208 protein-coding genes, 4 tRNA genes and 1 pseudogene (2 of these 213 cut by a window edge) are annotated in these 228691 nt (G+C 65.0%); 81 read left to right on the top strand and 132 right to left on the bottom strand.

The features are described from left to right. The 12 genes from L2D01_05780 to L2D01_05725 all read right to left on the bottom strand — a co-directional run. Positions 1–1527 carry the 5' portion of a DNA polymerase Y family protein gene (locus L2D01_05780; protein WBQ11293.1) on the bottom strand. 3 nt of this gene lie to the left of the window's left edge, so only the first 1527 of its 1530 coding nucleotides appear in the window; its start codon is at positions 1525–1527; its stop codon lies off the left edge, out of view. After that, positions 1457–2290 (bottom strand): hypothetical protein, encoded by an 834-nt coding sequence (locus tag L2D01_05775; protein WBQ11292.1) that lies wholly within the window; start codon positions 2288–2290, stop codon positions 1457–1459. The genes L2D01_05780 and L2D01_05775 overlap by 71 nt, the downstream gene beginning before the upstream one ends. Positions 2291–2512: 222 nt before the next feature. Continuing rightward, complete coding sequence (locus L2D01_05770; GenBank protein ID WBQ11291.1) at positions 2513–2887, bottom strand: hypothetical protein; 375 nt, start codon at positions 2885–2887, stop codon at positions 2513–2515. A 25-nt stretch (positions 2888–2912) separates the two neighbouring features. Continuing rightward, entirely contained in the window at positions 2913–3194 is a 282-nt protein-coding gene (locus tag L2D01_05765; GenBank protein WBQ11290.1) for a YD repeat-containing protein, read from the bottom strand. 64 nt (positions 3195–3258) lie between these two features. Next, positions 3259–4436, bottom strand: a protein-coding gene (locus L2D01_05760) for an IS3 family transposase (protein ID WBQ11289.1) whose coding sequence is annotated in 2 segments (ribosomal slippage) — positions 3259–4187 and positions 4187–4436 — 1179 coding nt in all. Because the reading frame shifts where the segments join, the coding sequence is not laid out codon by codon here. A gap of 45 nt (positions 4437–4481) precedes the next feature. Continuing rightward, positions 4482–5765: a hypothetical protein gene (locus L2D01_05755; GenBank protein ID WBQ11288.1), complete on the bottom strand. Its 1284-nt coding sequence runs from the start codon at positions 5763–5765 to the stop codon at positions 4482–4484. A gap of 396 nt (positions 5766–6161) precedes the next feature. After that, positions 6162–6542, bottom strand: a complete 381-nt coding sequence (locus L2D01_05750) for a hypothetical protein (GenBank protein ID WBQ11287.1) — start codon at positions 6540–6542, stop codon at positions 6162–6164. Positions 6543–7324: 782 nt separating this feature from the next. Next, positions 7325–8677: an RHS repeat-associated core domain-containing protein gene (locus L2D01_05745; GenBank protein WBQ11286.1), complete on the bottom strand. Its 1353-nt coding sequence runs from the start codon at positions 8675–8677 to the stop codon at positions 7325–7327. A gap of 48 nt (positions 8678–8725) precedes the next feature. Then, positions 8726–8992, bottom strand: coding sequence for a hypothetical protein (locus tag L2D01_05740; GenBank protein ID WBQ11285.1), 267 nt, complete (start codon positions 8990–8992; stop codon positions 8726–8728). 1 nt (position 8993) lies between these two features. Continuing rightward, complete coding sequence (locus L2D01_05735; protein WBQ11284.1) at positions 8994–13595, bottom strand: hypothetical protein; 4602 nt, start codon at positions 13593–13595, stop codon at positions 8994–8996. Positions 13596–13872: 277 nt separating this feature from the next. Further along, positions 13873–14619 (bottom strand): GntR family transcriptional regulator, encoded by a 747-nt coding sequence (locus tag L2D01_05730; protein ID WBQ11283.1) that lies wholly within the window; start codon positions 14617–14619, stop codon positions 13873–13875. Further along, complete coding sequence (locus tag L2D01_05725; GenBank protein ID WBQ11282.1) at positions 14616–15878, bottom strand: hypothetical protein; 1263 nt, start codon at positions 15876–15878, stop codon at positions 14616–14618. Before L2D01_05725 ends, L2D01_05730 begins: the two co-directional genes overlap by 4 nt. 64 nt (positions 15879–15942) lie before the next feature. Between L2D01_05725 and L2D01_05720 the strand changes: the two genes are divergently transcribed. From L2D01_05720 to L2D01_05705, 4 genes are read left to right on the top strand one after another with little or no spacing between them, the layout of a single operon-like run. Next, positions 15943–17328, top strand: coding sequence for an MmgE/PrpD family protein (locus L2D01_05720; protein ID WBQ11281.1), 1386 nt, complete (start codon positions 15943–15945; stop codon positions 17326–17328). Then, a complete protein-coding gene (locus L2D01_05715) occupies positions 17325–18698 on the top strand; it encodes an MmgE/PrpD family protein (GenBank protein WBQ11280.1) in 1374 nt (457 codons plus the stop codon). The genes L2D01_05720 and L2D01_05715 overlap by 4 nt, the downstream gene beginning before the upstream one ends. Positions 18699–18728: 30 nt before the next feature. Then, on the top strand, positions 18729–20132 hold the full coding sequence (locus L2D01_05710) for a phenylacetate--CoA ligase family protein (GenBank protein ID WBQ11279.1): 1404 nt from the start codon (positions 18729–18731) through the stop codon (positions 20130–20132). Then, positions 20132–21502, top strand: coding sequence for an amidase (locus L2D01_05705; protein WBQ11278.1), 1371 nt, complete (start codon positions 20132–20134; stop codon positions 21500–21502). The genes L2D01_05710 and L2D01_05705 overlap by 1 nt, the downstream gene beginning before the upstream one ends. A gap of 12 nt (positions 21503–21514) precedes the next feature. On the opposite strand, the gene L2D01_05700 is transcribed toward L2D01_05705, so the two are convergent. The 3 genes from L2D01_05700 to L2D01_05690 form a co-directional block, all read right to left on the bottom strand. Then, on the bottom strand, positions 21515–21982 hold the full coding sequence (locus L2D01_05700) for a hypothetical protein (protein ID WBQ11277.1): 468 nt from the start codon (positions 21980–21982) through the stop codon (positions 21515–21517). 3 nt (positions 21983–21985) lie between these two features. Then, a complete protein-coding gene (locus L2D01_05695) occupies positions 21986–23119 on the bottom strand; it encodes a hypothetical protein (GenBank protein ID WBQ11276.1) in 1134 nt (377 codons plus the stop codon). A 67-nt stretch (positions 23120–23186) separates the two neighbouring features. Next, on the bottom strand, positions 23187–24587 hold the full coding sequence (locus L2D01_05690; protein WBQ11275.1) for a short-chain fatty acyl-CoA regulator family protein: 1401 nt from the start codon (positions 24585–24587) through the stop codon (positions 23187–23189). Between the two features lie 137 nt (positions 24588–24724). Between L2D01_05690 and aceA the strand changes: the two genes are divergently transcribed. Together aceA and aceB are read left to right on the top strand one after the other, a co-directional pair. Beyond that, positions 24725–26020 carry an isocitrate lyase gene (gene aceA, locus L2D01_05685; protein ID WBQ11274.1) on the top strand — a complete coding sequence of 432 codons (1296 nt, stop codon included), beginning with the start codon at positions 24725–24727 and terminating at the stop codon, positions 26018–26020. Positions 26021–26110: 90 nt separating this feature from the next. Beyond that, positions 26111–27709, top strand: coding sequence for a malate synthase A (gene aceB / locus L2D01_05680; protein WBQ11273.1), 1599 nt, complete (start codon positions 26111–26113; stop codon positions 27707–27709). A 126-nt stretch (positions 27710–27835) separates the two neighbouring features. Here aceB and L2D01_05675 read toward each other — a convergent pair whose 3' ends face one another. Beyond that, positions 27836–30289, bottom strand: coding sequence for a TonB-dependent receptor (locus tag L2D01_05675; GenBank protein ID WBQ11272.1), 2454 nt, complete (start codon positions 30287–30289; stop codon positions 27836–27838). A 437-nt stretch (positions 30290–30726) separates the two neighbouring features. On the opposite strand from L2D01_05675, the gene L2D01_05670 reads away from it, so the two are divergent. Both L2D01_05670 and L2D01_05665 read left to right on the top strand, forming a co-directional pair. Next, on the top strand, positions 30727–31914 hold the full coding sequence (locus tag L2D01_05670; GenBank protein ID WBQ11271.1) for a hypothetical protein: 1188 nt from the start codon (positions 30727–30729) through the stop codon (positions 31912–31914). Between the two features lie 80 nt (positions 31915–31994). Beyond that, the gene (locus tag L2D01_05665; GenBank protein WBQ11270.1) at positions 31995–34046 is read left to right on the top strand and encodes a S9 family peptidase; all 2052 of its coding nucleotides are present in this window, start codon (positions 31995–31997) and stop codon (positions 34044–34046) included. Here the strand turns inward: L2D01_05665 and L2D01_05660 are convergent. Then, positions 34043–34714, bottom strand: a complete 672-nt coding sequence (locus tag L2D01_05660; protein WBQ11269.1) for a nitroreductase — start codon at positions 34712–34714, stop codon at positions 34043–34045. The two genes, L2D01_05665 and L2D01_05660, sit on opposite strands and share 4 nt — an antisense overlap. Positions 34715–34732: 18 nt before the next feature. Beyond that, positions 34733–35062 carry an iron-sulfur cluster insertion protein ErpA gene (gene erpA, locus L2D01_05655; GenBank protein WBQ11268.1) on the bottom strand — a complete coding sequence of 110 codons (330 nt, stop codon included), beginning with the start codon at positions 35060–35062 and terminating at the stop codon, positions 34733–34735. A gap of 98 nt (positions 35063–35160) precedes the next feature. On the opposite strand from erpA, the gene L2D01_05650 reads away from it, so the two are divergent. The 5 genes from L2D01_05650 (at position 35161) to L2D01_05630 (ending at position 41349) form a co-directional block, all read left to right on the top strand. Further along, positions 35161–36336: a deoxyguanosinetriphosphate triphosphohydrolase gene (locus tag L2D01_05650; protein ID WBQ11267.1), complete on the top strand. Its 1176-nt coding sequence runs from the start codon at positions 35161–35163 to the stop codon at positions 36334–36336. 123 nt (positions 36337–36459) lie between these two features. Then, positions 36460–37020, top strand: a complete 561-nt coding sequence (locus L2D01_05645) for a YceI family protein (protein WBQ11266.1) — start codon at positions 36460–36462, stop codon at positions 37018–37020. Between the two features lie 144 nt (positions 37021–37164). Next, the gene (gltX, locus tag L2D01_05640; GenBank protein ID WBQ11265.1) at positions 37165–38562 is read left to right on the top strand and encodes a glutamate--tRNA ligase; all 1398 of its coding nucleotides are present in this window, start codon (positions 37165–37167) and stop codon (positions 38560–38562) included. A 63-nt stretch (positions 38563–38625) separates the two neighbouring features. Further along, positions 38626–39930 carry a citrate synthase gene (gltA, locus tag L2D01_05635; protein ID WBQ11264.1) on the top strand — a complete coding sequence of 435 codons (1305 nt, stop codon included), beginning with the start codon at positions 38626–38628 and terminating at the stop codon, positions 39928–39930. 486 nt (positions 39931–40416) lie between these two features. After that, entirely contained in the window at positions 40417–41349 is a 933-nt protein-coding gene (locus L2D01_05630) for a hypothetical protein (protein WBQ11263.1), read from the top strand. Positions 41350–41445: 96 nt separating this feature from the next. Here the strand turns inward: L2D01_05630 and lpxB are convergent, their stop codons facing one another. The 16 genes from lpxB to L2D01_05550 all read right to left on the bottom strand — a co-directional run bounded on the left by lpxB (position 41446) and on the right by L2D01_05550 (position 57132). Further along, positions 41446–42627 (bottom strand): lipid-A-disaccharide synthase, encoded by a 1182-nt coding sequence (gene lpxB, locus L2D01_05625; GenBank protein WBQ11262.1) that lies wholly within the window; start codon positions 42625–42627, stop codon positions 41446–41448. Continuing rightward, complete coding sequence (gene lpxI / locus L2D01_05620; GenBank protein ID WBQ11261.1) at positions 42620–43492, bottom strand: UDP-2,3-diacylglucosamine diphosphatase LpxI; 873 nt, start codon at positions 43490–43492, stop codon at positions 42620–42622. Before lpxI ends, lpxB begins: the two co-directional genes overlap by 8 nt. Before the next feature lies 1 nt (position 43493). Next, on the bottom strand, positions 43494–44282 hold the full coding sequence (gene lpxA, locus L2D01_05615; protein ID WBQ11260.1) for an acyl-ACP--UDP-N-acetylglucosamine O-acyltransferase: 789 nt from the start codon (positions 44280–44282) through the stop codon (positions 43494–43496). Continuing rightward, on the bottom strand, positions 44279–44743 hold the full coding sequence (fabZ, locus tag L2D01_05610; protein ID WBQ11259.1) for a 3-hydroxyacyl-ACP dehydratase FabZ: 465 nt from the start codon (positions 44741–44743) through the stop codon (positions 44279–44281). The genes lpxA and fabZ overlap by 4 nt, the downstream gene beginning before the upstream one ends. Next, positions 44740–45765: a UDP-3-O-(3-hydroxymyristoyl)glucosamine N-acyltransferase gene (gene lpxD, locus L2D01_05605; protein WBQ11258.1), complete on the bottom strand. Its 1026-nt coding sequence runs from the start codon at positions 45763–45765 to the stop codon at positions 44740–44742. Before lpxD ends, fabZ begins: the two co-directional genes overlap by 4 nt. Before the next feature lie 7 nt (positions 45766–45772). Beyond that, on the bottom strand, positions 45773–46369 hold the full coding sequence (locus L2D01_05600; protein WBQ11257.1) for an OmpH family outer membrane protein: 597 nt from the start codon (positions 46367–46369) through the stop codon (positions 45773–45775). Positions 46370–46373: 4 nt separating this feature from the next. Beyond that, positions 46374–48776, bottom strand: coding sequence for an outer membrane protein assembly factor BamA (bamA, locus tag L2D01_05595; GenBank protein WBQ11256.1), 2403 nt, complete (start codon positions 48774–48776; stop codon positions 46374–46376). A gap of 39 nt (positions 48777–48815) precedes the next feature. Then, positions 48816–50003: a M50 family metallopeptidase gene (locus tag L2D01_05590; protein ID WBQ11255.1), complete on the bottom strand. Its 1188-nt coding sequence runs from the start codon at positions 50001–50003 to the stop codon at positions 48816–48818. 44 nt (positions 50004–50047) lie between these two features. Next, positions 50048–51229, bottom strand: a complete 1182-nt coding sequence (dxr, locus tag L2D01_05585; GenBank protein WBQ11254.1) for a 1-deoxy-D-xylulose-5-phosphate reductoisomerase — start codon at positions 51227–51229, stop codon at positions 50048–50050. Beyond that, complete coding sequence (locus L2D01_05580) at positions 51226–52065, bottom strand: phosphatidate cytidylyltransferase (protein ID WBQ11253.1); 840 nt, start codon at positions 52063–52065, stop codon at positions 51226–51228. Before L2D01_05580 ends, dxr begins: the two co-directional genes overlap by 4 nt. Next, a complete protein-coding gene (uppS, locus tag L2D01_05575; GenBank protein WBQ11252.1) occupies positions 52062–52778 on the bottom strand; it encodes a polyprenyl diphosphate synthase in 717 nt (238 codons plus the stop codon). Before uppS ends, L2D01_05580 begins: the two co-directional genes overlap by 4 nt. A 32-nt stretch (positions 52779–52810) precedes the next feature. Continuing rightward, positions 52811–53368, bottom strand: a complete 558-nt coding sequence (frr, locus tag L2D01_05570; GenBank protein WBQ11251.1) for a ribosome recycling factor — start codon at positions 53366–53368, stop codon at positions 52811–52813. A 21-nt stretch (positions 53369–53389) separates the two neighbouring features. Further along, on the bottom strand, positions 53390–54079 hold the full coding sequence (gene pyrH / locus L2D01_05565) for a UMP kinase (protein WBQ11620.1): 690 nt from the start codon (positions 54077–54079) through the stop codon (positions 53390–53392). Positions 54080–54247: 168 nt separating this feature from the next. Continuing rightward, positions 54248–55180 carry a translation elongation factor Ts gene (gene tsf / locus L2D01_05560; GenBank protein ID WBQ11250.1) on the bottom strand — a complete coding sequence of 311 codons (933 nt, stop codon included), beginning with the start codon at positions 55178–55180 and terminating at the stop codon, positions 54248–54250. 111 nt (positions 55181–55291) lie between these two features. Then, positions 55292–56149 carry a 30S ribosomal protein S2 gene (gene rpsB / locus L2D01_05555; GenBank protein ID WBQ11249.1) on the bottom strand — a complete coding sequence of 286 codons (858 nt, stop codon included), beginning with the start codon at positions 56147–56149 and terminating at the stop codon, positions 55292–55294. A gap of 197 nt (positions 56150–56346) precedes the next feature. Next, complete coding sequence (locus L2D01_05550) at positions 56347–57132, bottom strand: RNA methyltransferase (protein WBQ11248.1); 786 nt, start codon at positions 57130–57132, stop codon at positions 56347–56349. A 123-nt stretch (positions 57133–57255) separates the two neighbouring features. Between L2D01_05550 and L2D01_05545 the strand changes: the two genes are divergently transcribed. Then, positions 57256–58473, top strand: coding sequence for an NADP-dependent isocitrate dehydrogenase (locus tag L2D01_05545; GenBank protein ID WBQ11247.1), 1218 nt, complete (start codon positions 57256–57258; stop codon positions 58471–58473). 89 nt (positions 58474–58562) lie between these two features. On the opposite strand, the gene L2D01_05540 is transcribed toward L2D01_05545, so the two are convergent. After that, positions 58563–58877 (bottom strand): hypothetical protein, encoded by a 315-nt coding sequence (locus L2D01_05540; GenBank protein ID WBQ11246.1) that lies wholly within the window; start codon positions 58875–58877, stop codon positions 58563–58565. A 215-nt stretch (positions 58878–59092) separates the two neighbouring features. On the opposite strand from L2D01_05540, the gene L2D01_05535 reads away from it, so the two are divergent. Beyond that, positions 59093–59503, top strand: a complete 411-nt coding sequence (locus tag L2D01_05535) for a SufE family protein (protein WBQ11245.1) — start codon at positions 59093–59095, stop codon at positions 59501–59503. On the opposite strand, the gene L2D01_05530 is transcribed toward L2D01_05535, so the two are convergent. Continuing rightward, positions 59494–59871 (bottom strand): hypothetical protein, encoded by a 378-nt coding sequence (locus tag L2D01_05530; protein WBQ11244.1) that lies wholly within the window; start codon positions 59869–59871, stop codon positions 59494–59496. The two genes, L2D01_05535 and L2D01_05530, sit on opposite strands and share 10 nt — an antisense overlap. Then, a complete protein-coding gene (locus L2D01_05525) occupies positions 59864–60421 on the bottom strand; it encodes a sigma-70 family RNA polymerase sigma factor (GenBank protein ID WBQ11243.1) in 558 nt (185 codons plus the stop codon). The genes L2D01_05530 and L2D01_05525 overlap by 8 nt, the downstream gene beginning before the upstream one ends. A gap of 159 nt (positions 60422–60580) precedes the next feature. Between L2D01_05525 and L2D01_05520 the strand changes: the two genes are divergently transcribed. Next, positions 60581–62077 carry a replicative DNA helicase gene (locus L2D01_05520; GenBank protein ID WBQ11242.1) on the top strand — a complete coding sequence of 499 codons (1497 nt, stop codon included), beginning with the start codon at positions 60581–60583 and terminating at the stop codon, positions 62075–62077. Between the two features lie 7 nt (positions 62078–62084). Then, entirely contained in the window at positions 62085–63191 is a 1107-nt protein-coding gene (gene alr, locus L2D01_05515) for an alanine racemase (protein WBQ11241.1), read from the top strand. Between the two features lie 6 nt (positions 63192–63197). On the opposite strand, the gene ychF is transcribed toward alr, so the two are convergent. Continuing rightward, positions 63198–64295, bottom strand: a complete 1098-nt coding sequence (ychF, locus tag L2D01_05510; GenBank protein WBQ11240.1) for a redox-regulated ATPase YchF — start codon at positions 64293–64295, stop codon at positions 63198–63200. Positions 64296–64432: 137 nt separating this feature from the next. Here ychF and L2D01_05505 point away from each other — a divergent pair, with 137 nt between their 5' ends. Next, positions 64433–65275, top strand: coding sequence for a ferritin-like domain-containing protein (locus L2D01_05505; protein WBQ11239.1), 843 nt, complete (start codon positions 64433–64435; stop codon positions 65273–65275). A 93-nt stretch (positions 65276–65368) separates the two neighbouring features. Beyond that, complete coding sequence (locus L2D01_05500) at positions 65369–65539, top strand: hypothetical protein (protein ID WBQ11238.1); 171 nt, start codon at positions 65369–65371, stop codon at positions 65537–65539. Between the two features lie 103 nt (positions 65540–65642). On the opposite strand, the gene L2D01_05495 is transcribed toward L2D01_05500, so the two are convergent. Beyond that, positions 65643–66863: a hypothetical protein gene (locus L2D01_05495; protein WBQ11237.1), complete on the bottom strand. Its 1221-nt coding sequence runs from the start codon at positions 66861–66863 to the stop codon at positions 65643–65645. 179 nt (positions 66864–67042) lie between these two features. Continuing rightward, entirely contained in the window at positions 67043–68245 is a 1203-nt protein-coding gene (locus L2D01_05490) for an acetyl-CoA C-acyltransferase (protein WBQ11236.1), read from the bottom strand. Positions 68246–68452: 207 nt separating this feature from the next. On the opposite strand from L2D01_05490, the gene L2D01_05485 reads away from it, so the two are divergent. Together L2D01_05485 and L2D01_05480 are read left to right on the top strand one after the other, a co-directional pair. Next, the gene (locus L2D01_05485; protein ID WBQ11235.1) at positions 68453–69292 is read left to right on the top strand and encodes a class I SAM-dependent methyltransferase; all 840 of its coding nucleotides are present in this window, start codon (positions 68453–68455) and stop codon (positions 69290–69292) included. Beyond that, entirely contained in the window at positions 69282–70136 is an 855-nt protein-coding gene (locus L2D01_05480) for a methyltransferase domain-containing protein (protein WBQ11234.1), read from the top strand. The genes L2D01_05485 and L2D01_05480 overlap by 11 nt, the downstream gene beginning before the upstream one ends. Here the strand turns inward: L2D01_05480 and L2D01_05475 are convergent. Together L2D01_05475 and L2D01_05470 are read right to left on the bottom strand one after the other, a co-directional pair. After that, positions 70133–71056, bottom strand: coding sequence for an SDR family NAD(P)-dependent oxidoreductase (locus L2D01_05475; protein ID WBQ11233.1), 924 nt, complete (start codon positions 71054–71056; stop codon positions 70133–70135). The genes L2D01_05480 and L2D01_05475 overlap by 4 nt on opposite strands. A 119-nt stretch (positions 71057–71175) precedes the next feature. Next, entirely contained in the window at positions 71176–71703 is a 528-nt protein-coding gene (locus tag L2D01_05470) for a hypothetical protein (protein ID WBQ11232.1), read from the bottom strand. 324 nt (positions 71704–72027) lie between these two features. Here L2D01_05470 and L2D01_05465 point away from each other — a divergent pair, with 324 nt between their 5' ends. From L2D01_05465 to L2D01_05450, 4 genes are all read left to right on the top strand, one after another. After that, complete coding sequence (locus L2D01_05465) at positions 72028–73779, top strand: CHAT domain-containing protein (protein ID WBQ11231.1); 1752 nt, start codon at positions 72028–72030, stop codon at positions 73777–73779. An 11-nt stretch (positions 73780–73790) separates the two neighbouring features. Continuing rightward, positions 73791–75296, top strand: coding sequence for a tetratricopeptide repeat protein (locus L2D01_05460; GenBank protein ID WBQ11230.1), 1506 nt, complete (start codon positions 73791–73793; stop codon positions 75294–75296). 415 nt (positions 75297–75711) lie between these two features. Then, positions 75712–76821, top strand: coding sequence for a site-specific integrase (locus L2D01_05455; GenBank protein WBQ11229.1), 1110 nt, complete (start codon positions 75712–75714; stop codon positions 76819–76821). A 45-nt stretch (positions 76822–76866) separates the two neighbouring features. Beyond that, a protein-coding gene (locus L2D01_05450) for an IS3 family transposase (GenBank protein WBQ11228.1) occupies positions 76867–78044 on the top strand; the annotation gives its coding sequence in 2 pieces (ribosomal slippage) (positions 76867–77116 and positions 77116–78044; 1179 coding nt in all). 13 nt (positions 78045–78057) lie between these two features. Here L2D01_05450 and L2D01_05445 read toward each other — a convergent pair. The 3 genes from L2D01_05445 to L2D01_05435 form a co-directional block, all read right to left on the bottom strand. Continuing rightward, positions 78058–78324: a hypothetical protein gene (locus L2D01_05445; GenBank protein ID WBQ11227.1), complete on the bottom strand. Its 267-nt coding sequence runs from the start codon at positions 78322–78324 to the stop codon at positions 78058–78060. Continuing rightward, the gene (locus L2D01_05440; protein WBQ11226.1) at positions 78321–78524 is read right to left on the bottom strand and encodes a helix-turn-helix domain-containing protein; all 204 of its coding nucleotides are present in this window, start codon (positions 78522–78524) and stop codon (positions 78321–78323) included. Before L2D01_05440 ends, L2D01_05445 begins: the two co-directional genes overlap by 4 nt. Positions 78525–78605: 81 nt before the next feature. Beyond that, positions 78606–79736: a hypothetical protein gene (locus tag L2D01_05435; protein WBQ11225.1), complete on the bottom strand. Its 1131-nt coding sequence runs from the start codon at positions 79734–79736 to the stop codon at positions 78606–78608. A gap of 684 nt (positions 79737–80420) precedes the next feature. Here L2D01_05435 and L2D01_05430 point away from each other — a divergent pair. The 4 genes from L2D01_05430 to L2D01_05415 all read left to right on the top strand — a co-directional run bounded on the left by L2D01_05430 (position 80421) and on the right by L2D01_05415 (position 83972). Beyond that, positions 80421–80804, top strand: coding sequence for a MobC family plasmid mobilization relaxosome protein (locus L2D01_05430; GenBank protein ID WBQ11224.1), 384 nt, complete (start codon positions 80421–80423; stop codon positions 80802–80804). Continuing rightward, positions 80801–82297, top strand: coding sequence for a relaxase/mobilization nuclease domain-containing protein (locus L2D01_05425; protein ID WBQ11223.1), 1497 nt, complete (start codon positions 80801–80803; stop codon positions 82295–82297). Before L2D01_05430 ends, L2D01_05425 begins: the two co-directional genes overlap by 4 nt. 137 nt (positions 82298–82434) lie before the next feature. After that, the gene (locus tag L2D01_05420) at positions 82435–82626 is read left to right on the top strand and encodes a hypothetical protein (protein WBQ11222.1); all 192 of its coding nucleotides are present in this window, start codon (positions 82435–82437) and stop codon (positions 82624–82626) included. 119 nt (positions 82627–82745) lie between these two features. Then, positions 82746–83972, top strand: a complete 1227-nt coding sequence (locus L2D01_05415; GenBank protein ID WBQ11221.1) for a Fic family protein — start codon at positions 82746–82748, stop codon at positions 83970–83972. Between the two features lie 67 nt (positions 83973–84039). Here the strand turns inward: L2D01_05415 and L2D01_05410 are convergent, their stop codons facing one another. From L2D01_05410 to L2D01_05355, 12 genes are all read right to left on the bottom strand, one after another. Continuing rightward, positions 84040–84543: an antirestriction protein ArdA gene (locus L2D01_05410; protein WBQ11220.1), complete on the bottom strand. Its 504-nt coding sequence runs from the start codon at positions 84541–84543 to the stop codon at positions 84040–84042. Between the two features lie 205 nt (positions 84544–84748). After that, positions 84749–85285, bottom strand: a complete 537-nt coding sequence (locus L2D01_05405) for a hypothetical protein (protein ID WBQ11219.1) — start codon at positions 85283–85285, stop codon at positions 84749–84751. A 2-nt stretch (positions 85286–85287) separates the two neighbouring features. After that, positions 85288–86124, bottom strand: a complete 837-nt coding sequence (locus tag L2D01_05400) for a hypothetical protein (GenBank protein WBQ11218.1) — start codon at positions 86122–86124, stop codon at positions 85288–85290. After that, positions 86121–89249 (bottom strand): DEAD/DEAH box helicase family protein, encoded by a 3129-nt coding sequence (locus L2D01_05395; GenBank protein WBQ11217.1) that lies wholly within the window; start codon positions 89247–89249, stop codon positions 86121–86123. The genes L2D01_05400 and L2D01_05395 overlap by 4 nt, the downstream gene beginning before the upstream one ends. A gap of 13 nt (positions 89250–89262) precedes the next feature. Further along, positions 89263–91230 carry a site-specific DNA-methyltransferase gene (locus L2D01_05390; protein WBQ11216.1) on the bottom strand — a complete coding sequence of 656 codons (1968 nt, stop codon included), beginning with the start codon at positions 91228–91230 and terminating at the stop codon, positions 89263–89265. 17 nt (positions 91231–91247) lie between these two features. Beyond that, on the bottom strand, positions 91248–91940 hold the full coding sequence (locus tag L2D01_05385) for a DUF4391 domain-containing protein (protein WBQ11215.1): 693 nt from the start codon (positions 91938–91940) through the stop codon (positions 91248–91250). After that, positions 91937–95209, bottom strand: coding sequence for an SNF2-related protein (locus L2D01_05380; GenBank protein WBQ11214.1), 3273 nt, complete (start codon positions 95207–95209; stop codon positions 91937–91939). Before L2D01_05380 ends, L2D01_05385 begins: the two co-directional genes overlap by 4 nt. A gap of 307 nt (positions 95210–95516) precedes the next feature. Next, on the bottom strand, positions 95517–96107 hold the full coding sequence (locus L2D01_05375) for a mobile mystery protein B (GenBank protein ID WBQ11213.1): 591 nt from the start codon (positions 96105–96107) through the stop codon (positions 95517–95519). Next, complete coding sequence (locus L2D01_05370) at positions 96104–96577, bottom strand: mobile mystery protein A (protein ID WBQ11212.1); 474 nt, start codon at positions 96575–96577, stop codon at positions 96104–96106. Before L2D01_05370 ends, L2D01_05375 begins: the two co-directional genes overlap by 4 nt. Before the next feature lie 671 nt (positions 96578–97248). Next, positions 97249–98517, bottom strand: coding sequence for a hypothetical protein (locus L2D01_05365; GenBank protein WBQ11211.1), 1269 nt, complete (start codon positions 98515–98517; stop codon positions 97249–97251). Positions 98518–98536: 19 nt separating this feature from the next. Further along, positions 98537–98941, bottom strand: coding sequence for an ankyrin repeat domain-containing protein (locus L2D01_05360; GenBank protein ID WBQ11210.1), 405 nt, complete (start codon positions 98939–98941; stop codon positions 98537–98539). 253 nt (positions 98942–99194) lie between these two features. After that, the gene (locus L2D01_05355; GenBank protein ID WBQ11209.1) at positions 99195–99953 is read right to left on the bottom strand and encodes a hypothetical protein; all 759 of its coding nucleotides are present in this window, start codon (positions 99951–99953) and stop codon (positions 99195–99197) included. A 189-nt stretch (positions 99954–100142) separates the two neighbouring features. On the opposite strand from L2D01_05355, the gene L2D01_05350 reads away from it, so the two are divergent. The 5 genes from L2D01_05350 to L2D01_05330 all read left to right on the top strand — a co-directional run bounded on the left by L2D01_05350 (position 100143) and on the right by L2D01_05330 (position 103248). Then, complete coding sequence (locus L2D01_05350) at positions 100143–100508, top strand: hypothetical protein (protein WBQ11208.1); 366 nt, start codon at positions 100143–100145, stop codon at positions 100506–100508. Positions 100509–100591: 83 nt separating this feature from the next. Further along, positions 100592–100888: a hypothetical protein gene (locus tag L2D01_05345; GenBank protein ID WBQ11207.1), complete on the top strand. Its 297-nt coding sequence runs from the start codon at positions 100592–100594 to the stop codon at positions 100886–100888. A 224-nt stretch (positions 100889–101112) separates the two neighbouring features. Then, entirely contained in the window at positions 101113–102717 is a 1605-nt protein-coding gene (locus tag L2D01_05340) for a type IV secretory system conjugative DNA transfer family protein (protein ID WBQ11206.1), read from the top strand. 16 nt (positions 102718–102733) lie between these two features. After that, positions 102734–102979, top strand: coding sequence for a hypothetical protein (locus tag L2D01_05335; protein ID WBQ11205.1), 246 nt, complete (start codon positions 102734–102736; stop codon positions 102977–102979). Then, complete coding sequence (locus tag L2D01_05330; GenBank protein ID WBQ11204.1) at positions 102979–103248, top strand: hypothetical protein; 270 nt, start codon at positions 102979–102981, stop codon at positions 103246–103248. Before L2D01_05335 ends, L2D01_05330 begins: the two co-directional genes overlap by 1 nt. A 459-nt stretch (positions 103249–103707) precedes the next feature. On the opposite strand, the gene L2D01_05325 is transcribed toward L2D01_05330, so the two are convergent. From L2D01_05325 to L2D01_05265, 13 genes are all read right to left on the bottom strand, one after another. Further along, positions 103708–103986, bottom strand: a complete 279-nt coding sequence (locus L2D01_05325) for a hypothetical protein (protein ID WBQ11203.1) — start codon at positions 103984–103986, stop codon at positions 103708–103710. A 99-nt stretch (positions 103987–104085) separates the two neighbouring features. After that, positions 104086–104505 (bottom strand): hypothetical protein, encoded by a 420-nt coding sequence (locus tag L2D01_05320; GenBank protein WBQ11202.1) that lies wholly within the window; start codon positions 104503–104505, stop codon positions 104086–104088. Positions 104506–104790: 285 nt separating this feature from the next. Beyond that, positions 104791–105030: a hypothetical protein gene (locus tag L2D01_05315; protein WBQ11201.1), complete on the bottom strand. Its 240-nt coding sequence runs from the start codon at positions 105028–105030 to the stop codon at positions 104791–104793. Positions 105031–105214: 184 nt separating this feature from the next. Then, a tRNA-Arg gene (locus tag L2D01_05310) sits at positions 105215–105291 on the bottom strand. 121 nt (positions 105292–105412) lie between these two features. Then, a complete protein-coding gene (locus L2D01_05305; GenBank protein WBQ11200.1) occupies positions 105413–106423 on the bottom strand; it encodes a P1 family peptidase in 1011 nt (336 codons plus the stop codon). Then, positions 106424–108001 (bottom strand): AbgT family transporter, encoded by a 1578-nt coding sequence (locus tag L2D01_05300; protein ID WBQ11199.1) that lies wholly within the window; start codon positions 107999–108001, stop codon positions 106424–106426. It abuts the gene before it with no gap. A gap of 12 nt (positions 108002–108013) precedes the next feature. After that, positions 108014–109660 carry an AbgT family transporter gene (locus L2D01_05295; protein ID WBQ11198.1) on the bottom strand — a complete coding sequence of 549 codons (1647 nt, stop codon included), beginning with the start codon at positions 109658–109660 and terminating at the stop codon, positions 108014–108016. Between the two features lie 105 nt (positions 109661–109765). Next, positions 109766–111856, bottom strand: a complete 2091-nt coding sequence (locus L2D01_05290; GenBank protein WBQ11197.1) for an amidohydrolase family protein — start codon at positions 111854–111856, stop codon at positions 109766–109768. A 269-nt stretch (positions 111857–112125) separates the two neighbouring features. Beyond that, entirely contained in the window at positions 112126–112572 is a 447-nt protein-coding gene (locus L2D01_05285; protein WBQ11196.1) for a hypothetical protein, read from the bottom strand. Between the two features lie 1354 nt (positions 112573–113926). Beyond that, positions 113927–114694, bottom strand: coding sequence for a DUF3800 domain-containing protein (locus tag L2D01_05280; protein WBQ11195.1), 768 nt, complete (start codon positions 114692–114694; stop codon positions 113927–113929). Positions 114695–115243: 549 nt separating this feature from the next. Continuing rightward, on the bottom strand, positions 115244–116128 hold the full coding sequence (locus L2D01_05275) for an oxaloacetate decarboxylase (GenBank protein WBQ11194.1): 885 nt from the start codon (positions 116126–116128) through the stop codon (positions 115244–115246). Continuing rightward, positions 116125–116664 (bottom strand): 3-isopropylmalate dehydratase small subunit, encoded by a 540-nt coding sequence (gene leuD, locus L2D01_05270; GenBank protein ID WBQ11193.1) that lies wholly within the window; start codon positions 116662–116664, stop codon positions 116125–116127. Before leuD ends, L2D01_05275 begins: the two co-directional genes overlap by 4 nt. Next, the gene (locus L2D01_05265; protein ID WBQ11192.1) at positions 116661–117947 is read right to left on the bottom strand and encodes a 3-isopropylmalate dehydratase large subunit; all 1287 of its coding nucleotides are present in this window, start codon (positions 117945–117947) and stop codon (positions 116661–116663) included. The genes leuD and L2D01_05265 overlap by 4 nt, the downstream gene beginning before the upstream one ends. A 139-nt stretch (positions 117948–118086) precedes the next feature. On the opposite strand from L2D01_05265, the gene L2D01_05260 reads away from it, so the two are divergent. Both L2D01_05260 and L2D01_05255 read left to right on the top strand, forming a co-directional pair. After that, positions 118087–119286 carry an acyl-CoA dehydrogenase gene (locus tag L2D01_05260; protein WBQ11191.1) on the top strand — a complete coding sequence of 400 codons (1200 nt, stop codon included), beginning with the start codon at positions 118087–118089 and terminating at the stop codon, positions 119284–119286. 113 nt (positions 119287–119399) lie between these two features. After that, on the top strand, positions 119400–121976 hold the full coding sequence (locus L2D01_05255; GenBank protein ID WBQ11190.1) for a bifunctional aspartate kinase/diaminopimelate decarboxylase: 2577 nt from the start codon (positions 119400–119402) through the stop codon (positions 121974–121976). 4 nt (positions 121977–121980) lie between these two features. Here the strand turns inward: L2D01_05255 and solA are convergent, their stop codons facing one another. Genes solA through L2D01_05240 form a run of 3 tightly spaced genes read right to left on the bottom strand, consistent with a single transcriptional unit; the run spans position 121981 to position 124318 of the window. After that, on the bottom strand, positions 121981–123096 hold the full coding sequence (gene solA, locus L2D01_05250) for an N-methyl-L-tryptophan oxidase (GenBank protein WBQ11189.1): 1116 nt from the start codon (positions 123094–123096) through the stop codon (positions 121981–121983). Continuing rightward, a complete protein-coding gene (locus tag L2D01_05245) occupies positions 123093–123536 on the bottom strand; it encodes a hypothetical protein (GenBank protein WBQ11188.1) in 444 nt (147 codons plus the stop codon). Before L2D01_05245 ends, solA begins: the two co-directional genes overlap by 4 nt. After that, positions 123533–124318 carry a hypothetical protein gene (locus L2D01_05240; protein WBQ11187.1) on the bottom strand — a complete coding sequence of 262 codons (786 nt, stop codon included), beginning with the start codon at positions 124316–124318 and terminating at the stop codon, positions 123533–123535. The genes L2D01_05245 and L2D01_05240 overlap by 4 nt, the downstream gene beginning before the upstream one ends. Positions 124319–124520: 202 nt before the next feature. Between L2D01_05240 and L2D01_05235 the strand changes: the two genes are divergently transcribed. Then, complete coding sequence (locus L2D01_05235; GenBank protein ID WBQ11186.1) at positions 124521–125738, top strand: hypothetical protein; 1218 nt, start codon at positions 124521–124523, stop codon at positions 125736–125738. A gap of 39 nt (positions 125739–125777) precedes the next feature. Here L2D01_05235 and L2D01_05230 read toward each other — a convergent pair whose 3' ends face one another. Together L2D01_05230 and L2D01_05225 are read right to left on the bottom strand one after the other, a co-directional pair. After that, positions 125778–126050 (bottom strand): hypothetical protein, encoded by a 273-nt coding sequence (locus tag L2D01_05230; GenBank protein WBQ11185.1) that lies wholly within the window; start codon positions 126048–126050, stop codon positions 125778–125780. 75 nt (positions 126051–126125) lie between these two features. Continuing rightward, positions 126126–127721 carry a phosphoenolpyruvate carboxykinase gene (locus L2D01_05225; GenBank protein WBQ11184.1) on the bottom strand — a complete coding sequence of 532 codons (1596 nt, stop codon included), beginning with the start codon at positions 127719–127721 and terminating at the stop codon, positions 126126–126128. 183 nt (positions 127722–127904) lie between these two features. On the opposite strand from L2D01_05225, the gene L2D01_05220 reads away from it, so the two are divergent. Continuing rightward, the gene (locus L2D01_05220) at positions 127905–129005 is read left to right on the top strand and encodes a DUF2891 domain-containing protein (GenBank protein ID WBQ11183.1); all 1101 of its coding nucleotides are present in this window, start codon (positions 127905–127907) and stop codon (positions 129003–129005) included. Positions 129006–129009: 4 nt separating this feature from the next. Here the strand turns inward: L2D01_05220 and L2D01_05215 are convergent, their stop codons facing one another. The 3 genes from L2D01_05215 to L2D01_05205 all read right to left on the bottom strand — a co-directional run bounded on the left by L2D01_05215 (position 129010) and on the right by L2D01_05205 (position 132996). After that, a complete protein-coding gene (locus tag L2D01_05215; protein WBQ11182.1) occupies positions 129010–130089 on the bottom strand; it encodes an alpha/beta hydrolase in 1080 nt (359 codons plus the stop codon). Beyond that, the gene (locus L2D01_05210; protein ID WBQ11181.1) at positions 130086–131090 is read right to left on the bottom strand and encodes an NADP-dependent oxidoreductase; all 1005 of its coding nucleotides are present in this window, start codon (positions 131088–131090) and stop codon (positions 130086–130088) included. The genes L2D01_05215 and L2D01_05210 overlap by 4 nt, the downstream gene beginning before the upstream one ends. A gap of 157 nt (positions 131091–131247) precedes the next feature. Then, complete coding sequence (locus tag L2D01_05205; GenBank protein ID WBQ11180.1) at positions 131248–132996, bottom strand: HAMP domain-containing histidine kinase; 1749 nt, start codon at positions 132994–132996, stop codon at positions 131248–131250. Between the two features lie 171 nt (positions 132997–133167). Between L2D01_05205 and L2D01_05200 the strand changes: the two genes are divergently transcribed. Further along, positions 133168–134238: a hypothetical protein gene (locus L2D01_05200; protein ID WBQ11179.1), complete on the top strand. Its 1071-nt coding sequence runs from the start codon at positions 133168–133170 to the stop codon at positions 134236–134238. 152 nt (positions 134239–134390) lie between these two features. Continuing rightward, positions 134391–134750: a hypothetical protein gene (locus L2D01_05195; GenBank protein WBQ11178.1), complete on the top strand. Its 360-nt coding sequence runs from the start codon at positions 134391–134393 to the stop codon at positions 134748–134750. A 33-nt stretch (positions 134751–134783) separates the two neighbouring features. Here the strand turns inward: L2D01_05195 and L2D01_05190 are convergent, their stop codons facing one another. The 3 genes from L2D01_05190 to hppD all read right to left on the bottom strand — a co-directional run bounded on the left by L2D01_05190 (position 134784) and on the right by hppD (position 137205). Then, positions 134784–135449 carry an alternative oxidase gene (locus tag L2D01_05190; GenBank protein WBQ11177.1) on the bottom strand — a complete coding sequence of 222 codons (666 nt, stop codon included), beginning with the start codon at positions 135447–135449 and terminating at the stop codon, positions 134784–134786. A gap of 186 nt (positions 135450–135635) precedes the next feature. After that, positions 135636–136088 carry a MarR family winged helix-turn-helix transcriptional regulator gene (locus tag L2D01_05185; protein WBQ11176.1) on the bottom strand — a complete coding sequence of 151 codons (453 nt, stop codon included), beginning with the start codon at positions 136086–136088 and terminating at the stop codon, positions 135636–135638. Between the two features lie 46 nt (positions 136089–136134). Beyond that, a complete protein-coding gene (gene hppD / locus L2D01_05180; protein WBQ11175.1) occupies positions 136135–137205 on the bottom strand; it encodes a 4-hydroxyphenylpyruvate dioxygenase in 1071 nt (356 codons plus the stop codon). Between the two features lie 136 nt (positions 137206–137341). On the opposite strand from hppD, the gene maiA reads away from it, so the two are divergent. Then, positions 137342–137986 (top strand): maleylacetoacetate isomerase, encoded by a 645-nt coding sequence (gene maiA, locus L2D01_05175; protein ID WBQ11174.1) that lies wholly within the window; start codon positions 137342–137344, stop codon positions 137984–137986. Positions 137987–137995: 9 nt separating this feature from the next. On the opposite strand, the gene L2D01_05170 is transcribed toward maiA, so the two are convergent. Together L2D01_05170 and L2D01_05165 are read right to left on the bottom strand one after the other, a co-directional pair. After that, positions 137996–138391 (bottom strand): gamma-glutamylcyclotransferase, encoded by a 396-nt coding sequence (locus L2D01_05170; GenBank protein WBQ11173.1) that lies wholly within the window; start codon positions 138389–138391, stop codon positions 137996–137998. Further along, positions 138388–139608 carry a DUF418 domain-containing protein gene (locus L2D01_05165; GenBank protein WBQ11172.1) on the bottom strand — a complete coding sequence of 407 codons (1221 nt, stop codon included), beginning with the start codon at positions 139606–139608 and terminating at the stop codon, positions 138388–138390. The genes L2D01_05170 and L2D01_05165 overlap by 4 nt, the downstream gene beginning before the upstream one ends. A 218-nt stretch (positions 139609–139826) precedes the next feature. On the opposite strand from L2D01_05165, the gene L2D01_05160 reads away from it, so the two are divergent. From L2D01_05160 to msrB, 3 genes are all read left to right on the top strand, one after another. Next, positions 139827–140081, top strand: coding sequence for a hypothetical protein (locus tag L2D01_05160; protein ID WBQ11171.1), 255 nt, complete (start codon positions 139827–139829; stop codon positions 140079–140081). Positions 140082–140190: 109 nt separating this feature from the next. After that, complete coding sequence (locus L2D01_05155) at positions 140191–142212, top strand: hypothetical protein (GenBank protein ID WBQ11170.1); 2022 nt, start codon at positions 140191–140193, stop codon at positions 142210–142212. Between the two features lie 83 nt (positions 142213–142295). Beyond that, positions 142296–142835 (top strand): peptide-methionine (R)-S-oxide reductase MsrB, encoded by a 540-nt coding sequence (gene msrB, locus L2D01_05150; protein WBQ11169.1) that lies wholly within the window; start codon positions 142296–142298, stop codon positions 142833–142835. Here the strand turns inward: msrB and L2D01_05145 are convergent. Next, entirely contained in the window at positions 142832–143713 is an 882-nt protein-coding gene (locus tag L2D01_05145) for a hypothetical protein (protein WBQ11168.1), read from the bottom strand. The two genes, msrB and L2D01_05145, sit on opposite strands and share 4 nt — an antisense overlap. A 168-nt stretch (positions 143714–143881) precedes the next feature. Here L2D01_05145 and L2D01_05140 point away from each other — a divergent pair, with 168 nt between their 5' ends. From L2D01_05140 to L2D01_05130, 3 genes are all read left to right on the top strand, one after another. Further along, positions 143882–144625 carry a hypothetical protein gene (locus L2D01_05140; protein WBQ11167.1) on the top strand — a complete coding sequence of 248 codons (744 nt, stop codon included), beginning with the start codon at positions 143882–143884 and terminating at the stop codon, positions 144623–144625. A gap of 81 nt (positions 144626–144706) precedes the next feature. Continuing rightward, positions 144707–145144, top strand: a complete 438-nt coding sequence (locus L2D01_05135; GenBank protein WBQ11166.1) for a hypothetical protein — start codon at positions 144707–144709, stop codon at positions 145142–145144. Positions 145145–145148: 4 nt separating this feature from the next. Further along, positions 145149–145367, top strand: coding sequence for a helix-turn-helix transcriptional regulator (locus L2D01_05130; GenBank protein ID WBQ11165.1), 219 nt, complete (start codon positions 145149–145151; stop codon positions 145365–145367). 3 nt (positions 145368–145370) lie between these two features. Here L2D01_05130 and L2D01_05125 read toward each other — a convergent pair whose 3' ends face one another. Next, entirely contained in the window at positions 145371–145997 is a 627-nt protein-coding gene (locus tag L2D01_05125; protein WBQ11164.1) for a helix-turn-helix transcriptional regulator, read from the bottom strand. A gap of 163 nt (positions 145998–146160) precedes the next feature. On the opposite strand from L2D01_05125, the gene L2D01_05120 reads away from it, so the two are divergent. The 8 genes from L2D01_05120 (at position 146161) to L2D01_05085 (ending at position 155381) form a co-directional block, all read left to right on the top strand. After that, a complete protein-coding gene (locus tag L2D01_05120) occupies positions 146161–146511 on the top strand; it encodes a DUF952 domain-containing protein (protein ID WBQ11163.1) in 351 nt (116 codons plus the stop codon). Beyond that, positions 146508–147542 carry a quinone-dependent dihydroorotate dehydrogenase gene (locus L2D01_05115; GenBank protein WBQ11162.1) on the top strand — a complete coding sequence of 345 codons (1035 nt, stop codon included), beginning with the start codon at positions 146508–146510 and terminating at the stop codon, positions 147540–147542. The genes L2D01_05120 and L2D01_05115 overlap by 4 nt, the downstream gene beginning before the upstream one ends. A 4-nt stretch (positions 147543–147546) precedes the next feature. Next, on the top strand, positions 147547–147744 hold the full coding sequence (locus L2D01_05110) for a hypothetical protein (GenBank protein WBQ11161.1): 198 nt from the start codon (positions 147547–147549) through the stop codon (positions 147742–147744). Positions 147745–147814: 70 nt separating this feature from the next. Then, positions 147815–148696: a glycine--tRNA ligase subunit alpha gene (locus L2D01_05105; protein ID WBQ11160.1), complete on the top strand. Its 882-nt coding sequence runs from the start codon at positions 147815–147817 to the stop codon at positions 148694–148696. Next, positions 148696–149292 (top strand): glutathione S-transferase family protein, encoded by a 597-nt coding sequence (locus L2D01_05100; protein ID WBQ11159.1) that lies wholly within the window; start codon positions 148696–148698, stop codon positions 149290–149292. The genes L2D01_05105 and L2D01_05100 overlap by 1 nt, the downstream gene beginning before the upstream one ends. A gap of 13 nt (positions 149293–149305) precedes the next feature. Further along, positions 149306–151693, top strand: coding sequence for a glycine--tRNA ligase subunit beta (gene glyS, locus L2D01_05095; protein WBQ11158.1), 2388 nt, complete (start codon positions 149306–149308; stop codon positions 151691–151693). A 40-nt stretch (positions 151694–151733) separates the two neighbouring features. Next, entirely contained in the window at positions 151734–154400 is a 2667-nt protein-coding gene (gene ppdK / locus L2D01_05090; GenBank protein ID WBQ11157.1) for a pyruvate, phosphate dikinase, read from the top strand. Between the two features lie 228 nt (positions 154401–154628). Further along, complete coding sequence (locus tag L2D01_05085) at positions 154629–155381, top strand: cell wall hydrolase (GenBank protein ID WBQ11156.1); 753 nt, start codon at positions 154629–154631, stop codon at positions 155379–155381. 93 nt (positions 155382–155474) lie between these two features. On the opposite strand, the gene L2D01_05080 is transcribed toward L2D01_05085, so the two are convergent. From L2D01_05080 to L2D01_05005, 16 genes are all read right to left on the bottom strand, one after another. Further along, on the bottom strand, positions 155475–156842 hold the full coding sequence (locus tag L2D01_05080) for a sodium-dependent transporter (GenBank protein ID WBQ11155.1): 1368 nt from the start codon (positions 156840–156842) through the stop codon (positions 155475–155477). A 144-nt stretch (positions 156843–156986) separates the two neighbouring features. Next, positions 156987–158132 carry a rod shape-determining protein RodA gene (gene rodA, locus L2D01_05075; protein ID WBQ11154.1) on the bottom strand — a complete coding sequence of 382 codons (1146 nt, stop codon included), beginning with the start codon at positions 158130–158132 and terminating at the stop codon, positions 156987–156989. A gap of 3 nt (positions 158133–158135) precedes the next feature. Continuing rightward, positions 158136–160013, bottom strand: a complete 1878-nt coding sequence (mrdA, locus tag L2D01_05070) for a penicillin-binding protein 2 (protein WBQ11153.1) — start codon at positions 160011–160013, stop codon at positions 158136–158138. 43 nt (positions 160014–160056) lie between these two features. Then, positions 160057–160581, bottom strand: coding sequence for a rod shape-determining protein MreD (locus L2D01_05065; GenBank protein ID WBQ11152.1), 525 nt, complete (start codon positions 160579–160581; stop codon positions 160057–160059). After that, positions 160581–161513: a rod shape-determining protein MreC gene (locus L2D01_05060; GenBank protein WBQ11151.1), complete on the bottom strand. Its 933-nt coding sequence runs from the start codon at positions 161511–161513 to the stop codon at positions 160581–160583. Before L2D01_05060 ends, L2D01_05065 begins: the two co-directional genes overlap by 1 nt. Positions 161514–161542: 29 nt before the next feature. Next, complete coding sequence (locus L2D01_05055; protein WBQ11150.1) at positions 161543–162583, bottom strand: rod shape-determining protein; 1041 nt, start codon at positions 162581–162583, stop codon at positions 161543–161545. A gap of 63 nt (positions 162584–162646) precedes the next feature. Continuing rightward, positions 162647–163417: a VTT domain-containing protein gene (locus L2D01_05050; GenBank protein ID WBQ11149.1), complete on the bottom strand. Its 771-nt coding sequence runs from the start codon at positions 163415–163417 to the stop codon at positions 162647–162649. 49 nt (positions 163418–163466) lie between these two features. Beyond that, complete coding sequence (gene ilvC, locus L2D01_05045) at positions 163467–164456, bottom strand: ketol-acid reductoisomerase (GenBank protein WBQ11148.1); 990 nt, start codon at positions 164454–164456, stop codon at positions 163467–163469. After that, positions 164453–165400: a tRNA (adenosine(37)-N6)-dimethylallyltransferase MiaA gene (gene miaA, locus L2D01_05040; protein ID WBQ11147.1), complete on the bottom strand. Its 948-nt coding sequence runs from the start codon at positions 165398–165400 to the stop codon at positions 164453–164455. The genes ilvC and miaA overlap by 4 nt, the downstream gene beginning before the upstream one ends. Beyond that, complete coding sequence (locus tag L2D01_05035) at positions 165397–166794, bottom strand: Do family serine endopeptidase (GenBank protein WBQ11146.1); 1398 nt, start codon at positions 166792–166794, stop codon at positions 165397–165399. The genes miaA and L2D01_05035 overlap by 4 nt, the downstream gene beginning before the upstream one ends. A 78-nt stretch (positions 166795–166872) precedes the next feature. Next, positions 166873–167067 carry a DUF2065 domain-containing protein gene (locus L2D01_05030; GenBank protein WBQ11145.1) on the bottom strand — a complete coding sequence of 65 codons (195 nt, stop codon included), beginning with the start codon at positions 167065–167067 and terminating at the stop codon, positions 166873–166875. Continuing rightward, positions 167067–167984, bottom strand: a complete 918-nt coding sequence (locus tag L2D01_05025) for a protease modulator HflC (GenBank protein ID WBQ11144.1) — start codon at positions 167982–167984, stop codon at positions 167067–167069. Before L2D01_05025 ends, L2D01_05030 begins: the two co-directional genes overlap by 1 nt. A gap of 3 nt (positions 167985–167987) precedes the next feature. Next, a complete protein-coding gene (gene hflK, locus L2D01_05020; GenBank protein ID WBQ11143.1) occupies positions 167988–169148 on the bottom strand; it encodes an FtsH protease activity modulator HflK in 1161 nt (386 codons plus the stop codon). A gap of 138 nt (positions 169149–169286) precedes the next feature. After that, complete coding sequence (locus tag L2D01_05015; GenBank protein WBQ11142.1) at positions 169287–169799, bottom strand: dihydrofolate reductase; 513 nt, start codon at positions 169797–169799, stop codon at positions 169287–169289. Next, on the bottom strand, positions 169796–169987 hold the full coding sequence (locus tag L2D01_05010) for a hypothetical protein (GenBank protein ID WBQ11141.1): 192 nt from the start codon (positions 169985–169987) through the stop codon (positions 169796–169798). Before L2D01_05010 ends, L2D01_05015 begins: the two co-directional genes overlap by 4 nt. An 11-nt stretch (positions 169988–169998) precedes the next feature. Then, positions 169999–170850 (bottom strand): thymidylate synthase, encoded by an 852-nt coding sequence (locus L2D01_05005; GenBank protein WBQ11140.1) that lies wholly within the window; start codon positions 170848–170850, stop codon positions 169999–170001. Positions 170851–171037: 187 nt separating this feature from the next. Here L2D01_05005 and L2D01_05000 point away from each other — a divergent pair, with 187 nt between their 5' ends. The 4 genes from L2D01_05000 to L2D01_04985 all read left to right on the top strand — a co-directional run bounded on the left by L2D01_05000 (position 171038) and on the right by L2D01_04985 (position 174133). Next, on the top strand, positions 171038–171406 hold the full coding sequence (locus tag L2D01_05000; GenBank protein ID WBQ11139.1) for a VOC family protein: 369 nt from the start codon (positions 171038–171040) through the stop codon (positions 171404–171406). Between the two features lie 270 nt (positions 171407–171676). Then, a complete protein-coding gene (locus tag L2D01_04995) occupies positions 171677–172522 on the top strand; it encodes a MoxR family ATPase (protein ID WBQ11138.1) in 846 nt (281 codons plus the stop codon). A gap of 15 nt (positions 172523–172537) precedes the next feature. After that, entirely contained in the window at positions 172538–173713 is a 1176-nt protein-coding gene (locus L2D01_04990) for a VWA domain-containing protein (protein ID WBQ11137.1), read from the top strand. Between the two features lie 66 nt (positions 173714–173779). Beyond that, positions 173780–174133: a chorismate mutase gene (locus tag L2D01_04985; protein WBQ11136.1), complete on the top strand. Its 354-nt coding sequence runs from the start codon at positions 173780–173782 to the stop codon at positions 174131–174133. A 29-nt stretch (positions 174134–174162) separates the two neighbouring features. On the opposite strand, the gene L2D01_04980 is transcribed toward L2D01_04985, so the two are convergent. After that, entirely contained in the window at positions 174163–174504 is a 342-nt protein-coding gene (locus tag L2D01_04980; protein ID WBQ11135.1) for an Hpt domain-containing protein, read from the bottom strand. Then, positions 174501–177749, bottom strand: coding sequence for a S41 family peptidase (locus tag L2D01_04975; GenBank protein WBQ11134.1), 3249 nt, complete (start codon positions 177747–177749; stop codon positions 174501–174503). Before L2D01_04975 ends, L2D01_04980 begins: the two co-directional genes overlap by 4 nt. A 62-nt stretch (positions 177750–177811) precedes the next feature. On the opposite strand from L2D01_04975, the gene L2D01_04970 reads away from it, so the two are divergent. Next, a complete protein-coding gene (locus tag L2D01_04970) occupies positions 177812–178303 on the top strand; it encodes a MaoC family dehydratase (protein WBQ11133.1) in 492 nt (163 codons plus the stop codon). Between the two features lie 85 nt (positions 178304–178388). On the opposite strand, the gene L2D01_04965 is transcribed toward L2D01_04970, so the two are convergent. From L2D01_04965 to L2D01_04950, 4 genes and pseudogenes are all read right to left on the bottom strand, one after another. Then, positions 178389–178568, bottom strand: coding sequence for a DUF2497 domain-containing protein (locus tag L2D01_04965; GenBank protein ID WBQ11619.1), 180 nt, complete (start codon positions 178566–178568; stop codon positions 178389–178391). A gap of 327 nt (positions 178569–178895) precedes the next feature. Continuing rightward, a pseudogene (locus L2D01_04960) lies at positions 178896–178991 on the bottom strand (DUF2497 domain-containing protein). A gap of 94 nt (positions 178992–179085) precedes the next feature. Beyond that, on the bottom strand, positions 179086–180447 hold the full coding sequence (locus tag L2D01_04955) for a TolC family outer membrane protein (GenBank protein ID WBQ11132.1): 1362 nt from the start codon (positions 180445–180447) through the stop codon (positions 179086–179088). Positions 180448–180570: 123 nt separating this feature from the next. Next, positions 180571–181224: a protein-L-isoaspartate O-methyltransferase gene (locus L2D01_04950; protein ID WBQ11131.1), complete on the bottom strand. Its 654-nt coding sequence runs from the start codon at positions 181222–181224 to the stop codon at positions 180571–180573. A gap of 174 nt (positions 181225–181398) precedes the next feature. Here L2D01_04950 and L2D01_04945 point away from each other — a divergent pair. Further along, positions 181399–181472, top strand: a tRNA-Cys gene (locus L2D01_04945). A gap of 26 nt (positions 181473–181498) precedes the next feature. On the opposite strand, the gene L2D01_04940 is transcribed toward L2D01_04945, so the two are convergent. Then, the gene (locus L2D01_04940) at positions 181499–181855 is read right to left on the bottom strand and encodes a DUF962 domain-containing protein (protein ID WBQ11130.1); all 357 of its coding nucleotides are present in this window, start codon (positions 181853–181855) and stop codon (positions 181499–181501) included. A 352-nt stretch (positions 181856–182207) separates the two neighbouring features. Here L2D01_04940 and L2D01_04935 point away from each other — a divergent pair. Beyond that, positions 182208–182282 (top strand) — tRNA-Asn (locus L2D01_04935). Between the two features lie 76 nt (positions 182283–182358). On the opposite strand, the gene L2D01_04930 is transcribed toward L2D01_04935, so the two are convergent. Both L2D01_04930 and L2D01_04925 read right to left on the bottom strand, forming a co-directional pair. Next, positions 182359–184221: an ABC transporter ATP-binding protein/permease gene (locus L2D01_04930; protein WBQ11129.1), complete on the bottom strand. Its 1863-nt coding sequence runs from the start codon at positions 184219–184221 to the stop codon at positions 182359–182361. 50 nt (positions 184222–184271) lie between these two features. Beyond that, on the bottom strand, positions 184272–185249 hold the full coding sequence (locus L2D01_04925; protein WBQ11128.1) for an Ig-like domain-containing protein: 978 nt from the start codon (positions 185247–185249) through the stop codon (positions 184272–184274). Between the two features lie 148 nt (positions 185250–185397). Here L2D01_04925 and L2D01_04920 point away from each other — a divergent pair, with 148 nt between their 5' ends. After that, positions 185398–185931, top strand: a complete 534-nt coding sequence (locus L2D01_04920) for a TIGR00730 family Rossman fold protein (GenBank protein WBQ11127.1) — start codon at positions 185398–185400, stop codon at positions 185929–185931. A gap of 99 nt (positions 185932–186030) precedes the next feature. On the opposite strand, the gene L2D01_04915 is transcribed toward L2D01_04920, so the two are convergent. The 6 genes from L2D01_04915 to queF all read right to left on the bottom strand — a co-directional run bounded on the left by L2D01_04915 (position 186031) and on the right by queF (position 188588). After that, complete coding sequence (locus tag L2D01_04915) at positions 186031–186522, bottom strand: hypothetical protein (protein ID WBQ11126.1); 492 nt, start codon at positions 186520–186522, stop codon at positions 186031–186033. Positions 186523–186634: 112 nt separating this feature from the next. Next, positions 186635–187147, bottom strand: a complete 513-nt coding sequence (locus L2D01_04910; GenBank protein WBQ11125.1) for a curlin-associated protein — start codon at positions 187145–187147, stop codon at positions 186635–186637. A gap of 144 nt (positions 187148–187291) precedes the next feature. Beyond that, positions 187292–187486, bottom strand: coding sequence for a helix-turn-helix transcriptional regulator (locus L2D01_04905; GenBank protein ID WBQ11124.1), 195 nt, complete (start codon positions 187484–187486; stop codon positions 187292–187294). Continuing rightward, complete coding sequence (locus tag L2D01_04900; protein ID WBQ11123.1) at positions 187483–187869, bottom strand: hypothetical protein; 387 nt, start codon at positions 187867–187869, stop codon at positions 187483–187485. Before L2D01_04900 ends, L2D01_04905 begins: the two co-directional genes overlap by 4 nt. Further along, entirely contained in the window at positions 187866–188009 is a 144-nt protein-coding gene (locus L2D01_04895; GenBank protein ID WBQ11122.1) for a hypothetical protein, read from the bottom strand. The genes L2D01_04900 and L2D01_04895 overlap by 4 nt, the downstream gene beginning before the upstream one ends. A gap of 114 nt (positions 188010–188123) precedes the next feature. Beyond that, a complete protein-coding gene (queF, locus tag L2D01_04890) occupies positions 188124–188588 on the bottom strand; it encodes a preQ(1) synthase (GenBank protein ID WBQ11121.1) in 465 nt (154 codons plus the stop codon). Between the two features lie 109 nt (positions 188589–188697). Between queF and L2D01_04885 the strand changes: the two genes are divergently transcribed. Then, a complete protein-coding gene (locus tag L2D01_04885; GenBank protein WBQ11120.1) occupies positions 188698–190407 on the top strand; it encodes a cation:proton antiporter in 1710 nt (569 codons plus the stop codon). Here L2D01_04885 and radC read toward each other — a convergent pair. Next, on the bottom strand, positions 190385–191080 hold the full coding sequence (radC, locus tag L2D01_04880; protein WBQ11119.1) for a DNA repair protein RadC: 696 nt from the start codon (positions 191078–191080) through the stop codon (positions 190385–190387). The two genes, L2D01_04885 and radC, sit on opposite strands and share 23 nt — an antisense overlap. A 194-nt stretch (positions 191081–191274) precedes the next feature. On the opposite strand from radC, the gene L2D01_04875 reads away from it, so the two are divergent. The 6 genes from L2D01_04875 (at position 191275) to purB (ending at position 196588) form a co-directional block, all read left to right on the top strand. Continuing rightward, a tRNA-Leu gene (locus tag L2D01_04875) sits at positions 191275–191363 on the top strand. Positions 191364–191727: 364 nt separating this feature from the next. Next, on the top strand, positions 191728–192087 hold the full coding sequence (locus L2D01_04870; GenBank protein WBQ11118.1) for a type II toxin-antitoxin system RelE/ParE family toxin: 360 nt from the start codon (positions 191728–191730) through the stop codon (positions 192085–192087). Further along, positions 192080–192367: a helix-turn-helix domain-containing protein gene (locus L2D01_04865; GenBank protein WBQ11117.1), complete on the top strand. Its 288-nt coding sequence runs from the start codon at positions 192080–192082 to the stop codon at positions 192365–192367. The genes L2D01_04870 and L2D01_04865 overlap by 8 nt, the downstream gene beginning before the upstream one ends. A gap of 74 nt (positions 192368–192441) precedes the next feature. Next, a complete protein-coding gene (locus L2D01_04860) occupies positions 192442–193782 on the top strand; it encodes a hypothetical protein (protein WBQ11116.1) in 1341 nt (446 codons plus the stop codon). Between the two features lie 113 nt (positions 193783–193895). Then, a complete protein-coding gene (locus tag L2D01_04855) occupies positions 193896–195188 on the top strand; it encodes an MFS transporter (GenBank protein ID WBQ11115.1) in 1293 nt (430 codons plus the stop codon). A gap of 95 nt (positions 195189–195283) precedes the next feature. Then, complete coding sequence (gene purB, locus L2D01_04850; GenBank protein ID WBQ11114.1) at positions 195284–196588, top strand: adenylosuccinate lyase; 1305 nt, start codon at positions 195284–195286, stop codon at positions 196586–196588. Here the strand turns inward: purB and L2D01_04845 are convergent. Genes L2D01_04845 through serS form a run of 3 tightly spaced genes read right to left on the bottom strand, consistent with a single transcriptional unit; the run spans position 196585 to position 199282 of the window. Next, positions 196585–197232 carry a protein-L-isoaspartate(D-aspartate) O-methyltransferase gene (locus tag L2D01_04845; protein WBQ11113.1) on the bottom strand — a complete coding sequence of 216 codons (648 nt, stop codon included), beginning with the start codon at positions 197230–197232 and terminating at the stop codon, positions 196585–196587. The genes purB and L2D01_04845 overlap by 4 nt on opposite strands. Then, positions 197229–198005, bottom strand: coding sequence for a 5'/3'-nucleotidase SurE (gene surE / locus L2D01_04840; GenBank protein ID WBQ11618.1), 777 nt, complete (start codon positions 198003–198005; stop codon positions 197229–197231). Before surE ends, L2D01_04845 begins: the two co-directional genes overlap by 4 nt. A 2-nt stretch (positions 198006–198007) precedes the next feature. Further along, positions 198008–199282, bottom strand: a complete 1275-nt coding sequence (serS, locus tag L2D01_04835; protein WBQ11112.1) for a serine--tRNA ligase — start codon at positions 199280–199282, stop codon at positions 198008–198010. 141 nt (positions 199283–199423) lie between these two features. On the opposite strand from serS, the gene L2D01_04830 reads away from it, so the two are divergent. Continuing rightward, positions 199424–200746: an MFS transporter gene (locus L2D01_04830; protein ID WBQ11111.1), complete on the top strand. Its 1323-nt coding sequence runs from the start codon at positions 199424–199426 to the stop codon at positions 200744–200746. A 5-nt stretch (positions 200747–200751) separates the two neighbouring features. Next, positions 200752–201165 (top strand): aminoacyl-tRNA hydrolase, encoded by a 414-nt coding sequence (gene arfB / locus L2D01_04825; protein WBQ11110.1) that lies wholly within the window; start codon positions 200752–200754, stop codon positions 201163–201165. A gap of 6 nt (positions 201166–201171) precedes the next feature. Here arfB and L2D01_04820 read toward each other — a convergent pair whose 3' ends face one another. Beyond that, a complete protein-coding gene (locus L2D01_04820; protein WBQ11109.1) occupies positions 201172–202191 on the bottom strand; it encodes a 2'-deoxycytidine 5'-triphosphate deaminase in 1020 nt (339 codons plus the stop codon). Between the two features lie 154 nt (positions 202192–202345). Between L2D01_04820 and apaG the strand changes: the two genes are divergently transcribed. From apaG to L2D01_04805, 3 genes are read left to right on the top strand one after another with little or no spacing between them, the layout of a single operon-like run. Continuing rightward, positions 202346–202738 carry a Co2+/Mg2+ efflux protein ApaG gene (apaG, locus tag L2D01_04815; protein ID WBQ11108.1) on the top strand — a complete coding sequence of 131 codons (393 nt, stop codon included), beginning with the start codon at positions 202346–202348 and terminating at the stop codon, positions 202736–202738. A gap of 34 nt (positions 202739–202772) precedes the next feature. Then, the gene (locus L2D01_04810) at positions 202773–204230 is read left to right on the top strand and encodes a TrkH family potassium uptake protein (GenBank protein ID WBQ11107.1); all 1458 of its coding nucleotides are present in this window, start codon (positions 202773–202775) and stop codon (positions 204228–204230) included. Positions 204231–204284: 54 nt separating this feature from the next. After that, complete coding sequence (locus L2D01_04805) at positions 204285–204683, top strand: TIGR02301 family protein (protein ID WBQ11106.1); 399 nt, start codon at positions 204285–204287, stop codon at positions 204681–204683. On the opposite strand, the gene L2D01_04800 is transcribed toward L2D01_04805, so the two are convergent. Further along, positions 204680–205648, bottom strand: coding sequence for a glycosyltransferase family 9 protein (locus tag L2D01_04800; protein ID WBQ11105.1), 969 nt, complete (start codon positions 205646–205648; stop codon positions 204680–204682). The genes L2D01_04805 and L2D01_04800 overlap by 4 nt on opposite strands. Here L2D01_04800 and L2D01_04795 point away from each other — a divergent pair. Continuing rightward, positions 205647–206561 (top strand): hypothetical protein, encoded by a 915-nt coding sequence (locus L2D01_04795; protein WBQ11104.1) that lies wholly within the window; start codon positions 205647–205649, stop codon positions 206559–206561. The genes L2D01_04800 and L2D01_04795 overlap by 2 nt on opposite strands. A 13-nt stretch (positions 206562–206574) precedes the next feature. On the opposite strand, the gene L2D01_04790 is transcribed toward L2D01_04795, so the two are convergent. Further along, the gene (locus tag L2D01_04790) at positions 206575–208572 is read right to left on the bottom strand and encodes a PhoX family phosphatase (protein ID WBQ11103.1); all 1998 of its coding nucleotides are present in this window, start codon (positions 208570–208572) and stop codon (positions 206575–206577) included. A 158-nt stretch (positions 208573–208730) separates the two neighbouring features. On the opposite strand from L2D01_04790, the gene L2D01_04785 reads away from it, so the two are divergent. Together L2D01_04785 and L2D01_04780 are read left to right on the top strand one after the other, a co-directional pair. Then, positions 208731–209699 carry a threonylcarbamoyl-AMP synthase gene (locus tag L2D01_04785; GenBank protein ID WBQ11102.1) on the top strand — a complete coding sequence of 323 codons (969 nt, stop codon included), beginning with the start codon at positions 208731–208733 and terminating at the stop codon, positions 209697–209699. Between the two features lie 43 nt (positions 209700–209742). After that, positions 209743–210066 (top strand): hypothetical protein, encoded by a 324-nt coding sequence (locus L2D01_04780; protein ID WBQ11101.1) that lies wholly within the window; start codon positions 209743–209745, stop codon positions 210064–210066. 6 nt (positions 210067–210072) lie between these two features. Here L2D01_04780 and L2D01_04775 read toward each other — a convergent pair whose 3' ends face one another. Genes L2D01_04775 through L2D01_04760 form a run of 4 tightly spaced genes read right to left on the bottom strand, consistent with a single transcriptional unit; the run spans position 210073 to position 215600 of the window. Then, entirely contained in the window at positions 210073–211581 is a 1509-nt protein-coding gene (locus L2D01_04775; protein WBQ11100.1) for a Ppx/GppA family phosphatase, read from the bottom strand. 11 nt (positions 211582–211592) lie between these two features. Then, complete coding sequence (locus tag L2D01_04770; protein WBQ11099.1) at positions 211593–213803, bottom strand: RNA degradosome polyphosphate kinase; 2211 nt, start codon at positions 213801–213803, stop codon at positions 211593–211595. A 43-nt stretch (positions 213804–213846) separates the two neighbouring features. Beyond that, positions 213847–214518 carry a chromosomal replication initiator DnaA gene (locus L2D01_04765; protein ID WBQ11098.1) on the bottom strand — a complete coding sequence of 224 codons (672 nt, stop codon included), beginning with the start codon at positions 214516–214518 and terminating at the stop codon, positions 213847–213849. Then, positions 214515–215600: a DUF2066 domain-containing protein gene (locus L2D01_04760; GenBank protein ID WBQ11097.1), complete on the bottom strand. Its 1086-nt coding sequence runs from the start codon at positions 215598–215600 to the stop codon at positions 214515–214517. The genes L2D01_04765 and L2D01_04760 overlap by 4 nt, the downstream gene beginning before the upstream one ends. Positions 215601–215750: 150 nt before the next feature. On the opposite strand from L2D01_04760, the gene purM reads away from it, so the two are divergent. Together purM and purN are read left to right on the top strand one after the other, a co-directional pair. Further along, complete coding sequence (gene purM / locus L2D01_04755; GenBank protein ID WBQ11096.1) at positions 215751–216785, top strand: phosphoribosylformylglycinamidine cyclo-ligase; 1035 nt, start codon at positions 215751–215753, stop codon at positions 216783–216785. A gap of 4 nt (positions 216786–216789) precedes the next feature. After that, positions 216790–217446, top strand: a complete 657-nt coding sequence (purN, locus tag L2D01_04750) for a phosphoribosylglycinamide formyltransferase (GenBank protein ID WBQ11095.1) — start codon at positions 216790–216792, stop codon at positions 217444–217446. A 19-nt stretch (positions 217447–217465) separates the two neighbouring features. Here the strand turns inward: purN and L2D01_04745 are convergent, their stop codons facing one another. From L2D01_04745 to L2D01_04735, 3 genes are all read right to left on the bottom strand, one after another. Continuing rightward, positions 217466–219385 carry a BCCT family transporter gene (locus tag L2D01_04745; protein ID WBQ11094.1) on the bottom strand — a complete coding sequence of 640 codons (1920 nt, stop codon included), beginning with the start codon at positions 219383–219385 and terminating at the stop codon, positions 217466–217468. Beyond that, positions 219382–221415, bottom strand: coding sequence for a sulfotransferase (locus L2D01_04740; GenBank protein WBQ11093.1), 2034 nt, complete (start codon positions 221413–221415; stop codon positions 219382–219384). Before L2D01_04740 ends, L2D01_04745 begins: the two co-directional genes overlap by 4 nt. 100 nt (positions 221416–221515) lie before the next feature. Further along, positions 221516–224131, bottom strand: a complete 2616-nt coding sequence (locus L2D01_04735; GenBank protein ID WBQ11092.1) for a TonB-dependent receptor — start codon at positions 224129–224131, stop codon at positions 221516–221518. 306 nt (positions 224132–224437) lie between these two features. On the opposite strand from L2D01_04735, the gene L2D01_04730 reads away from it, so the two are divergent. Further along, a complete protein-coding gene (locus L2D01_04730) occupies positions 224438–224929 on the top strand; it encodes a MarR family transcriptional regulator (GenBank protein ID WBQ11091.1) in 492 nt (163 codons plus the stop codon). Between the two features lie 47 nt (positions 224930–224976). Here the strand turns inward: L2D01_04730 and L2D01_04725 are convergent, their stop codons facing one another. Both L2D01_04725 and L2D01_04720 read right to left on the bottom strand, forming a co-directional pair. Continuing rightward, entirely contained in the window at positions 224977–225375 is a 399-nt protein-coding gene (locus L2D01_04725; GenBank protein WBQ11090.1) for a hypothetical protein, read from the bottom strand. Between the two features lie 158 nt (positions 225376–225533). Next, a protein-coding gene (locus tag L2D01_04720) for an Ig-like domain-containing protein (protein WBQ11617.1) crosses the window boundary here: on the bottom strand, positions 225534–228691 show its 3' portion. 811 nt of this gene lie beyond the right edge of the window; only the last 3158 of its 3969 coding nucleotides appear in the window; its start codon lies off the right edge, out of view — the gene reads right to left on this strand; it ends in the stop codon at positions 225534–225536.

The following is a 228691-nucleotide window of genomic DNA, read 5'->3' as shown; positions in this document are numbered from 1 at the left end:
CCCCGCCCCATGGACGAACCAGCCCGGCTGGCGCGTCTCGCGGCCATACAGGCCCTCGCGGTACAGCCAGAACCGGCGCCCCTCCCCGGTCTCGACGCGGAAATAATCGCGCGTGCGCGCCGCCACGCCGGGGGTGAGCCGCCACCATTCGGGCGCAATGCGCTCGGGCCCTTCAGCGCGCGCCACCGTATGGGCGACCCGGCGCCAGGTGAAGCGGCGCGGCGGCCCGTCGGGGATTTCCGCCACCGCCTCGGCGCGCTCGGGCGGATCCAGGATCAGCAGCGGGCGGCGCTCGGGGCGGCGCGGCCAGCTCGCGGGCGCCGCCGCGCCGGACCGCCATTGACCGGCGCGCTCGGGCGCATGGCTGTCGACGACTTGCGCACACGCCGCCGCCCCGGCGCCCAGCCGGGCGTCCAGCCGGTCCACCAGCCGCGCCGCCGCCACACGCTCCGCGCCCGCATCGGGATCGAAGCTGGTCTGGCCGGCGTCCAGCGGACGGGTCAGCAGGGCGGCGGCCTCCACCAGATCCACGCCGAACCCGGCGTCGAGGCCGGCGCGCTCCAGCCGGTGACGCATCAGGCGGATCAGATGGGCGCTGTCGCGCACCGGCGCGGCGGCGGCCAGCATCATCTCCCCCACCCCGCCATCGGCCCGGTACAGGGTCAGGCGCACGCGCCGGGCGCCCAGACCCTCGCGCTCCAGCAGGACGCACAGGCGCGTCAGGGCATGGGCGAACGCCTCGCCCACGCTGTCGAGCGTGATCAGCGGCTCGGTAAAGCGCACCCGCGCGCGCAGGGACGGCGCGGGGCGCAGCGGCGAGAGCGTCTCGCGCACCCCGCCCAGCGCCTGATCGAGCCGCCGCGCCAGATCCGGTCCGAAGCGCCGCACCAGCGCCCGGCGCGGCAGACCCATCAGGGCGCCCGCCGTGCTCAGCCCGAACCGGCGCAGCGCCGCGCATGTCTCCGGCGTCAGGCGCAGCGCCTCCACCGGCAGGGGCGCCAGGGCGGTATGGGCGTCGTCGGCCGCACACCAGCCGCGCCGCCCCGTCTCGCCATGGCGCGCCAAAGCCCAGGCCAGGCCCAGCGTCGGCGCGGCGGCGGCGCGGGCGGTGAAGCCCAGCGCGCGCACATCGCGAATAAGCCCGTCCAGCAGCCGGTCCTCCCCGCCGAACACGCGCGCGCAGCCGGTAACGTCCATCAGCACGCCCGACAGAGGCGCCGCCGCGCCCGGATCGGGCGCCGTCCAGGGCGAGACCCGCCCGCACCAGCGCGCCAGGTCACTCAGCGCCGCCCGGTCGCCGTCAGGATCGGCGGCGCTGACGCGCAGCTCAGGCGCCAGCGCGCGCGCATCCGCCACGCGCATGGACATCGCCAGCCCGGCGCGCGCCGCCGCCGGACACACGGCATAGAGACGCTCGCCGCCCGCGCCCGGCGCGATGAGGGCGAAGGGCCGGTTATTATCCGGCGGCCCGGCGCGGCGGGCGCGCTCCACCGGCCAGTCCGGCAGGCTCAGGGCTGCATAGCGCATGATCGCTCCATTCCAGATCAAACCGGCCCGGCGGGCCGCCGCGCTGACGTTCCAGCACCGCGCGCACGCGCAGGGCGCCGAGCCCCGCCAGCCCCCCTGCACCGCGCCACGGCGCAGCCGGGCCCGGCGCAGCCGCGATGCGCCAGCGCGTCAGCCCCGCGCTCGTCCCCGATGCATCGTGAGAGGCCAGCGCCAGCACGCAGCTGCCCGCCGCCGCCGCGCGCGCCTGCAACCGGCGCGAGGCGGTAAGGTCATAGGCGCGCTGGGCGCCCGCCTCGCCGAAGACCAGCGCGCCGGCATTGAGCGCCTCCTCCATCGCCCACAGCGCGTCCGCCCCGGCGCGTGCGCGCACCAGCAAAAGCCGCGCAGGGTCCAGCCCGCACGCCGCCAGCCCGTCCGGGCACGGCGCCCCGAAATCAAGGCGCGGATCGCCCGCCCCGCGCACCCAGACCACCAGCCGGTCATCGGGCAGGCCGGCCAGCCAGCGCACGGCGAAGGCATAGGCCGCCGGCGCGTCGAAATAGCTGTCAGGGCGGATGTCATGCAGGCCTGCACGCGCCCGGAACGCCGCCAGAGCATCATCCTCGCCGGAAGGCACAGCCGCGCGCGGCGACAGGCGCGCCCGCGCCGCCACGCTGCGCCCGCCCGCCGTCTCCAGCGCCGCGATGCGCGCGCGCAGCGCCGTCAGACGCTCGGGCCGCGCGACGCAATCCATCTGTGCGGCGCCCGCCTGCGGCGCGCCGTCGTGACAATCCCTGCTCATGTCCTGCACTCTGCCGCCAGGCCCGGCCAGCCGCCGGGCGTCTGTCATGTTCTATTTTTGTTCTTCAGCGGGACGGAGTCAAGAACGCCCCCTCAGCGGCGGGGGGGCGGCGCCAGATCGGTGATCGAAATGATGCGCCCGCGCGCGTCGTGGTTATAGGCGAAGCTGACCGCAATCACCCCGCCGCCCGACACCTGCATGGCGCTCATCAGCTGGCGGAAGCTAAATCTGAACCACGAAAATAATATGATCTGGATCCATAAGCCGATTTATCCAAACCTGAACCAGGCAGGAGTTAGACAAAACATCCATACCTATGATATCAAGGGAATGACTGGTGCTAACAGATACTTTTCCAGTTGGCGTTTCCATTGGCCCCTCATAAGACAGCACCATATTTCGATTATTGATTGGCTTATTTGCATTCAATATTTCTATTGTTGTCTCGCCGTCAATATCAGGTAAAGTGGCCACAGATATGCAGCTGTCATTTGCCTCATAAGATTTGGTCGAACTCCATTCGGCAAGCATGAAATTTTCATTACCTGGATCATAAAATAGAATGATCGCATTTGGTATAGGCACTCTGACTTTCACATTGACCTCATCGCTCTGGATATTGTTAAGGTTCTTGATTTTCGCGCCGCCTTATTTCTGCGCTTGCTCGCCCACCTTGTTGCCGACTACATCCGACGCATTGCAGATCGATGCGCCACGCATCCGACGCCCGCGTCGCCCGGCCCAGCCCGTCGGGCTGATAGCTCACCGTGCGCCCGCCCGGCGTGGTCTGGGAGATCATCGCCCCGTTGGGGTTGAAGGCGTAATCGGTCTGATAGCTGCGCCCGTCTATGGCCAGGGTCTCGCGCGTCAGACGGTCGGCATTGTCGTAGAGATAGGTCCACACCGTCCCGCCGCGCGAGGCCTGGGTGAGGTTGGCGTTGACCCAGCCCCCTGATCCGGGCCGTGAGTTAGTAGAGTCTGTTCGCCTTTCTTTCTGGGTTGATGTGGTTGGTCAAGGCCCGGTGAGCGGAGCTTGCGCGTAGCTCAAGCGAGCCGGGCCGGGGGTGACGGGTTCGCTCGGCGTAGACACAGGGCGCAAGCCCACCAAGCGCGGTGTGCGGACGCTGGGTGTTGTAGTCGATCCTCCACGCCTCGATCAGGCCGCGTGCTTCGTGTAGCGACGAGAACAGGTGCTCGTTCAGGCACTCATCGCGGAACCGACCGTTGAAGCTCTCCACGAAGGCATTCTGGGTAGGCTTTCCAGGTGCGATATAGTGCCATTCCACGCCGCTCTCTTTCTGCCAGCGCAGAAGCGCGTGACTGGTCAGTTCGGTGCCGTTGTCGCTAACGATCATGCGCGGCTTTCCTCGTTTCTCGATCAGACGATCAAGCTCACGGGCCACGCGCATCCCAGACAGCGAGGTATCGACCACGACGGCCAAGGCCTCCCGCGTAAAGTCGTCGACCACGCATAGCGTCCGGAAGCGCCGCCCGTCTGACAGCGCGTCAGAGACGAAGTCCAGGCTCCAGCGATGGTTCGCCGCCACGGGCAACAGGATCGGGCGCCGGGTTCCCACGGCCCGCTTGCGGCCACGCCGCCGCCGGACCGCCAGCCCTTCCTCTCGGTAGAGCCGGTAGATCTTCTTGTGGTTCGCATAAAGGCCCTCGCGCTCGAGCAGTATGCCCAGCCGGCGATAGCCGAACCGGCGACGCTCGCCGGCGATATCTCGCAGGCGCGTGCGCAAGACGTCATCGTCGCTTGAGCGCTTCTGATACTGGAAGGTCGATCGGTCCAGCTCTGCAAGGGCGCAGGCCCGACGTTCGCTCAGACCGTGCCGGGTCACCATGTGGTGCACGGCCTGGCGCTTAACGTCGGGCGTCAGAAGTTTTTTGCTGCGATGTCCTTCAGTGCTGCATTGTCCAGCATGGCATCGGCCAGAAGCCGCTTCAGCCGGCTGTTCTCCAGCTCCAGCACCTTCAGACGCTGGGCATCGGACACCGACATCCCGCCGAACTTGGCCTTGTATTTGTAAAAGGTTGCGTCGGAGATGCCGTACTTGCGGCAGACCTCCTTCGTGCTCACACCGGCGTCGTGCTCGCGCAGCATGCCGATAATCTGCTCTTCCGAATAACGGCTCTTTCGCATGGTCCATCCTCTCCTCGATGGACTCTACCATTCAATGGCCGGAATTCACGGGGCTGGGTCAAAATGCACCGCTAAATGAAATCTATCTGCCGAAACTCGTTGTACAGAGAGTGAAACCTTTCTGCCATCAGGATCCCAGTAATTCACCGGATCATTCGCCGTATACGCGTACCTGTTAAAATACGCCGGTCCGCCCGTTGCGAACCCCACCGGATCATTCGACAAGAATCTCCCCACCACCGGGTCGTAGTATCGCGCCTGCATGTAGACGAGGCCTGTGGCGGCGTCGGCGATGTGGCCGGTAAACCCTTCATTGTCGACGTTCTGGGTTGGGCCCTGGCGGGCCTCGCCGAACGGGGTGTGGTCTTCACGCCAGAGCACGGCGCCGGCGGCGCTGGTGGCCGCCGCCGGGCTGCCCAGATGATCGGCGTGGGTCCATTCCACGTTGCTGCCGCGCACCCGCGCGATGGCGCGCCCGCCCATCCGGATATAATCCGTGGCCGTGCTGGTGGCAGCGTTGTCGCGGTAGAGGAGCGTGCCGCCCGCCGAGTAGACCGAGTAGATGGTCTGCCCGCCCGTCACCTGCCTCACCCGTCGCCCGTGGGCGTCATAGACGAAGCTGCCCGACGCCGCGCCGGAGATGGACACCGGCCGCTCGGCGCGGTCATAGGTGAAGCTGATGGATCCGTTATTCGTCACATTGCCGCGGCTGTCATAGGCGTAGTTGCGCCAGACATTGCCGTCGCTCGTGTCGCGGTGACGGTGCAGGCGGTTGGCGGCGTTGTACTCCATCTCCACCACGCGGCTGCCCAGCGTGCGGGTGGTGAGGTTATTGAGCGCGTCATAGGTGTAGGACCCCGAGCCCCAGGGGCCGGTGGCGGTGACGAGCCGTCCGAGCCCGTCATAGCCGAACGTGCGGTACTGGCCAGACACGGCCAGGTCCGAGATCGATGTGATGCGTCCATTGGGGTCGCGGCCATAGACAAAGCTGATCGCCGTCGTGCCGCCGCCCGAGACCTGCATGGCGGTCATCAGCTGGCGCGCGTTGTAGGTGGCCGTAAAGGCGTGGCCATTGCCGAAGCTCAGCGCCGTCAGCCCGCCCGAGGGGTGATACGCCGCGTTCGAGGCATAGATGCGCTGGGCGTCCGACGCCCGCGTGGCCCGGCCGAGGCCGTCAGGCTGATAGCTCACCGTGCGCCCGCCCGGCGTGGTCTGGAAAACCAGCGCGCCATTGGGGTTGAAGGCGTAATCGGTCTGGCAGCTGCGCCCGTCTATGGCCAGGGTCTCGCGCGTCAGACGGTCGGCATTGTCATACAGATAGGTCCACACCGCCCCGCCGCGAGTCAGAATATTATGTTATCTTTTGTAAAGTCTGAACAACATAATCGCGGCTGCATAACACCACCCAATGAAGAGCGCTATTGCAATGGCAAATTTAATGTCACTTGGTAAAAAAATAAGCTCCAACGCGACCAGTATTTCGACAATTCCCATCATCAATATAGTCAGAAATAACGGAGATATGATCCAGTAAATAGTAAGCGCCATACGCATCAGTTTCTTCTCTCCCGCTCCTCAATTACTGGGCTTAGGTTGCTAGCGGTATTCGAAACAGCATTCCCCAAAGTGGCTCCACCGGTTGAAACGGGATGAGGGTTCGGACCGTTTGGTAGCTGTGGAGGCGTGGCACCACACATCGTGAAATCATTTGGAGGCTTCGTCAGTTTAAGTGCAGGCAACCAATCGCTTCCATAGTTTGTCGCAGCACTCAGAAACATCAATATCTTGAGATGCCTCAAGAACTAATTTTCCAATTGACTTTTTGTCCGCCCCATCAAAATAATAAAGCAGTCGAGATCCTATTGTTTTAGCCAATATTTCGGATTCATTATCGATACCCAAGTATATCTTCGCTGAATCCCATTGAGCTCCTTGCATGCCTAGCTCAATATCTACAAACAAATAATCATAAATTGTTATTCGCATTTTGCTTGGATCAAACGACCTGTTTTTGAAGTGCACCTCCGACACCTCTCGCAGGGAGAGAATCAACTCTAGCTTGGCATAGGGGTTAACCCTCTGGTCTATCCCATTCATCCCACTCAACCCATTCATCCTCTGGAATATGCGCCTCTGGATCGTGACTTGGCCTGTCTGCTCCTGATGGTGTGCCGTCACCTGTCAAACGACGTCCGCCACTCGTCACTTTTACATTTGGACCGCGAGAGTTCGGGTGAGGCGAATCAGGGTTCCCAGGTGACCAGCGAATTCCATCGCCATTGCCCCCCGGTCTTGCCCAGCGCCAACCTCCATCTTCAGTGGGCTCACCCCCGCCCCAGTCCCCCGGAATTTGCTCTCCTACCTCAGTGGATATGGCGCATTATCCGTACCCTCATCGTTCAGTATCCCTTGTATGTCTTGTATTGTCACGGGGGACACGAGGTTGAAGGCTGCTGCCACGGTGAGGCGGCCAGATTGAACCAAATTATTATTTTGACTTGTGACGCACAGAAATCGCCAAAGCGAGAAAACCTCCAAAGCTGAAGAGCAAAAGTGTAATCGTAAACATCCAAGTTTCAACGAAGCAGTTGGAATACAGGTCAATACTACATCGGATCGGCGATGCATGAGTCAGCATCGGCGCAGTAAAAATTGGAGAACTGACCGTTGGAACAATCAGAAATCTAGCCAGGGAGCGGACGCTAAGGTATCTTTTCAAAAGCATCGCGGCAGAAATTAGGCTCCCCACTACAGCCGATATAAAACCTGTCCACAATGCACCAAAACGTAAAATCCCGAATGTCTCTCCACCAAACTCTAAGTAAGTTGCTGATCCAATGTAAAAAACTGATAAAACAGCGGAAATGACCCAAATTCGGTTGCGCGAATTACTGACGTTCATCTTGAATCACACGGTCTGAAGAATGGTGGGCAGCACCTTCAAATAAACGCACGTTTGATTGACCCGTTAGATCCACCATACCATTTCCTATTGCTCGGGCAGTTGAGCCAGCTGAGCCTGCCAATGTTTCTGCATGCGGCGCAACCATTCTGGCAATGCCGATATCTCCCACAGCACCCATTGGTGCCGTAACTGCCGCTGCCGCCATTGCGCTTGGAACGCCAGAAGCCAATTCCACTGGTTGCTGACCAGCCTCGGAGTCGAGGGCAAGATTGTGCTCGACGTTCATTGCGACCTGTGTTGCTCCAGCAATTACTGGTTGAGAAATGACATTTGCAGCGACAGCTAAGCCAACACCTGTCGCGCCACCGATCGCGACAGCGCCAGCAGCAATGTAAGCACCGGTCGCTCCTGCGACTGCACCCCCTACAGCCGCGATCCCCGCGCGACCAAGATTGAGGGACTCTCCTGCTGCGCGTTGACGAATGAGCTCAGCCCCTCCCCCGATAATCGCACCGATGGCAGCGCCCGGTACGCCAAATTCTCCGGTCGGATCAACCATATTCACCGGATCATTCGCCGTATACGCATACCGATTAAAATACGCTGGCCCGCCCGCGGCGAATCCGACCGGATCACTGCTAAGGAACCGCCCGATCACCGGGTCGTAGTATCGTGCCTGCATGTAGACGAGGCCCGTGGCGGCGTCGGCGATGTGGCCTGTGAACCCTTCATTGTCCACGTTCTGGGTGGGGCCCTGGCGGGCCTCGCCGAACGGGGTGTGGTCTTCACGCCAGAGCACGGCGCCGGCGGCGCTGGTGGCAGCAGCCGGGCTGCCGAGATGATCGGCGTGGGTCCATTCCACGTGGCTGCCGCGCACCCGGGCGATCGCCCGCCCGCCCATACGGATATAGTCGGTCGCGGTGCTGGTGGTGGCGTTGTCGCGGTAGAGGAGCGTGCCGCCCGCCGAGTAGACCGAGTAGATGGTCTGCCCGCCGGTCACCTGTTTGACCCTTCGTCCGTGGGCGTCATAGACGAAGCTGCCTGACGCCCCGCCGGAGATCGAGACCGGGCGCTCGGCGCGGTCGTAGGTGAAGCTGATGGCGCCGTTATTCGTGACATTGCCGCGGCTGTCATAGGCGTAATTGCGCCAGACATGGCCATCCGCCGTGTCGCGGTGACGGTGGAGGCGGTTGGACGCATCGTACTGCATCTCCACCACGCGGCTGCCCAGCGTGCGGGTGGTGAGGTTGTTGAGGGCGTCATAGGTGTAGGCGCCAGACCCCCACGGGCCGGTGGCGGTGGTGAGGCGGCCAAGCTGGTCACCATGGTTTCCCATTGGGCGGGGTCGAAGACTGAGGCCAATAAAGCCGCCCTGCGCCGAATTTTATGAAGGATCTTCGACGTCTGGATAGAAGAGCGTTTTTGCAGCTTCCTTGCCAATGTCTGCGGCCGCCAACTCATAAATAAAGTTGTAGTTGTCATACGAATTTGACACAAATTTTCTAAATATAAGACGCCAAACATCTTTTGGCAATTTATCTTGATACTTTGTTAAAAGGTCATTATTTGATTTCTCAATTGCATTTAAGTCAATTTTAAGTTCCTCAAGCAATTCAATTTCAAATACTGATTCGTTTTCGGTATTGGTCATTTCATTCGTCCCGTGGCCAGTAGGCGTCGTCGTCAATATTGTCATACACGTCATCTATGCATTTATGAGTGCAACGCCCTATAAGGCTGTCCAAACTTCCCGCAGGGATTTCACCCCTGTTATATGCATCCACAATCAAATCTGTGCACAGATCCGTACAAATTCGAGTGACCCGAAGGCTGAAATCCCGAGGCGTTTCCCCTAAAATTGGCTCAACCGTCGGCGGTGGTACGGTAAGAGCACCTTCATTGAATACAGCATCTCGATCCCATATGCCACGGGCGCCTTCGACGACTGCCTGAACGGCACCTGCGACCGCTTCTCGGCACCCCTCGTTGACAGCGCAGAGCGTGGCTCCAGTTGCGATAGTGAAGCCCACAGCTGCGCCGACTGGGCAGGCCGGACCTGTCATGGCGCAACCCGCTGCAGCAGCCGGCGCTTGGGCTTGCTCCCCATCCGGATCCCAGTAGTTCACCGGATCATTCGCCGTATACGCATACCGGTTAAAATACGCCGGCCCGCCCGCGGCGAATCCGACCGGATCACTGCTAAGGAACCGCCCGATCACCGGGTCGTAGTATCGTGCCTGCATGTAGACGAGGCCCGTGGCGGCGTCGGCGATGTGGCCTGTGAACCCTTCATTGTCCACGTTCTGGGTGGGGCCCTGGCGGGCCTCGCCGAACGGGGTGTGGTCTTCACGCCAGAGCACGGCGCCGGTGAGACTGGTGGCTGCAGCCGGGCTGCCGAGATGGTCGGCGTGGGTCCATTCCACGTCGGACCCGCGCACCCGCGCGATGGCGCGAGTCCCTAAGCGGATATAGTCCGTCGCGGTGCTGGTGGTGGCGTTGTCGCGGTAGAGGAGAGAGCCTGAGGCCGAGTAGACAGAGTAAATCGTCTGCCCGCCTGTCACCTGCTTCACCCGGCGTCCGTGGGCGTCATAGGTGAAGCTGCCAGACGCCCCGCCCGAGATCGAGACCGGGCGCTCGGCGCGGTCGTATGTAAAGCTGATGGATCCGTTATTCGTCACATTGCCGCGGCTGTCATAGGCATAATTGCGCCAGACATTGCCGTCCGCCGTGTCGCGGTGCCGGTGGAGGCGGTTGGACGCATCGTACTGCATCTCCACCACGCGGCTGCCCAGCGTGCGGGAGGTGATGTTATTGAGCGCGTCATAGGTGTAGGCGCCAGACCCCCACGGGCCGGAGGCGGTGGTGAGGCGGCCGAGCTGGTCATAGGTGAAGGCCCGGTTCTGGCCCGTCACCGCCAGATCCGTGATCGACGTGATGCGCCCGCGCGCGTCGTGATTATAGGCGAAGCTGATCGCCGTCACCCCGCCGCCCGACACCTGCATGGCGCTCATCAGCTGGCGGAAATTATAACTGGCGCTGAAGGCGAGCCCGTTGCCATAGCTCAGCGCGCTCAGCCCGCCCGAGGGGTGATACGCCGCGTTCGACGCGTAGATGCGCTGGGCGTCCGACGCCCGCGTGGCCCGGCCCAAACCATCAGGCGCATAGCTCACCGTGCGCCCGCCCGGCGTGGTCTGGGAGACCAGCGCGCCATTGGGGTTGAAGGCGTAATCGGTCTGGTAGCTGCGCCCGTCAATGGCCAGGGTCTCGCGCGTCAGACGGTCGGCATTGTCATAGACATAGCTCCACACCGTCCCGCCGCGCGAGGCCTGGGTGAGGTTGGAGTTGGCGTCATAGGAGAGCGTGGCGTTGGCCGTGCCCGAGGGGTAGTTGATCGCGCTGACCCGGCCGAGCGTGTCATAGACATAATTGATGCGCGCCGCCGTGCTCAGCGACCCGCAGGCCGTGAACTGCGGCTCGCCGCGCGCGATGGCCGTGACCTGATTGGCGGCGTTGTAGAGATAGAGCGTGGCGCCGGTCTCCGGCGTGCGGTGCCGGCACACGCGCTCGCGCGTGTCATAGACCCAGCTCTGGGTGAAAGACAGCCCGCCGCCCGACTGGGTTGCGCTGATCAGGCTGCCCAGCGTGTTGTAGGCCATCTCAGTGACCACGCCCTGGGGCTGGTCGATGCGCAGCGTCTCGCCATCATCCGGGCTGGCGTAGCCCGACCGGGTCGTGGTGGTGACCGCGCCTGACGGATCGGTGACCTGCACCCGGTTGTTGGACAGGTAGGCGGTGGCCGTCTGGGCGAAGGGCGCCACGGATTCACGCACCAGCGTGACGCGGCCCAGCGCGTCATGGGTCGTCTCCACCCCGTCGGGCGTGCTGGCGGTAGTGGCCGGGAAGGAGGTGAAGACCACCCTGCCCTCCGCGTCATAGACCGTGCGGTTGAAAATACTCCCCCCGCCGCCCGACAGCGCCTCACGGCGCACCAGGATCGGGCGGTAAAACGCGTCATGGGTGACGGTCTCGCGCACCGTGCCGGTGTTGATGGTCTGAACGAGGCCGTTATAGGTGATCGAGGTCGCCGCCTGGGGCAGCGGCCGGTTGATCGCCGTCAGCCAGCCGCTCTGATTATAGCCGTAGGTGGTGGTGAAGCCGCGCGCATTCGTGACGCCGGTGATCCAGCCATTATTGTCCACCGTGACCAGAATCTGGACAGAGTCCGGCCGGGTGATCGTGCGCGCCTGACCACGGTGATAATTGCCAAAACTGGTCTGGCGGTTCAGCCCGTCGCGCACCCAGGCCAGCGTGCCGTTGGCGTTATAGCTGCGGGTTTCGACCCGGGCGCCGAAACGGTCGATCGTGGTGGGCTGACCCTTGGCGTTATAGCCGATCAGATAGACTTCCCGCCCGTTGCGCACCACTTGCCCCGGCAGGCCCAGCACCCAGGGATTGGTCAGGTGCTGGTATGTGGTCTGGGTGATGCGCTCTGTGGCGCCGGGCAGGTTGGAAAAAATGCGCGTCTGGACCGGATCGCCAAAGCTGTAATTCCACGCCAGCGGATCGGTCACATAGGTGTGTTCTGTCGTGTAAATATCCCCGCCACGATTGTGCACCACCTGTGCAGGCTGCCGGCGCATGGAGTTGAGCGTGATGCCGCCCCCGCCGCTGGGCCCGGCGGTCCCCAGGTGAGGCTCGATGAGATAGCTGGTGTCGATGCGCTCCAGCACCGGCCCGGCAGCGGTGGCGCGGACCTCGCGCCAGATCTCCGCGCCGCCTTCAGGCTCGTTGCGCCAGCGGTGATAGAAGGTGACCACCGAGTGAGGCCCCGTCACCCGCGTCCAGTTGGTGCGGTTATCGCTCTCGGTGGCGACGGTCATGTCCTGCTCATACGCATAGGTCCAGGTCGCCGTGGGCAGGTCCGCGCCCGAAATGGTCTTCTGGACCAGGCTGTGCACGGGCGTGACGGCGGTATTGACCACCGGCCAGCTGCCCTGCGTCGGCGGGAACTCAAGGTCCATCTCCGGACAATAGGGCAGCACCGACGCCATCTCGTGGAAAGCGATGCGGTGATTGAGCATTTCGAGGTTGAAGACCCCTTCCGCGCCGGACGGGTGCGTGAGTGTGAGTTCCGGCCACCCGCTCAGGCAGAATTGATTGGGCGGGGTGGACATCTGCAACTCGGCCATCTCGAACGCCCAGTGGCGCCCGTCGGGCAGGTCCACGCGCGTGAGCACCGGATTGCCGCCGCGATACACGTCCGGTTGCCAGGCGCCATCCACAAACCCGAGGCCGCCCACGCCATAGGAATAGGTCCAGGTGCGCCCGTTCGCGGTGGCGGAGGCCACGCGCAAGGAACTGCCCGAATAGGCCAGATCGATGGAGCGGCCGTCATTGGCGTAGATGCGCGTCAGCCGGCCCTGGCTGTCATAATCATAGCGCACCCAGTTGCCGTGGGCGTCGGTGACTTCCGTCGCGGCCAGGATGTGGGTGTCGCGGTGCACATAGGCGGGCGAGCCGTGCATGGCGATGGGCATGGCGTCGCGTACAATATGGCGGTCAAACCGGTAGGTCGTGCCGTCGGGTGCGCGCCCGAGGAAATTGTTATTGCCGAGGCAGGTGAAATACCAGTTGGAATGGGTGACATGGGAGGCGCCAGCCGGCCAGGGCGCGTTGCTGGGGTTCTGCAAAAGCGGCTCGGAACGTCCGCCCACTTCCAGCTGGACGCCGTTGGAGTATTCATGGCCCTGAAGGAACCTGCCCGGCTGGTTCTCCCAGAAATTGGCCGCCGAGACCCAGAGCGCGGTGAACTGCTCATTGAACGGCTGTGTACAGCGGTTTCCAGTCCAAGGGCGCGCGTCCGCAGTAACCACCAGAATGCGCGGGACGACGTATTCCCAATCGCCGAATTCGGCGTCGGACAGGCCGAATTGCCGGCCCGGCCTGTTGCGGCGGTGCAGCGCAACCTCGAGCGCCGAGTTGCCGGGTAGTGCGATATCGGTCTGGAGAAAGTCGATGCTGCCGGTATGGGGATCGATCCTGTCGCCGAACAGATCATTGCCCAGCGGCTGCAGTCGCTCGCTGATCTGCAGCCGGGTCTCCCAATCCACGCCGGGGACCACCTCGCCGCCATACCCGCCGCCCGGCCCGCCCCCGCCCGGCTCGCCCACCTGGGCGTGGGCGAACGGCGGCGCGAGCCAAACCAGGGCTGCGATGGCGACCAGTGAACGCTTCAGGAAACCTGACAACACCATACTGGCTGCCCTCGCTTGCCTAAATTTCAGATGTATTGTCGCTTGCGAACTCTCCTATGAGGCGCATGATTGCGGCATGGACGCAACCTCAAAAATCCTCTGCCAGGAGAAAATCCAGGCCCTCACCGCCGGAAGGTGTGTCAGCTGGGCCGCATACTCACGCGAGCACGCGCAGCAATTCGTCCGTCCGGAAGATCACATGAAGGCGGGCAGAGCCCCGGCAGGCGCCACGGGGCCGGGGCGCTGGCTGCCTCCGACCCGCACAGGCGTGGCGCCGCTAATCCGCCTCGCGCAGCAGCACCATGTCATAGGTGAAGCGTTCGCCCGGATGGACGCTGTCGGACAGGGCGATGATGCGTCCGCCCTTGTCGTAATAGCGCCGGCGGGTGCGCAGGGCGGCCTCGCCGGCTTCGGCGTTGAGCGGTTCGGCTTCGCGCTCGGTCAGGGCGCCGGCGCTGATGGATTGCTCGATGCGGGCGGTGGGCACGCCGCGCTCGCGCGCGATCCAGTCAGTGACCGAGCCGCCCATCTCCACGATGGTCTCCACCGGCGGGGCGATGTCGGCGCGGATATAGACATCGGTGAGCGCGATCGGGGTCTCGCCGGGGCGCCCGCGCACGCCGAACACATGGAAATACTCGCCCCCCGCCGCCACGCCGAAGGCGCGCGCCACCGCCCCGTCCAAGGGACCGCTGCGCGTGGCCCGGGGCTGCAGCTTCGCGTCACGCGCGTATTGCATCAGATCATCCACCCCGCCCAGGCGCTGGGTGAAGTGATCATGGGTCTGATTGGCCACCACCACGGTGCCCGCCCCGCGCCGGCGCGCGATCAGCCCGGATTCGGCCAGCAGGCGCAGCGCCTCGCGCACGGTATGGCGCGACACGCCATAGGTCTCGCACAAGGCGTGCTCGGTGGGCAGAAGCTCCCCGATGGCCGGGTCGCCGCCCGCGATTCGCGCCCTCAGCGCTTCGGCCAGCGCCATGTAGCGCGGCGCGCCTGAAGCATTTTCCAGCATAACGGTCATAGCGACCTCCGAATGTCTTGCCATGCGCTGTCTAGCATAGCGCGGTGATCAGGGTGAGCGATCTGTATCAGGGCGCCCGCGCGCGCATCCAGGCCGAGCCCGCGCAGATCGGCCGCGCCATGCTCTGTGACCACGATGTCGATATCGGCCCGGCTCAAGCTCACCGCCGGCGCGGTCAGGCGCGGAACGATGCGCGACAGCGTCCCGCCTTTGGCCGTGGAGGCCAGCGCCACAATCGCCTTGCCGCCGGGACTGGCCTGGGCGCCGCGCAGGAAATCGCTCAATCCGCCGCCGCCGGACACCTGGCGCCCGCCGACGAACTCGGCATTGGCCTGACCGAACAAATCCACCTCGATCACCGAGTTGATGGCGGTGAAGCGCGCCAGACCCGCCAGCACCCCGCCGCTATGGGTGGCGCTCACGGGGCACATGGTCAGGCGCCGCTCATCCTTCAACCGTTCCGCCAGCGCGCGCGAGCCCAGCACCGCGCCGGTGCGGATGGCCGCCACCGCATCACCATCGAGCAGCTCGAGCAGCGGGTCCGACACCATGCCCGAATGGATCGTCAGCGCTTTATGGTCTTTCAGCGCCGGCAGCACCGCCAGCTGCACCTTGCCCAGGCCGAACTGAACAGCCGCGCGGTCCTCCACCAGCGCCGCGACATGGCGCGCAATGTGTGAGAACGCCTCCGGCAGATCGCCCGCCTCATACCCGCGCGGTTCGCTTTCCACCTCGCACACGGCGTCAAAGGCGCTCAAGGGAATGGACGGCGCGCCGGGCATCGAGGGCAAAGCCGGGTTGATCTGGGCCACGCGCACAGGCGCGCGCGCCCAGATGGCCGGCGTGAAATCACAGCTCAGCGAAAGCGAGCACTCGCCAATCGAATCGGGCGGCGAGACCTGCAGGATCGCCGCATCCACATCGCAGGTCTCCAGCCAGCGCCAGGCCTTGGTGTAGGTCAGCGGCAGGAAGGCGATGCGTCCTGCTTCGAACCCTTCGCGAAGCTGCGGCGCCAGAAAGATTGTCTCGAACCGGGCGGTTTCGTGCAGCGCGCTCCAGTCGGTGCGGTTCACGCCGGGGATCCACACGCCGAAGAAGGTCAGCCCGCGCGCCGTCTCGGGATCGCGCGCGAACGCTTCGGCCAGCACGTAAGGCTCCGCCGCCACGCCGGGCACATAGACCCGCGCCGCGCCCGGCAGGCGGGCGCGCAGGCGCGTCACAAGCGCGTCGGGCGAGAGCACGGGCGGGCGCGCTGTCATGGGTATCCCCCCAGCTTGACGCACGGGCTTCACGCCGCGCGCTGGCCCATGCTACTAGCAGATTATGTCCGGACAAAGCGACACACTCACCCTGACCCGGCGCCTGGCCGCGCGCCTCGCCCGCCCTGTGGATGCGAGGGTTCGGGCGCGTGCGGCGCTGCATGTGCTGGACTGGGCGGGCTGCGCGGTGGCTGGCGCGCCGAGCCCGGCGGGACAGGCCATGGCGGCGGCGCTGGCGGGCGAAGGCGGCGGGCAATGCACGCTGGTCGGCGCCGGGCGCGGGGCGTCGCCACTCACCGCCGCCATGCTCAACGGCGCGCTGGGCAATGTGCTGGAGATGGATGATGTGGACAAGCGCGCCATCCTGCATCCGGGGCCAAGCGTCATGCCCGCCGCCCTGGCCGCCTGCGAGGCGTCGGGCGCGGACGCGGCAGCCTTTCTCGACGCCGTGGTGCGCGGCTATGAGGCCGTCATCGCGCTGGGCCGGGCCGTGGGGCCCGGCCATTATGCTTTCTGGCACAATACCGGTACGTGCGGACCCTTCGGCGCCGCCGCCGCAGCGGCCAGCGTGCTGGGCCTGGATGAATGGCGCACCGCCCACGCGCTGGGCCTCGCCGCCACACAGGCCTCCGGCTTCTGGCAGACGCGCCATGAGCCCGCCTCCATGGCCAAGCAGCTGCACACCGCCCGCGCCGCCCATGCGGGGCTGTCCGCCGCGCAATTGTCGGCGCAGGGCTTTGACGGGCCGCTGGCGATCCTGGAAGGCCCGCAGGGCTTCTTCGCCGCCACCTGCCCCGGCGCCGACCCTGAAGATGTCATGGCCGATCACGGCGCGCCCTGGCTGATCGAACAGGTCAGCTTCAAGCCCTGGCCCGCCTGCCGCCACGCCCACGCCGCGATTGATGCCGCGCTGGCCGCCCGCGCCGCCGGGATCAAGGCGGATGAGATCAGGGCGGCGGAGATCGTCACGTATAGCGACGCGATCAAGTTCTGCGACCGGCCAGAACCCGCCAGCGTCATCCAGGCGAAATTCTCCCTCCAGCATGCGCTTGCCGTGACGCTTCTGCGGGGAGAGCCGCAACTGGCTGATTTCGACCCCGACGCCTTCAAGGACGCGCCCGTCCGCGCACTCGCCAGCCGCGTGAGCGTGCGCGAGGGCGCGCCCTATGCGAGCGCCTATCCGGCCCGTTATGGCGCCGGGCTCAGCCTGACGCTCACTGGCGGCACGGTGCGCATGTTTGATCAGCCCGACGCGCTGGGCGATCCGGAAAACCCGCTCTCTCTCGACCAACTGGCCGCCAAGGCGCGCCGCCTCGCCTTGCATGGCGGTCTGGACGCCTCCGGCGCCGATGATCTCGTCAAGGCCGCGCTCGCCCTCTCTGACGGCGGATCGCTGGCGGCGTTCAGCGCGGCGCTGGCGCGTCCGGTCTGTGAAGTAACCCGTTCATGAGCGCCCCCGAAGCCTTCGCCCGCCATGTGCTGGGGCTGGACTGGAACGCCGTTCCGGCGCCGGCGCAGGCTGCGGCGCAGGCCTTCCTGCTGGACACGCTGGCGGTGGGAATCGCCGGCCGCCGAGCCTGGCTCGCCGATGAGGTGTTGGGCGTCGCGCGCAGCTGGGGCGCGGCGGATGCCGATACGCCGTCGGCCCATGTAATGGGCGGTGGACCGCGCCTGCCCGCGCCGTCAGCGGCTTTCGTCAACGGCTTCCAGATCCATTGCCAGGAATATGACTGCGTGCATGAACCCGCCGTGGTTCATCCCATGGCGGTGATCGGCGCGGCCCTGATGGCTGAGGCCGAGGCGCGCCCGGTTTCGGGCGCGGATTTTCTGGCCGCGCTGACCGGCGCGGTGGATGTGGCTGCGGGACTGGGCGTCGCAGCCTTGAGCCCGATCCGGTTCTTCCGGCCCGCCACAGCCGGGCTGTTCGGCGCCACGCTGGGCATTGCGCGCTTGCGCGGGGCGAGCCTCGATCAGGCGCTCGATGCGCTGGGCTATGCGCTGGCCCAGGCCGCCGGGACCATGCAGGCCCATGTGGAGGGAAAGCCCGCTTTGCCCCTGCAGATCGCCGGCGCCGCACGCGCCGCTCTGGTGGCGAATGATCTGGCAGGCGCCGGGATACCCGGCCCCCATGACGTGTTCGAGGGGCCGTTCGGCTATCTGTCGCTGTTTGAAGAGCGCAGCGATCTGGCGCCGGTCATCGCCTTGCTGGGCCAGACCTTCCGCATCGCAGAGGTCTCCTACAAACCCTTCCCCACCGGCCGCGCGGCCCAGGGCGGCATTGTCCTCATGCAGCGCCTTCGCGAGAGCGGCGTTGCGGCGCGCGACATCCGCTCCATCCGCCTCATTGCCCCGCCCCTGATCGAGCGCCTCGTCGGCCGCCCGGCTCATGGGGACATGCAGGTCAATTACGCCCGGCTTTGCTTTGGCTATTGCGGCGCGCTGGCGCTGCGCACCGGTCAGGTCAGGCTCGACGGCTTTACGCCTGAGGCCTTGCGCGATTCGGAAACGCTGGCCCTCGCCGCGCGCATCGAGGTGGTCAGCGACGGGTCTGTCAATCCTGCCGCCTTCACGCCCCAGACGCTGGCAGTGCGCCCGACAAGCGGCGAGGCGCACACGCTCACCCTCGACGCGCTCTACGGGTCGCCCGCCGATCCGATGCGCGGTGACGACATCGCCGCCAAACGTGCCGAATGCCTCGCTTTTGGACTCATCGGACCGCAACCATGTCTCGACGCGTCCCTGCAAGAAGCCGTCGCCGCCCTGCCACGCGCGGCCTCAACCGATACGCTGACCGCCCTGATCTCAGGGCGAACCGCATAACCGCCGACTGATACAAAAGGGGAGCGCACCATGAGCGCAGCCAATGCCGACGGACACAGCAGCTATTTCGACGCCGCCGACTGGGGCGCGGTCCAGCGCCAGCACCCCATCGGCGCCGACTTCGTCCACTTCGCCAAGACGATCAGCCGCGATGAGCTGTTCGCGCGCCAGAACGCGCTGTTCCTGAAGTCAGTGGCGCGCGCCTGGCAGACGCCGTTTTACCAAAAGCTCTGGGCCGATGCGGGCGTGGCCCCTGGCGATATCACCGGCCTCGAGATGATCGCCAGCCTGCCCAGCTTCGACAAGTCCGATATCATGGAGTCGATCGCCCGCAAGCCGCCCTTCGGCGATTTCGACGCACGCGACAGCCATGCGGGCGGCCCGCCCAATGTGGTCATGCACACCACCTCGGGCACCACCGGCATACCGCAGGTGCTGCTGTTCGGCGCCAAATCGCGCGAGGTTCAGAACCTTCTGCTGGCGCGCATGTACCGGTTTCAGGGGCTGAAAGCCGACGACGTGGTCCACTCTGTCTATGGCCACGGCATGATCAATGGCGGCCATTATGTACGCGAGGCCGTGATCCACTGGACCAGCGCCATCTTCATGTCGGCGGGCACAGGGGTAGAGACCCGCTCGGCGCGCCAGGTGGAGCTGATGCGCGATTTTGGCGCCACGGTGATTGTGGGCTTCGCCGACTACATCAAGAAGCTCGCCCGCGTCGCAGACGAGATGGGCATCGACCCGGTGCGCGATCTCAATATCCGCATGATTTCCGGTCATCTGGGACGCGAGGACCGCGACTCCCTGTCCAAGGCCTGGGGCGGGGCCGAATGCTTTGACTGGTATGGCGTGGGCGATACCGGCATCATCGCGGGCGAAGGCCCCGACCGGGCCGGCCTGTATGTGATGGAAGACGCCCAGTATCTCGAGGTCGCCGATATCGAGACCGGCAAGCCCGTCGCCGACGGGCAGCAGGGCGATATGATCTGCACCTGCCTTTACAAGGATGATGTCTATCCGATCATCCGCTTCAACACCCATGACGTGACGCGTTTCCACACTGACAAGAGCCCGCTGGGCCTGGCCTTCCGGCGCATCGAAGGGTTCCTCGGCCGGTCCGACAACATGGTGAAAATCCGCGGCATCAACATCTTCCCGCAAGCCGTGGGGCCGCTGCTGGAAGAGCATGCCGCCTTCGCCGGCGACTTCATCTGCAAGGCGGTGCGCGACGCATCCGGGCGCGACGAGTTCATCGTCATGGCCGAGGCGCGCGACCCCAGCCCGGCGCTGCGCGCCGAGTTCGCCGACCTCCTCAAGCGCAAGCTGGGCATCGAGGTTGGCGTGGAGCTTGCCAAACCGGGCGAATTGGCGAACCTCACCCAGACTGAAGTGCGCCAGAAACCCATCCGCCTCATAGACGAACGGTTTTGATGAAATCGACCAGCGCCGACCTGCCGCTCAAAGCCTCTCAACGCACCTGGGCGGCCCAGGCGGCGGCGTTTGCGCTGGGCCGCTGGAGCCCGCTGGAAGTGTTCGACGCCTATGCGCGGCGCATCGCCAGCCTGAACCCGGTGCTGAACGCCGTGCTCGACACCCGTTTCACAGCGGCGCGCGAAGAGGCCGCGTCCAGCGCTGACCGCTGGGCGCGCGGGGCGCCGCTGTCGGAGATCGACGGCGCGGTCGTGCTGGTCAAAGCCAATATCGCCGTCGAGGGCCTGCCCTGGCATGCCGGGATCAAAGCCTATGAGCGGCGCATTGCGCGCGAGGACGCGGTGTGCGTGGCGCGCCTGAAAGCCGCGGGCGCGGTCATCGCCGGGACGGTGAATATGGAGGAGGCGGCGCTGGGCGCCGTCACCGACAATCCGTGGTTCGGGCGCACGCTGAACCCTTGGGGCGGCGAGGGCCAGGCCATCACGCCAGGCGGATCGTCGGGCGGATCGGGCTCGGCTGTCGCCGCCGGGCTCTGCATCATGGCGCTGGGCACCGACACCATGGGATCGGTGCGCATTCCGGCGGCCTATTGCGGCGTGGCCGGCCACAAGCCGAGCCGCGGAATGATAGACACCGGCGGTGTGGTCGCCCTGTCCTCGACGCTCGACCATGTCGGGCCGCTGGCGCGCTCGGCGCGCGATCTGTCAGCCTTCACCGCCGCCCTGTCCGGCCAGCCCCAGCGCCCGCAGAAGGGCCTGACGGGCCTGACCATCGGACGCTGGCGTTTTGAAGATGCGCTCAGATGCGACCTGGATGTTATGGCCGCCTTTGAGACCGCGCTGGCGCGCCTGGATGCAGCCGGCGCGCGCATTGTCGATGTCAGGCCGGAACACTACGCCTACGGCCAGTCGCGCCGCGCGGGCCTTTTGGTGAGCGAGATCGAGGCGCTGCACATTCACGGTCCCCAGCTTCAAAAGACGCCCGAAGGGTTCTCTGAAGGCTTGCGCAATCTGCTGGGCTGGGGCGCGCGGCAAAGCGCCGAGAAAATCGACGCGGCCTACGCCCTGGTGCGCGCAGCCGAAATCGACGCCCAGGCCTGGTTTGGCGCCTGTGATCTGGTGGCGGCGCCCACCGCGCTGGAGCCGGCCTTCCCATTCGGCGAGCCGGCGCCCGCCGGACAGGCCGACCTCACAGCCTTCGCCGACATGGCGGGCGTCCCGGCCACGGCGGTTCCCATGGGGCTGACGAAGGCGGGCCTGCCGGTTTCGATCCAGTTCCTGGCGCCGCACGGACGTGACGGATTGTCTTTGCGCGCCGCCACCCAGTTCGAGATGATGGCGGGCGGGCCGCTGATCCCGCCGGGCTATTGAGCGCGACGCGACTTACCCCGCGAGCGCGCGGGCCTGACCGACCCAGTCATCGCGCACCACGCGTCCGCGCGCGTTGAGCTCGCGGTCAAAACGGGCCACGTCGGCTTCTTCCCAGGCAGCGATCTGCTCATAGCGCGTCACGCCCATCTCCTGCAGCCTCTCGGCGGCCTTGGGACCGAGGCCCTTGATGGCGGTCAGGTCATCGCCGGATCCGGCGGGCACTGTGGCCGCCTCGCGGCCGGGATCGGGCTGGGCGCCCATGCCGCCCTGCGCCGGTTCCGGCGACGGCATGGGTTCGGGGGCCGGCTCGGGCTTGGGCTCGGGCTGGCTCGGGGCGTCCATGCGCGTGGCGAAGCCAAGCTGCTTGGCAGCGGGCGCGTCAGAGACATCGGACCGGCCGCGCACCACCCAGCCGGCGATCACGCCGCCGGCAAAGAACAGCGCCAGGACGATCCACATTTCCCAGATCAACCAGAGCATGGCTCAAATTCCTTGTGTCTGCGCGGCGTCATCGCCGTCGGTCTCGTCGTCAGCGTCATCTGCGTCGCCTTCATCGGCCAGTGGTTGCCCGCCCGCGCCCAATGTTGTCGCCAGAAAACGCAGTTGTTCCGGCGCCTCGGACGGCAGGGCGAGCGCGCTCAGCCGCGCGGCGTCCGCGCCGCCCGCCACCATGGCGGCGATCACGGTTTCAGCCTGAGACAGGGCGAGGCCTTCAGCCGCGTCCGCATCCGCCTCGGCGCGCACGGCCACCGACATCGCCACGTCTTCACAGGCGGCGAAGGCGGCGCCCGCCCGGCTGGCGGCGGCTTCGCTGCGGCTGCCGGAGGTGAAGCGCGACGTGCCCGGCGCAAAGGACAGCGCATCGGCGCCCAGCGCGCTGGCGGCCAGCATCTCGCACAGGCGCGCATCGCGCACGGCGACGTCAAACCCGCCGCCATCGGTGCGCACCAGCGCGGCGGTGCGGAAATCGCCCGGCGGCACGCTGAACGCGGCGCGGATGGCGTTGACCGTCGGGGCGTTGGGCGCAAGGCCCGTGATCGCCAGCCGGTCGTTGCGGATCATCCCGGCGCCATTATCCATGCGCGCCAGCTCCTGCAAAAGCAGGCGCGCCGCGCGCTCCCAGCCCTCCGGCGCCGAGCCGGGCGCCAGGGTCAGCTCCACAACCGCACCGCCGGGCGACAGTTCCGCCACCAGATCGCGCAGGCGCGCCTCGGCGTCGGCGTCCGGCGCCTGGCCGCGCACGATCAGGCGTCCGCGCACCTTGTCGGCGCGCAGGCCATACTCGTCGCCATTGCTGGCCAGATGGGTCTCGTCGATCACCCGCGTCACGCCGCCCGCCACGACGCCGCCGGCCCAGGCCGCGCGTGACACCGACGCCAGAACGCGGTCGCGCGCTTCGCGGCTGGGCGCCCGGCCGGTCACCGTAGCCACCTGCCCGTTCATCCTGACATCGGCCCAGTCATCGGCGCGCACGCGCACGAGCGCCGCCTGCGCCTCGCTCTGGAGACGCGCCTCCAGATTGTTGGCGGACATGGGGCTGGCGTGAATCGCCAGGGCGCCCAGCGCGACAAACCCGGCGAGTGCGATCAGGGCGGCCTTGCGGCGGGGTGACAGCATGGGGGCTTTATCCAGATTCGAACTCAAGGATGACAGACCATACACGCCTGCGGCTCATGGGCGAAGGCTAGTCGTGTGCAAATGCGAAGGGCGCGGCCCCATGGAAGTGCGGATCGACCCGTAAAGGCCGCTGCAGCGGCGGGAAAGCGCGCTCGGCGCAATCGGCGCGCTCGCACAGGCGGCAGGACAGGCCCACCGGCGTGAAATCAACCGGCGCATACGCGATGCGCCCCGCCTCCTTGGCCTCACAGCCCAGCGCAATGGCCGCCAGCGCCGCCCCGCCCGACGGCAGGGCGCGCGTCACGGCCCGCGCGATGGAGATGAAACGGGATCCGTCCGGCAGCTCCAGTCCCTGCACATGAATGCGCTCGGGCGCGCGGAACGCGTCATACGCCCGCCAGCGGGCGCACCCCCCGCCGGACCGGGCGAAGGCCAGCACCCCGCCGCCAAAGCGTTTTGACACATTGCCGGCCGGATCCACGCGAATCATGAAGAAGGCGATGCCGCGCGCGCCGGGCCGGTTCAGCGTGGTGAGCCGGTGGCAGACCTGCTCGAAGCTCACGGAAAAGCGCCGGCGCAGCACGTCGATGTCATAGCGCGCGGTCTCGGCGGCCCGGTAGAAGGCGTCATAGGGCATCAACATGGCGGCGGCGGCGTAATTGGCCAGGCTCGCCCGGTAGAGCGCACGCGCATCGCCGCCCAGCGCCGCGGGGCGGTCCGCTTCGGCGTCCAGCACCTCTCCCAGCTCCAGCTGGGCCAGCGTCACGGCGATATGGAAGGCGCGCGCCGACGGGGTCAGCAGATCGCTGAGCAGCAGCTTGCGGGCGTGAAAGTCGAACCGGCGCAGCGCGCCAGCCATAACGCTGTCATCATAGACCCGCACCGCCGCGCCATGGGCGGCCATCAGCCGGGCCGCCAGCGCTGCCTCCAGCGACACAGCCTCCGGCAGCGCCGCCCGCAGCGCATCGGCGGCGATCTCCAGCGCCGGGAAATGGTTCTGCGCACCGTCCAGCGCGTCGCGCACTTCTTCCAGCGCCGACCGCCCGGACCCGGCGCCGCCTTCCTCTGCGCGCAGCGCCAGGTCTGCCGCAGCCGCGCTGGTGTCGCGATAGGCCTGGTACAGCCGCGCCATCGCCTCGGCGGCCCGCGGATGGGCGTCCGCCAGATCGCTCAAATCACGCTGATCAAGATCGGCGCCCTTCAGGACCGGGTCGGCCGCGGCTTCTTTCAGGTCGGCGAGCAATTGCCGGTCGCTATCGGCGGCAAATGCGCGCACATCGATGTCGTACACTTCGGCCAGCGCCAGCAGGACACGCGCCGTCACCGGGCGCTGATTGCGTTCGAGCAGATTGAGATAGCTGGCCGACACCGACAGGCTGTCAGCAAACTGCGCCTGGCTCTGGCCCAGATCCCGGCGCATCCGGCGCAGGCGCGCGCCCGCAAACAGCTTTTCCTGCGCTTCCGCCATTTGTCACGACCTTTACAACACGACACGCTGACAAGTGTCATCGGTATACGTTGTTTCCCCTTTCTCTGCAAAGGCCTGTCGACCCGGCGGGCACAGTCTGTCTTTATCCGCACAAATTCGACTGGAGAGACAAAACCATGACCACCTTCTACGATCTCGTACCCGCCGCCGCGCCCGGGCGCTTTCACGGCATCACCCGCAACTACTCCCCCGAGGATGTGCTGCGCCTGCGCGGCTCGGTCCTGATCGCCAACACGCTCGCCGAGCGCGGCGCGGCCAAATTGTGGGAGCTCCTGAAGACCGAGCCCTACATCAATGCGCTGGGCGCCCTGTCGGGCAATCAGGCCATGCAGATGGTGCGCGCAGGACTGAAGGCGATTTACTTGTCCGGCTGGCAGGTCGCCGCCGACGCCAACACCGCCGGGGCCATGTATCCTGACCAGTCGCTCTACCCGGCCAACTCCGCGCCGGAACTGGCGCGCAAGATCAACCGCACGCTCCAGCGCGCCGACCAGATCGAAGTGGCTGAAAACGGCAAGGCCACGCGCGACTGGTTTGCCCCCATCGTCGCTGACGCCGAGGCCGGGTTTGGCGGCACGCTAAACTGCTACGAAATCATGCGCGCCTTCATCGAGGCCGGCGCATCGGGCGTCCACTTTGAGGACCAGGTGGCGGCGGAAAAGAAGTGCGGGCATCTGGGCGGCAAGGTGCTGATCCCCACCAGCCAGCACGAGCGCAATCTCAACGCCGCGCGCCTGGCCGCCGACGTCATGGGCGTGCCCACCCTGACTGTGGCGCGCACCGACGCCGAATCGGCCACGCTGATCAATTCCGACATTGACGAGCGCGACCACGAATTCATTGACTATGACGCCAGGCGCACGCCGGAAGGCTTCTACCGCCTCAAGCAGGGCGTGGGCGTCGAGCATTGCATCAAGCGGGGCCTGGCCTACGCCAACGTCGCCGATTTGCTGTGGTGGGAGACCTCCAAGCCGAATCTGGACGAGGCGCGCCGCTTCGCCGAGGCGATCCAGAAAGCCCATCCGGGCAAGATGATGGCGTATAACTGCTCGCCCTCCTTCAATTGGGAGAAGAACCTCGACAAGGCCACCATCGAAACCTACCAGCGCGAGCTTGGGGCCATGGGCTACAAGTTCCAGTTCGTCACCCTGGCCGGCTTCCACCAGCTCAATTTCGGCATGTTCGAGCTGGCGCGCGGCTACAAGGATCGCGGCATGGGCGCGTATTCGGAGCTGCAGCAGGCCGAGTTCGCGGCGGAGAAGGACGGCTACACCGCCACCCGCCACCAGCGCGAAGTGGGCACCGGCTATTTCGACCTGGTCAACATGACCCTGTCCGGCGGCGTCGCCTCCACCACCGCCATGGGCGAGAGCACCGAAACGGCTCAGTTCAAGCACGACGCAGCGGAATAGGCGTCCGGGGGGACGCCTAAGCGCCCGGATCCGGCTTGTCGCCGGATCCGGGCGCTGCTCTGATAGCCTGCCGCAAGAACGGATGAATTGATGAACACTCTGCCCGACGGCGTCGCCATTCATGGGACGATGCACCCCGGATTCGACACGATCCTCACCCCTGACGCCCTGGCCCTGCTGGCCGACGTACATCGGCGCTTTGACGCCGAGCGCCTTCGCCTGCTGGCCGAGCGCCACGCGCGCCAGGCGCGTCTGGATTCCGGCGAGGAGCAGCTGGACTTCCCCGCCGAGACCGCCGCGATCCGCGCCGGCGACTGGACGGTCCCGCCCGCCCCGGCCGATCTGCAGGACCGGCGCGTCGAGATTACCGGGCCTGTGGACCGCAAGATGGTGATCAACGCCCTCAATGCGGACGTGAAATGCTTCATGGCCGATTTCGAGGACGCCTCCACGCCCAGCTGGACCAATATGATGGAGGGCCAGATCAATCTGCGCGATGCGGTCCATCGCACCATCGCCTTCACCGATGGGGCCAGCGGCAAATCCTACAAGCTGAAAGATGACCCGGCCGTGCTGATCGTGCGCGCGCGCGGCCTGCATCTCGATGAAGCCCATGTGAGCGTCGACGGCGCGCCGGTGGCGGGGGCCTTCTTCGATTTCGTTCTGTACCTCACCCATAACCACGCCGAACTCGCCCGGCGCGGCACGGGTCCGTATTTCTATCTGCCCAAGCTGGAGACGCGGTTCGAGGCGCGCCTGTGGGCGCTGGTCATCCGTCATTGCGAAACGGCGCTGCGCCTCACACCCGGCACGGTGCGGGTCACGGTGCTGATCGAGACCATCACGGCGGTGTTCGAGATGGACGAGATTTTGTGGGAGCTGCGCCAGTCCATCACCGGCCTCAATGCCGGGCGCTGGGACTATATCTTCAGCTATATCAAGCGTCAGAAGTCCGATCCCGGCCGTATCCTGCCCGACCGGGGTCAGGTGACCATGGCCGCGCCCTTCATGGCGTCCTACGCCAGGCGCCTGATCGCTGTCTGTCACCGGCGCGGCGCCCATGCCATGGGCGGGATGAGCGCTTTCATCCCGGTCAAGGGCGATGACGCCGCCAACACCGCCGCCATGGAGCGGGTGAAGGCCGACAAGACCCGCGAAGCGGGCCTCGGCCATGACGGCGCCTGGGTGGCGCATCCGGCGCTGGCGCCGGTGGCGAAGGCCGCGTTCGACGCGGTCATGCCCGGCCCCAATCAGCTCGCCAAGCAGGGCGAGCTCATTGAAGACCGCGAAGCGCTGCTGACCCCTGTGGAGGGGACGATCACCGAGGCGGGCCTTGCGGGCAATGCCGATGTGGCGATCCGCTATATCGCCTCCTGGCTGCAGGGCCGCGGCGCGGCGCCGATCCATAATCTGATGGAGGATGCCGCCACCGCCGAAATCAGCCGCGCCCAGCTGTGGCAGTGGCGCGTCCACGGCGCAAAGACCGATGATGGCCGGGTGATCGACGCAGCGCGCGTCAGCGCCGCCATCACCGGCGCCGGCGGCGCCATCCGCGCCGAGCTGGGCGAGAATGCCTGGACGGCCGGACGCTTCGCCGAAGCCCAGGCGATCCTGCAGGATCTGGCGCTGGCTGACAGTTTCGAGGAATTCCTCACCCTGCCCGCCTATGAGAAGGTCAAAGAGGCCTGAGCGCCTCGCGCGGGCTCTCGAAGAGGATCTCACATCGACACATGAAAAAGGCCGGGCCCGTTGCGGGACCCGGCCTTTCTCTTGACGTCCGGCCCGGGCCTTGCGGCCCGGGTCAGATACCTTTGCCTACCACTCGGTGCGCAGGGAGACGCCCCAGGTGCGCGGCGCACCCAGGAAGCCGCCGAACGTGCCGGTCTGGGCGAACTGGTCGAACGCGACCTGGACATAGGTCTCGTCGGTCAGGTTGCGGCCCCAGAGTTCCACATTCCAGCGTCCGTCCATCGAGCCAAGGCCGAGACGGCCATTGAGCGTCGTGAAGGCGTCCTGCTCCTTGCCCGGAGCGAGGTCGGAGCCGGTGTTGTATTCCGACACCCAACGCGCATCGAGCGCGGCCAGGAAGAGCAGCGTGTCTGAAATCGGCTGCTGGTAGATCGCCTGACCGGTGACGAAGTGCTCCGGCGAGAGCGAGATCTGCTGGCCCGGCAGGCGGGTGAGCGCCGTCGGCAGCGGGCCCAGATTGTCGCCATAGGTCGCGTTCACATAGGCGTAGCCGCCGGTGATATCGAGACCGTCGATCGGGGTCGCCCAGTTGAAGTCGAACTCGGCGCCGTAGGTCTCCACATCCGGGATGTTCTGAACCACAAAGGCCAGACCGGTGAAGGTGTTGAGCTGGAAGTCGGTGACCTCCTGATAGAAGAAGTTGCCGTTCAGCTGCAGCACGTTGTCAAGCAGCTGCGACTTGAAGCCGACCTCATAGGCGTCGATCACTTCAGCCCGGAACGAGCTGTCGGAATCAACGAAGGAACCGCCCACGACCGGACCGTTGAACTCGCGGTCCAGATTGTAGCCGCCCGCCTTGAAGCCGCGCGAGAAGCCGGCATACAGCATCACGTCGTCATTGATGTCGTAGGTGGCCCGCAGGGTGCCTGACAGCTCCTCGTCGGTGCGCTGGCGGTCATAGCCGGTCGCGTCCAGTCCGGTGCGCGCATACGGCAGACAGATCAGCGGCACCAGGCCCGCAAGCGGCGTGCCCGCCGCGCCGGCGATCGGATCGGGTCCGAACACCGTCTCGAGGAAGGCGCAGCCCGGCGTCGGGCTGGTGGAGAACGTCGCGAACACGTCCTTGGTTTCACTGGTGTAGCGAAGACCGCCGGTGATCGCGAGCTGGTCGGTGAGCTGGTAGGTGTTGTGCGTGAACAGCGCCCAGCTACGGCCCGTCTGATTGTAGACGTCCTGGTTGACGCCCGATCCGTTTGGCAAGGCCTGGCCCGGTGCGAAAATCGGCGCCCCGGCGACGGCGTTCAGCGTGTTGGAGATGAAGAAGGGATCAGCCCCGCCCGACGCGGCGAGACCCAGGTAGATTTCCCAGTCCGCACCGAAACGGATGGCGTCGTTCAGCTCCAGATCCTCGTGGGAGATGATGCCGCCGACCAGCCAGTCGAGATTCCCGGCGACGCCGGTCAGACGCACTTCCTGGTCGAAGCGGGTCAGATCGGTCGAGTTGCCGTCGCCGCGATAGGCGATGTCAGCCGAGGTGTAGTCGATGTCCTGGGTGCGCTGGTTGGTCCAGTTTCGCCAGGAGGTGATGGTGGTCAGCGTGCCGATCGGCAGCTCGAAGTCGAACTCGGCCGAGAAGCCGTAATCGGTGACCTGCTGCTGGTACTCGCGGTTGGCGAAGGCGCGGCGCTCCGACGGATCGGCCGGATTGAGCACCTGGCCGCCGACCGCGCCGATCAGCGCCGCCGGTCCGGGGGCCGTCTGCCACTGCACGGCGGAGCAGCAGAACTCGTTGCGCCGGGTGTAGTCGGCGATGAAGCGTCCTTCCACCACATCGCTGGGGACCCACAAGGCCTGACCGCGGAAGGTGTAATAGTCATTGGTTTCGGAATCGACCTCGCGCGTCCCGCCCGGCTGGCGCAGGGTCATGTCGGTGAAGCCGTCACGCTCGCCGACCGCGGCGAACAGGCGCATGGCCAGCGTGTCCCCGCCGATCGGGCCGGTGAAATGGCCCGAATAGCGCCGGTGATTGAAATTCCCGATGTCAGCCTGCAGCGCGCCGCCATACTCGAATTCCGGCGAGGCCGTGACGATATTCAGCACGCCAGCCGAGGTGTTCTTGCCGAACAGCGTTCCTTGCGGCCCGCGCAGCACTTCAATGCGCTCGATCTCGCCCAGGTCGGAGAAGCCGACCCCGTTGCGCGCCCGGAACACGCCGTCGATGTACACGCCGACCGAGCTTTCAAGACCGTAATTGTCGCCCACCGTGCCGATGCCGCGGATACGCGCGGTCGTGATGGTTTCCGCCTGGGTCGACGTGACCATCAGGCCCGGCGCGATGGAAATCAGGTCCTTGATATCCTGAACGCCAGCGGCGCGCAGTTCCGCAGCCCCGTAGGCGCCGAGCGAGATCGGCACGTCCTGGGCCGACTGTTCGCGCTGCTGAGCCGTCACTGTGACGACGTCGATGGTCCGGCGCTCGCTGGCGACAGGCTCGTCAGAGCTCTGGCCGAACGCGGCGCCGCTCAGGGCAAGCGACGAGACCGCTGCGTAGAGCGCGGTACGGGTGAAACGGGTGGTCATGGTGGTGTGTCCTCCTCGGGCGAATGTTTAGGCGTCGCCATAATTATGCTGCAGCGCAACATCTTTGTTCTTTCGTCAGGTTGGCCGATTTGCCGGGTAATTTGAACCTGTCTTCACAGCACTTGGGCGCGCATCGTGATGCGGAGAGCCCGCTTTCACGGCAGTTTTCACGGAACTGTTGCAAAGAGGTCACGTTAATGGCCGCCTCGGCGGCGGCTCTGGGTGGAATAGCAAACGCCCGGCGTCTTGCGACACCGGGCGTTGCGTCCTCCCTGACCGGTCCTTGTTGCAGCGCAACAGCACCGTTATGGCGTATAACTAGCCCGGAGGACGGCGGCGCGTCGAGCAGATTCATCTTCGGCGCATCAGTCTGCGCCGCTTACCAAGTCACAACCTATCGGCGCCACACTGTCCCGGCTGGGAGATGGGAGCCGGATATGCAGGACGCCGTCATGCGGCTGCTCAAAAAGCACCTGGCCAGCGTCGACCATGTCGATCTGGGCCGCTACCAGTTCGTCAATCTCGATCCGGTCCGCGAGGCGGCCGGCGCGCTGTGGCCTCAGCTGCGCGAGCGCGCCTTTCTGGCCTCTCGCTCCATGATCGAGCGGCGCATCGCCGAGGATGATCTGATCATCCCCTGCGCCACAGGCTTTCTGGTGATCTTCAAGGCGCTGACCGGCGAACCGGCCGTGCGCCTGACCGAGGCGATCCGCAAGGAGCTGGAAACCTTCTTCATGGGCGACGAGGAGCTGGGCGGCCTGAAAGTCGATGGCCACAGCGAACGCCTGAGCCTGTCGGAATTTGAAGCCGCCCTCGCGCGCTCGCGTCCCGAGGCCGAGCCCCGCACCGCCGGCCCGAAGCCCGCCGCGCCGGAACCGGACGCGCTGGACACGCTGCGCATTGACGCGTTGGATTATCTGCCCGCCTGGGATGCGCGCAATGAAGCGGTGGGCGGGTTCTTCCTGCGCGCGCGGCGCCTGGCCAGGGACGGGCGCGGCTGGCTGGTCAATGGCGCCATCGTCCGCGGCGCGCGCCGCGCCGAGGCGCGTCTGGCGCTGGACCTTCTGGTGCTGGATCGCGCCGCCGCCGCCCTGGAGACGCTCATCAAGGCCGGCACGCGCTGCGCCCTCATCGTGCCGGCGGGCTATGACAGCTTGTCCCAGGCGCGTTGCCGCGCCGCCTATATCACCCGCCTGTCAGCCCTGGGCCCGGCGATCAAGCCGATGATCTGGGTGCGGCTGGAGGACACGCCGCTGGACGCGCCCCGCGCCGCGCTGGCCGAGACCGGACGGATGATGTCCCAGCACGCCGGGCAGCTTTTCGTCCATGCGCCCGCCGACGCCATGACCCTTGACCCCTTCACAGAAATTCGCCCGGCCCTGATCGGCGCGGATTTCCCCACCGGATCGGACGCCGCCATCCGTACCGATCTGGACCGCTTCATGGCGCTGGTGCGCCGCACCGGAGCGGGCGCCTATCTGGACAATCTGGAAAGCTGGGAGGCGGTGCGTCTGGGCGTGCGCTCGCCCGCCCGCCTTCTGGCTGGCCCCTCCATAGGCGTACTGACCGCCCCGAAAGCGCCTTACCGCCTGACCCGCTCCGGCCTGCTGGCGCGCGCCGCCTGATCGGCTGAGGCCATCGCGCCTTGCCATCGCCGCGCACGCCGCCCTACCCTGCGGTTCAATGCCGAGGGAGGGTTACGCCCATGAAAATGCTTGCGTTCACCGCCGGGGCCGTGCTGGCCGTCTCGTCCGCCGCGTCTGCGCACGCGGAAGCCGGCCCGCTCCAGTTCGCCGACGTGTTCTCGCTTGAGATGGCCGCCGACGTGCAAATCAGCCCGGACGGGCGCACCATCGCCTATCAGCGCCGCTCGGCCGACATCATGAGCGACCGCATGCGCGGCTCGATCTGGCTGGTGAATTTTGACGGGAGCGGCCACCGCCCGCTGATCACCGGCGCCGGCGACTACGCCAGCCCGGTCTGGACGCCGGATTCCGGCCGCCTCGTGTATCTCTCCAGCGAGGACGGGCAGACCGAGCTGCGCATGGCCTGGACCGAAGATGCGCGCAGCGCCCGCCTGGCGCGCCTGCCACGCGGGGCCTCCCAGATCAGCATCTCGCCCGACGGCGCGCAGATCGCCTTCACCATGTTCGTGCCGGGGCAAGGCGTCCAGGTGGATATCGGCCTGCCCGAGCGGCCCCAGGGCGCCGAATGGGCGGCGGCGCCGCGTGTGGATGAGACCATCGGCTATCAGGCTGACGGGATCGGCGATCTGCCGCCGGGCGCGGCGCAGATTCATGTCATGGCGTCCGATGGCGGCGCGCCGCGTCAGGTCACGCGCATCGAGAACGGGTCGATCAGCGGGCTCACCTGGACCGCCGACAGCGCCGAGATTTTGTTCAGCCATGGCGGGCGGGCGCAGGACGGATTTGATTTTCGCGAATCCGATATCTGGGCGGTGCGCGCCGCTGACGGCGAGACGCGCCAGATCACCGACCTGCCCGGCGCCGAGCGCAGCCCCCGCCTGAGCCCGGACGGGCGCAGGCTGGCCTTCCTGCGCACGGATCGCGAAACCTACTCCCACCAGGACAACCGGCTTTACACAATGCCCCTGTCAGGCGGGGAACCCAGCCGCCTTCTGTCCGATCTCGACCGGGGCATCGCGCAGGCTGAGTGGGACGGGAACGGGCGCGGGCTGTGGGTGCGCTTTGATGATCGCGGCCACACGGTGCTGGGCTATGCCGGGCTCAATGGCGGGCTGGACCGGGTTACCGACCGTATTGGCGGGCTGACCATCGGACGGCCCTACACGTCGGGCATGTTTTCAGTGTCCACCAATGGCCGCTGGGCCGCGCCGGTGGCGAGTGCGCAGGATCTCGCCAATGTGGGCGCCGGCGCACGCCGCGGCGAGGCGCGCACCCTCACCGATCTCAATGCCGGGGTTCTGGGCGCGCGCGATCTGGCGCGGGTGGAGCGCTTCACCTGGGAAAGCTCAGCCGACGGGCGCGAGATCGAGGGCTGGATCGCCTATCCGCCGGGCTTCGATCCGGAGCGCCAGTGGCCGATGATCCTGGAGATTCATGGCGGCCCGCACACGGCTTACGGCCCGCAATTCTCCGGTCAGGTCCAGCTCATGGCGGCTGCAGGCTATGTGGTGTTCTACACCAATCCGCGCGGCTCCACCTCCTACGGCCAGGACTTCGCCAACCTGATCGACAAGGACTATCCCGGCAGCGATGTGGATGATCTCAATTCCGGCGTCGACGCCCTTCTGGCGCGCGGCTTCATTGACGAGGACCGGCTCTATGTCACGGGCGGATCAGGCGGCGGGGTGCTGACCGCCTGGCTGATCGGGACCGATGAGCGCTGGCGCGCGGCAGCGGTCGGCAAGCCGGTGATCAACTGGACCAGCTTCGCGCTGGCCTCCGATATCGGGCCGGTGATCCACCGCTACTGGTTCGGCGTGACGCCCTGGGACGAGCCGGAGGAATACTGGCGCCGCTCGCCCCTCTCGCTGGTCGGCAATGTGAGCGCGCCCACCATGGTGTTTGTCGGCGCCGAGGACCGGCGCACGCCCGTGGCCGAGGCCGAGCAGTATTACAATGCCCTGCAGATCCGCGGGATTGAGAGCCGGCTGGTGCGCATACCCGACACCTTCCACGGCATCGCCGATTCCCGCCCCTCGCGTCTTCTCTACAAGACCGGGCATATCATCGCCTGGTTCAACCAGCATGGCGGGCAGGGTGATGAGGATTAAAACCCCTCAAACCGCGTGAACTCGTCCACCCCGGCGCGGCGTGAGCGCAGCTGGTTGACCACTGCGTCCGGGTCGGCGTGACCGATGGCGAGGCCGCAATAGATCTGCAGCGGCGCTTCCACGCCAAGCGCCTTCCCCACCGTGCGGCAATGGGGCGTCCAGGCTTCCTGCATGCAGGTGGCGAGGCCACGCGCCTGCGCCGTCAGGCACACGCACATCATGAACATGCCCAGATGCGCCCACTGGTTCGGGTTCATGCGCGCGTCGATGGCGAAGAACAGCGCCTGGGGCGCGCCGAAGAAGCGGTAATTCTCCATCAGATGGGCAAAGCGCGCGCCCTTGTCCTCGCGCGGCACGCCCAGCAGCGCATACATGTCCTCACCCACCTGGAAGCGGCGCGAGCGATAGGGCTCCCACAGGCTTTCCGGATAGACTGGAAAGTCGGCTTCATTGGCGAAGGGATCGGTTTGGAGCTTCTCCTGCACCGCATCCATGACGCGCTGGCGCGCCTCGCCGGACACCGCGATCACATGCCAGGGCTGAAGATTGCCGCCCGACGCCGCCCAGCGCGCCTCCTCCAGAATCGCCTCGATCTCGTCTCTGGAAACCGGCGTGTCGAGAAACGCGCGCGTGGAAATGCGCGCCTTGAGCGCCTCGGATACAGTCATGGGAAGCCCCCCTGGGGATCAGACCGCGAAGCTGACGCCGCAGCCGCAGGCGGCTGTCGCGTTGGGATTGCGGATCTGGAAGCTGGCGCCGATCAGCTCGTCGACATAGTCAATCTCTGACTTGTCCAAGAACTCCACGCTCATCGGATCGACCAGCACAGTGGCGCCGTCGCGCTCGATGCGCAGATCATCCTCAGCGGCTTCGGCCTCCAGATCGTATTTGTAGGAAAAGCCCGAACAGCCCCCGCCCACCACAGACACGCGCAGGAACGCCTTGTTCTGGCTGGCCAGCACGGCCTTGATCTGGCGGGCCGCCGTCTCTGACAGGGTGATCTGGGGATTGCTCATCTTCGCCTCAATTGCGTCTCGCGCCGCCGCCGGTTTCGTTTACCGGCGCACCACAGTATATGGACCGCCATAGCCCGCCATGGAAGACCCTGCTCCCGATGACACACGCCCGCGCGCCGTATGCCTGTGATCCTGCCCACAGCCGGGGGCGGGCGTTTGCGCAGCCTGAAAGCGCCATGCGCACCGCCTTCCAGCGCGACCGCGACCGGATCATCCATTCCAGCGCTTTCCGCCGCCTGAAAGAGAAGACGCAGGTCTTCGTGGCCCATGAGGGGGACGCCTACCGCACCCGCCTCACCCATTCGCTGGAGGTCGCCCAGATCGCCCGCACCCTGGCGCGCGCGCTCCATGCAGACGAGGACCTGGCTGAAGCCGCCGCGCTGGCCCATGATCTGGGTCATCCCCCCTTTGGCCATTCGGGCGAGGATGCGCTCCAGGACGCCATGGCGGACTTTGGCGGGTTTGATCACAACGCCCAGACCCTTCGCGTGATCACCAAGCTGGAGCACCGCTATCCGCAGTTTGAGGGCCTCAACCTGTCGTGGGAGACGCTGGAGGGCGTGGTCAAGCATAACGGCCCGCTGCTGGCGCCGGGCGCTGGGCCGGAGGCGCTGGCCTGGGGGTTCACCGCCTATGAGGGCTGGCGCGCGCTGGAGCTGCACACCCATGCCGGCGTGGAAGCTCAGATCGCCGCCCTGTCCGACGACATCGCCTACAATAATCACGACATCGATGACGGGCTGCGCTCGGGCATCCTCACCCTCGATCAGCTGATGGAATTGCCGCTGGCCGGGCCGGTCTTCCAGGGCGTGCGCGCCCGCTATCCAGGCATCAATCAGGACATCCTCATTCACGAAGCCGTGCGTGAGCTCATCGGGCTGATGGTCTCCGACGTCCTGACCGAAACCCGCCACCGCCTCAGCCAGTGCGGCGCGGACAGCCCGGACGCGGTGCGCGCGCTCGACCAGCCGGTGGTGGCGTTCTCTGAAGCCATGACCCAGAAACTCGCCGCCGTGCGCCGCTTCCTCTATGCGAACCTGTATCTGCACTACAAGGTCAAGCGCATGAAGGAAAAGGGCAAACGGGTCGTACGCGACCTGTTCGCGGCGTTCCTGTCAGACCCGCAGCTCCTGCCCACCACCTGGCAAAGAACCTGCGACGGCGCGGGCGGCGAAGCCACGGCGCGCACGGTCTGCGACTATATCGCTGGCATGACCGACCGCTACGCGGTGGACGAGCATCGCAAGCTGTTCAGCCTCGACGGCTGGCGCTGAGCGTTTCCTGCGCGGAAGCACGGCTTTTCGCACCGGGCGCGTTGTTGCAGCGCGGTGAAACCTTATCTCATTGAACACAGACGGACGACGCGTCCGCCGCACCCAATTCAATGAGGTATCCTCATGCGCCAGTTCACCGCCCGCCTCGCCAAGGCCCTGACCGCTTCGCTCGCCATCGCCAGCTCCGCCTCCGCCCAGGACTGGGCGCTGGACCGCGAGGCAAGCTCGGTGCGCGCTGCGATCGCCGTGTTCAACACGCCCGCTGAAGCCCGCTTTACCGATTTTGACGCCCAGATCACGCTCGACCCGGACAATCTCGCCGACGCGCGCATCGACGCGGTGGTAAGCACCGCCAGCGGGACCATGACGACGCGCGACTATCAGCAGGCCATGCTGTCCAGCGAAGGCCTCGCCGCCAGCGCCCACCCGGAGGCGCGCTTCGTCTCTGACGATGTGCGCGCCGTGGAGGGCGGCTATGAAGCTCATGGCGTCCTGACCATCCGCGATGTGGAGGAGCCGGTGGTGCTCGCCTTCACGCTGGAGATTGATGGCGGCCGCGCCGTGGCGGCGGGTGAGTTCGAAGTGTCGCGTTCGGCCTTCGGGATCACCGGGTCCAGCTGGGGCGCCGGCAATGTGGGCGAGACCGTCACCGTGGCCCTGCATATCGAGGCTGACGCGCGCTAGTCGCGATCCGCGCACGCCGCCCCCGCCCCTGATGACCTGACAGGTCCGCCTCCCCCTGCCTGACGCAAACGGCAGGGGGAGGCTATCACTGCGCGTGGGCCCCGTGCTAAGTCTGCGCTCCCGCAGTGCAACACCCGTTCGCAAGTGCAAAATAAACGAACGATCATCACGCGCTTTGCGCCCTCGCCCACGGGCTATCTGCATATCGGCGGAGCCCGTACAGCGCTGTTCAGCGCCCTGTTTGCGCGCCGCCATGGCGGCCAGTTCAAGCTGCGCATCGAGGACACCGACCGGGCCCGTTCGACAGACGACGCCGTCACCGCGATTCTCGACGGCCTGCGCTGGCTGGGCCTCGACTGGGATGGCGAGGCCGTGTCCCAGTTCGCGCGCGCTGAGCGCCACCGCGAGGTGGTGGACGCCCTGATCGCGCGCGGCGCGGCGTTCCGCTGCTGGTGCACCCCTGAAGAGGTGGAGGTCCTGCGCCAGACCGCCTTCGACGAGGGCCGCGCCCTGCGCTCGCCCTGGCGCGACCGTGATCCGTCCGAAGGGCCGGATGCGCCCTATGTGGTGCGCTTCAAGGCGCCCGAGCGCGATGTGGCCATTATGGACGGCGTCCAGGGCGAAGTGCGCTGGGCGGCCAAGGAATTTGATGATCTGGTGCTGCTGCGCTCCGATGGCGCGCCGACCTATAATCTCGCCGTCGTGGTCGATGATCACGATATGGGCGTGACCCATGTGATCCGCGGCGACGATCACCTCGTGAATGGCGGGCGCCAGACCCAGATCTATGACGCGCTGGGCTGGAATATCCCCCATTTCGCCCACATCCCGCTGATCCACGGACCGGACGGCAAAAAGCTGTCCAAGCGCCACGGCGCGCTGGGCGTAGAGGCCTATCGGGATATGGGCTATCTGCCTGAAGGCCTGCGCAATTACCTCTTGCGCCTGGGCTGGTCCCATGGCGACAAGGAGCTGTTCACCGACGCCGAGATGGTCGCCGCCTTTGATCTGGCGGGCCTGAACAAATCGCCGGCCCGGCTCGATTTCGACAAGATGGCCAGCGTCAACGCCTTCCACATGAAGCGCGCCGATTCAGCGCGCCTCACCGATCTTCTGTGGGCACGGCTGGAGACCAAACCCGGCCTGCGCCTCGACGATACGGGCCGCGCCTGGGTACGCGCCAGCATGGACGCGCTGAAAGAGCGCGCCGCCACCCTCGCCGAACTGGAAGATCAGGTTTATTTTATGCTGCAATTGCGTCCTGTGGCGCTGGCGGGCAAAACCGCCAAGGCGCTGGACGAGGACGCGCTGGCGCGTCTGGGTCGTCTGCGCCAGACGCTCGCCGGCCATGATGACTGGAGCGAGGCGGCGCTGGGCGGCGTCTTGAAAGCATTCGCCGAAGCCGAAGGGGTCGGTTTCGGCAAGATCGGGCAGCCGCTGCGCGCGGCGATGACGGGGGGCGCGCCCGCGCCCGATATGAGTTTCGTGCTGGCCATCCTTGGACGCGACGAAGTCCTGGCCCGGCTCGATGATGTGATTTGACCGGCGCGCCGGCCACGGGCGCCCCGCAGCGCCCGGCCAGCCGCCAGAAGCGAGGGTGACGAGATGAAAAACAAGGTTCAGAACAAGGGCGCAGCCCAGCTGACGATCAACGGCAAGACCTATGACCTGCCGGTCCTGGCCGGCTCGGTGGGCCCGGACGTGATCGACATCCGCACCCTCTACCGCGATGCGGGCGTGTTCACCTATGATCCCGGCTTCACCTCCACCGCCAGCTGTGAAAGCCAGATCACCTATATCGACGGCGATGAGGGCGTGCTGCTCTATCGCGGCTATCCCATCGACCAGCTGGCCGACAACGCCAGCTTCATCGAAACCGCCTATCTCCTGCTGCATGGCGATCTGCCCACCAAGGACGAGCTGCACAGCTTTGACTGGACGATCCGCCGGCACACCATGCTGCACGACCAGTTCGACCAGTTCTTCCGCGGTTTCCGCCGCGACGCCCACCCGATGGCGATCATGGTCGGCACGGTCGGCGCGCTCAGCGCCTTCTATCACGACTCCACCGACATCAATGACCTGCAGGCGCGCACCATCTCGGCCCACCGCATGATCGCAAAAATGCCGACCATCGCCGCGCGCGCCTATAAATACTCCATCGGCCAGCCCTTCATCACGCCGCGCAACGAGCTCGATTACGCGGCCAACTTCCTGCGCATGTGCTTCGCCGTCCCGGCCGAGGATTACGTCGTGTCCCCGACGCTGGCGCGCGCCATGGACAAGATTTTCATCCTGCACGCCGATCACGAGCAGAACGCGTCGACCTCCACGGTGCGTCTGGCCGGCTCCTCGGGCGCCAACCCGTTCGCCTGCATCGCGTCGGGCATCGCCTCGCTCTGGGGTCCGGCCCATGGCGGCGCCAATGAAGCCGCGCTGACTATGCTGGAGGAAATCGGCTCGGTGGACCGCATTCCTGAGTATGTGCGCCGCGCCAAGGACAAGAATGATCCGTTCCGCCTGATGGGCTTCGGTCACCGCGTCTACAAGAATTACGACCCGCGCGCCAAGGTGATGCGCGACACCTGCCACGCCGTGCTGGACGAGCTGGGCGTGCGCGACGAGCCGCTGCTGGCCGTGGCCATGGAGCTGGAGCGCATCGCACTGGAGGACGAGTATTTCGTCGAGAAGAAGCTCTATCCCAATATCGACTTCTATTCGGGTATCACCCTGCGGGCGATGGGCTTCCCCACCGACATGTTCACCGTGCTGTTCGCCGTGGCGCGCACCGTCGGCTGGATCGCCCAGTGGAGCGAGATGATCGAAGACCCCAGCCAGAAAATCGGCCGTCCGCGCCAGGTCTTCACCGGCGCGCCCGAGCGCGGCTATGTGAAGCTGGACAAGCGGTAGGCACTGTATACGGCGCCCTGACGGTTCGCGCTTGGCGGACCGTCAGGCGCGCGCTGGCCAGGTCATCCTTCCCTGTTGTCCCGGAACCTCTCCCTGTTGTCCGGGAACCTCTCCCTGCTGTCTCGGAAACCCCTCCTTGTTTTCCCGGAAACCCTCGTTGTTTTCCCGGAAACCGCGAAGCGGTTTTCCGGGATCCATCCCGACAGGATTGAACCGCCTCGGCGGTGGAGATGATCGGTGGATGGATCCCGGACCGGCTGCGCCGCCCGGGCAGACAAGGGGGGTGGTTTGGCGCCGCTTCTCTCCCGCCATCATGCCGGGAAGCCGCCCATGCTGAGCGGCTGCGATTTCCTGCCGGTTGGCGATGCGGCCGTTCTTGCCGGGTGTGCCCGAGCCGGTGATGTGAGGGAGATAGGCACGGAAAAAGATGTATGCCCCCTTTTCCCAAAGCGCACAGCGTTATAAGGAGGCCAAATGAGTTCGGGAATGCCTGATGGCAAAAAGATCCGCATCCGATCGTTCTACGGCTTCAGCCCGGAGGACGACGGGTACGTCGGCTGGACGCGGGAAAGTTCCCGCGACGCCTATCTTCGCAAGCTAAATCACGGCGACCTTATAATGATCTATGGCGCCAGCAGCGCAGAGACTGCGAAGCCACTACGATCATATGTGCTCGGCTTTCTGGAGGTCGAGGCAACGCCGATCCGTGATTACGAAAAAGCTTCTAAGGTTGGCTTAGATCGAAAACGGGATGCAGGCTGGGCCGAAAAGTGGACCTATGCAATTCCGGTCCGCCGCGCTTGGCGGGCCGAAGAGAAAATGATGATCTCAAGGATCGCATTCCATTCCTATCGGGCTGAAGCAGGTCAGGCTCTTGCGGTGCATGGCGCAGATTTGGATCCGGATGAAGTTGCTCAAGCACTGAAAATCAAGGTCCGTGAGGTCAACGTCTACGGCGAGCCGCCCATCACTGCTTGCGAGGCGCAAGTGATGGCGTTCGGGCAAACCTTCCAGCCTTCCCGTGCGTTTCCCGGAAGTTTCGGCGAAAGGACTTCGATTTACGAAGATGGGGAGACGTTCCTATACCTTGCAGCTTACGAGGGTGACGGCCATGCGCTCCTTGGCAGGCAGAAATCCTTCGGCGACAAATCGGTTGCCCTGAAGATCGGAGTAACTAACGCACTGAAGCGCCGTTGCGCTGAATTGAACGCGGGTATCCCACCGAAGGCAAGCGGCCGATGGGTGCTACGCGTGAATTCGCAGCCATTCCCGGACAAGAAGTCGGCGGAGGATGTAGAAGCTCAATTCAAGCAAATTGCTGCAGATCGATTTGAGAGTTTGGGCGGCGAATTCTTTTGGGGAAAACTCCAGGATGCGGAGTCCCTATGCTGGTCTTTGCCCGGCATGTCTCGATTTTAAATAATGAATGTCCATCTAAATTTTTAATTCACTGTGGCGCGCAAGGCGAACCGGTCAAGCCGCTGCTCGCTACGGCGTCTCCCCCTCGCCACACCCTCAAACCCGCACGCCGCCCGCCTTCGCCCGCACCAGCTCCAGCACCGCCCGCGCCGCCACCGTCGCCGGATCGCCGCCCTCACCGGCCATGACCGCCGTCACCTCGCGCAGGCGTTCTGACAGGGCGTCGCGGCCGCGGGCGTCCTCCAGCAGGGCGTAGGCGGCTTCCGCCAGCCGGTCGCCGGTGCAGTCCATCTGGACATATTCGGGGATCAGCATCTCGTCGGCGGCGATGTTCACCAGCGAAATATATTTGGCCTTCATCAGGACATAGCGGGCGAGCGCCCAGTTCATCCAGCCCAGGCGATAGGCGGCGATGGTCGGCACGCCCAGGCGCGCCAGCTCCAGCGTCACCGTGCCTGAACACGCCAGCGCCGCGTCGGCGGCGTGAAACGCGTCGAGGCGCTCGGGCGCATCCACGACCACCAGATTGGAGAAAGCCGGCTCGGCCGCAATCATCTCGCGCGCCTGCACCGCGATGGAGGGCGCCAGCGCGGTGACCAGACGGGTCTGGGGCCTGGCTTCGCGCAGGCGGCCCGCCGCAGCGGCGAAGGGCGCGAACAGACGCTCCAGCTCGCCCCGGCGGCTGCCCAGAAGCATCAGGAGCAATTCGTCTTCCGCCCCGATCCCGTGGCGCTGGCGGAACGCCGGCCCGTCGCCGGACAGATCGCGCGCCAGCGCCGGATTGCCCACGAAGGTCGTCTTCAGCCCGTGGGGCTCGAAATACTCAGCGTCGAACGGGTGGATCGCCAGCAGGTGATCCACATGGCGCGCCAGGACTTTCGCCCGGCCGCGGCGCGCGGCGAAGACCTGCGGGCCGACATATTTGATGCGCTTTATGTCCGGCGCGCGCGCCTCCAGCTTCCAGGCCAGGCGCAGCATGAAGCCCCAGGAATCGATCAGCACCGCCGCGTCGGCGCCGAACGCGGCCGCGGCCTCCGCCGCCTGCTCGGCCCGCTCATGGACCAGCTTGACGATGCGCACCCCGTCCAGCAGGCCGAACACCGATAATTCCGAAATATCAAACGTTGACACGACGCCCCGGCGCGCCATCTCCGCTCCGCCCATGCCGGCGATCTGGACGTTGGGGTCGGCCCGGCGCAGCGCATCAATCAGCTCGGCGCCCAGCATATCGCCCGAGGCTTCGGCGGCGGCGATATAGATGCGCGCCGGGCTAGCCATCGCCCACCGCCCCGTCGCCGCTCGCCGCATCATTGACGATCCAGACAAACAGGCCTGCGTCTTCAGCCGCGCGCGCCACCGCCTCGGCGCCCAGGATCAGCGCGCCGCCCGCCGGCGCGGCGATGCCCGCCAGCCCGGCGCAGGCGGCGCCCTCCACCGTCGACACGCCGATCACGGGCAGATCGATGCGCCGCTCCTGCCCCGGCTTGGGCCGCTTGGCGAGCACGCCGCGCCGCTGCTGCGGCGTGCCGCGAAGGGTTGCGGGCAGATCCGCGACGCGTCGCAGCATCGCATCGGTGCCCTCCTGCGCCTCTACGGCGAGCACCAGCCCGTCACAGACCACGGCGCCTTGCCCCACATCCTCCGCGCCGATCACGCCCGCGATATGGAGCGCGCGCAGCGCATCGCGGCGCTGGGCCTCGTCAGGCCGCTGCGCACCCAGATAGCCTTCGCGCGCCGTCAGCTCGCGGGCGATTTCGTCGGCGCCCACCACGGCCAGGCCTTCGGCTTCAAACACGCCGATCACCGTGCGCAGCAAGGCGTCATCGCCGCGCGCCGCCGCCGCAATCATTTTGGGAAGCACGGAGATGCCTTTGAAGTCAGGCTTGATCTGGGAAAAGTCCGGGCGGCTGACAATGCCGGCGAAGCACACCGCGTCGCACCTGGCCTGCGCCAGGTCCTTCATCACCCCGCCCAGCTCGCCCAACCCGCGTGTCTTCGCGCCCTCAAACCGGGCCGGGTCAGCGAAGCCTTTCAGCGCCACAACAGTCGCCAGCCGGCCATCGGCCCGGGCGGCCTCGGCGACATGGACGGGCAGCTCGCCCCCGCCTGCGATCAGGCCCAGACGCGTCCAGGCGCCCGCCATGTCAGCGCGGTTCCGGGAAGCAAAGCGGCCGGGCGGCGGGCGCCCTGATGAACTCGATGATTTCCATCACTTCGCGCGCATTGGCGAACAGGCGCGCCGCGTCCTCGATGCGCTCGTTGAACGCGCCCTCTTCGGCATAGAGCAGGCGGTAGGCCGCCCGCAGATTATGGATGGTCTCGCGCGAGAAGCCCCGGCGTTTCAGGCCCACCAGATTAAGCCCGGCGAGCCAGCCGTGATTGTCCGCCATGCCATAGGGGATGAGATCGCCGGTCACCGCCGCACCGCCGCCGACGAAGGCGTATTTGCCGATCCGGCATTTCTGGTGCAGCGCCGACAGCCCGCCCATGATCACGAAATCGCCCAGCGTGGATTCGCCGCCCAGCGTGGCGTTGTTGGCGAACACCACGTTGTCGCCGACGATGCAGTCATGGGCGATATGGGCGCCCACCATGAAATAGCCGCCCGACCCCACACGCGTCATGCCGCGCGCCGTGGGCGTGCCCAGATGCATGGTGACCTGTTCGCGCAGCACATTGCGGTCGCCGATCTCGAGCCGGACCTCGCCGCCCTTGTATTTGAAATCCTGGGGCGGTTCGCCCAGCGCCACGAACGGGTGCAGGATGCAATCCTCCCCGATCTTCGTCCAGCCCTGCACCGAGACGTGGGAGTGCAGCCGCGTGCGCGCGCCGATCTCCACATTGGGACCGATGATGCAATAGGGGCCGATCTCGGCATCCGTCCCGATTTTCGCGGACGCATCGATGATGGCGGTGGGGTGAATCTGCGTCATGGGTTGCCCGCCTCCCGCGGGGCGGAGGTCGCCGCGAACTCCGCTTCGGCGCATTTCACGCCATTGACGCGCGCCTCGCCCTTGAACTTGAACACGCCGCGCCGGCTGGCGGTGACTTCCACCGGCATTTCCAGAAGGTCACCCGGCCGCACCGGTTTGCGAAAGCGGGCATGGTCCACGCCCATGAAATAGATCACGGTATTGGCAATGTCGGCATCCAGCGTTTTGGACATCAGGATGGCCCCGGTCTGGGCCATCGCCTCGATGATCAGCACGCCCGGCATGACGGGGTTGCCCGGGAAGTGCCCGGGGAAATAGGGATCCGCCGCCGACACGCACTTGATGCCCAGGATTGACTGACCCGGCACATAGCGCTCAGCCCGGTCCACCAGCAGGAAGGGGTGGCGGTGCGGCAAGCGGCGCAGAATCTCGTCCGGCGTGATGATGTCCTGCGCGCTCATGCTGCGCCCTCCCCCGGCTCGGCTTTCCTGGGCTTTCGTCCGCTCTGGCGGCGCAGCCACGCGGTTTCCCGCATGAAGCTTTTCAGCGGCTGGGCCGGCGATCCGGCCCAGGTCTCGCCTGCGGGCACATCACGCATCACGGCTGCATCCGCCGCCAGGCGCGCGCCTGCGCCGATTTTGAGATGGTCGGCGATCCCCACCCGGCCGCCAAACTGCGCGCCCGGCCCGATATCCACACTGCCCGACACGCCCGCAAACGCGGCCATCACCGCATGGTGGCCGACGGTGACGTTGTGGCCGATATGGCAAAGATTATCGATCCGGCAGCCGCGGCCCAGGACCGTATCGCGCAGCATGCCCCGGTCGATGGTGGAATTGGCGCCGATGGTCACTTCATCCTCGATGAGGACGCGGCCCAGATGCGGCAGCGTCACGATCGCACCGGCTTCATAGGCCAGCCCGAAACCTGCCTCGCCGACCACCGCGCCCGCGGAGATATCGCAGTGCTGGCCGACAATCGCGCATTGCAAGGCGGCGCGCGCGCCGATGCGCGTATGGGCGCCGATCACCACGCCCGGCCCGATCACCACGCCCGGATCGATCTCCGCATGAGCGCCGATCTGCGCGTCAGGGCCGATGATGACGCCTGGCGCAATGCGCGCCGAGGCATCGATCCGCGCCGACGGCGCGATCAGGTCAGGACCGTCATGAAAACGCTGGGTCAGAAAGAGCGCCGCCGCCCGGGCGAACGCCGCGCGCGGGGCCTCATGAACCAATACGGCGGCGGCCTGAATCAGGCCAGTCGCCGCGTCTGGCGCGATCACGACCACGCCCGGCGCCGAGAAGAGCTCGGCGGGGGCGCGGGTGAGAAACACCAGCGCGCCCTGAGGGGCGGTGGCGGGCTCGGCCACGTCGTTGACCGGCGCGGCCGGGTCGCCTTCGCAGCGCGCACCGGTGCGCGCCGCCAGATCACCCGCGGTCAGCGGGCCGAGCCGCTCAAAGAAGCGCGGATCGGCCCCCACGACCGGCTTACTGCTCGGGCGTGCGCTGCGGCGCGCGGACCCGGTTGACCGGGGTGGTCGTGATGCGCGCGTTCAGGCGCTCCAGAACCACATCCGTGACGTCGACGCTGTTGGCCGTCATGATGGTGACCGACTGGTCCAGCATGATCACGCCGTTACGCTCGGTCATCACCGCCTGCATGATTTCCTGCAGGATCGGGATCACCGGCTGCAGCGCGGCCTGCTCGGTGGCGGCCAGCTCCTGCTGACGGACACGGCGCTCGAGCTCCAGGTTGCGCATGTCTTCCTGGAATTGCTGAACGCGCTGGATCAGGTCCGGACGCTGGCGGATCGCTTCCTCGGTCATGGCCGAGGTTTCGGTGTTGAGCGCTTCGCTCTCGGCGCGCACGGCGTCCTGCTGGGTCTGGATTTCGGCCTGCATTTCCGTGCCGATTCGTTCCAGCTGAGCGGCGATATGCTGGCCGACAGCGCTTTCATTGAGCGCGCGTTCCTGGTCAACGACCAGGATTTGCGCCGAGGCCGCGGTGGAGGCGGCGGCGGCGAGCACGAGCGCCGCAATCATGCGAAGCGGCGTGCCGGTAAGGCGGAAATTGAAGTTTTTCATAGGTTTAGAACCCTGTCATTGTGCTGAAGCGGAAGAAGCGCCCGCGATCATAGTCTTCCTTGACGAACGCGTGGGCGAAGTCGAAGCGCACCGGTCCAAACGGCGAGTCCCAGAAGATGGACAGGCCGGCGGACGCGCGCGGCGCCAGTTGGTCAACCGTGAAGATGGCCCCTGCGGTGCCATCGTCGGCGATCTGGTCGTCATCAGGCAGAAGGCCCATCGTGCCGAACTCGGTGAACAGGCTGGAGCGCACGCCGTACTGCTCGGGCAGACCCAGCGGGAAGGCCAGCTCGATGGCGCCGATGGCGTAGAGATTGCCGCCGAGCGCATCGCCGGCGAACACACGCTCATTGCCGTCATCATCCAGCCCGCGCCGGACGACCCGCGGGCCGATGCCTGCCGTTTCAAAGCCGCGGAACGAGTTGCCGCCCTTGAAGAAGCGGTCATTGATCCGGGCCACGTCGCCGCCCCATGAGAAGAGGTAGCCAGCGGTGCCGGTGAAGCTGAGCACCACATCGTCACGGAAGACGCTCCTGTAGACGCCGCCCTGGAACTCGGAGCGGACATAGCGAACATCGCCCCCGATTCCGGCGAAATCTTGATTGAAAGAGAGCTGGAATCCGTCCGACGGGTTGTTGAAATCATCCACGCGGTTCCAGTTGAGCGAATAGCCCAACAGCGAGGTCGACCGCGCCCCGGAGGCGCGCCGGATGGAGTCCGTGACCCCGGCGAAAGTGGTCACCTCGTCAACGCGCACTGTGTAGTTCAGGCCCGCCTGCACCGAGCGCGTCAGCGGGAATCCGGCGCGCAGGCTCAAGCCGGTGGACTGGGTCTCGAACGAAGCTTCGCGCGAGAAGTCGGAGCGCACGGTGAAGAGGTCGAAGCCCGCAGCCAGATTTCTGTCGAGGAAGCGCGGCTCGGTGAAGCGGATATCAATCTGTTCGCGGCGCGAGCTGGCCGACACCCGCAGGCGCAGGAACTGGCCGCGTCCGCGCAGATTGCGCTCCGAGATCGAGAAGTCGATCAGGAAGGCGTCGGTGGACGAGAAGCCCGCGCCGAACGCCAGTTCCCCGGTGGGCTGCTCGGTGACCGACACCTGCACACGTGCACGGTCCTCCTGGCTGCCCTGGAAGGGCTCGATCTCGACGTCCTCAAAGAAACCCAGACGGCCGACACGCGCGCGCGACACGTTCAGGAGCGCCTGATTGAAGGCGTCGCCTTCCACAATGTCCATCTCGCGCCGGATCACACGGTCCAGGGTGCGCGTGTTGCCGACAATGTCGATGCGCTCGATGTAAACGCGCGGGCTTTCGCTGATGGCATAGGTGATGTCGACCGTTTGGCTGTCGCGGTTCACATTGACGCGCGGCGTGATGGTCACGAAGGCGTACCCGGACGCGCCGGCCGCAAAGGTCAGCGTCTCGATGGAGTCCTCGATCAGGCTGCCCACATAAAGATCGCCCTGCTGGGTCGGCACGGCGCCGGCCAGGAAGTCGGTGTCGAGATCCTCGATGGCGGTCTCCACCTCGATCTCGCCGAACCGGTATCGTTGACCCTCATCCATGGTGAAGGTCACGAAGAAGTCGCGCTGGTCAGGGGTGAGTTCAGCAACCACCGAGGTCACGCGGAAGTCGGCATAGCCGCGGTCGTTATAAAACTCGCGCAGCTGTTCGCGGTCGAACTCGATCCGGTCGGGGTCGTAATTGTCATTGGAGGAGAAGAACCGCCACCAGCGCGCTTCCGAGGTGATGATTTCACCGCGCAGGCGCCGCTCGGAGAAGCGCTCATTACCCACGAATGCGATTCGGCGCACGCCGGTGACCGGGCCTTCGGAAATTTCGAACACGAGATCGACCCGGTTCTGGGACAGCTCGACAATCTGGGGCGTCACGCTGGCGGCGAAACGCCCGGCGCGGCGGTAGACCTCGAGAATGCGCTGCACGTCCGCCTGGACGCGCGCGCGGGTGAAGATGGCGCGCGGCTGCAGCTCGATCTCGTCGGTGATGCGGTCATCGCGGATGGCGCGATTCCCTTCCAGCACCACACGGTTGATGATCGCGTTCTCTTCGACCTGGACCACCATGGTCGACCCGTCGACCGCGATGTCCACGTCAGAGAAGAGGTTGGTCGCAAACAGCGTCTGGATCGACAGATTGATCAGGCGCGGATTGGGCACTTCGCCCGGCTGCACAAGCACATAGGACAGGATCGTGGCGGCTTCGACGCGCTGATTGCCGCGCACCAGAATCTGCAGCACGGGCCGCTGGGCCTGCGCCTGAGGCGCTGTGATGGTTTCGACGGCTTCAGGATCCGCCGGTGCGGGTTGCGCGGGCGATTGCGCCGCTGCGCCGCCCGCCAACGCCAGACCGGCCCACAATGCTGCAACAGCCAAAAGAATTCGATTCATGAAACGCCTCGTCCCCTCGGCTGCCACCTGCTTCCCGGATCAGAAAAACAGACCGCGCAAATAGCTCAAATCATTCCACGTGGCCACGACCAGCAAGGTCAGTACGAGGCCGACTCCGATCCTGAACCCGATCTCCTGCACCGCCAGGCTCGGCGCGCGCTGGGTCACGGCTTCGTAGGCGTAATACACGAGGTGGCCGCCGTCGAGAACCGGAATGGGCAGGAGATTCATTAAACCCAGCGCAACAGAGATGACGGCGGAGAGCGCGGCGAGCGACAAAAGCATCGCCCAGATGCGCTGGTTCAACGCCACTTCGGCCCCTTGAGGCGCCGCAACGGAGACGTTGGCGACCTGCCCTGCGGTGGTGGCGATGCCGATTGGCCCGTTAATCATTTCCAGCGAGGCGCGTCCCGTGACCAGCCTCACCATGTACTCGCCGATCATGGAGGCGGTGTCCCAGGTGCGCGTCACGCCATACACAGGGGCCTCGAGCAGAGAATAGCGCACCTGTTCACGCTGCCCGGGGGCGGAGCTGACGCCCAGAAAGCCCATGGCCCGCTCGCCGCCCAGCCCGTCTGCGCGCACTTCCCGGCGGGGCGTCGCGTTGAGGATCACCTGCTCGCCATCACGCTCGACCACAAAACGGATCGGCTGGCCGGGGCGCGTCATCACCGCCTGGCTGATCTGGGTGAAGCTGCGCACGGCGCTGCCATTGACCGATACAACCTCATCACCGACCTCGAATCCGGCCACTTCCGCAGGGGAGCCGGCCTGCACGCCGCCCACCAAGGGCGCCGAGATCACCTCTCCTCGCGCCATCCCCAACGCTGCAAAAACAACAATCGCCAACACAAAATTCGCCAGCGGGCCGGCGGCCACGATGATGGCGCGCTGCCAGACCGGTTTGAAATGGAACACTGTGTGCGCATCGGTGCGGCTGGCGCGCAGCGCTTCGAGCTCTTTGTGATTGGGCGCGCTGGCGGCGTTCTCGTCGCCGCGAAAGCGTACATAACCGCCCAGCGGCAGCGCCGCGAGGCGCCAGACCGTGCCGGTCTTGTCGCTCCATGTCGCCAGCGTGGGCCCGAAGCCGATGGAAAACACTTCGGCGTGCACGCCGAACAGCCGCCCGGCATACAAATGACCCATCTCGTGGATCACCACCACGAACGAGATCACCGCGACAAACGCCGCGATGGACAGAAGCCCTGCGCCAAACATCTCTGTCATAGACTGTGTTCCTTTGATCCGGCGTTTGCCGGTGTCTCGTGCAGCTATCGCGCCAGCCGGCTCACCGCCGCGTGCGCCAGGCGCCGTCCATGCGCGTCCGCGTCGATCACCGCATCAATGGACGCCGGCGCTGCGCTCGCGCCGGCGTCGCGCGCCCCCTCGCCCAGAGCCTCCGAGACGGCAGACGCGATGTCAAGAAAGCCGATCCGTCCACCCAGGAACGCCGCGACCGCCACTTCGTTCGCCGCATTCAACACGGCGGGCGCCGTCCCGCCAGAAATGAACGCATTGCGCGCCAGCCCCAGCGCCGGAAAGCGCTCCGGATCGGGGGCGAAAAAGCTCAGCGTTCCCAGCCGCGCCAGATCCAGCCGGTCCACCGGAGTCTCCATGCGCGCGGGCCAGGCCAGGGCATGGGCAATAGGGGTACGCATGTCCGGGCAACCCAGCTGGGCCAGCAGCCCGCCATCCGCGTACTCGACCAGGCCATGCACGATGGATTCAGGATGAACCAGCACATCCACCTGCTCCTGCGGAAGGGCGAAGAGATGGCAGGCCTCGATGATCTCCAGCCCCTTGTTCATCATGGTGGCGCTGTCGACCGAGATTTTCGCGCCCATGGTCCAGGTGGGATGGGCCACCGCCTCGGCGGGGCCTGCTGCGCGCATGGTCTCAAGGCTGGCGCTATGGAACGGCCCGCCCGAGGCCGTCAGGATGATGCGCCGGATATGGCTGCGCTGGTCCGGATCGAAGGCCTGGAAGATCGCATTGTGTTCAGAATCCACCGGCAGCAGGGTCGCGCCGCTGCGCGCCGCCTCGTCCAGCATCAGCACGCCCGCGCACACCAGCGCTTCTTTGTTGGCGAACGCCACGCAGGCGCCCCGGCGCACGGCGGCCAGCGTGGGCTGCAGCCCGGCTGCGCCCACAATCGCCGCCATCACCCAGTCGGCGTCCATGGCGGCGGCGTCCTCCACCGCTTGCGGCCCGGCGCCCCATTTTATGCCGCTGCCCGCCAGCGCCTCGCCCAGCGCAGGCCCGGCGCTTTCATCCGCCACGGCGCAGAACTTTGCGCCGAACTGGCGCGCCAGCTTCGCCAGCTCCGCCGCATTGCCATTGGCGGTCAGCGCCACGACGTCATAGGCGCCGTCTTCGGCGCGCGCGATCAGGTCCAGCGTGGCGCGCCCCACTGAGCCTGTGGCGCCCAGAAGCGTGATGGTGCGTGCGCTCATAATCCTGCCCCCGGCCAGCCATTGGGACCTGCCGCGCGCCAGGCGCCGGCGAACAGGACCGCCATCATCAATGCATCCACCCGGTCCAGCACGCCGCCATGACCGGGGATCAGCGTACCGGCATCTTTCACACCGAAGCGGCGCTTGGCCAGCGACATGACAAGATCGCCCAGCACCGCGGCCAGGGCGGTCGGCGCGGCGATCAGCGCGGCATAAACCGGATCAAAGCCCAGCAGCTGCGCCACGCCCGCTCCCGCCGCGATGCCGAAGGCGAGCCCGGCGGCAAGGCCGGCCCAGGTCTTGTTGGGGCTGGCGGCAGGCAGAAGCTTCGGCCCCCCGATCCAGCTGCCCGCCAGATAGGCAAACGTGTCCGCCGCCCAGACCACCGCCAGCAGGAACAGCACCGCAGCCAGCCCGCCCTGCTCGCCTTCGCGCAGCGACACCAGAACCGCGGCCGCCAGGGCGATGTAAGCCACACCCGCCACCGCTTCATACGCGCGCCCGCGCCGGCGCCGGTCGAGGCCGGCGAACACCGCCCCGCCCGCGATCCACGCCGCTGTCCAGCCGGGATGCGCCTGTCCGGCGAGCAGGGCCGCGCCCACCGCTGTGCCGGTGGCGATGGCGAAGGCGCGCGGCGGCGCGGTCTTGTCCGACATGCGCACCCATTCCCACGCCATGGCGGCGGCGAAGGCGGCGATGAAGATTGAGAAGGGCGTGCCGCCCGCCCAGACCAGCAGCAGCGCGGCGGGCGCCAGCACCAGCGCAGACAGCACCCGCCTCAGGAAAACCGGATCGCCCGGCGCCCCGTTCCTGCGAGGGACAGGCGGAGAGGTCATGCCCGCACGGCGCCGAATCGGCGCTCCCGGCGCGCGAATTCATCCAGCGCCGCGCGCAGATGCTCTTCGCCGAAATCGGGCCAGAGCACATCCATGAAAATCAGCTCGGCATAGGCGGTCTGCCACAGCAGGAAGTTGGACAGGCGCCGCTCGCCGCTGGTGCGGATCACCAGGTCGGGATCGGGCAGGTCAGCGGTGTCGAGATATTGTTCAAAGTCCGCTTCGGTCAGCGCCGACACATCCCCGCCCCGGTCCGCCGCCGCCCGCGCCGCGGCGCGCACCAGCTCGTCGCGCCCGCCATAATTGAAAGCGATGGTCAGGTGAAAGCGCGTGTTGCCACGCGTGCGCGCTTCAACACGGTCGATGGTCTTGATCAGGTCCGGCGTCAGGCCCTGGCGCCGGCCGATGACGCGGATGCGCACACCCTCGCCATGCAGGCGTTCGAGATCGGCCGTGACGAAGCGGCGCAAAAGATCGAACAGCGTGTCGATCTCGGCGCGCGGACGGCGCCAGTTTTCAGTGGAAAAACTGAACAGGGTAAGATGGGTCAGGCCCAGATCGCCCGCCGCCCTCACGGTTTCGCGCACCGCCTCCACGCCCGCCTGATGGCCGAAAGCGCGCGGCTTGCCGCGCGCCGCAGCCCAGCGCCCGTTGCCGTCCATAATAATGGTCACATGGCGCGGCGACCGGTCGGCGGCGTCGGGCTGCGCCATGTCGGCGGCCTCCTTGAGTCTGGCCCCATGGCTCAGACCTGCGTGATTTCTTCCTGCTTGGTCGACAACAGCGAGTCGATCTCGCCGATGCGGTTATCGGTGGCTTTCTGAACCAGGTCGGCGAATTTCTTCTGCTCGTCCTCGCTCATATCGCCGTCTTTCTCCGCTTTTTTAATCGCGTCCATACCGTCCCGGCGCACATTGCGCACCGCGATGCGCGCCTGCTCGGCGTACGCGCCCGCCGTCTTGGCCAGTTCGGCCCGGCGCTCTTCGTTCAGCGGCGGGATCGGAATGCGGATCATCGCGCCTTCCATGACCGGATTGAGGCCAAGTCCGGCATTTCTGATGGCTTTGTCCACCGCGCCGGCCAGATTGCGGTCCCACACCTGAATCGACAGCATGCGCGCCTCGGGCGTGCCGATCGTGCCGACCTGGTTGATCGGCGTCAGCGTGCCATAGGCGTCGACTTTCACCGGATCGAGCAGTCCGGCGCTGGCGCGCCCGGCGCGCAGGCCGGCGAACTCTTTCTTGAGCGCCTCGACCGCGCCATCCATGCGCTTTTCGATATCTTTCAGGCTGAAGGCGGACATGCTCGTCTCCTCAATGCGTTTCTAGCGGCCTTTGCGGGCCGCACCGTCCAGCGGGCCCACGACCGTACAGGTGCCCTTGCCGGCCAGCACGCGGGCCAGACCGCCCTGCTCGCGGATATTGAACACCACGATGGGGATCTGGTTGTCGCGCATAAGCGTTACGGCCGACGCGTCCATCACTTTGAGGTCGCGGGCCAGAACGTCAATATAATCCAGCCGCTCGAACCGCTTGGCTTCGGGATGGCCGCGCGGGTCCATGTCATAGACCCCGTCCACGCCCGTGCCCTTGAACAAGGCGTCGCAGCCCATTTCAGCCGCGCGCAGGGCTGCGGCTGTGTCGGTGGTGAAGAAGGGATTGCCGGTGCCCGCGGCGAAAATCACCACCCGGCCCTTTTCCATATGGCGCACGGCGCGCCGGCGGATATAGGGCTCGCACACGGTGGTCATGGGGATGGCCGACTGGACGCGCGTCGGCACGCCCACCCGCTCCAGCGCCGTCTGCATGGCCAGCGCGTTCATGACGGTGGCCAGCATGCCCATATAATCGGCGGCGGCGCGCTCCATGCCCTTGGCGGCGGCCTGCAGCCCGCGGAAGATATTGCCCCCGCCAATGACCAGGCACAGCTCATAACCGGCCTCCACCGCCTCGCCGATCTCGCGCGCGATTCGGTCGGCGGTGTTCATGTCGATGCCATAAGGTTCGGCGCCCATCAGGGCTTCGCCCGAGACTTTCAGCAGCACGCGCCGGTAGGGCCCTTGGGGGACCGGACGGGACCGTTCGTCACACGTCTCGCTCACGTATCGCCCTCCCTGGTGCGCCGGCGCTTCGCCTGGACGCGACAGGGCCCGGCGGAGCGATCCGCCGGGCCCTGAAGCTGTCTAGCTTTTGGTCATCGCTGCGACTTCCGCCGCAAAGTCTTCCTGCTTCTTCTCGACGCCTTCGCCCAGCACCATGCGCACGAAGCCCGTGAGCTCGATGGGCGCGCCGGCGGGGCCTTCAGCGGCTTTCACCGCTTCGGCGACGGTCTTGTCAGGATCGAGCACGAAGGACTGCTTGAGCAGCACCACTTCCTCGAAGAACTTGCGGATGCGGCCTTCGACCATCTTTTCGATGATGTTGTCCGGCTTGCCCGATTCGCGCGCCGAGGCCGCGAACACTTCGCGCTCGCGCGCCACCAGCTCGGCGTCGACTTCCGCTTCGGTGGTCGCCGCCGGAGCGGTCGCCGCCACGTGCATGGCGATCTTGCGGCCCAGCTCGTTCAGCACGCCCTGGTCGCCGGTGGATTTGAGCGCCACCAGAACCCCGATCTTGCCCATGTTTTCAGCCGCGGCGTTGTGCACGTAGTGCGCCACCACGCCCGCATCCACCGACAGGGTCGCCATGCGGCGCACCGACATGTGCTCGCCGATGGTTGCGATCAGATTGGTCAGCATGTCCGACACGCTGGCGCCCGACTTGGTCGTAGCGGCCTGCAGAGCCGCCAGGTCGGCGGCGTCCACCGCCAGGCCGGCGATCTCGGCCACGGCGGCCTGGAACTGGGCGTTGCGCGCCACGAAGTCGGTTTCGGAATTCACTTCCACCGCAGCAGCCGCCATGCCGGCGCCGCGCGCGTGGGCAGCCACGGCCACCAGGCCTTCAGCGGCCACGCGGTCAGCTTTCTTGGCGGCCTTGGACAGGCCTTTGGTGCGCAGCCAGTCGATGGCGGCTTCCAGATCGCCATTGGTTTCCGACAGGGCTTTTTTGCAGTCCATCATGCCTGCGCCGGTCTTCTCACGAAGCTCCTTGACGAGGGCGGCGGTGATCTCGGCCATGGGGAGGTCTCCTTACGTCGCGTTGCGCGCGCCTTGGGGGCGGACGTCTGTTATGTGGCGCCGGCCGGAGCGAGCGCCCCGGCCGGCTGTGTCATGGGTCTGACGCCAGGCCTATTCGGCTTTGGCGCCGGCTTCTGCCTCTTCCGCCGCGGGGGCCGCAGCAGGTTCAGCGGCCTTGGCCGGTTCCGCGGGCGCCTCGGTCTTCATCTCGTCCAGGCCCAGCGCGTTGGCGCTCGGCGCCTCGCTGGCGCCCAGGTCCATGCCGAACGAGGCCTGGCTGTCGGTGATGCCGTCCAGCACCGCGTCGGCGATCAGATCGCAATACAGCGCGATGGCGCGGGCGGCGTCATCATTGCCCGGGATCGGGAAGTCGATGGCGTCGGGATCGGAGTTGGTGTCCACGATGGCCACCACCGGGATGCCCAGGCGTTTGGCTTCCTGGATCGCGATCGCCTCTTTATTAGTGTCGATCACGAACATCAGGCTCGGCGTGCCGCCCATCTGCTTGATGCCGCCCAGCGAACGCTCGAGCTTTTCGCGCTCGCGCGTCAGCATCAGCGTTTCTTTCTTGGTCAGGCCCTGGGGTCCGCCTTCGGCGTCCAGCAAGCCTTCCAGCTCGCGCAGACGCGCGATGGAGCGCGAGATCGTCGCCCAGTTGGTCAGCGTGCCGCCCAGCCAGCGGTGATTCATATAGTATTGCGCGCAGCGCTGAGCGGCCAGAGCGACCGGCTCGGAGGCCTGGCGCTTGGTGCCGACGAACAGCACGCGTCCGCCGCCGGCGGCGACTTCGCGCACCTTCACCAGAGCCTGGTGCAGCAGCGGCACGGTCTGGGACAGGTCGATGATGTGGATGCCCGAGCGTTCGCCGAAGATGAACGATTGCATCTTCGGGTTCCAGCGGTGGGTCTGGTGTCCAAAGTGTGCGCCGGCTTCAAGCAGCTGACGCATGGAGAATTCAGGAAGAGCCATTTTGATCGGTCCTTTTCCGGTTGGCCTCCGTGGGGCGGAGCCGAACCGGCCTGTCTGCCCGCTTGAATGGACAGACAAGAAAACCGGACACGGCACCGGAGCGACGCACCCCATGGCGCGCCGAGCCCCACGTGCGGGATCGCGCGCGCTTATACGGGTCTCAGCGCAGCGCTGCAAGCGCGGTGAGCCGCCGCCCGCTAGTCCTTTCGGACCACCCGCGCCTTGCCCCGCCCGATGGTGAGCGCCTTGATGACGCCCCTCAGCGTGCGCACTTCCTGTTCGGTGAGGCCGCCGCGCGCGAAGATATTGATCAGGTTCTGCATCATCAGCGGCGTCTTTTCCGGCGGATAGAAGAAACCCGCCCGGTCGAGCTCATCCTGCAGATGGCCGTAAAGACCTTCCATCTCCGCCGCCGAAGCCCGATCCGGCAGCGTCTCGAACGGCGCCGGGACCGGATCGCCTGCGCGCCATTCATGGGCGATCACGCCGCACGCCATGGCCAGGTTCAGCGAAGCGAAGCCCGGGTCCACCGGCAGGGTCAGAATGGCGGTCGCGCGCGTCACCGCCTCATTGGGCAGACCCGACTTCTCCGCCCCGAACAACACGCCGACGCGCTCGCCTGAGTCTATATGAGTGCGCGCCCGCGCCATCGCCTCGCGCCCGGTCAGCACCGGCTTGACCATGCCGCGCGGGCGCGCCGTGGTGGCGTAGAGCACCTGGCAATCGGCCACGGCCTCATCGAGCGTGTCAAACACCGCCGCGCGCTCCAGCACCGGCGAGCCCGCCGCCATGGTCTGGGCCGCCGGGTTCGGCCAGCCATCGCGCGGCGCCACCAGGCGCAGGTCGGGAATCGCGAAATTGCCCATCACCCGCGCGCATGCGCCGATATTCTCGCCCAGCTGCGGGGCGACCAGAATGAAAACAGGCGCGGGGGCGCCCGTCTCGGCGCTGACCGTCTCAATCTCAGGCCCGGCGGGGTTCATGGGCGCCCTTTCTATGGCTGCGCCGGGGTGCTAGACACCGCCGCAACATTCGTCCACCCCCCATTGCGCGCGCCGCCGCCCGTGCGGACGCAGCGCGCCTCACGCCAAACAGAAGAGATCCCCATGGCCAAGATCAAAGTCGACACCCCGGTCGTTGAACTCGACGGCGACGAGATGACCCGCATCATCTGGGCGCTGATCAAGGACAAGCTGATCCTGCCCTATCTCGATATCGACCTGAAATACTACGACCTGTCGATTGAAAAGCGCGACGAGACCGACGACCAGATCACCGTGGAATCGGCTGAGGCGATCAAGCATTACGGCGTGGGCGTGAAATGCGCCACCATCACCCCGGACGAGCAGCGGGTGGAGGAGTTCGGCCTCAAGAAAATGTGGCGCTCGCCCAACGGCACCATCCGCAACATTCTGGGCGGGGTGGTGTTCCGCGAACCCATCGTGATCAAGAGCGTCCCGCGCCTGGTGCCCGGCTGGACCCGCCCCATCGTGATCGGCCGTCACGCCTTTGGCGACCAGTACCGCGCCACCGACATGCTGGTGCCCGGCCCTGGCACGCTCACCCTGACCTTCACGCCCGAAGACGGCTCCGAGCCGGTGACCCACGAAATCTACAAATTCCCGTCCTCGGGCGTGGCCATGGGTATGTATAATGTCGACGAGTCCATCCGCGATTTTGCCCGCGCCTCGCTGCGCTATGGGCTGGAGCGCGGCTGGCCGGTCTATCTCTCCACCAAGAACACGATCCTGAAAGCCTATGACGGCCGCTTCAAGGATCTGTTCGAGGAGATCTATCAGGCCGAGTTCAAGGACGCGTTCGAAGCCAAGAAGATCACCTATGAGCACCGGCTGATCGACGACATGGTCGCCTCGGCGCTCAAATGGTCCGGCGGCTTTGTCTGGGCGTGCAAAAACTACGATGGCGACGTGCAGTCCGACACGGTGGCGCAAGGCTTCGGCTCGCTGGGCCTGATGACATCGGTGCTGATGACGCCGGACGGCAAGACCGTCGAAGCCGAGGCCGCCCACGGCACGGTGACGCGTCACTACCGCCAGCACCAGCGCGGCGAGAAGACCTCCACCAACTCCATCGCCTCTATCTTCGCCTGGACGCGCGGCCTGCACTTCCGTGGCAAGATGGACGGCAATCAGGCGGTCATGGATTTCGCCGACAAGCTGGAGCAGACCGTTATCAAGACCGTTGAGTCCGGCTACATGACCAAGGACCTCGCTCTCCTGGTCGGCGACCAGCAGGGCTGGCTGTCCACCGAAGGCTTCCTGGACACGGTCGGCGAACGCTTCGCCAAGGCCATGAACGGCTAGACTTTATCACCTGACGTCTTCTGAAAAGCCCCGCCGGACACGGCGGGGCTTTTTTGTTTTCCGCACTGGCATCCCGGTGTTCACACCCCCTACCCCCCGAAGGCGTCCTCACACGGCTCAAAGCGCTTTTCGAGCGCAGCCACATCGTCGGCGAGGATGAGTTCCTGATTGATCGGGAAGAGCGCGGCCTGCATCCCGGAAATATGGTCCTGCGTGGTGCGGCCATCGGCGACCGCGCGGTCCAGCCATTGAGCCGTCTCTATCATCAGGTTTTCAGCAAATTGCGTATCGGCGAGATACTGCGTCATGATGCCGGCCTGCGCGTGACAATAGATGTGCAGATCCACCTCGTTCATATCCGGCGCGGGGGTCAGGGCGAGGCTGGCGGCAAGAAGGGTGATCATGGCGTGTCTCCGTTACATGGCGCAGTTCAGCGTGCGCCCTCCGTCTCCCGCTGCCAACTGACAATGGATGACAGGCTGGCATCGGCCTCTGGACCAATCGGATCGAGATCATAAATCCGGAAAGCTTTGACAATATCGATCGATAAATTCCCTCCCGTCACCGCCTGCGACGGGCGCTATCGCCGCGCAGGCGGGACGGTCTAGGTTTGTCCGCCATGAGCGTGAATGACGACATCGAAGCCCTGGTCGAGGAATTCGACTTCCTGGACGATTGGGAAGAGCGATACCGCTATCTGATCGAGCTGGGCCATGCCCTGCCTCCGCTGGCGCCGGACGAGCGCAACGAGGCCACCAAGGTCAAGGGCTGCGTCAGCCAGGTCTGGCTGGTGCTGGACCATGACGCTCAAAACCGCCTGCGCCTGCGCGGCGAGTCTGACGCTCATATCGTCAAGGGCCTGGTGGCCCTGCTGGTGCGCCTCTATGACGGGCGCAGCCCGCAGGAGGCCGAGGCGATTGACCCCAAAGCCGTGCTGGGCCGCATCGGCCTGGCCGAGCATCTCTCCCCCCAGCGCTCCAACGGCCTCTCCTCCATGGTCGCGCGCATCCAGGCGTCGGTTCAGGCCTGACCTGAGCTGCGCATCCGCTCGACCCTGAGCTCCAGCCGGCGGATCTCCATCAGCAGGCGGTGCTCGGTCAGGAACGCCGCCATGGAGGTCTTCACCACCAGCGCGCCCAGCATCAGCACGGCTGAGGGCAGGCCCCAGCGCAGCGCCTCCAGCACAGTCTCGGCCTGAAAGAATTCCCAGGCGAACCAGACGCTGACGAAAAACATCACCGTCTGAGCGGCGAACATGACCTGGCGCGGCCAGGCGCCGGGTCCGCGCAGCGTGCCGAACGCGCTGGCGATAAAGCCCGGCTCCTCGCCCAGCGCCCGGCGCAGCTCGGCGTCTTCATGGTCGAGGGTTTCTTCGATCAGACGGTCGATGTCAGACATCGTCTCCTCCTGTGAGGGTGTCGCGCAGCGTGCGCCGCGCGTGCATGAGGCGGGTCTTGACCGTGCCCACCGGAACGTCCAGCGCCACGGCGATCTCCGCGACGCTCAAATCTTCAATATGAAACAGCCACATGGCCGCACGCTGGGCGGGCGGCAGGGACTGCATGGCCTCAGCAATGCGCGCCGCGTCGGCGCCGCGTTCCGGGTCGGTGGCCGGGGGCGGGGGCGGTTCGGCCAGAGCCGCCGCCTGCAGCCGCCGCCGGGCCTGACGCCCGCCGATCAGCCGGGCGCAGCGCCTTGTGGTGATGCGCCAGGCCCACAGGGCGAACGCGCGATCCTCACGCAGCCGGTGCAGCCCGGTGATGATCTCCACCCAGGCGTCCTGCACCGCCTCGCGCGCCAGCTCCATGTCGCCCGTCAGCCGCCAGGCATGGGCGATCAGGCGCGGCTGCCAGCGCCTTGCCAGCGCGTCCTGAGCGCGGGCCTGCCCGGTGCGGGCGGCGGCGGCCAGAAACGCGTCCAGCGCGCGTTCGGCTTGGGTGACGGCCATGATTGACGCCTCGATTGATACGCAAGTGTACGGGAAGGGTGCGCCCGCGCCGCCTTCGGGTTCAATCGGGCGGCCAGTTTTCCACACACGCGCCCTTTAGTCGGGGATTATCCGCACGCAAGCCATGACGGGGCGCGCCTGCCCCGTTAGCATGGATCTATGACCGCTGACGCTGCCGACGCCCCCTCATACGCCCTTGCCCCTCAGGCCGAGAACGCCGGTCCGCCCCGAAATATCGAGGCGGAGCAGGCTTTCATCGGCGCGGTGCTGTACGACAACGAGACCCATAACCGGGTCAGCGACTGGCTGCGTCCGGAGCATTTCTACGACCCGCTGCACGCGGCGATCTACCGGCGCGCCGCCCATATGATCAACGCCGGCACGCTGGCCGACGCCGTCACCCTGCGCTCCCATTTCGAGGGCGAGCCGGGCATGGCCGCAGTCGGCGGGGTCAACTACCTGGCCCGGCTGATGAGCGAGGCGCCCGATTCCGCCTCGGCGCCGGAATATGCGCGGGTGATCTATGATCTGGCGGTGCGCCGGGCGCTGATCGCGTTTGGCGGCGAGGTGGCCTATGACGCCAGCCGCCCCAGCGACTCCCTGACCGCCATCTCGCTCCTGGAAAACGCCGAGCAGCGCCTGTTCAAGCTGGCCGAATCCGGCGGCGCGTCGCGCACGCTCCAGCCCTTCAGCGAGGCGCTCGCCCAGTCCATGGCCATGGCCCAGGCCGCCTACAAGCGCGGCGGCGGTCTGTCGGGGATATCGTCAGGCCTGAAATCGCTGGACGCGAAGCTTGGCGGCATGCACCGGTCCGACCTGATCATCCTGGCGGGCCGCCCCTCCATGGGCAAATCCTCGCTGGCGCTGAACATCGCCTTCTCCATGTCGCGCGCCCACCGCACAGAAACCGGCAGTGACGGCGTGCGCCGCACCACCGATGGCGGGGTGGTGGCCTTTTTCTCGCTGGAGATGTCGAGCGAACAGCTCGCGACGCGCCTGCTGGCCGACTATACCGGCATATCCGGCTATCATATCCGCCAGGGCAAGATCGACGCGGCGCAGTTTGAAGATTTGCGCGACGCCGTGGCCGACATTAATTCCATCCCGCTCTACATTGACGATACGGGCGGTTTGTCCATTGGCGCCCTGGCCGCGCGCGCGCGGCGGCTGAAGCGCAATCCGCAAGTGGGGCTTGATTGCGTGATCGTCGACTATCTCCAGCTGGTGTCGGGCTCCAACAGCCGCGGCGACAACCGGGTGCAGGAAGTGTCGGAAGTGACCATGGCGCTCAAATCTCTGGCCAAGGAGCTGAACGTTCCCGTCATCGCCCTGTCCCAGCTGTCACGCCAGGTCGAGCAGCGCGACGACAAGAAGCCCCAGCTGTCGGACCTGCGCGAATCCGGCTCCATCGAGCAGGACGCCGACGTGGTGATGTTCGTCTACCGTGAGTCCTATTATCTCGAACGCCTGGAGCCCAAGGAGGGCACCGAGCAGCATCTGGCCTGGGAAGACGAGATGCGTCAGGTGCGCAATGAGGCCGATGTGATCATCGCCAAGCAGCGTCACGGCCCCATCGGCGCGGTGAAAGTGCATTTCGACCCCGACCGGACCAAATTCTCCGACCTGGACACATCCGGCCGTCGCGATTTCGAGTAAGCGCGCCATGGCTGATGCAACACCCGCCGCTGCGCCGCCTGCCGGGCTGGGCGCCCGCCTGATCATCGATCGCGACGCGCTGGCGCGCAATTTCCAGACCCTGCGCAAGCTCGCCGGCGGCGCCGAAACCGGCGCCTCCATCAAGGCCGACGCCTATGGGCTGGGCGCAGCCGCGCTCGCGCCGCGCCTGGCGCGCGAGGGCTGCCGCACTTTCTTTGTCGCCACGCCGGAGGAAGGCGCCGGGCTGCGCCGGGCGCTGGGCGGCGGCGAGGCCGATATCTGGGTGCTCAACGGCTATGACCCGGCCTCGCGCCAGCTCTACGTCGATCACCGCCTCGGGGCCGTGCTCAATCAGGCGCGCGAGCTCAGTGACTTTGCGCAAGGCCCCACCGGACCGTGCGCCCTGCATCTCGACACCGGCATGAACCGGCTGGGCTTTCCCGCGCGCGACACCGACGCGCTGATCGCGGCGCCCGGCGTGCTGGACGATCTCGATCTGCGCCTCATCATGAGCCATCTGGCGTGTTCAGAAGACGCCGCCCACCCCATGAACGCCGCCCAGCGCGCACGCTTCATGACGCTGGCCGAACGCCTGCCGCAAGCGCGCCTGAGTCTCGCCAATACCGGCGGAGTGATGCTGGGGGCAGATTATCATTTCGACCTGGTGCGCCCCGGCATCGGCCTCTACGGCGCCAGCGCAAGCCTCGACATCGCGCATCCGTTTGAGCCGGTGGTGCGCCTCGAAGCGCCCATACTGCAGGTGCGCGCGGTCAAGTCCGGCGAGAGCGTGGGCTATGGCGCGACCTTCACCGCCGAACGCGACATGCTCACCGCCACGGCGGCGGTTGGCTATGGCGACGGCCTGCCCCGCACCCTGTCGGGCAAAGGATTCGCCCGCATTGGGGAGAAGCGCGCGCCGATCCTCGGCCGGGTGTCCATGGATCTGGTGGTGCTGGATGTCAGCGATTGCGAGACCGAAGTGAGGGACGGCGCCCCGGCGGTGTTCCTGGGCGCGGACCTGACCGAAACCGCGCGCCTGGCCGGCACCCTGCCCTACGAACTTCTGACCGGTCTCAGCCAGCGTCCGGCGCGGGTCTATGAGGGCGCGCTTTAAACCGGCCTAGACGTTGAACTTGAACAGCATCACGTCGCCGTCCTGGACCACGTATTCCTTGCCTTCCTGACGCAGCTTGCCCGCCTCGCGCGCACCGGCCTCGCCGCCATGGGCGACATAGTCGGCATAGGCGGTGGTCTCGGCGCGGATGAAGCCGCGCTCAAAATCGCCATGGATGACGCCCGCCGCTCGCGGCGCGGTCCAGCCCTTGCGGATGGTCCAGGCGCGCGCCTCTTTCGGGCCCACGGTGAAATAGGTCAGCAGGTCCAGCAGCTGATAGCCGGTATGGATCAGGCGGTTGAGGCCCGGCTCTTCCAGACCCAGCTCGGCGAGATACTCGCCGCGCTCGTCGGCATCCAGCAGCGCCAGCTCCGATTCGATCTTGGCGGAGATGACCACACAGGCCGCGCCCTCCTGCGTCGCCCGCGCTTCGACGGCGCGCGAGTGGGCGTTGCCCGTGGCGGCGCTGTCTTCATCCACATTGGCCACGAACAGCACCGGCTTGGCGGTCAGAAGCTGCATCATGCGCCATTGGCGGCGCTGGTCTGCGGGCACCACGGCCTTGCGCGCCGGGCGGCCCTCATTGAGCTCGGCCAGAGCCAGTTCGACCAGCACCAGCGTCTCTTTCGCGTCCTTGTCGCCGGTCTTGGCCTTCTTCTCCAGATTGGCGCGGCGCTTTTCCAGGCTGTCGAGATCGGCGAGCATCAGCTCGGTCTCAACCACTTCGAAATCGGACAGCGGATCGACCCGGCCGGACACGTGGGTGACGTCGTCATCCTCAAAACAGCGCAGCACATACACCACCGCGTCCACTTCGCGGATCGTGGCCAGGAACTGATTGCCCAGCCCCTCGCCCTGGCTGGCGCCTTTGACCAGACCGGCAATGTCGACAAAATTCATGCGCGCCGGGATGATGTTGGCTGACTTGGCGATCGCCGCCAGCTTCATCAGGCGCGGCTCGGGCACCGCCACCTCGCCCACATTGGGCTCGATGGTGCAGAAGGGATAGTTCGCCGCCTGCGCCGCCGCCGTCTGGGTCAGGGCGTTGAACAGGGTGGATTTGCCCACATTGGGCAGACCCACGATGCCGCATTTGAATCCCATGACACTCTCCTTCGCGCCGTCCGGCTCCGGCGCGCCGTATAGGCCGCGCGGGCGCCAAGGGGAAGGGTGCGCGGCGCCCCTCCCCTCAGGCAGCCGCCTTGCCCCTTTCCCGCCCGCCATGGCACAGACGCCCCGGCATGACCGATCCCGCCTCCATCCCTTGCGTCCAGAGCGCCGCCCTCAGCGTACTGATGACGGCAGAGCCCGCCGCCAAGGCGGCCTGCGCCCGGCGCGTGGCGCAGGACTGGCGCGCCGGCGTATTAGCTTTGCCCTCGTGCGGCGCGCCCGGTCTGGCGCCCGACCGCCCGGCCCGCCCGGACAAGCCCGTCCTCGCCCCGCCCTCCGCCGTCCCCAAGCGCAAGCTCGGCTCGCGCGAGGGGCGCTTTGCGCTCCTGCACGCCGTCGCCCATATCGAGTTCAACGCAATTGATCTCGCCTTTGACATGGTGGCGCGCTTTGGCGGGGATGCGCGCATCGCCGATGAGGACCGCGCCAGCTTCATCGATGACTGGATCGGTGTGGGCGATGACGAGGCGCGCCATTTCGGCCTGCTGACGGATCGCCTCGCCGCGCTGGGCGGCGCCTATGGCGATCTCGCCGCCCATGACGGGCTGTGGAGCGCGGCGGAGGCGACGAAAGGCGACCTGCCCGCGCGCCTGGCCATCGCGCCCATGGTGCTCGAGGCGCGCGGCCTCGACGTGACGCCGGTGATGATCACGCGCCTGCGCGCCGCAGGCGACGAGGCCAGCGCGAGCGCGCTTGAGATTATCTATTCTGAAGAAGTCGCCCATGTGGCCGCCGGGCGGCGCTGGTTCGATGCGGTGGCCATCGCCGAGGGCCACGACCCGCGAGAGCGCTTTCACGCCCTCGTACGCCAGTACTTCCGCGGCGCGCTCAAGCCGCCCTTTAACATCCCCGCCCGCGACCGCGCCAACCTGCCCGAAGACTGGTACGCCCCGCTGGCGGAATTGCTGGATTGAGGCGGGAGGAACAGGCGTTCAAATCAGGCTGCGCAGGTGCGAACGCACGCGTAAACTCAGCTCTAATTGATTCGATTGAGGAGCCGCGCCATCATGAAAACCCTCTCCCCTCTCCTGATCCTCGCCGCCGCGCTGGCGCTCACGGGGTGCAACACCATTCAGGGCATCGGCCACGACATCACCCGCACCGGCGAGGTGATGGAGGATATCCTGACCGAAGCGGATGTGCCGGCGGGTGAAGATGGCGGTGTGGCGGTGGGTTAGGGCGCGGTCGGATCAGGCTGGAGCACGTTCAAGCGAGGCCACATTCCTGTTTCACCGAAAGGTTTGATACGAGGGTAGATAGCCGCGGACAGCTCCATTCACGTTAGTCCAGTTTTTCGGCAATCGCCTCGACGCGCGGACGGAATACATTGACGTAACGGTTCACACGCTCACGCATCCAGCCGATCAGCGCCGCGCGGTTTTGTGGGTCGGTCAAAGAGCCCATGATATGCGACTCGCCAATGTTGATCTTGCCGGGTTTCGGTTCTGTCTGACGCGCTTCCGGGCCAAGTTCTTCGAGGATGTCATCGATCTCCGGGAGCATTGCGCGTGCGATCTCGCCGCCGAGACCCGTCCGGGTGCCAGTGAAGAATATGCCGATCTGATTGCTGCTGCGAGCAAGATAAAGGGTGAGCCAATTGTCCTTGATAGTCGTGCCGCCGCGCGGGGCCGGGAGCCAGAAATAAACCGTCTCGTTCGTCTTCGGCTTGGGCGGCTCTTGCGATCGGTCATCCAGCTCAAGCCCGGCAAGCACGTCAGTCCAGAAAGCCAGATTTTCCTCGCCGATGAGCCGCCTGTTTTCGTCGAGCGATTCATCCTGCTCTGCATCCGTCACTGCAGTATCGTCGATGATGCGAGGAGCGCCATCCGGCGAGAAGCCGAACATATACCGGCCGATGATGGTGGTTTTGGCGAGCGTGCGCGGCGTGACAATGCGCTGACCCGCGGGAGTTACGAAGACGGGAAGCTCCACGAGACCGAAGCTGAACTGAAGCGCGCCTGACCCGGTCAGGTACTCCCCTATGGCTTCAACGCCCTCCCGGATGCCATCGCCGACAACAAGAAGGACGCAGCGTCCGTCCCTCAGATTTCGGGTAACGCTGTCTATGAACGTCGCCTGATTAAGGTTTGCGGTGCGCGAGGAAACAAACTCGAATAGCTCGAACTCAGGACCCATACGCCTGGCGCAGGCCCTCTGAAGGTCCTCATAGGACCATCGCTGGAGTTCCTTGGCATAGTCGATTATCTGCCCGACGACCTCGCGCCGCGCCTGCGGATTGTTCCACAGCTTGCATTCGACAAGGACCGGCATTCCGGTCGGGGTAATCATGAAAACGTCGACCGGGCCGGCTCGGGTGGGCAACTCATCACAAACCGGAACCGGGTCTACGCAGGTCGGGTCGATTTCGTTCAGCGGCAGCAAGGCCGGGTGGCCGAGCACGAGCCGCTGGATGAAGGCTTCGTCGTATCCACGCGTCTCGGCGCTTCCTGAACGCTGGACGGGTACGAGCGGCGTGACCGTCCTACCGTCTGAATCCAGCATAACCGGCGATCCATGCTGTCGCATTGTCAGTCCCCGGCAGGGCCGGCCTCCATCCAGTCGTCGAATGTAGAAGTGCGCTGGAAAGCGGGGAAACACACCAATTTGCTCAATGAATCAGGTGTGTTTCCCTATTGTCGCCCCGCCGGCTTTTGTTCTGCCAATCTGGTTCTGAGGCCCCCCTACAGCACCTCAAACAAACCCGCCGCGCCCATGCCGCCGCCGACGCACATGGTGCACACGACGTATTTGGCGCCGCGGCGTTTGCCTTCGATCAGGGCGTGGCCGACCATGCGCGCGCCGCTCATACCATAGGGGTGGCCGATGGATATGGCGCCGCCATTGACGTTGAGGTTTTCATCGGGGATGCCGAGTTTGTCGCGGCAATAGAGCACCTGCACGGCGAACGCCTCGTTGAGCTCCCACAGGCCGATATCGTCCATCTTCAGGCCATTGGCTTTCAGGAGTTTCGGCACGGCGTAGACCGGTCCGATGCCCATCTCGTCCGGGTCCAGGCCCGCCACCGCGATCCCGACATAGCGCCCGAGCGGGGCGAGGCCGCGGCGTTCGGCCTCTTTGGCCTCCATCAGCACCGCCGCCGACGCGCCGTCCGACAGCTGGGAGGCGTTGCCCGCGGTAATGAACTTGCCTTCCTTGACCTGCTGGCCGCCGGCGAAAACCGGGTTCAGGCTCTGCAGGTTTTCAATCGTGGTGCCGGGGCGATTGCCCTCATCCTTCGACAGCGTGACTTCCTGGGCAGAGACAGCGCCCGTGGCTTTGTCCTTGACCAGCATCTGCGTGGTCATCGGCACGATCTCGGCGTCGAAGCGGCCGGCGGCCTGGCCCTCGGCGGTGCGGGTCTGGGACTGGACGGCGTAGGCGTCCTGCGCCTCCCGGCTGACGCTATAGCGCTGGGCCACGATCTCGGCGGTCTCCAGCATGCTCATATAGAGGTCGGGGCGGTGCTCATTGATCCACGGGTCGAACGCCTTGTGGATATTCATGTGCTCGTTCTGGACCAGCGAGATGGATTCCAGCCCGCCGCCCACGGTCACCGTCATGCCGTCGGATATGATCTGCTTGGCGGCGATGGCGATGGCCATCATGCCTGAGGCGCACTGGCGGTCCACGCTCATGCCCGACACCGCGGTGGGCAGGCCGGCGCGGATCGCGGCCTGGCGCGCGATGTTCTGGAAGGTAGAGCCCTGCTGCATGGCCGCGCCGATAACCACATCGTCAATCTCGGCCCGGTCGATCTGCGCGCGCTGCACCGCGTGGCTGATGGCATGGGCGCCCAGCGCCTGGGCCTGGGTGTCGTTGAACGCGCCGCGATAGGCCTTGCCGATCGGGGTGCGGGCGGTGGACACGATGAGGGCTTCACGCATGGGGTCTCTCCCTGGAAATCACGTCGCCGGGCCGGCTGGCCGGACAGCTGATCCCTCATAAACCTTGAGGCCGCGCGATCAAAGCATTCGATGTCAGGGGTTACATTGAGACCGCGCGCCGGTTATGTTGCGCCACACACCATCGTTACGTCCCTCGCGTGATCTTCCGGTCGAAGAGGGGCACAGCTATGTCCGAGGAGCCAGTTCATGACCGGCCCTGCAGATGCGTGCGTCCAGACCGGCGCATATCCCGCCACCCCTGCCCAGGACTATGGCGAAGACCCCACCGCGGTGCGCGAATCCGGCCAGTACCGCAAGGAATACGTCAAAAGCTTCGTCGAGAAATGGGACGAGCTCATAGACTGGGACGCCCGCGCGCAAAGCGAAGGCCAGTTTTTCATCGACCTCCTGCGCGCACGCGGCAAGACCAGCGTGCTTGATGTGGCCACCGGCACCGGATTTCACTCGGTCCAGCTCCTGAAAGCCGGGTTCCAGGTGACCAGCGCCGACGGGTCAGCCGAAATGCTGGGCAAGGCGTTTGAAAACGCCCGCCAGCGCGGCCTTGTGCTGCAAACCGTGCTGGCCGACTGGCGCGCGCTCAACCGCAATATTCTCGGGCGCTATGACGCGGTCATTTGCCTGGGCAATTCCTTCACCCATCTGCATGAGGAAGCCGACCGGCGCCGGGCGCTGGCCGAGTTCTACGCCGCGCTCAAGCATGACGGCATATTGATCATGGACCAGCGCAATTACGACGCCATTCTCGATGTCGGTTTCGACAGCCAGCACAAATACTACTATTGCGGGGACCAGGTGACGGCCGCGCCCGAATTTGTCGACGAGAGCCTGGCGCGCTTCCGCTACGAGTTCCCGGACAACTCGGTCTATCACCTCAACATGTTCCCGCTGCGCAAGAATTACGTGCGTAATCTGATGCTGGAGACCGGCTTTCAGACCGTGCGCACCTATGGCGACTTTCAGGAAACCTACGCCGATCACGATCCCGACTTCTTCATCCATGTGGCGGAGAAGACCTATGCCGGGTGATGCGCGCGCCGCGGCCAGGGCCGCGGTGGAAACGGCCGAGGCCTATTATGACAGCCACGACGCCGACCGCTTCTACGCCATTATCTGGGGCGGCGAGGACATCCATGTCGGCCTGTATGACAGCGATGACGAACCCATCGCGCAGGCCAGCCGCAAGACCGTCGTCCACATGGCCACAAAGCTGGCGGGCCTGAAACCCGGCGCGCGCGTTCTGGACCTTGGCGCGGGCTATGGCGGCGCGGCGCGCCATCTCGCCCGCGAGCATGGCGCCCACGTGACCTGCCTGAACCTGTCGGAGGTCGAAAACGCGCGCAATCGCAGCCTCACGTCCGAGCAGGGGCTGAGCGATCAGATTAGGGTCGATCACGGTGCGTTCGAGGAATTGTCCTATCCCGACGCCAGCTTCGACATTGTGTGGTCCCAGGACGCCTTCCTGCATTCAGCTGACCGAGCCAGGGTCCTGACCGGCGCCGCGCGGGTGCTGAAGCCCGGCGGCGAGATCATCTTCACCGATCCCATGCAAGCTGACACGATCGCCGACCCGGCGGCCCTGAAACCGGTCTATGAGCGCATCCATCTGCCGAACCTCGGCTCCTTCGCCTTCTACCGTGAACAGCTGGACGCGCTGGGTCTGGAGGATGCCGGGACGCAGGACCTGAGCGGCCAGCTGCGCACTCACTATGCCCGCGTGCGCGCCGAACTCACTGCCCGGCGCGGCGAGCTCAAGGGCGCGGTGTCAGACGCCTATGTGGCGCGCATGCTCGACGGCCTCGCCCACTGGGTCAGCGCCGCAGACCAGGGCCAGCTGGCCTGGGGCGTGATCCATTACCGCAAGCCGGGCTAACCCAGCTTGATCCCCGCCTGCGCCGCGGCCTTGGTCAGGAATTTCATGGTCTGCTGGCCGCCCTGCTCATAGGGCTCCTGGCCCTTAGGGTCGGTGATGCGGTCGAGGTTTTTCGCCACCTGCTCGGGCGTCTGGTCAGCCGGGGCCAGGAAAATCCCGTCCGTTTCATAGATGCGGGTGGCGGCGTAGCCGCCTGCGCCGGCGCACAAAATCGTGCGGCTCGGCGCATCCTCGCCCGCCAGCACGATCAGCCCCGCCGTGACGCTTTCGGGCGTCATCAGCTGGCCCGCCTCTTCCGGGATCAGGCCTTGCGTCATGCGGGTGTAGGCGGTGGGCGCCAGCGTGTTGACGCGGATATTATTCTTGGCGCCTTCGAGGTGGAGCACATTCATCAGGCCCACCAGCGCCATCTTGGCCGCGCCATAGTTGGACTGGCCGAAATTGCCGTAAATGCCCGACGACGAGCTGGTCATGACGATGCGGCCATACCCGGCCTCTTTCATCAGATCCCACACCGCCTTGGTGCAGGTGACCGAGCCCATGAGATGCACGTCCACCACGGCGCGGAAATCCTCCAGCGTCATTTTGGAGAAGCTTTTGTCGCGCAAGATGCCGGCGTTATTGACCAGGATGTCGATCCGGCCCCAGCGCGCCTGCGCCGCCGCCACCATGTCGGCGACCTCGTCGGCTTTCGTCACATTGGCGCCGTGGGCGATGGCGTCCCCGCCCGCCGCCTTGATCTCGTCCGCGACGCTCTGCGCTGCGCTGATCGAGCCGCCTGTGCCGTCCAGCGAACCGCCCAGATCGTTGACCACGACTTTCGCGCCGCGCCGCGCCAGCTCCAGCGCATGACTGCGGCCCAGACCCGTGCCTGCGCCCGTGACTATGGCCACCCGGCCATCAAAGCGGATATCGCCCATGAATTCGTCCTCGCCTGCCTGTCAAAAGAGGCGGCATGCGACCCGGTTTGGACGGATATTGCAATGGCGCGCGTCATCTGACGCACCTTTGTCGGGGACTGTGACTAAAACCGGGACGATCAGGCCTGCAGCAGGAAATCGGGCTGGCGCACGCTGTCAAAGGCATAGCGCGCCACGAAAGCACTCATAGACGCCGTCACGAATCCGGCCAGACCGTCGCGATCAGTCAGCACGCCCTTGCGCGCTGTCAGCGCCGGCGCCTCCACGCCCTTCACGCCCACATGGCAACGCCAGTCGTCCAGCACGGCGCTGACGGCATCCTCGAACGTGACCAGCGCATGCACGCACACGCCCAGCGGCGCACCGGCTGCGGCCCGCAAATCCAGCGCCGCCTGCACCCGCATGACGTCAGAGAGCAGCCAAAGCCGCATGCGCCCGCCCTGGGCGCGTACGCCGTGCAAGGCGCGGATCAGGCCCTGGCGCTGCAGCTGGCGCAGCAGGCTGGTGGTGACGGGATGGGACACGGCGCCAGCCATCACTTCGGCGTCGGTGAGCAGGCCGCGTGCGCGCCAGTCGTAGACCAGCACAGCGCCCAGGGCCGCCGGGTTCTTGAGCGCAAAGCGTGATCTGTCCGTGGCGGTCAGCATGGAAACCCTCTCCTTGAACGCATTTACTGAGTATTTTCATTGTATGGATGCATCGCTAGGCCCCCGGCGTTAACAACCGCCCAATTCCCATAGAGGGCGTACAGTTAATGCCGCCGCAACCGCGCCGGTTGACCGGGGCGGATGACGCGCAAGGCAGGGATGGAGGCGGACGCTCTGTCAGAAAATATCAGCTGCCCCGATGTGAGGTGCTGCTAAGCTGCCGCCATCGGGCCGGTAAGGACTCTGCCGCCTGGCCATCGGGCCGTCTGGGCGCGTGCGGCATGACAGCGGCAGAAAACGCGATCTTGTTCAGGGGAGATCACCATGAATGCCCGTCATGTTCTGGCTGCCTGTCTTGGGCTGGCGTTCGCGGCCGCTCCCGCCGCAGCTCAAGGCTCGGACGCCTGCGAGACCGGCTCCATGGCGTATGAATGCCTGCGCGCTGAGTCCTACTGGGCGGCGCAATGGGCTGTGCAGACCGCAGCCGGCGATGCTTTGTCCCAAGTGAGCGCGCGGTTCGCCAGCGGCGAAGATGCGCTGGCGCAGATCGTTTCCGAGCGCGAGGACATCGTGAACCGCCTGCGCGCCTTCGAGCGTCATCTCTACGACGCGCTGGGGGAAACCAATGAAGACTTGCGCGCCGCCCGCACGCAGAGCTTCCGGGCCGAGATCACGCGCCTTCAAGGGCTCGCCGCCGGCATCGACGCGCGCCTGGCCGCGGACTTTCCAGGCTACGCCGAGCTGACAAACCCCCAGCCCCTGTCGGTCGAGCAGACCCAGGCCATGTTGCGTGCGGACGAGGCAATGGTGGTTCTGCTGGTGGGAGACAGCGCCAGCCTTGTCTATTTCATCGACCGCGGCTCGGTCGACTGGGCCGAGATTGACGTCACCGCGGCGGATCTCGCCGCCGAGGTCAGCGCCCTGCGGGCCGGGCTGGACCCCGTCGCCGCCGAGGATGGCCGCGCGCCCTGGAACGCGGTGGATGTCGCGGCCGCTGAGAGCCGGCCCCTGATCTTTGACCGGACGCGGGCCTATGCGCTCTATCTGATGCTGTTCTCGCCGTTTGAAACGCGCATGGAGCGCCTGAACCATATTTACATCGTCCCGTCGGGCGCCCTGACCGGCATCCCCCTGGGCGTGCTGGTGACACAGCCGCCGCAAGGCGATGACGCCGATGCGGACGCCTTGCGCAGCACCGCCTGGATGGCCCGGCGCTATGCGATGACTGTCCTGCCCGCGCCGTCATCCCTGCGTGCGCTGGCCCGCTTCGGGCCAAGCCGGGCGCAGCGCGCCTTCTTCGGCGTCGGCGATCCGTGCATCGGCGCCCTCGCCGGGCAATGCGACCACGCCGCGGCGCCGGCGCCCGCGGGCGGCGGCGATCGAGGCGCGGGCGAAGAATTTACCGGGTTTCGCGCCGCAGCGGCGTCGCGCGGCGCCGGTTTTCTGGCCAATCCCGATGATGTGCGCCGTCTGACCGCCCTGCCCGAAACCGGACCGGAGCTGTTCGCCCTGGCCCGCGCCCTGGGCGGGTCGCGCGCCGATGATATTCGGGTGCGTGATCGCGCCACCGAAACCGGTCTCAAGAATGATCCCACCCTGTCGGACCGGCGCGTGATCGCGTTCGCCACCCACGGCCTGATCGCGGACGAGATCCCCACCCTGGCCGAGCCCGCCCTGGTGCTGACGCCGCCCGGCGAGGCGACGGCGGAGGATGACGGCCTGCTGACCGCGTCCGAGATCGCCCGCGATCTGCGTCTCGATGCGGACTGGGTCATCCTGTCGGCCTGCAACACCGCCGCGCCGGACGGGGTGGGCGCCGAGAGCCTGTCCGGCCTGGCCCGCGCCTTCTTTTACGCCGGCGCGCGGTCCCTGCTGGTGTCCCACTGGGTGGTGCGCGATGACGCGGCCCGCCTGATCACGACACGCGCCATCAGCGCCTTGCAGGACGAGCCCGGGATCGGGCGCGCCGAAGCTCTGCGCCGGTCGCTGACCGTCATGATGGACGATCCCGCCTACGCCCACCCGTCCATCTGGGCCCCCTTCGTGCTGGTCGGTGAAAACCGGCCCGTTCAGTGACGGAGGCCGCGATGCGCGCGTTAGTCCTGCCCGCCCTGATCCTGCTCGCCGCAGCCCTGCCGCTCGCTTCCGGCGGCGCTTCTGCTCAGACCAAGCCGCAGCCGCAGGCCCGGCCCGAGGCGCCGGCGCACGCAGGCAGCATGCAGGAGGCTGCACGGCTCCACAGCCAGGGCGTCCAGGCCTTTCAATCGGGCGATTACGCCGCCGCCGCCGCCTGGTTCGGCCGAGCCCTGCCGCTTTACGAGGCGGCCCGGCCCGCAGGTCATTCCGACATCATCATGGCGTTGAACAATCTCGCTCTGGCGGATTTTCACCAGGGCCGGCATGCGCAGGCCGAGGCCGTGCACAGGCGCGCTCTGGCGATGCGTGAGGCGGCCTTGCCGGCGGGTCATCCCGACATCGCCGCCTCATTGACCAATCTGGCTTTGGCGGTGGGCGCGCAAGGCCGCCATGCGGAGGCCGAATCCCTGAACCTGCGCGCCCTGGCGATCCAGGAAGCGGCCCTGCCCGCAGGCCATCCCGACATGGATGCATCGCTGAACAATCTGGCCGCGTCAGCGTTCGCTCAGGGCCAGTTTGCTCAAGCCGAAGCCATGCTGCGCCGCGCCCTGGCGGCGCGGGAGGCCGCCTTGCCGGCGGACCACCGCGACCTCGCGCCCTTGCTGAACAGCCTCGCCGTCGTCGTCCTGGCTGAAGGCCGGTATGCGCAGGCCGAGGCGCTGCACCAACGCGCCCTGGCCATCCAGGAGGCGGCCCTGCCCGCAAACCATCCCGACATCGCCATGTCACTGAACAATCTGGCCCTGGTGATGTACGCCCAGGGGCGGCACGCGGAGGCCGAACCCCTGCATGGGCGCGCCCTGGCCATCCATGAAGCGGCCCTGCCCGCAGGCCATCCCTCGATCGCCACATCGCTGGACAATCTGGCTGGCGCGATCCTCGCCCAGGGCCGGCATGCGGACGCCGCACGCCTGTTCCAGCGCGCCCTGACGATGCGTGAGGCCAGCCTGCCCGCCGGACATCCTGACATCGCCCGATCGATGAATAATCTGGCCATTTCTGTCCAGAGCCAGGGCGGGTACGCCGACGCCGAAGCCTTGCACCACCGCGTGCTGACCATGCGCGAGGCGGCGTTGCCCGATGGTCATCCCGACATCGCCCAGTCGTTGAAAAACCTGGGCGTGGTGATCCGGGATCAAGGCCGGCACGCAGACTCCGAGGACCTGTTCGTTCAGGCTTTGGCGATCTACCAGACGGCGCTGCCTGCCGGTCACAACCATCTCGATCAAACCACCCGCGCCCTCGCCGGCCTCTATCTGGACCCCCTCTCCCGCCCCGCGGACGCACTGACCCAGGCCCGCGCGGGCAGCGCCAATGTGCTGGTGCGGGTGGAGCGCCTGCGCGCCGACGCCGCGACCCGCGACCTCGCCCAGGCCGAGGTGCGCGGCGCCCAATCGGGATTCATCCTGCACGCGCTGGCCGCCCGGCGCGCGGCGATGGCAGGCGAAGCGCGCTGAGACCTGCGCGCCGCGCGCCTCCTGTATGCAGCATCAAAGCGAACCTGATGCCCGCACACCGATCCTGTAGCCTCTCCCGCCGCCGCCCCGAACCCGCCAGGGTTCGCACCCGGCTACGCCGGAGCGACGCCCCGGCTTCGCCGAGGCGAGAGCGCGACAGCGCGCCCGCAGCGTGAGCGAGGATCGACTGAGCGGAGCGAAGGAGAACAAGAAAAAATGGCGCGCCCGAAAGGATTCGAACCTCTGACCCCCAGATTCGTAGTCTGTGTGCATGGGTTTCCCCAAGATTCCTGCTGATGCACTGACGTATATTTTTCTGATAGTTAGATAACATATTTGGCTACAGGGATTCCCTGACATGTCGGTCTTGTGGTAGCTCAGTGGTAGCTCGAACGCAAAAGCTACCGGAGAAACTATGGCCAGGCTCACAAAGCGCATCGTGGATTCCGCCAAGCCAGGAGATACGGTCTGGGACGACGGCATTCCGCGGTTTGGCCTTCGGGTCTCCGCAAAAGGCGTCCGGACCTATGTACTCAAATACCGGCTTCATGGCCGCCAGCGCTGGTTCACCATTGGTCGCCACGGCGCGCCCGCGACCAGCGCATTGGATGGCGGTGTATGGACACCGGAACGCGCGCGCAAGGAAGCCCTTCGCCTCCTCGGACGCATAGAGGCAGGCGAAGACCCCGCCGCTGCCAAGGCCGAAGACCGGCGCGCAGAGACGCTGGAGACATTCGCTGCGCGCTATCTGAGTGACCATGTTGAGCCCCACAACAAGCCTCGGACTATCGAGGAAACTCGCCGGAACCTTCGCAATCACGTATTGCCGCGTCTGGGAGATAATGGCCGCAAGCGCCTCAAAGACATCACCCGCGATGACGTGATCCGCTTTCATCTGGCTATGAAGGAATCACCCTACGCCGCCAACCGCTGCCTTGCGCTCGTCTCGCACATGCTGTCCAAGGCTGAAGACTGGGGTGTCCTACCCGGCGGCTCGACGATCTGCCGACGCATACGCAAATTCCGCGAGGACAAGCGCCGACGTTTCCTGTCACCTGCAGAGTTGGCCCGCCTCGGCGATGCGCTGCGCGTCGCTGAAGAGAACGGTGTCAGCCCCAATGCGCTCGCCATCATCCGGCTCTTGACACTCACGGGAGCCCGGAGAAGCGAGATCGAACAGCTGCGCTGGTCAGAGGTCAATCTGGAACGCGGCATTCTGGAGCTTGAGGATTCCAAGACTGGCGCGAAAGCCATCCCGCTCGCCCCGCCCGCCATTGAGGTTCTTTTGGGCCATCCCCGCCTGCAATCAAGCCCCTACGTGTTCCCTGCTGCATCGGGCGAGCGTCACTTTCAGGGTCTGATGAAAATCTGGCTTGATATCCGGCGCACCGCCGGGCTCCACGATGTTCGACTGCACGATCTGCGTCACAGCTTTGCGAGCTTTGGCGCCAGCAGCGGGCTTGGGCTACCGATAATTGGCAAGATCCTCGGCCACGCCACGCCTGCGACTGACCCAGCCCCCTGAATTCCGGCCATTGAATGGTAGAGTCCATCGAGGAGAGGATGGACCATGCGAAAGAGCCGTTATTCGGAAGAGCAGATTATCGGCATGCTGCGCGAGCACGACGCCGGTGTGAGCACGAAGGAGGTCTGCCGCAAGTACGGCATCTCCGACGCAACCTTTTACAAATACAAGGCCAAGTTCGGCGGGATGTCGGTGTCCGATGCCCAGCGTCTGAAGGTGCTGGAGCTGGAGAACAGCCGGCTGAAGCGGCTTCTGGCCGATGCCATGCTGGACAATGCAGCACTGAAGGACATCGCAGCAAAAAACTTCTGACGCCCGACGTTAAGCGCCAGGCCGTGCACCACATGGTGACCCGGCACGGTCTGAGCGAACGTCGGGCCTGCGCCCTTGCAGAGCTGGACCGATCGACCTTCCAGTATCAGAAGCGCTCAAGCGACGATGACGTCTTGCGCACGCGCCTGCGAGATATCGCCGGCGAGCGTCGCCGGTTCGGCTATCGCCGGCTGGGCATACTGCTCGAGCGCGAGGGCCTTTATGCGAACCACAAGAAGATCTACCGGCTCTACCGAGAGGAAGGGCTGGCGGTCCGGCGGCGGCGTGGCCGCAAGCGGGCCGTGGGAACCCGGCGCCCGATCCTGTTGCCCGTGGCGGCGAACCATCGCTGGAGCCTGGACTTCGTCTCTGACGCGCTGTCAGACGGGCGGCGCTTCCGGACGCTATGCGTGGTCGACGACTTTACGCGGGAGGCCTTGGCCGTCGTGGTCGATACCTCGCTGTCTGGGATGCGCGTGGCCCGTGAGCTTGATCGTCTGATCGAGMARCGAGGAAMGCCGCGCATGATCGTKAGCGACAACGGCACCGAACTGACCAGTCACGCGCTTCTGCGCTGGCAGAAAGAGAGCGGCGTGGAATGGCACTATATCGCACCTGGAAAGCCTACCCAGAAYGCCTTCGTGGAGAGCTTCAACGGTCGGTTCCGCGATGAGTGCCTGAACGAGCACCTGTTCTCGTCGCTRCAYGAAGCRCGCGGCCTGATCGAGGCGTGGAGGATCGACTACAACACCCAGCGTCCGCACACCGCGCTTGGTGGGCTTGCGCCCTGTGTCTACGCCGAGCGAACCCGTCACCCCCGGCCCGGCTCGCTTGAGCTACGCGCAAGCTCCGCTCACCGGGCCTTGACCAACCACATCAACCCAGAAAGAAAGGCGAACAGACTCTACTAACTCACGGCCCGGATCAGGGGGCTGGGTCAGCGGCAAGCGAGATAAGGTCACCGCCACGGTCTCCGGTCGCAAAGTCCGCCCAACGCCCGGTCTGCAGGTTGATCTTGAAACTGCCCGGTTTGCGGTCTTGCCGTCTGGGGTTTCGCGCTACCCATTCGAGCCCCTCACGCCTGCCATCCAGCGCCAGCAACACTGCGACCGTCTCAGCTTGCACCAGCGCGGCGGCATTCACGCGAGCGAAATCGATGCGCCTGCCAGGTTTTTGTTGACCCGCGCTCATGACGCAGCTGCTACATCGGACGTGGAGTAGCGCTTGCGGCTGGCTATCCAGGTATCGAGATCAGCCGGATCATAAAGCACGCGGCGGCCTAGCCGCACATAGCGCGGCCCCTCACCGGTGAGGCGAAGCTTTGCCAGCGTTGATACGGAAAGACCGAGATAGCTCGCTGTCTCGTGGGAGTTCTTGAGTGGTGTAGGCATACGCCTTGCTCCTTGTATTGGCCCGGATATGCACCGGGGATCACAAGGGCAGACCTGCCAGATGAAATCGGACAGTAAGAGTTACGTGTCCGTTTTTCTTCTTGCTTGAAACGCTTGTTTGGGCAAACGCCCCTGGACGATCATGCGATCAAGGGATCGGGACACGCGCTTCTGGAAGGCACCATCGACGGGACCAGTCCGGCCATCCATGCGCGCGGCCTTTTGCGCAACAGCGGACTTCATCACCCGCTGCGCCTCAGACCGTCCGATGAGTTCTTGCGCGGCGTTCAGTACACACTTATCGAACTGGGCCAGGCTCGCAGCTTCATCTTCCTTCGGCCCCTTTTTCCGGCCTCCGCGCGATTGCTGAAACTGACCCCATTCCCGCTCGGCAAGCTCAGAAAGCTTCCCATAGATGCCAAGGCGATGCGCCTGCACCTCGCGCGCCATGGACGCCCATTTGAGCCCGTCCAGCGCAGCCATGACCATCCGCGCCTCATCTCGTCGTTCATCAAGGGCGAGCTGTGTGGCGCCAATTCTTAGGGCTGTTTCTATTGCGATAAACGCCTCTTCGAAGTGCTCCCGCGCAGCGCGCAGCCCCCGTTTGGCTTCCGAAGCCGTCAGACGGTAAGGTGACGGTGTCCAGAGCGCTTCCGCGCCGATTTTCGGTTTGGCTATCCGGTCATCACGGACACTGGCATCAAGCTTGGTTCGTTCCTCGTCTTCATCTTCCGAGATGTACGGCCATCTTTCTAACGGATCCATAGGCCGCGATTCATCTAGAAAAATCGGCACCCGGAAGACGTGCTGATCGCCGGACCTTTCACAAATGGCGAGAAACTCTCGGTCTTTTAGCCGAACGGGCTCAAACCTGTCTGTGTCCCAAAATTCACCCGCTATCGAGGCGCCCGCTACAATCCTGACACTAGGAGGAGCAAGTATTTCATCAACTGCAAAATGGGCTTCTGGCTCTTCTGCGCTACGGTACTCAATTGGCCAATGCCTCCAGCCATCCGGAAGAGGCAGGTTCACCGTTAGAGCCTGAAATTCAGCGTGAAAAGCAACAATCAAACCTGATGGACAGATGGTCTGCTCCCATGGGTGCGCCTGCTTGGTCGAAGCAAACACCTCCCAGTCTCCTTCGGGAAGCACCACCAAGGCTTCGGTTGTCTCGTCATTGTACAAAAGTACCGGCTCGGGCCAGAGCTGCAAAACGCCGCCTCCTAATTTCCCAGCTCGTTCTCGTTCGTAAACTCATAAGCTGAGAACATCAAATTCACTGCGCCTCCCTTCATTTGGGCACCCTTCACCCAGCATTCCCAGCGTTCCCGACATCTTGGCTTCGAAGCCCTGAGGGCGACTAAGCCTGTGGCGATTCCAGACCTTATTTGCCCTTATTTTATTCCGTTTCGAGGCCGGTTTGCAGTCGGCCAGCGTTTCTATGCGGCCCAGCAGAAGCATGACGGCACCCTCCTACCCACGTGGGAGGCTCATCGGTGACTACGAAACGTGCGAGGTCGTTCCTCAATGTCTTTTGTGCCGCCCTAAATGAGACGTCGCAATAATCTTGAAACCTAAAAAGCCGTCACCGACTCACCCAGTCCGTTGGACAAAATTCCATTTTTTGGTGGTGCCCCCTCGAAAAGGGTGGGGGGGGCAATTGAGCCTTGGGTATGCCTGCTTACCCTACAACAAATCAATGCGTGGTAGCTTAGTGGTAGCTTGGAGAGCTTTGCGCCCGACTCCAATCCACCTAACACTTTGAAAAAAAATGGCGCACCTCCAGGGAAATCATTCGAACGGTTTGTTCGAAGTGCTTTCTCAATGGAATCAGTTGCTTAAGTTTCTCGATTTCCCTGCGAATGACGCAAAACGCGTCAAACGCAGGGGGAAGCGATGAGCAAGAAGCTTCCTCCCTTCTCACTCCGGCTGACCTTTGAAGAGCGCGCTCGCCTGGAAGAATTGGCGGGCGACATGCCTCTTGGCTCCTACATCAAAGACCGCGTGTTCAATGAAGACGGGACAGCCACGCGGCGCGCGCGCAAGCGGCTGCGCCGTCCGGTAAAGGACAAGCAGAGCCTCGCAAAACTGCTCGGCATGCTTGGGCAATCGCGCATTGCCAACAACCTCAATCAACTCGCCAAAGCCGCCAACATCGGGACGCTGCCCGTCACGCCTGAGACGGAGCGCGATATTCGCCGCGCCTGCGCCGAAGTGCAGCTCATGCGCATGGAGCTTCTGCGTGCGCTGGGCCAGCGCTCGGATATGGAGCTGTCATGATCCTGAAAGGCTCTCAACGCGGCGGCGCAAAACAGCTCGCTCTTCACCTGATGAAGACCGAAGAGAACGAGCACGTCGAAATCCACGAAGTCAGGGGCTTTCTCGCCGATGACGTGCTCGGGGCGCTGCGCGAGGCGGAAGCCATTTCGCAAGGCACAAAATGCAGGCAGTTCCTGTTTTCGGTATCGCTCAATCCGCCCCAGACCGAAACCGTCTCGGTCAAGACATTTGAAAATGCTCTCGCCTCCATCGAAGAGCGCACCGGTCTCTCCGGCCAGCCGCGCATTGTCGTCTTCCATGAAAAGGAAGGGCGGCGGCATTGCCATGCCGTTTGGAGCCGGATCGATCCTGAGACCATGACGGCCAAGCCGCTCCCCTACTTCAAAAACAAGCTTCAAGAGGTCTCCCGCCAGCAATATCTGGAGAACGGTTGGCGGATGCCGCCTGGGCTGATCGATAAGAGAAATCGCGACCCGCGCAATTTCACGCTCGCCGAATGGCAACAGGCCAAGCGGGCCGGTCGCAATGCCGGTGAGATCAAATCCCTGATCCAGGAAGCCTGGTCCATTTCCGATTCCAAAGGCTCCTTCGCCCATGCGCTCAAGGAGCGCGGCTTCTATCTCGCCAAGGGCGATCGACGCGGCCATATCGCGATGTCCTTCGATGGTGAGCCCTTCTCGGTTCCGCGCATGCTCGGCCAGAAGACAAGGGACGTTCGCGCGCGCCTGGGCGATCCGAAGGACCTGCCATCCATCGAGGATGCCCGGAAACATATGGCCTCTGACTACCTGCCGAAGATCCAAAAATACGTCGGAGACATCCGGCAAAAGGCAAAGGCCCATATTAACAAGATCGAAGCCGACCGGCGTCGGCTTCAGGCTGAACATGCCACCGAGCGCAAACGGATTGATGACGGCATCCGTAAGAGAAGCGAGCGCGAGCAACGCGAACGCGCGGAGCGCTTCCGCAAAGGAATGCTCGGTCTATGGGACCGCTTGAGCGGGAAGCACAAGGCGCTCGAAAAGCAAAACCAGATGGAAGCCCTGTGGGCGCTGGAACGGGACCGGCGGCAACGCGATGCCATGGTGGCGGCGCAGCTCCAGGAGCGGCGCGGCCTTCAGGAGCGATTGAAAGCTGCGCGGGAGCGCCGCGACACTCTCTTGCTCAAGCTCTACCGTGATTATGCGAACTATCGGGACATGAAGCGCGGCGCGCCTCCGTCCCGCCCTGCTGCGCAGCGCGAGCAAACCCAGGCACAGCCCAAACCAATCCAGAAATCGGCGGCGCGAAATACGCTGGACCGCAAGCAGGAGGCCCTCAAACAGCAATTCCGGCAAAACGCGCAAAATGTCGCCTTGCCCGCTGAGCCTCCAAAGCCAGCTGTCGCTACCGGCCCGGTGAAGGCGCCTTCAAAACCATCAACTCGAGACCGGTTGAACCGGCTGAGACGTGGTGATCACAATCGATCAGACGGGCCTGATCTGGAGCGCTGATCCGTTGTTTACCGATCGCGTGTTTCACCGCGTGAGCAATCCTCCATCCCTGTAACCGTCCCGCCACCGGATGCCTTTCCTTGGGCAGCGTGGTCGGGGGAGCCAGAAAGGCTCCGATGGGCGGGGCCTCCAGAGACATGGAGGATAAAATGCTTCACTCGACACACTTCGATCTATCAAACAAGACCTTGAGCGAACTCCAGGCTTTGCTGGTCAAAGCGTTCAACACGGCGGCCTCAGCCGCACCGGCCTCGCGGCAAGCCCGCGATGCGGAGGTTTTGAAGGCCGCCATCCGCCGCGAGCTGGCATCACGTCAGCCAGGCTTTTAGGTCAGCGCGCAAGGCGGGCTCTCATGGGCTCGCCTTGAATGTAGCGGCCAAAAAAGCGGACATTTTCCCGGACACAAAAATTCTTCCAATCGCGTCAAAGCGATGATATTATTGAATTTATGAGCGATGAAAAATCGACAGAAAAAGCGGACAAAAAAGCGGTCACAGATCGCGGCGAAACTCCATCAGCAATGGAGCCGATGCTGCCGAGTGAAAGCAGCAAAGCCTATGAAGAGATAACAGATTTAGCACTCGCGCTCACCAAGCACTCAACGGATTTGCGCAGCCGGTTGCCGAAAGGCGTTGTTGAAGCGCTGGCCGATCTCGTACGCGCCATGAATTGCTATTATAGCAATCTGATTGAGGGGCACGATACACATCCCGTCGATATCGAACGCGCTTTGCGCGACGACTACAGCAGCGATCCGAAAAAACGCGACCTGCAAAAGGAAGCGCGCACACATATCGAGGTGCAGGCTTGGATCGATGCGGGCGGGTTAGCCGAACATCCGACGCTGAGCGAGGCTGCGCTCGACATTCATAAGCGATTTTGTGAGCGCCTGCCGGAGGATTTGCTCTGGGTCGAAAACCCTGAGACCGAGGAACGCATTCGCATAATCCCCGGCGAACTCCGGAATCGAGACGTTCGAGTTGGACAGCACATTGCCATTAGCCCTGGCGCTGTGCCGCGATTTTTGGATCGCTTTGATCAAGCGTACTCGAAGCTGGGGCAGACGAAGCGGATTATGTCTGCCGCTGCATCACACCACAGACTGTTGTGGCTTCACCCATTTCTTGATGGAAACGGACGTGTAGCGCGCCTGTTGTCTTACGGAATTCTACGCGATGCGCTGGATACAGGCGGAATATGGTCGGTCGCGCGCGGGCTGGCGCGCAATGAGGCGGACTACAAACGCCAACTGAGCGCGGGAGACTCACCGAGACGCGGCGATAGAGACGGGCGCGGAAACCTGAGCGAAGCCGCGCTCGCTGAGTTCGTGAAATTCTTCCTCGTGACCTGCATCGATCAAGTTCAATTTATGCAAAGCCTCGTCGAGCCGGAGAAGCTTCGAGAGCGGATTATCGACTGGGTAAACCGCCAAAAAGACCTCCCACCAAGGTCTGATCTTGTGCTGGAAGCCATATTGTATCGCGGCGAACTCCCGCGTGCTGACGTGGGGAAATTGTTGCAAGCGACAGATCGTACGGCCCGCCGCGTTACGTCATCCTTGGTAGAAAAAGGCGTTCTGACATCGGCCAGCCCAAAAGCACCGTTCAAGCTCGCCTTTCCTGCGGCTCTCGCTCACGAATGGATGCCAGGACTTTTCCCCGAAAAGAAAGACTGATCCATTAGAGAAAAGCGTCGATCTCAAAAGATCTCGCCTGAACGCTTAAGGGGATATACCCAGCCCCTCAAAGGGGCTGGGCGATCCAGGTGCGGCCCATGATCTCGATTTCGGTGATATCTCCGCCAAGGACCATGTCCCGCGCGAAGGCTTCGGTGTCGAAGTAGGTGCGGAGGTTCTCAGGGATTTCGTTCAGGAGCCCGGTATCCTCGATATAGCTCTCGGCATATTCGAGCGGCGTGCCTTCGAAGAGGTAGACATCATCGAGATGGCCAAGAACCTCATCGGCGGTGCAGCTGAGATGTTCGGCGAGATAGATCGCCTTGACGGCATCGTCTTCGTCGAGGTCCTCAAACTCCTCGAACCAGAGTTTAAGGTTGGCCTGATTGACGCCGATCGCTGAGAAAAGCGCACAGTTCTCGCCGTCAATAAATTGGATTTCGTATTCCTCGACCGGATCGCCGTAGCGGTTGCGGTGCGATGCGGATTTTTCGAGATAGTCTTCATAGGTGCTGAAATAGAACCCAGCGGCTGAAATGTCGTAAGGTGTGGCGTGATAAATGTTGGTCATGTGTTCCTCCTTTGCTTTGAACGCAGAAGGAACAGCGGGTGCGACTAAGTGGCGGGCACAATTGCCTTCACGGGGCCGTTAGGCCGTGGCGCGGAAGGTCTGTTGTGGCTGACACGGCAGCCGCTAATACTGCGGGTAATTCAAAGCGGGAGGAAAAGCATGGCAGAAACAAGCTAGCATCAAATCGGGTGCTACTATATGGCGCTCAATCATCATTTCTAGTTTTCTTCGATCGCCTGATCTCGTGACGTGAAAGAATCATTAGCTGCGATCCCAAGACGACGTGCCAGCACTCTCGTATAGTCATGCTAGCGAAGAAAATCAGTGCGACTTCAATTACGTTGCGTACATATGGGATATTGTGATGATCCGCTAACTTGAGAAATTCGAGGCCGGCCAGACCCCAAATAATGAGGGTGAATAAGATGATTAGGATGGCAAGCTGAAATGTATATAAATAAGTCTCTAGCCCATCTGGATGCTTTTCGGCGAGATCTACAATTTCTTTTTCTTGCATTAGCGCCTGCGCATTACCCGCCCAAGCAAATGAAAGGCCAATAAAAATACTCGCCAATGGTAGGAGAACTTTTGAGGCTGCGTCCTCGATAGGAATTGTTATTGTTGCCTGAATTAAAATCGCAATCAAAATATGAAAAACCAACCAAGCGTCGAATAGCTGAAAAATGCCCGGCCTTTTACTTTCTAGACCGCAAAAAAGCCATCTCCAAAACCGCCACTGCATAATTATTGTCCTTGCCGAATTTCGGAATATTTTTCTTTAATTATAGTCCAAAGCGTACGCTTTTCATCCAGCGTTACGACTTCCTCGCCATTTACGCTGGCTTGATTTCCAGCCAACTTGCGCTTTTTGGGAGAAACATCATCCGTCAGCTGAATACGTGCCGAGGCAGAATTTCCAGCGGCAGCTGCGGAGCGGGCCAACTCCTCAAGAGGTTCTGATCCTAGCGCCTCTCCTTTGATCTTCGTCGTCCCTTCAAACCCGTCAGTTTCTTGGAGAAGCTCCTCCATTGGCCTTTGGAATTGGCGGTTTACATCAAAGGGATTTGGTCGGGTAAAACCTATCTCAAATTCCACAATTCGCTCGGCAGATTGCAGCAATTCAATAAATGATTGGGGGTCCATTATCGGATCAACTCGAAAACGAGATCGATTTTCTAATGCTGTGTCAGTCATCGATAGAGATTTCGCAAGATTCCGCGCAACTGTTGCGGCATTCTGAGAAACCTTATAATTTGGCGCAATAGCGCAAACTTGTATTTCTGCGTCGATTAGAGCGTATGTATGCGGTGCATCCTCCCCTTCTTGTTCAATAAAAGAGCCTGAATCCTCATCGTATGAGTCTTTTCTTGATTTAGTTACCTTTCCAAAAGCGAAAAATACGACATTACCCAAATCGTCTAGTATTTCATAATTCCCGATGCGCCAAAGCTGGTTTTTCCGGGTCTCTGCCTTGGGTCGTTCGGCAAGGGCCTTTGAAATTAAATAAGACGGCGTGGCATCTGGGTTTGCGAAAAGGTCTGTGTCGCGCTCCACCTTTATCCTAAAAAGTTGAAAGATCATGCCGCCACCCCGCTTACCAAATCCATCAGTTTATCGAAGTCGGTCACGACGTCGTATTTGACCTTGTCAGTCTCGATCTGTTGGTTGATCTCGTCGAAGAATTTGCGCGCGCATTTGATCTTCGTGCGCTCGATCTCGCGGAGCTTCATCGAGGACATAGAGCCCTTGGTCTCGGCCATGAAATAGATGTGCTTTACGGTCCCGCGCGTGAATGAGATGGCCCAGTCAGGATTATAGTCGCCAACCGGTGTCGGGATAAGGAACCCTCGTGGGAGCTTGGCGTAGACAACGACCTCTTCGCTGGTGTCCAGTTCGTCCACAAAGCGGCGCTCTTGGCCGGAGTCGATCACGCAATAATCGTAGATATGCTTCTTGAGCTTGTCCGTCGCGCGAGAGAAGTCCTGGCCGGTCTGTGCAGCGGTGAATATGTCGGTCTCGTAGCGATCCTCAACCTCATCGTATTGGAGCTTTTCGATCACCGCCGTGGCCTTCTGTTCCTTAATCAGGCGTGAGGCTTCCGCAATGAAATGCTCTGGATTGGATTTAAATTGGTTGAAGATTGACGCCTCAATGCCGGTCAGAATGTGCGCGACGGTTCGGCGGGTTAGCTGCGTGTTTTCCGCGACCTTGCCGACCAGATCGTAGGTTACATCGGAATAGACGAAGCCGCCTTTCTCGGTGGAAGTTTCCGTCACCTTGAAGCCCTCGCCAGACTTCAGCTGCTCGTCGGTCAGGGCGGAAGCCTGCTCGCCGCGTTGGACGGTGTATTGCAGCGGCGTCACGCGAAGTTCGCTATCAAGCGCCTTGACCGCTTTGGCGATCAGCTCTTCAGAGTCGAATTCGACGCGATAGACCGCCTTTCGATTGATCCGCGACCAAAGCTCCTGGAATTCCTTTTTCTTGAAATTCGCATTCAGCGGGTTGGTCTTGGGCTTCCGTCCATCCTCGATGCGGGGCAGCTTGCTGTCGTCAAAGACGCTATCGATCAGGTCGATGATCTGATCACGATACGGCTCAAGCTCTTCTGTGAAGCCCGGCAACTCTCCAGCATCTCTCGCCTGGTGATAGGTGTCTGTGATTGCGTCCGCGTCGTCCGTGAAGTCGTTCTTCAGAAGATAGCGGTAGATTTGCTTCGCCATCGCAGGCGTCACCTCAACCGGACCATCGTCTGTCTGGAGCACCTTGCCGGTGAAATAGTCCTCGTCGGCCTTGCGCGAGCGCGCCGAAAGTGTCTCGGCGATCTCCGTCTGAAGGCCTTTGACAAAGTCCTTGTAGCTTTCGCTCGCAACGACAGTCAGAACGTTGATTTCATGCACGAGGGACGGATGGTCGATCCGATCACCATGGCGATCGACAGACAGGCGAAGGCCACGCCCAACTTCCTGACGGCGGGATATCGTGTTGTCAGAATGCTTCAGCATGCACATGACGAAGACGTTGGGGTTATCCCAGCCTTCGCGCAGTGCTGAGTGCGAGAAGATGAACCTTACATCTCTCTTCGCTCGCTGTTCGGCGCTGTCAGATGGCCCCGAAAGGGTCAAGAGGCTTTCTTTATCCCTCAAAATAAGGTCATAGGCGTCAACATCATCCGAAAGGCCTTTTTCCTCGCCCGTCTTCTTCACACTCGGATCGACCATGCGGTTTTTCTTGTCGATCGAAAAATAGCCATTGTGCGTCCTAGCCGGATCGATGCCGCCCAAATAGGCGCGATAGTCCTCGTTATCGATTGCCAGCTCGGAGAGGTATTCCTCCTTCAGAGCGGCGTATTCGCGCTCAAACACGCGGGCGTATTCGCCTTTCTCGTCCTCTTGGCCGTAGTCGCGATACTTTTTCACCTCGTCGATGAAAAAGAGCGACAGCACCTTTATGCCTTGGGCAAAGAGCTGCTTTTCTTTGTCTAGGTGGGCCTTGATCGTTTCGCGGATTTGAATGCGGCGAATGTCATTTTCATTCACATCGCCATGGGCCTCTCCGGCGACTAGGCGCTCGCCATTTGTGAATTCGACCACGTCCTGATTAGCGTCTATCTGCGAGATAACGTAGCCGCGATATTGGTCCAGCTCGCCAGAGGCGGTGTAGAGGTCGTCCTTGAATTCGAGGCGCTTTAGCTGGCGTTTGATCTCGCCTGACTTGAGCTTCACCTCCATCTCAATGCGCGCCACAGGTGCCTTCGTCGAGATTTCGATACCTTCGAGATAGAGGTAGGCGTTTGTCCCCGCCAGGCCGCGCGTCTGGATACCGCGCACGGCGATCTTCTTCACAAGTTTCTGGTTATAGGCGTCGAGCGCGTCCAGGCGGTGAATGCGATTGTGCTGGGTTTTGTGGGTCGCCGAATAGCGCAGGATCATCAGCGGATTGAATTTTGGCAGCGCGTCAAGCGTCGCCTTGCCTTCCATCTTCTGCGGTTCATCGAGTATTAGGATTGGCCGGTTTGCGCTGATCACGTCGATCGGGCGGCGCGACTGGAAGTCATCCAGTTCATCATAAATCCGGCGATTATCCGCACCCTTGGCGTTGAATGCCTGGATGTTGATAATCATCACATTGATCCCGGCATCGCTGGAGAAGCTCTCCAGCTCATGCAGGCGTTTGGAGTTGTATGTGAAGAATCGCGCCTTCTTGCCGTAGGTCTCGGCGAAATGGTCTGCCGTAATTTGGAAGGATTTTTGTACGCCCTCGCGTATCGCGATGCTCGGCACCATCACGATGAATTTGGACCAGCCGTACCGCTTGTGCATTTCGAACATCGTCTTGATGTAGCAATAGGTCTTGCCCGTGCCGGTCTCCATCTCGATATCGAGATTGAATTTAGCGCCGGGCTTATAGCCCCCCTTGACCGGCTTACGCAGACCCTTATTGTCCAGCGTCGAGAAGTCGGTGAGCGACTTCGAAAGCGGCAGGTTTTGGCGCTTTTGAACGGCCTGAATGTTTGTCAGAAGCGCGGCATCGCCAAGCAGGACATTTTCATTCTTGAAACCGGCCTCTAACTCTAATCGAACGTCCTTGCGCTTGCCCGGATCGATCCGATAGCTGAGCGGGTTGGACTTTGGCTGCCCCTCAAAGCAATCGATCACCGCCTCAACGGCGGCGGTCTGATAGCCCTGGGTTTTGAATTTGAGCTTCATGCCGCACCCGCCCTTAGATCGATTTCACATCGGTGGCGGGGGAGAGCTGTTTGAAAATCTGCTCGACATTGATTTTCACGGCATCCGAAACAAAGCCATTGTCGCGGAACACGACGCGGGCTGGTTCATGGTTGGCCAGCTCCTTCACCAGCTCCTCGGTCACGCCGTGATCGAAGCAGGCGATCAGGTCATAGGGCTCATCATTGACGAAGAAGACGGTCTTATCGCTGATTGTCTCTCTACGGATTGGATAAGTCAGATCGACGCCCCAATCGACGAGCACCTGGAAGAGCAGGTCCTCTGGGTCTGTCCGGTTCGGCTTCACGTTTTCGACGGCGTCCAGCAGGTTGTTTTGATCGGTCTCTTCCGGCGTGTAATACGAATCGCGCATGTTGGAGCTGTCAATTTTGAGCACGCGAAAGCAAACGTCCTTGTTCCAATCGGGATGGCACTCGCCTCCTAGAATTTTCTGCCCGGCTCGCCGCATACGCTCTTTGCAAATTTCCGCGATATTCGGCTTGATGTTATTTTTTATACATGTGTTAAAAGCGTCGGCTTGATCTTTATTGTCTTTAGAGAGCGGCTCAGGAAACTGAGCAATTATTGCTGGCCTGTGTTTGCCATCATCTGCACATTGTTCAAATACAGCCTGCGCAAAAGACCCTGACCCTGCAAAGAAATCCATAACGATCGCACTTTGGCCCTCTTCGCGAGACGTTCCAAACAAGGTGATTAGATACCTTAAGAATTTCACCCCTTTGGGATAGTCAAAGATTTTGTCACCGTCGAACAACGATGAGAGTTCCGTTGCACCTCCAGAGAAGCTCCAAATATTTTTTGGTGGATTAAGCCCTGATTGCCGGAAGCCAACTGACCATTCACCAGAACGATTTTTCTCGAATACCAATTGGTCTCTTCGAGCCTTTACGGTTTCAGCGCCCCACCTCCACCTATGGAGCAGATTGCTTCGAAATCCCGGTCGGATAGGCAAGTATCCGTTAGCTATCAGTTCCTGGTCATCCTGATAAACATCTTCGATAGTGTTAAGCGGTATTTTCTCTCTATCGTAATCAAAGCGAATTTCGAAATCTCCTGAGTTCGGATTATAGTAAATAGTGAATCCCATATCTTGTCGCGTCGATAGAGGCGATGGCGCGTCGTTGAGGTTCCGAATTGTTTCTTGAACAGTGTCGACTCTATTTATATAGACGCCGTCCCGGTCTTTCGCATATATGAGACAAATTTCAGCGTTCTTTTGAATCTTTACTCCATCCCCAGATTGATTCGCGCCGGTACTGATTGTCACTTCAGACAAGAAATTTGAACGCCCAAAAACCTCATCACAAAGAGTGCGGAGCCTATGATTTTCGTTGAAGTCGATAGAGATCGCGATCACACCGTCTTCGCGGAGCAGTCGCTTGGCCAAGTTCAACCTTGGCAACATCATCGATAACCAATTCGAATGAAAACGTCCGTTAGACTCAACATTAGCAACGAATCTTTGATCATCACTTATTTGGCCCGAATTCATCAGGTAATCTGATGCGACTTCCGCAAAATTGTCCTTGTAGACCAGGTCGTCACCGCGATTGTATGGCGGATCGATATAGATGAATTTTAAATGCCCCAAATATGCATTTTGAATTAGTTTTAGTGCCTCAAGATTATCACCCTCAATGAAGATGTTGTCTGTTTTGTCGAAGCTTACACTCTCGGCGCGAACTGGCCTGAGCGTTTTTGCGATTGGCATGTTTGCTGCGAATAGCGCCTCGCGCTTCCCGGGCCAATCGAGCCGATAACGCTCTTGCGGTCCTTCAACCACATGATCTGAGAGTTCCTGGCGAAGCTGATCAAAATCGACGGCATAACGGAGTTTGCCGTTCTCATCTGTCGCTTCCGTCACGCAGCCTGGAAATAGCTCGCGGATTTTCCCGATATTCTCGTCTGTCAGGTTCGGGCTGTGCATCTTCAGTTTTTCCATCGGTCGTCCATTCGTCGTTATGCGCTGGCGGCAGGGTCGTTCTTGAGTCGGCCCCCAAGCTGTTTGAGTTCAGCGGTCGCAGCACGCAGCTCAGCGTTGATTGCGACCTTCTTGTTGAATTGCTTTTCACGGGCCAGACGCAATTTAATTCGCTCGATCTCGCGCTCTTTAACCCGTATCGCCTCTACCCGAGAGGCGCGCTCCTGAAGCGTTTCGCCCTCAAACGCTTCCCCAGGAATTAATTCTTTCAATACTTTATCATAGAGCGCGCCAAGGTCGAGGGCGCGAGGAAGCGATTTTCGCGGCTTATCCACAGGCTCCCAGTCAGACGCGAAATGCTGGCTTATCACCCACTTCGCTGCATCAGCTTCGCTGGGCCGCTTATAGGCCGCGACAAGCCTGCGCTCCTCGTCTTTCCTAAGCTCGAACAGGATCGGGAATGGGATTGCCTTATCGATCGACTGGAGCACCTCATCATCAATTTGAGGGCCACGCATGCGCAGCTCAAAAACCTGAATTTCAGGTACGCCCGGCGAGGCGGCGAGATTGATTGTTTCTGGTGCAAGCTTGTAGGCCCAGCTGATTTGGTCGACCTGATCGACAAAGCGCTGGCGCTGTTTAGCGCTTAGGCTTCCGGCCTCATAGATTTTGGATTTGGGAACAACGCGCCCGAAACGCGCGGCTCTAGGATATTCGAAACAGCCCGTCATGGCGCCTCCTGGATCACCAGGAAGGCGATCAGCTCGAAGTCGTCCAGCCCTGCGATCGTATTCACAAGCGCGGACGTTCTTCCCCCAGAAAACAGGCTGTCGATGTCCTTCTCTTCCTTAACCTCGATCATCGACCGGATAGCCGCACTGAGAAGCTCTGACTGGCGGCTCATATTCCGCCCGTCGTTGGTCGTGTCATTGAAGAGGCGACACACAGCCTGGATCGGCTCGGACTCGCCCTTGCAGCTGGCGCGCATCATGTCGAGAAGGCGCTTGACCTCTGTGTGGTCGGCAACGATCTCGCCAATCTGGCCGATATAGACGAGGTAATATGGATGCAGTCGGTTCTGCTGATTGATGTTTACCCCGTCATGGATGTTGCGCAGGGCGAATATGACACCGGGCTCCAAGCCTAGCTGGTGATCGGCTGGGACAACGGCATGCATCCCATTTGGCATACGCTCAAGATCGTCGTGATCCTTCACGTAATTGAGAAGGTCCATCCGGAAGTCGTTTAGTCCGAGGTCTGTAATCGAGACACCGGTCTTCACATCCTCCAGCTCGATAACCTCTTCCTGGAGCCGTTTTAGCTGATCCTTCCGGTAGGCAATCTCGCTAGATTTGGCAGTAAGGACGTTGTCGTCGCCGGTGGCGGTCACGTCCGCAATCATCATGCGGTTCTCGACCCGCTCTTTGAGATTGATGTACTCGTCGAGCGTGATGTCCGGCCAGTAATTGACCAGCTGGATTTCCGAGTTGGGCGATCCGATCCGGTCGATCCGGCCAAAGCGCTGAATGATCCGCACTGGGTTCCAGTGAATATCGTAATTGATCAGGTAGTCGCAGTCCTGAAGGTTTTGACCTTCGGAGATGCAGTCGGTCGCGATCAGAATGTCGATCTCGCTATCTTCGTTCGGTAGGACGAGATGCTTGTCTTTCGAGCGCGGCGAGAAGAGCGTGAGGATCGATTGGAAGTCGTAGGACTTCTTCAGCGTCGTTTTCGGCGCATCGGAACCTGTGACGCGCCCCGAGTGAAGGCCGGCGCTTTTCACCAGATCTCCAGCGATGTTCTCATAGAGATAATTCGCGGTGTCGGCGAAAGCAGTGAAGATCAGCACCTTCTTGTTACCAGGATTGAGTGGGGCTGCGATCTTGTCACGGACGTGCTTCTTTAGGTGCTGAAGCTTCGTGTCATCTTCCGGACGGATAAGATCCATTGAAGCCAGCAAAGCGTCGATGAGCGCAAGATCACCCTTCAGGTCGTGCGTCCAGGACTGAACGTCCATATCGCCCAGATTGATACGGACCTTTTTTCCAACCGTGAAGTCGCCGAGCCCGGACAGGTCTTCATCATCCGGATCAAAACTGGCCGCGTCAGCGGTATAATCAGCAATCTCGAACGCTCCTCCGTTTCTTTCGAAGTCGGCGATTGCATCAAGTGTGGAATTCAAGTTTGTCTTTAGCGAGCGTAAGGTCAAACGGAACGCTTGCACGGAGCTTTCAAGGCGTTTCAACAAATTCGTGGTCATCAGCGCCTGAAGGCTGCGTTCACGATCCACCTGTTTTAGCGCGCCCTTGCCACCCTCAACCTGGGTATCGTAGAGCGCTTCATACCTGGCGATCCGGCTGGGCAGGACGTAGTTTAATGGCGCATAAATAGCGAGCTTCATCATGCTGAGCTGCGCAACAATCTCGTTGAGACTCATAACGTCTTTCCGGGTCGTGAGCGGGCAATGGAAAGACAGCGGCTTTCGACGCTCGGGGAACTCCCCAATCTCCGTCGTATCGTAGAAGGTCTCGATATGCTTGCGCGACCGCGCGATCGTCACGCTGTCAAGAAGCTCGAAGAAATTAAAGTCGAGCATTTTGAGGATCGACGGGGCGGTGCGCTCCGCGGGTGGCAATTTCGACCAGATATTGAACGCGGTCTGGGCGCGCCGAAATATCTCCTCGATGCTGGCTTGTGATTTGAGCTTCTGACTTAAGCTCTCTGATTGGCCCTCATAGGCTAGCGCGAGCTGGTTCCGCAGATCGGAAAAATGGTTGTTCACGGGAGTCGCTGAAAGCATCAGCACCTTAGTCTTCACACCCTCGCGGATGACTTGATTCATTAGTTTTTGATACCGTGTCTCTTTGTCCTTGTAGATATCGTTGTTGCGGAAATTATGGGACTCGTCGATTACAACGAGGTCGTAATTGCCCCAGTTTACTCGGTTTAATGGAATGCCGAACGACTCTCCGCTCGTGCGCGACAAATCTGTATGGCAGAGGACATCGTAATTGAAGCGGTCCTTAGCAAAGATGTTCGTCTTCAGATTGGTGTTGAAGTTCAGCCAGTTGTCGGCGAGCTTTTTTGGGCAAAGGACCAGGACGGCGCGGTTCCGCAACTCGTAGTATTTTATAACTGCAAGCGCTGTGAAAGTTTTGCCAAGTCCGACGCTGTCAGCGAGGATGCAGCCGTTATAGGTCTCTAGCTTGTTGATGATCCCGGTGGCGGCATCCCTTTGAAAATTAAATAGTTTGTTCCAGACGACACTATCTTGATACCCGGTGAGATCATTCGGCAGAACATCCTCGTCAACCTCTTCGAGGAAGTCGTGAAAAAGGTTGTAGAGGATCAGGAAATAGACGCGTTCTGGCGAATTCTCCTGGTAGACGGACTCGATATGCGTACAGATGGCCTCGGTCACGTCCTCCAGTTTTTCCGGATCCGCCCAAATCTGGTTGAAGAGGTCGATATATGTGTCGGTGTACGGAGCACCGTCGAAGCGGTTTACGATATTCGAAACCGCGTCGCCTTTCTGATAACCTAAATCGACGGCAGTGAAGCCGTTTATCGGCATGTAAGCAGCGGGCTCCTTCGAGCCGTCCACACACATGAACTGCTGCATCGCTGACCGGGTTTTGTTCGACTTGAAGCGAGCCTTCTTGCGAATCCACTCGGCACATTCTCGGGCGATCGCTCGTTGTGTCAGCTTGTTTCGGAGCTGAATTTCAAAATCAGACCCGTAGAGGCTTCGCTCTCGCTCTGCCTTAGGAATAAAGAACTCACGGCGCTCTTTGCGGATTCTATCTGTGACCCCTTCAGGCACGAAGGTCGGAGCGGTGAAAATGAAGTCGACGCCGTCCACCTTTTGAAGCTCCAGCTTCAAAGCTTCAAAGGCATAGATCGAGAAACAAGACGCTGCGATCTTGAGGCGGTCGCCCTTGCCGAGGCTGTCCTTCAGATCATCGCCTAAGAGCGAGGTGATATTGTCGATAACCTTCACGCGAGCCCATCCTTGTTGGCAGAGTTTTCTTCAGCGGCATTCCGCGCGGTCAGGATGTTACGATCCGAGATATGGTGCCGCACGCACTCACGAATAACCTGCGCTGCAGCACGGTCGTGTGAGCGACACCCTTCAATAAGTGTTTCTCGAAGGCCTTGCCCAAATCGGATACGAAACCCAGAATTTTTATCAGACATGTCAAAAGTGTATCCATTGTGAGAACACCCGGAAAGGGTATAGCGAGCGTGACTCACAACTTTTTCAATGTGATGGCGGGACAACGTTGTTCGCTTGAGCGTGCAGACCCTTAAGAGCGCGCAAAGGCCAGGAGCCGTGTGATGTCGTGATTGTCGGCTTCGCGTAGGGCGGCCACGTATTCCTGGCGCGCTTGGTCCGGCTCCACCAGATTGGCGCTTCCCCAGGTGAAGCGAGGACGCCCGAGCTGTTTGGCGAGAAGATCGGCGGCCAAACGACCATGGCGTCCATTCCCGTTCGGAAAAGGATGGATTTCGACAAGCCGGTGATGAAACCGTATCGCAATCTCGTCCGGATCATAGGTGCCGCTTTCCATCCAGAACCGAACGTCATCGACAAGATGCCTGAGTTCTATCGGGATGCGATATGCATCAATCCCGATGTTACGGGCTGTCCTGCGAAACTGACCCGCCCATGTCCAAACACCCTTGAACATGCGCTTGTGGAGCTGGCACAAGAACGCATCATCAAGGACGTTGCGACGCCGTGAGAACGCCCACCGGTCCGCGTCGGCAATGCCAATTTGCTCAGCTTCATTCAGCTCTGCGCGCGTCGTGATGTAGGTCGGTATCAGCTGCTCCCGCTCCTCGGGCTCCAAGGGCGTATTGGCGTCATCATCATCACCAAAAAGAGGATCGCTCATTGATCCTCCCAAAGCTGGCTGGGCTTGGCGCGCATCAACTGGTCAATGAGTCTATCGCGCTCGCGCTCCAGGTCCTGGGCGCTCAAGCCCTGGGCCTCCAGCCGCATGGTGTGATGGGTGCGCCTGAGCTGCGAATCCGCGACCTCCGCAGCGCGTTCCCGAACCTGCTCCTCCAGCGACTTTCTCGGCACAAGCGCGTAGACGAGTTCGCAATTGAGCGCCTCCGCCGCCTCGCGGAGCTTGCCAAGCGTGATGGTGTCGCAGGTTTCCGATTGCTCCCAGGATGTCACAGTTGGCTGTGAAACCCCGGCCCGGCGTGCGACTTGGCGGGTCGTCATCCCCAAGGCGTCACGAATAGCGCGCAGCCAGCCTTTCGGTGGCCGCGTCAGCGCATTCTGGGACCGCAGAGCGTCCAGCCGGTTGTCGAGATGCTTGCGAGCAAGCGCTTTGGAGTTATTTTGATTATTCATAGCCTATCACCATTTTTATAAATAATAGGCTATAGGCTTTCAAAAAGCAAGCATCTGATAGGGTATTGTCGATCAAATAATGCAATTTTGATCGATCACAGCTTATCAATTATGGGCTCTTGTCTCCCTGAAAGTGGGGTTTCAAGGGCGGCGATACGTCCCTGATCCATGGTTCGGGTGCAGCGGTGGAGAGGGATGATCTCCAAGGCCCTGCTCGTGCTCAATCGGCGAAACGGTTGCCATGGGGGTATCGGGGGAGCTTGGAGGCTCTCCTGATCTGTGATCAAACGGCTGCACGTTCGGACATGGGGAGGTGTCGGAGGGGGGAGGTCATTCTCCCCTGCTGACGAGTGATGAATCGGCGATACGATTTGTTGGATGACTGAAGGCCCACGCCCTGGAACGGAAGCTGGCGCGGTCTCGGGTGAAACCCGCCGCATAAGCTGACGTGACGGGCACGGGCTCAGAGGTCATCCAAAGGCCGGGAGGGTCCACGGGAGGCGCGCAGCGGGCCTCCCTGGCGAGATTGCGGTGTACTACACCGCACATCTTGCGGTCAGCACTAAAGACGTATGCTTCAAAAAACGCCTATGGAAGCTCGCTATAATGCTGCAGCACAACACCAAAGAGGGAAACACCACGCGCCTCGATAGTCGCCTGTCGATACACGTTCAAATCTCTATGATATCGAGATAAATGTCGCCCGTTTCAATTTGCCGCCTTATATCATTCAAAATTGCTATAACAGACAAATTGAAGATCGCGCCGTTTTGTTTATACTGCGCGCGCAACGTATCAGAATTTGTATTCCAGGCAATTTCAAGATCGGCACATAGCTGAAGGAACGATTTATCAATATTTAGTGCTCTCGAGTGGCCCAAAGTATCTAAAAAGGACGCTATTCCTCGAACGCATACAGCCAATATTTTTGCCCGCATCAAATCAGGCGGATGCGTTTTGTCCGCAATAATGGCTGAATTCGCCAAGCCTGGAATTTTATCATACAAATCCTTTGGAAGCCCAAGCAGATAAGGCAAACGACTTTCCAAATGCCTCGAAAGGAAGTTGATGGTAATCTGCTTCGTAAGGCGTATAAATTTATCGGGACCATACCAGTCTAAAAGCGTATACGCGGCAGAGATGTCAGATCTAATCTCATTTGCGCAATTGTTAAAATTTTCGAGCAACAGGGTCAGGTGATTGTCCGCACAGTGCTTTCTGTACCTATTCAGGAAAAGAGTAATTTCACTTTCAATAGGAGAAGGCAAAAAATGAAAAATCTCATGTAGCAGTTCAAATTCTGCCGCGCCAAAGAAATCAAGATTGAATCGGCTGAGTGAGCCAATGTACTCTGACAACGCATAATCATTCGAAAATTGCTTATTAAAATTCTTAAGGCGTATATGACGTACCAATAATTGAGCCATCTTTGCCGTCGTGTACTCGGGACGATGCTCAAAGTTTAATGTCCCAGCTATCCGGTCTGAAAACCCGGACGCTCCAAAATACTCCGGGAGAGCGGCGGGGCGACGCACTCCGACCTGCAGCCAATTATTCGCATGGCTCCACAGATTGAGATTAATTATTAGATCATTTGAAGCGGTGCGTTGCGCCCAGGTTGTTCCATACGGACTGTATTCAACTTTAAAAATTAATTGGAGTTCGCCTAACGAATTCGATATGTTTGGATATGTTTTGAGCTTTTCTATAACGCAATGAAATAAGTGATACTCGGCAAGAGTAACCCCAGTGACCCAGTCGGCCCGCTTCTCCCAGCCTTCTAGAACAATATTTTTGACAAACTCGTTGGTCTGAAAGATCAGCCTGTATTTCTGTCCGATATAATCTTCATAGCGCTGAAAATCGTCAAATGATTCTACAAAATATCTTAGAACGTCCTCTCGCCCACGGCTGTTTAGTGCGGCAAGGATTTCGTTCATTGGGATTTGCCCGTGGCTTTTAAACTCCTGGAGCTGGGTCTAACCCACCTTGCAATATTTTGAAATAAGAGAGCCCGAGTTGCTTGGCCCTTTCGGATTCAAAAGCCGAAAGCCACTCCGAAAGCTCTGCATCTCGGGCGGAATCAAAGGCTACCGTCGATGGAAGTTTACGATTGAAATCCATTAACAACGGGTTGTAGGTTTCACTCTCGGAAATAACTTCACATAGCCGCCTGGTGCCGAAACTCGCTGCAATGTGCATGGCAGTCGCACCCGTGCGAGGGTCTTGATAGTCGCATTGAGCGCCATCCTCAATAAGGCTGATCGCGTCATTAACTTTAAATGATAATATCAAATTTATTACTTCTTGTGCTTTGTCCATGTCTAAATCCAAAAAATATTTAAAATAGTTATTTAATTTCAAGAAATGCTCCGAGATAAAATAGTCCCTATGCGTAACTGATATTAAGTTTTCATAACTGAATATCTCATGGTTATGTATATTATTCAATAAAAAATAGTATTTATCTAACAATTGATAGATCTGACTAATCGAACTCGCGACAAACTGGCTGTTTTGGAAATTTTCGACATTTATCGGTTTATTTGCCTCCCTAATAATTTGATTCACGCGCTGATAATATTGCAGGAAAAGAATGCTTTGCCTTGTCCACATATTAATTGCCCGAAAGATCAGTTCTTAGATTTATAGTCCGATGGTGTGTTATATCTCTCAAATGCAAATTTGAATCACCAAACCCGGTTGCGCTGCTCTTTTTTAGATGAACGAATAAATCTCCAATTAGTCGGAGATATTCGTTCGCCCCTCGCATGTATCCGCTTGCTGCATGTTCATCAAAATTTATCAGCCAGCCGTTAAAATACAATATCATATCTTTGTCGCGCTCAATGACCCCTGGCTTCATTTTAAACCATCCTGAAAGTTCGGCATGATGAGGCCCAAAAGCTACCGAGCAATCAATTTGATATCCATCCTCATCGATCATAATTGGACTGAATAATTCCTCTGCCATTTCTGTTGTTTGATCCTGATCAATACCTAGATAGTTTTTCAAAAGCGAAGTTATCGGAATGACTTCGACCTCGTTGCTCAAAAGTTCCTCTTCAATGAGAGCACCTTCAGCTAATAGGAACTCGATCACGGCTTGCTCGGTCTCCGATTTTAAACGGCTTTTAGTCGATTTCGGAGAGGCAAATACCCGCAATCTCTCCCCAGTTATTGGCCAGCCAGCGTCAATTTTTGACGTTGCTGGGTCAAAGTCCTGCTCGTCATTCGGGATGGATAATTCGTTGGTAGGAGACTCGATGATGCGTTGTGCCAGTAAGTGCCACGGAAGTGGTTTGCCGCCTTCGCCCTGATTGACGCGGTATTGGATTAGACGCGATCGGACTTTTTGAAGCTTCAAATCGGACACCTCTCATCCTAGTAGGCCGGTTGACTTGTTCACGTTCGCGAGGAATTTGCGAGGAATCTGCCCCCACATCGAAGGCTACAAATTTCTTCAGCGATCAACAAACAGCAGCTGAGGAAATTCGATATGACAAGTTTTGCCTGTGTAGCATGCAGCACCAACGGACGCTGTCTCCGGAAATCTGTTCGCATCGTGAGCGATCAAGAGCTTGCCGATCCGCAATTCCTGGCGGGCGTGCGCGCCACAGCCCGCGCTCTACGCGTGAGCCCCTCCGATTGGCTGGACCGCATCTACGACTTCTATCGCGATTTTGACGGTGTGATCGTCGATGCCAAGCGCAACGAAGTCTTCCTCGATCTGGAGGTCTTTGAGACCGACCACATTCGCGAGTGGTTCCGCGATTGGATTTGCAAGCCAATGGCGGAAGGCGTGCGCCCGCGTCTGCGCGGGGAATCGAAAGAGCGGATTCGGATCATAGCGACGATCCTTCGCGCTCAATTCCCGTTCGATACGATTCAATGGCTTGCCGCGAACGACAATACCCCTGCCCCCAACTAACGATGAGCCTTATCCCCCACGAACCGGCAGCTTCCGTGCGATTTTAGTTTCGAGCTTGAACGAAATCGCACGGGAGCAGCCCAATGAACCAACCCAACAAACACGGTAACCCGACCCGCTCCGTTTTCATGTCCTCGGTGCTTGGCCTGGCGAACACGCTCGCGGTTGTCGTCACCTTTTTCGGCACCCCGGCCCTTTATGGTCGGACGATCCAGTGGGTCCAATCCTACACAGCATCAAATTATGGCTACGGCCTTGAAGACTTTGTGGCGCTTGCCTGGGGCTGCGTCTGCGCCGCGCTCGTCTTCTTCATATCCCGCGCCTCCATCTCGACGGCGCTGGTGATGGGCGGCCTCGCTCTGGCGACCCGCTTTTTCTAACCCAAGAAAGGAGAATGCCAAATGTTCACCAAAAAGGAACTTAAGGGGCATGCTTATGCGCCGGTCGGCCGAGTTTACGAAAAGAAGACCGACTGGGGCGCGGTCGTGTTTTGGGGATTCATCGGCATGATGATCCTCGGCGCAATTTTGAACTGATGCCCCTTAACACCAACAGAGGAAGCCCGGATTTCGCAAGAGGTCCGGGCTTTTTCATGGAGCGCGCTATGATCAATCATGAAGACTACCGCTATGGGTCCGCCCGCTGGGCGGAGCCGTCCGAAATCGCCCATGCGGGGTTGCTCGGCGGCCCGGGCCTTCAAGTCGGCTATCTCGGCAAACGAGCGATTTCACTCGATACGGACGCGCCCATAATCACCATCGCGGGCGCAGGATCGGGCAAAATGCGTGACCTGCTATCCATGGCGGTGTCGCGCAATGCCCATAAGCGCAATTTTGTTCTCGATCCGCGCGGCGAGATCGCCGCCGTCACCATGGTCAGCTTCGCCTTCGCGAACGCGCATGTGTATTGCTGGAATCCAACCGGCATGGTTGGGCTGCCGGAACACCGGATCAATCCGCTCGATATCCTGGACTGGGATAGCCCGCATTTTCATGCGGACTGCAAATTCGTGTCGGAGAGCCTCATCCCGGCCAGCGGCTCGGCGAATGGGCGCTATTTTGAGCTGCGCGCACGCGAGTGGCTGGAGAACCTGATAAAGGCGCTCGTTGAGCGCCAAGGCCATGTCTCGTTCCCGTCTCTCTACCGCGTGATCAACATGATCGAGGGCGATCATGAAGGCTGGGCGGATATTTTGGAATCCATGCTGGAATCCAGCCTCGAAAGCGTCCGCCGGACAGCATCCGAGATGCTGACCAAGCAGCAAGAGAGCGAGAAGGAATTCGGGAGCATCATCGGCGAGGTCTATGCGCACCTGAACTTCCTGGATGATCCGATGCTCCAGGCCTCGCTGGAGAACCCCGACCTCTCGCTCAATGATTTGTGCCGCTCGCGCCATCCGCTCAGCGTATTCATCAATGTTCCCATCGAATATGTGAGCCTCTGGGCTCCGCTCTTGCGGGCGATGTTCACCGTCCAGATGCTCTACAAGTCACGCGCGCCTGCTGCGCAGCCGGTCCACATGATCGTTGATGAGGCCGGTCAGCTCGGCGGCTTTGAAGCCTTGCTGCGCGCCTTCACGTTCGGGCGCGGCGCTGGAGTGCGCACCTGGGCACTGTTTCAAGATGTGGGACAGATCATCAAGAACTATGGCGCGCCCACGCTGCAAAGCTTCCTGGGATCGGCGGCCATGCGCCAGTTTTTTGGCGTGCGTGACTATCAGACCGCGCGAATGGTCTCTGAAATGCTCGGAACGCAAACGCTCGAATACGATGACGACCTCGCCCAGGCCGCAGCGCGCAAGCAAAAGACCAATGCGGCGATGGGCGTCTTCTCAGGCTCCGATCCGTTCGAAGCCGTCGGCGAAATCAACTATCAGGCTCTCGCGGAAACCCACCGCGTAAAGCAGGCGCGTCCGCTTATGACCCCAGATGAGGTTCTGGCGCTGCCAGATGGAAAACAGGTTCTCTTCGTTTCCGGCAAGAACCTCTATCCGGTGCTAGCGGATAAGAAGCCGTATTTTCAGCGGCGCGAATTCGCCGGACGCTTCCTTCCCAATCCCTATCATCCGCCTGCGGATTCAGTCCTTATCCCCCAATTCTGGGGCTCTCGGCGCGCTAAAATCGTGAGCGAGGCCGCGCCCTATCCGTACTCGGAATTTCCGCAATATCGGTCGGGCTGGTGGCAGTACGTCGAGGGCTTCAAGCCATAGCCAAGAGGTGTTCAAAATGAGTGATCGCAACGAGAAACAGCGCCCTAGCTTCACCGCCTATCAGGTGAAGACCGACCGGGATGACAAATCGCACTTCACGAAGGTCGGCGCGGCCTTCCCGCATAAGGACGGCAAGGGCCACACCATCGCCCTGGACGCGATGCCGGTGGATGGAAAGATCGTGCTTCGCTCCGCGAAGGATCGGCTGAACGCCCCGAAGCAGGATCGCCCCTCCAAATCTCAGGATAGGGAACGGGGCTGATGAGCGCGCCAAGCGAACAAGCGAGCATCTCGACCAAGTCCGAGATGCTGATGCGGCTGCGCACTCGCCCGAAGCCTTCGGCCTCTCTCGATCTGAGGCCAGCCGTTGCGATCACCGCCGATGTTCATCGCAAGATCGCCAAGGAAAACGAAGAGCGCATTCAGCGTCTCAAGCGCTCCTTAGAGAGCGCAAGAATGAAAGCTGAGACGCATCACACATTCTCTCGCCTTGGCGGATATTCGAAAGCGCAATTCGAGCGCGCTCGATAGCGTGCGGCGCAGCAAGCTTAAACTGGCTCTGAGCTTGCGTTTTAGCGATTTTTTATGGCATAATATTTATTATAAGACGATGTAATATTTAAGGTATTTTGCGTTAAGCCCCAGATTTTTTGGGCTCGTCTGATAATTTTAGCGTGGAGAAATTCATTGGGGCGAGGGCTCGTCCCAAAACAGAGGAGATTTGCTCTGTGAAAGATATACACAAAAAGCATGTCGAGCGCGTTCGGTCCTTGGGATACTCGGAGGAACAAGCTCATGACCTTATCCACAAACTCTCGAACATAATGACGGCCTTCATTGATGCGGCCTGGGGCGTTCACCCCGTTCAACTCGCGAAAAATGAGGCTATTCGTGGAGATTCCAGGTGTGATAACATCGGAACAAACACCAAACAAAAAATTGAGGGGCCAGCCGAGCGCAGATCGGATGGCTAGGGATTCGATGGAAATACTAAATACTGGAAAGAAGGCTGTTATCTATTGCCGCGTGTCTGACACGAAGCAGACCACGCGCGGAACCGGGCTGAAGTCGCAGGAAACGCGCTGCCGCGAATATGCCGCGATGCGCGGATATCAGGTCGTCTACGTTTTTACGGACGATGCCTCTGGCGGCCTCATCAATCGCCCTGGCATGCAACGCATGCTGGGCTTTCTCAAACAAAATAAGCGCAATCCGCATGTCGTCATCATCGACGATATCAGCCGCCTTGCGCGCGGCCTGCAAGCCCACCTCGAATTGCGCTCCGCGCTGACCAAAGCGGGCGGGATTCTTGAATCTCCCTCTATCGAGTTTGGAGAGGATAGCGATAGCCAGCTGATCGAGAACCTTCTAGCGAGCGTGTCTCAGCACCAGCGCCAGAAGAACGGCGAGCAAACCCTCAACCGGATGCGTGCCCGTGCATCGAATGGCTACTGGGTATTCCAGGCTCCGCTCGGCTATCGATTCGAGCGTATGAGCGGCCAGGGCAAAGTGCTCGTTCGGGACGAACCATTGGCTTCTGTGGTCCAGGAAGGGCTTGAGGGCTACGCGAACGAGCGGTTTTCGACGCAAGCCGAAGTGATGCGCTTTTTTGAATCGCACACCTGTTTCCCCAAAAATCGGCGCGGCGAAGTGACCGGCCAGCGGGTCAACGATATCCTGACCCAGCCGCTTTATGCCGGTTATCTCGAACTGCCGCGCTGGGATATTGAGCTCCGACCGGCAAAGCATGAAGGTCTGATCGACTTCGAGACGTTCGAGAAGATCCATCAGCGTCTGAACGGCGTTGCGCGCTTACCGGCTCGCAAGGATATCAGCGACGATTTTCCATTGCGCGGCTTCGTCCAGTGCGGCTGCTGCGGCAAGCCGCTCACGGCCTGCTGGTCGAAGGGGCAGAAGAAGCGCTACCCCTATTATCTTTGCTACCAGAAGGGCTGCGAGGCCAAAGGCAAGTCGATCCGCAGGGAAGTTGTCGAAGGTGACTTCGAAGCCCTCCTGAAGGCTCTCGTGCCCAGCGAAGAGCTATTCGATCTCGCATCGTCGATGTTCCGCGACCTATGGGATCAACGCGAAGAGGCCATGAAAAAACACGGCCAGTCCATGAAAGCGGAACTGTCCCAGGTAGAGCGGAAGATTGAACAGCTGATGGACCGCTTGGTCGAGGCGGATAGCGAATCCGTCATCCGCGCATACGAAAAGCGCATTGGCAGTCTTGAACGTGAGCGCCTGGTCATGCGTGAAAAGATCGAAAAATGCGGCAAACCGATCGATACCTACGAGGAATCGTTCGAACACTCGATGAACTTCCTATCAAGCCCTTGGAAAATATGGGAAAATGGGAGTATTGAGCACCGTCAAACAGTGCTAAAATTGGCATTTGCAGACCAATTATCCTACGACCGTGAACACGGTTTTCGAACACCCAAAATATCGTTACCTTTCAAGGCGTTAGGCGATATTTGCGGCGGAAAATTAGAGATGGCGCGCCCGAAAGGATTCGAACCTCTGACCCCCAGATTCGTAGTCTGGTGCTCTATCCAGCTGAGCTACGGGCGCGTGCCGGATCGGGGTGGCCCCGATCACGAGAGGGCGGAAACTAGCGGCGGGCGCCGCGCTTGGCAAGCGTGCGCGGCGGCGTGTTGCAGCGCCGGTGCAGAGCCGCCCGGGGCCTGCCTGTTCAGCCCTGCCCCGGCCCTTGCCCCGGCCCCTGCGCTGCGTGAACGCCGCGCGCGATGGCGCGCGCCAGGCAGTCAGCCGCAATGGACCCCAGCCGGGTGAGCGAGACCGGCGCCGGGTCCGGCAGGGGGCGCGCCGCCGTCGACAGGGCGAACACCACATCGCCGTCAAACGGCGCATGGGCCGGGCGGATCGCGCGCGCCAGCCCGTCCTGCGCCATCACGGCCAGGCGCCGGGCCTGGTCCTTGGTCAGGGCCGCATCGGTGGCCACCACACACAGCGTGGTGTTGGCCAGCAATCTCGGGTCCATCTTGGCCGCGCCCCAGTCTTCAGCGTTGATCGCACGGGCGCTGTCGGGGCGCGCGCCGCCAAACTCGCCATCGATTTCGAACGGCCAGGCCCAATAGGCCTCGCTGCCGGGCATCTGCACCGAGCCGAAACTGTTCACACACGCCAGCGCCGCCACGGTGATTGCGTCATCCGTCACATAGCTGGCGCTGCCCGTGCCGCCGGCCAGAGCGCCTGCACGCGCGCCGTAGCCCGCCCCGGCCCGGCCCTGACGTACGGGCGCGCCGGCGGCGGCGTCTTCAAGCGCCTTCAGGCCCAGCGCGCGATAGGGCGGCGCCTGGCCCCAGTCCTTGTCGCCGCCATTGGCCAGATCATAGAGGATCGCGCCCGGCACGATGGGGCTTTTGGGCACGCCGGGCAGGTTCATCAGGCCATAGCCGCGTCCTTGCGCGCCGAGACCGGCGCACACGCCGTCGGCAGCGGCGAGGCCATAGACCGAGCCGCCGGAGAGCGCGATGGCGTCCACCTGCTCGACCAGCGCGCCAGGCCCAAGAAGATCGGTCTCGCGTGTGCCCGGCCCGCCGCCGCGCACATCGACCGAGGCGGTTGCGGGCGCATCGCACAGGACAACCGTTACACCGGTGCGCACGCTTTCGTCTTCGGCCTGGCCGACGCGCAGCCCGGCCACGTCCGTGAGGTCATTGCGCGGGCCCGGCCCGGCCATCTAGCCGCCAATCGCGGGCGTCACGCCTTCGGGCATGACATAGCCGATGGGCGCGCCCGGCCCCACGGGCAGTCCGACCCAGACCCAGAAAATGGTCAGCGCCAGCCCGCCGATCAGGAAGGCGAAGGAATAGGGCAGCATGTTCGACAGGAGCCCGCCCATCCCGAACTCGGGATTCCAGCGCCGGCAGAAGGCCAGCACCATGGGGAAATACACCATCAGCGGCGTGATGATATTGGTCACGCTGTCGCCCACGCGATAGGCCGCCGTGGTCATTTCCGGGCTGATCCCCAGGATCATCAGCATCGGCACCAGGAAGGGCGCCATGAAGGCCCATTTGGCGCTGGCCGATCCCACCACCAGATTGAGCGTGGCGGCCAGCAGCACCATCACCGCCAGCAGAAGCGGCGCGGGCAGGCCGGCCGACTGCACGGCCTCGGCGCCATGAATGGCCGTGATCGCGCCCAGCCCCGTCCAGTTGAGCATCACCACGAAGTGTGCGGCGGTAAACGCCAGCACGATATAGCCGGCCATGTCCTTCATCGCCTCGGTGGACATGCGCACCACGTCGCGATGGCTTTTGATCGTGCCGGTGGGAATGCCGAAGCATACCCCGCAAATGAGGAAGAGCAGGAAGAAATACGCGATCAGGCTGTCCAGCATCGGGTTCAGGCGCTGGTCCCAGGGCGCGCCGGGTATCTGCAGATACTGGCCCGGCCCGAAGGTGAGCAGGAGCCACAGCCCCGTCACGCCGAGGAAGCCGATCAGCGCCAGCCACAGCCCCTTGCGCTCCTGCGCCGTCAGCTGGCTGTCGCCCTTCTGGCTCGACAGGGGCGTATCGCCGGTGGGGACATATGTCCCAAGGCGCGGCTCGATGATCCTGTCGGTGACAAACCAGCCGATGGGGAAAAACACGATCGCCATGCCCAGGATGAAATACCAGTTGCCCGCGACATTCACTGTCCAGGTCGGATCAATGATGTGCACCGCCGGCTCGGTCACGCCCAGGATCAGCGCATCGATGGGTCCGGGCATGAAATTGGCCGAGAACCCGCCCGACACGCCCGCAAACGCCGCCGCGATCCCGGCGATGGGGTGGCGGCCCACGGACGCATAGATCACGCCCGACAGCGGGATCAGCACTACATAGGCCGCATCCGACGAGTGCGTCGCCACCAGCGCCAGCAGCATGACGATGGGCGTCATGGCGGCTTTGGGGGCGTTGCGAAGCCCGGCGCGCAGCGCGGCGGAGAACAGGCCGGAGCGCTCGGCCACCCCCGCGCCCAGCATGATCACCAGAGTCAGCCCAAGCGGGGTGAAGCTGGTCAGCGTGTCGGGCATGGAGGTCAGCAGGCGCTGGACATTGTCGCGCGAGAACAGCGACTGGGCCATCAGCGTTTCGCCGGTGATCGGATTGACCGCGGTGAACTGCGCGAAGGCCGCCACCGCGGACATCACCATCAGGATGCCGATCAGCCAGACGAAAATGAAGACCGGATCGGGCAGCCGGTCGCCGAAGCGCTCGACCGCATCCAGAAACCCGCCGCGGCGTGCGCCTGTCTCGTCTGTCCTGGCCATGACGGCGCCCTCCTAGCCGGCTGCCGGCAGGGTATAGGCGACATCCGCGCCCGGCCCCAGCGGCAGCCCCAGATATACCCACCCGACCGTCATCGCGATGCCCACGATCAGAAGCCAGATCGAATACGGGATCATCGCCGAGGTCAGCGACCCGATGCCGAACTCCGGCACCCAGCGGCGCGCGAACACCAGCACCAGCGGGAAATACACCATCAGCGGCGTGATGATATTGGTGGCGCTGTCGCCCACGCGGTAGGCCGCGGTGGCCATTTCCGGACTGACATTGAGCAGCATCAGCATCGGCACCAGCACCGGCGCCATCAGCGCCCACTTGGCGCTGGCCGAGCCGACGAACAGGTTGAGGATGGCGGCAAACACCACGATCAGGCCCAGCACGATAGGCAGCGGCAGGCCGGACGCCTGAATGGCGTTGGCGCCGTTCACCGCCGAGATCAGGCCCAGCTGGGACTGGTTGAACATCTCCACGAAATAGGCCGCGAAGAAGGCCAGCACGAGATAATAGCCCATGTCCTTCATGGCGCCGGCCATCATGTCGACGATGTCGCGATGGTCCTTGATCGTGCCCGCCGCGCGGCCATAGGCGATGCCGGCGAAGATGAACAGGATCATGAAGCCCGCCACCAGGGACGAGAAGAAGGGCACCAGATTCTGCGCCACGCTGAGCTCGGGATCGCCCGCATAGAGCGGCGCATTGCCGCCATAAAGCGAGACCCCGCCCAAGGTGATGAGGCTGACCAGATCCACCGTCAGGAACAGCCAGACAAAGCACACCGCCAGCACGGCGAGCCCGGCGTGGGCGAGGCCCTTTTTCTGCGCCGGCGTGGTTTCGCCTTCAGGGTCTTCATCGCCGGTCCTGGGCGCGCCGCCCGCCACCGTGCCGCCGGTCCACTGGCCCAGGCGCGGCTCCACGATGCGGTCGGTGACAAACCAGATCACCGGCAGGAAAAGGAAGGTCATCGCCGCGATGAAATACCAGTTGCCCGCGATATTCATCGTCCAGCCCGGATCGAGGGCCACCACCGTGGCTTCGGTGATGCCGAACAGCAGCGCATCCAGCTGGCCGGGCAGAAGGTTGGCCGAGAACCCGCCCGACACGCCCGCAAAGGCGGCCGTAATGCCCGCGATGGGGTGACGTCCGGCGGCTGCGTAGATCACAGCGGCCAGCGGGATTAGCACCACATAGGCCGCGTCGGCGGCCAGATTGCCCATCATCGCCGCCAGCGCCACCGCCGGGGTAAGCAGCAGCCGCGGCACGTCGCGCACCGCGGCGCGCATCGCCGTGCCGAACAGGCCCGCCCGCTCGGCCACGCCTGCACCCAGCATCACCACCAGCACATAGCCCAGCGGGTGGAAGCTGGTGAAGATGCGCGGCATGTCCACCAGAAGATGGCGCAGGGAGTCCGGGTGCAGCGCGCTGATGGCGTTGACCGCCTGGGGGGCGCCGTCGGCGTCGCGCAAGGTAGGATGGGCCACCGACCAGCCCAGGAAATAGGCGATGGTGGAGATCACCACCATGAACAGGATCAGATAGAAGAAGATGAAAGCCGGGTCGGGGAGCCGGTTCCCGGCCCGCTCGATCAGGCCGAGAATGCCGGTCTGGCGCTCGGCGCCGCCGCTGCTGCGCACTTCGTCGCTCATGGAACTCCCCCTCCGGTCCGCGCATGATTGCCAAAGGATTAGCGCGCCGCAGCCCGTCTGGAAACCCGCCCGGCGCCGTGGGGAGGTGAGGGAGGAATCGCTCCCCTACTCCGCCACGCTCACCGCCGGCGCGTCCGCAAACGGCCTGATCCCGAACTCCGGATAGATATCCGCCGGGAAATAGATCACGCCGTCAGCGGCCACCATGGCGATGGTCTTGATGGCTTTCAGGTCCGCCGTGGGATCGCCCGGCACCAGGAAAAAGTCCGCCAGATAGCCCGGTGCGATACGGCCGACCTCGTCGCCCGCGCCCAGATATTCGGCCATGCCGTGACCGGCCCAGGCGAGAATCTCCGCCGGGCTCATGCCGATCTGCTGATACAGCTCCAGCTCGCGGTGGAAGGTGAAGGAGCCGCCCGTGTCGGTGCCGGGGACCAGGAAAATCCCGCGCGCGTGCATGCGCCGCAGGGTCTCGATGATCTGGTCGAACGCGCCGCGATAGGCCGCGTCATCCGCATCAGAGGCAATCTCCACCCAGGCGCTGCGCGCCGAGCGCTGCACCGAGACCGGCATGTGATCGATATAATCCACCGCGCCGGGGTTCACTTCGCCATTGCGCGACAGCAGAAGCGATTCATGGATCACCAGGGTGGGATCGATCGCCACGCCCCGCGCCACCATCGCGTCCAGCGTCGCCGTCACGGCCTCGCTGTCGAGATCCAGATCGGGCAGGCGCTTGAGCGCGGTCAGCCTTAGAAGCGTGCGCGTATCCTCGCCCTCATCCAGCACCCAGCCCAGCATGAGCTGGTTGATATGGGTGATCTCGTCATAGCCCGCCGCGATCATGGCGTCGGCATTGGTGAAGGCGGGCACATGGCCCGACACCCGCATCTCGCGCTCGCGCGCGGCGGCGATCACCTCGGGGATCCAGTCCGGGCTCATGGAGTTGTAGATCTTGATCTGGTGGAACCCGCCCCGGTCGGCATAGGCGTGGACGGCGGCCACCGCGTCCTCCACCGAATCCACCAGCACGCCGGAATTGGAGTTGAACGGGCTGCGCCCCTCGATGAAGGCGCTGCGGAACACGCGCGGCCCGGCCACCCGGCCCGCCTCGATATCGGCCACCAGCCGGTCCAGGCTGTCATTGTCATTGCCCATGTCGCGCACGCTGGTCACGCCTGCGGCAATGTTCAGAAACGCCGCCGTCTCGCTCAAATGCGCATGCATCTCAAACAGGCCCGGGACCAGCGTCCCGCCCGCGCCGTCAATCACCGTCTCGCCGGTCTGGCGCGCGTCCGGCGCCTCCACCGCCACGATCCGCTCGCCCTCCACGCGTACCGACACCAGATCCGTCAGGCCCAGCGCATCAGGATCGAACACGCGCACATGGGCGATGCGCACCGGCGTCTCGTATCGCCGCGCGACCCTCTCCTGGATGGCGCCATAGCGCTCGGACTCGTAACGCCCCGCCCGCTCGCGCAGGCGTGCATCCTCGCCCTCAAACCCTTGCGCCAGCACCGCAAAGCGCGGCGACACCGTGCCGAAGAAATCCTCGCCGTCCATCAGCACCCAGGACGGGTTCAGGCTGGTGCCTGACAGCGCCCAGACGCTCACCGCACGCACCCCGCCATCGGCATGGGTCACCTCCAGCGTCTCCACCGGGTCCAGGCGCAGCGACCCGCCGGGCAGGGCCGGCAGGGTGCGCTCCGGCGCCGCCATCAAAGCCCGCGCCGCCAGGCCCAGCGCATACGGGCTGGCGTTCTGCGGCACATAGAGCGCCGGGCCGTCCGGCGACGCCTCTCCCTCGCCGGTGGAATCACGCCAGCGCGCGCCGGCCTCATCGCGATGGAACATTTCGTCCACCTGATTGCCGAACGTGGTCGCGCCCTCCACCGTCCAGTGGACAGGATAACCGGCGGCGTCGAGGCGGATATCTTCCTGATAGGTCGGCCCGCGCCCGTTATTGCGGAATTCATAGCCGATAGCGTAGCCGACCTCTTCGCGCCAGACCTCCAGCGCGCCGATGGCCGTTCCGCTGGTGAGCACAGTAAAGACCGCGTCGGCAGGCTCGCTCTGCCCCCAGCGATCGGCTTCGGGCGCGCCCGGCTCATCCGCCGTGCCGGCGTCCTCGCCACACGCTGTCAGAACCAGAGGCGCCGCCAGCACCGCCGCCCACAACCGCATCATGACCCGCATCTCAACACCCTCCGCCGAATATCTGTTTCGGTCAGAGGGTTAGCATGCGCGGCGCGGGCCTGTCTGCGCGTTATAGAATAACGCGGGGCTGGGGTGGATGAGATCAACCCACCGTGTTTTCCCGGGCGGCGCAGCCGGCCCCGGACCCATCCACTGATCATCTCCAACGCCGAGGCGGCTCAAAGGAGCGGGGATGGGTCCCGGACAGCCCCGGCTCAAGGCCGGGGCTGTCCGGGAAAACAGCGGTGAGGGTTTGGGCCAGAAGCCCCCTACTTCCCCGTCCCCGCACCTGCCGGCGTCTCGCCGCGGAACTCTTCCACCGGCTCGCCGAAACAGACGCCGAACCGGGCCGTCCAGCTGGACGGAAACTCGGGATTGTCGAAGGTCAGCTCCACCCGGCCCCAGTCATAGGTGGTCGTGCCCATGGGATCGGTCAGCGCCGCGCTGCACGCCGGCGAGCCGCTCTCGGCGGTCCAGAAGCCCGAATAATGGCCGCGCCCGCCCATCACATCATTCTGCAGGTCCGGCAGGAACAGGCGCATCTCCGACGGCGCCACCCCGTCGCCATAGAGATTGAACACCGCCATATCGCGCAGCGTGGTCTCCCACTGCATGTCCCCGAACGGGGTGGACCACACCTCGTCCGCCATCACAGGCGCAGCGCCCGCAGCCAGGACGATCAGAGCGGCGGTCAGTTGAGTGGGCAAACAACGCATGGACAGACTCCCCGAAGCGGCGCGGACTGCGCCGTGCCGCCGACAAGGTCACATAAGTCATTGAGACGCAATGGAAATGTGGGGAGGCGGGGCGTGCGCGCACACGGCTTTCCTCCCCCGCGCGCGGGGGAGGTGGATGGCGCGCAGCGCCAGACGGAGGGGGGATCAGGCGGTCAATCATCGGGGGCGGCGCAGGCGGAGCGGTGTGTCCCCCCCCCTCCGTCCGCTTCGCGGACACCTCCCTTGCAAGCGGGGGAAGAAAATGGCGCCGGAATAACCGGCGTCAAGCCGCTCCCGGCCCAATCCTCCCCCTAAACCCCACGGCAGCCCGTTCGGCCCGTCGAACGATCCCCCGGATCGTTCTTGGGGGCCTCACTCGCAAGCGCTCCGGCGGGTCAAGGCCGCCCCGGACTTGATCCGAGGCACCGCTCTGCGGCAGGCTGAAGGCTTGGCCTTGACGCGCCGGAGACGCCTTGCGGGAGACTCGCCAATCGGGTTTGGCGGGCGTGTGGATCAAGCAACCCGAACGCCCTTCCCGGCTGGGCCAGGCGAAAGCGATGCCGGTAAACCCCCAGGCGTCAAAGCCTCCTCTCCCCCACTTGTGGGGGAGAGGGTAGGGTGAGGGGGGCGGACCTCTCCGTCTCACCTTGCGCCGCCGCGTTGGGCCGGACCGGCGCCGCCCCCTCACCTTTATCCTCTCCCCCATAAAGGGGGGAGAGGAAGCTCCTCCCACCCGTTGACAAATGTTCACAGCTCACAGAATCTGACGTTACGATCCCGCCCCGCCCCAGGACGCAGCCCCGCCATGAACGCTTATGAATTCGCCCTCATCGTCTCCGGCGTCGACCCGCACGCGGATGATTTCTAGGATCGCTTTTTTGAGGCGGGCTGGGATGACGCGACGCTAACGGTGCATCGCGGCGCCGTCATTGCCGCCTTAACCCGCGAGGCGGACAGCTTTGCAAACGCCGTCACCTCCGCCTGCCGCGACGTAGAGAAGACAGGCGCCCGCATCGAGCGGCTGGAGCCGGATGTCTGGGTCAGCCAGTCGGAGATCGCGGCCCGAGCCAACCTCACCCGCTCAGCCATCTCCAACTATGTCAGCGGCGAGCGCGGCGCCGGCTTCCCCGCCCTAAAAAGCGCGAATCACCACCGCCAGCCCCCTGTGGGACTGGGCAGAAGTCTCCCGCTGGCGCCTGCACCAGGGCATGGACAGCGAGGCCGTGGTGCAGGAAGCCGAATGGGTGAAGAGTTTTCATGCGGGGGTGGGGGGTTGAATTTGAGTAAAACGGATGGATTTTTATGAATGTTATTAAAGATTTTTTGAACTACGATTTAAAAACGAATTCCTTATTCATCTTTCTTTTGGCGGGCCAAACGCCAATGGCCGTGTAGTCTTGGGGCGCGGCCTCCAAAGGCGGCTATTCGTTGACAGAGAGCGGACCTTTTCCCCAAATAGCCTCTCCGACCACTCCCAGTCAGAATACGCTTGTGGTGCAACTTGGTGGGTGAGCAATCGGCCGACCAAAGTTGCGATCCAGTCCGCTGCTTGTATCGTCTGGTATAAGTGGCTCTCCACTTCAAACGGCGGTTCAATTAAAGAACGTGTTGGATTTTCCGGACTAAACATTGTCTTTGCAGCAGTTTCAATAAGGCGAATACGGTCCGAGTGCTGGTCGAGAATCATCATAAATTGACTGTTGTTTCCTTCCACAAAATCGTTCAGGCTCCTAATGGAGTGCCCTAGCACAGTGGCATACAAGCCGCTCGGGCGACTTTGCTCTGGTGATAAATACTTTTCCCGACCGTACCAAAAAATTCGCCCTCTTCTTTTATAAAGCTCGTTTAGAAAGCGGGACAGCCCCTCCCTGATGTGGGCATATTTACGTATATTCTTTGTCGTGATTAGCGCACTTCCTTTTTTCTCCCACGTCGCAGGATGCTTTCGGACGTGAGCCAAATCAGCTGCCAGCATCGTACTCTTAAGTTTAAGAACGAATGTTGCAAAATTACGGGCTTCAATGTGGGGAATTACATAACCCGCCAAACCAAAAACGGGGCTTTGATTGTAGCGCGGATCGCTCCTAGCTATGTAAGGTCCGCAATGTCCGAACTCGTCCAAGAAAGCTAGATGCATGCTTGGATTGAACCCCCAAATACGCGGAAGCCCGCGCGATATTGTGCACGGGCTCCGGAATCGGACACGGTTCATACGCTCCGTGGCCACTCACAAAAATAAGGGCACCACGTAAAAATTCAACTAAAATCGACATTACTTTTCATGCAACAATTTTGGGGCCGTTTTCACACGCGCCCCAACAACCCCCGCATCATGACCCTCGTCGTCCGCCTCCCTTTATTCAATTCCCAGCAGCGCATTCGTCGACCCGAAATCCACCATGCGCTCACGATATCACGCAATGCTGCCCCCGGCCTTGAACCGCCTGGCGACCACAACCCCCCTTATCCACCCCCGCCCCACGCCGGTGTAACCTTCGGGCCGCTCTTTCTCATGCCGGAATATCCGCCGCGTCCCGATTGCAGGGGCGCCAGGCGGCCTCGCACGCGAACGGCCGGAAAAGCGGGAGGGTGATAATCATGATAAGAATTCAGGCTCAGCGCCGACTCTCACACTCTCACGCTCTCACACGCCCCCGCCAGCCCGCCCCCCTCATTCCGCCGCTTTCGGCGCTTCGCCCGCATCATAGCGCTCGCCGTCGGCCTTCATCTCGTCAATGCCGAGCAGGGCGTTGAGCTGGCCGAAATCGAGCATGCGGTCGCGGTACCGGGCTGTGGCGCCGTCGGTTTTGAGGGTTTTGAGGAAGTCGCGGGCCATGAAAGCCAGGGCGCGCACCAGGGCGCCGGGCGTGATCACGAGGCGGTATCCGGCGCCCGACAGGTCATCGAGGGTGCGCATCGGGGTGCGCCCGCCCTCCACCATATTGGCCAGCAGGGGCGCACGGCCGGCGAAGCGGGCGGCGGCGGCGTTCATCTGGGCCATGTCCTGGGGCGCTTCGATGAAGAGGATGTCGGCGCCCGCATCCAGATACGCCTCGGCGCGGTCCAGCGCGGCATTGAAGCCCTCCACCGCGATGGCGTCGGTGCGCGCAATGATCAGGGTGGTCTCGCTGGCGCGCGCATCCACCGCGGCGCGCACCTTGCCGGCCATCTCGGAGAGGCTCACCAGGCTCTTGCCGGCCAGATGCCCGCAGCGCTTGGGCAATTGCTGGTCTTCCAGCTGAATAGCGCTGGCGCCCGCCCGCTCAAAGGTTTTCACCGTCCGCATCACGTTGAGCGCATTGCCAAAGCCGGTATCGGCGTCGACGATCAGGGGGATGTCCGTGCGCTCATGAATGCGCGCGATCGTGTCGGCGACCTCCTTGGCGCTGACCAGGCCCAGATCGGGGCGCCCCAGCTGGGTGTAGGCGATGGAGGCGCCCGACAGATACGCCGCCTCGAACCCGGCTTCGGCCACCAGCAGCGCGCTCAGCGCATCATATACGCCCGGCGCCAGGACGGCGGGTCCGTTGTTGAGGCGGGATTTGAGGTCGGTCATTGGGTGGCTCCCTGGGGCCGGGGCGGCATCGGGTGGCGGGCGGCGGGGTCAGCAAAGCGGGCCGTCAGGCTCGCCATCAGTCCGCCCTGCTCGATCATGGACATGAGGTGGGGCGGCAGCGCGGGAACCGGCCAGGTCTCGCCCGTGGCCAGGTTGGACAGGCGCCCGGCGGCCAGATCGAGGCGCAGCGTGTCGCCGGGATGGATGCGGCCGGCCGGATTGAACACAATCGCGGGCAGGCCGATATTGATGCAATTGCGGTAGAATATGCGCGCAAAGATCTTCGCAATCACCGCCGAAACGCCCAGCGTTTTCAGCGAGATCGCCGCCTGCTCCCGGCTCGATCCGATGCCGAGGTCCGCGCCGGCCACCAGCATGTCGCCGGGCTTGATGTGCGCTGCAAAATGGGGGTCGATGGCTTCAAGCGTGTGCTTGGCGAGCTCTGCCGGGCTTTTCTTCATGGCGTGGCCGGGCGCCAGCAGATCGGTGTCGATCCCGTCGCCATAGACCCAGGCCCGGCCCTCGCGCACGCTCATGCCGCCGCCCTCCGGTCCTTGAGGAAGGGGCGCGGATCGGCGATGCGGCCCTCGATCGCGCTGGCCGCCACGGTATAGGGTGAGCCCAGATACACCGACGCATCCTTGTGGCCCATCCGGCCCTTGAAATTCCGGTTGGTCGAGGAGATGCACACCTCCCCCGCCGCCAGCAGGCCGGCGCCCAGTCCCGCACACGCGCCGCAGCCCGAGGCGAGCACCACAGCCCCCGCCTCCACCAGCGCCTCCAGCGTGCCGTCTCTGGCCGCCGCCGCCGTGACTTTGGAGGAGGCCGGCGCCACCAGCAGGCGCACGCCGGGGGCGATCTTCCGGCCCTTCAGGACAGAGGCGGCCATATGCAGATCGCTCAGCTTCGCGCCCACGCAGGCGCCGATATACGCCTGATCAATCCGCGTGCCGGCATGGACGCCCACGTCCGCGCTATTGGCCGGCGAATGCGGCGCGGCCACCTGAGGGCTCAGTGCGGAGGTGTCCAGATCGAACACCTGCGCGTACGCCGCGTCCGGGTCGGAGCGCCAGCGCTGCATCGCCTCGTCATCCACCGCGCCGCCATGGGCGCGGATATGAGCCAGCGTCGTCTCGTCCGGCGCGATCAGCCCGGTCTCGCCGCCCAGCTCAGCGGCCATATTGGCCAGCACGGTGCGCGCTTCCATGTCCATCGCGTCCACGCACGCGCCGGCGTATTCGATGACCTTGAAATGATTGCCCATGCCCAGATCGCGGCACAGGGCCAGCATGATGTCCTTGGCCGTGACGCCTGCGCTCAAGGCCCCGGCGATCTCCACGCGGATCGTTTCAGGCACCACGGTCCAGGTCTCGCCGGTCGCCACGATGGCGGTCATGTCTGTGGCGCCGAACCCGGCCGCATAGGCGCCGAACGCGCCGGCATTCGTGGTGTGGCTGTCGCCGCCCGCGATCACCATGCCCGGTTTCACATGCCCGTTTTCGGGCAGGATGACATGGCAGATGCCCTTCATGTCATAGAAATTCTTCACGCCGTAATCGCTCGCGAACTGCCGGGTCACCTGCAGGATGGCGGCGGATTCGGCGTCCACGGCCGGCACGTAATGGTCAGACACAATCACCACCCGGCTCGGGTCCCACAGACCTGTCCCCAGCGCCTCCAGCCGCGCCTGCCAGCGCCTGGGCCCGGACGAATCATGGGCCATCGCCAGATCCACCGCGATCGTCACGATCTCGCCCGGCGACACCGTGTCGCGCCCGGCTGCGCGCGCCATGATCTTCTCTACAAGGGTTGCCGCCATAGCTCCGCCTCAGTACCACACTGCCAGACTACACGCGCAAACGGTTTCCGATCAAAGGATATATCTTTATAACATTTCGAACCCGAGCCTGCACGCTGCGCCAGCCCGCGCGCGGCAGGCCACGATGAGGAGACGACCCATGGCCGCGCTGGACGCTGCAGATAACACCCCGCTGAGCTTTTCGTGGGAAGACCCGCTCCACCTGGAGCATCAGCTCAGCGAAGAAGAGCGCATGATCGCGCACAGCGCGCGCGCCTATTGCCGCGAAAAGCTGATGCCGCGCGTGATAAGCGCCTATCGCGAGGAGCGCTTCGACCGCGAGATCATGACCGAAATGGGCGCGCTGGGCCTGCTGGGCGCCACGGTGGCCGAAGAATATGGCGGCTCGGGCCTGTCCCATGTCGCCTACGGCCTGATCGCGCGCGAGGTCGAGGCGGTGGATTCAGGCTATCGCTCGGCGATGAGCGTGCAGTCCTCTCTGGTCATGTACCCGATTGAAGCCTTCGGCACCGAAGCCCAGAAACGCAAATACCTGCCCAGGCTCGCCACCGGCGAATGGGTTGGCTGTTTCGGCCTGACCGAGCCGGATGGCGGATCGGATCCGGGCGCCATGCGCACCACGGCCAAAAAGGTCGATGGCGGCTACCTGCTCAACGGCTCGAAAATGTGGATCACCAATTCGCCGATCAGCGATCTGGCGGTGGTGTGGGCAAAGCTCGACGGCGTCATTCGCGGCTTCGTGGTGGAGCGCGGCGTGAAGGGTTTCGAGACCCCGAAGATTGAGGGCAAGATGTCGCTGCGCGCCTCGGTCACCGGGTCGATCTCGTTGAGCGACGCTCTGGTGCCCGAAGACGCCCTCCTGCCGAATGTGAAGGGTCTGCGCGGCCCGTTCTCCTGCCTCAACAAGGCGCGCTACGGCATCGCCTGGGGCGCGATGGGATCGGCGGAGTTCTGCTGGCGCGCGGCGCGCGACTACGCCATGGAGCGTGTCGTGTTCGGCAAGCCCATCGCCGGCACCCAGCTGGTGCAGAAGAAGCTGGCCGACATGCAGACCGAGATTGCACTGGGCTATCAGGGCGCGCTGCGCCTGGGCCGGTTGCTGGACGAAGGCGCCTATGTGCCCGAGGCCATCTCCATGATGAAGCGTAACAACTGCGGCAAGGCGCTGGCCATCGCCCGCGAGGCGCGCGACATCCATGGCGGCAACGGCATCGCCGAGGAATACCATATCCTGCGTCACGCGGTGAATCTGGAGACGGTCAACACCTATGAGGGCACGCACGATGTGCACGCCCTCATCCTCGGCCGCGCTCAGACCGGATTGCAGGCGTTTTACTGATATCGCAGCGCGGGGGACGGGGATCTGCACCCCCTCGCTGAACGTCTTTGCGCAGTGCAGCATGGCGCGCTATGTCACACAGCCCCGCTGTGAGACCTAACCGGATCGTCGCCATGCCTGCATCTGCCGCCCGTCCCTGGATCGTGATGAAGTTCGGCGGCACCTCCGTGGCCACTCCGGAACGGTGGCGCGTGATCGCTGATATCGCCCGTGCGCGGCTTGAGGCCGGCGAGCGGGTCATGATCGTCCACTCGGCGCTGGCCGGCGTGTCCAACCTGCTCGAAGCCCTGCCTGCCGCCGCGCTGGCGGGCGCCGGCGAGGCGGCGGCTGAAGCGGTCAAGGCGCGCCATCGCGAGTTCGCCGCCGCCGCGGGCCTCGACGCGGATACGCTGCTGGCGGAGATTTTCGATCTCATCGACCGGCGCACCGCCGGGATCGGCTATTCGGGCGAGGCCAGCGCCCGCCTGCGCGCCGAGCTGATGGCCCAGGGCGAGCTGATGGCCAGCGTGCTGGGACTGGAATGCCTGAAAGCCGCCGGGCTGGATCCGGTGCTGCTGGATGCCCGCGACGCCCTCACCGCCCTCAACAATGCCGACGAGCCGCGCGCCTGGCTCGACAATGGCGCGGGCGAGGACGCCGACCCGGCGCTGCAAGAGACACTTTCTGGCGCCGATCTGGTCCTCACTCAAGGCTTCATCGCGCGCCATGCCAGCGGCGCCACCGTGCTGCTGGGCCGGGGCGGGTCGGATACGTCAGCGGCGTATTTTGCTGCACGGTTGCAGGCGGCGCGCCTCGAAATCTGGACCGATGTGCCCGGCCTGTTCAGCGCCGATCCACGCCTGACCGAAGGCGCCCGGCATCTGCGCGCCCTGTCCTATGAAGAGGCGCAGGAAATCGCCACCATGGGCGGCAAGGTGCTGCATCCGCGCTGCATTGGCCCCGCGCGCCGGGCGAATATTCCCATGGAGGTGCGCTCCACCCTGCGGCCCGAGCTTCCCGGCACGCGCATCACCGGCGCCCCCGGCGATGACGCGCCGCGCCTGAAGGCCGTGTCGGTCAAGACCGGCGTGCGCCTGGTGGTCATGGAGGGCGCCGGCATGTGGCGCCAAGCCGGCTTCCTCGCCGACGTGTTCGCCGGGTTCAAGGCGTGCGGCGTGTCGGTGGATCTGGTCTCCACCTCTGAAACCAATGTCACGGTCAGCCTCGATCCCGATCCGGGTCTCGATCAGGCGCGCCTTGACCGACTGCGCGAGACGCTGGCGCCCCTGTGCCGGGTGAAGATCATCGAGGACGCTGCTGCGGTCAGCCTTCTGGGCTATGGCATCCGGCGCATTCTGCACCAGCTCGCCCCGGCGCTGGAAATGTTCCAGGACAAGCCGATCCGGCTGGTCAGCCAGGCCGCCAATGATCTCAATTTCACCGTGGTGGTCGACGAGACCGAGGGCGCCGCTTTGGCCAAGCGCCTGCACGAGGAGCTGATCAGCACGGCGCCCGAAGGCGCGGTGTTCGGCCCCAGCTGGGCGCAGCTCGCACGGCCCGGTCCGGCCCAGCCCGCGCGCCCGGCCCCCTGGTGGACCCGCAAGCGCGACGCGCTGCTCGATGTCGCGCCGCCAACCGGCGGGCTCTACGTCTATGATCTCGAAACCGTCAGCGCCCGCGCCCGCGCCGTGGCGGGGATCAGGACGCTGTCGCGCGCCTTCTACGCCATGAAGGCCAATGCACACCCGGACGTGCTGCGCGCGATCCGGGCGGCCGGACTGGGATTTGAGTGTGTTTCGCCGGGAGAGATCGCGCGGGTGCGCGAGACCTTCGCCGACATCCGCCCGGACGAGATCCTGTTCACCCCCAATTTCGCCCATCGCAGCGAGTATGAGGCGGCGGTGGCCTTCGGCGCCCATCTGACCATTGACGGGCTGCACCCGCTCACCCACTGGCCAGACGTGTTCCGCGGCGCGGATATTATCCTGCGAGTCAATCCCGACCGGCCGCGCGGCCACCACCAGCACGTCAAGACCGCCGGCCCCAAGGCCAAGTTCGGCATTCCGCTGGACGCCCTCAACGACGCGCGCGCCGCCGCCGACGCCGCCGGGGCGCGGGTGATCGGCCTGCACGCCCATGCGGGCTCCGGCGTCACCGACCCTGACCACTGGCGCGAAATCGGCGCGATCCTGGCCAAGGCAGCGCAGGCTTTTCCAGATGCCCGCATCCTAAATTGCGGTGGGGGCCTGGGCGTGCCCGAAAGCCCGGACGCGCCCGCGCTTGATCTTCTGCGCGTGGACGAGGAGCTGGCGCTTCTGAAGAAAGCCCATCCGCGCTTTGAGCTGTGGATGGAGCCCGGCCGCTATCCCGTGGCCGAAGCCGGCGTGCTGCTGGCGCGCGTCACCCAGGTCAAGCACGCCTTCGGGACGCGGTTTATCGGGCTGGGCACGGGCATGAATTCGTTGATCCGCCCCGCCCTCTACGGCGCCCGCCACGAGATCGTGAACCTTACAAGGCTCGGCGAACCCGGCGCCGGCATGGCGTCGGTCGTCGGCCCGATCTGCGAAAGCGCTGACCTTCTGGGCGCCGACCGCCTGCTGCCCGAGACCCATGAAGGCGACGTCATGCTGATCGCCGAAACCGGCGCCTACGGTGCCGTCATGGCCTCGCGCTACAATCTGCGCGACCCGGCGGGCGAGGCGGTGATCTGATCCCTCAGCCGAAGCGCGCCAGCGCGAAGGTGGACAGATCGATGGCTGGAGTTTCGTCCAGCGCCCAGCGGGCCAGCGCCTCGCCGATGGCGGGAGCGAACTTGAAGCCGTGGCCGGACAGGCCCGCCACCACCGCCATGTCCGGGTCCAGCTCACCGAAGGAAAGGATGAAATCCTCGTCCGGGCTCATGGTGTAGAAGCATACCGCCTGGCGCGTCATGGGCCCGAGACCGGGCAAGGCGCTGCGGGCAAACCGCGTCACATCGGCGGCGTCTTCCGGCCCGGGGGCGCGGTCAAGCTGGTCAGGATGCGCGCAGGGCTGATCGCCATGGTGCCGCCCGATCTTCACCCCGTCCGCCCCGATGGCCGGCGCGCCGTAGTACCAGCCGCCTTGCGCCTCGATCACGAAGGCGGGCAGGTGTTCCGGTCCGTGCAGGCCGTCCGGATCGGCGAACCAGCTCATCACCCGGCGCTGGAGGGTGAGGCGCGCGCGCAGCGGCGCGGCGAGATCACCGGTCCAGCCACCGGCGGTGACAATCACCCGGCGGGCCTTCACAGCGCCGCCATCCAGCGCGAGCGTGAAACCATCCGGAGTGCGCGCGATGTGGCGCACCGGCGTGCGCATCGCCACGCGCGCTCCCGCCGACCGCGCCCGGGACAGCCAGGCCGCTATCGCCGCTTCGGGGCGGGCGAACCCCGCCTCGGGCTCGAACACGCGCTCATAACCCGCCGGGCAGGTGATGCGGTCCGCGCCGGGAAGGTCGTCGCCCCTGCGCACGGGCAGGCCGGCCGCCTGCGCCGCCCGGACCACGTCGCGGGTCAGGCGTGCGCCTGCGGGGGCGGCGTAATGCACCCCGCATTCGGTGTAGATCGCTTCGCCCGTCCTGGCGTTAAGCGCCCGCCACAGCTCAGCCGAGCGCCGGGCGAGGGGCAGATAGCGCTCGCCTTCGGCATAGGCCTGGCGAACCAGGCGGCTCTCGCCATGGGAGCTGCCCAGATCGTGGGGGCTGTCATAACGCTCAAAGCCCGCCACGTCCGCCCCGGCCTGGGCCAGCGCGCTCAGGGCCGCCGCGCCCATGGCGCCCAGCCCAATCACGGCGATGTCGCAGCGCCCGCTCACCCCGCCCGCCGCTCATCGCACAGCGTGCGCCGGACCAGCACGCCATCCTTGAACCAGTGCCATGTGCGCGCGCGGGTGCGCCCGTCCGGGGCCATCACGATGATCTCGACGAAATGGGCGCCCGGCTCATCCTTGCGGTCGAGATGCAGCAGGACATGCGGCCCGCTCTCCCAGGCAGCGCCGGTGAAAGTCGGCGTGTCGAATACGATGCGGTCGCCTTCGACACGCCCGTCAAACCGGTCTTCACGCACTCGCCCGTCAGGCCAGGTAAATGTGATGTGCTGGACGTAGAAGGGATCGCCGGAGGCCGGAAACTCGCAGACAACGCGCGCGGCGTGCCGGTCGATCTCGCGGCCGTCCGCATCGAGATGGGTGTAGGTCCCGGTCCAGACGCCCTTATGGGCGCGCATGGCGGGGAAGAGGCGGGGCGGCTGCCTCATCGAGCCGCGTCTTCCAGATAATCGAATTCCATGGGTGTCACGCAGTCCCCGTAAATGTCCACGAGCCGCGCATTATTGGTCTCGAGATAGGTGCGGTGCGCCGCCATCTGGGTGTCATCCACAGGACGGTGCAGGCCCGTCGCTTCGATGCGGCCAATATTCTGGGCCGCGAGCACCTCAATCAGCAGGCTGGCGGAATCAGCGCGCGTCAGCACGTCGTAATAGCGCAGCCGGTCGCTAAGGCTCAGATCGAGCGGATAGGCCAGCGCCTGCAGGCTGGCCTCCATATCGCCCACCCTGGTCTGCACCGCCTCGGCCTGCACCCCGAAGGAGAAAGTATAGCTGACCAGCGTGCGCACGGTCTTGTCCATCCGGTCGAACGTGCCGCTGTCCAGCTCCGCGTCCCACATGCGCGACGTCCAGATGCGGTAGGGCGAGCGCAGCACGATCGGGAAGGTCGAGTCCAGTTCATTGGGTCCGTACGTTCCCGGCGAGCCGGGCCAGGGCTGGTCCGTCTGCATGAGGAGCCCGCCCAGTTCGCGGTAGCGCGCCTTGCGGCACGGCGCGATAGCCAGCCGCTCCTTGGAGGCGAAATACACGATCGACAGCTGGTCTCGCACATCCCCGAGCGCGCGCTCATAGTCCGCGCGGCCCTGCCTTTCGCTCAGCCATTGCTGGCCCATGAGCGCGGCGCCGACACCAATAACGACGATGACAAAGTCCAGCGCGACCGCGAACCAGTTCTGATCTCTCAAATGGTCTGTGATGCGCCTCAACCGCATGCGCAATCCCCCCAGGCCGGATGCCTCAATAACTGTGGGTTCTGCGCGGCGGCCTGCCAAGGGCAAATGTCGAGACGGGGCGGCCTGCCTGTCTGCGGCGCGCCGCACATCAGGAATCGTGCCTCACAGGAAAAAGGGCTTGCCGCCTCACCCCCTTCCGGTGTGCTATGCCCTATCCCCGGTTGCCACTATCAGGTCTGTCATGGTCTCCGCTCTCCATTCCCCCCTGCGCCTTCACGGTCTTGCCGGCGCCGTCATCGCTGCCGCCTGTACGGCGCTGACCTTCGCTGCGCCCGCAGACGCGCGGCGGCAAATGGCCGATTGCGCCGACACCGAGCTCGACGGCGAGATATTCATCTGCCGCGACACGCCGGATCCCGCCTGGGTGCGCGAGGCGGCGTCACGGATGGGTGACCGGCTGCTGCTCGCCGACAGCAATGGCGACCGGTTCCTGTTGCTGGCCCGCTCGGACGCCGAAGAACTGCGCAGCTGCTGCTCGATCCAGCAGCCGATGGTGCGCATGGAGGACGGCCTGTTCGCATCCCAGTTCCGCATGCGCCATCTGGATGAGGCGCATCTGTGGTTCATTCCCCGCGGCCAGGGCGGGAATGAACATGTGCTGGTCTTTGAAGGCGCGCAGGCGCGCCCCCGGCCAGAGCAGCGCGAAACGGCCGGAATTTTTGAAGACCTGACGCTGGACAGCGCCGCCCATGGCGAGACGCGCCGGCTCATCCTCTACTGGCCGCCGCAATTCGACCGCGATGAGCCCTTCGCCCTGCTCACCCTGATGGACGGGGGCAGCATCCGTCACGATGCACGCTTTCTCGAACCGCCGATGGAGGCAGGCCATCTGCCCCAAATCGTGATGCTGGGCGTGCCGTCCGGGGCGGAATCCATCGTGCCGGAACCCGATTACGGGTTTGATGTGCGCGCGGCGGACAATCTGCCCGGCCTTCATGAAAGAGAGGAGCGCTTCAGTGAGGCCGGCGACCGCTTCAGCGCGCACCTGAGCTTTGTCGCCGATGAGGCCATCCCCCTTGTTGAGGCGCGCCTGGAGGGCCGTGAACCGGTCCAGCGCATCCTCGCAGGCTTTTCGAATGGCGCAGTCTTCGCCCATGAAGCGGCCCTGTTGCGGCCTGACGCCTTCACCGGCGCTATCGTCATGTCGCGCGGCATGCCCTCGCGTTCCGAGCCCGGTGAGGACGCGCGCCATGTGCGCTTCATGCTGAGCGCCGGCCTGTATGAGCTTGGCTTCCGCGTTACCACACGCGAAGCGGCGCAAACCCTGCGCGCGGCCGGGTTTGAAGTGCGCTACACCGACTACCCCGACGGCCACAGCCGCCGGCAAACCGAATATGCGCTGGTCGACGGGCTGATGGCGATGCTGACTGAGGATGCGGACGGAGCTCAGGCGCCCTGACCCACGCGCCTTGCCCGCCGGGCAACCTGCCCCCCAGCGCTACGGGTCAGGTGCGAAGCCGAGCACGAAATCGATGACTTTCGCCTCAGGCATTTCGCACGGCTTCAACTGTGCGCCGCGCGCGGTGGTGTATAGATTGAAGCTGACATGATCGCCCCCGGCCAGGCGCTCGGCGTAGAGCTTGCGCACCGGCTCGCCAAGGCCGCCGGTCACGGTCGCGGCCCAGCGGGTCCCGGCATACTCGCCCTGCGTCCAGCCTAGCGGCAGAGCGTCAAAAGCAGCCAGGAAGGCATGCATATCGGGCGTGCTCATCGGTTTCCTCGCTGGCGCATGCCGCGACCGTTGAGCGGCAGGTCAATGGCGGTAAGGGTGACGCTTTGCGCCCCCCTAACCCCCCGCCTTCGGCGCCGCGGCGCGCACCTGCTCATCCACATGCGACGCGAACTTCTCGAAATTCGCCACGAACATGTCGGCGAGCTTGCGGGCCTGGGCGTCGTAGTCGGACGGGTTCGCCCAGGTCTGGCGCGGGTCGAGGAGTTTGGGATCGACGCCGGCGACTTGCGTCGGCACCGCAAAGCCGAACACCGGATCAATGCGCATCTGCGCTTCGGCCAGCGAACCGTCGAGCGCGGCGTTCAGCAGCGCGCGCGTCACCTTGATGGGCATGCGCTGCCCCGCCCCGTAGGGCCCGCCCGTCCAGCCGGTATTGACCAGCCAGCAGTTGGCGCCGTGCTGCGCGATCAGGGTTTTCAGAAGCGCGCCATATTCAGCCGGGTGGCGCGGCATGAAGGGCGCGCCAAAGCAGGTGGAGAAAGTGGCGCTGGGCTCGGTGACGCCCTTTTCCGTGCCGGCCACCTTGGCCGTGTAGCCCGACAGGAAGTGGTACATCGCCATGGACGGCGTCAGCCGGGCGATGGGCGGCATCACGCCGAACGCATCGCAGGTCAGCATGACGATATTGCCCGGATGGCCGCAAACATTCTTGTCGCAGGCATTGGGGATGTAGTGCAGCGGGTAGGCCCCGCGCGAGTTTTCCGCCAGCGCATCGTCGTCAAGATCAAGCTCGCGCGTGACCGGGTCCATCACCACGTTTTCCAGCACCGTGCCCCACATGCGGGTGGTGGCGTGGATTTGCGGCTCGGCCTCGGCCGACAGGCGGATCATCTTGGCGTAGCAACCGCCTTCGAAATTGAACAGGCCGTCAGGCGACCAGCCATGCTCGTCATCGCCGATGAGGGTGCGTTTGGGGTCAGCCGACAGCGTGGTCTTGCCCGTGCCCGACAGGCCGAAGAACACGGCCGCATCCCCCGCCTCGCCCACATTGACCGAGCAATGCATCGGCATGATGCGCTTTTCGGGCAGGAGATAGTTGAGGATGGTGAAGACCGCCTTCTTGGTCTCGCCAGCATAGGACGTGCCCGCGATCACCACCAGGCGCTGGGCGAAATTGACCGCGATGACGGTCTCAGAGCGCACGCCATGACGTTCGGGATCGGCCTTGAAGCTCGGCAGATTGACGATGGTGAAGCCGGGCTCGAAGCGTGAGAGATCGCTGGGCGCCGGACGGCGCAAGAGGTGGCGGATAAACAGGCCGTGCCAGGCCAGCTCGGTGACCACGCGTACGGGAAGCCGGTGGGCCGGATCGGCGCCGCCATGCAGCTCCTGCACGAACAGCTCGCGCCCGGCCATGTGGGCGCGCACGTCAGACCAGAGCGCGTCGAAATGCGCCGGCTCCATGGCGACGTTGAAGTCCCACCAGACGGTGTCTTCGGTGGTCGCATCGCGCACAGTGAACTTGTCGCGCGCTGAGCGACCCGTGTGCTGGCCGGTGGCAACCACCAGCGCTCCGCCTTTGGCGACGCGGCCTTCACCGCGTCGCACGGCCTCTTCGTAGAGCGCCTCTTCGGTCCAGTTATAATGCAGGATCGCATCGGTCACGCCGAGATCGCGCAGATCCCGGCTCGATATCTGGCCGTCAGCCATGGTGTCCCCCCATATCGGGATGTGTGTTGTTTGGCCGCCCATCTGGCGAAGCGGTCCTTGAAAAGGGTTCTACCCCCCTGCGCGCCGGAAATCACCCCTCCTCGCGCCAGATACCGCCCGGCATTTGCACACCGCCCCGGCTGGGCTAGCGTGGTCAATGGCAAAGCTTGAGGAGAGCCGATCATGATGCTGGCAGGGATGATGGCGGTCGGGGCGCTGGCACTGACGGCGGGCGCAGCGCAGGAGAGTGACATGCTGGACGTGGCCGCAGCGGACCGGTTTGCTCAGCTGGCGCTCGATTGTGTGCACCGCGAATACCCCAACAAGATCGCCCATGTGATGGTCTCCGACGAAGACGCGCTTCCGCCGCGCGATCTCACGCCGATTTTCTATGGCTGCTTTGACTGGCATTCGGCGGTTCATGGCCACTGGCTGCTGACGCGTCTGACGCGCCAGTTCCCAGACGCGCCCTTTGCCGCAGACGCCCGCGCGGCGCTGGCGCAAAGCTTCACGGCGGAGAATCTGGCAGGAGAGCTGGCATATTTCGAAGGAGAAGGCCGGGCCTCGTTCGAACGGCCCTATGGGCTGGCCTGGTTCCTCCAGCTCACGGCCGAGCTGCGCGCCTGGGACGACCCGCAGGCGGGCCAATGGGCTGAAATTCTGACGCCGCTGGAGGATGTGATTGAGGACCGCTTCCTCACCTGGCTGCCCAATCTGGTCTATCCGGTGCGCTCCGGCACCCATAACCAGACCGCCTTCGGCTTTGCGCTGACGCTGGACTGGGCGCGCCAGGCCGGGCGGACTGAGCTTGCCGATCTGATCACCGCCAAATCGCTCGCCTTTCATCTCGAAGACCGTGCCTGCCCGCTGCATTACGAGCCGTCGGGGACCGATTTCCTGTCGCCCTGCCTGATGACCGCCGACCTGATGCGCCGTGTGATCCCGGCGGCGGACTATCCTGCCTGGCTGTCGGCCTATCTGCCAGGGATTCCCGAGGATGGCTCGGCGGACTGGCTGGCGCCGGGCATCGTGCTGGACCCCACTGATGGCCATCTGGTGCATCTGGACGGGGTCAATCTGTCGCGCGCCTGGAATCTGCAAGGCATCGCCGCCAGCCTGCCCGAAGACGATCCGCGCATCGCATCCCTGAACGCCGCTGAGGCGGTGCATACGCAGGCCGGCGTCGCGTCCGTGTCCGAAGAGCATTACGAAGGCAGCCACTGGCTGGCGAGCTTTGCAGTGTATCTCGGCAGCGACAAGGCGCGGGAAGCGGTGACGCCGTGACGCCTCACAGGCCGGTGCGTGCCTGGATCGCTGCCGTGACGCGGGCGTGGAGGTCGTACGGGTCGAGGCCTGCGTCCAGCGCCGCCTGATCGCCCGCGCCCGAAATCACCTCATCGCGCAAATCCTGCCAGACCTTGAGCAGGAAGCCGCCATGATCATCCGGCGCCCAGTCATGGCGCGTCTGCGGCGAGGCGAGGCTTTCCAGCAGGGTCTTGTCTGACGGATCTGGCTTTGAGGCCGGGTTCCCCGGATGGGTGGCGAAATGGGCTTCGATACTGGTGAGTGCGCCGGCCCGGTCCGCGCCCCAGCGCTCCAGCCTTACGCCCGGCTCCAGCGCGAGCAGTCGGTCAAGATGCGCGCTCAACGGATCGCGGTCCATCGCCCCGATCAGGGTCGGGACCGCCACACGCTCCGGTCCGTCTTCGCCCACCGCCTTGAACGCGGCGCGATAGGGGGCGGGATAGTGCTCATGGGCCGTCAGCCAGTCGCGCAGGCGGCGCAGGCGCGTCTCCATGGGCGTGGGGGGCAGCGCCATCCGCGCCTCGGGCCGCGTGTCATACCAGGGAAAGAAGACCAGCTGCGCCTCCAGCCTTGCCCAAATCTGCGCAAGGTGCGAGCCATTCCACACCGGCGGGTACACCACGCAATACCGCGCCAGCAGATCTTCCCGCTCCTGCGCCGTCCAGACGGCATAGCCATCCAGCGCCAGCGCGGAGACGCGCTCCGGCGCCAGCAGCGCCGCCGCCATCGCCGTGCCCGCCCCCGTATGGAAGCCGTAAAGCCCGGCGCGCGCCACGCCCATTACGTCCATGAACGCCAGAAGCTGGCGCGCATAGTCCTCCCGGTCAGGATCAGGCTGATCCAGTGGCGCGGACAGGCCATTGCCCGGCGTGTCCAGCGCAATGACGCAGAACCGCCCGGCCAGTGCACGCGCCGCCTCATGCACCGCGCTGGCGCTTTCCGGCGAGCCGTGGAGGAGGATCGCCGCCGGCGCGCCCGGCGACCCGGCGCGCCGGTAGTGCACCGCGCGGCCATGCACGATCACTGCGCCGCGCCGGCCCCATGCGTGGGATTGCCCGCTCATAGTGCGATCAGCGCCTTGCCGCGATTTCGCCCCGCCATCAGGCGTTCGAACACCGCAGGCGCTTCAGCGAGGCCGTCGGCAATATCCTCGGCGATGACAAGCCGGCCGGCGTCGGCCAGGGGCTGGCACTCGGCCAGGAAGTCCGCCCAGCGGTCATAGAAATCATACACCACCAGCCCGTGCAGGCTGGCCCGCTTGCCGATGATCAGGCCGAAGGGAATGCCCGGCGCAGGCGAGTCGCTCTGGTAATGGGCCGCCAGCCCGCACAGCACCGCGCGGCCATAGGGTTTCATGTGCGTAAGGGCGAGGGTCAGCAGCTCGCTGGACACATTTTCAAAATGCACGCTGATCCCGCCGCCTGCGGCCTCGGCCAGCGCGTCGCGCCAACCGTCGGCGCGATAATCTGTGCAGGCGTCAAAGCCGTACATCCCGCGCACCAGCGCGCACTTGTCCGGCCCGCCCGCGATCCCGATCACGCGCGCCGCGCCGCGCGCCCGGGCGATCTGGCCGACAGCGCCGCCCACGGCCCCGGCAGCGGCGTCCACCAGCACTACATCGCCTTGCGTCACTTTGGCCAGCTGCGTCATCCCCGCCCAGGCCGTCAGCCCCGGCATGCCGAGGGCGGAGAGGAAGACCGACGGCGACATAGCGCCCGGCGCGATCACCCTGACTTCACCTTCCAGCGCCGGGGCGTATTCGCGCCAGCCCGCGCCCACCAGATGCACCATCGAACCCTCTTCGATAGCGCAGCGGCTCTGCACCACAACGCCCACGCCATGGCCGGGGATCGCCTCACGCATGGGCTCGGGCGCCGCCTCGCCCATATGCCGCCCGCGCAGGCGCGCGCCCACATACGGGTCCATGGACACATGGCTCGCCCGCACCAGCACCCCGCCTTCGGGGCAGTCTGGCCGCGCCGTCTCGACAATCGCGAAATCCTCCGCCCGCGGGGATTGCTCAAGCGGCGCGCGAAGCACGCCTTGTTGCATGGTGGAGATCATGGAGGCTGGGTCCCGGGCCGCTTGCGCTGATTTGTCCGGACTATGTATCGCGGATGGGACGCGCTGCGCCAAGGTTTTGCGTCATCGGGGCGAGAATTGGACCGGTTTGCTGACACCAAGCGCCTGCGGGGAGGAAATGGACGCGAGCCCCCTGCCCTCAGGCTGCGCCTTCGCTGGTGCGCGCGATGTGTTCGCCGGCGGTCTGGGCGGCGCGGATGCGCTGGTGGACTTCCAGCGGCTCGACATTGGTGGCTGCACCGGCAGAGCCCGCCAGCACGGGCAGGCGCACGGTGACGGTCGTCCCCTCGCCCGCCTGGCTTTCAATCGTCATGGATCCGCCATGCAGCTCGGCCAGCTGGCGCACCAGCACCAGGCCGAGCCCGGAGCTGCGCTCGGCGGAATCGCGGCCCGACTGGCTCTGCGCGTAGGGCTGGCCCAGGCGCGCGATTTCGTCCTCGCTGATGCCGACCCCGCTATCGCCCACGGCCATGACCAGATCGGGACCTTCGGCGCAGGCCATCAGGACGACGGCGCCGCCTTCGGGCGTGAACTTCACGGCGTTGGACAGAAGATTGAGCAGAATCTGGCGCAGCGCCTTGCGATCCGCGTTCACCTGAATCGGCGCATCGCCGGCATCGACGTAGAGCGTGACGCCCTGTTCGGTGGCGCGCAGGCGCATCATCTTCGCGCAGATATCGGCGATGTCGCGCACGTCGAACTCATCCAGCGACAGCTCGTAGCGATCAGCTTCGATCTTGGACATGTCCAGCACGTCGCCAATCAGTTCGAGCAGGTGACGCCCGCTCTCATGGATCAGATCGCCATATTCGGCGTAGCGCGCGGGCAGCGGGCCGAACAGGCGCTGCTTCATCACGTCGGAGAAACCGATAATGGCGTTGAGCGGCGTGCGCAGCTCATGGCTCACCGCGGCGAGGAATTCCGATTTCGCCCGGCTGGCGGCGATGGCGGCGTCGCGCTCAGCGACCAGGCGGCGCTCGGCCTCGGCATCAACCCCGGCGGTTTCGGCCAAGCTCAGCACATAACCCGCCGGCGTCGCCACGGCGCGCGCTGTCAGCGCACTTTCGCGCCCGCGCGGTCCACGCACGGTGAAAGTGAAGCGGCCGCCATCCGCGCCGCCGCCCGACCGGGCCGAGGCGAGTCCGGCGCGCAGGGCGGCCTGTTGATCTTCATCAAAACCCAGTCCGTCAGCGGGCAGTCCTGTCACGTCACGCGGCACGCCCGGGGCGACCCGGCGCAGGGCGCGAGACGACGCTGTGATCACGCCGTCGGGGCTGAGCGCGAGCAAGGGTGACGGCGCATGGGTGAAGCCGTCCGCCGCGGGGCGGATCTCATCAAGCTCGCGCCGGGCGGCATTGAGCCGCGCCGCCAGACGCGCGCGTGCCGCAAAACCGGTCAGGGCAAAGAACGCCGCCAGCGCAACCACGCCTGCCAGCACGCCTGTGGGCGTCGCAAGGACTGGGTCTGGCCCCAGCAGGCTGAAGCACGCCGCCAGAATGAACGCGCAGGCCGACAAAACAGCGCTCAGGCGCGCCGCGCGCGCGCCGCCGGCCGCCGCCAGCGCCATGGGGCCGGCCAGATACACCAGGGCCGCAGGCGAGAGCGCGCTGGCGAACATCACCGATGCGGCCAGGCCCGGCAGGCACCAGGCCAGCGCCAGCACCAGGCGCGCGCCGTCGCGTGAATCAGCTCGGGCGGCGCTGAAGAACAATCCGATGAGGCCTGGCGCGCCCGCAGCCAGCACCAGCGCGAAAGCCTGAGGCGATAATGGAGCCAGACTCAGCGCGGTCACCGCGCACACCGCCAGCCATGCGCCGTGCATGACAGGCCCGGCGGCGCGGTCCAGCCACGCGGTCAGACGAGGGTCAGGCATCGGGGTCGTGGGCATGATGGCGGGGCCGACTCACATGAGGGTCACCGGAACGACCGCACGCTGCGCCGGGCGCGTTAACAATTATTGAATCGGCATTAATCCGCAGGCCTGCCCTTGGCGTCGAAACTGATCGCGGTCATTATGAAACTTGGCATCTTCGCCCCCAGCCCGACAACAGGTTCCGCCATGAAGACCGCCTGGATCGCCGCCGCCCTCGCCGCCGCTTTCACCCATGCCGCTCTCGCGGACGAACCCGCTGATTCGCCGGCGCAGGCCGAGCAACCGGCCGCCGCGTCGGACGGCCCGGTGCTGGCGCAAGGTCCTGAGCTTGGCCCGCTGACCGAAACGGCCGAGGTGTACGCCGCGTTCCATCTGGATGTGAGCCGGGCGGGCCGGCGCGAATTGCGCTCCGGCGCCGATCTCGACGTGGTTATGGATTCGCTGGCCTCCTATTATCAGGGCGACCGGCTGGTGGACGCCCAGATCGCCTACGCCGCCCTGGTGGCCGCCCAGAACCCCGAGTTCGTCGATGCCGTGCGCGCCGTGGCTGACTATTACGGCTTCGAGACTGCGCGCGCGGCGCTGCTGCACGATCCGATTTTCGTCACTGGCTTTGCGGGCGCGGATCTGGCCCAGCAGAATGTCATCGGCGCCATTGAGGAAGACGTCACCCATATGCGCCAGGTGGGCGAGCGCTACCGCCAGGCCGCCTACTCGCTACAGCGCGAAAGCTGGGCCTCGCGCCGCGAGCGCGACCGGCGAGAGCGCAACGAGGCCCTCAACACCGCTCATATGCGCCTGCAGACCAGCTTCCGCCGCGCCGATCCGGATCCGGCGGCGGACGCCGACTCAGAGACCGCCATGCGCCTGACCCGCGACGGCCGCATGGGATCGGCCGTGTCGCTGTTCGCCGAACGCCCGGCCAATCTTCCCGACCTGCCCGAACTGTCGGTCGCGGTGGGCGAGCAGCAGATGACGCCGGACGAGCGTCGCGTCGGCCGTTACCTGGCCGTGGCCGCCCTGCAGTCAATCGAGACCGGCGACATGGGCATGCTAGATACGCTGCTGGACGATCCGGCGGTGGAGCGGTGCATCGAGTGGTCGCGCCTGATGCTTCAGCAATGCATCGCCGCAGGCAGCTTCCGCTATGAGGACAGCTATTGCATCGCAGCCCACGCTTTGAATGACGTGGCCCAATGCCTGACCACCGCCCAGCGCGAGCGGCGCAATCTCGACCATATCACCGTCTCGAACTGACACACATTACGGCGATGGGTTAACGCGCGATTCACCCTGTCTGTTCAGCCTTAACACACCATTTACCTTTCGGCCCGGTTTGACTGGCGAGTCCGGCCCTGGATGCGCTAGCCTCATTCTTGCTCGGGATGGGCAGTGTGTGAGAGGCAAACATGGTCTTCATGTTGAGAGCTGCATTCTGGATCGCTGTGGTGGCTGCATTTGCGCCCGCCGGCTTCAGCGCGCCTGAAAACGGCGCCTTCGCACGCGAGGCCCATGCCATTCTCTCCGGCCCGGCCCGAGAGGCGGCGATGGCCGCCGCCGGGACGGGTGAGGCGCTCGAATCCGGGTTCTGCGCCGACCACAGCGATCTGTGCGCTGTCGGCCGTTCGCTGGCCGGCTATGCCAGCTTTGTCACCGACGCCGCCGCGGCCCGCGCCCGCGCTTCCTTTGAAGAACGAGCCGGTGCTGACGCCGATGCGCGCCGCGTTGAAGAAGCATTCGCCCGCGCCGCCGGCGACCCTCACGGCTGACCGGTCACGCCCGGCGGGCGCTCACCGGCATCGCTACGCCTGCGATCTCACATCCGCGCCAGCGTCGGCCTCGCCAGGTTTGGTCAGCGCATCGGCGAAGGCGTGGTTGGTGTCGCGGTGACGCGCTTCATCGTCGCGCACCTGGATCACCACATCGCGCAGGCGCGCATCCGCAGGCATTTTCCAGTAGTCACGCGCAATCGCCGGTGCGGCCACATTTTCGATCTGGCCGTCATCGATGGCGGTGAGGTATTGCGTATAGCTCACCACAGCCTCTTCCTCGAGATAGGCCACAAAGCGGTGCGCGGTGCGCGGCGCAAACAGGTAGAGGAAGAAATAAGCATTATAGAAGATCGCCTGAGCAATCATGATCAGCGCGCGTTCCAGCATGCTCGGCTTGGCGATATGGATGAACGTCATGAGATGCATGCGCTCGTTTTCCGCTTCATCGAGCAGCTCTCGAATCCAGCCCTGATCTTCGCAAATATGACGCAGGCATTTCAGGTGCTGCAAAAGCCCGCCCACCATGCCCGGCACAGCGGCCACGGTTTCCAGCACCACCGCCCGGTGGCTGTAACGCTTGCGGAAGAACAGATCGGCGAACACGCGCATGACGCGCACCATCACCAGGGCGATGCGGTCACGCACGCCCTCCGGGGTGCGCCGGGTGATCGGACTGTCTTCGGACCGGGCGGTCATGATGTATCGCTCCAAAAGGTTTAAGGTGGATTGCGGGGTTTCTTGCTGACGCAGGTAAGTCCTGCTCCAGACAGGTGCAAGACATCTTGCGAAAGTGTCGCATCCGGGCTGCGGCGATATCGTGGAGGTGGCGTGTAAAGCGGCGTCTGGCTAATGACTTGAACCCGTGCGTCACATCGCCTCGATTTAGAGGGTGACGCTGACCGTTTCTGTCAGCCCGATCAGCCGCGCCTCCAGCTTGTCGAGCAGCGTGCCGAGCTGGGCGCGCTCTTCGTCCGAGAAGCCCTCCAGCAGCGCGGCTTCATAGTGAAGGGCCAGCGGGGCAATTTCGAGATAAATCGCCTGTCCATCCGGGGTCAGCGTGACATCGCTGGCGCGCCTGTCGGCCGGGCTCTGCGTGCGCTTGACTAGGCGGCGCGCGTCCAGTGCGCGGATGGCGCGGCTGACCGTCACCTTGTCCATGGCGGTCGCTTCGCACACCGCCTGGGCGGTCAGCGGGGCGCCCTCGCCCAGCACCGCGATGACCCGCCATTCCCAGATGGTCAGCCCGAACCGGGCCTGATAGGCGCGGGCGATCAGGCCCGACGCCTTGTTCGAGACCACCGAGAGCCGGTAGGGCAGATAGTCGCGAAGGCGCATGGTTGCGCCTTCGCGGCGTATTCGGGACGGCGTGTCGTCCATAGGTCTAGCTGGCCGCGGCGGTCTTGATCACGCCGCGCCGGATCTGATCAAGCTCGATGGATTCAAACAGGGCTTTGAAATTGCCCTCGCCGAAGCCCTCATTGCCCTTGCGCTGGATGATCTCGAAGAAGATCGGGCCGATATTCGTGGTGGTGAAGATCTGCAACAGCAGCCCGTCGCCCTTCTCCGGGTCGCCATCCACCAGGATATTGTTGGCTTTCAGCCGCGCGAGGTCCTCGCCATGACCCGGCACGCGTTCGTCCACCAGCTCGTAATAGGTCTGGGGCGTGGACTGGAACTCCAGTCCCGCGGCGCGCAGCTTTTCCACCGTGGCGTAGATATCCGGCGTGGTCAGGGCGATGTGCTGAATGCCTTCGCCGTTGTATTCGCGCAGGTATTCGGAGATTTGCGACTGATCGTCAGAGCTTTCGTTGAGCGGGATGCGCAGCTTGCCGCACGCTCCCGTCATCGCCCGCGACAGCAGGCCGGTGTGCTGGCCCTTGATGTCGAAATAGCGAATTTCACGGAAGTTGAAGACGCGCTCATAAAAGCCGGCCCAGGTGTTCATATTGCCGTTGAGCACGTTGTGGGTCAGGTGATCGAGCGTTTCGAGATTGACGCCTTTGGTGTCGCCCGCGCCCGGCAGGGGCTCGAACGCCTCGTCATAGATCGTGCTCTCGCCGTAACGATCGACCAGATACAGCACCGAACCGCCAATGCCGCGCAGGGCCGGCGCCAGGCTGTCATCGGCCCACACGCCCTCGCCATAGGGCTCGGCGCCGCGCGCGATGGCCTCGCCATAGGCCTTGCGCACGTCTTTCACGCGGAACGCCATGGCGTTGGCGCTGGGGCCGTGGGCGGCGCGGAAATCGGCCGCCTGGCCGGTCGCTTCGCGATTGACCAGGAAAGTGATGTCGCCCTGGGCCCAGCGTGTGATGTCGCGGGTCTTGTGTTTGGCCACGGCGGTGAAGCCCAGCGTGGTGAAGAGCGCCTCCAGCTTTTCTGGCTGCGGGCTGGTGAACTCGACGAACTCGAAACCATCGGTTCCCAGCGGGTTCTCGAACAGATCGGCCATGGCGGGGCTCCTTCATTATCTGTGGGGGACGCCGCACGGGGGCTTGATATCGGCCCGCCGGCGCGTGCATCGTTCTTCGGACAGAATAGTATCATTTGCAACTAATTTCACCCCCGCACGCGCAGGAGCGCCCGTCATGAAGCTCGTTCTCCACGGCTATTTCCGCTCCGGCACCACCTATCGCGTGCGTCTGGCGCTGAACTGGAAAGGGCTGAAGTACGAGACTGTGCCGGTCAATCTGGTCGATGGCGGCCAGCGCGCGGCCGACTATCTGGCGCGCAACCCCCAAGGCCTGGTCCCCGCGCTGGAGGCGGACGGGCGCATCCTCACCCAGAGCCCGGCGATCATCGAATGGATCGAGGAGACCTGGCCCGAGCGCCCGCTCCTGCCTGCCGATCCGCATGAGCGGGCGCGGGTGCGCGCCTTCGCGGCAGCCATTGGCTGCGACATCCACCCGATCCAGAATCTGCGGGTGATGAAAAAGCTGCGCGCAGACCATGGCGCGGATCAGGACGGGGCCACCGCCTGGGCGCGCCACTGGATCGAGACCGGGTTCACGGCCCTGGAAGCGCTGGCCGCTGACGCAGGTGGGCAAGGCGGGTTCATCTTCGGCAGCGGGCCGTCGCTGGCGGAAATCTATCTGTTGCCGCAAATGTTCAATGCGCGCCGTTTCGGCGTAGAATTGTCGCCCTTCCCGCGCCTCGTCGCCGCCGACGTCGCCGCACGCGCCCTGCCCGAGCTGGCCGCTGCCGACCCGGCGCTTCAGCCCGATGCTGTCTGAGCCGGGCTGCTAACGCGCCAGCCAGTCCCCGCTCGGGATGGCCCGCGCACCGGTGAGCGGACAGACCCAGACATACACCCAGGCCTCCAGCCCCTCAGGCTGCGCCAGTGTGAGCCGGCGGCGCTCATAGCGGGTGCGCGACTTGTCGCCCGGCCAGTAATCCTCAAACGCATCCAGGCGCGGCATCACCAGCGCATTACGCACGGCGAACAACTCGCCGCGCACCTGGCCCGGCCCGCCGACAAGGCCGGGATAATCGCCCAGATCATAGAGCAGGCCGGGGATCCGGCACGGCCCGCGCGCCTCGAACGCGCCGGCGAGGCCAAAGCGGGCAAACCCGCTCTGGCCGGCCCGCAGCAGGCCATAGACCGCGATCAGATCGCCGTCACGCACCGACTGGCTCACGCCGCGGCGCGCTCCTTCAGGATCGGATGCAGCTTGCCATAGGTCAGCGCCCGCCAAAGCCACTCGAACGGTCCGTAGCGGAACACCTGCAGCCACAGGACAGAGACGATGAGCTGCACCACCCAGACGGCGAGGACGAGCTGGACCTGCTGGACGCGCTCGATCTCGCCCCACAAGGCGGCACCGAACACACCCGTCGATAGCGTGACCATAATGAAGGTCTGGGTGAGGTAATTGGTGAAACCCATGCGTCCCGCCGCTGCGAAGGGCGCCCGCACAAGCTTCAGCCAGGGCGCCTTGCAGATCAGCATCACCAGGGCGGCGTAGCCGAAGGCGACCGCAAGGCTCACGAAGGCGTTCACCGACATGTGCATCCAGTGAGTCTCGGCCGGAAAGCCCGCGGCCGCAACCGGCGCCGCGACATACCACAGGGCGGGCAAGCCGGCGCCCAGGCACACCAGAGCGATCCCGCCATAGACAGGCGCGGCCCAGCGCGCGAGCAGGAAGCCGGACTTGTACAGCGCCATACCGATAAGCATCATGCCCAGAATGCGCGGGCCAAAAAATGTCACCTGGCTGATCAGCCCGACAGCATTACCGATCGCGTTGACGATCCGGCTGTCAAGGAACCCGCCCTGATACGCCTGGCTGAACATGGCGAACGTGTCTGCGTCAGGAACGACCCCAAAGGGGCTTGGCTCAAGGCCGCCCGGCAAGGCTGACATCGACCAGTAATTTCCAACCATTAGCAGCGTGCCCACCAGCACCAGAAGCCCGCCCCATAACAGGAGCTTGGTCACGCTCATCTTGCGGAAAAGGACGGCGATCATGCCGAAGACCGCATAGGGGGTAAGGATGTCGCCAAACCAGAACACAAAGCCATGGATGAGGCCGATCACCAGCAGCCAGCGCATTCGCGAGAAATGGATTTTGCGCGAGGCGTCCGGGCTGTCGCCCACCATCAGCATGATTCCCGCCCCGAACATCGCCGAGAACAGGGTCACAAATTTCAATTCGAAAAACACATGGGAGACGAGCCAAGCCGTCGCGTTCGCGCCGGTTACATCCATGTGGGCGGGCGGATAGGGATAGGCACCAAAATACATCATGAACGCCTGAACATTCACCATCAATATCCCCAGCACGGCGATGCCGCGCAGAACATCCAGGCTTTCAAACCGGTCTTTCGCCGCCACCGGCGCGGTGTGTGCGTTCATGATGGTGTCCCCTTGCCCTGACCGCCTGCTGCATCGAGACCGCAACCGGCCTGACCCGTTTCACGCAGGCACGCTGGCGATTTAGCGGCGCCCCTGCAAGATTTTAGTGAGTTCAAGCGCACTTTCTTACCAAGAATTCACGGCGACTTCAGAGTGTTTGCGCTTGTCAGGCGAGCGACCCTGAGCGCATAACCGTTACGACGAAAGGCTGGCGGTCCATGTCATTGCTCATCGAGCTTCTCCATATCCTCGCAGCGGCGCTGCTGGCCATTCTGGGAATTGGCTATGAGCGCGACCGAGAGGATTGCCCGCCAATCCGCTTCGAGCCTGCCGCCCATGTCAGCGCACAGCCCGAGACCGCCCGCCCGCTGGTCGAACTGAGCTATTCACAGACCGCGTCGGGCGCGGTGTGGAGCGAGGTGTCGCGCGATTGCGAGCAGACGCGCGCAGCCCTGACGCTTCCGGTGCTTTAACTCCCCGCTCTCAGCGCCTAAAACAGTGCTGCACTCATCTGACCGTACAGGGACGATGAGCGCGCGTGTGGGCGCGCATCCGCGCACGGCTTTGAAAAAACGGGGCGTCATGGCCGCCAGGGACGCGAAAACCGAACCGACCGCTGCGAACATCAGCGACGCGGCGAGCCTGCCCGGCGGCGGGGTGCTGGATACAGTGCGCACGCGCCGCGACGTGACGGCGCCCCCCTCGGTGGAGCCCGAACTCGCAGCGCCAGCGCGCGGCGGCGGCTGGATCGCCTTCCTGGGACTGGCCTTCGGCCTTTTATGGGCAGGCGGCGCCAGCGCGTATCTCGCAGGATACACAGACCTCGCCAGCCTGACCGCCGCACAGCTGGCCGGCCTGTCGGTCTTCGCCGTGGCGCCCGCGCTGTTGTTCATTCTGGCGGGCTTGCTCGGCCGTGAAGTCGCCCGCTCCGGCGCGCGCGCCCGCCGGCTGGACCTGGCGGTGGCGCGCCTGGCTGCGCCCCTGACCCATGCCGAAACCGATACCGCGCGCCTGGCCGACGCCATCGCGGTTCAGATCGACCGGGTCAATTCCACCATGGAAAGCGCGCTCGCGCGCCTGGCCGCCATGGAAGAAGTGATCACCCACCACGCCGACAGCCTGGAAGACAGTTCGGGCAAGGCGCGCGAACGCGCCGAAGCGCTGGTGCGCTCGCTGCGCGCGGAGCGTGAGAAGCTGTCAGACGTGTCGGAAAGCCTGGACGACAAGGCCGCACTCATCGCCGCCGCCATCCAGGACCAGTCCAAAATGGTCGCCGCCGCCGCCGAGCTCGCCGATTCGCGCGCCGCCGAGAGCGAAAAGCGCATACGGTCGGGCGCCGACCGCCTCAAATCGGCTGGCGACAGCGTGGAGGACGCGAGCAACCGGGTCACCCTGTCGCTGGATGCGCGCTCCACCGAGCTGCGGGACTTCGCCGACGTGCTGCGTGCGCGCAGCGAGGGGCTGGAGGCGGCCTATCTCAAGCATCGCGACCGGCTGGGCGAAGCCAGCGACGCGCTGCGCAAGGAGCAGGAAAAGATCGCCGCCTCGCTCGATTTCCACAAGGCCGAGCTGGAAACCATGACCCGCACCGCCCGCGGCGGCGCCGACACGCTCAAAGCCGCCGCCGAGAAGTCCGGCCAGGTCTTCCAGACCGCCGTGGAAGCCGCCCTCAAGCGCGCTGAATCGCTGGGCGAGCTGGTTCGCAAGGAGAGCGCGGACGCCGCCAAGGCTCAGGAAAAGGCCATGGACCGTTTGCGCGCGGTGGCTGAAGCCGCCCGTGAAGCTGCCGAAAGCGCCGGATCCAGCCTGGAAGCGCAGGCCGGGGCCGCCGAGGCCGCACTGGAGCGCGTCAGCGAAGCCGGGTTCGAGGCGGCGCGCCGCTCCGACGACGCCTTCCAGGCCCGTCTGCAGGAAGCGGAAACCCTCACCGAACGCGCGGCCAAAGCCGCCGAGTCCGCCTCAGAAGCCGTGCGCCGCCAGCTGGCTGATACGCTGGATGCGTCCAAGCGCGAGACCGAGCGCGTCGAATCCGAGCTGGCTGATCTGCGCCGCAAGCTGGAAGCCGCGCCCGGCGCCGCCCGCGAAAGCGCGCAGGCCATTGAGCGCATCCTGTCTGAAGGGCTGGAGCGCCTGACCAGCACAGCGGCTGAAGCCAGCGACCAGGCGCGCGAGATCGACGCCCAGTTCCAGGCCCGAATCCGGCAGAACTACGAGCTGTTGTCCGACTTCATCCTGCGCATGGGATCTGTGGCCGGCGGGCGCAAGCCGCTCGATCTGCCCGCCAATGAAGTCCCCGACCCGCTCAGCGCCCGGCGCACCGGTGAGAGCCGCGCGCGCACCGCGACGCCGCGTCCCGCCCGCGACAAGACGGATGACGATGCGCAAACTGAGCGCGCGCCGCGCGGCGACAAGTCCGATGACCTCGCAGACGAGGCGTCCCCCGGGACTGACCCCTCAGGCGACGACGCCGTGTCGTCCCGGCCTTCGGCGGCGGGACGCGACCCGGGCTGGCGCTGGCGCGATCTCCTGGCGAACATGGACCCCAAAGACGAAACCGACCCTGAGCCGGACCCCGAGCCGGCGCCGCGCTCGCGCAAACGGTGATCCCGGCTCGCTGGCTTGTGACTGGCCGCGCCGGCCTTGCGGGATAGATTGAGCGTCAGGCATCCAAGATAAGGATTTGCGTCATGACGCTGACCACCCGCCGTGTGTTTCTGGGCGCCGCGCTCGCAATCGCTGCCGCCGGCCCGGCGCTGGCGCGTACCCGCTTTGACGAGAGCGATCTGTTCGCCCATCCGGGCATCGTGCCCTGGGGCGAGGAGGCCGAAGATTTCTCCGCCCTCACCGAGGACGACTGGCGCGCTCGCCTGACGCCCGACCAGTTCCGCATCCTGCGCCAGGAAGGCACCGAGCGCGCCGGCTCCAGCCCGCTGGACGACGAGACGCGCGAGGGAATTTTCGTGTGCGCCGGCTGCGCCCTGCCCTTGTTTTCGTCGCGTACGAAGTATGACAGCCGCACTGGCTGGCCCAGCTTCTGGGCGCCGCTCGAAAACGCGGTCAACACCAAGCCGGACCGCCGCCTGTGGACCCCGCGCACCGAATATCACTGCGCCCGCTGCGGCGGCCATCAGGGCCATGTCTTCGACGACGGCCCCCGCCCCACAGGCCAGCGCTGGTGCAATAATGGCCTGGCGCTGAACTTTGTGGCGCGGCCGCAGGGGGCTTAAAGCTCGATCACTTCCACCAGCAGGCCGTCCGGGCCGCGCAGCGTGCCGGAGCGTTTGCCGTTATAGGGCGCGCCCTTGCGCACTTTGGGCGGGCTGACCCAGTCGCCTTTGATTGAGTCGAACTCGGGGTGGAGGAAGCTGCCCACGCAGCAGCCGGGAACCAGCATGCCCTCATGCCGGGGACGCTCCGTCGCGGCGGGCGGGTATTGATCGAGTTCCAGAAACACGTCGCGGCCATGAACGCCGGTGGAGATGGTGTGCAACTCGGTCTTCGGCGTCCCGAAGGCGTCGGCGAGCATATGGTATTCGATCTCCATCACCCGGCCGGTCTCGAATCCCAGCGTCTCGTCAAACCATTTCAGGCCGGCGTGCATATCCGAGCAACCGACCACCAGAATGAACAGGCGGTCGATGGGCGCGGTGGCGCGCGGCAGATCATAGGCCGGCAGATCATCGCGGATCTGGGTGAGATACACGATCTCCCCGTCCGGGCCTTTCATCTGCATGGGATAGATGGCCGGCAGACCCTCGATCTCGCGCGGCGGGCCGATCACCTCGAACGGCGAGGGCTTGATGCGCTCATGGGCCGCGAGCACATCCTGAACGCAGATCTCGATGGAGTTCCAGCCATAGGTCCTCAGCGGCTTGTATTCCGGCACCGGCGCCTGCTGCACCAGGCGCAGATAAATCTCCGCGCCCGAGGCCGGCGCCATGACCAGGCATGGCGCGTCAGCTGACGCGGGCGCGTCGTAGGCCTCCGCCAGGTCCGCGCCCAGCACCCCGCGCGACACTGTGGTGTAGTCAAGATAATCGCGATAGCGCGCCTCGGCGGCGTCCAGATCGGCGACTGTCAGTGTGGCGGCGCGCAGGAGCTTCATCGGTTCAGACCCTCATTCTGACCCCGGCGCCGGAGGGCGCAGGGCGTGACCGGACAGCCGGGCTCGCCACGGCTTGGTGAGTTGGTATACCATTTGAACCATTCCGGTGCGCAAGCCATGGCCTGCGTTTTGTCCGCCGCCGCTTGCCGGCGCCTCAAGGAGAGACCCATGCTGATCACCTTCCTCGCCAGCCTGGCGCTGGCCCTCTCCCCGCCCACAACGACTGAGCCTGACGCCCTGACCGGGGACGAGATCATGGCGCGCGCCCACGCAGCCGCCGGCGGCGAGGGCTGGCGCGATCCGGGTTCGCTTTACATGGAGGGGTATGGCCTGTTCTGGCGCGGGGGCGCCGACTTTGTGCGCTACGAGCCCTACCGGATGTGGCGGGTGTATGCGAGCGACAAACCCGACGCCCGTCAGGCCAGCGGCCGCGTGCGCATCGAGGCGTATCGCGAGGGCGAAATCGTGTTCCAGCTCGCCTATGACGGAGAGCAATCCTACAACCAGGACGGCCCGGTGGAGGCCGGGGCCGATGACTGGGCGTCCAATTTCGGCTTCGGCGCCATTCGCCACGCCTTTGACGAGGGCTGGACCATTGACCGCCTGCCCGATGATCTGGTGGACGCCCAACCCGCCTACACGGTGCGCCTCAACGATCCGGCGGGCGGCGAGACGATCTTCTCCATCCGCCACGATGATTTCGCCATCGTGCGCGTCGGCTTCGACACCCCGCGCGGCTGGCACGAGCGCATCTACTCCGATTTCTATGCCAACACGCCGGGCGGCTTCGTCCAGCCCGGGCGTTTGCGCCTCTACTACAATGGCGTGAAAGCCAACGAGGTCTACTGGACCGCCTTCACCACGGGCGAGACATATGACGACGGGTTGTTTCGCATCGAGGCGGGCGAGTAAGAGAAACTTGACATCCCCCGCCGCCTGCCTCCATATCGCGTCATGTCTGGTTTTTCAGACATTTTGTCAACGGAGGCAGACATGACGTTTCTGGAAAAATCGAACCTGGTGATGCTGGGCGCGATCACCCTGGTGTACGGGGTGTATTTCGCGGTGGTGTTCGGCGGACCGCTGGCTTCGGGTGCGGAGATCAACACCGATATCGCCCTGCTGATGTCGAACGGGCTGGTGATCGCCTCGATCCCGGCCATGGTGGCGATCACGGTATTCGGCCACATCGTGATCGCCCTGCTCAATCGCAAGGAGGCGGGGCGTCAGGACGAGCGCGACACGCTGATCGAGATGCGCGGTGACCAGCGCGGCGGCTTTGTGATGGCGGTCTTTGCCGTCTGCGCCATGGGGCTCGCCATGATCGCGGCGGCGCATTTCTGGATCCTCAATCTGATCCTGGCGGGCCTCGTACTGGGCGAGATCGTCAAGGCGGTCTCCAAGCTCATCGACTACCGCCGGGGCGTGTAGCGCCATGGGCAAGGGCGCCAACCGCATCTCCAACACCATTCGAGAACAGCGCTTTCACGCTGGCGAGATGACCCAGGCCCAGCTCGCTGAGGCGGTGGGGATCACCCGCCAGACCGTGATCGCCATGGAACAGGGGCGCTACTCGCCCTCGCTGGAAGTGGCGTTCCGCGTGGCGCGCACCTTTGGCAAGCCGCTGGAGGACGTGTTCCAGTACGCAGACTGACCGCTACTGGCTGGCCCAGACGATGCGCGCCATCCACACGATGTCGGACGGGTTCAGGAGGCGGTTGTCATAGGCCGGGTTCAGGGAGATCAACTCAACGCTCTGATTGGTGACCCGGCCCAGCTCCTTGGCCATCACCTCGCCGGCGCGGGTCTTGACCACCACCCGGTCGCCGCGCCGGGGCGGGGCATGGGGCGCCACCACGATGCGGTCGCCCTCGCGATAGACCGGCGCCATGGAGTCGCCCGAGATTTCCAGCGCATAGGCGTCTTCGTCATCGACGCCGGGAAAGCGCACCTCTTCCCAGCCTGTCCCGGCGGGAAAGCCGGCATCGTCGAAATAGCCATGGCTGCCCGCCTGGGCGAAGCCGATCAGTGGTACAGACCGCCCGCTGGCGGCCCCGGTGGCAAGCGCGGCGAAGTCCTCAAACCCGATGCGTGAGGCCTCCAGCGCCTTGGCGATGCTTTCGGTGGAGGGCCAGCGCGGCTTGGCCCCGTCGGCGCTGATTCGCTTGGAGGGATTGAACGTGGTCGGGTCCAGCCCGGCCTGGCGCGCGAGCCCGGAGGCGCTGAGGCCGGCGCGCTGCGCCAGCCGGTCCACGCCGCGCCAGATCTGGGCATGAGTGAGCATGTGATCCCTCATCCGGAGAACCCTATGCTTCATTAGCAGGATAATTTTCCTTTTCCAAGCGTTCTGGCGGACGAAAATCAAGCCAGCTGGGCGCGCGCACGCGCGGCGCGTCAGCGCCTTGCCCCTTGCCTGCACGCGCCGGGCGCCGTACCGCCATGGGTCCATGAACACACTCGAGATTTACCGCATCGCCGATCCGGCGGCTCTGGCCGCCGCGTCCGTGTCCGGCGCCTATGAAGGCGAAGCCCATGACCGCGCCGACGGCTTCATCCATTGCTCCGGCCTCGACCAGCTCGCCGGCACGCTGGAGACTCATTACGCCGGCGCCAACCGCTTGGCGGTGGCGGTGATCGATGCGGGCGCACTGGGCGATACCCTCAAATGGGAAGCGTCACGCGGCGGCGAGCTGTTCCCGCATATTTACGGCCCCCTGCCCTTCAGCGCCGTGCGCGCCGTGCATCTGATCACCCGGACCGATGATGGCTGGCGCCTGCCCCAGGAATTATGCCCATGATCGCCGACGCCGCCGCCCGCCTGATGACGCTATTGCCGCCCGAACAGGCGCACCGGGCGGCGCTAAACGCCCTCATTCAGGGTCTGGGCCCGCAGGTGCGAACGCCGGCTGATCCGGTGCTGGCCACGGCGATCGCGGGGATGGAGCTGGCCCATCCGGTGGGTCTGGCCGCCGGGTTCGACAAGAATGCCGAAGCGCCCGATGCGCTGCTGGACGCCGGTTTCGCCTTTGTTGAAGTGGGCGGCGTCACCCCGCGTCCGCAGGCCGGTAATCCCGCCCCGCGCCTGTTCCGCCTGCGCGAAGACAAGGCGGTGATCAACCGCATGGGCTTCAACAATGAAGGCCTGGACGCCGTGAAGGCGCGGCTGGAAGCGCGCCAGGGCGAGCCCGGCGTGGTGGGCGTCAATCTGGGCGCCAACAAGGATTCTGAAGACCGCGCCGCCGACTACGCGATCCTGCTGAAATCGCTATCGGGGCTGGCCGATTTCTTCACCCTCAATATTTCCTCGCCCAACACGCCAGGCCTGCGCAATCTGCAGGGCGCGCAGGCGCTGGACGAGCTGATGAAGCGGGTCAATGACACGCGCTGGACCGAGCCCGTCTTCGTGAAAGTGGCGCCCGATCTGGAGCCTGCCGATATCGATGTCATCGCGCAGGCCGCACTGCGCCACCGCGTATCCGGCCTGATCGTGTCCAACACCACGCTGGCGCGGCCCGACACGCTGAAAAGCCGTCACCGCAGCGAGACCGGCGGCCTGTCCGGCGCGCCGGTGCGCGCGCGCTCAACCGAACTGGTGCGCGCCTTCTACCAGCGCGTGGGCGGCGAGCTTCCCATTATCGGCGTGGGCGGGATTGATAGTGCGCAGGCCGCTTACGAAAAGATCCGCGCCGGCGCCAGCGCGGTCCAGCTCTACACAGCTCTCATCTATCAGGGACCTGGCCTGGCGGTGCGCATCCGCGATGGTCTGGCCGCACTCCTGAAACGCGACGGCTATGCGCGCCTCTCCGACGCTGTCGGGGTGGAGGCTTGAATTGATGATCGGACTGACCCTGCTCCTGCTGATCGCCGCCGCAGCGCTCTATTTTCTCCTGCAACCTAACACCCGCGCCCGCAATTCCGCCGCGGAAGACGCCGCCCGCGAAGCGGTGCGCCGCGGCCTCGAACCGGAGGGCGAACCGGAGGACCGGCCAGGCGATGAGGATGGCGGCGGCACAGCCGGTCCGCGTTCTTGATCACGCCCCGGCGCACGCCTAGTGTCGCGCCCTGTTTGCAACCGCCTCCCTTTCCCAGTCCGGACCCGCCATGACCGCCCGCAACGCGCCCTCGTTTCAGGACCTGATCCTCACCCTGCACCGCTACTGGGCCGATCAGGGCTGCGCGATTCTGCAGCCCTATGACATCGAGGTGGGCGCCGGCACGCTGCATCCAGCCACCACGTTGCGCTCGCTGGGACCGAAGCCCTGGCGCGCGGCCTATGTGCAGCCCTCGCGCCGTCCGGGCGACGGGCGCTATGGGGAAAACCCCAACCGGTTGCAGCATTATTATCAATACCAGGTGCTCCTGAAGCCCTGCCCGGCGGACATTCAGGACCTCTATCTCGGTTCGCTGGACGCTATCGGCATCGACCGCAAACTTCACGATGTGCGCTTTGTGGAGGATGACTGGGAAAACCCCACCGTGGGCGCCTGGGGGCTGGGCTGGGAGGTCTGGTGCGACGGCATGGAGGTGAGCCAATTCACCTACTTTCAGCAGGTCGGCGGGCTGGATGTGGAGCTGGTTTCGGGCGAGCTGACCTACGGCCTCGAGCGCCTCGCCATGTATGTCCAGGGCGTGGAGAATGTCTACGATCTCGATTTCAACGGCGCCGGGCTGTCCTATGGCGACGTATTCCTCGAAAACGAGCGCCAGCAATCGGCCTTCAATTTCGAGCATGCCGATGTCGATATGCTCATCGAATGGTTCAAGGGCGCGGAAAAGCAGTGCATGGCCCTGCTTGCTCTGGACCCGCCTTTGCCCCTGCCCGCCTATGACTGGTGCCTGAAGGCGTCGCACCTGTTCAATCTGGTCGATGCCCGCGGCGCCATCTCCGTGGCGGAACGCGCCAGCTGGATCGCGCGGGTACGCGAGCTGGCCAAAGGGTGCGCGAGCGCGTGGGTGGCCCATCAGCAAAAGGACGCCGCGTAATGACCAACCTCACCGTCTGGCACGGACCCAATACACGCTCCACCGGCACGGTCTGGCTGGTGGAGGAGCTGGGCGTGCCGTACGAGCTGCGCAAGGTGGATGTATTCGGCGGCGCCACGCGCGGGCCGGACTTTCTGGCGGTGAACCCGGCGGGCAAGGTCCCGGCCATCCGCCATAACGGCAAGACCCTGACCGAGATGGCCGCCATTTCGCTCTATCTCGCCGACGCCTTCCCGGACGCTGGGCTCGCGCCCGCCATCGGCGATCCCAGGCGCGCCGATTATCTCTACTGGTCGGTGTTCCGCCCCGGCGTGCTGGAGCCGGCGATCATTACGAAGTCTCAGGGCCTGGATGTGGACCCGCGCATGGTCGGCTGGGGCGATTGGGACACGGTCCTGTCGCTGGTGGAGCGGCGCCTGTCCGATGGCGAGTATATCCTCGGCGACCGTTTCAGCGCGGCTGACATATTGATCGGCGGGGCGCTGGGCTGGCTGAAACATTTCAAGCTGATGGGCGAAAACTCGTCCATTGACCGCTATATCGACCGGCTGCACGCCCGGCCGGCCTATGCGCGCATGCAAGCAACCAATACCTGACGGACACCGCACCTTGGCTGACCTGCTCATCGAATTCTTCTGCGAGGAAATCCCCGCCCGCATGCAAGCGCGCGCCGAGGCCGATCTTGCGCGCCTGCTGGGCGATGCGCTCAAAGGCGCGGGGCTCAACTGGGACACTCTGGAGGCTTTCTCCGGCCCGCGCCGGCTGGGCCTGGCCATGTCCGGCCTGCCGCTGAAGACCGAAGCCGTGCGCGAGGAGCGCAAGGGGCCGCGCACCGATGCACCTGAAAAAGCCATCGAGGGCTTCCTGCGCGGCGCCGGGCTGTCCAGCCTAGACCAGTGCAGTGTGCGCGAGGACAAGAAGGGTTCGTTCTATATCGCCCTGATTGAGACGCCGGGCCGCGACACGGCGCAGGTGCTCAAAACCGCCCTGCCTGAGATCGCGCGCAGCTTCCCCTGGCCCAAATCCATGAAGTTCGGCGAAGGCGCAAAAGCCCAGCGCTGGGTGCGGCCGCTGCACCGGCTGATCTGCCTCCTCGATGGCCAGGTCGTCCCGGTGGAGGTGTTTGGCCTCACCGCCTCCAACATCACGCAAGGTCACCGGATACACGGCTCCGGCCCGTTCACGGTGACGGGCTATGCCGACTATGCGCAGAAGCTCAAAGCCAATGGCGTCATCCTGACCCGCGCCGAGCGGCGCCAGACCATTTTCGACGGGGCGCGCGCCGTGTGCGCGAAAGCCGGCCTCGAACTCATCGAGGATGAGGGCCTGCTGGACGAGGTCACGGGCCTGGCCGAGCACCCGGTGGCGGTGATGGGCGACATGGATACCGGCTTCCTCGACCTGCCACCCGAGGTCATCACCCTGACCATGCGCACCCACCAGAAATACTTCGCGGTGCGCGATCCCAAATCCGGCGCGCTGGCGCCCAAATTTGTCACCATCGCCAACCAGACCGCCCCGGACGGCGGCGCCGCCATCGCCGCGGGCAATGCCCGCGTGCTCTCGGCCCGCCTGTCCGACGCCCGCCATTTCTGGGACCTGGACCGCGCCAAGGGCCTTGAGGCGATGGCGAGCGAGCTGTCCAAGGTGACGTTCCACGACAAGCTGGGGACGGTGGCGGACAAGACGGCGCGGGTCGCCGCGCTGGCGCGCGAGCTTGCTGAGCACGTGGGCGCCAACCCGGACCTGGCCGAGCTGGCCGCCAAACTCGCCAAGGCCGATCTGGTCAGCCAGATGGTCTATGAGTTTCCTGAATTGCAAGGCGTGATGGGGCGGTATCTGGCGCTCCAGGCAGGAGATCCCCCCTCCGTCCGCTTCGCGGACACCTCCCCCGCAAGCGGGGGAGGACAAGACGCCCCCCTGTCTCCCCCCGCTCGCGGGGGGAGTGGCCCGAAGGGCCGAGGGGGGGAGCTCACGGGTCTCTCCGCATCAGACCGCCAGCAAGTCGCCGACGCCATCCGCGATCACTACAAGCCGCAAGGCCCCTCCGACGCTGTCCCCACCGCGCCGGTGAGCGCCGCCGTGGCGCTGGCCGACAAGCTGGACACGCTGGTGGGCTTCTGGGCGATCGACGAAAAGCCGACAGGGTCCAAAGACCCGTTCGCGCTGCGGCGGGCGGCGCTGGGGGTTATCAAGGTTGTCATAGTGGACGCCCATCGAATTGAGATGAAGCGTGTCATACTCCGACACTCTCTAGCCACTCACATCTTTTTGTATGCCAATAAAATGCAAGCGTTAGGACATCGAATCGGCAGCTCAGGTCTGTCACAGATTTTCGACGACCAAACCGAACTCACGCGCCTGATCTGGGAAAAACGAGCGGGCGTTCCGGAAGACATTGAAGAGCAAATTTGGCGAAAGGCGCACCCTGAGGCCATCGATTTGATGAACTTCTTCGCCGACCGCCTGAAAGTCCATCTGAAGGACGAAGGCATCCGCCATGACGTCATCGACGCCGTGTTCGCACTCGGCGACGACGACCTTGTGCGCGTGACGAAAAAGTCCCGCGCGCTGCAGGCTTTCCTGGATACGCCGGACGGGGCAGCGCTGCTGGCGGGGTATCGCCGGGCGGCGAATATCCTCTCGGCGGAGGAGAAGAAGGGGTTTGATCTCAGCGCCGCGCTGGCCGAGGTTCAGGGCGATGACGCGTCCAGCCTTCTCTCCAGAATCGCCGAGACCGCCAGCGCGCCTGAAGAGCGCGCCCTCGTGATCGCAATCGGAAACGCGGAAGCTGCGGCCCAAGCTGCACTCACAACGGAAAACTTCTCCGCCGCCATGTCCGCCCTCGCCCAATTGCGCGGGCCGGTGGACGCCTTCTTCGAGGCGGTTGTCGTGAACGACAAAGACCCTATTGTGCGTCGCAACAGACTGGTGCTTCTGTCGCGGATTCGCGCCGCGGCGGACGCGGTGGCGGATTTTTCCCGGCTGGAAGGCTGATGCCTGTCCGGCGCGCGGGCGAAAATGATGAGGCCTTGATATGACCAAGTGGGTGTACACGTTCGGCGCCGGCGCCTCTGACGGCGACCGCAATGACAAGAATCTGCTGGGCGGCAAGGGCGCGAACCTGGCCGAGATGGCGCGCCTGGGCCTGCCTGTGCCGCCGGGCTTCACCCTGACCACCGGCGTGTGCACAGCCTATTACGACAATGACCGCAATTACCCGGCCGATCTGGACGCCCAGGTGGAGGCGGCTCTGGCCGACCTTGAAGCCAAGGTGGACAAGCGCTTTGGCGATCCGGCCAATCCGCTGCTGGTGTCGGTGCGCTCGGGCGCGCGCGCGTCCATGCCGGGCATGATGGACACCGTGCTCAATCTGGGCCTCAACGACGAGACGGCCGAGGGCCTGGCCACGCTGTCGGGCGACCGGCGTTTTGCGCTGGATTCCTATCGCCGCTTCATCACCATGTATTCCGACGTGGTGCTGGGCGTGCCGCACGAGACGTTTGAGGAAATCCTTGAAATGTTCAAGGAGGACCGCGACTACACGCTCGATACCGAGATCACCGCCGACGAATGGGCCGAGGTGATCGTTGAGTACAAGCGCGCCGTGGAAGAGGCGCTGGGCCACCCCTTCCCCACCGATCCGCGCGCCCAGCTCTGGGGCGCCATCTCGGCGGTGTTCGGCTCGTGGATGAATGACCGGGCCATCACCTACCGGCGCATGTACGACATCCCCGCCAGCTGGGGCACGGCGGTGAATGTCCAGGCCATGGTGTTCGGCAATATGGGCAATACGTCCGCCACCGGCGTCGCCTTCACCCGCGATCCGTCCAATGGCGAGGCGGGCTATTACGGCGAGTTCCTGATCAACGCCCAGGGCGAGGACGTTGTGGCGGGCATCCGCACGCCGCAATGCCTGACCCAATCCATGCGCGAGCGCATGGGCGACACCCAGCCCTCCATGGAAGAAGCCCTTCCCGAGGTGTTCGCCGAGCTGACCGACGTGTTCGACCGGCTGGAGCGCCACTATCGCGACATGCAGGACATCGAGTTCACCGTGGAGCGCGGCCGGCTGTGGATGCTGCAGACCCGGTCGGGCAAGCGCACCGCGCGCGCGGCGCTGAAAATCGCCGTGGACATGGTGGCTGAAGGCCTGATCGGTGAAGAGGAAGCGGTGCTGCGCATCGATCCTTCCCAGCTCGACCAGCTTTTGCACCCCACCATCGATGACAGCTATGAGCGCGATGTGCTGGCCAAGGGCCTGCCCGCCTCGCCCGGCGCGGCCAGCGGCCAGGCGGTGTTTGATTCCGATGAGGCCGAAACCATGGCCGCCCAGGGGCTGAAGGTCATCCTGGTGCGCATGGAGACGAGCCCGGAGGATATTCACGGCATGCATGCGGCCCAGGCCATCGTGACCGCGCGCGGCGGCATGACGTCTCACGCTGCCGTGGTGGCGCGCGGCATGGGCCGGCCTTGCGTGTCCGGAGCGGGCGAGATCCGCATCAATGCGGCGGAGAAACTCTTCACCACGCGCGGGCGCACCATCCGCCAGGGCGATATCATCACCGTGGACGGCGCCACGGGCGAGGTTCTGTTCGGCGAAGCCCCGATGATCAAGCCGGAACTGACCGGCGAGTTCGGCGCGCTGATGGTCTGGGCCGACAAGGCCCGCCGCATGAAGGTGCGCACCAATGCCGACACGCCCGGCGACGTGCAGACCGCGCGCGAGTTCGGCGCCGAGGGCATCGGCCTGTGCCGCACCGAGCACATGTTCTTTGACGCTGACCGCATCGCGGCGGTGCGCGAGATGATCCTGGCCGACAGCCAGGCCGGGCGCATCAAGGCGCTGGCGAAAATCCTGCCCATGCAGCGCGATGATTTCGCGGCCATTTTCCGCATCATGGAAGACCGGCCGTGCACCATCCGCCTGCTCGATCCGCCGCTGCACGAATTCCTGCCCCACACCGCTGACGATGTGGTGGCGGTATCGCAAGCCACCGGCCTGTCCGCCGATGCGCTGATGCAGCGCGCGCGCGATCTGTCGGAAACCAATCCGATGCTGGGCCATCGCGGCTGCCGCCTGGGGATCACCTATCCGGAGATTTACGAGATGCAGGCGCGCGCCATTTTCGAGGCGCAGGCGCTGGTGGAAAAGGAAACCGGCGTCAAACCGGTGGCCGAGGTGATGATCCCGCTGGTGGCCGTGGCGCGCGAGCTGGAAATCCTCAAAGTGCGCGTCGCCGCCGTGGCGCGCCAGGTGGAAAGCGAAACCGGCGTGGCGCCGATCTATCTCATCGGCACCATGATCGAGCTGCCGCGCGCCGCGCTCCGCGCCGCCGACATCGCGGTCCATGCCGAGTTCTTCTCCTTCGGCACCAACGACCTCACCCAGACCACGTACGGCCTGTCACGCGACGATGCCGGCAAGTTCCTGGGCGATTATCTCGAAGCCGGGATTTTTGAAAAAGACCCCTTCGTCTCCCTCGATCAGGAGGGGGTCGGGGACCTCATCCGCATCGCCGTCGAGCGCGGACGCGGGGCGCGCGAGGGGCTGAAGCTTGGCATTTGCGGGGAGCATGGCGGCGACCCGGCCTCGATCCAGTTCTGCGAATCAGCCGGGCTCGACTATGTGTCCTGTTCGCCATACCGCGTCCCCATTGCGCGTCTGGCGGCGGCTCAGGCGGCCCTGCGCGCGAAATCGTGATCGCCTTGACTGGCAGGTGACTTGGGCCGTTATTGCTGCAGCGCACAAGCTCTGCCTAATTTTCGCCTCACCTCAACACTATTGACCGGCGGCTTCGGGCGACATACGTCCCCTCTTAATGGTTCAATCCTTGCACAGGAATTTCTCGTAAATCCCTGATGCGGGCCGACGCTTCGGACCGCCCGCTGTTTCGCGCGGCGCAAACGAAGCGCCCAAGACGGAGACTGCATGCTGGCCGCCAAGGATCTTATCCGGCGTTCACGGACTGCACTGAAAGGCGCCGCTGCGACAGCGGCGCTTGTGCTGGTGGCCGGAGCGGTCACCCTGGCGCCCGAACGGGCGCGCGAACAGGACGAGGCCGCCGTCTGGCGCAGCCTGGCGGTCGCCTATCTCGAGGCCGGCGACACCATGGAATGGGACGCGCCTGCCCAGCTGGTCGCGGCCACTTACACCATTGCGCCCGACACCGAAATGAGCGCCGCCGTGGTGACCCGCTCGCTGGACGATTTGCGCAGCTTTGACGCCGGACACCTGCAGCGCGCGCGCCTGAATGCCCGCGAGCGCCAGTGCCTGGCCGAAGCGGTCTATTACGAAGCGCGCGGCGAAAGCTTTGCCGGGCAGCTGGCCGTGGCCGAGGTCGTGCTCAACCGGGTGCGTCACCGCGCCTACCCCGAAACGGTTTGCGGCGTGGTCTATCAGGGCTCCGAGCGCGTCACCGGGTGCCAGTTCTCTTTCACCTGCGACGGGTCGCTGGACCGCACCGCGCAAGGCCGCGCCTGGCGGCGGGCCGAGCTGGTCGCCGATCATGCGCTGATGGGCTTTGCCCGGCCGATGACGCGCTCGGCCACGCACTATCACACCACGCAGGTCGATCCGGTCTGGAACGCCTCGCTGGTGCAGACACGCCGCATTGGCGCGCACATCTTCTACCGCATCCCCAGCCCGTCCGAGCGGCGTCTGCTGAGAGAGCGCGAAGCCTGACAGGCTGCATCCAGCCTCAATAGACAAAGCCCCGGAGCAGCGCTGCTCCGGGGCTTTTCATTGTAATGCGCCAGCTGGATGCGCCGCGCGCGATCAGTCCGTCGCCACCTCGGTCTGGCCCAGGAAAGGCAGCGGGATGCTGAACGTGTCGGCGAGGCCCGCGATGATGATCAGCGCCACGGCGACGGGCGCGATATAACGGACCGAAAAGCGCCAGTAGCCGAAGAAGGCTGTGCTCGCCTGCTCGAGTTCGGTCAGCATGAGCTGACGCGACACGATCCAGCCGGTGAATACCGCGATCAGGAGGCCGCCCAGCGGCAGCAGGACCGTGCCCGACACCTTGTCCAGCACGTCAAAGAACCCGCCCGAGAAGGCCGCGCCCACGCCGAACATGAAGATGATGGCGCCAAAGAACACCGCCGAGCCGACACGGCCAAAGTCAGTATGCTCCTCGCCAAAGGACACGATCACCTGCAAAAGCGAAATCGAGCTGGTCAGGGCGGCGATGAACGCCAGGGAGAAGAAGGCGGTGCCCACCCACTGTCCGCCCGGCATCTGCGCGAACACCGCCGGCAGGGTTTCGAAGAACAGGCCAGGACCACCAGCCGGATTGAGTCCGAAAGCGAACACGAACGGGAAGATGGCCAGACCCGCAATGATCGCCACCAGGGTGTCGGCGCCGGCGATGATGGTCGCCGACTGGGGCAGGTTGTCGTCACGGCGCAGATAGGAGCCATAGGTGATCATGATCGCCCCGCCCACCCCGATGGAGAAGAAGGCCTGGCCGAGCGCCGCAATCAGGGTCTGCCCGGTCAGCTCGCTGAAGTCGGGGGTGAACAGATAACTCAGCGCTGCGCCCATATCCGCGGTCATCCCGGCATAAACCACCAGGCCCACCAGCATCAGGAAGAAGAGCGGCATCAGAATGGTGACCGCCCGCTCGATGCCCTGGGTAACGCCCAGGCACACAATGCCGATGGTCATCACCATGAACAGGCTATGCCAACCGATCACCTTGGGAACGTCTGCGACCAGATTCCCGAAAGAGGATGCGATCTCCTCAGGCGCGGCATTCACCAACCCGCCCGTCGCCATTTCAAAGATATAGGCCGCCACCCAGCCTGCCACCACCGAATAGAAGCACAGGATCATCACCCCGCCCGCCATGGCCACCCAGCCGGCGATGGACCACATCTCCGAGGCGCCGGCGTCGAACGCCATCTTGCGGGTCGAGCCGACGGCGGAGCGGCGCGCATGGCGGCCCACCGCCAGCTCCGCGATCAGGATGGGAAAGGCGATCAGGATGACGCAGGCCAGATACACCAGAACGAAAACGGCGCCGCCATTCTCGCCGGCGGTATAGGGAAAGCGCCAGAAATTGCCCAGGCCCACGGACGAGCCGATCGCCGCCATCAGGAACCCGAACCGCGAGTTCCAGGTAATCGTCCCGCCACCGGCCATGAAGTGATCTCCCCGTTTGACGCCCGGCGCATCCGGTCAAGGACGCGCAACTCACAGTGAAGCCCTGCGTTAACAGGGCCATTTGGCGCGGGAGGGTGGGCGATCCGGCGCGCCCGGTCAAGCTGGCGGGCGCCCTTGGCGCCGCTATCCGAACAGCCCGGCGCCTTTGGGCGGCTCGGCGCCGCGATGCACGTGGGCGCCCAGGATCAATCCCAGCCCGATGAGCACAGTCATCATCACCGATCCGCCATAGGAGATCATGGGCAGCGGCACGCCAACCACGGGGAATAGCCCCATCACCATGCCTGCATTGATGAAGACATAGAAGGCGAAGGTGGAGGCCACCCCCATCACCACCAGGCGCAGGAAAGTCGACTTGCACGATGCGGCGATCATCAGACAATTCATCAACAGGATGGCGTAGAGCCCCAACACCACGATGCAGCCGACAAATCCGAATTCTTCCCCCAGCATGGTGAAAATGAAATCGGTCTGTTTTTCAGGCAGGTAATTGAGGTGAGCCTGACTGCCCTCCATGTATCCCTTGCCCGTCATGCCCCCTGAGCCGAGCGCGATCTTGGACTGCATGATCTGATAGCCGGCGCCCAGCGGGTCAGCTTCCGGATTGAGGAAGGTGAAGATGCGCTCGCGCTGATATTCCTTCAGCCCGTATTGCAGCAGCCCCCAGACGCCGATGGCGCCGAACACCGCGCCCGCGCCGATCACCCGCCAGGACAGGCCGGCCAGGAATACGATCACCAGACCGGTGGCCGCAATCAGCACCGAGGTGCCCAGATCCGGCTGGCGCGACACCAGCAGCACCGGGGCGGCGATCATCATGACCGGGATGAGCAGGCCTAACAGGCTGGAGACGCGGTGTTCTTCCAGGTCGTGGTAGTAGCGCGCCAGGGCCAGCACGAGCGCGATCTTCATGATTTCCGATGGCTGCATGCGGATGGGGCCGATCTCCAGCCAGCGCTTGGCGCCCATGGCGACCGAGCCGAAAAACTCCACTCCGACCAGAAGGATCAGCGCGCCCAGATACGCCGGATAGGCCAGCCCCATCCACAGGCGGGGCGGCGCCAGGGCCACGGTGAGCATCACGGCGAAGCCGGCGGCGAAGCGCACGGCATGGCGCGAGGCGTAGGGGTCCCACTGCCCGCCTTCGACCGAATACAACATGCCCACGCCGATCATGCCGATCAGGATGATCAGCAGAACCAGCGCCCAGTTGATCTCGTAAAGTTTCTCGCGCAGGCCGCGCGGGACCGACTGGGTGAAGACGCCCATGCGTCAGCCCTCCCGCCCGGTTGTGCGCGCCAGCTCGGCGACGGCTTCGGGCCGGCTCCCGGCCGGGTCGCGTTCCACCAGATCGCGCAAGATATCGCGCGCCGGACGCGCCGCGGAGCGGGTGCCGCCCATGCCATGCTCGACCACCACGGCGACCGCATAGCGCGGATTGTCCGACGGGGCGTATCCCACAAACAGGCCGTGATTGCGCAGCCGCCAGGGCAGATCGTCCTGGTCGCGCACCCCGCGGGCGCGCTCTTCCGGTGTGATGGAATAGACCTGCGCCGTACCGGTCTTGCCGCACATCTGGGCGTCGGGCACGCCCAGACCCGGATGCAGCGTCCAGTACGCCGTGCCGCCCGGTTCATTGACCACGCCATGCATGGCCCGGTGCACCGCGCTAACGTGTTCAGGATCAAAGCCCAGCGGTTCAAACTCGAAACCCTGCGGGCGCAGCGCGAGGGTCGGCATGACCGCCCTGCCCGTCGCCACGCGCGCGGTCATCACCGCAAGCTGGAGCGGGGAAGTCAGCATATAGCCCTGACCGATGCCGGTATTGAACGTGTCGCCTGTGGTCCAGGGCTGGCCACGCCGGGCGCGCTTCCAGGCCGCGCTGGGCACAAGGCCCGAGGCGCGATCGGGGATGGGCAGACCGATATCAAACAGCTGACCCAGCCCGCACCGCACCGCCATATCGCGGATACGGTCAATGCCCAGCCGGCGCGCCACTTCATAGAAATACGTGTCGCACGACACTTTGATCGCATCGTGCATGTGGACGTGGCCGTGACCCTCGCGCCGCCAGCAATGGAACCGGCGATCGCCCAGGACCACGCTGCCCGAACAATGGATGCGCTCGGTGGGGCTGATCAGCCCATGCTCCAGCGCCGCCATGGAGATCATGCCCTTGATGGTGGAGGCGGGCGCATACAGACCCGTGGTCGCCTTGTTGAACAGGGGACGCAATTCGTTGGTGTTAAGCGCATTGAACTCGCTCTGGCCAATGCCCAGGACGAAAGCGTTGGGGTCAAAGCCGGGTGTCGAGGCCAGCACCAGCAGCTCGCCATTGGTCATGTCCAGCGCCACAGCCGCAGCCGATTCCTGACCCAGCGCCTGCATCGCCGTGCGCTGGGCGCGCAAATCGATGCTCAGCGGCACGTCGCCGCCGGCGCGCGCCGGGATGGACTGCTCGGGCATCTCGCGGATCACCCGGCCAAAGGCGTTGACCTCCACCTTCAACTGGCCCGGAGCACCACGCAGCGTGTGTTCATTGGCGATCTCCGCCCCGGCGCGACCGATCCGGAAGCCGGGATGGAGCAGCAGCCGGTCATTCTGCGCGACGTCTACCGACGCGACCTGAACATAGCCGGTGACATGAGACATGACTTGGGCATGGGGATAGGTGCGCACCTCGCCCACGTCCGGCAGAATGCCCGGCAGTTCGGGCAGGTGCAGGTTGATACGCGCGAACGTCTCCCAGTCCAGATCTTCGGCCACGGTCACCGGCTGAAACCGAGGCGCGCGCGCAATCTGGAACAGCAAGCGCTCCATGCGCTGCTCGCTGATCGGCAGATGGCGCGCCAGCCGCTCCAGCGCCTGCGCCGGATTTCCCGCCTGTTCGGGCACGATAAAGAGCCGGTAATTGTCGCGGTTCTCCGCCAGCGGTTCGCCGAACCGGTCCAGAATACGTCCGCGCATGGGCGGCTGGAGGCGGAAGCTGAACTGATTGCTGTCGGACAGGGTGCGGTAGCGGTCCTGCTCAAGGATTTGCAGGGTATAGAGTCGGCCGCCCAGACCGGCGAACATGAGGGCGCCCGCGCCGCCCAGCAGCATCACGCGCCGGTTAAACCGCGCCTGGAACTCCTGCTTGTCGCGTCGCATGCCGCTTGGGCCTCATGCTTCGGGGCGCATTGATCGCGTCAGCTCATCCGCCGCGGCCGGAGTTGAACATGGCAGAGCGTTCTTTACGCCGTGCAAACACCCATCCCAGCATTGGAAACACCAGAATGGTCACAATCGCTTCGGTAATCAACGGCATCACCCCCGCCGGAACACCGATGGCCGCTGACCCTACCCCCCAAGCAAAGCCGAACGCCAGCAGGGACAGCACGACAAACCGGACAGTGAGCGGCACTAGGTCAGCGGCGCCCTCGTCGCTGCGCGGCCGCGCGATAGCGAACGCCGCCAGATAGGCCAGCGCCCAGACACCCATAACGCCGCCGCTGATCAGGTCCTGCAGCAGACCGACCAGCAGGATGACCGGCGGCGACACAAACCAGGGCCGCCGCACCGCCCAGATGTACAGGGCGATCAAAGGCAGGGACGGCGTCAGGTCCGGCAGCCCGCCGACGCTCGACGGCGCGGTGTACAGCACCAGCGCCAGCACCAGCGACACGATGAACCCGGCGACCGACGGCCACAGAGCATTGCTGTCGCGCCCAACCCGCATCAGCCTTCCCCCTCGGACACCACCGGTGCGGCCATGCCGGCCACGTCCTCAATCGGCCCCGGAATCGGGAAGACGGGCTCAGGCTCTTCGCCCGGGTCCGCCACAGCGTTGAACGGCCAGATCCACACCAGATCCAGCGGCGCGGCGTCGCTGTACAGCGCCACGCGCCACCGTCCCTCGTTGTCGAGGAAGGCCTGCCCCACCGGCAGGCCGCGCGGCAGGACATTGTCATCGCCCGACGTGACGATGCGGTCGCCCACCATCAGATCGGGCTCCCGGCTGAGATACTCCAGACGCGGCTGGCCGGTGTTATCGCCGAGCAGAAGCGCACGTGCATTGGACCGGTCGGCCATCACCGCGACGCGGCTGTTGAGGTCGGTCAAAAGCAGGATGCGCGAGGAGCTTCGCCCGACATCCACGATGCGCCCCACAAGACCGTAGACATTCACCGCGGGAAAGCCTGCGCGCACGCCGGCGTCCGCCCCGGCGCCCACCAGGCGTGATCGCACGAAGGCGTTGGAGCGGTCCGCCACCGTCCAGGCGGTGATCCGCTCGCCTGCGTCAGGGGCTTGCAGATTCAGAGCTTCGCGATAGCGCGCATTGCGCTCCTGCCCGGCCAGAGCGACATCGCGCCAGGCGCGCAGCTCGGAGACCTGCAGGCGCAGTTGGCGGTTCTCTTCGGCCAAAGCCAGCTGAGTGCGCCACCACGGACCAGTATTGGCGAACCCGCGCAAGGGCCGCGCGGCGAGTTCCAGGACCGGCGCCGCGAGATCATTGAACCCGGCGCGCATATTGGCCAGCGGCTGGATGCGGGCATCGGGACGATCAAGAAAGGCGAGCACGATGGCGACCGCCAGACAGACGATGGTCAGGGTCGGCGCAAAGCGGACCCCGTCATCTACCTGCCGTCTCCCGGTCCAGCGCTGCGCCAACACTCATCCCCGTTCGTCGCGCTGGTGCGTTACACCGCTTCGGCCAGAATGGGCCGCCACAAGCGCAAATTCTCAACTGCCTTGCCGCAGCCCAGCACGACGCATGACAATGGCTCATCCGCCAGGCTGACGGGCAGACCGGTGCGATCACGCAGCTCAGTGTCGAGATTGCGCAGAAGCGCTCCGCCGCCGGTGAGCACAATGCCCTTGTCCACGATGTCGGCCGCCAGCTCCGGGGGTGTGGCTTCCAGCGCCTGCTTGACGGCCTCGACGATCTGCTCGACCGGTTCGGCCAGCGCGTCGGCGATCATCGCCTCGGTGATGACGATCTCGCGGGGCACGCCGTTCATCAGGTCGCGGCCCTTGATGTCCAGGGTCAGGCCTTCGCCTTTGAGCGGCGGCATGGCCGAGCCGATTTCCTTCTTGATGCGCTCGGCGCTGGTCTCGCCGATCAGGAGGTTCGCCGAGCGGCGGATATAATTGATGATGGCCTCGTCCATCTTGTCGCCGCCCACGCGCACCGAACGCGAGTAGACGATGCCCGACAGGGACATGACCGCGACCTCGGTCGTGCCGCCGCCAATGTCCACGATCATGGAGCCGGTGGGCTCGTCGATAGGCAGGCCCGCGCCCACGGCGGCGGCCATCGGCTCATCAATGAGATAGACCTTGCGCGCGCCCGCACTGGCGGCGCTTTCATGGATTGCGCGGCGCTCCACTGCGGTCGCGCCGGACGGCACGCAGATCACCACTTGCGGGCTGACAAAGGCCTGCCGGTTGTGCACCTTGCGGATGAAGTATTTGATCATTTCCTGCGCGACTTCGAAATCGGCGATCACGCCGTCGCGCATGGGGCGGATGGCTTCCACATTGCCCGGCGTCTTGCCCAGCATCAGCTTGGCTTCAGCGCCCACGGCCTGGACGTGCTTGCGCCCTTTTTCGATCTTGTAGGCGACCACCGAAGGCTCGTTCAGCACAACGCCGCGGCCCTTGACGTAGACCAGCGTGTTCGCGGTCCCCAGATCGATCGCAATGTCGGCGCTCAGCAGGCCGAACAGGCTGGAGAACATGGCATGACCCGTATGATCCGGCGCCCGCGCCAAAGACGCGTGCGCCTATGGTAAAATTTGGCTCTATTCCTTGTGCGATGGTCCGGGCGTCTTTGCAAGCACGTCACCCGCTTCCCTGTCAGCAGCTTCGCTGTCCTCAGCACCGCTGAGCCAGCGCCGGGCGATGAGCATGGCGCCCAGCCACCCCCCGGCGGCCAGAAGCGCGGACGCCGCAAGCCACAGACTGCCGCCGCCCACCAGCTCGATCACCCCGCGTCCGGCGAAGGCGACCAGGGCGATTTTCGGAATGATCCCGATGGCTGTCCCGGCGATGAACGCCAGAAACGTCATCCGGGACACGCCCGCGGCCATGTTGACCACAATAAACGGCGCGCTTGGCACGTTGCGGATAATCATGCTGGCCCAGAAGCCGTTGCGCCCGACGAATTCCGAAATGCGGTTCACCGTGCGCCCGCCATAGCGGCGCACCACGTCGGCGCCGGCAAGACGACCGGTATAGAAAGTCACACTGGCCGAGACGAGCGTGGCGATCCAGGCATAGCCCGACCCGCTCCACGGCCCGAAGGCGAGGACGCACGCCGCGATCAGCGCAAACTGCGGCGCGCCGATATAGGCCAGCACGGTGAAGGCCAGAATGGTGGCCGGCAGCGCGTAATACCAGTGGCGCGCCGTCGCGCCGAGCCAGGCGTTGATGGCGTCGGAATCCACCAGCCCGCTGCGCCCGACCACGAACATAAGCGCCACCAGCGCGAACAGGCCCAGCGAAATGACCACTGCACGCACGGCGCGCGCGTCCATGTTGGAGAAGAAACGGATCACTGAATCCAGCCGCATGCTACTCCCGCCCCGCGCGCAGACGCGGTCCTTTGTAAGTCCGGCGCCGTCAGCTGCGCCGCGCCGCCCCGGCCCGGATCGCGTCGCCGGCCGTTTCCACCGGGTGAGCGGCGGCCGCGTTGCGCCGCGCCATAAGCGCTTTTCGCCCGTTCTCATAGTCCGCGACCCAGCGCTGCGCAAATGCGCCGGATGTCACGTCCTCCACAATGGCCTGAAACACCGGACGGACCGCTTCGCGGATGGCGCCCTCCACCTCGTGCGCGCCGAACTCGGCAGTGTCGGAGATGGCTTCATACATGCCCGCCATGCCCCGCTCATGGATCAGATCGGCGATGTATTTGATCTCGTGAACGGTGTCGATATACGCCATTTCCGGGCTGATGCCGGCGTGTATCAATGTTTCAAACCCCTCGCGGGCCAGCGCGCACACGCCGCCCACCAGCACGGCCTGCTCGCCCAGAATGTCGGCCAGCGCCTCCTCGCGGAAGCTGGTTTCGCGGATGCCCGCCCGTCCGCACCCGAGGCCCGCGAGATAGGCTTTCGCCAAATCTCCGGCGCCGCCGCTGGCGTCCTGGTGCACGGCCCAGAATCCCAACAGCCCGCCGCCGCGCTGGAACGCTGACCGCACCGCCCCGCCCGGCCCCTTGGCGGCGGCCAGCACCACATCGCCATCCGGCGCTGGATCGATCAGCCCGTAATCGATGGAAAAGCCATGACACAGGATCAGCGCCTGACCCGGCTGGCGGTGCGGCGCGATGTGCTCGCGCCAGATCTCGCCGTGAGCCTCGTCGGCGGCCAGCAAGGAGACAATGTCGGCGCGCCGGGCCGCCTCAGCCAGGCTCACCACTTCAAACCCGTCGCCTTCAGCCCGCGCCCGGTTGGGCGATCCCTCGCGCAGCGCGACCAGAATGTCCTGCATGCCCGTGTCGCGCAGATTGAGCGCATGGGAGCGGCCATGATTGCCATAGCCGATGATCGCCAGCGTGCGCCCGTCCAGCGGCGCGCGATCAATATCGGCTTCGTAAAGGACGTCAGTCATGATGGCGTGCTTTCAAAATGGGCGTCCAGAATGGCCTCAAGCTCGGCGCAGGCGCCTTTCGGGTCAAGGCTGGTCATGCGCGCCCAATCGGGATGCTGGTTGGAAAACCAGGTGAATTGGCGCTTGGCGTAGCGGCGGCTGTCGCGCTTGGCGGTTTCGACCGCCTCCTGAAGGGTGATGCGCCCGGCTAGATGATCCAGCAAAGGCGGCAGGCCTACCGCCTTCATGGCTGGCAAGTCCGGCGCGAGCGCACGTCCGGCGATCATGCGCGCTTCATCCAGCGCGCCGCCTTCGATCATCACATCAAAGCGCGCCTCGATTCGGGCGTAGAGCGCAGCCCGGTCCGGCAGGATCGCCACGCCCAGTGCGCTCGCCGGATCGATCAGCGGCCGGGTATCGGCCTGCAGCTGCGACAAAGACCGCCCGCACGCGCGCGCCACGGCGATCAGGCGCATCAGCCGCTGGCGGTCGCCCGCCTCGACGCGCGCCGCGCCCACCGGGTCAAGCCGCTCGGCTTCAGTGCGCAACGCCTCGACGCCGCCGCTGGCGTAGAGAGCGTCAATTTCGGCCTGGATTTCAGTGGGGATGTCCGGCGCCGGCGCCAACCCGTCCAGCAGCGCCTTGAAATAGAGCCCCGTGCCACCCGCCAGCACGATGCGCCGTCCGCGGCTGCGAACGTCATCAATGAGGTCCACCGCCAGACGCGTCCAGCGCCCGACAGAGCAGCGCTCGCCCGGATCAATCATCCCGAACAGGTGATGCGGGACATCGCCCGTGTCGTCCGCCCCGGGCCGCGCGGTGAGTATGCGCAGGCCGTCATACACCTGAAGGGAGTCGGCGTTGATGATCTCCGCGTCCAGGCGCCGCGCGGCGTGGATCGCCAGCGCCGACTTGCCCGACGCGGTCGGGCCGCCAAGGAGCAATATGTCCCGGCGAAGGCTCACCCGCGCAGGGTCTGGAGCAGGTACTGGCCCTGCCGGTTCAGCGTGACCAGAACCGGCCCGCTGGCGCGCGCGGCCTCGGCGGTCTCGCGCGCCTGGGTCAGGCTCTCCACCCGCGTCCAGGCGATCTCTTCAAGCACATCGCCGACCCGCACCTTGCCCGCGGCATCGCTGGCGGCGTCCACGGCGGTGACCACCAGCCCTTCCGCGTCGGGATGCACGCGGTACTGCCGGCGCAGCGCATCGGTCAGCGGCGCAAGAGTCAGGCCGAACAGGCTGGCGCTGGCGGGCTCGGCCGGCGCGGTCTCCCCCCCATTGCGCACGCCGGGGCGCGTGGACGGCGCCCTCTCGCGCAGGCGGGCGATCTCGACATCCAGCGTCAGGGATTCGCCGCGCCGGAACACTTCCAGCCGGACGCGTGCGCCGGGCTCGGTCTCGGCGACGATGCGCGTCAGACGGCGGTCATCGGCGACCGCGCGTCCGGCGATGGCCAGAATGACATCACCGGGCTGCAGGCCGCTGGAGGCGGCGGGGCCCTCGGGATCGATCCTCGTCACCACCGCGCCGCGCGCCGATGACAGACCCATGGCGCGCGCCATGTCCGGCGTCACGGGCTGGACGTTCACGCCCAGCCAGCCCCGGCGCGTTTCACCATATTCAATGAGCTGGGCGATGACCGGCTGGGCCACCGCGCTGGGCACCGAGAAGGAAATCCCGACGCTGGCGCCCGTTGGCGAGAAAATCGCCGTGTTCACGCCGATGACGTCGCCATCCAGATTGAACAGCGGCCCGCCCGAATTGCCACGATTGATGGACACGTCACTTTGCAGATAGTCGTCATACTGGCCACCGATATCGCGCCCGCGTGCGCTGATCACGCCCACAGTGAGCGAACCGCCGAGGCCAAACGGATTGCCGATGGCCACCACCCAGTCGCCGACACGCGCCGCATCGCTATCGCCAAATTCGACATGGGGCAACACTTCGCCGGCGTCCACGCGCAACACCGCCAGGTCCGTGGCCGGGTCACGCCCGATCACCTCGGCCGGCAGCACGCGCCCGTCCTGCAGCACCACCTCGACGGCGTCGGCTTCCTCGATGACGTGGTTGTTGGTGATGACCAGGCCTTCACCGTCAATGATGAAGCCGGACCCCAGAGAGCGGGCCATGCGCGGCCCCTCGCCCAGCATGTCGTTGAAACGCTCCAGCGGCGAGCCGGGCGGAAACACGGGCAGGCCATCCGCCGCGCCGACCCGCTGGGCCGTGGCGATATTCACAACGGCGGGGCTGAGGCGGTCGTTCAGGTTAGCAAAGCCTTCGGAAGGCTGGCCAAAGGCCGCGCCGGGGGCCGCGAGGAGCAGGGTGATGCTGGCGGCGAAAAAAACGTAAGGGCGCATGGGGCGGCTCCGGCGGCGAGGTCTACAAAGACTTAACGCGCCATGGCGCCTCGCGCCAAGAGGACGTGTGCGCGCGCTTTACGCCGTCCCGGTCACAAGCGCGACAATCCCCACCCCGAACGCGACCGCCGCCAGTCCGGCCAGCCGCAGGTGCGACGGGTCGGTCATGGCGGCCGCTGCGGCAATCCGCTTCATGGCGCCGGGAGCGGCGGCGTAGCACACGCCTTCAATGACGCACGCCACGCCCAGCCCGATCAGCACCCATTCCAGCATCAGCGCGGCGACGGAGCCGTGCCGCGCTCACTGCGGAAATAGCGGAAGAACTCCGAGTCGGCGGGCACGATGATCGGCGTTCCGGCCCGCATGGCCGTCTCGTAAGCGATCATGGTGCGGTAGAAGTCGGCGAACTCGGGATCCTGGCCATAGGCGCCGGCGAAGATGCGGTTGCGTTCGCCATCGCCTTCACCGCGGATGCGCTCGGAATCCGCACGGGCATTGGCCAGAATGACCTCCACCTGGCGGTCGGCGTCAGCGCGCACTTCGCGTGAGCGCTGCTCACCCTCGGCGCGGATCTGCGCCGCTTCCTGCTGGCGTTCGGCGCGCATGCGTTCGAACACCTGAGTGGCGATCTGCTGGGGCAGATCGGCCCGCTTGATGCGCGCATCAATGACTTCAATCCCGAGGTCCTGGTTGAGCGCTTGGGTCTCGACCGCGACGCGGATGCGTTCCATCAGCTCGGCGCGCTGTCCGGAGATGATTTCGTTGGACGGCATGGAGGCGACGACGCCGCGCACCGAGTCGTCCATAATCGCCTGCAGGCGCTGGCGCAGGCCGCGCTCGTCGCGCACCGTCTGGAACACGCGCAGCGGATTGACCACCCGGTAGCGCAGGAAGGCGTCCACGACGATCCGCTCCTGGTCCGACGCCAGGATTTCAGCCGGATTGGTGTCGAACTCGAGATTACGCTTGTCGAACATCGTGACCGTGGTCACGAACGGCGTGCGGAAGTGCAGCCCGGCTTCGCTCGGGCGCGGGTTCTGCGGATCGACAATGGCGTTGACTACGCCGACCGGCTCACCGAACCGCAACACCAGCGCCTGTTGACGCTCGGTGACCACGTAGAGCGAGTTCATCAGGACGATGACACCGACGACGACCAAAGCAAGGATGAGATAGATGATCGTACGCATGGCTTACTGGCCTCCCGTGCGGCCGCGCGACTGGGTCGCGCTGTTCTGGGGGGCCGCACCCCGGTTCTGTCCGAGTCTGTCGAGCGGCAGGTAAGGCACCGCGCCGCCATCCTGTTCCAGGATCATCAGGTCGGACCGTCCCAGCACCTGCTCCATGGTTTCGAGATACATCCGGCGGCGCGTCACGTCCGGCGCCAGCTGGTACTCGGCGTAAATGGAGTTGAAGCGGTCAGCCAGACCCGCCGCCTCGGCGATCACGCGCTCGCGATAACCGCGTGCCTGCTCGTCGATGCGTGACGCTTCACCGCGCGCTTCGGGAATGACGGTATTGGCGTAGGCGCGCGCTTCCAGCTCAAGCCGGGTGCGGTCCTGACGCGCCGCGTCCACGTCACGGAAGGCGTCGATGACCGTGGCCGGCGGGGTCGCCTCCTGAAGCTGGACTTCCAGCACCTGGATGCCCGCCGAATAGTTGTCGAGCGCGGTCTGTAGGATGTCACGCGCGCGGCGGCCCACTTCGGCGCGGGCCTGGGTGATAATCGGCTGCAGATCGTTGGTGCCGACCACTTCGCGCATGGCGCTCTCGGCCACGGCTTTCACCGTGGCTTCGGGATCGCGCACATTGAACAGGAAGTCGCGTACGCCCTCGCCATCGGGCCGGGTCAGATCGACGCGCCACTGCACCGTGAAGGTGATGTCGACGATATTCTCGTCGCGCGTCAGCATCAGGCTTTCCTGCGGCGTGGTTCCGACGCGGATCTCACGCACGGTCGTGACCGACTCCAGCTCCACGGTTTCCACCGGATACGGCAGTTTCAGACGCAGGCCGGGATCTTCGATGCGCTGGTACTCGCCAAAGCGCAGGATGGCGCCGTTCTGATCAGCGCCGACGAAATAGTAGAAATTGCCGGGAACTGCGACCCAGACGAAGACCGCCGCTACGATGACCAGACCGGCGAGCCCGCCGCCGCCACCGCCGCGCCCGCCAAACAGGCCGCCGAGCCATGCCTGGAATTTGCGCACGGCGTCTTCCAGATCCGGTTCCTGACCGCCGGGGCCGCGGCGCGGACCCTTCGGTCCGCTGCCCCAGGGATTATTGTTCTTGCCGCCGCCGCCGCCGGACGATCCCCACGGACCGCCGCCGCCTGCATTATTATTCCAGGGCATAGTGTTTCCCGTCTCCTGGCGTGAAACCCGTGCGCCGCCGCAAAGCGTGCGCTGTCCGTGCAGTATCTGAACGCTGAACGCCCAAGGTTCAAGGGAAACCGGACATGTGACACGCACCGGTGCGCAGTGAGGCCGGGCTCACACCCGCTCCAGCACCCGCGCTGTAAAGGCGGCGTCATCGCCCTCGCCCCGCGCTACGTGCTCGGCGGAGACCTCGCGCCACACCGCCGGGTCCAGCTCGGGAAAGCGCGAATCGCCTTCCGGCTCCAGCTCAACTTCAGTGAGATAGATGCGCGCGGCCCGGTCCAGCACAGCGGCGTAAATCTGCGCGCCGCCAATGATGCAGATTTCCGGTGCGCCCTCGGCCAGGGCGGCGGCCTCAGCCGCCTCCAGCGCGGCGTCCAGATCGCGGCAGACCAGCACGCCCGGCGCATCGGCCAGCGTGCGGCTCACGACTATATTGACCCGGCCGGGCAACGGCTTGCGCGGCAGGCTGTCCCAGGTCTTGCGCCCCATCACCACCGGCTTGCCCAGCGTGACCTGCTTGAAGCGCTTCAAATCCGACGAAATCCGCCACGGAAGATCGCCATCCCGGCCAATGACGCCATTGCGCGCGACAGCGACGACGAGGGCGATGGGGAAATCAGTCATCGGGTTTGTTCGCATTCAGCTTCAGTGAAGCAGCAGACATTGAGCGCATAGTTCCACGCGCCGCCGCCGTCGAGGCAGCGATCAATCGCAAGGAAACGCGCCACACCCGGCCATGCCAGGATCGCCGTCGCCGCCAGCGCGAATATCGCGGCCAGCATGAAGGCGCGCAGGGCCGCACCCTTCCTCATGCCGCCGCCCCTCACACCGCCACCGGCGCCTTGATGGGCGGATGCGGGTCATAGCCTTCCAGCGTGATGTGCTCGTACTCAAACGCGAACAGATCGGTGATCGCAGGGTCGAGATTCAGGCGAGGCGCCGGGCGGGGGCCGCGGGAGAGCTGCTCGCGCACCTGGTCCCTATGGTTGGCGTAGATGTGGGCGTCGCCGAAGGTGTGAATGTATTCGCCCGGCTCATATCCCGTCGCCTGCGCCACCATGCACAGCAAGAGCGCGTAGCTGGCGATATTGAACGGCACGCCCAGGAACATGTCGGCGCTGCGCTGGTAGAGCTGCAGGTGCAGGCGTCCGCCCAGCACCTTGAACTGGAACAGGGTGTGGCAGGGCGGCAGGGCCATGGAGGGCACGTCCGCCGGGTTCCAGGCTGACAGGATCAGCCGGCGGCTGTCCGGCGTGGTGCGGATGGCATCGAGCAGATCTGCCAGCTGATCGATCTCGCGCCCGTCCGGGCCGGTCCAGCGCCGCCACTGCTTGCCATAGACAGGGCCGAGCTCGCCGTCGGCATCGGCCCACTCATTCCAGATCGATACGCCACGCTCTTGCAGCCAGCGCACATTGGTCATCCCCTTGATGAACCAGAGCAGCTCCACGGCCACGGACTTGAAATGCACCTTCTTGGTGGTCAGCAGCGGAAAGCCGTCGGCCAGATCACAGCGGATCTGGCGGCCGAACACCGCGCGCGTGCCGGTGCCGGTGCGGTCAGTCTGGTCGTGGCCGGTCTCGATGATCTCGCGCAGGAGGTCGAGATAGGCGCGCTCGGCCGGGAAGCCTGAATCGGCGCTGGACGTATCGGCGTGAAGGGGGGCAGTCGCCATGAATCGCTCCGCTCGTCTCGAGGCGCTATTTCGGCCCGATTCGGCGCCATAGCGCGTGTCCTGACAAGAGCGCCGCTGATCACCGGCGTGGAAAAACGCATAGCGCGCCGGGCGGCGGTCAGATTCCGCTCGACAGACAGAACCGGCTGAGCAATAGTCACCGGACCGGAACAAATGGAGTACAACAATGATTGGCTACGTAACGCTCGGCAGCCGTGACGTCCAGAAGGCCGCGCCGTTCTATGACGCTCTGGCGAATGAACTGGGCACGCCGCGCATGATGGAAAGCGACAGCTTTATCGCCTGGGGCAAGCCGGATGGACCGGCGGGGATCGGCCTGACCTTGCCGTTCAACGGCGAGCCCGCCAGCGTCGGCAATGGCGTGATGGTGGCGCTGGCCGCACGCGACACCGACCAGGTGCGCCGCTTGTACGAGATCGCGCTGGCGCACGGCGGCAAATGCGAAGGCCCTCCGGGCCCGCGCGGCGAAGGCTTCTATGCCGCCTATTTCCGCGATCCTGACGGCAACAAGCTCAACGCATTCGTGATGGGCTGAGGCCGTAGGCCAGCTGGCGGCGGGAGGTGATCTCCTCCTCGCCGCCAGCCGTCCCCGCCTGTTGTGTGCGCGTTACTGCTGACCCATCAGCTGGCGGCGCAGCGCGTTGCAGTGGCGACGTTCCGGCCACAAATCGGCCTCCCTCGGAAGGAAATAACCTTACGCGCTATAGCTGCACTGCAAACGCGCCTGTCGGTTGCACGGCGACGAACGCCGTTTCAGTATGCGCTTTCAGGTTTGAGCCCCGAGCCAATGGAAATTTGACCCGTCATGCGATTTGAAGGCACAGCGTCCTATGTGGCCACAGACGAGCTGGCCGCCGCGGTCAATGCCGCGATCATTCTGGAGCGCCCGCTTCTGGTGAAGGGTGAGCCGGGCACGGGCAAGACCGAGCTGGCGCGTCAGGTGGCGGATTCCCTCGGGGCGCCGCTGCTGGAATGGCACATCAAATCCACCACCAAGGCCCATCAGGGCCTGTATGAATATGACGCGGTGGCGCGCCTGCGCGATTCCCAGCTGGGCGATGACCGGGTCCACGACGTCAGCAACTACATCCGCAAGGGCAAGCTGTGGGAGGCGTTCACCGCGCCCGAGCGCCCGGTCCTGCTGATCGACGAGATCGACAAGGCCGACATCGAATTTCCCAACGATCTCCTCCAGGAGCTCGACCGGATGGAATTCAATGTTTACGAGACCGGGCAGACCATCCGCGCCGAGCGCCGCCCCGTGGTGATCATCACCTCCAACAACGAAAAGGAGCTGCCGGACGCCTTCCTGCGCCGGTGCTTCTTCCACTTCATCGCTTTTCCTGACGAGGAAACGATGGAGCAGATCGTCAAGGTGCACTTCCCCAATCTGAAGGGCCGGCTCCTGTCGGACGCCCTGACCAAATTCTTCGAAATGCGCACTGTGCCGGGGCTCAAGAAAAAGCCGTCCACGTCGGAACTGCTGGACTGGCTGAAACTCCTCCTGGCCGAGGATGTGGACCCGGCGGTTTTGCGCGAGCGTGATCCGCGCAAGCTGATCCCGCCCATGCATGGCGCGCTTTTGAAGAACGAGCAGGATGTGCAGCTGTTCGAGCGCCTGGCCTTCATGGCCCGCCGCGACGGCGGATAGACGGGTCGCCGCGCCATGTTCCACCGCTTCTTCACCGAGCTGCGTGCGGCGAAAATCCCGGTCTCCACCCGGGAATACCTGACCCTGCTTGAAGCCCTGCACAAGGGCGCCATCAACGCTGATCTCGACAGTTTCTACGCCGTCAGCCGGGCCGCACTGGTCAAGGACGAGCGTCATTTCGACAAGTTCGACAAGGTGTTCGCCCACGTCTTTGAAGGCATTGAGGCGCTGGGCGATCTGTTCAAGGGCGATGAAGTCCCCGAAGACTGGCTGCGCGCCGAGCTGATGCGCCATCTGTCCGACGAGGACAAGGCCGCCATCGAGGCGATGGATTTCGACGCCCTGATGGAGACGCTGCAGCAGCGCCTCAAAGAGCAATCGGAACGCCACGAAGGCGGCAGTAAATGGATCGGCACGGGCGGGACCAGCCCCTATGGCCATTCCGGCTGGAACCCGGCCGGCGTGCGCATTGGTGGCCAGTCGCGCAACAAGCAGGCGATCAAGGTCTGGGAGCATCGCCGGTTCAAGGATCTTGATTCAGATCGCGAGCTGGGCACGCGCAATCTGAAGGTCGCGCTGCGCCGCCTGCGCCGCTTCGCCCGGGACGGCGCCGCTGAGGAGCTTGATCTTAACGCCACGATCAGCGCCACCGCGCGCCAGGGCCATCTGGATGTGAAAATGCGCCCCGAACGGCGCAACGCCATCAAGGTGCTGGTCTTCTTCGATGTGGGCGGGTCCATGGACCCGTATATCGACCTGACGGAGCGGCTGTTCTCGGCGGCGCGTTCGGTGTTCAAAAATCTCGAATATTTCTACTTCCACAACTGCCCTTACGAGGCGGTGTGGCGCTCCAACCAGCGCCGCCGCGTGGAAGTCATTCCCGTCTGGGACGTGCTCCACAAGTATCCTGGCGACTACAAGATCGTGTTCGTCGGCGACGCAGCCATGGCGCCCAGCGAGATCACCCATCCCGGCGGCTCGGTGGAGCACTGGAATGAGGAGGCCGGCGGCGTTTGGCTGCGCCGGATACTGGAGACCTACCCCCATGCCGTCTGGCTCAATCCTACGCCGGAAAGCTGGTGGGCGCATACCTATTCAGTTCAGCTGGTGCGCGAGATCATCGGCCCCCAGCGCATGTTCCCGCTCACCCTGGACGGGGTGGACCGGGCCATGAAGGCGCTGGCGCGTTGAGCCCGCAGCCCTGCGGCGCCGCGCCCGCTTGGGCGGCGCGCATCGCCGTCCTATAAGTTTCGCATTATGACTCGCTCCACGCCCCTGCCCCCCGGACTGGACCTTGAGGATCTGGCCGCGCGCACCGCGCCGCAGGCCTGCGAGGACATGTCCGGTGTGCGCGATGGCGTGGACCGGCTGGACCGGGCACTGGTCGCCCTGATCGCCGAGCGCACCCGCTACATGGCTGCCGCCGCGCGCATCAAACCGCACCGCGACGCCGTGCGTGATGAAGCCCGTATCGAAGATGTGGTGGAAAAGGTCTGCCACGCGGCGGCCCGGGCCGGACTGCCCGTGACGCTGGCCGAGCCGGTCTGGCGTGAACTGGTAGAGCAGTCCATCGCCTACGAGCTGGATACCTTTGATCGTACGCGCGGCTGAGCCGGCCGAGCCCGGGCTCAGCCGCGTTCTCAGGCCCCGCGCGCATGCCTCATGGCGTCGCGCACAGCCTTGGCCGCTGTCCTGACGGCTTCCAGCGCGCCCGCATCATGAGGCCGCGTCTCCGCGGCGGCGCACGCCTCGCCCAGCTGCATCGCCCCGACGCCGCGCGCCGCGCCTTTGAGCGTATGGGCCGCATCGCGCCAGGCCTGAGCATCGCCGGGCGCGGCCTGAGCCATGCGCTGCGTGCACGCCTCGATCTGACCCTCCAGCAGGGCGAACAATTCGGCCTCCAGCGCCGCATCCCCGCCGCTATACATGGCCAGATGGGCGCGATCGAGCACCGTCAGGCCACCTCGCTCGCCTTCACTCACTCCTGCGCCTCCAATATATCGATCAGCGCCGCCACGGCGGCCTGAAGCTGGGCGTCCTCGCCGCGCGCGGCTTCCGCGGGCGGGTTGTCGATGAGGATATCGGGCTGCAGCTCCTGATTCTCCACCGGCCGGTCATCGGGGTCGAGCACCGGCAGCTGGGGAATGCCGAACACCAGATCGCCGGTCATCAGCGTCTCCCACCACACCGCCGTGCCCGTACCCGGCACCGGCATGCCCACCAGCGGCCCGACGCCGAACAGCTGGTAGACATAGGGGAACATGTGGGCGTTGGAGTAATTGCCCTCGTTCATGACCACGGCGCTGGGGCGCGACCAGCGCTCCTCGGGCGCACCGCGAATGATCCTGTCTCGGGCCCGCAGCCGGAAATAATCCTCGCCCGTGAGCAGGGTGAGCAGATCATCGTGCAGCCAGCCGCCGCCATTGAAGCGGGTGTCGATGACCACCGCCTCGCGATGGAAATTGCGGCCCAGCAGCTCGCCATAGACCTGGCGGTAGCCCGTATCGTTCATGGAGCGGATATGGGCGTAGCCGATGCGACCGCCCGAGGCCTCCTCCACGATGGCGCGCCGCCGCTCGATCCAGCGGTCATAGCGCGCCTGACCCTCCTGACCCTGGCTGTAGGGGCGTACGGTCAGCTCGCGCGCGCGTCCGCCGCGTGCAGGCTCGATCGTGATGCGGATTCGCTGACCGGCCCGCCGGTTGAGCAGGCTGAACGGGTTGACGCCGGCCTCCAGCGTCGTCCCGGCGATGGCGGTGATGCGTGCGCCGGGCCGGATGTCGAACCCGTCCCGGTCCAGCGGCCCGCCGGGCAGGACTTCAGCGATCACCAGTCCGGGGACGTCAGCCGAGAGATCATAGATCACGCCCAGCGAGGCTGTGGAATCGTTCACATTACCGGTGTCCTGCGGGCGGTAGCGCATGCCGGTATGACTGGCATTGAGCTGGCCCAGCATTTCCGACATCAGCAGTGCGAAATCGCGGCTGGTGGAGACCCCGGCGAGCTTGGGCTCATACGCCGCGCGCATGGCCGGCCAGTCGACGCCGTGGAAGTCAGGATCGTAGAATTTGTCTTGTACCTGGCGCCAGACATGCTCGAACAGATGGGCGCGCTCGGAATCGGCGCGCAGGCTCACCTCGGCGGTGATGGCCACCGGCGTCACCGTGCCGCCCGGCAGGGTGACCTTGCGCAGATTGCCGTCGACCAGAAGGAAGGCGGTGGAATCGTCAGCCAGCTGCAGGCTGGCGCTGCGGGCATTGAGCTGGGCGATGCGCTTGGTTTCGCCCTTGTGCAGATCGTGCATCCACAGATCAAACCCGCCCTCGAACCGGGCGAGATAATACAGCGCCGACAAATCGGAATTGAGCCGCGCATCGGCCAGTTCCGACGAATGGATGGTCAGGCGCCGGGTGCGCTGCTCCACGGCGTCCAGATCGAGCTGGGCGGGACCCTCCAGCGCCGCGCCGATCCAATTGAAGAAGTCAGCCAGGGCGCCATCGCGCTCGCCGGCCTCGTCGTCCTCCTCCATCTCCTCGGCCAGGGCGCGTTCCTGTTCGGTGAGATTGAACCGGTCCCAGGCCGACTGGGTCAGGAACCCGGCCATCACGTCCTGCTGGGCGCCCCAGCTGCCGTGGCTGCGCGGACCATAACGGTTGGACACCCAGACAATGGCGCCGCCGCCCTCATGCCATTGCGGGGCGTAGTCGCCATAGCCGGTCAGGGTGATGTCGCGTGGCGGCGCGGACCCGTCCGCCGGCGCCACGCCGATATTGGCGTAGAAGAAATTGCCCGGCGTGAAGCTCGACGCGATCCAGCGCGAATCCGGCGACCACGAGAACTGCAGATCGCCATCCGAGTAGGAATAATTGAGCTCAGGCCCGAACACGGTGCGCCGGTTGCGGCCCTGACGGGTCACGACGCTGATGGCGTCGCGGTTATCGATGAAGGCGATCAGCTCGCCGTTCGGGCTGTAGGCCGGCTGGAAGGCTTCGCCGCCGGGCTGGCTGTAGACCAGGCGCTCGCGCCAGGCGGTGGCGGCGGAGAAGCGCGGCTCGGACGTATCGGTCAGGCTGGTCTCGTAAATCGCCCAGGCGCCGTCGCGGTTCGAAGCGTAGAGCACCGAGCGGCCATCGGGCGAGAAGCTCACCGAGCGCTCCTGCTCGGGGCTGTTGGTCAGGCGCACCGTGGTGGAGAAATCAGCCGCCGTGACGAACACCTCGCCGCGCGCCACGAACGCCAGCTCCTGGCCATCGGGCGACACCGCAAACTCGCTGATCCGGCCCGCCACCGGGAAGGGACGCGGCGCATCGCGCAGGGGCGGCGCCGACAGGCGGATATCAAGCCTTTGCGGCGCGTCACCCCGGCGCACCCGGTAGATATCGCCGTGCCAGGTGTAGACCGCCAGCCCGTCGCCGCTGACCGACAGATCGCGCGCCGGATGCGGCGTGTGATCGGTCAGCGGCGTGCGCGCGCCGGTCTCAAGATCGAGATGGTGGACATTGAACGCCCCGCCATCGATTTCCGACAACAGCAAAAGCGATCCGTCATCGGCCCAGGCCGGGGCGTGATCGCCGCCCGGATTGACGGAGACATTCTCGTGCGCGCCCGTCGCCACATCGAACACCCACACATCGCGGGCGAAGGAGGACACGTCACGCTGGCGTTCCGTGCTCTCATAGGCGCGCTCCTGGCGGTAGGCGATTCGCGTTCCGTCCGGGCTCCAGCGCGCCTCATTGGCGGGCACGGTGGACACCATGCGCGGCGCGCCGCCGCTGATGGCGATCTCATACAATTCAGGCAGAGCGCCGGTCGGAAAATAGCTCGACTGCACAGACGCGCCGCGCGCCGAGCTGAACAGAACGCGCTGACCATCGGGGGAGAAGTCCGACGGGCGGTCATCGGCTGAATGATAGGTCAGGCGCGACACCTGCGACCCGTCAGCGCGCATGGCGAAAATGTCGAGATTGCCGAACCGGTCATTGGCGAACGCGATCATGGACCCGTCCGGCGACCAGACCGGATGGCCGCTCCACCCTTCCCCGGTGGTGATGGGCGAAGCCGTCCCGCCCTCGGCGCTGACGCGCCAGAGCTGTCCGTGCGCGGAGAAGACGATCTGGGTCCCGTCCGGAGCCACCGCCGCGTGACGCAGCCAATGCTCCGTCACATCGGCCAGCGCCGCCCCTGTCCAGATCAACGCCGCTGCAAGCCCCGCCAGAATCGCGCGCATCATATTCTCCCCGTAAATTCAGGACGTCACGCTGGCATGACCACGGCAGACGGGCAAGCGCCATGCTTGACGCCGAGGTGCGGCGCGGGTCAATTGCGGCCATGACAGACGCTCAGGACTTCCAATCCCGCATCGGCGCCACCCGGCATTCGGACTGGTTCCTTGTGGACCAGACCCAGGTCAACGGGTTTGCCGACATCACGCTCGATCACCAGTTCATCCATGTGGACCCGGAACGGGCCAAGGCCGAGACCCCGTTCGGTGGCCCCATCGCCCACGGGTTTCTGACCCTTTCCATGCTCAGCCATTTCGCAGCCCAGTGCCTGCCCGCCTTCCCCGACAAGGCCATCGGCATCAATTACGGCTTCGACAAGGTGCGCTTTCTGAGCCCGGTGCCGGTGGGCGCGCGCATTCGCGGCAAGTTCACGCTGGCCTCCGCCGATCAGCGCAAGCCCGGACAGATCCAGCTCGCCCATGATGTGGAAGTGGAGATCGAGAATTTCCCCACCCCGGCTCTGGCTGCCCGCTGGCTGAGCCTCGTCGTCACCGGCTGACGCGCGCGGCGTCCACGGCCTCGCCGAACGCAAAAGCCCCGGACACCAGGTCCGGGGCTTTGTGATTCAGACTGGCCGCTTCAGATCAGCGGCGGCGGCGCGCGATGCGCTCGACTTCCGCCTGGACCTTCTCTTCCACGATGGCCGGAAGATTGTCGTCCAGCCACTTCTTGAGCATCGGGCGCATCATTTCGCGCACAATGCCTTCCAGGGTCTGACCCTGGTCGGACGACACACGCAGATTGTCCGACAGCGCCGCGAACATGCCCGCGGCCAGGCTGGCCGGCGCCGCGTCCAGGAGCGAGTCGTCGTCCGGCTCGGGCTGAGGCACCGGTTCCGGCTCGCGCGCGGGGCGCGCTGCGGCGACGGGCTCAGGGGCCGGCTCGGGCTCAGGTTCCGGCTCGGGTTCGTCTTCGCGATCAATGATCATGAGATCATCGGCGATGGCCATCGGCGCGGTGCCGCCGGACACGGCGTCGTCCTCGACGCGATCTGTCAGCTCCAGCACGTCGTCCTCTGCCATATCCACAGGCTCAGGTTCCGGCTCAGGCGCGGGTTCTGCAGCCGCTTGCGGCTCCGGAGCGGCCTCTTGCGCCGGCTTGGGCTCAGCATCTTCGTTGATGATGCGGCGAATGGAGGCGAGGATTTCCTCCATTGTCGGTTCCTGGTCGGCGCTTTCCTGAGCCATAACGATGTCCTTGCTCCGTCGAGGGGAAACGGTTGCGCCGAACTTAGGCGCTACCGCGCGTCCCTGTCCAGCATTCGGGACGCGTCAGAGCACCCTAATTCCAGGGGATTAAGCTGAAGTTAGGCCAACGCGACCGGCTGTCATCACCGATCGCGGTTTCGTCGTCGACCGGAAGCTCCAGATCGCGGGCGCTGAGCAGGCCGAGCGTCTGCAGCAAACCATAGCTCGCCACCGCCAGATCACGTTCGGCGCGCACCAGTTCAAGGCGCGAGTTGAGCAATTCCTGCTCGGCGTTGAGCACGTCCAGCGTCGTGCGAAGCCCGACAAAGGCCTCCTGCTCCACGCCTTCGAACGCGATCTCGTTGGCGCGCACCGCTTCGCGGCTCGATTCGATCACCGCCTGCGCGGCCAGATAGGTGTTCCAGGCATTGGACACCGCCTCGATGACCTGACGGCGCGTGGTCAGACCGGCGAGGCGCGCTTCGTCCGCCGAGGCCTGCGCCTCGCGCACGCGCGACCGGTTCAGGCCGCCGGTGAAGATCGGCACGCTGACGCGCGCCTGCACCGAGGCCGAGCCGCGCCCGTCACCGGAAAACGCCGAATCGCGGCTCTCATTGACCGAGGCGCTGAGCGACACTTCCGGCAGCAGCGCGCCGCGCGCCACGCGGATGCCTTCGCGGGCGGCCAGCTCGTTGAACTCCACCGCGCGCAGGTCAGGATTATTGTCCAGCGCCAGGTTCTGGGCGCCGTCCAGCGCCTCGGGCAGTCCGGCGCCCGGGCCGATCAGTTCCGGCTGCACCGGTTCAACTCCGGTGACGCGGGCATAGGCCGCGCGCGACGCCGCCAGCGCCGCCTGGGCGCCCGACAGCTGGGCGCGCGCGCCCGACAGGCGCGCTTCGGCCTGGGCGACATCGGTGCGGGTGATCTCGCCAACCTCGAACCGGTCGCGCGCCGCCCGCAGCTGTTCGCCCAGCACCTCCACGTTATTGGAGCGGATGGAGACGATTTGCTGGTCGCGCGTCACATTGGCGTGGGCCGACACAGCGTCGAACAGCACGTTCTGCTCCACCGCGCGCAGGCGTTCGCGTCCGGCTTCCAGGCGCGCTTCAGCCGCATTGATCGAGCCGCGGGTGCGGCCGCCGCGATAGAGCGGCTGGCTGAGCTGCGCGCCGACCGAGCTGGACCCGTCCCCGCCGCCGCCCGCACCGCCAATGCCGCCGGCCCCCCAGGTTTCGGATTCCGACAGCGTCCCGCTGGCTGAAAGGCTTGGCAGCAGCGCCGAACGGGCCTGGATCACGCCCTCGGCGCTCTGGCGCAGGCGCGCGCGCTCGGCCTGGAGCTGGGGATTGGTGCGGTAGGCCGCCGAGAGCGTCTCTTCGAGTGACTGGGACCAGCCAGAAGGCGCCGCGGCAGCCGCCAGTCCCGCCGCCAATGCAGCCGTGATCAGAAATTTCATGGCGCCCTCATGCCCTTCGAGCTTACCCGGTTCAGCGTTTATCTGGTCACATATAGCGCGAAAGCAAAAGTGAACAGCGTTCACTTCATTAAATTTTTGCGAGTGTGGCGCGCTGGCGCCTCCTCAGAATACGAATCCCGGCTGGGGTTCGAACCCGGGAAGGAAAGGCGGCGCAGAATCAAAGACGGCCCGATCGCCGATGGATCGGGCCGAACGGGTGAACACCTTGGCGCGTCCCACCTCGCCCGAGCGCAGGACCACCACCAGGCGTCCGCCCTCGGCCAGCTGGTCGAGCCAGGCGGCGGGCGCCTCGGCGACGGCGCCGTTGACGAAGATCACATTGAAGGGCCCCTGTCCGGGCATGCCTTCCGCCAGCGGGCCTTCCACGATGACAGCGTTGTCCGCCCCCGCCGCCGCCAGCCGGTCGCCCGCCTTGGCGGCCATGGCCGCATCGCTTTCCAGCCCGACCACCGTCTCGGCCAGGCGCGCCAGCACGGCGGTCGAGTAGCCGAGCCCGCAGGCGATATCGAGCACCACGTCAGTCGAGAGGATCTTCGCGGCCTGGGCCAGCTTGGCGAAATCGCGCGGGCTCAACATGGCGCGCCCGCCCGGCAGGGCGATCTGCGTGTCAGCGTAGGCGCGCCCCATCTGGGACTTGGGCACAAAGCGCTCGCGCGGCACGGCGGCCATGGCGTCCTGAAGGCGGATGTCCGTCACGTCGCTGGGACGCACCTGACTGTTGACCATGGCGAGGCGGGCCTGGGTGAAATCGGACACGGGGCGCGACCTTGTGGCTGGTCCGGCGGTGCGGACGAAACAGTGACCGCCGCGCTTATATCCCGCCCGCTTCCCAGGCGGCAAGGCGCGGGGCGATGCGCATGCAGTGCGCTGCAGTCAAGCGCGTTGCGGGGCGCGCCGCCCTTGGCTATGAAAGGGGTTCTGCTCAGGAGCGGCGCCATGGCGGAGTGGTGACGCAGAGGACTGCAAATCCTTGCACCCCGGTTCGATTCCGGGTGGCGCCTCCAGAGCCCCTCTCCCGAACCGGCAGGTTTTACTTCGCCGCCGCCGCGTTCGGGTGATCCAGCACCCCGGCCTCGATCAGGTGGGGGCGCAGCCGGCCGGTGAAGGCTAGGAACGTCATCCGGTAATCACTGATCAGCGACCAGAGCGGATGGTCGAACGTGGCCGGCTTGTTACGCTCGACAAACGCGTGGCTGACCCAGGCGAAGCCATACCCGAACACCGGAAACAGGATCAGCGCCCACCAGGTCTGGGTGACCAGCGCGAACACCAGCGCCGACGTGGCCAGCACCGTGCCGGCATAATGCAGGTAGCGCGTGGGGGTGAGCGCGTGCTCGCGCAGATAATAGGGCCAGAACCCGGCATAGGTGTCAGCGCGTCTGGCCATATGACTATCTCCCGGATCGAACGCGGCGGGGTCTGTGCCCGCCTGCTGTTTTCTCGAGGCTAGCATGACCGGGCGGCGGCGCGAAACGCCTTGGCGGATGATGCCCGGCGGCACCAGACAAGTTCCGGAATTTTCCGTTAACGTTAGGGCGGCGTTAACCGGTGATTCGGTATTTCTTTACGCGTCTTCCCTCGAAGACACCCCACCATCCACCCAATGCCTTTTCGGGAGCCCCATCGGCTCCCGATTTTTTTTGACCCGGTGTCCGGCAAGGGTGCAACGGGGCGCCGCGGGCGGCTTGCACGCTGTGCACGGCGTTGCTAAAGACCGTCCTCCGTCCCTGACGGCGCATTCCCCGGTAGCTCAGTGGTAGAGCAATCGACTGTTAATCGATCGGTCGCTGGTTCGAATCCGGCCCGGGGAGCCACTTCTTTTAGAGACATTATCGTGAGCGAAGGCGCGCCGCTGTGTTGCCGCCTCGCAGTGATCGCCGCGCCAGCCTCTCAGCGCGCCGGCGCCGCCGCCAGCACCGGCGCCACCTCGCCCGCCTCGATCTGCGCGGCCCACATGCTGGCATAGAGCCCGCCGCGGGCCAGCAGCTCGGCGTGGGTGCCCGTTTCGGCGATGCGTCCGGCGTCCAGGATGAACAGGCGGTCGGCGCGCGCAATGGTGGACAGGCGGTGGGCGACGGCCAGCGTGGTGCGGCCGCGCGCGGCCTCGGCGATGGCGGCCTGCACCTCGCCTTCGGTGCGCGAATCCAGCGCCGAGGTCGCCTCGTCCAGGATCAGGATGGGCGGGTCTTTCAGGATGGCGCGCGCCACGCCCACACGCTGCTTTTCGCCGCCGGAAAGTTTCAGCCCGCGCTCGCCCACCCGCGTGTCGAGGCCCAGCGGAAGGGCGTCGATGAAGTCCTTCAGCCGTGCGCGCGCCACCGCGTCCGCCAGCGCGGCGTCGTCTGCGTCGGGGCGGCCATAGAGAATGTTCTGGCGCAAAGTGGTGTTGAACAGCACCACGTCCTGCGGCACCAGGCCGAGCTGGCCGCGCAGGGACGACTGGGTGACGCCCGCAATGTCCTGCCCGTCAATCTCAATGCGGCCAGACGCCGGATCATAGAAGCGGAAGAGGAGGCGTAAAAGGGTGGACTTGCCCGCGCCCGAAGGCCCGGCGAAGCCGACAAACGCGCCAGGAGGAATCTCCAGATCGATATTGTCCACCGAGCGGTCGCGGCCATCGTGGGCGAAGCTGACATTGGAAAAACGCACCGCGCCGCCGGTCACTTTCAATGTGGATGCGCCGGGCTGGTCGGCGACTTCGGGCTTCAGGCGCAGCACCTGGAACAGGCGTTCGAGATCGACGCTGGCTTGTTTGATCTCGCGATAGGCCCAGCCCAGAATGTTCAGCGGCTGATAGACCTGCATCAGCATCAGCGTCAGCGCGGCGATATCGCCCACCTGCAGCTGGCCCTGCAGCGCCATCCAGGCGCCCAGCAGCGCCACGGCCAGCAGGCCGCCATTCATGATCGCGGCCTGGGCGGCGTTGAGCGCGGCCAGGCTCTGCTCGGACTTCACCGCAGCTTCGGCATACCGGCTCTTGGCCTCGTCAAAGCGCCCGGCCTCGCGGTCTTCGGCGGCGAAGGCTTTGACCGTTTCAAAATTCGTCAGCGTGTCCACCGCGCGGGCATTCACCTCGGTGTCGGCCTCATTCATCTGGCGGCGGATTTTCACGCGCCACTGCGTCATCTGGTATGTCACCAGGGCGTAGCCGGCCACCGCGGCCACGATGATCACCGAGAACTCCCAGCCATACAGAACGGCGGCGACGCTGGCGGCCAGCGCCAGCTCCACGATGGCCGGCAGGATGTTGAAGACCAGGAAGCGCAAAAGGAAATCAACGGCGTTGGCGCCGCGATCAATCACCCGGTTCACCGCCCCGGTGCGCTTGGTCTGGTGATAGGTCAGCGACAGCGCCTGCACATGCGCGAACCCCTGCACCGCCGTCAGGCGCTGGGCGTCATGGGAGACCGGCGAGAACAGCGCATCGCGCAGCTGCGGCGCGCCGGTGGCGGCGAAACGCAGCGCGCCATAGGCGATGATGAGTCCGGCCGCTGCCGCAAACGCGCCCGGGCCGGGTCCGCCCTCCTCACCCAATGCATCGGTGAGCGTATTGATCCCCTCGCCGAACGCCACGGGCGCAGCCACCGAGAAGCCTTTGGCGATGAGCGTGATCAGGAAGGCCAGGCCCATCCGCCAGCGCCAGCGCGCCATCTGGGGGCCGGAGAGAATGACAAATAGCCGCCCCACCGCCTCTGAGAGGCGGCCTTCGGGCGCGGGTCCATCAAGGGGATCGGTCTGGGCGGGCGGGGACATTGATCCCTAATTAGGGCGCAATGCCTCCCGGCGCCAGATACGAGCGGCGGCTATCTGCCGCCGGCGCCGTCGCTCCCGGGCGCGCGGAACACCTGTCCGGGATAAATCAGGTCGGGATCGCGGATCTGCTCGCGGTTGGCCTGATAGATCACCGTGTATTGCACCCCGTCGCCGTAGAGGCGGCGCGCAATGCGCCAGAGCGAGTTGCCAGGCTGCACCACGACCCGCCCGGCCTCGCGCGCGGCCAGCGCGTCTTCAGCGCTCGCCCGCTCGAACGGCAGGGCGATGACGGCGGTCACGCGCCCGTCGGCGTCGAGCTGATCGACCTGCAGATTATAGACGCCCGGCGCGAAGTCCCGCCCGGCCTGAACGGTCCAGCGGCCATTGGGTCCGGCGGTGGTCTGGCCGACCACCTGGCCGTCGGCGATCACGCGCACGGACGAACCCGGCTCGGCGCGGCCGGCGAAGATCACTGACCCGCTTTCGTCATAGTCGACGGTTTCCAGGCTCAGCGGCCCCATGGAGACGCCATCGAACGGGCTTTGCAGCACCCGGCTCGCCTCGCCCGGACGGCCAAGCACCACCAGCGGCGTGCGGTCGCGGCTTTCGGGGACAGAGACCACCACCACTTGATCAGACCGGATTTCCTGGCCATCGGGCGTGACCATGATCAGCGACAGCTCAACCGATCCGGCCGGCAGCGGGCGGTCCACGATCATCACCCATTCGCCCGCTGCATCGATCTCGACCGACGCAATTTCCTGATCCCCGGACATCAGCGCCACGCGTGATCCCGGCGCGCCGCGTCCGGCCAGCACCGCGGTGCCGCGCGGGTCCACCCGCACAATGTCAAAGCTGGGCGCAGTCAGGGCGACCGGAGCGGGCTGTGAAACGGCGGCGGCCGGATCCGGCGCGGCCGACGCAGGAGTTGGCGCCGGCGCCGGGCGCATCACGATGAAGGCCGCCGCCGCCGCAATCGCGGCGATGAAGAGAACCGTGCAGATGACAAAGGTGCGCGTGGCGGCCATGTGCCGACTCCTGGCAGGACGAAGGAAACTGACGACAAGCAAGGCTCGCGCCAGAGCGGCCCTGTTGCTAATGCTGGACCGCCGCCGCGCGCGTTTCAACGCGCGATTCATGACGTTTCATGACAGTGTGCAGGGGGATAAGGCGAAAATGCGGAGTATCTGCCTGTATTGCGGTTCAGGCGCAGGTCACGACCCGGCCTTCGCCGCCATGGCGCGCGAGACCGGTCAGGCCGTGGCCCGCGCAGGGCTGCGCCTGGTTTATGGCGGCGCGCAGACCGGGCTGATGGGCGAAGCGGCGCGCGCGGCGCTGGCCGGAGGCGGACCGGTTCTGGGCGTCATCCCCGAATTTCTGATCCCCTCGGAGGGCGCTCAGGAGGGCGTAGAGCTGCGCATTACAGCCACCCTGGCCTCACGCAAGGCGATGATGGCGGCCGAGGCGGATGCATTTCTGATCCTGCCGGGCGGCGCGGGCACGCTGGAAGAAGTCTTTGACATGATCGTTCAGCGCCAGAACGGGATGCATTTGAAGCCTGCGGCGTTTGTGGGGACCGGGTTCTGGGCGCCGCTGGAAGTGCTGCTGAACCATGTGGCCGCAAGCGGCTTCGCCGATGCGGGCTTGCTGGACGCGCTGAGCTTTCACCCGGATCCGGCGTCAGCCCTCGCCGCGCTGAACCCTCAATAGCGCTGGCGGCGCTCATATCGAACGCCGCCAGCACAGGGGCCTTGGCATATGGGTCGGGTCACGGCGACCTCCAGATCGTGACTGAAAGAGCGTTCAGCCCTACAGCCATTGCTCGGTCCGGCGGCAGATCAGGCGGCCATTGTGGTCGTACACCCGCAGATCGGCGCGGAAGCCGTACGCTTCGGCAGGCAGGGCGCCCGGCGCCGCGCGGCGATCGCCGGAGCTGGCGATGATGGTCGTGCCCGGCTGGGCGGCCCACGCATTGCGCCAGAAATTGGCCTGGTGCGGACGCAGTCCGGTGGCGCCGACAACGACGCGCGACAGATTGGTCGGCCAGTAGTTATAGGGCGAGAAATTGCCCGACTGGTCCACCAGCAGATCGCCATTGCCGCCGTCCTGACGCACGGTCAGCTCGAACGAGCCGGCCAGGCGCGGGGCTGCATAGGCCTGCAGCACGCCATGGGAGCGGCCGGTCCCGACTTCCAGCCAGCACGGATCGGCGGACTGGGCGCTGGCGCCGCCCGCCAGGGCCAGTGCTGATGCAGCGCCGGCGGCGAGCATCAGGGCGGATTTGAACTTGGATGCGGTCATGATCGATCTCCTTTGTGATCGAGAACCGGCGGGGCCGGGACGGGCGCGTCATGCGCCCGTCCCTTGCCGCGGGCGGGGAACCAGAACCCGGTGCGGGTCTTGGCCGTCCCCGTTAGTGGCTGCCCTGGATCACCAGGGCGACATTGCCGTTGCCGGACTGGCGCACATTGGCGCGCTGGCCGGAGCCGACCTGGATCACGCCCAGCGAGTTGTTCGCGCCGGTCTGATTGGTCGAGGCGCTGTGGCCATAGCCCATCTGGGCGACGCCGACCGTGTTGTTGCGGCCGGTCTGAATGGCGCCGGCGCTGTTATAGCCGCCGTCCTGGCCGATCACGGCGGTGTTGTTGCGGCCCAGCTGGTCGGCATAGGCGTTGTTGGCGCGCCCGGCCTGACCCACAGTCACGCCGTTGCGCGAACCGTCCTGGATGGTCTGGACGTAGTTATAGGCGCCGCGCTGATCGATATAGAGCCGGTTCTGCGGGCCAACCTGGCGCGCCGACAGCTCGTTGGCGTAGCCGGCCTGGTTGATGTTGACGCGGTTGCGCTGCTGGGCTTCCGCCGCCGACACGGTGCCGGCGAGCATGGTCAGGCTGAGGCCCGTGGCCAGCATGAATTTCTTGAACATGGCGTAGTCTCCTCTGGTTTCATCCCGGCGGCGGTGTCGCCCGCCAGTGATGAGGAGACTGAAGGATCGAGGGTGAACGCACACAGAGCGGCGCGTTCACTCGCCGTTGGGACAGATGAACGCGCCGTTCAGGCCAGAACCGGCTCAGCCCTTGGGGTCGAACACGTCCTCGATGCGCGTGTCAAACACCTCGGCGAGCTTGAAGGCGAGGCTGAGCGAGGGGTCGTGCTTGCCCGTCTCCACCGCATTGATCGCCTGCCTGGACACGCCAACCCGCTCGCCCAGCTCCGCTTGGCTCCAGCGCCGCTCGGCGCGCAGCACATGGATGCGGTTCTTCATTTGAAGCGCCTCGATACGAAGGGCACGACCACGCCCCAGACCAGCGCCATGGCCGGGAGGACATAGATGACCGGGATCGCCGGCGCATCGGCCCAGCTTTCCAGAAAGCCCCAGCTGAACGCCGCGAAGCTGACCACGCCCGCCGCGATGAGGATTGATTCGGCATGGATGCGCGCCTGCACCTCGTCCATGGCCCGCAGGAAGATCACAAACTCGCGCAAGGCCAGCAGGGCCGGGATCACCGGGATCAGGGCGAGAATCACCCGCACCGGGCCGGACGGATCCATGTGGCGCAGCACAAGGGTCGCCCCTATCACCGCCAGTGCGTAGCCCGCCATCAGGGACAGAAACCGCACAGTGTAGCGTTTGGCGGCCGGGGTCATGCGCGCGCCTCCTGCATCAGGGCCGCCAGCTGGCTGGCCATATCCGTCATCCAGGGGACCAGATCACCCGCCGCCGCGACAGCCGCCAGCGCCAGGGCCCCGCACCATAATCCATCGACCGCCCGGGATCGTTCCACCATTCCTGTCTCCATCAGGTTCGCATGACCAAAAGTCACGTAAACCTGACACATGTGCATATGTCATGTCAACCTGACTTTTTATCAGGTTTGCCTATCACATGCAGGAGAGAGGGTTCAGCCGCGTCCGCGATAGGGCGCAACGCCCTGATCGGGGATCCACAGGCCCTTGGGCGCCTCGCCCCACTGGGCGAACACGTCGATGGGAATGCCGCCGCGCGGATACCAGTAGCCGCCAATACGCAGCCATTTGGGGCTCAGCTCGTCGACCAGACGCTTGCCGATCATGGTGGTGCAGGCTTCATGGAAGGCGCCGTGATTGCGGAAGCTCTGAAAGAACAGCTTCAGGGATTTCGATTCCACGATCCATTGCGCAGGCGCATAGTCGATCACGATATGCGCAAAGTCCGGCTGGCCGGTCACCGGGCAGATCGAGGTGAATTCCGGGCACACAAAACGGATCAGGTAATCGCTGTCCTGCGCCGGGTTCTCCACCCGCTCCAGCACGGCGTCCTCGGGACGCTGCGGCGCGGCGCCGGTCGAGCCCAGCTGTTCAAGCTTTTCATATCGTGCATCGGTCATCAGCGGGCATGTAGCGCCGCCAGCGCCGAACGGCAATGGCGCGGGCGCGCTGGCGCGGCTATGTTTACACAGACCCGCCCCGCTCCACCCCTCAATTCACGCTCCCATAATGTCCGACGCCCTCGCCATCTTGCCGGCCGTGACGCTTCTGGCGGTGGGGCTGGCGTGCATCCTGATCGCGCGCGCCCTGAAACTGTCGCCCATCGTGGCGTTCATCGCGGCGGGCGTGCTGATCGGACCCAACGCGCTGGGCCTCGCCCCGCTCAACGCCACCACAGCCCTGCTGGCCCAGCTCGGCGTGGTGTTCCTGCTGTTCGAGATCGGGCTGGGGTTCTCCTCGCGCACCGTGCGTGAGAGTGGACGGGATCTGGCGGTCCTGGGTCCGCTGCAGATGGTGATTTGCGGCGCCGGGTTCACGCTGGCGGCCCGCCTGTTCGGGCTGGACTGGCCCATGGCGCTGGTGGTCGGGCTGGGCGCGGGCATCTCGGCCACCGCGGTGGTGACGGCGACGCTGGCCGAGCGGGGCATCGCCACCTGCCCGCTGGGCCGCTCCTCCACAGCGCTTCTGGTGTTTCAGGACGTCGCGGGCATTTTCCTTCTTGTGTTCGCGGTGTCTCTGGACGGGTCCGGCCCGCTGGGATGGGCGCTGGCCGAGGCCGGCGCCAAGGCGTTCGCGGCGGCGCTCGCCGCCGTCGTCATCGGACGCTTCGCGGCACGCCCGGCGCTGGCCCTGCTGGCGCGCGCCAACATGGCCGAAGTGTTCACCGCCGCCGCGCTCCTGCTGGTGCTCGCCACCGCCGCGGCCACAGGCGCGCTGGGCCTGTCGTTGACGCTGGGCGCGTTTCTGGCGGGCGTCATCGTCGCCGAGACGCCCTACCGCACGGTGGTGAAGACCGAGGCGCGGCCGTTCGGCGCGCTGCTGCTGGGCTTCTTCTTCATCACGGTCGGCATGGGCCTCGACTGGCGCGAAATGGCCGCCCAGGCGCCCTGGATCGCGCTGGCCATAGCCGGGCTGATGCTGGGCAAAACCATCCTCACCTTCATCGCGGCGCTGGCCTCAGGCTGGAGCCGCCCCGGCGCTGCCCAGCTCGCCTTCGTCACCGCGCAGGGCTCGGAGTTCGGCCTGGTCCTGCTGGCCCTGCCCTCCATCGCCAGCGCGCTGGGATCTCAGGCGGCGGGCGTGCTGGTGGCCGCCAGCGCCATTTCGCTGGCCCTGACGCCCGCCTGGACGGCGCTGGGCATGAAGCTGGCGCGCAAGCTGGCCCAGGCCAAAGCCGCCCCGTCCACGCCGTCCGTTGATCCGGACGCCCGGCCCCCGATCCTGGTCTTCGCCGCCACCCCGGCCGGGCGGATGGCCATGGATGCGCTGACCCGCTTCAACATCCCCTTCGTGGCGGTGGAGTTCGACGCCGAGCGCTTCCTGGCCGCCACCGCCGACGGTTATGACATGACCTTCGGCGATCCCAGCGATGTCCGCCTGATGACCGCCGTGGGCGTCACGCGCGCCCGCGCGCTGGTGCTGGGCCAGTCGCGCTATGAGATTTCCAAGGAGATTACACCCTTCATCAACGCCACCTATCCGGACCTTCAGCGCATCGTCGCGGTGCGCACGCTGGAAGAAAAAGCCGCCCATGAAGCGCTGGGCATGATCGCCATCATTACCCGCGGCCAGCCCGAAGGCGTGGATTTCGCCGTGGCGGTGCTGCGCTTCGCGGGGGTTGAGGAGTCAGGTATCGCCCGCTGGCTCGCCGAAGTGCATGAAGCCCATTCCGCCGCCCGCCCTGCGCCGATGCTGGCTACAGCAGACCCAGCGCCTTGAAGCTGGCTGTGCGTTCGCGCCCGACCACGATGTGATCGTGGACCACGATGTCGAACGGCTTGCCGGCCTCGCAAATGCGCTTTGTCATCTCGATATCGGCGCGCGAGGGCGTGGGATCGCCGCTGGGATGGTTGTGCACCAGGATGATGGCGCTGGAATCCAGCGACAGCGCCCGCTTCACAATCTCACGCGGATAGACCGGGGCGTGATCCACCGTGCCGCGCGCCTGGAACTCGTCCGCCACCAGCCGGTTTTTCTTGTCCAGGAACAGCACCCGGAACTCTTCCGTGGTGGCATGGGCCAGCGCCGCGCGCAGATAGTCCAGCAAAGCCGACCAGGAAGATATGACAGGCCGGCCCGTCACCTGCTCGCGCGCCATGCGCACCGCCAGCACCTGAATGAGCTTGAGATCCAGCGCCGTTTTCTCAGACACGCCCCGCACCTCGGTCAGCTGCTCCACCCGCGCCGCGCACACCCGTGCTGTATCGCCAAACCGCGCGAGCAAAGCCTTGGCAAGGGGCTTCACATCGCGGCGCGGGATGGAGCGGAACAGGGCCAGTTCCAACAGCTCGTAATCGGCCAGCCCCTCCCCGCCCGTCTCGACGAAGCGCGCGCGCAGCCGGTCGCGATGGCCGTGATAATGCGGCTGCGTTGGCGAAGCAGACTCGGCCACGGATCGGGGATCAGGCCGGGGATCAGACTGAGGATCAGATGCACTCATGAAGCCGCACGCGCTCGCTGCTGCCGGTTCTCTTGACACGATGCTAACGCCAGCCCGCTTCGCCCGCCAGACGAATCGCGCACACCCGCCATAACCGCCCGCCCCTCTTGGCTTGGCCCGGCCGGACGGCTATCGAATGAACCCAGGCGGGCGTGGCGGAACTGGTAGACGCACCGGACTTAAAATCCGTTGGAGGGCAACCTCCGTGCCGGTTCGATTCCGGCCGCCCGCACCATTTTTCTGTCCTCCCTCGCTCCGCTCGGTCGGTCCTCGCTAAAGCTGCGGGCGCGCGGTCGCGCTTGCGGGGCTTCGCCCCGGTAACTTTGTCTTCCCTCGCTCCGCTCGGCCGGTCCTCGCTAAAGCTGCGGGCGCGCGGTCGCGCTTGCGGGGCTTCGCCCCGGTAACTTTGTCCCCCCTCGCTCCGGGCGTTCGCGTCCTCGCTAAAGCTGCGGGCGCGCGGTCGCGCTCTCGCCTCGGCGAAGCCGGGTGCGAACCCGGATGGGTTCGGGTTATGTTAGGGCTCGCGCCTTCTGGCGCCTCATCTGACTCTTGCCATGCGGCTCTTTTTATGGTGCAGTGGCGCCATATAAGGTGCATAAGTGAGCGACCCCGAGCAGATACCGAAAATCCCGCTCGTGTTTTACCGAACGGCTGCCGGAAATGAGCCGGTGCGGGACTGGTTGAAGGACATGGATCGCGATGACCGGCTGGCGATCGGCGCCGACCTTCAGCGTGTCCAATACCGATGGCCGGTCGGCATGCCACTTTGCCGGGCGATGAAGGACAGGCTCTGGGAAGTGCGCACTCACTTGCCGAGCCGGACAATTTCCCGGGTGCTGCTGTGTTTCCATCAGGGCGTGATCGTCGCGCTGCATGGCTTCATCAAGAAGACCCGCACGACGCCCGACCAAGACATGGCGCTCGCGCGCCAGCGCAAGAAAGAGGTCGAACATGGCTAACGCACATATCGGGTCGGGCATTGACGACTTCCTTGAGGAGGAAGGCGTCCGGGATGAATTTCAGGCGCGCGCCGTCAAGGAGGTCATCGCCTGGCAGCTGGCGCAGGCAATGAAGGAGCGCAATCTCAGCAAGCGGCAGCTGGCGGCCCTGATGAAGACCAGCCGCACCCAGATCGACCGCGTGCTCGACCCGGAAAACGGCAATGTGACTATCGAGACCCTGCAGCGCGCCGCCGATTTCGTTGGCCGCAAGGTCGAGGTTCAGCTGGTCACCCGCTGAACCGCCCCCGGCGATAGCCTGTCCGCGCGCATCACCGTACAGTCCGCGCTCCCGCCTTGCCGGAGCCTTGCTGCATGAGTGAGTTTCGCATCCTGCCACCGCATCTGGACGCCGACGCCAATGCGGTCCGGTTCGCGTTTGACTGTCCGCGTTTCGGGCGGTTTGAGGAAACCGTGCGGTTTGCGCCCCATGCCCGGATCGAAGCCATTCCCGAGCCGGTGCGCAGCGGCCTTGTCACCCTGGCGGCGATCCTGATCGGGACGAGCTATTACAAGGCGGCGCCGGCGGGCCGGGTGAATGTGGAGGCGCCCCTGACCCGCGCCGCGCGCCGCCTCGCCGGGCTCGCCTACGGGCCGGGCCTGGGCGAGTTTTATGTGCGCAACGCACTGCCCTACCCGCCTGCGCTCGAGATTGACGCCGAGGACGCGCTGGACGCGGCCTCGCCCGTGCGCGTCGCCCCGGAGCGCCCCCGCGCCGCGTGCGCCTTTGGCGGCGGCAAGGACAGCCATGTGGCCCGCGCCATTCTCGACGCGGCAGGTGCGCAGAGCGAGCCCGTCAGCGTGATCCTGTCGCCGCGCGTCGGCGAGCGCCTGCAATCCATGACCGATGCGCCGCTCACCCTGATGACCCGGATCATTGATCCGCGCCTCATCACCTTGTCACGCTCGGGCGAGGCGCTGAACGGCCATATCCCCATCACCGGCATCAATTCCTGCCTGCTGGCGCTGCATGCGGCCGCCTGTGGTCAGGACTGGGTGGTGTTCGCCAATGAGCGCGCGGCCAGCGAGCCGACGATGACTATCGATGGCCATCCGGTGAACCATCAATTCTCCAAATCGCTGGAGTTCGAGGACGCCCTGCGCGATGCCTACGCCGCGGCGGGAGCGGGGATCGATTATTTCTCCGTCCTGCGCCCGGTCAGCGAGCTGTGGACCGCGCACTATCTCGCCCGTCGTGCGCCGGGGGCGCTGGACATTTTCGCCAGCTGCAACCGCAATTTCGTGTTCACCGGGGACGCCGTGCTGGCCGAGGGCCAGCGCTGGTGCGGAGAATGCTCCAAATGCGTCTATACCGGCGTGCTGATGGCCTGCTGGCTGGAGCCCCAGCGCCATGAAGCGGTGTTCCAGAGCCGCCCGCTGCATGATCCGGCCAATCTCGACCATGCCTTCGACATCGCCGGCCTGACCGGCGCCAAGCCGTGGGAGTGCGTGGGCGAGGCGCGCGAGGTGGCCGCCGCGCTGCATCACCTGACCACTGCGCCCTGCTGGGCCGATGCGCCGGTCATCTCCGGGGTCAAGGACAAGCTCGGCCAGCGCTGGGATCTTGCCGAGCTCGCCGCAACATTCGCCGGCGCCCTCGACGCGCGCAGCGCACATCGCATGCCGCCTGCGGTGGCGAAAGTCATGGGCGCCTGACACTGGTGGCCGCGAAACGGGCCCGCGCCCTTGCCTTGGCACGCGGCTCGCCTCATGTCTGGTCAGGCCTGCCCCCGTGCACCCCCCCTCATGCGCCCGGAGCCCTCGCCGTCATGACCCAGCCCGACGCATCGCGCGACGCGGACGCGCCAGCCGGGCGCGCCTGGACGGCGCTGATCGTGCTGGGCGTGGTTTACATGATCAATTTCATGGACCGCCAGCTGTTTGCGGTGCTGCAGGAAGATATCCGCGCAGACCTCAGCCTGAACGACACCCAGCTGGCGCTGCTGGGCGGCACCATGTTCGCCGTGTTCTACGCCACGCTGGGCCTACCCTTGGCGTGGCTGGCTGACCGAACCAACCGGGTGCGCCTGATCGCGGCCTGCTGCGTGGTGTGGAGCGCCTTCACCGCCCTTTCCGGCATGGCGGCCGGCTTCTGGCAGATGGCGCTGGCGCGAATCGGCGTGGCGTCAGGTGAAGCGGGCGGCGTGGCGCCGTCCTATGCGGTCATCTCAGACTATTTCCCGGCGGGGCGCAGGGGCCTCGCCATCGGGCTGTTCTCCATTGGCGCGCCGCTGGGCATCGCGGCCGGATCGGCGCTGGGCGCCCTGATCGCGGCGGCGCTGGGCTGGCGCTGGGCGTTCATCCTGCTCGCCATGCCCGGCCTCGTCGCCGCGCTGGCGCTGGTGGTGCTGGTGCGCGAACCCAAGCGCGGCCGTCTGGATGCCATCGTGGAGCCGGTTTCGGTCCCGCGTCCGTTTGACGCCGCGCGCGCCATCCTCGCCTCGCCCACCCTGATCCTGCTGACGCTGGCCGCTGCAGCGACCTCGTTCGCCGGCTACGGCATGTATCAATGGCTGCCCTCCTTCCTGATGCGCAGCCAGGGCCTGGTCATGGCCGAGATCGGCCAGTTCCTGGCGCCGCTTTTCCTGCTGGGTGTTTTTGGCGCCATCGCCGGCGGCTGGCTGGCCGACCGGTTCGGGCGCACGCATCCCGCCGCCTACGCCCTGATCCCCGCGGTCACCGTGCTGACCATGGCGCCGTTCTTTCTGGCCGCCTTGATGGTGGACAGCGGATACGTATCGCTGGCTCTCCTCGCCCTGCCGATCAGCCTGGCCTACGCCTGGCTCGGACCGGGACTGGCGGCGGTGCAGACATTGTCGCGGCCCGAACACCGCGCCACGACGGCGGCGATCATCGCCTTTTTCAACAATCTGATCGGGATCGGCCTGGGCCCGCTGGCCATTGGCGCCCTGTCTGACTGGCTCAGCAATCACATGAGCGAGGGCGACGCCCTGCGCTACGCGCTGATGGCGGGGGTGGCCATGTTTCTCATCGCCTCAGGCCTGTTCTTCGCCGCCGCCGCCACCATGCGCCGTGAAATCCCCGGGCCGGCGAAAGCCTGACCCCGAGCCCAAGGCCACCCCCCGGGCTTGCCCGGGGCGCGCGCGCGGCGTATGCCCGCGCCCATGTTCCCAGCCCGCCAGCGCGTCGAGGCGTCATGATCCCCCGCTATACCCGTCCCGAAATGGCCGCCATCTGGTCGAGCGAAACCCGCTACCGCATCTGGTTCGAGATCGAGGCCCACGCCACCGACAAGCTGGCCGAGCTGGGTGTCGTCCCCGCTTCCGCCGCCAAGGCCGTGTGGAAAGCCAGGGACATGGAGTTCGACATCGCGCGCATCGACGAGATCGAGCGCGAGGTGAAGCATGACGTCATCGCCTTCCTGACCCATCTGGCTGAACTCGTCGGCGAGGAAGCGCGCTTCGTCCATCAGGGCCTCACGAGCTCCGACGTGCTCGACACCTGCCTGGCCGTCCAGTTGACGCGCAGCGCGGACCTGCTGCTGGCGGGCATGGACCGGGTATTGGCGGCGCTCAAAGCGCGCGCGCTGGAGCACAGGATGACCACCTGCATCGGGCGCAGCCACGGCATCCATGCCGAGCCCACCACGATGGGGCTAAAATTCGCCCGCTTCCATGCCGAGTTCGCCCGCAACCGCGCGCGCCTGGAAACCGCCCGGCGCGAGATCGCCACGTGCGCCATTTCCGGCGCGGTGGGCACATTCGCCAATGTGGATCCGGCGGTGGAAGCCCATGTGGCTGAAGCGCTCGGCCTCGAGATCGAGCCCATCTCCACCCAGGTCATTCCGCGCGACCGCCACGCCGCGTTCTTCGCGGCGCTGGGCCTGATCGCCTCGGCGATTGAAAACCTGTCGGTGGAGGTGCGCCATCTCCAGCGCTCCGAAGTGCGCGAGGCGCAGGAATATTTCTCGCCGGGCCAGAAGGGCTCGTCGGCCATGCCCCACAAGCGCAATCCGATCCTGACCGAAAACCTCACCGGCCTCGCCCGCCTGGTGCGTTCAGCCGTGACGCCGGCCATGGAGAATGTCGCCCTGTGGCATGAGCGCGACATCTCCCATTCCAGCGTGGAGCGCGGGATCGGGCCGGATGCGTGCGTGCATCTCGATTTCGCCCTGCACCGCACCGCGTCCATGATTGAAGGCCTGATCGTGCACGCCGAACGCTGCAAAGAGAATCTCGACGCGTTTGGCGGCATTCATAACTCCCAGCGCGTGCTGCTGGCTTTGACCCAGGCCGGCGCGGCGCGCGAGGAGGCCTACCGCCTGGTCCAGCGCAACGGCATGAAGACATGGGATGAAGGCGGACGCCTGATCGACCATCTCAAGGCCGATGCCGACGTGATGGCGCTGCTGGGCGCGGCTGGCATTGAAGCCTGCTTCGATGATGCCTGGCACACGCGCCATGTGGATGTGATTTTCGCACGGGTGTTCGGCGATACCTAAAGCGCCTTGGCCTCGCCCGGCACCAGCGGCACGAAACGCACGTCGAACAGCGCCTCTTCGCTGATCGCGCCATCCTCGCCGCGCCGGTAGCGCATCAGGGTTTGGACCGCGCCATTCTGCACCGGCGCCACGCAGACGCCGCCGGATTTCAGCTGGTCCAGCAGACCGTCGGGCCGCTCGGACGCGCCGGCCGTCACCATGATCCGGTCAAACGGCGCCTGTTCAGGCCAGCCGATCGTGCCGTCGCCGGTGCGCTGGACGATGGTCGTCAGGCGCAGCGCCGCAAACCGCGCCCCCGCCTCGCGCGCCAGGGTGCGATAGCGCTCAATCGTGTAGACCCGGCGCGCCAGGCGCGCCAGCACCGCGGCCTGGTAGCCCGAGCCCGTACCGATCTCCAGCACCTTGCAGCGGTCATCCACCTGCAGCGCTTCGGTCATCGCCGCCACCACGAAGGGCTGGGAGATGGTCTGGCCGCAGTCAATGGGCAGGGCCCGGTTCTCATAGGCCTGATCGGCGAAGCCTTCGGGCACGAACAGGGCGCGCGGTGTGCGCTCGATGGCGGCCAGCACCCGCTTGTCGGAAATCCCGGCCGAGCGCAGCGCCATCACCAGCTGGATCAGGCGGGTGTCCGGCCCGGCGCTCATGCCAGCGCTTTCGCCAGCCGGTCGCGGGTGTCGTGGTGGGTGAGATCGAGATGTAGCGGCGTGATGGAGATACGCCCCTCATAAATGGCCCGCAAATCGGTCCCCACGGCGGGATCGGATTTCTTGCCCGTAAAGCCCATCCAGAAATATTCCCGGCCGCGCAGATCCATGCGCTTTTCCGCGTGGACCACGTTGTGATCGCGCATGCCCTGCACCGTCACCTCCACGCCCGCCACGTCGTCGGCCGCGCGGTCGGGGAAGTTGACGTTCATCAGCACATTCTGGCTCCACGGGGCGCTCAGCAGCTTCTTCAAGATGCCCGGCCCGTGCTGGCGCGCGGTCTCCCACTGGATCGCGGCCTTGCCGGAAAACCCGTAGGCCTGTGAGAAGGCGATGGAGGTGATGCCGAACTGGATGCCTTGCATGGCGCCGGCCACCGTGCCGGAAAACGTCACGTCCTCGGCGATGTTCTGGCCCGAATTGACGCCCGACAGCAAAAGGTCCGGCGTCTTGCCCGCCATGATGTTCTGCACCGCCATGTGCACGCAGTCCGTCGGCGTGCCGGTGACCGCAAAGCGCCGCTCGCCCAGCTGCTGGACGCGCAGGGGCGCGGTCAGGGTCAGCGCACGGCTCATGCCCGACTGCTCGCCCTCGGGCGCCACGATCCACACATCGTCCGACAGGGTGCGCGCAATGTCTTCCAGCACGGCGAGCCCCGGCGCATGCACGCCGTCATCATTGACCAGCAGGATACGCGGATTGTCCGGGATCATTTTCACGGCCTGATCACCTCAACACCGCCCATATACGGGCGCAGGGCCGCCGGGATGGTCACCGAGCCATCGGCATTCTGGTGGTTTTCCAGGATCGCCACCAGCGCCCGGCCCACCGCCACGCCGGACCCGTTCAGGGTATGGAGAAACTCCGGCTTCTTCTCGCCCTCGCGGCGGAAGCGGGCATTCATGCGCCGCGCCTGGAAATCCCCGCAGTTCGAGCACGAGCTGATCTCGCGATAGGTGTTCTGGGTCGGCAGCCAGACTTCGAGGTCATAGGTCTTGCGCGCCGCAAACCCCATATCGCCCGCACACAGCGCCATCACCCGGTAGGGCAGGTCCAGCGCGCGCAAGATCCCTTCGGCGCACCCGGTCATGCGTTCGAGCTCGTCTTCCGACTGCTCCGGCGTGACGATGGAGACCAGCTCCACCTTGTGGAACTGGTGCATGCGGATGAGGCCGCGCGTATCACGCCCCGCCGACCCGGCCTCGGAGCGGAAGCAGGGGGTGAGCGCGGTCCGGCGCAGCGGGAAATCGCCCTCGCCATGGATAGCGTCGCGCACGAGGTTAGTCAGCGGGACTTCGGCGGTGGGGATGAGCCAGAAATCGTTGGTCGTGCGGAACTGGTCCTCCGCGAATTTCGGCAATTGCCCCGTACCAAACAGCGCCTCGTCGCGCACCAAAAGCGGCACGCTGGTCTCGCGATAGCCGTTCTCTGTCGTGTGCATGTCCAGCATGAACTGGCCCAGCGCCCGCTCCAGCCGCGCCAGCGGACCCTGCAGCACCGCAAAGCGCGCGCCCGACATGGCGGCGGCGCGCTCGAAATCCAGGCCCAGACGCTCGCCCAGCGTGACATGGTCCGCCGGATCAAAATCAAATTCGCGCGGCTCGCCCCAGCCGCGCACTTCCTCGTTGGAATGTTCATCCTCGCCGTCGGGCACATCCTCGGCAGGGGCGTTGGGCAGGGCGGCGAGGGCCTGATTGAGCAGCTCTTCACCTTTGGCGGCGTCAACGCCGCAGCGCTCCATCTCGCCTTTGAGCGCCTCGACCTCGGCGCGCAGCGCTTCGAAGCGGTCGTTTTCGCCGCGCGCCTTGGCCGCGCCGATCTCCTTGGACGCCGCATTGCGCCGCGTCTCCAGCTCCTGCAGGCGCGTCGTCGCCTCACGCCGGCGCGCGTCCAGATCGATCAGGCGTTCGGCCTGGGGCGTCAGGCCCCGGCGGGCCATGGCGGCGTCGAACGCCCCCGGATTGTCACGGATCAGGCGGATGTCATGCATGGCGGACTGACTTTGAAAAAGAGGCGTGGCGGGTGAAGGCGGCGTGCCTGCGGTGATACAGAAGGCGCGTGAGTGCGTCCACCATGGCGCGGGCGCGCAGGTGTGCTTGAATGGACAAAATCCGCCACACGAGATTCGCCCATGACCGCCCGGCAAGCGCCCGCCGACCAGCTCGCCGAAACCGTTTACACCGCGCTTTATGACGACGCCGAGGCGCGGGTCTGCAAGGACATTCCCGAAAGCGCCTGCGCCCACCTGCCGCGCAATTTCGTGTTCTCCGCCATCGCGCTGGCCCTGACCAAGAGCGGCGACCGGCTGGTGGACCCCAAGCTGACGCTGGCCTGGCTGATTTCGAGCTTGGGCGCGCCGGGCTTCCTGATCGGCCTGATCGCTCCGGTGCGCGAGGCGGGCTCGCTCCTGCCCCAGCTTTTCATCGCCCGCTGGATCCGCGAACGCGAGCGGCGCAAATTCGTCTGGGCGGGCGGCGCTGTGGGTCAGGCGCTGGCCCTGTTCGCCATGGCCGGCGCCGCTCTGGTACTGGAGGACGAGGCGGCGGGATGGGCGCTGATCGGCCTTCTGGCTTTATTCGCGCTGGCGCGCGCCTTCTGCTCGGTCAGTCACAAGGATGTGCTGGGCAAGACCGTGTCCAAGACACGGCGCGGCGCGGTGTCGGGCTATGCCTCCTCACTCTCGGGCCTCGCCGCGCTGGGCTTTGGCGCCCTGCTGATCCTCGCGCCCGAGACCGAGCCGTCGGTGATCGCGCTGATTCTCGCCGCTGGCGGCGTGCTCTGGGTCCTAGCGGCGTTCGCCTATCTCCAGCTCGCCGAAGCGCCCGGCGCGACGGCGGGCGGCGCCAATGCCTTCACCGAAGCTATCGGCCAGCTGACGCTCCTCAAGACCGATCCCGATTTCGCCCGCTTCGTGCTGGCGCGCGCCTTCTTCATGGCGACCTCGCTCCTGCCGCCCTTTTTCGTGGCCTACGCCCAGTCACGCACCGGGACGGATCTGGCCGGGCTCGGCGCCTTTCTGATTGCGTCCAGCGCCGCCGGTTTCGCCAGCGGCTGGGCCTGGGGTCGCTCGGCGGACAAGTCCGCGCGCTGGGTGCTGGCCGCGGCGGGTCTGGTGGCGGCGCTGGCGTGCGCTCTGGTGGCGGGCGCAGGGCTCGCGGGCTGGGCCATGGCCGACAGCATCTGGTTTCACGCCATCGCGCTCTTCCTCCTCGCCTTCGCCCATCAGGGCGTGCGGCTGGGGCGGGCGACCTATGTGGTGGATCTCGCCACCCAGGAAACGCGCGCGGCCTACACCGCCGTCTCCAACACGGTGATCGGGGTGTTGCTGCTGGCGTTCGGCGCGCTGGCGGGCACGGCGTTCGGCGCCTTCGGTCCTGCGGCCATCGCCGGGCTCGGCGTGATGTGCCTCATCGCGTCGGTACTGGCGCTGAGCCTGAAGCCTGTGTCAGGCTGATACTCATGCGCATCAATGACGCCATCACGATTGACGAGCGCCTGATCGAGGAGCGTTTTGTGCGCGCCTCCGGTCCGGGCGGACAGCATGTGAACACCACCTCCAGCGCCGTGCAGCTGCGCTTCAACCTGGCCGCCAGCGATCTGCCGGGGCCAGTCAAGGAGCGCCTGACCCGGCTGGCCGGCTCGCGCCTCAGCGCAGACGGCATTCTGGTGCTGCACGCCAGCGCCCACCGCTCCCAGATGCGCAATCGCGAAGAGGCGCGGGTGCGGCTGCGTATGCTGATCCTGCAGGCCAGCCGCAAGCCCAAGGCGCGCAAGCCCACGCGGCCCACCCTCGCCTCCATCAAGCGCCAGAAAACTGCCAAGGCCAAGCGCAGCACGGTCAAGGCGCTGCGCGCCAAACCCGGCGAGGAATAAGCGCGCTCAGGCCTTGAAATGCTTGGACAGCTTCAGGCCCTGGGCCTGATAATTGGAGCCTGCCGCGCCATAGGGCTGGCCCACCGCGCCGGCCATGGGCTCATAGACCAGCCGCGCCACCGCCTGCCCGTGATCGAGGATGAAGGGCACGTCGCGCCCGCGCACTTCCAGCACGGCGCGCGATCCCGCGCCGCCCGCTTCAGCCACGCCAAAGCCCGGATCGAAGAAGCCGGCATAATGGGCGCGGAACTCGCCAATCTCCGGCGCGATGGGCGCCATCTCGGCCGCCTCGTCCACCGGCACGCTCACCGCCTCGCGGCTGGCCAATATGTAGAACTCGCCCGGGTCCAGCACGATACGCCCCCGCTCGGCATGCACCGGCTCCCAGAAGCGTTTGGGGTCATGGGCGCCGACGCCGGACAGATCCACGAGCGGACTGTGCCGCCGGGCGCGCCAGCCCACTGGCCCGCCATGATTTTCCACGTCCACCGTCAGCGTGATGGCGCGCAGCGGGACATGCTCGCCCCGGCGCAGGCGCACCTGCGCCAGCCGGTCGCCGGGCCGCGCCAGCACCGAGAATGTTCGCGGCGAAATCTCCATATAGAGCGGGCCGTTATAGCCCTCTGGCAGCTGGTCGAACGCAATCGACCCGTCTCCGATCACCCGCGTAAAGACATCCAGGCGCCCGGTGGAGCTTTTCGGATTGGCTGCCGCCGACACGCCGGGCGGCAGGGCCAGGCCCTCCTCCAGCTCGGCGAGATACACGCAGCCGGTCTCCAAGACTGCGCCGCCCTCCAGGTCGAGGGCGTGCATGACGATGTCATCGTCCAGCCGCGCCGCCACAGTACGCCCCGGTCCCGGCAGGAAGCTGGCGCGCAGGCGCCAGACCTTGCGGCCCAAACGCAAATCCAGGCTGGCGGGCTGAATCTGGCCCGGCTCCAGCGGGCGGCGCGCATGAATCCACCCCGCCTCAAAGGCGGCTTCAAGCGCGGCGTCGGGCAGAATTCCGCTGGTCCGGGCGGTCATGTCAGTCTCGATCAGCCAGAATCGGTCACGGGCGGGAATGACACTGTCGGCACGCCTCGCGCGCCTGTCCAGTTCACCGCGCTGCGCCAAGGGCGCTTGATTCGCCGCGCGGGCGGGTGTGAACTCATGATCTGGCGCTCTGTCGGAGGCAGGCATGTATACCCAAGAGACCGGCGGCGTGGTGATCCGCGTCGAGCCGTCCTTTCTGGAATCGGAATCCGATCCCGAAGCCGGGCGCTTCGTGTGGACCTATACCGTCGTGATCGAAAACACCGGCGGCGGCGCGGTCCAGCTGATGGAGCGCGAGTGGCGCATCACCGATTCGGCCAACCGCACCGAGATCGTGCGCGGCGAGGGCGTGGTGGGCGAGCAGCCGGTGATTCGTCCCGGCTCGGCATTCCGCTACACCTCGGGCGCGCCGCTGCGCACGCCGTCGGGCTTCATGCGCGGCGCCTATGTGTTCCGCTGCGAGAACGGCCAGCAGTTCAGCGCCGACATTCCCGCCTTCGCGCTGGACAGCCCGCTCAGCCGCTCCACCCGCCATTGACCGGGGGCGCGCGCCTGTCTAACCCCGCGCGATCATGACCCAGAGCGCCCGCACCGTCCTGTTCGCGCTTGGCGCCCTGCTCAGCGCCCTGTCCCTGGCGATGCTGGCCCCGGCGCTGGTCGATCTGGGCTATCAGGGCCGGTCGGCGCCGGCCTTCTTCGGCTCGGCGCTGCTGGGATTGGCCGTGGGCGGGATCATGACCCTGCTGGGCCGGTCGCCCGAGCACCGGCTGACGGCGCGCGGCGCCATCCTGCTGACATCGGGCGCCTGGGCGGTGCTGGCCTTCGCTGCGGCCCTGCCGCTGCAGCTGTCCGGCCTCGATATCAGCTGGACCGATGCGATCTTTGAAACCACGTCCGGCCTGACCACCACCGGCGCCACGGTCATCACCGGGCTGGACGATCTGCCGCGCGGGCTGCTCTTGTGGCGCTCCATCCTGCAGTGGATCGGCGGCATCGGCATCATCGTGACCGCCATGGCGATCTGGCCCATGCTGGGCATTGGCGGCATGCAGCTCTTCCGGCTGGAAAGCTCTGAAAAGACAGAGAAAGTCCTGCCGCGCGCCGGACAGATCGCGCTGGCCATCGTGATCATCTATCTGTCGCTCACCTTCGCCTGTTTCCTGGCCTATGTGGCGACCGGCATGGGCGGGTTCGACGCGGTCAACCACGCCATGACCACCATCGCCACGGGCGGCTTCTCCACCCGCGACGCCTCGCTGGCCGCCTTCACAGATGGCGGCGCTGATCTGGTCGCCGCTGTCTTCATGACGCTCGCCGCGCTGCCATTCGTGCTCTATGTACGCGCCGCACAAGGACGCCCGGACCAGCTGCTTATCGATTCCCAGGCGCGCACCTTTCTGGGCGTGATCGCGGTCGCGGCGATGCTGCTGACAGTGATGATCACCCTGTCCCCGCCGCCCGAACCGGACAGCCTGCCCGCCTGGCGGCTCGCTCTGGTCAATACGATATCGGTCCTGACCGGCACCGGATACGCCTCCTCCGATTTCTGGAGCTGGGGCAGCGGCGCGGCGGCGATGTTTCTGCTGCTGATGTTCATCGGCGGCTGTGCAGGGTCCACCAGCTGCTCGATCAAGATATTCCGCTATCAGATCGCCGCGTCGGCCATGCGCTCCTATGTTGAACAGCTGACCCGGCCAAACGCGGTATCGCCGCCGCGCTATCGCGGCAAGGCTCTGCCCCCGGAAACGGTGCGCTCGGTGTTCGTGTTCATCTTCCTGTTCTTCGCCACCTTCGTGGTGTCCGCCACGCTGCTGTCCTTCACCGGGCTCGACACCATCACCGCCATATCCGGCGCCGCCACCACGCTGGCCAATGTCGGGCCGGGACTGGGCGACATCATCGGCCCGGCCGGCTCCTTCGCCCCCCTGCCGGATGCCGCCAAATGGATCATGACCGCCACCATGCTGATCGGCCGGCTGGAGGTGCTGGTGGTGCTGGTCATGTTCACGCCGGGCTTCTGGAGACGCTGACGCCATCGCGGCGCCACGATCACGCGCCAAAACGACCCGAACGAGGAGTTTGATGTGCCCTACGCCCTTCGGTTTGTCACAACATTGCGCGGATTGCTGGTCAGTTTTTGTCTGATAGCGCTCGCCGCGGCGCCGACCTCGGCGCGTCAGGAGAGCGACCCCTACCCGGTCGAGAGCCTCGCCCGGATAATGGGTGAGCTGCATGGCCTGACCTTCGCCTGCCAGGGCCGTCAGGCCCAAACCTGGCGCACCGCCATGGCCGAGCTGCTGGACTATGAGGCGCCCACGGCGGGCACCTATCGCGCAAGGCTGATCGACCGGTTCAATGAAGGCTTCCGCCATCAGGAGCGTCTGCGCCTGCGCTGCGGCGCGGAAAGCGAATATGCACGCCAGCAACTGGCCGAGCAGGGCCGCGCCTTCTCCAACCAGCTGCGGCGCACCTATCTGGACTAGGCGGGCGCGGACGGCCCGCTCTGTGCGATCAACGCCTCGGCGGCGGCCTGGACCTGCTCCAGCGCCAGACCGCCCATCAGCGAGGTTTCGGCATGGCGCAGCCGGCCCCGGTCGGCCTCATGGGCCGGTCCGCCTGCGCGCACGCTGCGCGCATTCGAACCCCAGGGACCATAGACACGCTCATCGGTGGGCCCGAACAGGCCCAGCACCGGTGCGCCGGCGGCGGCGGCCATGTGCATCAGCCCGGAATCATTGCCCACGAACAGGCGCGCGCGCTGCAGGCAGGCCCCAGCGGTCACCAGGTCCAGCTGGCCGGTGAGATCGGTGACCGGCGCGTGCGTGATGCCCGCGCTCACCGCGCTGGATGTCGCCTGATCGCCCGGACCGCCGAACAGCGCCACGCGCGCGCCCTCAAGCGCGCCGCCCGGTCCGGTCAGCCCATTGGCCAGCGCCGCAAAGCGCTCGGCGGGCCATTCCTTGAACGGCGCGGCGGCGGCGGGCGCCAGCGCCAGAATCGGCGCGCCGGATGGCAAGAGCCGATCCGCCTGGCCGCGCGCCGCCTCGTCAATCCAGATTTCCGGCGCGGGCGGCGGATCGAGGCTCAGCACCGCACCCGCCTCCGCCACACGATGACGGTGCTCAGCGCCCGGCGCGCGGCGGTTCACCCGGCGCGATCCGGCGCGCAGGAACCAGCTGGTCACCGAACCGCGCATATCCACCACAAGGTCCCAGCGCTGCGCGGCTGTACGCCGCCACAGGTCCAGCCAGTGCCGGCCACCGGGGCGCTTGGCCATGACGATGACGTCCGTCACGAACGGCGCCGCCTGGAATAGCGGCGCAGCCAGCGGGCCGCAGGCCACCGTGATCTGCGCGCCGGGATGGGTGCGCGCCAGATGCGCCAGCGGGCCTGAAAACAGGACTGCATCGCCGATGCGCGTGGCGGTGATGAACAGGATACGCGTCATGGCCGAGCGGCTTAGCCTGTTCGCGCGGCCTGCGCCAGAGCCTCACAGGACCGTCACGCGCACCTTGTGGAGCGCGCCCCCTCAGGCCAAGTATGGCGCCATGACATCCGACTTCCTCACCGCCCTGCCTGGCCGCGCCGTGATCGCCATCACCGGCGAGGATGCCCGCAGCTTTCTTCAACGCGTCATAACGCGCGGACCTGAAGGCCTGAAGCCCGGCGGCGCCCTGTTCAGCACGCTTCTGACCCCGCAAGGCAAGGTGCTGGCCGATTTCATTATTTTTGATGATGGCGAGGGCGGATTGCTGATCGACGCCCCGGCCAGCGAGGCGGAGGGGCTCATTAAGCGCTTCTCCCTCTACCGCCTGCGGGCCAAAGCCGACATTGCGCTGCGCGATGACCTCGCCGTGGCGGCCGCGCGCGGCGAGGGCGAGGCGGAGCTGCGCACTGTGGCGCTGGCCGCCGCGCCTGATCCGCGCAACGCCATGCTGGGCTTGCGCGCCATCGTGCCGGCGGGCGGGCCGCAGGACGAGGCCGGCTACGAGGCCGCGCGTATCGCCGCCATCGTGCCGGAGCTCGGGCGCGATTACGGCCCGGCGGAGGCCTTCTCCACCGACGTCAATCACGATCTGATGGCCGGAATCGACTACAAAAAAGGCTGCTTTGTCGGTCAGGAAGTCGCCAGCCGCATGCACCGCAAGGGCGGCGTGCGCAAACGCACGGTGCGCCTCGATCTCGACGGACCGGCGCCTGAGGCCGGAACCGCCGTGACTGCAGGCGCGGCGCCTCTGGGCGCTATCACCTCAGGCGCAGGACAGCGGGCGTTGGCGCTGATCCGCGTGGACCGGCTGGACGCTTCGGGCGGCGAGCCGGTCCTGGCGGGTGACGCGCCCGCGCGCATCACCCTGCCCTGAGCCGTCCTTCTTATTAGGCGCCGATGACGCCCCGGTCAGTGCGCCGGATCATCACCGTGGCCGAGCGCGGGATCGACTCGCCGCCATCCGGCCAGTGGCTGGTGAAGCGCCCGGCGGCGAAGTCATCGCGCGACGTGGTGGCGCCGGGATGCTGGACATTGATGAACATGGTGCGGTGATCGGGCGTGGTCACCACGCCGGTGATCTCCTGCCCCACCGGACCGGTCAGGAAGCGGCGGATCTCGCCGGTCTCGGGATTGGCCGCCAGCATCATGTTATTGCCGAAGGCTTCGAACGGTCCCCGGTTCATCACGCTTTCGGAGATATCGGTCTGGATCCATAGCCGACGGTTGGCGTCCATCCACAGCCCGTCCGGGCTGGAGAAGCGGCTGTCGGCGTCCAGCGCCTCGCCATTCATGTCCGCGCTGTCGCCTTCAGGCCCGGCAATGACGAACAGATCCCACTGAAAGGTCTGGCCGTGCTGCCCGCCATCCTCATGCCAGCGGATGATATGGCCGAACAGGTTCGGCCCGCGCGGATTGGCGGCGTCGGTGTCGTCGGCGGCGCGATTGCTGTGATTGGTCAGGGTGAAGTAGACAGCGCCGGTCTGGAAATCGACCGTACCCCATTCGGGCCGGTCCATGGGCGTGGCGCCGACGAGGTCAGCGGCGGTGCGGGTGTTGACCAGCACGTCGGCCTGACTGGCGAAACCATTGCTCTCGTCCAGCCCGTTCTCGCCATGGACCAGCGCCAGCCACTCGCCGGAGCCATCCTCGTTGAATTTGGCGGCGTAAAGCACTCCCTCATCGAGTATCTCGCCGCGCGTCTCGCCGGGCACGTAGGCGCCGGCGGAGACGAATTTGTAGATATACTCGCCGCGCGCATCGTCGCCGGAATAGCACACGACGGGCTGACCGGCCTGCGCCGGCGCGAACACCACGCCTTCATGGGCGAAGCGGCCCAGCGTGGTGCGCTTGACCGGCATGCTGGCCGGATCGAACGGATCGATTTCCACCATCCAGCCATAGGTGTTGGGTTCATTGCGGTAATCGTCCTCAGCCGTCTGCGCCGTCGGCGTCGCATCAAAGCGCACATACGCGTCAGCGCCATCGGCGCTCAGGTGCCAGTTATAGCGCGACACATCGGTGCGCACGCCATAGCGCGCATGCTCGCGCGGCAGATCGCCGCCCGTGTTGACGAAATAGCCTGACCAGTTCTCCTCGGCGGCCATATACGTGTTCCACGGTGTCACGCCGTGGGCGCAATTGGCGAAGGTGCCGCGCGTGCGCTCGCCTTCGGGAGAGAACTTCGTTTTGACCAGATCGCTGCCGCGCACCGGACCGGCGATTTCCATCTCGGTCAGGGGCGTGATGCGGCGGTTGCGCGGGTCAGGCACGATGCGCCATTCGCCATCGTCGTCCTCGCGGATGCGCGCGATGGAAACGCCCTGCGCGTTCATTTCCTTGAGCACCATATCAGGATCGCGCGGACCGGCATGATCCAGCGTAGCCGAACCGGACAGGGCCTGGCCCTGAGCCGCCGCGGCGTGCAGGAAGCGCGGCTCGATATATTCGTGATTGACCACCAGCAGGCCGTCGGTGGAGCTGCCCTGCCACGGGTGTTCGCCCTCAATGGGGAAGAAGTGCATGCCGTCATGGTGCATGCCCGCCTGCTCGCCCTGCTCCGCCCCGGTATTGTCCGGGCTGTAGGCCGGCATGGAGCCGGTAATGGGATCGCCCCAGCGATAGATCGCCTTGGCTTCATAGCCTTCGGGCACCACCAGCGTGTCCTGAGTGCTGACCGGGACGGGCGTGAAGCTCAAAGACGGGCCGGCGCCGGCCTCCAGCGCATGGGCCACGCCGGTGGACGCGAACAGCCCGCCCAGCGCTGCGCCCAGCGACCCTTGAAGGAACCCGCGCCGCCCGATGCGGGCGCTGAACACCTGCGCGAATGGCGTATTGCCCGAGCGGTTGCACTCCGGTTCGTAGTCGGGATCGAGCATGTCGCGCATGGGGGCCGCCTTTTCTTGAGAAACTGATCCGGGTCTGTGTCGCATGAATGTCATGACAGTATGACACCGGCATGATCCTCGGCGCCATTAACGTGAATGTGACCGGGAACAGCCAAGTCCCGTTTGCGCTGCGCCCCGCATACGCTAGACGCCATGTCATGACCGATACCGTGTCCGCCAACGACCCGGATGCCCTGGACGCAGCAGCGCGCGTGCTGGCGCGCGGCGGGGTGGTGGCGATCCCGACCGAGACCGTCTACGGCCTCGCCGCTGACGCCACGAATGGCGAAGCGGTGGCGCGCATTTACGAAGCCAAGGGCCGCCCGCGCTTCAATCCGCTGATTGTTCATGTGGACAGTCTGGAGATGGCCGAGCGCCTGGTGAATCTCGGCGAGACCGGACGCGCGCTGGCCCGCGCCTTCTGGCCCGGACCGCTGACGTTGGTAGCGCCGATGCGCGCGGGCTCAGGTGTCGCCAGCCTCGTTACGGCGGGCCTCGAAACACTGGCCGTGCGCTGGCCCGATTCGCCTGCCCTCACCGGCCTGATCGGACGCCTCGGCCATCCGCTGGCGGCGCCCAGCGCGAACCGTTCGGGCGCAGTCAGCCCCACCACCGCCGCCCATGTGCGCGACGGGCTGGGCGGGCGCATCGACCTCATTCTGGATGGCGGCGCCTGCCGTATCGGCGTGGAAAGCACGATTGTCAGCGTCGCTGGCAAAGGCGCGCCGTCACTGCTGCGCCCGGGCGGCGTCCCGCGCAGCGCCATCGAGGCCGTGACCGGTCCGTTGAGCGCCGCTCACACCGAATCGGACCGGCCCAGCGCGCCGGGACAGCTTGCCAGCCACTACGCGCCAAGGGCGCCGGTGCGCCTCAATGCAATCGCTCCCCGTGCAGGGGAGTCCTATCTGGCGTTCGGAGCGCGCCCGGAAGTTGTTGGTTGTGACGTCATTAACCTTTCCGAACGATCAGACCTAGCCGAGGCGGCGGCAAACCTGTTTGCTGCTTTGCGCAGTCTGGACGAGCTTGGACGGCCCATCGCCGTGGCGCCGGTCCCGGATGCCGGACTGGGTGAAGCGATTAATGACCGCCTTCGCCGCGCTGCAGCGGATCGACAAACTACACGCTGAAGATGTAATTTGATATACTCTCGACCAGACAGAAAGTACGCGCATGCAATCCGGCCTCTACGTCACCCGCTTCCGCACTCCGCTCGATGATGCCGGCGGGGTGATCTATATCGACGGCGCCCGCGTCTATGGCGGCGATACGGGCATGTACTATGTCGGCGAAATCGTCACCGAGGGCGAGGAGATCCGCGTGCGCCTGCGGGTGCGACAGCACGACATGCACCGCCAGTCGGTGTTTGGTGATCACTCCGATTTCGCCCTGACCCTGACCGGCCGCCAGAAGGGCGCGGAGTATGTGTTTGAGGGCCGCGCCGACAAGGCGCCGTCCCTGCGCTTTGAAGCCACGCTGAAGCCTGCGCCGCTCTGACCGCGGTCAGATGACCTGCGGCTGAAGCCCCATCGCGCTGGCCAGCGCTTCAAAGCGCGTGTGGGCGCGGTCAATCACCAGCGCCTCTGATCCGGGATCCACCCGCAGCACCAGCTGCTGGCCTGACCGGTCCAGCCGGAACGCATCCAGCACGGGCGCCGACCGCCCCGACAGCGCCGCGCCGAGGCGCAGCGCCAGACCCAGCTTCAGCGCGCCTTGCTCCTGCGCGTCATCCAGGAGCCGCCGCGACGGGCAGGAGTCCGGCCGCGAACGGCGGCCCGCATAGCGGTGATGGAGGGTCAAAGCCAGGAACGCCCGCTCGGCATGAGACGCGCCGCCAAACGGCGCATAAAGGGTCTGCGTGCTCGCCAGCTCGGCGCGGTGATCAGGGTGCATGCGCCCGCCCAGATCGGCCAGCCGCCCGCAGGCGGCGCGCAGCACGACGTCACGCTCTGCGCTGAACAGCACCGGCTCGCCTGCAAACGCCGGCTCAATCCAGCTGGCCAGCGTGGGTCCGAAATCAGGCTCGGGCGAGGCCTGGCTGGCCAGCGCCTCGGCGCCCGCAATCAAAGGATCGCCCTCCGTGATCAGGCGCATATCGTCAGCGCACACCACGCCTTCACGCAGGCCGTAGGCGGAGAACACGACCTTGTCGAACCGGCCCTTCTTGAGGATTCGCCGCATCAACATGGCGGCGTAGGGCAGGAGCGCGGCGCGCTTGGACGACACGCCGGGCACGTTGGACAGCGACGACTCGCTCTGGCTCACCGCAAAATCCGCGGCGCGCGCCACCTGGCCCGGGGTCAGCGCATACTGGTGCAGCAGGCGCAGCGGATAGTCATCCAGCGCCATGGCCAGATGCGCAAAGGCGCGCCAAGCGCCGCCGACCGCGTAGAACACCGGCCCGGACATTTCCAGCTGCGGCGCGGCCTGGGCCAGTAATGCGTCCACCTTGTCGCGAACGCCAGCCTCCGTCACGGCCCCGTCCAGCATGGTCAGCGGTCCCAGCGGCAGGGTCACCGCCGGTCCGGCGCGCCGGCCTTCCAGGGGCGTCAGCTCCAGGCTCGACCCGCCCAGATCACCGGCCAGCCCGTGCGCCTCGCCAATCCCCGCCAACACGCCCAGCGCGGAGCGGCGCCCCTCCTCCTCGCCGGTGAGCACTTCGATCTCGAGGCCGGTCTCGGCCCGGACCAGGGCGATGAAGTCCGGCCCGTCGGAACAATCGCGCACAGCGGCGGTCGCCACCACATGGCGCTGCTCCACGCCCTTGGCGTCCAGCAGATGGGCGAAGCGTCTCAGCGCCCGCAGCGCCGCCTCGGTTCCATCCGGGTTGAGCAGGCCGCTGGCCTTGGCGCCGCGGCCCAGCCCCGCCATGACCTTCTCATTGAAGACCGGCCAGAGCGCGCGGCCTTCCAGCCGGAACAACACCAGACGCACAGAGTTGGAGCCGACATCGATGACGGCGATGTCGCGGCGCGCGGCGGCATCGAGCGCCGGGTCGGGCCGGCGCGGCATGAAGCGCCGCATCACCGGCGCGGACCGACGAAGGGGAAGGCCGGCGGCTGGTCGGTCTTGAGCGCCTGACCGCGGCCTGACAGGCTGGGATTGGTCATGAAATAGGCATGCGCGCTGAACGGGTCAGCCACGCCATCGGTATCCACCCGCACGTAGCGGCCATCGGGCTGCATGTACCAGCTCTGGGTCTCGTCATTGAGATTGGCCACCATGATCTGGTCGAGCACCTGGCGGTGGACGGTGGGATTGAGGATCGGGCACAGCGTTTCCACGCGCCGGTCCAGATTGCGCGGCATCCAGTCGGCGCTGGAGATATACACCTCGGCCTGGGGTGAGGGCATGGGCGCGCCATTGGCGAAACAGGCGATGCGCGAATGCTCCAGGAAGCGCCCGATAATGGATTTCACCCGGATATTCTCCGACAGGCCCGGCACGCCGGGGCGCAGGCAGCAAATCCCGCGAATGATCAGCTCGCAGCGCACGCCCGCCTGGCTCGCCTCATAGAGTTTGTCGATCACGCCCGGGTGGACCAGCGAATTCATCTTCGCCCACACTGCCGCCGGCTTGCCGTCGCGGGCGTTGGCGATCTCCCGGTCGATCTTGCCCAGAATGAACTCCAGCATGCCCATGGGCGAGATCACCAGATGCTCCAGCCCGGACGGTCGCGCATAGCCGGTGACATAATTGAACACCCGGCCCGCATCGCGCCCGAAGGCGGGATCGGCGGTGAACAAGGACAGATCGGTGTAAATGCGCGCCGTGATCGGGTGATAATTCCCGGTGCCGAAATGAGCGTAGGTGCGCAAATCCGCGCCTTCGCGGCGCACCACCAGCGAGATCTTGGCGTGGGTCTTGTACTCCATGAAGCCATAGACGACCTGAACGCCCGACCGCTCCAGATCGCGCGCCCATTTCAGATTGGCCTCTTCGTCAAACCGGGCCTTGAGCTCCACCAGCGCGGTGACGTTCTTGCCGTTCTCCGCCGCCTCAATGAGCGCCGCCACGATGGGCGAGTTCTTGGAGGTCCGGTACAAGGTCTGCTTGATCGCCACTACATCGGGATCGCCCGCCGCCTGGCGCAGGAACTGCACCACCACGTCAAAGCTTTCATAGGGGTGGTGGACGATCAGGTCCTTGGCGCGGATCGCCGCGAAGCAATCGCCGCCGAAATCGCGGATACGCTCGGGGAAGCGCGGCTCATAGGGCTCGAATTTCAGTTCGTTGCGGTCATCCGGGATCATCTGGGACAGCTGGGACAGGCCCAGAAGCCCGTCCACCAGCTGCACATCCTGACGCTCGGCATGCAGATGCTGGACGATGAAGCGGCGCATCTCCTCGGGCATGGACGCGTCCATCTTCAGACGCACCAGCACGCCGCGGCGGCGCTGTTTGAGCAATTGCTCGAACTCGCGCACCAGATCCTCGGCCTCGTCCTCGATCTCGATATCGCTGTCGCGGATGATGCGGAACACGCCCTTGGCGATCAGGTCATAGCCGGGGAAGAGCGCGTCCACGAACAGGATCAGGACCGATTCCAGCGCGATATAGCGTTTGCCTGGGCGGCCTTCCGCATCGCGCGTCTCGCACGGGATCTCGATGAAGCGCTTCACGCCCGCAGGCAGCGGCACCAGCGCGTTCATGACTTTGGAATCGCTCTGGCGGCGCAATTTCAGCGCCACCGCGAAGCCAAGATTGGGAATGAACGGGAACGGGTGGGCCGGATCAATGGCCAACGGTGTGATTACCGGCAACGTGTGCGCCAGGAAATCATCGCGCAGCCAGCTGCGCTCGGCCCGCGTCAGCCCGTCCAGCTCCACCAGTTCAATCCCGTCCGCCGCCAGCGCCGCACGCACAGCGCGCCAGCCCGATTGCTGGGCGTCCATCAGCGCATTGGCCTCGACGTCAATGCGCTCAAGCTGTTCGGACGGCGTCAGCCCGTCCTGGCCGGGCCGGTCGAGCCCGTTGCGGATCTGGGCGCGCAGACCAGCCACGCGCACCATGTAGAACTCGTCCAGATTGCTCGCCGAAATCGACAGAAAGCGCAGCCGCTCCAGCGACGGGTGGCGCTCATTGCCCGCCTCTTCCAGCACACGCCAGTTGAACTGCAGCCAGGACAACTCCCGGTTCAAAAACCGGTCGCGCGGGCTCGCCGGCGCCGCCGCTGGCGCGTCAATCGCGTCCGGTCTGTCTGGCGTTGAGGATGTGCGCGGCGCTTCGGTCATCTTGCCGCTCCTTTGTCCGGCCGCCCGGATATCGCGATTCCGCTCATGGCGTGGCCACAGTTTCCAGCGCTTCGCGCGCCAGGGTGCGCGTCACCGGCCCCTTGCGCGCCAGCGCCTCGCGGTCGAGCCAGGCCACCAGACGGCGCGCAAACTCCACCGATCTCTCCATGCGCGGCAACAGGTAATCCAGCACGCCCGGCGCCAAGGGCGTGCGCCGGTCGCGCACCAGCTTCTCCATCACCTGGCGCAGCAGCGCATCATCGGGCTCGTGCAGCACAGCGGTCTCGGCGGCCAGAAGGCGCGAGGCCAAGTCCGCCAGCGTCACCGGCCACTCCACCGGCGCACGCGCCGCCGTCATCAGCACCGTCACGCCGGCATCTCCCGCGGCGCGGTTGAGCAGGTGAAACAGGCCCGGCTCGTCGACGCCCAGATGACAGTCCTCCACCAGCACCGCGCCGCCGCGCCCCACCTGCCTGATCCCTACGGCGAGCGTCGCCGGGTCGAGGCGCAGCGCATCGGCGCGCGCCGCCCAGATGGACGACAGATGCGTTTTGCCTGCACCGGCCGGCCCGACCAGCAGCAAATGGCCATGGCGCCAGCGCGGCCAGCGATTGACCAGCGCCAGCGCCGAGGCGTTGGCCTCGCTCACCGCATAGCTTTCGGCCCGGTAGTCCGGCGCCAGGGCCAGGTCGAGGGCGAGCTGGGTGCGGGTCATCGACGGCTGCGGACCGTCCATCCAAGGTCGGCATCACGCTCCAGCCGGGCGCCGCGGGCATCAAGCTCCGAGGCCAGCTGCTCGCGCGCGCCGCGATGGGTCAGCACCATGGCTGCGCCGGTGCGCGACAGCGCGTCCAGACGCGCCGATTGCACCAGCGAGGCGCCCGCCACCGCGCCCTGAAGGCTGCGCCATTCGGTCAGGGTGGAGAACAGTATGGTGATTTCCAGCTCGGCTTCCTCGCCGCCACGCACGACGGACCGGCGTTTCCAGTCTTCTTCGCGGCGCTCCACGATCCGGCGCGCGGCTTCACGAAAATCGCCCGCCCCCGCCACGCTGGTCAGGTCCTCGCGCGACGCGCCGTCCGGTCCGAAGGTCAACACCACGCCCACCGTGCGCACCTGGCCGCCCCCGGCGCGCGCCAGCACCACGGCGACGGTGTTCACCTCATAGGCGTCGGCCAGCGCGCGCAGCGCCGTCTCGTCGATCCGGCGCGCTTCATCGGCGCTGATCAGGCCAAGCCCCAGCGGCTCGCCGCCCGCGCCCTGACGCGATCCCAGGCCAATGAAGGGCGTCAGTGCATTCTGAAACCCGCCCGAGCGCCAGGCCTCATGCCAGCCCCCGCTCCACAGCGAATCGCCGCCTTCGCCCTCGAGCACAGGCACCACCAGGACCGGCGACGCCTGGCTTTCCACAAACGGCACGTTGCGCTGGGCGAAATAATCGCGCACGGCGCGCGGATCGAACTGCAAGGTCAGGTCCCCGCGATAGCGCGTGGCCGAGCGCTGCTCGTTGGACATGCGCAGGCCCGCGATCAGCCCGGCGGCCTCTTCGGCGCTGATCGTGCCCAGGCCCGCCGCGGCCCGGTCTTCAGCCAGCGTCATGCGCGCGATCAGGCGCTGGGCGCCGCGCACCTGACCGTCGGACATGGCCCGGCGTTGCGCCTCGAAGGCGTTGTCCGCGGTGGCGTCAATCTCGATTCCCGCCACGGTGTAGGGTGTGCGCGCCTGCGCCGGCGCAGCCCAAAGACCCGCCGCCAGCACCAGCGCGCCCGCGATTGCCTGCATCAGCCTGAGTGTCATGGCCTCGCCTTTCCAGCCTGTACGCCTGTCGCCGCCGACTATACGCCGCACCGCGCCGGGGTGAAGCCCCGCGCGGCGCCCGCCCCTCGCCAAGGCGCGCGTTCGCAGGTATGCACCCGGTTCATGTCCGCCGCATGAAGGAGGCCCGCCTTGGCGCCCCGAAATCCACCCGAGCCGGGTCTGACCTATGCCGACGCCGGCGTTGATATCGACGCGGGCGATGCGCTGGTCGACGCCATCAAGCCGCTGGCCAAATCCACCGCGCGCCCCGGCGCCGACGTGATGCTGGGCGGATTTGGCGGCGCGTTCGATCTGAAAGCTGCCGGTTTTAAAGATCCGATCCTGATCTCCGGCACGGACGGGGTCGGCACCAAGCTGAAACTGGCCATCGACACCGGGCGTCTCGACACGGTGGGCATCGACCTGGTGGCCATGTGCGTCAACGACGTGCTGGCCCAGGGCGCCGAGCCGCTCTTCTTTCTTGATTACTTCGCCACGGGACGTCTCGACCCGGTACGCGGCGCGGCCATCGTGTCGGGCGTCGCCGAAGGCTGCCGCCGCGCCGGCTGCGCGCTGATCGGCGGCGAGACGGCGGAGATGCCCGGCCTCTACACCGGCGATGATTTCGATCTGGCGGGCTTTGTCGTCGGCGCCGCCGAGCGCGGCGCGCTTCTGCCGCGCCACGAAGACATGCGGGCGGGCGATGTCCTGATCGGCCTCGCCTCCTCCGGTCCGCATTCCAACGGCTATTCGCTGATCCGCAAGACCGCCGCGCGCGCCGGCCTCGGCTGGACCGATCCCGCCCCGTTCGCGCCGGAACGCCATCTGGGCGAAGCGCTGCTGGAGCCCACCCGCATCTATGTCAAAGCCCTGCTGCCGCTGATCCGTTCCGGCCAGATCAAGGGCCTCGCCCACATTACCGGCGGCGGGATCACCGAAAACACACCGCGCATGCTGCCGAATCGTCTCGGCTTCGAGGTGGATTACGCCAGCTTCGACCGCCCTGCAGTCTTCGCCTGGTTGCAGGAAACCGGCGGTGTCGCCGAGGCGGAAATGCGCCGGACGTTCAATTGCGGGATCGGCATGATCGCCGCCGTGGCGCCCGCTGACGCCGACGCCGTATGCGCGGCGCTGAACGCGGGGGGCGAGGATGCGCGCGTGATCGGCGCGCTCACAGCGGTCTAGGGCCATGGCGCGCGTGCGCACAGGCGTGCTGATCTCCGGGCGTGGCTCCAACCTGCTGGCTCTGCTGGACGCCGCCGCCAGTCCTGACTTTCCGGCCGAGATCGTCTGCGTCATCTCCAATCGCCCCGGCGCGGGCGGTCTGGCGCGCGCTGAGGCGGTGGGCGTCACCGCCCTCACCGTGGATCACAAGACATTCGCGACCCGCGAAGACTTCGAAGACGCGCTGCACGCCGCGCTGACCGATCAGGGCGTGGAGCTGGTGTGTCTGGCCGGCTTCATGCGCCTGCTCACCCCCGGTTTCGTGAATCGCTGGACGGGGCGGATGATCAATATCCACCCGTCGCTTCTGCCCTCGTTCAAGGGTGTCGACACCCATCAGCGCGCGCTGGACGCAGACGTGAAGCTCACCGGCGCCAGCGTGCATTTCGTCAGCGCGGAGATGGATGCCGGACCGATCATCGGCCAGGCCGCCATCCCCGTCCTGCCGGGCGACAACGCCGAGGCGCTGGCGGCCCGCGTCCTCGCCGCCGAGCATCAGCTCTATCCCGAATGCCTGCGCCAGATCGCCAGCGGGCAGGCGCGTCTTGAAGACGGGCGCGTTGTCCTGACGCGCGGCGCCGCGCCGGACGCGCGCCTGGTCAATCCGCCGGCCCGCGGCTGAGGCGGCCTCTAAGCGATGCCTAGCGGTTCAGATGATGCATCCACTGCCGGTGGCGCTCATAGTGGCGCAAGAGGTCGCGGATCAGCTGAACTGACGTATAGCCGAACACGTCATAATGACGCCCGCCATCGCTCAAAAACACTTCCGCGCGCGCCGGTTCGGTCTCGGGATGCTTGCCCGGATAGGTCTTGAGCACCACGCCGTAGACAAAATCCGGTCCGGTCTCGTGGCCTACGACGAGCCGGGCTTCATCGTCTTTCGTCTCCACCTGGCCTGTCAGGCCCAGCGTCTCCATCTCGGCGGCCACCTCGGCGAAAGCGGGCGCGGCCGTGCCGCTGATCCAGGCGGTCACCTCCTTGATGTCGGGCCGCGCAAACATGAGCTTCAGGCGCACCCGCCACGGCACCGCCACGCCCGACACCGGCAGCTGAACCGCCGTTTTCACCCCGGCCCGGCGCGCAGTCTCCATGGACCAGGCGCGCACCAGGCCGATAAAGGCCAGGAAGATCACCAGCGTGAAGGGCAGCGCCGCAGCGATGGTCGCCGACTGGAGCGCGGCCAGCCCGCCGGCCAGCAGCAGCACCGCCGCCACCAGACCCTCCAGCACCGCCCAGAACAGACGCTGCCATAGCGGCGAGGTGAGCGATCCGCCCGACGCCAGCGTCGCCTTCACCAGCGAGCCGGAATCCGATGAGGTGACGAAGAAGGTCGTCACCAGAAGGATCGCCGCGACCGACGTGATCGAGGCAAAGGGCAGCGTGTCGAGGAAGGCGAACAGGGCCAGCGGCGTATCGCCGCCGCGCACCACGTCCACCAGCGGCGCCGCCGCGTCGGCGAGCGCGATCTGCAGCGCGGAATTGCCGTAAACCGTCATCCACAAAAAGGTGAACAGGGTGGGCCCGAGCAGCGTGCCCAGAATGAATTCCCGGATCGTGCGCCCGCGCGAGATGCGCGCGATGAACATGCCCACAAAGGGCGACCAGGATATCCACCAGCCCCAGTAGAACAGCGTCCAGTCATTGATCCACACGCCGTCGCCATAGGCGTCGACATTGAAGGTGAGCGTGGCGAGGCTGGAAATGTATTCGCCGATATTCTGCACATAGGCGCTGATCAGAAACAAAGTCGGCCCGGCGATCAGCACGAAGGCAAGCAGCGCCACCGCCAGCCCGAGATTGAACACCGACAGCCGCCTGATGCCCGCATCCAGCCCGGCGAGCACAGAGGTGGTGGCGATCAGCGTGATGACGGCGATCAGCGCCACCTGGATCTCGGCTGACACGCCGATCCCGAACAGCGCGTCCAGCCCTGCATTGATCTGGGTGACGCCATAGCCCAGCGAGGTCGCCACCCCGAACAGCGTGCCCAGGATCGCCAGCACGTCCACCGCATGGCCGATGGGCCCGTAAATCCGGTCGCCGATCAGCGGATACAGCGCCGAGCGAATGGTCAGCGGCAAGCCATGCCGGAAGGCGAAATAGGCCAGGCTCAGCCCCACGATCGCATACACCGCCCAAGCGTGGACGCCCCAGTGGAAGAAGGTCAGCACCATGGCCTCTTGCGCGGCCTCGCGGGTCTCCGCCTCGGCATAGGGCGCGGTGAGATAGTGCGTCATCGGCTCGGCGACGGCGAAGAACATCAGCCCGATGCCCATCCCGGCCGAGAACAGCATCGCGAACCAGGTCAGGAATTTGTATTCCGGCTCGCTGTCCTCAGGGCCCAGCCGGATACGGCCCCAGTCCGACAGCGCCACCACGAAGGCGCCCACCAGAAACACGCCTACGCCCACCGAATACACCCAGCCGAGATGGTGGGTGATCCAGTCGCGCACCGCGGAGAACGCCGCCTCGGCGGACTCGCCCGCCAGCACCGCAAACGCGACCCCGGCTATGGCCAGCGCCGCAGCGGGGAAGAACACCGCCGGTTCGATCTGTTTCATGGCGTGTCCTTTTGGGTGGTATGCACGGCGCCATCGCGGCGCCAGTCGTTCAGTGCGGGTCCGAGCGCGTCTTTCAGCGGGTCAAGCCAGGGCTCGAACGCGCGCCATTGCTCCAGGCCCCTGGTGTTGATCGGCTGGCGCACCTGTTCGGAACTGGCGGTGCGCACCTCGCGCCTGGTCTGGTGGAAGGCGACGCAGGCCGGTTCAAACGCCAGCCCGCAGAAATCGAGAATCCGGCGCACCTGGGCTTCCACATCCTCGACCACGTCTTCGTAGATGACGCGCAATATCTGGCCGGGCAGCACGCGGTCCCAGTGATCCATCAGGTCCACATAGCCGCGATAATAGCGCCCGATCTCCTCCAGCCCGTAAGTGAACTCCTGTCCCTCGGCGAAGAGCTGCTTGAAGCCGGAGAAACAGCACGCCATCGGCGCTCGGCGCGCATCGATGATTTTGGCGTTGGGCAGGATCAGTTTGATCAGCGCGATATGCCTGAAATTATTCGGCATTTTGTCGGTGAAGAAGGACGCGCCCTTGCGGTGGATTTGCGTCTCCTCGATATAGCGCCGCCCCATGGCGTCCAGCGTTTCGGCGTCCAGCTCGTGCAGGACGCGCGGATAGCGGGTGCGGTCGCTGACCCGCTGGCGCTCGCGCAAGCCATGGGACAGGGCCAGGATGTTAGGCAGCTCCAGCGTGCCGTCCACCTTCGAGTGGGAAGCGAGTATCTGCTCAAGCAAGGTCGAGCCCGCCCGCGGCAGGCCGACGATGAAAATCGGATCGGGTGCGTCATGCCCCTTGCCGCCCCGGGCGGCGAACAGGTCTGGCGTGCAGATCGCCGCCTGGGCGGCCAGCTCTTCTTCCATACCGTCAGCGGTATAGCGTGTCTGGACGCGCTTGAGCGTGTTGCCCCGCTCATAATAGGCGAAGGCGCGCTGCGTCTCGCCGGCATCCTCATGCGCCTTGCCCAGCGCGAAGCAGAGATGGATGCGGCTGGCGTAGGAAATCTGGTCTGACGCCTCCAGCGCGGTCATGCGCGCGCGCTCGTCCGCTGTAAATTTATAAGTCTTCAGATTGGCCAGCGCATACCAGGAATCGCCCTGGTCAGGCCGCGCCTCGATCGCGGCGCGGTAGGAGGCGATGGCTTCATCGGTGCGCCCGCACGTCTTCAGCGCATGGCCGCGCGACGTCAGCGTCGCCGGATCGCCGGGAACCCGCTTAAGGACTGCATCGAAGGCCTCCAGCGCCGTTTCGTGATCGCCGGTCTGCAGGCTTTCAATGGCGAAATGGGACAGGAAGAGCGGATTATCCGGATCGCGCGCCTTGAGCGCCCGCGCCTGGTCCAGCGCGGCGGCGAATTTCTGGCGCTTGCGCAGCACAGCAATGTAATCGAGCTGCACCTGGATATTGTCCGGCTCGAACGCCAGCGCGCTTTCCAGCAGAAACTCGGCGTCGTCGAGCACATTGAACTGCACTCCGATGGCGGCCAGCAAGCGCATGGCCTCCACATCGCGCGGGTGCTGCTGGACATAGGCGCGGCACACATCCTCCGCCCGCGCCAGCCGTCCTTCATAGAGATGATGCGTCACCGCCTGCAGCGCGTGCGGCAGGGCGTCCACTCGGTCTGCCTGGGCACGCGCCTGCGCGGCTTCAGGCGCACGCTTCATCGCATCCAGAATATCGCCCTGCGCCCGCCAGCTGGCGGTCAGGGCCGGATTGCACTGGGCAGCCCGCTGAAACGCGCTGAGCGCACCGGCCATGTCGCCACTGGCCCGGCGCAAATGCCCCTGCTCCTGATAGGCCCGGCCAAAATCGGGACTGGCCGCGATCAGGCGCTGCTGGAAGCCGTGCGCCTCAACGCTGCGCCCCTCATAGCGCGCGCACACCGCCGCGATATAGAGCGCTTCCAGATCGGACGCATTGTGCTCCAGAAGGGCCTGCGCCATGCCCGCAGCATCGGCGAAGAGGCCCGCCCGGACCAGAGACTGGGCCTGGCGGATCGTGTCTGGCGGTGCATCCTCAGTCGTTGTCAAGCAACACCTCTGCAACAGAAAAATGGAGACGCCCCGGCTTTCAGAGCGCCTCCATTATTGGCAGGCGACGGCGCAATACAACGCCGCCGCCGTGTTTGACTCAATACTGAACCCCGACACGCAGGCCGATGGTACGCGGGCGTGCAATCGACACACGCTCCCGGTCGAACACAAAGTTGTTGCTCAACTGGGCACGCTCATTGGTGATGTTGTCAGCGAACAGCTCCATGCTCCACTGGCTGGCCGTGACGCCCGCCGACAAGGACAGGAGGGTGTAGCTGCTCAGATCCGCCGAATTGATGTCGATGACATCGCTGCGCGAGCCGTCCGAGTAGACCAGCTGCGGCTGCACATGGGCCATCCAGCCATTGTCCATCGGCCACTCATAGCGGGCGCGCAGATTGCCCTGGAAGCTCGGCGCGAAGGCCAGCTCCGCCCCGGCCGTAACATCGTCGGTGGGCGTGATCACGCGGGTGATCTCTGTGTCGAGCACTGAGAACGCACCCGCAATCGTCAGCCCTTCAATCTCCGCCGGGGCCCAGGTGACGTCGCCTTCCACGCCGCGAATCTCGGCGTCGGCCGCGTTGTCGGAGAAGAACAGGTTCACGATGCTCGGATCGAAAATCGTGGTCTGCAGCCGGTCGATCTGGACATAGAAGGCGCTGCCATTGAAGCGCAGCTGGCGATCAAACAGCTCGGTCTTCCAGCCGAACTCGTAATTGCGCACGTCATCGGTATCGAGCGCGAACGGCACGGTGTAGTCGCCCGGCCCCTGCGCGCCGCCCGGACGGTTCAAGAGGCCGGGGCGGAAGCCTTCCGAATAGGTGGCGTAGAACAAGAGCGCATCGGTGGGCGTCCAGGTGCCGGTGACCTTGGTGATGACGCCGTCGGTCTGGGCCGATGAGGGCGCGCGCACCGAGTTGAAGATCTGCTCGGCCTGGGCCGGGGTGTATCCCATGGCGATGATGTCGGCGATGGAATCGGCTTCGGTGAAGGTCTGGCGCAGGGCCGGATCGCACGATCCGATGAAGGTGAACCGCCCCGACCCGTCGTAGAGATCGGAGATGTTCGTGCCGAAGGCATTCTGATCACTGCCCGCGCCGGCATTGCAGAAGGACGAGTTGGCCGTGCCTTCCAGATCCACATCAATGTCGTACCAGCGCGCGCCCAGGGTGATGGCGAAGGTGTCAGGCACCAGGTCAAACGTCACCTCGCCGAACACGCCGCGCTGCGCATCGGTGCGCCGCACATCATTGCGGAAGATCACGCCCGCCGGGAACGGCCCCGGATCGGACTGGTAGGCGCCCGGGAACGGAAAGTTCGGCGCAAACCCGCCGAACGGCGCGGCAGCGATGGAGCCGGGGTATTCAAAATCATTGCGCTCGGCCAGCGTCAGATCGCTGTAGAACGCGCCGAAGGTGGCGCGGATGCGCCGGTCCTGCGGGGTGGTGGCGCGCGCCTCATGGGTCCAGACATCGGTCTGGGAGGCCGAGTTCACCGCCAGGTTCGGCGCCTGGCACACCCCCGAGGGATCGGCCGCGCCGGGATAGCTCACCGAGCCGTCGCAGATGTAGTAGGGCAGGTACTGGCCCACGAACAGATAGTCGGAATAGTCCACCCGCTGGTCGGTCGTGCGGTCGGTGAAGGCGCCGGTATAGACCACGTCCAGCGCGCCCATCCGGCCTTCCAGCGTCCAGTTCACATTGCGGAACTCGTCCTGGATGCGGTCTTCCTCAAAACGCTCGATCTGCAGGTCATCCAGCTCCGGGTCCACGAAGAACACGCCGTCAGACTCGATGCGCTGCTGGGCGTAGCCCGCCGTCAGGCGCCAGTCGGCATTGAACTCATAGCGTCCCGACAGGCGGAAGCCGGCATAGGTGGCCGTGTTGAAATTGTCGCGTGCAATGGCCGAATTGTCCGCGTCCAGGAAGGTCACGCCCGACAGATCGGCGGTGGACTGGAAGCCCGCGCGCTGGGCCGAGACCGGCACGCCATTGGCGCGCACGGTTCCGGCGGGCCGGAAGCGCGCCGATTCCGATGCATTGCGGGTTCCCGCCACATTGTCGATATAGCCGCCCTGATTGTCGGCATAGGCGACGATGCGCACGGCGAAATTATCGCCGAAGGGCAGGTTGACCACGCCCTCCACCTTGTTGCTCATCGCGCCGTCCTGGGTGAAGGACACGCCGAAATTGGAATAGGCCTGGAACTCACCCAGCACCGGCTTGTTGGTGATCAGGCGCACCGTGCCGGCCTGCGAACTGGCGCCGAACAGCGTGCCCTGCGGTCCGGGCAGCACTTCGATGCGCTCCAGGTCGACCGCATAGACATCCAGGTTGCGCCCCGGCTGGGCCAGCGGCTGTTCATCGAGATAGAAGGCCACGTTGGGCGACAGGCCCGCCACGCCCGCCACCGTCAGGTTCGGCGTGGTGGAGGCCAGGCCGCGGATATAGAGCGTGTTCTGGCCCGGACCGGACCCGCCCGCGGTGATGCCGGGCAGCTGGATCAGATAATCGGTGAAATTGTCCACGCGCAGTTCATCCAGGTCGCCGGCGCTCAGGGCGCTGACGGCGACCGGGATGGTCTGCGCGTCCGATTCCATCTTGGTGGCCGTCACGGTGACCACATCGACCTGCGCGTTGGCCGCGGCGGTAAGCGTCATCGCCGCGGCGGTGAGGATCGTGGTCGACAAGGCGCGTGATTTAAGAGTCTGCATGCTGCATGCCCCCTTTTTGCTGCAAGATACTTCGGGGGCTTGTTATATGGATCGCGCCGCGCTTGACCACCGGACACGCCGATATTGGCGTAGAAGCGGCTGTCGGACGGGCGCATTATCCCATTCTTGCCTCAAAATCTTGCCTATAGACAAAGGGCATTAGCGCCAAATGTGGCAATTTTGCAACGATCCGGAGCAAGGTTGCGCTGGGCCCGACCGCCAACCACCCCCGCCAATTAATTTCACCACGAATCATTAGGTGCAATTTCAGTTTCCCCGGCGCACAGGCCGCGCTAAGGCGATGTCATGAGCGAGCATGACGAGATCCTCGTCGCCCTGAGGCGCATTATCCGGGCGGTGGACATTCGCTCGCGCCAGCTGGAGCGCGAGACCGGGCTGACTGCGCCCCAACTGGTCATCCTGCAGGCGCTGGCGCGCGGCGGGACGATGACGCTCAAAGCCCTGTCCAGCGCCGTCTCGCTGAGCCCGCCCACCCTCACCGCCATTCTGGACCGCGTGGAGCGCGCAGGTCTGGTCACGCGCCGGCGCTGCCCCACCGACCGCCGCGCCGTCCTGGCCGAGCTGACCCAGACAGGCCGCGCCGCCGTGGATCAGGCGCCCGAGCTTTTGCAGTCCGGCTTTCTGCGATCCTTCCGCCGCGCCCCCCAATGGGAGCAGCACATGATCATCGCCGCGCTCCAGCGCGTCGCCGAAATGATGGACTGCCAGGACGTCGACGCCGCCCCGATCCTGGAACGGTCGCAAGACATGACGCATGCGGCGGAGGGAGATGGGTAAGGGGGGAGGGCCAGGCGCCAACGCAATGCCGGCGCCGCTGCACACCGTCAGATCCGGCGGCGGCGCTTTCCCAGAAGGACGCCCGCACCGCCCACCAGCGCCACCAGCGTCCAGGGATAAGGCGCCGGCGTGGTCCACAGAACGCTGTCGCCAAACATCGCCAGGCTGATGCCCAAAGCTGCGAAGCCGGCGCTCATCGCCGAAGCGATGCCGGCCAGCACGGCGCCGGCCGGATGCCAGATCGCCGCTGCGAACATCGCCGCCATGGCCAGCACCGCAATCGTGCCTACATGCCAGGAAAAATGATGCAGCCAGATCACCTCCGGCGGAAGCCCGGACCCGGCCAGCGGCCCCAGCACCAGCGGCGCCCCGACGAGCTCATGCGCCGCAGCGCCCAGAAGGCTCAGACCGCCCGCCGCCCCATAGCACAGCTTTGACAATCCCATCCCACGCCCCCTTGTGTCGCGAACCGGCGGTGATTGTGACTGTGTTTGCGCCGCGTGTCGCGTGCGCCGACATAACCGGGAAGCTGCGCCTGACCGCTAGAGACGGGAGCAGAGGCGATTGACTCCTTCACCCTTTCAAAGTGACCGGCCCCTCGCCGTCACCGCCCCAACTCTACCCGCCAGTGTCCGCGTTCTCCGGCGATCACCAGGGCCGGGGCTTCGTTTTCATTGGCGGGCATGTCCAGCACGGCGCGGTAGGCGCCTGCGGCGGCGCACCCGGACAGGGTCAGGCTGGCGCTGACCAGGCCCGGCGCTGCCGGGTTCGCACGATCTGGCGCGCCGCGCACCTCACATCCGGACAGAACGCCCCGCACCGCGCCGTTGAGCAGGATGTCGATATGGCCCAGCTCGCGGTGCTCATGGACGCCAGCCAGCGCCTCGAACCGCTCCGCACCGGGCCGCCCGGCGCCGCGCGCATCGCGCACGCCCCAGGCCGAACCTGTCAGCGCCCCGTCGGTGTAGGACATATGGATCGCCCCCGGCTCGCTCCAGCCGCCCTCCAGCGCCAGGCCTGATCCCGCCATCACGCCGGTAAAGCGCGTCTCGCCTGCGTCCTGAGCGCGCGACGGCGACAGTCGTATGAGGCGTGCCCCGTCCCGGGTGGCCAGGATCGCCGCGCCATCGGCCAGCACGAACAGATCGCCCCGCACCAGACGCGGCCAGTCGGCCTGGTCAGTGCGCACCAGAACGCTCCAGCGCCCGTCAGGCAGCCCGGATGACGCCGTCAGCGCCTCGCCCGATCCCGCCTCTGGCGCCGGAGCGGTTACGGCGGCGCTGGTGGCGCTGCGGATCACCCCGTCGGCATCGCGGAACCGCAGGAACACCCGCGCATTGGCGGGCGAGAACGCGACGCCCGCATCATTGGCGACGCGCACGAACACAGCGAAGAACTTCGCTTCATTCTGCTCGAACACCGTCGTGACATCGTCGGAGCGCGGCGCCAGGCATCCCCCCGCCGGGCCCGTCTCGCACACCTGGATGGTCAGCGGCAGGCTGGCCGATCCGGTGTCGGTGAACACGGTGATGGTCGCCTCGCCCGGCGCGCCCGAGCCATCCCCGGCGCCGATATTGACCGCCGCCGCGCTCATGAAATTGATCCCGCCCACCGTGGCGATCCGGATCACGCCGTCGCCCGAGGGCGTCGCCGCAATGGACAAGACATCCGGAGACGGCGCATCGCCGATGGACAGAAGCACCGAGTTCACGCCCTCGATGGGATCGAGCAGCGCATTCTCGCACGTCACCAAGGGGAAGAAGACATACCCGCCCTCACCCGTCGCCGCCTGCGGCGTCAGGCCCAGCACAAAGCTCGCCAGCCCGCCATTGGGAATGTCGAACAGCGGGTCCGCCTCGCCTATAGCTTCGTTGGACGCATTGACCCGCCGGTAGGTCAGCGCCACGGGAGCCCCATCAGGCGCCGTGATCGCACAGCTCTGCGCCGGCGTCGCCTGACGGCTGATCACGCTGGCAAACACCGTAATGTCAGGCCCGCCCACATAGCCCGACCGCGCGCCGGGAAGCGTCGCCGCCACGATGCGGCCCTCGGGGGGATTGTCGAGGATGAAGCGGGCCGTCGCCGCGCGCGCGCCATTCATGGACAGGATGCAGCTTGCGCCGTCCGCAGTAGGACACTGTCCGCCCCATCCGTCAAAGCGGGCGCCGGACAGAGGCGATGCAAACAGTTCGACATCGATATCCTTGAACAGGGCCGTACACGCGCCCCCCGAGCCCGAACAGTTCACGCCAGCGGGAAAGCTGCTGACGGTCCCGCCGCCCAGGCCCGAAACCGATACGGTGAGCGGCCAGCCTGCGAACCCTGTCACACTGACGGTCGCGACGGCTGTATCCGTCGCGCCGAGCAGATCAGACACGGTGAAACTCAAACTGTCGGTCCCGGTCTCCCCGGCTGCAAGCGTGAAGAAGGCCGGGCCGGGTTCGTAGGTGACCACCCCATTTGCGAGCGTCACAAGGCCGAGGGTCTGGGTATCATCAATGGCGGTGATGGCGATGACGTCATTGGCGTCGGGATCACTCGCCCCGGCAAGGATCAGCCCGGTGATATCCAGAGGCCCGTCACGCTCCCCGACCGTGAAGCTCACACTCTCCGCCACCGGCGGATCATTCTCACCGGTGATGGTGACCGTCGCGGTAGCAGTGGCGGTGGCGTCATGGGGGTCGCGGACCGTGAAGGTGAAGCTGTCCTGCGCCGTCTGGCCTTGGGCCAGGCTCAGGAAGGCCGGGCCAGGCTGGTAGGTCACGGCGCCTCCGGACAGAGCCGCCTGACCCAGCGTGCCGGACGTATCAATGGCGCTGACCACCAGTTGCCCGGTCTCACCGGCGTCGGGATCGCTCGCTGCTGACAACAGCTCCGCTGTAACGTCGCGGGCCGCGTCCTTCTCGAAGAAACCAAGCGACACAGATTCGACCACCGGCGGCTCGTTGACACCGGTTAGCACCACCGTAACCGTCGCACTGTCAGACCCGGAGCCATCGCTGATCGTGTAGGTGAAACTGTCCTCGCCTGTCACACCCGCGGGCAGGGCGATGGCGAAGGGCGCGCTCCGGGGATCGTAGGACAGGTGGCCGTTTTCCAGCAGCGTTACGGAAGCGCCGGAGGGAAGCAGAACTGCGCCGCCCACGGTGGCAACCTGGCCATTTATATGCGTAAGGATCAATGGATCGCCGGAGGGGGAGAAATCATTGGCAAGCACTTCAAAATTATACGCAAGATTTGCGAATAGGTCAGGCGGTACGAATAAGCGCGCGCTCGTTCCTGAACTGCTTCCAAACCCGTCGGAGAAGTCATCCCAGGAGATCACAAATCCACCGCCAAGCAGTCCTGCTACGCTCGGGTGTGCGCGCCCTCGAGGGTCTTGGGGCGATATCGTTGCAAGGAGCTCACCACCTGCAGCAGCCCCATCATTGTCATAACGTTGAGCGCGAAGCGCCCAAGAAGGGGCTTGCCAAGAGACAACAAATCCACGACCAGCAAGCGCTGAGACGCTCGGGAGTGACCCCTGCGGTGTTGTGTTAACAAGAAACTCTGCACCTGTGGCCGCGCCATCTGCACCATATTGCTGGGCGCGGATCGCCAATTCCGACGTATCGCCAACAATTCGGCTATCATCTTCCCAGGCGATGACAAAGCCCCCGCCCGAGAGTGCCGCAACACTGGGGCGGCGCTGATCACGCTCCGTTGTTGTGTTAACAAGAAACTCTGCACCTGTGGCCGCGCCATCAGCACCGTAACGCTGGG

The sequence above is a fragment of the Hyphomonadaceae bacterium ML37 genome (assembly GCA_027627685.1).
In the GTDB taxonomy this organism is placed as follows: domain Bacteria; phylum Pseudomonadota; class Alphaproteobacteria; order Caulobacterales; family Maricaulaceae; genus Oceanicaulis.
The sequence above is the reverse complement of the archived record's forward strand: the minus strand, read 5'-3'. Positions and strand labels throughout refer to the sequence as shown.

What these genes read in the sequence shown, in the direction of transcription:
- L2D01_05775 (WBQ11292.1), bottom strand. Translation starts at nt 2,290, where the DNA reads ATGAGCAGGGATTGTCACGACGGCGCGCCGCAGGCGGGCGCCGCACAG.
- L2D01_05745 (WBQ11286.1), bottom strand. Translation starts at nt 8,677, where the DNA reads ATGGGAAACCATGGTGACCAGCTTGGCCGCCTCACCACCGCCACCGGC.
- L2D01_05740 (WBQ11285.1), bottom strand. Translation starts at nt 8,992, where the DNA reads ATGACCAATACCGAAAACGAATCAGTATTTGAAATTGAATTGCTTGAG.
- L2D01_05735 (WBQ11284.1), bottom strand. Translation starts at nt 13,595, where the DNA reads ATGGTGTTGTCAGGTTTCCTGAAGCGTTCACTGGTCGCCATCGCAGCC.
- L2D01_05730 (WBQ11283.1), bottom strand. Translation starts at nt 14,619, where the DNA reads ATGACCGTTATGCTGGAAAATGCTTCAGGCGCGCCGCGCTACATGGCG.
- L2D01_05725 (WBQ11282.1), bottom strand. Translation starts at nt 15,878, where the DNA reads ATGACAGCGCGCCCGCCCGTGCTCTCGCCCGACGCGCTTGTGACGCGC.
- L2D01_05720 (WBQ11281.1), top strand. Translation starts at nt 15,943, where the DNA reads ATGTCCGGACAAAGCGACACACTCACCCTGACCCGGCGCCTGGCCGCG.
- L2D01_05715 (WBQ11280.1), top strand. Translation starts at nt 17,325, where the DNA reads ATGAGCGCCCCCGAAGCCTTCGCCCGCCATGTGCTGGGGCTGGACTGG.
- L2D01_05710 (WBQ11279.1), top strand. Translation starts at nt 18,729, where the DNA reads ATGAGCGCAGCCAATGCCGACGGACACAGCAGCTATTTCGACGCCGCC.
- L2D01_05705 (WBQ11278.1), top strand. Translation starts at nt 20,132, where the DNA reads ATGAAATCGACCAGCGCCGACCTGCCGCTCAAAGCCTCTCAACGCACC.
- L2D01_05700 (WBQ11277.1), bottom strand. Translation starts at nt 21,982, where the DNA reads ATGCTCTGGTTGATCTGGGAAATGTGGATCGTCCTGGCGCTGTTCTTT.
- L2D01_05695 (WBQ11276.1), bottom strand. Translation starts at nt 23,119, where the DNA reads ATGCTGTCACCCCGCCGCAAGGCCGCCCTGATCGCACTCGCCGGGTTT.
- L2D01_05690 (WBQ11275.1), bottom strand. Translation starts at nt 24,587, where the DNA reads ATGGCGGAAGCGCAGGAAAAGCTGTTTGCGGGCGCGCGCCTGCGCCGG.
- aceA (WBQ11274.1), top strand. Translation starts at nt 24,725, where the DNA reads ATGACCACCTTCTACGATCTCGTACCCGCCGCCGCGCCCGGGCGCTTT.
- aceB (WBQ11273.1), top strand. Translation starts at nt 26,111, where the DNA reads ATGAACACTCTGCCCGACGGCGTCGCCATTCATGGGACGATGCACCCC.
- L2D01_05675 (WBQ11272.1), bottom strand. Translation starts at nt 30,289, where the DNA reads ATGACCACCCGTTTCACCCGTACCGCGCTCTACGCAGCGGTCTCGTCG.
- L2D01_05670 (WBQ11271.1), top strand. Translation starts at nt 30,727, where the DNA reads ATGCAGGACGCCGTCATGCGGCTGCTCAAAAAGCACCTGGCCAGCGTC.
- L2D01_05665 (WBQ11270.1), top strand. Translation starts at nt 31,995, where the DNA reads ATGAAAATGCTTGCGTTCACCGCCGGGGCCGTGCTGGCCGTCTCGTCC.
- L2D01_05660 (WBQ11269.1), bottom strand. Translation starts at nt 34,714, where the DNA reads ATGACTGTATCCGAGGCGCTCAAGGCGCGCATTTCCACGCGCGCGTTT.
- erpA (WBQ11268.1), bottom strand. Translation starts at nt 35,062, where the DNA reads ATGAGCAATCCCCAGATCACCCTGTCAGAGACGGCGGCCCGCCAGATC.
- L2D01_05650 (WBQ11267.1), top strand. Translation starts at nt 35,161, where the DNA reads ATGACACACGCCCGCGCGCCGTATGCCTGTGATCCTGCCCACAGCCGG.
- L2D01_05645 (WBQ11266.1), top strand. Translation starts at nt 36,460, where the DNA reads ATGCGCCAGTTCACCGCCCGCCTCGCCAAGGCCCTGACCGCTTCGCTC.
- gltA (WBQ11264.1), top strand. Translation starts at nt 38,626, where the DNA reads ATGAAAAACAAGGTTCAGAACAAGGGCGCAGCCCAGCTGACGATCAAC.
- L2D01_05630 (WBQ11263.1), top strand. Translation starts at nt 40,417, where the DNA reads ATGCCTGATGGCAAAAAGATCCGCATCCGATCGTTCTACGGCTTCAGC.
- lpxB (WBQ11262.1), bottom strand. Translation starts at nt 42,627, where the DNA reads ATGGCTAGCCCGGCGCGCATCTATATCGCCGCCGCCGAAGCCTCGGGC.
- lpxI (WBQ11261.1), bottom strand. Translation starts at nt 43,492, where the DNA reads ATGGCGGGCGCCTGGACGCGTCTGGGCCTGATCGCAGGCGGGGGCGAG.
- lpxA (WBQ11260.1), bottom strand. Translation starts at nt 44,282, where the DNA reads ATGACGCAGATTCACCCCACCGCCATCATCGATGCGTCCGCGAAAATC.
- fabZ (WBQ11259.1), bottom strand. Translation starts at nt 44,743, where the DNA reads ATGAGCGCGCAGGACATCATCACGCCGGACGAGATTCTGCGCCGCTTG.
- L2D01_05600 (WBQ11257.1), bottom strand. Translation starts at nt 46,369, where the DNA reads ATGAAAAACTTCAATTTCCGCCTTACCGGCACGCCGCTTCGCATGATT.
- bamA (WBQ11256.1), bottom strand. Translation starts at nt 48,776, where the DNA reads ATGAATCGAATTCTTTTGGCTGTTGCAGCATTGTGGGCCGGTCTGGCG.
- L2D01_05590 (WBQ11255.1), bottom strand. Translation starts at nt 50,003, where the DNA reads ATGACAGAGATGTTTGGCGCAGGGCTTCTGTCCATCGCGGCGTTTGTC.
- dxr (WBQ11254.1), bottom strand. Translation starts at nt 51,229, where the DNA reads ATGAGCGCACGCACCATCACGCTTCTGGGCGCCACAGGCTCAGTGGGG.
- L2D01_05580 (WBQ11253.1), bottom strand. Translation starts at nt 52,065, where the DNA reads ATGACCTCTCCGCCTGTCCCTCGCAGGAACGGGGCGCCGGGCGATCCG.
- uppS (WBQ11252.1), bottom strand. Translation starts at nt 52,778, where the DNA reads ATGGCGCAGCCCGACGCCGCCGACCGGTCGCCGCGCCATGTGACCATT.
- frr (WBQ11251.1), bottom strand. Translation starts at nt 53,368, where the DNA reads ATGTCCGCCTTCAGCCTGAAAGATATCGAAAAGCGCATGGATGGCGCG.
- pyrH (WBQ11620.1), bottom strand. Translation starts at nt 54,079, where the DNA reads ATGGGCGCCGAACCTTATGGCATCGACATGAACACCGCCGACCGAATC.
- tsf (WBQ11250.1), bottom strand. Translation starts at nt 55,180, where the DNA reads ATGGCCGAGATCACCGCCGCCCTCGTCAAGGAGCTTCGTGAGAAGACC.
- rpsB (WBQ11249.1), bottom strand. Translation starts at nt 56,149, where the DNA reads ATGGCTCTTCCTGAATTCTCCATGCGTCAGCTGCTTGAAGCCGGCGCA.
- L2D01_05550 (WBQ11248.1), bottom strand. Translation starts at nt 57,132, where the DNA reads ATGAACCCCGCCGGGCCTGAGATTGAGACGGTCAGCGCCGAGACGGGC.
- L2D01_05545 (WBQ11247.1), top strand. Translation starts at nt 57,256, where the DNA reads ATGGCCAAGATCAAAGTCGACACCCCGGTCGTTGAACTCGACGGCGAC.
- L2D01_05540 (WBQ11246.1), bottom strand. Translation starts at nt 58,877, where the DNA reads ATGATCACCCTTCTTGCCGCCAGCCTCGCCCTGACCCCCGCGCCGGAT.
- L2D01_05535 (WBQ11245.1), top strand. Translation starts at nt 59,093, where the DNA reads ATGAGCGTGAATGACGACATCGAAGCCCTGGTCGAGGAATTCGACTTC.
- L2D01_05530 (WBQ11244.1), bottom strand. Translation starts at nt 59,871, where the DNA reads ATGTCTGACATCGACCGTCTGATCGAAGAAACCCTCGACCATGAAGAC.
- L2D01_05525 (WBQ11243.1), bottom strand. Translation starts at nt 60,421, where the DNA reads ATGGCCGTCACCCAAGCCGAACGCGCGCTGGACGCGTTTCTGGCCGCC.
- L2D01_05520 (WBQ11242.1), top strand. Translation starts at nt 60,581, where the DNA reads ATGACCGCTGACGCTGCCGACGCCCCCTCATACGCCCTTGCCCCTCAG.
- alr (WBQ11241.1), top strand. Translation starts at nt 62,085, where the DNA reads ATGGCTGATGCAACACCCGCCGCTGCGCCGCCTGCCGGGCTGGGCGCC.
- ychF (WBQ11240.1), bottom strand. Translation starts at nt 64,295, where the DNA reads ATGGGATTCAAATGCGGCATCGTGGGTCTGCCCAATGTGGGCAAATCC.
- L2D01_05505 (WBQ11239.1), top strand. Translation starts at nt 64,433, where the DNA reads ATGACCGATCCCGCCTCCATCCCTTGCGTCCAGAGCGCCGCCCTCAGC.
- L2D01_05500 (WBQ11238.1), top strand. Translation starts at nt 65,369, where the DNA reads ATGAAAACCCTCTCCCCTCTCCTGATCCTCGCCGCCGCGCTGGCGCTC.
- L2D01_05495 (WBQ11237.1), bottom strand. Translation starts at nt 66,863, where the DNA reads ATGCTGGATTCAGACGGTAGGACGGTCACGCCGCTCGTACCCGTCCAG.
- L2D01_05490 (WBQ11236.1), bottom strand. Translation starts at nt 68,245, where the DNA reads ATGCGTGAAGCCCTCATCGTGTCCACCGCCCGCACCCCGATCGGCAAG.
- L2D01_05485 (WBQ11235.1), top strand. Translation starts at nt 68,453, where the DNA reads ATGACCGGCCCTGCAGATGCGTGCGTCCAGACCGGCGCATATCCCGCC.
- L2D01_05480 (WBQ11234.1), top strand. Translation starts at nt 69,282, where the DNA reads ATGCCGGGTGATGCGCGCGCCGCGGCCAGGGCCGCGGTGGAAACGGCC.
- L2D01_05475 (WBQ11233.1), bottom strand. Translation starts at nt 71,056, where the DNA reads ATGGGCGATATCCGCTTTGATGGCCGGGTGGCCATAGTCACGGGCGCA.
- L2D01_05470 (WBQ11232.1), bottom strand. Translation starts at nt 71,703, where the DNA reads ATGCTGACCGCCACGGACAGATCACGCTTTGCGCTCAAGAACCCGGCG.
- L2D01_05465 (WBQ11231.1), top strand. Translation starts at nt 72,028, where the DNA reads ATGAATGCCCGTCATGTTCTGGCTGCCTGTCTTGGGCTGGCGTTCGCG.
- L2D01_05460 (WBQ11230.1), top strand. Translation starts at nt 73,791, where the DNA reads ATGCGCGCGTTAGTCCTGCCCGCCCTGATCCTGCTCGCCGCAGCCCTG.
- L2D01_05455 (WBQ11229.1), top strand. Translation starts at nt 75,712, where the DNA reads ATGGCCAGGCTCACAAAGCGCATCGTGGATTCCGCCAAGCCAGGAGAT.
- L2D01_05445 (WBQ11227.1), bottom strand. Translation starts at nt 78,324, where the DNA reads ATGAGCGCGGGTCAACAAAAACCTGGCAGGCGCATCGATTTCGCTCGC.
- L2D01_05440 (WBQ11226.1), bottom strand. Translation starts at nt 78,524, where the DNA reads ATGCCTACACCACTCAAGAACTCCCACGAGACAGCGAGCTATCTCGGT.
- L2D01_05430 (WBQ11224.1), top strand. Translation starts at nt 80,421, where the DNA reads ATGAGCAAGAAGCTTCCTCCCTTCTCACTCCGGCTGACCTTTGAAGAG.
- L2D01_05425 (WBQ11223.1), top strand. Translation starts at nt 80,801, where the DNA reads ATGATCCTGAAAGGCTCTCAACGCGGCGGCGCAAAACAGCTCGCTCTT.
- L2D01_05420 (WBQ11222.1), top strand. Translation starts at nt 82,435, where the DNA reads ATGGAGGATAAAATGCTTCACTCGACACACTTCGATCTATCAAACAAG.
- L2D01_05415 (WBQ11221.1), top strand. Translation starts at nt 82,746, where the DNA reads ATGAGCGATGAAAAATCGACAGAAAAAGCGGACAAAAAAGCGGTCACA.
- L2D01_05410 (WBQ11220.1), bottom strand. Translation starts at nt 84,543, where the DNA reads ATGACCAACATTTATCACGCCACACCTTACGACATTTCAGCCGCTGGG.
- L2D01_05405 (WBQ11219.1), bottom strand. Translation starts at nt 85,285, where the DNA reads ATGCAGTGGCGGTTTTGGAGATGGCTTTTTTGCGGTCTAGAAAGTAAA.
- L2D01_05400 (WBQ11218.1), bottom strand. Translation starts at nt 86,124, where the DNA reads ATGATCTTTCAACTTTTTAGGATAAAGGTGGAGCGCGACACAGACCTT.
- L2D01_05395 (WBQ11217.1), bottom strand. Translation starts at nt 89,249, where the DNA reads ATGAAGCTCAAATTCAAAACCCAGGGCTATCAGACCGCCGCCGTTGAG.
- L2D01_05390 (WBQ11216.1), bottom strand. Translation starts at nt 91,230, where the DNA reads ATGGAAAAACTGAAGATGCACAGCCCGAACCTGACAGACGAGAATATC.
- L2D01_05385 (WBQ11215.1), bottom strand. Translation starts at nt 91,940, where the DNA reads ATGACGGGCTGTTTCGAATATCCTAGAGCCGCGCGTTTCGGGCGCGTT.
- L2D01_05375 (WBQ11213.1), bottom strand. Translation starts at nt 96,107, where the DNA reads ATGAGCGATCCTCTTTTTGGTGATGATGATGACGCCAATACGCCCTTG.
- L2D01_05370 (WBQ11212.1), bottom strand. Translation starts at nt 96,577, where the DNA reads ATGAATAATCAAAATAACTCCAAAGCGCTTGCTCGCAAGCATCTCGAC.
- L2D01_05365 (WBQ11211.1), bottom strand. Translation starts at nt 98,517, where the DNA reads ATGAACGAAATCCTTGCCGCACTAAACAGCCGTGGGCGAGAGGACGTT.
- L2D01_05345 (WBQ11207.1), top strand. Translation starts at nt 100,592, where the DNA reads ATGAACCAACCCAACAAACACGGTAACCCGACCCGCTCCGTTTTCATG.
- L2D01_05340 (WBQ11206.1), top strand. Translation starts at nt 101,113, where the DNA reads ATGATCAATCATGAAGACTACCGCTATGGGTCCGCCCGCTGGGCGGAG.
- L2D01_05335 (WBQ11205.1), top strand. Translation starts at nt 102,734, where the DNA reads ATGAGTGATCGCAACGAGAAACAGCGCCCTAGCTTCACCGCCTATCAG.
- L2D01_05330 (WBQ11204.1), top strand. Translation starts at nt 102,979, where the DNA reads ATGAGCGCGCCAAGCGAACAAGCGAGCATCTCGACCAAGTCCGAGATG.
- L2D01_05320 (WBQ11202.1), bottom strand. Translation starts at nt 104,505, where the DNA reads ATGGATCTTCTCGAACGTCTCGAAGTCGATCAGACCTTCATGCTTTGC.
- L2D01_05305 (WBQ11200.1), bottom strand. Translation starts at nt 106,423, where the DNA reads ATGGCCGGGCCGGGCCCGCGCAATGACCTCACGGACGTGGCCGGGCTG.
- L2D01_05300 (WBQ11199.1), bottom strand. Translation starts at nt 108,001, where the DNA reads ATGGCCAGGACAGACGAGACAGGCGCACGCCGCGGCGGGTTTCTGGAT.
- L2D01_05295 (WBQ11198.1), bottom strand. Translation starts at nt 109,660, where the DNA reads ATGAGCGACGAAGTGCGCAGCAGCGGCGGCGCCGAGCGCCAGACCGGC.
- L2D01_05290 (WBQ11197.1), bottom strand. Translation starts at nt 111,856, where the DNA reads ATGCGGGTCATGATGCGGTTGTGGGCGGCGGTGCTGGCGGCGCCTCTG.
- L2D01_05285 (WBQ11196.1), bottom strand. Translation starts at nt 112,572, where the DNA reads ATGCGTTGTTTGCCCACTCAACTGACCGCCGCTCTGATCGTCCTGGCT.
- L2D01_05275 (WBQ11194.1), bottom strand. Translation starts at nt 116,128, where the DNA reads ATGACCGACCTCAAATCCCGCCTCAACAACGGACCCGCCGTCCTGGCG.
- leuD (WBQ11193.1), bottom strand. Translation starts at nt 116,664, where the DNA reads ATGAGCGTGCGCGAGGGCCGGGCCTGGGTCTATGGCGACGGGATCGAC.
- L2D01_05265 (WBQ11192.1), bottom strand. Translation starts at nt 117,947, where the DNA reads ATGGCGGCAACCCTTGTAGAGAAGATCATGGCGCGCGCAGCCGGGCGC.
- L2D01_05260 (WBQ11191.1), top strand. Translation starts at nt 118,087, where the DNA reads ATGGCCGCGCTGGACGCTGCAGATAACACCCCGCTGAGCTTTTCGTGG.
- L2D01_05255 (WBQ11190.1), top strand. Translation starts at nt 119,400, where the DNA reads ATGCCTGCATCTGCCGCCCGTCCCTGGATCGTGATGAAGTTCGGCGGC.
- L2D01_05245 (WBQ11188.1), bottom strand. Translation starts at nt 123,536, where the DNA reads ATGAGGCAGCCGCCCCGCCTCTTCCCCGCCATGCGCGCCCATAAGGGC.
- L2D01_05240 (WBQ11187.1), bottom strand. Translation starts at nt 124,318, where the DNA reads ATGCGGTTGAGGCGCATCACAGACCATTTGAGAGATCAGAACTGGTTC.
- L2D01_05235 (WBQ11186.1), top strand. Translation starts at nt 124,521, where the DNA reads ATGGTCTCCGCTCTCCATTCCCCCCTGCGCCTTCACGGTCTTGCCGGC.
- L2D01_05230 (WBQ11185.1), bottom strand. Translation starts at nt 126,050, where the DNA reads ATGAGCACGCCCGATATGCATGCCTTCCTGGCTGCTTTTGACGCTCTG.
- L2D01_05225 (WBQ11184.1), bottom strand. Translation starts at nt 127,721, where the DNA reads ATGGCTGACGGCCAGATATCGAGCCGGGATCTGCGCGATCTCGGCGTG.
- L2D01_05220 (WBQ11183.1), top strand. Translation starts at nt 127,905, where the DNA reads ATGATGCTGGCAGGGATGATGGCGGTCGGGGCGCTGGCACTGACGGCG.
- L2D01_05215 (WBQ11182.1), bottom strand. Translation starts at nt 130,089, where the DNA reads ATGAGCGGGCAATCCCACGCATGGGGCCGGCGCGGCGCAGTGATCGTG.
- L2D01_05210 (WBQ11181.1), bottom strand. Translation starts at nt 131,090, where the DNA reads ATGATCTCCACCATGCAACAAGGCGTGCTTCGCGCGCCGCTTGAGCAA.
- L2D01_05205 (WBQ11180.1), bottom strand. Translation starts at nt 132,996, where the DNA reads ATGCCCACGACCCCGATGCCTGACCCTCGTCTGACCGCGTGGCTGGAC.
- L2D01_05200 (WBQ11179.1), top strand. Translation starts at nt 133,168, where the DNA reads ATGAAGACCGCCTGGATCGCCGCCGCCCTCGCCGCCGCTTTCACCCAT.
- L2D01_05195 (WBQ11178.1), top strand. Translation starts at nt 134,391, where the DNA reads ATGGTCTTCATGTTGAGAGCTGCATTCTGGATCGCTGTGGTGGCTGCA.
- L2D01_05190 (WBQ11177.1), bottom strand. Translation starts at nt 135,449, where the DNA reads ATGACCGCCCGGTCCGAAGACAGTCCGATCACCCGGCGCACCCCGGAG.
- L2D01_05185 (WBQ11176.1), bottom strand. Translation starts at nt 136,088, where the DNA reads ATGCGCCTTCGCGACTATCTGCCCTACCGGCTCTCGGTGGTCTCGAAC.
- hppD (WBQ11175.1), bottom strand. Translation starts at nt 137,205, where the DNA reads ATGGCCGATCTGTTCGAGAACCCGCTGGGAACCGATGGTTTCGAGTTC.
- maiA (WBQ11174.1), top strand. Translation starts at nt 137,342, where the DNA reads ATGAAGCTCGTTCTCCACGGCTATTTCCGCTCCGGCACCACCTATCGC.
- L2D01_05165 (WBQ11172.1), bottom strand. Translation starts at nt 139,608, where the DNA reads ATGAACGCACACACCGCGCCGGTGGCGGCGAAAGACCGGTTTGAAAGC.
- L2D01_05160 (WBQ11171.1), top strand. Translation starts at nt 139,827, where the DNA reads ATGTCATTGCTCATCGAGCTTCTCCATATCCTCGCAGCGGCGCTGCTG.
- L2D01_05155 (WBQ11170.1), top strand. Translation starts at nt 140,191, where the DNA reads ATGGCCGCCAGGGACGCGAAAACCGAACCGACCGCTGCGAACATCAGC.
- msrB (WBQ11169.1), top strand. Translation starts at nt 142,296, where the DNA reads ATGACGCTGACCACCCGCCGTGTGTTTCTGGGCGCCGCGCTCGCAATC.
- L2D01_05145 (WBQ11168.1), bottom strand. Translation starts at nt 143,713, where the DNA reads ATGAAGCTCCTGCGCGCCGCCACACTGACAGTCGCCGATCTGGACGCC.
- L2D01_05140 (WBQ11167.1), top strand. Translation starts at nt 143,882, where the DNA reads ATGCTGATCACCTTCCTCGCCAGCCTGGCGCTGGCCCTCTCCCCGCCC.
- L2D01_05135 (WBQ11166.1), top strand. Translation starts at nt 144,707, where the DNA reads ATGACGTTTCTGGAAAAATCGAACCTGGTGATGCTGGGCGCGATCACC.
- L2D01_05130 (WBQ11165.1), top strand. Translation starts at nt 145,149, where the DNA reads ATGGGCAAGGGCGCCAACCGCATCTCCAACACCATTCGAGAACAGCGC.
- L2D01_05125 (WBQ11164.1), bottom strand. Translation starts at nt 145,997, where the DNA reads ATGCTCACTCATGCCCAGATCTGGCGCGGCGTGGACCGGCTGGCGCAG.
- L2D01_05120 (WBQ11163.1), top strand. Translation starts at nt 146,161, where the DNA reads ATGAACACACTCGAGATTTACCGCATCGCCGATCCGGCGGCTCTGGCC.
- L2D01_05115 (WBQ11162.1), top strand. Translation starts at nt 146,508, where the DNA reads ATGATCGCCGACGCCGCCGCCCGCCTGATGACGCTATTGCCGCCCGAA.
- L2D01_05110 (WBQ11161.1), top strand. Translation starts at nt 147,547, where the DNA reads ATGATCGGACTGACCCTGCTCCTGCTGATCGCCGCCGCAGCGCTCTAT.
- L2D01_05105 (WBQ11160.1), top strand. Translation starts at nt 147,815, where the DNA reads ATGACCGCCCGCAACGCGCCCTCGTTTCAGGACCTGATCCTCACCCTG.
- L2D01_05100 (WBQ11159.1), top strand. Translation starts at nt 148,696, where the DNA reads ATGACCAACCTCACCGTCTGGCACGGACCCAATACACGCTCCACCGGC.
- ppdK (WBQ11157.1), top strand. Translation starts at nt 151,734, where the DNA reads ATGACCAAGTGGGTGTACACGTTCGGCGCCGGCGCCTCTGACGGCGAC.
- L2D01_05085 (WBQ11156.1), top strand. Translation starts at nt 154,629, where the DNA reads ATGCTGGCCGCCAAGGATCTTATCCGGCGTTCACGGACTGCACTGAAA.
- L2D01_05080 (WBQ11155.1), bottom strand. Translation starts at nt 156,842, where the DNA reads ATGGCCGGTGGCGGGACGATTACCTGGAACTCGCGGTTCGGGTTCCTG.
- rodA (WBQ11154.1), bottom strand. Translation starts at nt 158,132, where the DNA reads ATGGGCGTCTTCACCCAGTCGGTCCCGCGCGGCCTGCGCGAGAAACTT.
- mrdA (WBQ11153.1), bottom strand. Translation starts at nt 160,013, where the DNA reads ATGCGACGCGACAAGCAGGAGTTCCAGGCGCGGTTTAACCGGCGCGTG.
- L2D01_05065 (WBQ11152.1), bottom strand. Translation starts at nt 160,581, where the DNA reads ATGCGGGTTGGGCGCGACAGCAATGCTCTGTGGCCGTCGGTCGCCGGG.
- L2D01_05055 (WBQ11150.1), bottom strand. Translation starts at nt 162,583, where the DNA reads ATGTTCTCCAGCCTGTTCGGCCTGCTGAGCGCCGACATTGCGATCGAT.
- L2D01_05050 (WBQ11149.1), bottom strand. Translation starts at nt 163,417, where the DNA reads ATGCGGCTGGATTCAGTGATCCGTTTCTTCTCCAACATGGACGCGCGC.
- ilvC (WBQ11148.1), bottom strand. Translation starts at nt 164,456, where the DNA reads ATGACTGACGTCCTTTACGAAGCCGATATTGATCGCGCGCCGCTGGAC.
- L2D01_05035 (WBQ11146.1), bottom strand. Translation starts at nt 166,794, where the DNA reads ATGCGCCCTTACGTTTTTTTCGCCGCCAGCATCACCCTGCTCCTCGCG.
- L2D01_05030 (WBQ11145.1), bottom strand. Translation starts at nt 167,067, where the DNA reads ATGCTGGAATGGGTGCTGATCGGGCTGGGCGTGGCGTGCGTCATTGAA.
- L2D01_05025 (WBQ11144.1), bottom strand. Translation starts at nt 167,984, where the DNA reads ATGCGTACGATCATCTATCTCATCCTTGCTTTGGTCGTCGTCGGTGTC.
- hflK (WBQ11143.1), bottom strand. Translation starts at nt 169,148, where the DNA reads ATGCCCTGGAATAATAATGCAGGCGGCGGCGGTCCGTGGGGATCGTCC.
- L2D01_05015 (WBQ11142.1), bottom strand. Translation starts at nt 169,799, where the DNA reads ATGACTGATTTCCCCATCGCCCTCGTCGTCGCTGTCGCGCGCAATGGC.
- L2D01_05010 (WBQ11141.1), bottom strand. Translation starts at nt 169,987, where the DNA reads ATGAGGAAGGGTGCGGCCCTGCGCGCCTTCATGCTGGCCGCGATATTC.
- L2D01_05005 (WBQ11140.1), bottom strand. Translation starts at nt 170,850, where the DNA reads ATGGCGACTGCCCCCCTTCACGCCGATACGTCCAGCGCCGATTCAGGC.
- L2D01_05000 (WBQ11139.1), top strand. Translation starts at nt 171,038, where the DNA reads ATGATTGGCTACGTAACGCTCGGCAGCCGTGACGTCCAGAAGGCCGCG.
- L2D01_04995 (WBQ11138.1), top strand. Translation starts at nt 171,677, where the DNA reads ATGCGATTTGAAGGCACAGCGTCCTATGTGGCCACAGACGAGCTGGCC.
- L2D01_04990 (WBQ11137.1), top strand. Translation starts at nt 172,538, where the DNA reads ATGTTCCACCGCTTCTTCACCGAGCTGCGTGCGGCGAAAATCCCGGTC.
- L2D01_04985 (WBQ11136.1), top strand. Translation starts at nt 173,780, where the DNA reads ATGACTCGCTCCACGCCCCTGCCCCCCGGACTGGACCTTGAGGATCTG.
- L2D01_04975 (WBQ11134.1), bottom strand. Translation starts at nt 177,749, where the DNA reads ATGCGCGCGATTCTGGCGGGGCTTGCAGCGGCGTTGATCTGGACAGGG.
- L2D01_04970 (WBQ11133.1), top strand. Translation starts at nt 177,812, where the DNA reads ATGCTTGACGCCGAGGTGCGGCGCGGGTCAATTGCGGCCATGACAGAC.
- L2D01_04965 (WBQ11619.1), bottom strand. Translation starts at nt 178,568, where the DNA reads ATGTTCGCGGCGCTGTCGGACAATCTGCGTGTGTCGTCCGACCAGGGT.
- L2D01_04955 (WBQ11132.1), bottom strand. Translation starts at nt 180,447, where the DNA reads ATGAAATTTCTGATCACGGCTGCATTGGCGGCGGGACTGGCGGCTGCC.
- L2D01_04940 (WBQ11130.1), bottom strand. Translation starts at nt 181,855, where the DNA reads ATGGCCAGACGCGCTGACACCTATGCCGGGTTCTGGCCCTATTATCTG.
- L2D01_04930 (WBQ11129.1), bottom strand. Translation starts at nt 184,221, where the DNA reads ATGTCCCCGCCCGCCCAGACCGATCCCCTTGATGGACCCGCGCCCGAA.
- L2D01_04925 (WBQ11128.1), bottom strand. Translation starts at nt 185,249, where the DNA reads ATGGCCGCCACGCGCACCTTTGTCATCTGCACGGTTCTCTTCATCGCC.
- L2D01_04920 (WBQ11127.1), top strand. Translation starts at nt 185,398, where the DNA reads ATGCGGAGTATCTGCCTGTATTGCGGTTCAGGCGCAGGTCACGACCCG.
- L2D01_04915 (WBQ11126.1), bottom strand. Translation starts at nt 186,522, where the DNA reads ATGACCGCATCCAAGTTCAAATCCGCCCTGATGCTCGCCGCCGGCGCT.
- L2D01_04910 (WBQ11125.1), bottom strand. Translation starts at nt 187,147, where the DNA reads ATGTTCAAGAAATTCATGCTGGCCACGGGCCTCAGCCTGACCATGCTC.
- L2D01_04905 (WBQ11124.1), bottom strand. Translation starts at nt 187,486, where the DNA reads ATGAAGAACCGCATCCATGTGCTGCGCGCCGAGCGGCGCTGGAGCCAA.
- L2D01_04900 (WBQ11123.1), bottom strand. Translation starts at nt 187,869, where the DNA reads ATGACCCCGGCCGCCAAACGCTACACTGTGCGGTTTCTGTCCCTGATG.
- L2D01_04895 (WBQ11122.1), bottom strand. Translation starts at nt 188,009, where the DNA reads ATGGTGGAACGATCCCGGGCGGTCGATGGATTATGGTGCGGGGCCCTG.
- queF (WBQ11121.1), bottom strand. Translation starts at nt 188,588, where the DNA reads ATGACCGATGCACGATATGAAAAGCTTGAACAGCTGGGCTCGACCGGC.
- L2D01_04885 (WBQ11120.1), top strand. Translation starts at nt 188,698, where the DNA reads ATGTCCGACGCCCTCGCCATCTTGCCGGCCGTGACGCTTCTGGCGGTG.
- L2D01_04865 (WBQ11117.1), top strand. Translation starts at nt 192,080, where the DNA reads ATGGCTAACGCACATATCGGGTCGGGCATTGACGACTTCCTTGAGGAG.
- L2D01_04860 (WBQ11116.1), top strand. Translation starts at nt 192,442, where the DNA reads ATGAGTGAGTTTCGCATCCTGCCACCGCATCTGGACGCCGACGCCAAT.
- L2D01_04855 (WBQ11115.1), top strand. Translation starts at nt 193,896, where the DNA reads ATGACCCAGCCCGACGCATCGCGCGACGCGGACGCGCCAGCCGGGCGC.
- purB (WBQ11114.1), top strand. Translation starts at nt 195,284, where the DNA reads ATGATCCCCCGCTATACCCGTCCCGAAATGGCCGCCATCTGGTCGAGC.
- L2D01_04845 (WBQ11113.1), bottom strand. Translation starts at nt 197,232, where the DNA reads ATGAGCGCCGGGCCGGACACCCGCCTGATCCAGCTGGTGATGGCGCTG.
- surE (WBQ11618.1), bottom strand. Translation starts at nt 198,005, where the DNA reads ATGATCCCGGACAATCCGCGTATCCTGCTGGTCAATGATGACGGCGTG.
- serS (WBQ11112.1), bottom strand. Translation starts at nt 199,282, where the DNA reads ATGCATGACATCCGCCTGATCCGTGACAATCCGGGGGCGTTCGACGCC.
- L2D01_04830 (WBQ11111.1), top strand. Translation starts at nt 199,424, where the DNA reads ATGACCGCCCGGCAAGCGCCCGCCGACCAGCTCGCCGAAACCGTTTAC.
- arfB (WBQ11110.1), top strand. Translation starts at nt 200,752, where the DNA reads ATGCGCATCAATGACGCCATCACGATTGACGAGCGCCTGATCGAGGAG.
- L2D01_04820 (WBQ11109.1), bottom strand. Translation starts at nt 202,191, where the DNA reads ATGACCGCCCGGACCAGCGGAATTCTGCCCGACGCCGCGCTTGAAGCC.
- apaG (WBQ11108.1), top strand. Translation starts at nt 202,346, where the DNA reads ATGTATACCCAAGAGACCGGCGGCGTGGTGATCCGCGTCGAGCCGTCC.
- L2D01_04810 (WBQ11107.1), top strand. Translation starts at nt 202,773, where the DNA reads ATGACCCAGAGCGCCCGCACCGTCCTGTTCGCGCTTGGCGCCCTGCTC.
- L2D01_04795 (WBQ11104.1), top strand. Translation starts at nt 205,647, where the DNA reads ATGGCCGAGCGGCTTAGCCTGTTCGCGCGGCCTGCGCCAGAGCCTCAC.
- L2D01_04800 (WBQ11105.1), bottom strand. Translation starts at nt 205,648, where the DNA reads ATGACGCGTATCCTGTTCATCACCGCCACGCGCATCGGCGATGCAGTC.
- L2D01_04790 (WBQ11103.1), bottom strand. Translation starts at nt 208,572, where the DNA reads ATGCGCGACATGCTCGATCCCGACTACGAACCGGAGTGCAACCGCTCG.
- L2D01_04785 (WBQ11102.1), top strand. Translation starts at nt 208,731, where the DNA reads ATGACCGATACCGTGTCCGCCAACGACCCGGATGCCCTGGACGCAGCA.
- L2D01_04780 (WBQ11101.1), top strand. Translation starts at nt 209,743, where the DNA reads ATGCAATCCGGCCTCTACGTCACCCGCTTCCGCACTCCGCTCGATGAT.
- L2D01_04775 (WBQ11100.1), bottom strand. Translation starts at nt 211,581, where the DNA reads ATGCCGCGCCGGCCCGACCCGGCGCTCGATGCCGCCGCGCGCCGCGAC.
- L2D01_04770 (WBQ11099.1), bottom strand. Translation starts at nt 213,803, where the DNA reads ATGACCGAAGCGCCGCGCACATCCTCAACGCCAGACAGACCGGACGCG.
- L2D01_04765 (WBQ11098.1), bottom strand. Translation starts at nt 214,518, where the DNA reads ATGACCCGCACCCAGCTCGCCCTCGACCTGGCCCTGGCGCCGGACTAC.
- L2D01_04760 (WBQ11097.1), bottom strand. Translation starts at nt 215,600, where the DNA reads ATGACACTCAGGCTGATGCAGGCAATCGCGGGCGCGCTGGTGCTGGCG.
- purN (WBQ11095.1), top strand. Translation starts at nt 216,790, where the DNA reads ATGGCGCGCGTGCGCACAGGCGTGCTGATCTCCGGGCGTGGCTCCAAC.
- L2D01_04745 (WBQ11094.1), bottom strand. Translation starts at nt 219,385, where the DNA reads ATGAAACAGATCGAACCGGCGGTGTTCTTCCCCGCTGCGGCGCTGGCC.
- L2D01_04735 (WBQ11092.1), bottom strand. Translation starts at nt 224,131, where the DNA reads ATGCAGACTCTTAAATCACGCGCCTTGTCGACCACGATCCTCACCGCC.
- L2D01_04730 (WBQ11091.1), top strand. Translation starts at nt 224,438, where the DNA reads ATGAGCGAGCATGACGAGATCCTCGTCGCCCTGAGGCGCATTATCCGG.
- L2D01_04725 (WBQ11090.1), bottom strand. Translation starts at nt 225,375, where the DNA reads ATGGGATTGTCAAAGCTGTGCTATGGGGCGGCGGGCGGTCTGAGCCTT.